Here is a 230,686-nt window from a genome sequence, read left to right as displayed (position 1 = left end):
GTCTCCTCGATGAGCTCCGCCAGCTTTTCCTCCAGCCCCGGATATTGGGCCGGAGATTTCAGCTCGATCAAGATTCCGATTCGCCCCGCGTAACGCGCCAACACTTCCCGCAGCAGCGGAATCGGCTCGCCCCGATACACCGGATCGAACTTGCCGCCGGCATCCAGTTGCCGGAGCTCTTCCCAAGTGTGATCTTTAACAAGCCCTTCCCCATCCGTCGTTCGTGCCAATGCTTCATCATGGATGACGACAAGCTCGCCGTCCTTGCTCATGTGCACGTCTAGCTCAATGTAATCGGCCTGCATCTCGGCGGCCAGCTCGAACGCGGCCATCGTATTCTCCGGCGCGTAAGCGGACGCCCCGCGATGGGCCACTATTGCGATTGAGTCGGCAATACGCGGCGGGAGCATGAACGAAGTCAGGATAAGGACGGCGGCAGCAGCCGCAAGCCATGCAGCCCCCGCACGCACCAGCGGCATCCGCTTGATCGGCAATATGCTACGGGCCACCGTTTATCGCGTGGCAGCCGGTTCAGCGCCGATCACCTGAAGCAGCCGGTCCGGATAATTCGTCGTAATCCTCAGGTCCGGATAACGGCTTACAATTCGCTGCAGCATTTCCGGCTCGTCGACGGTCCATACGCCGATATCGATGCCCGCTTCGTTCATCTGTTCCAACAGCTCAGGCGTCAGGAAGGCGTGATGAAGCGATACGCTTGTCGCGCCGGTGTGAGCAAGCTGTTCCACTAGCAGCGTCGGCTTGCCGAACACGATCAGCCCCGTCGTGATGGAAGGGTCGATCTCATGGGCCAGCTTCATTGAATCGTGATCGAACGAGGAGAGGACGATCTCATCTTGCATCCCGTATTGCTGGATCAGCGAAATGACCTTCTCCTCCACGCCCTTGCCGTACTCGCCCATTGTCTTGAGCTCAACCGCCAGGCGCTTCTTGCCTTTGCACAGCTGCAGCACTTCTTCAAGCGAAGGAACGCGCTCCCCGGCAAAATCAGGCGAGTACCAGCTGCCGGCATCCAGTTGCTGAAGCGCTTCGAACGTCATCGCGCCTACAGGACCCGTTCCAGTCGTGGTCCGGTTCAGCGTGTGGTCATGTATGACGACGGGAACGCCATCGGCCGTCAGATGCACATCCAGCTCAATATATGTAATCGCAGGCTCTTGCAAGGCCAGTTCGAAGGCCGCCATCGTATTCTCGGGAGCAGCTCCCGAACATCCTCGGTGTGCAACAATAATCGTCATCGTTCATCCAACCTTTCGAATGGTATTATTTGACGCCGCTATAGACGAAGGCGCGGATAATGTGGCGCTGCGAGAAGAAGAACACGACGAGAATCGGCGCCACGAGAATGAGATTGCCTGCCATCAGCGTGTTCCAAGTGGCCACGCCTTCCACCTCGCGGATCTTCGCGATCCCGAGCGGCAGCGTACGGGCGGTTTCGTTCGTCGTCATGACGAGCGGCCAAAAATAATCGTTCCAATGCGCGATGAAGCTGAACAGGGCAAACGTGATGAGCACCGGCTTCACCATCGGTACCATAAGTTTCGCGATGATTTTCCATTCCTTGGCCTGATCGAGACGGGCGGCTTCGATCAATTCCTCGGGGACTTGCATGAACCCCTGGCGCAGCAGGAAGATACCGAAGGCGCTCGAGGCAAAGGGAAGAATGAGTCCAAGATGCGTATTCAGCAGCTTCAAGGCGCTCAGCTCCAGGTAGACCGGCAGGAAGATGAGCTGGGCCGGAATCATGAGCGTCACCATGACGACGCTGAAGAGCAGCTTCGAGCCGATGAACTGATAACGGGCGAACGCATACGCGGCCGGGATGATCGTCAGCGCCTGACAGATCAGAATGCCGATCGCAATAATGACGCTGTTCATGAAATACCGTAGGAACGGTCCGGTATTCCACGCATCGGCATAGTTCTGCCAGACGGGCTGCTTCGGAATCCATTCGGGCGGGAAAATCATCGTCTCGGGCATCGTCTTCAGCGACGTCGAGATCATCCATCCGAACGGCAGCGCGAAGACGAGCACGAGCAGCAGCATGCAGAGCCAATTGAGCACGCGCAGCGCGGCGCGGCCGGCCCGAATGAGGGAGATCCGGTTGCCCCGGCTTCCTTCCATGCCGCGAGTCAGCGCCGCATCGCCGGTTTCCACGAGGAGGCCAGATTTGGTTGCTTTCAAAGGGTGCACCTCTTTCTAACGGTAATGGACGCGGCTCGACAACAGCCGGAAATAGATGATCGTCAGGGCGCCGACAATGGCGAGCAGAATGACGCCCGCAGCGGAAGCGTAGCCGATCTTGAAGAAGCGGAAGCCGTTCTCGTAGATGTAATAGACCAGCGTGTTCGTCGAATTGACCGGACCGCCCTGCGTCATGATCGCGATCGTCTCGAACACTTGGAACGAACCGATCATGTTGATGATGACGAGGAAGAAGATCGTCGGCGACAGCATCGGCAGAATGATGCGGCGGAACGTCGTCCACGGCTTGGATTGATCGAGTGCGGCCGCTTCGAAGATGTCGGATGGAATGCTTTGGAGCCCGGCGATAAAGACGAGCGTGTTGTAGCCGAGCCCCTTCCATACCGCGACAATGACGAGCGATACGAGCGCTGTTCCCGGATGGGACAGCCATTGCAGCTTATCGAAACCGAACAGGCCGATAACCCAGTTCAGCAGCCCGTATTCCGGGTCCATGAGCCAGCTCCACAAGAGCGAGATCGATACGAGCGATATAATATGCGGGCTGAAGATGGCCCCTTGCACGAAAGCGTGGAAGAAGCCTTTCCGATTCAGCCACAGCGCAAGCAGCAAGGACAGGACGGTCGTAAGCGTGACCGTCAATAGCGTGTAGACCGTCGTGTTGGACAGGACCTTGCGGAAATCCTCATCCAGCAGCAAATCCTTGAAATTCTGCAGGCCTACGAACGTCTTGGTCGGACTGATGAAATTCCAGTCGTAGAAACTTAAGTAGATCATGTAGAAAATCGGATAGATGAAGAACATCGAGAAAATAACGATGGACGGCGCAACCATGCCGTATGGACGCAGCTTCTCCCAGACCGTCATGTTACACGCCTCCAGCCATGGCGAGCTGCCGCTCCTGGACTTTCACGCCGGCGAGGCGTTTGCCGTCGGGACCGAAGCAGTACAGCTGCTCGTACGGAACAACGACGCTCAAGGCAGGCGCTTCATAGAGCGGCTCGAGGAACGTTTTCACGAAGAATACGCCGCTGGCGGCCTTGATCTGATAGATGTTCTCCGCGCCCAAGCTCTCGCGGGTCATCACTTCGCCCGAGATCCGGAAGCCGTCCAACTGCTGGCCCGCTTCAATCTGCGCCCGCTCCGGCCGGAAGCCGATATGGCTGACCGTGCTCTCGCTCTGAAGCATAAGTCCGCTCACATCGCGCGTGTCGAGCACATTCATGGCCGGCGTGCCGATGAATTGAGCGGTGAACAGATTGGCCGGGTCGTAGTACAGGTTCATCGGCGAGTCCGCCTGTTGAATGAGGCCTTTGTTCATGACGACGATCTCGTCGCCCATCGACATCGCTTCCACCTGATCATGCGTGACGTATACGAACGTCGTGCCGAGGCGCTTATGCAGCTGAATCAGCTCCGTCCGCATTTGGTTGCGCAGCTTCGCATCGAGATTGGAGAGCGGCTCGTCGAGGATGAACACCTTCGGCTTCTTCACCATCGCGCGGGCAAGCGCTACCCGTTGGCGCTGGCCGCCCGAGAGCTGCTGAGGCTTCCGGTCGAGCAGCGGCGCAAGGCCCACGATCTCGGCGATGTCGGCTACGAGCGTATCCCGTTCGCGTTTGGCTATTCCCCGGTTCTTCAGCCCGAACTCGATATTGCCGCGTACGGTCATCGTCGGATAGAGCGCGTAATTCTGGAACACCATCGCAACGTCCCGGTGTCCGGGGGCCGTCTCGTTGACACGCTTGCCGTCGATGCGGATCTCGCCGCCCGTGATTTGCTCCAAGCCCGCGATCATGCGCAGCGTCGTCGACTTGCCGCAGCCGCTCGGTCCCACGAGAACGGTGAAGGAGCCGTCTTTGATCGTCAGGTTCAGATCGGCAATGATCGTCTCGTCCTTATACTTCTTGCTGATATTGATAAGCTCGATTGTGGCCATCGTCAGACACCTTCCTTGTTATGGCTTGCTGGGTCAGACGAAGCAGATGCTCCAGCTCATCCAGCTCGGTTAAACGGATATCCCACTTCGAAGACTCGGCGCTGGCGTATGGAGAGATCAGGCACGTGCGGCCGCCAAGCTGACGAACCGGCTCCAGATCATTCCATGGATTATCCCCTACGGACAGAATCTGCTCAGGCTTATACCCTTGCGCCAGGAGCTCTGTCATATACTTGGCGATCCCGTCCGGCTTCTCGGCTCCGCAGTACACCTCATCGAACAGCGGATAGATCTGCATATAATGAAGAAACTCGAGGCCCGATTCCAGGTACGTATTCGTCATGACGATTTTCTTATCCACCGCCGTCAAAGCTGCGAGCGCTTCGAACAGGCTGCTGCTGTAGGCGAATCGGTACGGCTCTTGCACCATTTCACGGCGTACCCGTTCGAAAGCCTCCTGCCTCTTGCGTTCCGGGAGCTTGTAGCGGCGTCCGATGACCGCTGCGACCCCCCATGGATCTCCGAAAGGAACCAGCTGCTTCATCATGACGGATTCATCTGCCCCAGCATCGGCGAGCCCGGAAGCGATCGGCACGACATTCCCTTCCCAGTTCAGGGCTTGAATGAAGCGCCCCGTCTCGCGCACGAGAACAACGTCTTCATCCACGTGATAGAAATGGCCGCATTGCACAGGATGGCTGCCGGATAAGATGTCCGTTCCTAGCGCAACGGCGGATTCCATATGCGCTTCCGCTTCCGTATCGGCCAACAAATAACGAATGTAGCGCTCCATGAACGTATGATCCTGATATAGGGTGCCGTCCATATCGAATATAATCACCTTGAGATCGGACAGCCAGTTGTTCGGCTGCATTGAAGCACCCCCGTTCTTTTGTTATGTTGGGCGGGCCATCGTTGGTGCGTACCGTCGCCGGACTGCAACATGGAGGACCCGCCAATAGGTGAATCGTTGTCTTGCCCGCTAGCAGTCGATTACTTTCCGAGCAGCTTATTCGCTTTCTCGGCCGCTTCGTTAAGCGCGTCTTGCGGCGTTACTTTCGGATCGATAATGGCTTTCTCGATAGCCGTCTTCACAATGCTCGCCACTTCCGGGTACGCCGTCTCCATTGGGCGCGGTCTTGCATATTCCAGCTGGTCGACTGCGACTTTGTACTGCGGGTACTGCTTGAAGTGCTCTTGCAGTTCCGGCGATTCGAGCGCGGAGAGGCGAGTTGGCAAATAGCCGACATACTTATGCTGGTAGATCGTGCTTTCCGCCGTCGTCATGAATTTCAGGAATTCCCACGCCGCTTCTTTCTCCTCGTCGCTCAGCTTCGACGTAATAACGAGCTGGCAGCCGCCTGTCGGTACGCCGTAACTGACGTTCGCCGGCATGAAGGATGCGTCCATCTCGAAATTGTTGCCTTTCGCGATCTCGAGGCTGCCCGAGACACCTGCCGTCGAACCGAATTTGAACGCTGACAGCTGGTTCGCCCAATCTTTGTCCGCAGTGGCGCCGGCTTCGTCGCCGACCGGGATTTTGATCAGCCCTTCGGACGCCATCTTCTTCCAGAATTCCACCGGAGCTACGCCTTCCGGCGAGTTGAATGCCGCCGTCTTGCCGTCTTCGCTCAACATCGTGCCGCCGCTTTGCGCGACCAGTCCTTCGTAGAACCAAATATCTGCCGGCATCGTCATGCCGACTTTCCCTTTCTCCTTCAACGTCTTGCTGTATTGCTCCAGTTCATCCCATGTCTTAGGACCGGCCGGATCAAGGCCTGCATCCTTGAGCATCGTCACGTTCTTGTACAGAATCGGCGTACTGCGCATGAACGGAAGGCCGTACAGCTTCTCGTCCACGTATGCATTCCCCATCAGGCCCGGGTTGAAATCTTCGAGCTTCAACGTGTCGTTGTCGCGTGCGGCGAGCTCGGTCAGATCCTGCAGCATGCCGGAACGGGCGAATACGCCTGTCGACGCGATTTCCAAATCGCTGATTGCCGGCTCATTCCCGGCCGCGAACGCCGCCTGGACCTTCGCATGCAGATCGTCATAGCCGCCTTGGGTTTCGGCGATAACTTCGATACGATCTTGCGATTCGTTGAATTTCTTGACCAGCGCCTGTTTCGCTTCTTCGATTTTGCCGCCGAACGCGTACCAGTAATGGATCGTAATCTTCTCCGCTGGCGCTTCCGTCTTCGCTGTATTGCCTGCCGCGGCGCTTGCCGGCTCAGCATTGTTGCCGCTGTTCGTACCGGCGTTATTGGTCGCCGTGTTGCCGCCTCCACATGCCGCCAATGTCATGGACATAAGTACCGGCAGCGTTACTGCCATAAGCTTCTTGTTCATCTTAACGTCCTCCACCTTTTTCTCGAATTAAGGTTTGTCGCACAGCAAAAAGAAACCTGAATCAGAACTGCAGCGCAAGCGCTAACAGCCCGATCAGGTTTCTCCGTGAACTCCAACCTTGATTGGTTATTTACTTGTCACCACTGATAGTAAAGGACAACTATTAAAGGAGTGTTTCCGCAATGCTAAGATTATCTAAATTCGGACGTTAACGATTTGCCTTATGCCATCTGCTTGATCGGGATGCTTGACTGGATCTGCTGCACCGCCGTCCACAACTCCGGCTTGGAGGCCGATATCGCCGTTGCGCCATAGCTCAAGCATCGCTGCGCATGCGAGACTTCGTACAGCAGCCCGCCGGTAATGATCGGCAGATTCGTGAAGCTCTTCACCTTCTCGATCATCTCCGGAATACGGGCTGGCATCAGCTCGACGATATCCGGCTCGGATTGGCATAAGCTCTTGGCAATATTATCGAGACCCTCCGAGTCGACCAAGAAGAAGCGCTGAATCGTAATCAGCCCCATCTTCTTCGCGTTGCGGACGACGCTCGTCTTGGTCGTTATGATGCCTGTCGGCTTGATCGTTTTGGCGATGAAATCGAGTCCGTACTGGTCGGTGCTCAATCCCCCGATTTTCTCGAGGTGGAGGAAGACCGGCAGCTGATGCTCGTTGAACAGATCGACATACCCTTTCAGCACGCCGATATGGCCCGTCAGCAGGAAGACGCCGCTCAGCAGATGCTTGTGGCGCAGCGCTAGCTCGATATGCTTGGGCTCCTTGATCGAAGCGATGACCCGATTGGCGGCTAGCCGTTGCGTGAACATGCTCTGGCTAGGGTGTTGCTTCATCTGCTTGCTCATTGGGGATTGAGTGCCGTGAGACAAGGAATGACGCATTCCCGCTCATTCGCTTGCCCGCGCGCATTCGGCGTGTGCGAGAAATGCGGCATATGGCCGTGCAGTGTCGGGGCATGTACCGTAAGCTGCTCATCGTCGTAATCGACGGCCGTAACGCGAATCTCCTGCTCGCTCAATTCAACGACGCGGAAGCTGTGCTGGTCGAGGCAGCAAGGCAGCTGCACGAACGTCCAGTTCTCCTGCTGCACGATCGACTCCACATGCGTATGGCCGTTGAAATAGACGCCGACGCCTTCTTTTTGACGGAGAATACGCCACATGTCGATGCTAGGGTGGATCGACCCTTTGTCCCGTTCCGAACGAGTCGTGGTCTGGTGAACCGGATGGTGGCCGAAGACCAACATCGGCTTGGAGCCGGAAGCTTGAACGACCTCTTCGAGCCATTGGAGCTGTTCGTCATCGAGCCAGCCGCCCCAATCCGCGTGATCCATTTCTTTGGCCGTATCCAGGAAGACGAGTGTAACTTCATCCGTTTCGATGGCGTGGTAACGCTTGCCGCCCGTTATCTCCAATACTTCCCGGCGTGTCTGGGCATAAAGGTCATGATTGCCGAGCACATGGATGAAATTGCGTTCTTTGCGGCGCAGCAGCTCGAATACTTCCGTCAGCTCACCGGTCGTGCCATAGTTCGTCAAATCTCCGAGCGAAATATGGAAATCCGCATCCAGCACCAGAAACCGCTCCAGCAATGCCTCATAGAAAGCCGCCCGCGCTTCACGCCACCCTTGGATCGATTCCTCAACCTCGTGGTAATGCAAATCTCCCATAAGCACCAATTTCATCTGTTTCTCTCCTCCCGCATTCACGAATGGTCTGTCCACCGTCTATGTTACCGGGGAACTGTTGTCGTTTCGTTAGCGAAGTGAGTAGGTTTTGTAAATATTGGGGGTATGGGGATTCTGTGGAATTTACTCTGGAAGGAAATGAAGTCAGCCCTTCAATATTTAACGGGATAAAATATAGAACGGCATGTTTTTGCAAGATGTCATTCGGTTTTTATCCAAGATCAACTTTGCTGCCTTAGGGTCTCTAATTGTCCTATGAATTACAACGCAATTAGTGGGGTATTAGGGATAAATTGCCTATGCTATATTTTCAGTTGTTAACGCTTACACATTGCTGTGCAAGCGATTTTCAACAAGGGAGGAATTTGGTACCATGACTTTGATTCGCAAGCCACACAGCATGCTCATTCTCACGGTTTTACTCGTTCTCTCACTCCTCTCCCCCGCGGCGGCTTTCGCCTCCGGCAGCCAGGAGCAGAAAGGGAGCGCGAGCAGCATCGAATCGTACGTAGCTGCCATGCAGCCGGGCTGGAACCTTGGCAACACATTCGACGCCACGGGCGCCGACGAGACGTCCTGGGGCAACCCGCGCGTCACGAAACAGCAAATTAAAGCCATCGCCAAGCAAGGCTTTAACAGCATTCGTATCCCGGTCACCTGGCAGCAGCATATGGGAAGCGGTCCGGATTACGCGATCGATCCTGCTTTCATGGATCGGGTCGAAGAGGTCGTGGACTGGGCCTTGGATGAAGGTCTCTACGTCATGATCAACCTGCATCACGATTCTTGGCTCTGGGTGACGAATATGGGCTCCGAGCACGATGAGGTGCTCGCCCGTTATAACGCTGCGTGGACGCAAATCGCGGAACGGTTCAAAAACCACTCGATCAAGCTGTCGTTCGAGAGCATCAACGAGCCGCGGTTCAGCAGCGGCTGGGGCGAAGATTCGGCTGATTTCTTCAACCATCTTGCAGAGTTGAATACATCCTTCCATCACATCGTGCGGACATCCGGCGGGAAGAATGACGTTCGGCCGCTTGTGCTGCCGACGCTCGAGACGAACGCCAACCAAGACCGTCTCGACCAGCTCTACGGCACGATGGAAGCGTTGAACGACCCGAATCTGATTGCCACGGTTCACTATTATGGCTTCTGGCCATTCAGCGTCAACATCGCCGGTTTCACCCGCTTCGAGGAACAGACGCAGAAGGATCTTACGGATACGTTCGACCGCGTCTACGATACGTTCGTAGCCAAAGGCATTCCGGTCATTCTGGGCGAGTTCGGCCTGCTCGGGTTCGACAAGCACACCGGCACGATCGAGCAAGGCGAGAAGCTTAAGTATTTTGAATTCCTCCTCCACTATTTGAATGAGAAAAACATTACGCATATGCTGTGGGATAACGGCCAGCACTTCGACCGGTTGAACTTGACGTGGAAGGATCCGCAGCTGTACAACCTGATGAAAGCCAGCTGGAAGGAGCGTTCCGCTACAGCCGAGAGCGACCTGATCTATCTGAAGCAAGGCGCAGTCATCCAGGACGCAACCGTCAAGCTTCAATTAAACGGAGCGAAGCTAAAGAGCATTCGCGCAGGCAAAGACAAGCTGAAGCAAGGCAAGGACTACGTGATCGCCGGTGACACGCTCACATTCAAAGCCAGCCTGCTCAAGCAGCTGACCGCAAATGGCAAACTCGGTGAAAATGCCGTGCTGACGGCTCAATTCAGCCAAGGCGCGGATTGGACTTTCGACGTCATCACGTACACGACGCCGACGGTACAGGACGCGCAAGGCACGACAGCCAGCTTCGCGATTCCGACCAGCTTCAACGGTGACCGTCTTGCGACGATGGAAGCGGTCTACGCGGACGGCAGCAGCGCCGGCCCGCAGAACTGGACGTCTTATAAGGAATTCGGTTACGCCTTTAATCCTGACTACGAGGGCGGTCTCATCGCACTGCCGCAGAACTTCTTCAATGAAGTAAACGATGGCGTCGTCCATCTGAAGCTGCACTTCTGGAGCGGCGAGGTTATCACCTACACGATTACGAAGAGCGGCACGAGTGTAACGGGTTCTGCTTCCTAGATCCTGTGGGTTCGAGGTCAACCATGCTAGGAAAGCAAAGGCTGAACGGGGTTTCCTGTTCAGCCTTTATTCGTTGGGGCGGTCACAAAAGCAAGCCGCGACGAGATACAAAAAGCGAAGCTGAGGCTGTTGCCCGCTTCGCTCCGCGACTTCTATTTATTCAATACCACCTTAAATGTCTTGCCCTTCGCGCCGTTCACATTGACGGCAAGCTTAATGCTCGGGCTCAGCTGCGAGACGGTAATGCCGGAGCTTGCCGATGCAAGACTGGCGGCGATCTTCTTCAGCTCCAGATTGATACTGCCTGCGTTCGTCTGCGTCGGATCGCTCACGACGATCTTGATCTGCGAGCTCGTCTCCGTGACGAGCACGGACGCTTGTTTGTCGCTGATGAGATAAGCCGCGCCTCCGACGGAGATCGTCTTCGAGGCATTCAGCCAGAAGTTCACGCCGACTGTCCCAGTGGCCGCGTCGCTAACCGCCTGGGCAGTATCCGAATTCTCCAGGACGGCGATATCCGAGTTTGCGGCATAAGCGGCCGTCTGGCTGGCCGTCCGGTTCGGAAGCAGCACATAGGCATACGTCGCATTCGTCGGACTCGTGCCATGCGGAATCGCCAGGCTGAGATAGGAACGCGTGATGCTGCTCGTCGAGCCGCTGGTGTTGACCTGGCTCCAGGAACCGCCGCGGGACTCACGCAAGCCCGCTACCGTGGAGGTTCCCGGGAAATAGTAGCCGATATCCGAGCCGCTTACGCTGCCTTGGAGATGCGCCCAGCTTACGCCGATCATCGTCTCGGACCATCCGATCGACGAGGACTTCGCGGTCCCGCCCACGGTGAGCGTGTTGCTGCCGCTTGCATTCAGCTTCCGGTTCTCGACGATCGTCTCGATCGCGCGGCCGGAGGTGCTGGCGATGCTGCTGCCGAGCGCCACGATTTTGTCCCCGAGCATAAACCACGATTTGCGTCCGTTCAGATCGACGCCAAGGCCGGTGAACCTCATGCCGGCAACGCCGTTCGTCTCGTTCGACACTCCGCCGACGAAGTTGTATGTCGAAACGCTTGCGCTGCCTTGCGCATCCGTCAAGGCAAGCGGATCCACGGTGATCCCCGCCAGCCGATAAGGGTTGACGGTCGCCCAATAGCCGTCGCTGTACTGGGTCAGGTCGTTATTGTAGAGATAGGTCATCCCCTCGCCCGTATGCCAGCCGCGCTGATTCTCGCCGTTGCCCGCTTCATACCGTCCAATGCGACTTGAGAACAGGCTCAGACCGAAGCCGAAGCCCGGCTGGAGATGCACGGCCCGCGCCATGGAATTGTAGACCAGATTCCGGGTCGGCGCACTAGCCGGCGCAATTGCGCTATTCGCCATGATTGCCTTCATGTTCACGATATCCGCAATCGGCAGTCCGCTGTAGTAGCTCGCGAAGCTCGTATCCTGCTGAACCCACGCTTTTACCATACTCTGTATGGAGCTTTGATCCGTGGCAGGGGCTGCGAGCGCAAGACGAGCCAGAGACGCGATCACGTCGCGGCCCATGGCGTGATCTTGCTGCGCTTCGCGGGCGATCGCCCTGCCCCGCACCATATCCATCATGGCTCCTTTGTAGATCAACGGCCGGAATGAATCGTTCACCCAGTTGTACACGTTAGCCGCATTGGCATCCGTCACTTCCCAGCTGGAAGCATCCAGCAGATACAGCTGCTTGGATAATCCGGCAATCAGTACCCTGCCATAGCTCCCGTTGTAAGCGATATTGGTGTGCTGGATGAACGATCCGCCCGCGTAGAATCCGTCACCGCTCGTTACGTACAGGAACACTTGGCTAAGCGCATCCCGGCCTTGCGCGATCTTCGTCCCGCTCTTCTCCAGCATGCCGCGTACAATGACGACCTGAGCCTTATCCGTCCGGTTAGCGCCCGTCTCCGTCACCGTGGAATTGTAACGTTTCGTCGGGTCGGCGACGAACTTGTCGATAACGTTCACGTAGCTCGTCAATTGTGACGCGTTGAGCGAATCATAGAGCAGCACGAGCAGATTGCTCAGCGCCTGCGGCGTCCCGATCTGCCAATCCCACCAATTGTCCGATTGGGTCTTGCTTGCATTGTATTTGTTCGCGGCCATCCAGTCGATCGCGCCAAGAAGATCCGCCAGCAGCGAAGCATTGCCGTAGAGCGAGGAGCCGGTTGTCGCATACGCGACGGACATGCTGTACAGGCGCGAGTAAGTGCTCGTCATCGTAGCGGAGGCGCTCCATGCGTTCAGATCGCTCCATAGATAGGTGCGCCCCGCGCTCGAATCCATGCTCGACCAGTACGAATTCGCCGTACTCGTGATCGCCGAGATCTGGGCTGCAATGTCCGGGTCTGACGCGCTATAGGCGCCGCCGATCAGCAGCTCCTTCCATTTGGTCCGCAAAGCATCGTATTCATCCGCCGCTTGCGCGGACGGTACTTGAAGCGACAATGCCGATGTGACCATCATGATGACTAGGAGGCAACCCGTAAGCGTACGTCTAACGCGAAGGTTCATCATATCCCTCTCCCTCATGATTATGGACCTGTTATTGCTGCACGTTAAAAGTTACATTCCCTCCAGCAGTTCCACGGCTTGCCGAAAATGCCCGTTCGTTCGCCCGAGCACTGCCTCGACATCCGCACGGGACTGCCCGAACTTGAGCATCAGGATCGCGATACGCGCGTCCCCTCCTGCTTGCTCGCTATAACGGAGCGCCGCTCCTTCGTCCGCGCCGGTGGCTTGCATGACGATGCGCACGACGCGTTGGCGCAGCTTCTCGTTGCTCGCTTGCACGTTGACCATCAGATTGCCATATACTTTGCCCATGCGGATCATGACGGCGGAGGAAATCATATTGAGCACCATCTTCTGGCTCGTTCCCGCCTTCAGTCGGGTAGATCCGGAGATGACTTCGGGTCCGACGGGGATCTCGATCGGATAATCTACCGCCGCGGAGAGAGGCGTCCCCTGGTTGCAGGAGATTGCTGCCGTAACCGCGCCGATGCGCTTGGCTTCTGCGACGGCGCCCAATACGTAAGGCGTCGTGCCGCTCGTAGCCAGGCCGACGACCGCATCCTTATCCGTTACGCGCGCCGCGATATCCCGTCTGCCCGCGTCGGCATCGTCTTCGGCATTCTCGATCGCTTGCACGAGGGCATCAGGCCCGCCGGCAATGATCGCGTTCACCAGGCTGCGGTCAACGCCGAAGGTTGGCGGACATTCGGACGCATCGAGCGTTCCGAGCCTGCCGCTCGTGCCTGCGCCAATATAGAACAATCGGCCACCTGCCGCCATTCTTTCCGCGATCGCTTCGATCGTCCGTTCGATGGAAGGCAGCTGGTGCTGTACGCTGTGCGCGACCGTCAGATCCTCTTGATTCATCAATTGAATAATCTCGCCGACGGATAACTGATCCAGCATGGCGCTGCTCGCATTCGTCTGTTCGGTAACGAGACTCGTCATGGCTTCTTTCATGATTCGATCTTCCTTTCTGTGTCTCCCCAAGTCCGCAATATGGAGTGAATGGTGGACTCCGCCAGTTGGACGTCCGATTGGATCAGGCCGAGGACATAAGCGCCGATGACGGGAGGATGCCGCAGCGTATGAACCGCGCTGCCGCTCATCCGTGAACGGATCGTTCCCATGAATTGCTCGGTGAAGAATTCGCTGCCGAACAAACCTCCTGCCAGCACGAGCGGTATCTCCTTCAGATCTCCCCCTGCCGCCTCTTCCATCTTCCGCCGCGCCGTCACGGCGAGACGGCTTAAGTCTTGAGCCGCTTGCTGCACGATTCGCGCTGCCGTTTCATCGCCTTGCGCAGCCATGTCGATGACGAGCCTGGCGAGCTGGGCTATGCTTTTGCGCGCGTTGCCGGACTCATAGAATCGGTCGACCAGCTGCTGCGGATCGCGGATGGACAGATGCCGGAGCACCGCCTCGCTGAACATCGCGGCTTCATCTATCCCGTCCGCATGGCGAGTTACCGCCATGAGAGCCTGCCTGCCGATATCGTACCCGCTGCCTTCATCGCCGAGCAGATAGCCCCATCCGCCAACCCGGACCCCGCAATCCCGTTCAGGCAGATAGCCGTGCGCGATTGAGCCCGTGCCGGCGATCAGCACGATGCCAGCCTGCCCCCAGGTTCCCGCGGCCAGAGCCGTCTCCGCATCGTTGTGCACTTGAATAGAAGCTGAAGGAGGCAGATAGGGCTTCAGAAAATCGGTCATCCGCTGCTTGTCGGCTGGCCGATGCCCTCCGGCAAGACCAAGCGTTACGCTTCCTATATCTTCTATCGCGCCTCCGGCGCGTGCGACCGTGCCGCGAATAAGCGATAACAGCGTCTCCTCGACCTGTTCGCGCGGTCTGGATTTGACGTTCGAGGACTCGCCTTCCTCGCAAGCAAGGACGTTCCCCTCCTCATCGCCGACGAGGCAGGCGGTCTTGCTTCCGCCTCCGTCGATTCCTACATGCAGCCTTGTCGTGAATGCCTTATTTGACCGCACCGGCCGTCAGTCCTTCCATGAATTGTCTGGAGGCGAAGAGGAACAGGATCATCATCGGCAATGAAGCGACCGTTAACCCTGCGAAGAGCACGCTCCAGTCGGTGGAATATTCGCCGAACAGCGACATCATGCCGATCTGCAGCGTCTTCACCGATTCCTTCTGCGCGAATAGGAGCGGGAAGAAGAAGTCGTTCCAGATGTTGATGAACTGGATGATCATGACGGTACCCAGCGCCGGCTTCATGAGCGGGATCAGCACCCGGAACAGAATGCCCAGCTCCGAGGAGCCGTCGATCCGGGCCGCCTCCTCGATCTCGGTCGGCATCGTCTTGAAGAAGCCGGTTAGAATAAGGATGGCCAGCGGAATGCCGATGCCGGAATAAATGAGGACGAGCGACCAAGGTGTGTTGATCAGATGCAATTGGCGCATCAGCATGAACAACGGTACGACGCCCAGCTTCACCGGTATCATCATGCCGGCCAGGAAGTACATGTACAGCCACGGATTCCAGCGGAACGAATACCGGGATATATAATAGGAAGCGAGAGAGCCGAACACCAGAATCGCGAGCACGGATACGCCCGTCACGAGCACGCTGTTGAAGAAGTACCGGCCGTACGGTAGCTGCCGGAACAGCTCCTCATAGGAAGCAAGCCTGAAGCTGGTCGGCAGAGACAACGGGTTCTTGATGATCTCGATATTGGATTTGAGCGATTAGAGCAGCATAAGCGCTATCGGCGCGATGCCGGTAAGCGAGAATAGCGCAATGATCGCGTATTGCAAAGTTCGGATGGAAGTTGTCGGTCGCAAGGCACAGGTCACCTCCCCTGATCATAGTTCGACTTCATATTTGCGGGTAACGTTCATAAAGACGGTCGAGACGACGCTGATGATCGCGAACATGATGACAGCGAGGGCCGACCCGAGCCCGATGGAGACGGAATCTCCGCCGGAGGTGCCGCCGAAGGCATTGCGATAGAAGTACGTAGCAAGGGTGTCGGTAGACATGTAAGGTTCGCCTTGCGACCCTTGCATCGCATAGACAAGTTCGAAGGCCTCGAACGCGTGAATGAAGCTGAATACGGTAATGATGACGAATGACGGCACGATGAGCGGCGCGACGATCATCCGGATGAATTTGAGGCCCTTCACGCCTTCAAGGCGAGCGGCCTCCACGATTTCGGCCGGAATCGCTTGGAGGCCTGCCAGCCAGATCAATAGCGAGAAGCCGACGCCGAACCAGTTGTTGACCATGATGATGGACGTCAGCGCGGTATCGGGATCTCCCAGCCAGGACATCGCCCAGCTGTCCAGCCCGATCGTCTTGAGGAAGGTGTTCAGCACGCCCGTGTTCGGATTGAGAATGAGCTTCCACAAGAAACCGATGACGATGACCGACAACAGCCGCGGCAGGAAGATGGCGGATTTGAACCATTCGGCACCCTTCACCTTCGTATAGAGAACGTAGGCGAGCATGAATGCGATGCCGTTCTGGACGACCATCTCCAGGGCGAAATAATAGGCGTTATGGCCGAGCGCGTTCCAGAACGTCTCGTTATAGGGCTCTTGGGTGAACAGCGTGACGAAGTTGTCCAAGCCGACGAACGCGTCCCGGGTCAAGCCTTTCCAGGAGAAGAAGCTGTAGCCGAACGCCGCGACCATCGAGTAGACGATAACAACCGAATAGATAACGAGCGCCGGCAGGGGGAAAAGGTGTATGACGACTTGCTGCCACCTGCTGCCGGAACCTTTGACGCTCTCGTTCACTGCGTTATGGCTCATAGGATAGGAAGCCTCCGTAAGGAAGAATTACCGCCGAACCGCGTTCTGGGTCCGTTCGATGGATGCCGTGCTCGATTCGTAATTCTGGACGACCATGCCGACATAGAGCATGTCGATCACGTTGAGCTGCGCGATGCGCGACGCCATGGCGCCTTTGCGGAAATTCTGCTCGAGCGAGCTCGTGTACAGCTGAATATCCGACAGCTCGGAGATCGGGTTAATGCCGAAGTGGGTCAGTGAGATAATCTTCGCCCCATTCGCCTTAGCCAGCTTAAGCGCGTGAAGCACATCCTGGTTATTCCCGGAATAGGAGATGCCGATCACGACGTCCTGCTGGCTTAAATTGGCGGCGACGACCGCCTGCATATCTCCGCTGCTGGCGGATTCGCACCACTTGTTGATCCGGTTCACCTTGAGCCTGAAATCCTCCGCGATTATGGAAGAAGCCCCGACGCCGAATACCGCGATCTTCCGCGCTGCGTTCAAACTCTCGACCGCTTGGGCGACCGCTTCGACGTCGATGACGTCCATCGTGTCATGGATCGATTTGATATTGTTGTTGGTGACGCTCTCCATCAGCTCCTGGATGGAGTGGCCGACCTTGAACGGCTGATAATCGGTAATGCCTTCCCCCGCTGCGGAGAGATCGGCGGAGATCCTCAGCTTCAGGTCCGTATAGCCCTTGAACTTGAGCGACTTCGCCAGCCGCACGATTGTCGCTTCGCTCACCTCGGCGCGAAGCGCCAATTGCTGTACCGACAGGTTCACGACCTCCGAAGGGTGTTCGATTATATATTTGGCTGCCTGCCTCTCCATGCTGCTGAGCGTATCTAACGCGGCTTCCATGCTGACTAACGCGCCTTTCATTGGGCTGATTCCTCCTTGAGTGATTACGATCAATCCTTGTTATTGGCTAAGCGGTTTGAACCAGGTATCCACGCTTTTCTGAACTTCTGCGCCTACGTCCTCGACTTTCAGCTTGCCGAGCAAATAGCCTTGAACGCTCGTTTCGAACGCCGTCTTCGAAGACGGGTTGCCTGCTGCGAAGTATACATTGAACATGTACGGCGTCGCAATGGCCGCATCGTTCGAGAAGCTTGCGATCTTCTTGATCAATTCGTCGCCGGATTGCACCGACGGTATCGTGCTCTGGCGAACCAATTCATTGCTCAGCGTCGTGCCGAACGACTCGGTCAGCGCGAATGCGATGAACTTCTTGGCTGCCTCCTGATGCTTGGAGTTGACGTTGATCGCGAACGAGCCGTCGACCCAAGTCGAGACGCTCGCTTGGCCGTCTTTCGTCGGAACCGGGAAGGCGTCGATCTGAAGATCCGGGTTCATTTTGCGCATAACGGCGATCTCCCAATCCCCCATGATCATCATGCCGGCCTGCTCGGTAACGAATAGATTGCGCATATCGTCCATGCCAATGCCCTCATAGTTATCCGGATAGTAGGGTTCCAGATCCTTCAGCAGCTGAACGGAATCCGTGAAGGCCTGCGACGTGAAATTGGTCTGGCCAGTCGTGATCTGCTTGACGAAGTCGTTGCCGCCATAGGCGACCGGTCCGATCGCTCCGTGCGTTAGCGAGAGGATCCAACCTTCCTTGGAGCCGAAGGCGAACGGCACGATCTTATTGCTCTTAAGCGCTTCGGCCGTCTGTATCAATTCATCCCACGTCTTCGGCTCCGTAAGCCCCAGCTTGTCGAACAGCTGCTTGTTGTAAAGGATCAGCGAGGCATTCTTCAGGATCGGCGCTCCGTATACTTTGCCGTCTGAACCGGTTGCCGCGATCAACAGCTCGGACGGGATCTGCTCGAGCCCCGGCGTTCCGTCCAGCGGCACGAGGAAGTTCGAATCGGCAACCTGTTTGCCTGCCACATAGGGCCGCAGGTGGATAATATCCGGCCCTTCGCCCGTCATCAATTGCGTATTCAGCACCGTGTTGTACTCCGTGTTCTTGGTCGGCGCGAATTCGACGGTAATAGTCGGGTTCTGCTCATGGAACTGAGCGGCGATCTTGTCATAAGCGGCTTTGTCCTCGGTTCGCCAGCTGCCGATCGTAAGCCGGACCGCTTCTTCCGAAGTAGCTTCCGGAGCTGCCGTCGTCTCCGATTCAGTTGCGGTATTCGCAGCCTCGGCAGAAGACGCTGCGCCTTCGTTCGCTCCATTGCCGCCGTTATTGCCGCATGCTGCAAGGATAGTTAGCAGAATGACCATTAGCATTGTACTGACAGACTTTTTCATGATCCCCGTACCTCCCGAATGAATAAGTGCTTTCTCTTGGTAACTAAATTTCATTATCGTTCGCTGTTTAAGAAATATTATTTCATATCTAACCTCATTCTACGTAATAAGATGCCAATTGTAAATTCTTTTTTAACGCAGAAGTCAACTATTCTTCCATGATCGGAGCGGCATTCCATAAAAAAAATGGCCTCCAATCACGATTAAGACAAATTGCAGCCGCTTGCGCGCCCACCATAAGTCATTAGTCGGATCGAGAACCATTGGTTTGTCCAGTAGGATTCTTGTCGGTTGAATTATGAAACAATATTTCATCACTCGAGCTCGTTTAAATAATAAAACTACAATTCCGAGTTGTCAACTTGTAATTTGATTTCAAGAAAAGATTTCCCGCTAGTCTGTCTCGTTTCGGCATAATTTTACATTACGTCTTGGCTAGCCAACTCCGCGCAAGATTTATATACTTAATCATACTTATCTACCGTCTCTCATGGATCATCCAACTTTGCATTTGATAGCAACATAAGGAGATATAATGAATATGGAGTTTGTAGCCATTGACTTCGAGACCGCCAATTCGAACCGTTCCAGCGCCTGCTCGCTCGGGCTGGTGCAAGTAAGCGGAGGCAGAATCGTGAAAGAGCAAGTCTGGTTGATCAATCCGATGCAGCGCTTCGACGCCGTGAATATCGGGATACACGGCATCACGCCTGCCATGGTAGCCGGACAACCTACGTTTCGAGAGATTTGGCCCGAGATCTCCCCGCTCTTGCGCGATCGGCATGTAGTCGCACACAATGCCTCGTTCGATATGAGCGTATTGCGGTATTGCCTTGACGAAGCTTCCTTGCCCTACCCGACCTTTCAATACTTCTGCACGTATGCGGTCAGTAAACGGCTCTTGCCCGATTTGCCTTCATACAGACTTAACGCAATGGCCGAGCTTTACGGAATCCGGCTGAAACATCATGATGCGCTGGACGATGCCCGGGCCGCTGCCATTCTATTGCTCAGAATCATGGAACAAAAGGGTTCATCGGATCTGCTCCGATTATCCGCCGATGAAGGGTGGAAAGTCGGAAGAATGTATCCGGGCGGCTATGCCCCATTCTCTGCGCCAGCTGCCAAACTTAAACGCAAGCCGGCCCGTAAAGAACCGGCGGCCGTCCGTCAACCGAAACCTGCCGCGTCTATCCTCCCTGAACCTAGCCAAGCGCTTCAGCTAGCCACGGGTCAGAGAGTCGACGTAACCAAAGGGCTGGCAACCGGGAAGTTAGTGATTGAAGTGACATGGAGAACGATGAATCCCGCGATCGAGCTGGATGCCACCGCGTTCTTGCTTCATAGCGACGGCAAATGCAGGCAGGATGAGGATTGCATCTTCTACGGCCATCCCGAAGAGCGCAATGGTTCGCTCTCTTACTCGAAGCCAGAACCAAGCCAAGCGCGATTCGTGCTGGCCTATCCGAACCTTCCCGCGCAGATCCAGAAGATCGCATTCACGCTATCCATCTACGAAGGCGAAGTGCGGGAACATTTCTTCCGCGAGGTCGCTGAGATTACGATCCGGGTGAAGGACCCTTCAACAGGCCGAGAGCTGATGTACTACCGCTGCGGGGACTCATTAACGAACGAGACGGCCCTCGTTGTCGCGGAATTGTATAGCTACAGGGGCGATTGGAAGTTCAATCCGATCGGCAAAGGTTTCTTCGGCGGTCTGCATGCGCTGGCGAACGACTATGGTTTAGAGGTTGCGAACGAGCAGAATGAAGCTGCAGCTGCCCGAGAATCCAGATACCCGAACGATTAACATTTCTTGTATTTCAAATAAGCCGCCACTAGGCAAGCCTCGTGGCGGCTTTTTATTGCTTTATGCAGATGACGATTGGCTTGCGAGGAACAGCGCCTCGAATTGGTCGGCCGGCAAAGGACGGCTGAACAGATACCCTTGAATCTCATCGCACTCGAACTCGGCTAACTTCTCCAGCTGTTCCGGCAATTCTACGCCTTCAGCCAGTACCTTCATACGCAAATTCCGAGAGAGCGCAATAATCGTCTTCACGATCGCCGCATCCCGTTCATCCGTCGAGATGTTCGTAATGAACGACCGGTCGATCTTCAGCTTATCGATGGATAAGTCCTTCACGCAACTGAGCGAAGAGTAGCCGGTGCCGAAATCGTCCATCGCTATGGACACGCCAGACATCTGCAGCTGATGCAAGATATGCTTGGTATGCGCCAGATTAATAAGCGCCGTGCTCTCCGTGATCTCGAGATGAAGCGAATGCGGCGGCATCTTCGTCATCTGAAGCACGTTGCGTACGCTCTCGACGAAGTCGGACCGTCCGAACTGCTGGTAAGACACATTGACCGACATGATCAGGCTTTGTTTGGTATTCTGCCAAGAGACGAGTTGCTCGCTGGCGGTGCGCAAGACCCAATAACCCAATTGGTCGATTAACCCATATTCCTCCGCGATCGGAATAAACACGGAAGGCGGCACGCTGTCTTTGCCCTTGGGGAACCAGCGAACGAGCGCTTCGGCGCCTATGAGCTCCCTGCTCTTAAGATCGAACAAAGGCTGGTAATAGACGTTTAGCTCTTCTTCCTGAATCGCTTTTCTCAGCTCGGAGACGAGCGCTCTTTTCTCCCGCATAATTTCGCAGATTTCGCTATTGTAGAGCTGATAGCGGTTCTTGCCGGATTGCTTGGCTTTATACATCGCCAGATCGGCGTTCTTCAGCAGCGTCTCCGAGTCCGCGCCATCTTGCGGGTAGATGCTGATGCCGATGCTAGTCGTGATGAAGTGCTCGATGCCCTGGACGTTAATCGGCTGTTCAAAATAACGAACGATTCGCTCGGCCAGCCCCTCGGCTTCCTGGGGATTATCGATCTTCATGAGAATCGCAAACTCGTCGCCGCCAAAACGGGCGGCAATGCCGCTATGCTTCATGAATCGCACCAAATCGTTGGCTAACTGCCTCAATAGCTGGTCGCCGGCGAAATGTCCGAACGTATCGTTGATTTCCTTGAAATTATCCAGATCCAGGAACATGCAGGCAAACATACTCGGCTCGGTCTGCTGCTCCGCTAGCAACTTGTCCATCTCGTTATGCAGCATCGTCCGATTGGGCAGATCGGTCAGCATATCGTGGTACGCCATATAAGTAATTTGCTTCTCTGCTTCTTTCCACGCAGAGATGTCTTTGGCGATGCCATAGACGCCGACAATCGTTTGGTTCACGACAATGGGTATTTTCGTTATCATGAGCGGAATCGGCGTGCCGTTATGCGTGGACAGCGAAATTTCGAACGTCTGAGGCTTGCCCGAGTATGCCTGTTCGATCGCATGTTTCATGAACGCGAAATCCGGTTCGGCGACAAGCTCATAGACGGAGTTCACCTCGTGCTCCTGATAGCCAAGAATGTCCAGGAATTTCCCGTTGCGCGTCAGGATATCGCCATGGGCATTAATGGAATACACGATGTCCGGGTTATACTGAACGAGAGACCGATAACGCTGTTCAGACTCTTCCAGATGCGCGTTCAGCTCGAACAATTCGTCGGTCGAGACTTGGGCGACATGGGACATCGCCTTCAGTACGTCCAGCTCTCCCCATTGCGCGGGACGATCGGCGACAGGTTCGGCGGCACGCTTGGGCATGTCATGACATTCGGATAGCACGAGCAGCGTCATCGAATGGTTCAGAATGACATTGGAGCGCTGGTTATGGTAGAACTCTCCGTTCGTAAAGAAGCCGACCGTCGGAGCAAGCTGCTGCAGCGGCGAGATTTCATAGCCGATCGAATTAAAGATGAACATCTTGCGCGCTTCGCATGAATAGATGAAGATAGCTTCCGATGGGACGCTCATCAACTCCTCCACTAGACGTTTGGATCGATCGACGATTAATTCGGGGTCGCCGAATCCGAATCGTACCGCATCGCCTTCTTCGATGCGACCCGATAGCGTCACCGATCCGTCCTCGTGCACCTCGATAACATCCCGGCAAATCTCGATTCCCTCTTTTTGCAGAATCAACGGGAAGTTTTTGCTTTTCTTCACCAGCTGTTCCGCTATATTGTCGCCGAGATAGTTGCGGTAAAGGTCAATGATATTTTTATGATCGATCGTATAAAGGCGCTTCTCTTCCGCATGCGTAACCGTGAATCGTTTGCCGACCTGATTCCAATTGAGGCTGTAGGCGTTGTTCGCGATGAGGTTAGGGCCGGACAACGAGATGCCCACGGCGCCCCCCGAGAGCAGCTTATTCCCGGTGATCAGCGTCCTGCGCCCAACGCTTGCGGCCGCTATGCCGCCTGCGAGAATGACATTCGGATGGACGTCCTCGATCCCCTTCAAGAATTGATCCGGGCGCTCCAGCTGATCGGTGAACACAATCATCGCTTTCATGTCCGGCTGGGCTAGGCGATGCGCTAATCGCGTACCCGCTTCATGTTCATCTACGCCCGCAGGAAGTTCTATAGAAGCAGCAACCAGGTTGACTTGATCGAATTCGATGATCGAAATGACCGTTGCTTGTTCATGAACGCACCCGTCGACGATCTCTCCGGCAGACGTGCATCCAATGATAGCCGCTTGCGGCAAATCGGCAGCAAGCAGATCCACGATAGGTTGGATCGAGCTGTTCTGCAGGGAAGACGAAAAAATCTGAATGAGCAACCGATTGGCATCGGGTATGGATTGAATCTGCATCCACTCTCTTAAATGGCTCATATCCTGATAGTGAAGTTGATGGACGCGCAAGATTGTTCTCCTCTTTTCTATATGTAGCCTGGTCGTATGTAAGCTATCTGCCAAGCATCGCCGTTATTCGTCACTATGTCTATTTTAATTGTTCGTAATATACGGGTCTAGCGTAAACTATTCCCATGAGTGGCAGCGAATATCTCCCGTTTCACGGTCATAAGGTTATCGAGACGTGAAGAGACTTGATGATTCCAGCATCGAGAGGTTAAGGGAGGTAAGCAACATGTCCGAGGAAGCATGGTTCGAGCATCAATTCTGGCTCCAGATTCTGGGGGATCATGCACGATTCATACTTAACGCCCTATCGTCCAGAGAAAAGCAGGATATTGAACGAGCCGAGGCCTTTAAGAAGGCATTCGACGATCTCCTAGAGCAAGCGCGGTTAAATGGAAAGGGACTTTCTCTATCGGCACTCAATAAGCAAGCCGATGAAGCGGTGCAAGCCCTTCGAAGCTTCAAATTGAATTTGCTCGACCGCAGGCTGCTCAATCAAGTTCAAATCGCGCTGACCCCGACTTTTCTCAATCACATGGTGAACGAGTTGGAGGAATATCTCAAGATCTTGCAAGCGCTGATCGCGGGGAAAGACGTCCCCATCTACCATCCCCTGCATCACGATCTGATCTGGCTGCCGGATGCGGCAGGCCACGCTGCGGCCATAGCCAGCGATCTCGACGGCGTCGAGAAAAGGCTGATGAAGAAAAGCAAGGAATTCGAGAAGCACTTCGAGCAGTTTTATCTGAAGGCAGTCGAATTGACCGGCTACTTGCGAACCATGAGGCAAAGCTATCCGTCGATTTCCAAGTTTCATAAAGATATCGATATGGAGATGAACGTCTTTCAAGGTTTTCTTCAGGAGATCGAGCATCTGGACCTTAGCGCGGAGCTTCTAAGCCGCATCAACCCGCTCATGCCCGACCACATGTTTCGGGAAGAATGCTATTATCTCATGAAACTTGCCCAATCCGGGCAAGTTCCTCCGCCAAGCTGCAATCCGGCGAAGCCCAGGATCGAAGCGTAGTACGTAGTGAAGCAATAACTTTCGGGCAAAAAGCTGCGCGCTTGCGCGGCTTTTTTGCTTTCGTGCCCGCATAACGGCCCTGCAGCCGGAAGAACGCTAAACTTTTTAAAGCAAATGCTTTAATTTCTACAATGCCCCGGAAGCGTTCGTTCCCTATACTCGAGGAAAATACCTTTTCCATGGAGGATGAACGATGGCTGTAGAACTGAAAGGCGCATTCCATACAGGACTTTACCGCAATCTGTTCCTTGAGTACGGTTATGCGGAAGCGGATATCGACAGCAAGCTCGAACAAGCGTGGCAAGAGCTGTTCTACGGGGATGAGGATGTCCGCATCTATTATCAGGTGGGAGAGGACATGGCGTACATGCTCGATACGGGTAATCTGGATGTGCGTTCCGAAGGGATGTCCTATGGGATGATGATGGCGGTTCAGATGGATCGGCAAGAAGAATTCGACCGGCTGTGGACGTTCGCCAAGACCTTCATGCAGCATACGGAAGGCCGATACAAAGATTACTTTGCCTGGCATTGCCGGCCGGACGGCACGCGCCTCTCGCAAGGACCTGCTCCGGACGGCGAAGAATTTTTCGCGATGGCGCTGTTCTTTGCTTCGCATCGTTGGGGCGAGCGGGCTGAACCTTACAACTATGCGGATCAGGCGCGAAAGATCCTCCGGGCGTGCGTCCATCAGGGCGAGAACGGCGAAGGCGACCCGATGTGGGATCCCGCGACGAAGTTGATCAAGTTCGTTCCGGAATCGCCGTTCAGCGACCCTTCCTACCATCTGCCTCATTTCTATGATCTGTTCGCGCTGTGGGCCGACGAAGCCGATCGCGCCTTCTGGCGGGAAGCGGCGCAAGCGAGTCGCGCTTATCTGCATACCGCCTGCCATCCGGAGACCGGGCTCTCGCCGGAGTATGCGAACTACGACGGGACGCCGGCCCCGGTGCAGCGCCACGGGGATTACCGGCATTTCTACAGCGATGCGTACCGGGTTGCGGCCAACATCGGGCTCGATTGGGCTTGGTTCCGCGAAGATCCTTGGCAGGTGGAGCAATCGAATCGAATTCAGCGCTTCTTCCGGGACATCGACGTAGCGGATTATCGCCGTTATACTATCGACGGTCAGCCTTTCGATGAGCCTGCGCTTCATCCAATCGGCCTGCTCGCCACCAATGCGATGGCTTCGCTAGCCGCGGACGGTCCCGATGCAAGACGCGTCGTCGAGCTATTCTGGCAGACGCCGCTGCGCACCGGTGTTCGCCGTTATTACGACAACTGCCTGTATTTCTTCAGCTTGTTGGCATTAAGCGGGAATTATCGGATCTATCGTTAAGAGGCTTCCTTCAACGAAAAAACGTCAGCATACGCCCCCGGTTCAAGCCGGGATGTATGCTGACGTTTCTTTTTCCATATCCGTGCGAACAACTAAACCTCTTGCGCCTGCTTCCGGACTAACGCGCTCCGGTACTTCATGATGGTCGCGATCACCGCCGTAACGGCGATGAGCACAACTAACCAATGCGCATAGCCGGCAGCCGAATTAACGAGCTTCGACAGCGGATTCTCTTGCCCGGTGACCCGCTCGCTAAGCCATGCGAGGGAAGCCGTCGCGGCCAGCAACGCGCCCAAGATCCGGACGGCCGGGAAAACGCGCGTCACGCTCAACATCATGAGCCATGGAATCGTAACGGCTATTACGATCAGCTGCATGATCTCGATGCCGATGTTGAAGCCAAGAATGCTCGCCGCCATCCGCCAGGGGTCGATGCCGATCTCCTCGATTAAGGTGGCGAACGCCATCCCGTGCACGAGTCCGAAGACGAGCGCCACCAGGCTTTCGCGGCCCGGGAATAGCGGACGGAACGCATGGACGGCCGACACGAGAATCGAGAAGGCGATGAGCGATTCGACGATCTGGCTGCTCACATGCACCCAACCAAGAGCGCCTGCGATCAACGTAACCGAGTGGCCGATCGTGAAGGCCGTCACGATCTTGAGCAGCTGGAGGAGACTATGGCTGATGCCGCCGAACTCGGCCCAGCGTCTCCCCTTCGCTAGCATCGGAGCAGGCAATAGCAGCACCAGCAGGAACAACAGGTGATCCGTTCCTTCCGCGATATGCGCCATGCCCAAGCTCATGACATCCTGGAATCCGGTCCACCAGCTGCCGCCGCTTTGATCCACGGCAAGCGAGGTTTCCGTGCCGCGGATCGTACCGATTAGCTGGGCTTCGCTCGCAAACACGCCGTGATTCCAGTCGCTTCGAATGGAGACGAGCGCCGAATGCGTAACGAGTTGATGCACGATAACATCGTAATTCAAGGTGAACTGCTGCACCGTGGCTCCGGCTGGCGGCGTCATCGACAGATTCACGATAAGATCATACGGCTCTTCACTTAACTGGAGCGACATATCGCTGACCGCTACCGTCCATTCCTGCCCTTCGGACGTGACTGGGTGCACATGTTCCACGACATAAGCTTCTAGCTCGGTTTGATACATCGATAAGACTTCGGCCGGCGTTTCCGTCAGGCTGCTGCCAAAGGCGATCTCCAGGCGGTCGAGCGGAAGAATGAGCTCCGCCGCAACCCGGTCCTTATAGAAATCCAAGTTGACCGACGAGCTGGGCATGGCATGCGCCGAGACGGACGCGGTCAGGAAGGATACTGCAAGCAGCAGCGTACCGATCAGAGCGATTACATTCTTCCGCATCATGGCCTGCTCCTTATCCGTTGAAGCTGCCGCCGTAATCGGCCAGCTTGTCGCGCCATACGGTATGGAAGTGAATTTGATCCTTGTACGCTACGCCGGTCTGGCATACGAATTCGATCCATACGCGAGGGCCGTCGATGCGAATGTAAGATCCATGCACGCTGGAATCGGTCGATCCCGACCAGGCAATCTTCGTTGCTGCCAGTGCTTCATCCGACAGGTACGCTTCCAGCAGCTCGGACGAGATATCCGGGCTGGTATCTTGCACCCAAGCTGTAATGGCTGCTTTGACCAGCTCCTGTTGGTCATCGCTAAGCGAGGATACCGCGATCCCTTCGCTTGCCGGGAAGTTGCCGTCTTGCCCTGGACCGACGAGAACGTCATCGAACGATTTGGCAAGCTTCGCTGTCGCAAGTTCAGTCGTGCTCAGCGATTGGATCATCGCATACATGGCATCGTGGCGAGTCGCGAGCGGCTCGTAGGCTACGTTGTTATACGTGAACGTCTGCGGCTCCACGCCGACGAAGACCGGCGTCGCGCTTGTCTGTTGGCCGTTATACGTAATGTTGGACGCATAATGGTGGCCGCTGATCTGCAGCGTCCAAGCCGAGGTCGTCGATGGCGTTCCGAGGAAGGCGACGTAATACAGGTCTGCGTCCCACATCTGGGTATTGTTATCCGTAGCCAGATATTCGTCGGCGAGAATAATCTGCTTGAACGTATCGTAGCCGCTATCCCCCAGCGCCTGCGCGGCCAGCGCTTTAAGTGCCGTTAAGCTTTCTTCGCTGAGGCTGGCGAACATAAGGCCGTTGCGGCTCACGTTCCCTGCCGGCAGGTTGGACCAAACCGCAGCATTCTCGGCGGTCAAGTCATACTGCAGCGACTCTTTCTGCTCATCGGTCAACGTCGCCATGAACGCATTGGCAAGCTCCACGATCTTCGCCGTCTGGGCATCCGTGGTCGACTGCGCCGTGCTCGCCGTCGTGTCATTGGCAATCGAAGCCGCGACATCCGTTACCCGGGTGGACGTATCGGTCGAACCAGTCGGCGGTGCGCCTGGAGGCGTGCCCTCGGCGCCGCCTGTCGGAGGAGCTCCCGGAGGCGTGCCTTCCGCGCCGCCTGCCGCGGTGGTCGATGTGCTGCCCGTAAGCTTAACCGTTTTCGTCGTATTGTCGAAGGAGACGCCGTATCCGAGCACGTCGGAGACCGCGCGAAGCGGGACATACACCGATCCGTTGTACGTGAGCGGCTCGACCGCATTGCCGCTGCCGTCCTTGAGCGAAACGGCTGTTCCGTCCAACGTTACTTTAATATTCGCGAATGTCGCCGCTACGGATTTGGTCGCCGTAGCCGCCAGGGACGTGAACGGAACGGTAACGACCGCCGTCAGCGCCACCCCTGCGATAAAACCTTTATAGCCCTTGAGAGTAGGGAGTTTACGCATTGTTGTTGACCTCCAATAGGAATCTGTATGAGTACGAGTCTCATTATACCGATTCTAGGAGGTCGTGAACTGAGCGTTCCATAAGTGCCAGCTGAATGTTTCCTTAATGACGAAACTCCCGTCCTATGACACGGCCTTCCTCACACCGCGCCGCTCATAAGCAACGACAACCATTGATGCGCCTAAGACCGCGCACGCGGCATACATGAAGGTATAAGAGGTCAGATCCGTCAACGGCCCCATCAAGATACCGCCCAGCGATACGCCAAGATCCGCCATCGCGATGAACAGCCCCATCAGCACGTTGCGCTCCGTTTGCGGCAGCACGAAGGTTAGATAAGTCGTAAGCGTCGGATAGACCAGTGCCTGGGCGATTCCAATAAGGATCGCGCCGAGGTAGAAAATAACCGCGCCGCCCGTGCTCGAATAGCTGACGCAATACGCCCCTGCCGCGAGCATCAGCATCATGCCCATCACGAACGAAGCATGCCAACGGCCGTCCGATGGGATATGTTTGCGCAGCAAGAAGCGGGCCGATACGACGACGGCCGCCTGCGTCATCAAGTACACGCCCGCGCTGCCATGCTCGACTTGTGCAGCGTACAGGGGGATGAATGTAGTAATCGCGCCGAATACAACGGAAGCGGACAGCAGTAGAATGCTGCATTTGCGCAAAGAAGGATGGGTGGCGAGTTGCCCCAAAGAACGTAGCATGCCGCCCGCGCCTTGCCCCGTCTTCGCGGGATTCGGCGTGCTCTTGTCCGGCTTCACGCTGAAGCCGATTACGCCGGTCCCAAGAGCGATGAGCAGCATGACTACGGCGAAATAATTTAACTCCCCCGACTGCCAGATCGTGAGCGCCAGTATGGGTCCGATAATGCCCGGTATGTAGGAGCATAGCGAGTACATCGATATACCCTGCGAACGGTCCTTCTCCGGCAGCGCGTCGATGATGCCAAGCTGCAGCGCCATGGAGAAAAAGGCCGTCGACACGCCCTGCAGCATACGTGCGAAGAAGTATCCGCCTAGCCCCGTCATGGCATACAGCATTAAGGCTAGCCCGTTAACGATCAAGATGACGCGCAGCACGCGGACCGAGCCATGCTTCTGTATCATCGCTCCCGCCCAAGGCCGGAAGAACATGGTCGTGAATAGGTAAGCGCCCATGATGATCCCGATCGTCGTATGGCTCGCGCCTAGCGCCTCTCCCTGCAGCGGGATAATGACGTTCAATATAGCATTCGCGCTAAAATAGAATAACGTTAGTAGATATAAGCGCATAAATGGCCAAGACAGCGCACCGCTCACCTTCATTTCTCCTTTCCGTAACCATTGCGTTACGAGGTGATGACCATGCGCAATAAATGGCGTGCGTATTCGGATTGGGCGTTCCTTAGTTGCTCCGTGGCAATGATTTCCTCCACGCGCCCCTCTTTAAAGAAAAGAATGCGGTCGCACAAGTACGCGGCGGCTTGCAGATCATGCGTGATGAACATATAGCTCATCGCGTACTTCCGCCTAAGCGCCTTCAACAGATCCAGCACCAGCAATTGAACCGAGCCATCAAGCGAACTGACGGCTTCGTCCATGACGATATAGTGCGGCTCCGTCGCAATCGCCCTGGCGATACATACCCGCTGGGCTTCGCCGCCCGACAGCTCGTGCGGATACCGCTCCCGATAGGATGCGTTCAGGCCGACCTGCTCCAGGAGAAGGTCGACGCTGCTTCTGTCTTTGCGCTTATGCATGCCCGATGTTCGCAACGGCTCCATAATCGCCTCTTCCACCGTGAAGAACGGATTGATCGATGAGGTGTAGTCCTGGAATACGGCACTAATCCGGCAACCGCGCTGCCGACGATCCCAGACCGGCCGTCCTTCCCAATGGACGATGCCGCGATCCGGCTTCTCCAGACCTGCGATCATTCGCCCCAGCGTCGACTTCCCGCTCCCGCTCTCGCCCACGATACCCAGACACTCCCCCGGCTCGCAAGCGAAACTGACATCGCGGACCACTTCTTGGGCGCGGCGGGCGAACATGCCGCCGGCGGAATAGGATTTGAAGACATGGCTAATGTTCAACAAGGCCAAGCCCACCTCCCTTCAATCGTTCAAAATGACCATTGAGTGCCCGGTTCGCCTCGACGAGACGCTGCGTGTACGCATGCTGGGCCGCCGAGAAAATGACGTTGGCCGAGCCTCTCTCCACGATCTCGCCGTCCTTCATCACGATAATATCGTCCGCCAATCGCCTAACGATCCCCAAGTCATGGGACACCAGAATCATGGCCCCGTTCATTCGTTCGCGCAGCGCGATCAATTGCTCCACCACTTCGAACTGGGCGATCGTATCGAGCGCGGTCGTCGGCTCGTCGGCGATAATCAAGTCCGGCTCCAACACGAAAGCGAGCGCGATCATGACGCGCTGCAGCATGCCCCCGGACAGCTGATGCGGGTACTTGTTCATCAGCTCGACCGGGTTGTTCAGCCTGACGCTCATCATGGCAAGGGACATATTCGCTTCGATTTCGGCGCGGCTCCATCCGTAATGTTCTTTCAGCGTTTCTCCGATCTGGACGCCGATCACGCAGGTCGGATCGAAGGCGCGCATCCCGTGCTGCAAGATCATCGCCAGCTGCTTGCCGCGCTTCTTCCTCATTTGCCGCTCCGGTAGCGCGCTCAGTTCCTCGCCCTTGAACCAAATCTCCCCGGTTTGACGGATCCAGGCCTTATGCAGCCGCATAATGGACTTGCACGTGACCGATTTGCCGCTGCCGCTCTCGCCTACGATGGCCAGGCAGCTGCCCTGCTTGACGTGGAAGGAGCTGTCTCGCAGCAGCACGCTACCTGTATGCCGGTCCGTCACGTGCAGATGTTGAACCTCCAATAGATGCATGGTGCTTATGCCACCTCTTTCCCGCGCAGTTTGACCGGCAAGGATGCCTGTTCACGGAACTTCCGATTCGTCTTGCTCAAGGTCGGATCCAGGGCCGTCTGCAGCGCATCGGACATGAAATTGACCGCCGAGACGGTCAGTACGATCGCCAAGCCGGGCGCCAGCATCAGTTCGGGCCTGGAGAACATGACATCCCGAGCTTCATTGAGCATCATCCCCCACTCGGCATTCGGCGCTTGAACTCCAAGCCCCAGGAAGGAGAAGCCGGACAGCTGCAGAATCATCGAACCGAACGAGCTGCTGGCAACGACGGCGATATCCGCGGACACAACAGGAACGACATGCCGGAGCAGAATGGTTATCGACGGGACGCCCGTGATCCGGGCAAACTTGATGTAGTCCGCTTCCGCGGCTTGCAGGACAGAGGCTCGGATGATGCGGGCGAACCAAGCCCATTTCAGCAGCATGAACGCCAGCAGGATGTTGCCAAGACCGACGCCCAATATGCCGACGATCGCCAAGGTCATCACATAGCCGGGAAAAGACAGCATGATATCGCAGACGCGCATAATGACGGCGTCCGTCTTGCCTTTGAAGTAACCTGCGACGAGGCCGAGGAAGGCGCCGAGCGCCACGGAGACGAACAGTGCGGCAAGCACACCAAGCACGCTCGGACGGATGCCGTAGATCAAGCGGGACAGGATGCATCTTCCCAGATGGTCGTTGCCGAGCAGATAGTGCCAAGAGGCGCCTGCATAACGCAGATCCATATTTACGGCATTCGGGTCATGCGGCGCGAACACGGGGGCCATAGCCCCTGCGGCCAGAATCAATCCGATGACCGCCAGCGACAGGACCGCCAGTTTATCTTGGAGCAGATTCGTTAACAGTCTCATCTTCATCCCGTCAGAGGTCCTTTCTTAACTTCGGATTCATGGCCGCTTGCAGAACATCCGCCAAGGCGTTGAATACCACGAAGGCCGCCGCTAATACAAGCACATAGGCTTGAATCATCGGGAAATCCCGGCTTAGGATCGCGTTCACCGTTAAGCTGCCCAGCCCCGGCCATGCGAAGATGTTCTCGACAACGACCGTACTGCCCAGCAAGACGGGGATCGCCATGCAGAAGACGGAGATGGCGACCTGCAGCGAATTGCGCAGCAGATGGACCGTCACTTTCTTCTCCGGCAAGCCGCATGCCCTCGCGTACAGAACGTAATCCGCGTTCAAATTGCTGATCATCGCGCTCCTCACGAAGCGGAAGTAGATGCTCGCATAACTGATAGTCAGCACCATGACCGGCAGAATATAGCTGCGGTAGGATTCCATCCCGCTGGTCGGCAGCCAATCAAGCTTTACGGCCACGAGCCAGACTAGCATCGCACCTAGCCAGTACGAAGGGATCGCCGTCAGGAAGAAGGAGATGCCCCGGACCGAACGATCCAACAATTTGCCTTCCCGCCATGCGCAGATGACGCCGAGAACGATCGAGAAGAATATCATGCATGCGGCCGATACGATCGTGAGCTTGAACGTATGGAGGAAAGCCGGTCCCAGTTGGGACCAGACCGGTTGCCCCGTAACATAGGAATGGCCAAAGTCCAGTTGGAGACAAGAGAGCGCCCAATGCCAATAGCGGATGAGAAAAGGGCGGTCCAGTCCCAGCTCTTGCTTCGTCTGCGTGAGCAGCTCATCGGTGATCATCGGTACGCCCTGCGCTTGCAGGACGACCTCGGCCGGATCGAGCGGCGACAGGTTAACGAGCAGGAAGGTGAGGAACGAAATCACCGCGAGAAGCGGAATCGACAGGGCGATCCGCCTGCTTATGTAGCTTCCCAATAGCGCCTCCCCCTATCATTCGGACGCATCGAAGTGCATCTGTTCGAAAGGAAGCTCGAACTGCGTCTGCTTGAACGAGACGTCTTGCAGATTCGCCGGCGCGATCACGGTGACGCTGCCGTTCGTCAGCGGAATGAAGACGGCTTCGTCGTGAACGATCGTCAGAATATCCTTATATAGCGCCGCCCGCTGCGTCTCGTCGCTGGCGACCATGACTTCGTCGATCTTGCCGTACAGTTCTTCGGCGCGCGCGATCCCGCTTGTCGTATGACGATAAGAGGTTTCCGAGGTGAACGCGGCGATCGTGCTCTGCGGATCGTAGGCCAGACCCCATGTCTGGTTCATCAGCAGATCATAGTCGCCGGTCGACCTCCGGTTCGCGATCGAAGTGGATTCTTCGCCGATCACTTCCAGCTGCATGCCGATTTGTCCTACAGCATGCTGGATGAACTCCGCTTCCGTCTTCTGCGAGCCGGAATTGACGTCGTAGTACAGCTTCATCGCCAGCTTCTGACCATCCTTGGCGCGAACCGCCTCCCCCTCGGCCAAGATCCAGCCTGCTTCGTCCAGCAGCCGCTTCGCCGCTTCGGGGTCATAGGCCCGTTCCTTCATCGGGACGTTCGCATAATTGACGTTCGAGGAGAATAGCGTGTTCGCGGGCGCTTCGGTCCCTGCGAAAATTTGCTTGCTGATCGTCTCCCGGTCGATCGCGTGCCAGATCGCTTCCCGCACCTTCGTATCTTGAGCAGGAGATCCTTGTTTGCTGCTGTTGGCCACGATCATCTTCGTATTCATCGGTTCGCTTCGGACCAGCTGATAATCGCCGGAGTCGACGAGCTGGTTCATTGCCTCGACATCGAGGCTATCCGTCCCGCGGTCATCGGTGAAGACGAAATTGACTTCTCCTTTTTGCAGCGCGAGGAAGGTCGTCTCCCCTTCGGGCAGCACTTTGGCCGTAATCCGCTTCACCTTCGGCGCTCCGCCCCAATATTGCTCATTCGCTTCGAACACGGCGTATTGCTCCACTTTGTGCTCCTTGAGCTTGTAGGGGCCGGTACCATTGTAGCCGCTCACCCCGTCTTTGCTATCGCCATTGATCAAATCGTTCGGCGAAATGAACACATACGGACGGGTCATCGACAACTCCGTCAGCGCAGGGTAGTAAGCTTCGGAGAGCACGAATTGCACGGTATATTCGTCGATCACATTGCTGCTGACGATTTTGGTGGACAGCTTGATCCAGGAATGTTTGGCCGCGTTATGCTGCACCGCTTCGATATTCTGCTTGACCGCTTCCGCGTTGAAGGGCTCGCCGTCATGGAACTTCACATCTTGCCTGAGGTGGAAGGTATACACTTTGCCATCCTCGGAGATCTCCCAAGACTCGGCGAGCAGCGGCTTGATCCCGTCCTTGGTGTTCTCGACGAGTGACTCGTACACCATCCCTTGCGCAGGCATCGAGCCGGCGTACAGATGGGGATTCATATCGAGAATGTCTTTCGTGGAGGCGTAGACCAGCTCTTCGGAAGCTTCCGCCCGGCTGCTCTCCGTTCCGTTCTCGGCTCCATTCTCCGCGCCGTTCCCGTCTCCGCATCCGGCGAGAAGCAGGGTTAACCCTAACATAATGGCTAAACTGAATTTGAATCGCATGCGTTTCACATCGTTCACTCCTGTAATTATTACGATTTTATGGTGATCTTCAACGATAGTTGAGCGATTCCATTTCCTATTCGCTTGATGTCTTCGTCGAAGCTTTGGACGGCGAACGCGCTGGATAGCCGTTCGTTCTTGCGTCTAGCCGCCGTCTCGCTCAATTTGTTCTCGTAGATGCTGATGAAGCTGTCGATCATTGGGCTTGCGACGCCGACATACCTTGCTATGCCCTGAATGATCTTCGTCCGATAGTAGTCCTCCTTGGGCATCCGTGGAAGATCCCATTCCCCGTCTTGATTGACGTACATGATGCGGATCGGAACCGCCGAAAAGTCGAAATAACGGCCTTGTTCATCCGGCGTCGAATAAGGATCGATGAGCAGGGACGTATAGCGGACGTACAGGAGATACTCCTGATGAACCGCCTCTAGATAAGGGAATTGATCGATATCTTGACGCGACAGGCTCTCCGGCCGGACAGGGTAATTATCGTCCGTCATGAATTGGAGCAGATTCAAGCTCCTGACATGCAACCGTTCCATAATGGCGCCAATCTCCTCCCACTGCAAGCGCATGTTCCGGATCAACTGTTGCGTGATCGGGCCTTCCGGGAACATTTTGTACACATACTTGGGTTCCTTCGTTTCGCCGAATACGGCACGCAGCGAGAAGTCGTTCATGAATAAAGGTGGGTGGACGTAGAGCGAACTGTTGCGGGTCTCCGCTTCAAGCGGGCTCGCCATGATCTCCGTCGCGATGCCGGACTGTTCGTACAGTCTGTTAAGTCGGTTGACCGTCGCAGACGATCGGTTCGTCGATCCCAGGTACAATTTCCTCTTCACGGCCGCCGTGACGACATGGCCTGCAGGCTGACCGTCCGCCCATCGGGTATCGCCCAAGTAGGTCGAGCAGCTGATGACTTCCGCGCCGGAACCGGCTTGATGCAAGAAGTCCGAGACGACAAAGCCCGAGCCGAACGTCGGCGATACGAGCATTGCGCAGCTGGCCTGACGCAATACGGCACGGTCTATTTGTCCCAGAACTTCGATATACGCATCCGTCGAGACCGCGAATACGAGCATATCCCATTCCCCATGAATCGTTCGATAGTCTTGGAATACCTCATCCACGATGCATTCGCCTTCCATGCTGCGGTGCTGCCCATTCTGAACATCGATGCGGACCCGCTGCCCCGCTTCAGCTAGCGAAGCGAAGAATCGGTCCGAACGCTGCGATCGTCTCCCTGCTATTCCGATGCCGCAGCCCCAGCTTTTCTTGAACAGAACAGCCAACTGAACCGCGACCGGACCCGTTCCGAGGATGAGGACCCGCTGAATGTCTCGCATACTAATCCCCTCTCATGGCTTCGCCTGATGCTTTGGCGTACAGCGCGATATCGAATACTTGATCGGGCTGAACGACCGTCTCGGCGAGCTTCCACTTCCGCTCGTCCACGCTCTCCATCGGGTAGTTGAAGATCGACTTCAACCGATCGCCGAATCGCATCGCGACGACGACCTGATCGCTCGTGAGCGGATGCAGCCGATCAAGCAGATCGTACTTGACCGAGACGGTGGAGCTGAAGATGATATGCGTCGCTTGCTTCGTAAAATCCAGGCGTTCCACAGGTACATGCTCTAATCGGATCTTGAGATTGCCGCCCAATTGGCCCACGATGCGCCGGCCGAGATCCACCGCTTCTTCGTCGATATCGATCCCCACCACTTCCGCGCCGGTCCGCCTTGCGATCAGCAACGGCGTCATCGGGAACGCGCCCGAACCAACGAGCAGCACCTTGGATGACGAAGTGACCTTGAAGCTGCCGAACTCTTGCTCGATGCAGTTCTCGATATTGTTGAAGTAGTTGCCGATCCGGGCGTCGCCTTGGATCACTTTCCATGCCCGGTATTTCTCCATGAGCGCCACGCAAGCAGCGGATAGGCGCCTAAGTTCCGCCGCCAGTTGAAGATGTGCCCCGGGCTGCTGCTGTTCCATCCCGAGCCATGCCTTGGCGTTGCACGGATCCGTCACGAATCGCGCATACTCGTCGATGACTTGCCCCATCTCCTCGGCATGGTGCGGCGTGTGGTCATACTGCGAGGCCAGCTCTTGGAACTTTGCCCGATAATCCTGCAAACTGATGGTGATGTTCTCCGTTGCATTCACGCTAGCCACTCCTGTTCCGTATGGGATTTGATGAAAGCTCTGCCCTCGGCGACGATGTCGACCTTCCCTTCGATCGTAAGGCCGGTTACGGCTGCGTCATCGAATTGGGCCGTTACAAGAATGGCGCCTCCCGGCTGCTTGACCGGGAGCGAAACCGACTGTTTGGCCGTCCAAGCGAAGTAGGCTCCGATCGAAGCCGTACCCGAGCCGCAGCCTCTTTCCCAGATCAGGCTATCCAACGCCGGGACATAGATCAGCGGGGCCAGTTCCGCCGTATCCGGTCGGAATAACAGAATCGCGATCAGATTCGCGCCCAGCGTGATGCCGAGCAGCTTGGCCAAGGATTGCGCCTTCTCCTTCACCGTCTGGCTGAACGCGTCTACCTCAAGCACGATATGTATGCATTGCTCATAACGGATAATGCCAAGTTCCAACTCTTCTCCCTCGTAATGGATGCGCCTTCGCTCGATGCTGCCGGGCAGGGGCATCGCGACCTGGCAGGAATAGTCGTTCCCTTCCCGCTTCACTTGGCAGACGATGAGGCGCTCCGTTCCGGACGCTTCGAGTTTGACCTCCGTCCAATCTTGAGGCGAGTGCCTTCTCCCCGATGCCAGATACACGGCGAGCGCCATGCATGCATTCCCGCAGAATTCGCCGCCGGCCATGCGCAAGCAAGCTTCCGCTTGCCGGAGTGACGGCTTCTGAATGAATCCGACTTGCTCGGCGTGCACGTTGGCGTAAGACATCACTTGGGAAGCGATGAGCTTCTGCTCGTGCGCAGGGTGATCCGACTTCACCAGGATCGTCATGTTCTGCGTCGGACTTAGCTTCACGAACTCGATCTCCCGTTTCGTTGCGATTGCGATATGCTTCACCCCTCTTTACTCTTAATAGTTATTTTTACGATTTTTAAACTACAGGAAATGCTGGATGGCGTCAACCACATTTTTGTATATTTTTCCACGTGGCATTCTGCGGAGGTTCCACTGGCCTGCGAGTTGGATGCGCTAGGTCTTATGCCTACGACGATGTCAGACGAACGCCAAATAGGCCCCTCCTAACGGAGCGGCCCACATGTTATCCCAGCTTATTTGCATCTGGATTATTGCTTCATTACTCACTGCGTCTGCAGCTTATGGTTCTTGAAGTGACCTACCGACGGCCGCCCAAGTCCCAGATGTTCCCGCAAAGTCGAACCTTCGTATTCTTCGCGGAACAAGCCGCGTTTCTGCAAAATCGGCACGACCTGATCCACGAATTCGTCCAGATTGCCCGGCAAGACCGGCGGCATAATGTTGAAGCCGTCGCAGCCGTAGGAATCGAACCACTTCTCGATCAGATCCGCCAGCTGCTCCGGCGTGCCGACGAACTGGAGATGCCCGCGGGCACCCAGCAGCCGCCGTCCGAGCTCGAGCACGGACAGCCTCTCGTTGCGCGCCAGATCCATGATCAGCTGCACGCGGCTCTTCATGCCGTTGGACGCGCCGACAGGGTCCGGAATATCCGGCAGCTGTTCGTCGACCGGATAGCCCGACAGGTCATACTGCAGCATGCTCGAGAGGAATCCGACGGCTTCCTCGGGACGAATAAGGTCGAGCAGCTCCCGCTCGCGGCGGCGCGCTTCTTCCTCGGTCGAACCGATGATCGGCGAGAGGCCCGGCATGATTTTGAGGCTGTTCTCATCTCGGCCGTATTCGGCGAGTTTCGCCTTCACGCTCTTATAGAACGCCTGCGCGCTCGCAAGCGACGGCTGGGCGGTGAAGATAACCTCGCCGATCCGCGCGGCGAAGTCTTGGCCCGGGCCCGAAGATCCCGCTTGGATCAGAACCGGGTACCCTTGCGGCGGACGAGGAACGTTGAGCGGGCCTTTGGAGGCATACCATTGTCCCTTGAAGTCCGATTGCCGCAGCTTGGCCGGATCGGCGAATTGGCCGCTCGCCCGATCCATCACGAGCGCGTCATCGTCCCAGCTGTCCCACAGCTCGGTCACGACGTCGACGAATTCCTGCGCCATCTCGTACCGCAGGCCATGCTCGGGATGTTTGTCCCGGCCGTAGTTGTTCGCTTCGGCGTCGGTCTGCGACGTGACGATATTCCAGCCCGCGCGTCCTCCGCTGATGTGATCGAGCGTCGCGAATTTGCGAGCGGTATTGTAAGGCTCGTTGTACGTCGTCGACATCGTGGCGGTCAAGCCGATCTTCTCCGTGACCATCGACAAGGCGGACAACAGCGCGATCGGATCCATCATCCCGGCGGCCGCATGGCTCGGATAGATGAGATGAAGCAGATCGGCGAAGAAGATCATATCGAACTTGCCCTTCTCGGCCGTCTGCGCCATCCGCGTATAATTGCGAATATCGAACATCTGCTCAACGCCGGAGCTCGGGTGCCGCCAGCCGGCATGATGATGCCCCGTGAAATAGAGGAACGCTCCCAGATGAAGCTGCCCTTGCCGTTGTTTTCCCATACTTGGGTCACATCCTTTATCCATTTTAATCGCGTGTTCCGGTTAGCCTTTGTACGTGTTCTGCCAGTGCAGCCATCTGCGTTCCAGAATCCACACGGCGGAGTCGGTCAGCTTGCCGACGAGCGCGAACAAGATGATGCCGACGAAGACGATATCCGTCTGCATGTAGACCCTGGCGTCCTGGATCATATAGCCGACGCCGGAGCTTGCGCCCATCATCTCCGCCACTGCGAGCAGCAGCCAGGATGTGCCCACCGACAGCCGCAGGCCGAGCAGAATATTCGGCAGCGCCGCCGGCAAAATGACCTGCGTCATCAGTTGAAGCTTGGAATACTCCAGCACCTTCGATACTTCGTATAGCTTGAAGTCGATGCTGCGAACACCGAGGAAGGTGTGAAAATAGAGCGGGAAAAACGCGCCGATCGAGATCAGCAGCCACTTGGACAGCTCGCCGACGCCGAACCATAGAATGAACAGCGGAATAACGGCCAACAGCGGTACCGTCCGCAGCATCTGCAGCGAAGGGTCGAGCGTGCGCTCCGCCCATTTGCCAAGGCCCGTGAAGACGCCCAGCAATAATCCGATCGTACCGCCCAGCAAGAACCCGCCGCCTGCCCGGATGAAGCTTGATCGCAGATGCTCTGCCAACTCCCCGCTGGCAGCCAATCTGCCGAATGCAGCCGCTATAAGGCTTGGCGCAGGCAGCATCGTCTCGGATACCAAGTTAAGACGCGCGGCAATCTCCCAGATCGTCAGCAGCAGCAGCGGGAGCAGCCAGCCATACAACCACTTGGGAAGGCGCGATCCTGTCCGCTTCTGCGCGGCAGCGCCGGTTCCGGCCTTCACGTCCAGCACGGTTGCTTCGTTCATCAGGATCCCGCTCCTTTCAAGTTGTTCTGCCACCTAAGCAGCCTGCGCTCCAGCAGTTTGACGATCGAGTCGGTTATTTTGCCGACCAGGGCGAAGACGATGATGCCGACGAAGATGACGGACGTAAGCGAGAACGAACGCGCATCGTTAATGATGTACCCGATGCCGGAGCTCGAGCCCATCAGCTCGGCGACGACTAGACCCAGCCAGCTAATGCCGATCGAGAGGCGGATGCCCAAGAAGATCGAGGGAAGCGACGCCGGAATAATCAGCTTCGTAATCGTCTGCCAACGCGTGAATTCCAGTACTTTGGCGACGTCGAACAGATTGCGGTCGACCGAGCGAACGCCTAAGAACGTATTGACGTAGAGCGGGAAGAACGCGCCTTTGGCAATCAGCAGCACCTTCGACATCTCGCCGAACCCGAACCACAGGATGAAGAGCGGCGCCACCGCCAGATGCGGCAGCGTGCGCAGCAATTGCAGGGACGGGTCGAGCAGCCGCTCCGTCCGGATCGAGAAGCCGACCCACAGTCCCGCCGCAAGGCCCAGCCCGCCGCCGAGCAAGAATCCGAGCATGGCGCGCCATGCGGATATGCCCAGATTGCGCTGCAGCTCGCCCGATGAGATCATCGCGCCGAATTCCGCGGCGATCGACTTCGGCGACGGGATAAGAATCGCATTGACCATGCCGGCCGCGGTGACGTATTGCCACACGGCCAGGATGGATAAGGGGAGCAGCGCGCCCACGAACAGATGCAGCGCCCGCAGGGACCACCGGTTGTTTGCTCCTTGCATGTTACGACACCTCGCTATTTTCTAAAAATACTTGAGAGTAAACCGCGGGCCCCATGCAGGCTGTCTGCAGCGCTGCCCTTATTCGGACGCCTTCAGCGCCTCTTCGATATAGGTATTGTCGAACACTTTCGTCACGTCGATCTGCGTGCGGATCGTACCGAGCGCCAGCTGGAAGTCTGCCGTCTTCTGCTGTTCGGCGATGACTTCGTCAGTTACCGGGATATTGATGAACGTGCTGCGTTCTTGAATGCCTTTGATGACATCGACCGGGATTTGGCGCTCATCCGCATAACGCTGGTACGCCTCGTCCTTATTGTCCGTTTCCCACTGAATAGCCTTCTGCAGCGTCTTCAGGTACAGCGTGACGAGCTCCGGATAGTCCTTCGCGAATCCGCTTCTGACCAGCTGGAACGATGGCGACAGCACGCCCGAGCTTGCGCCGTCCGTCAATACGCGCGCCTTGCCTGTCAGCGTATTCAGCGTAATGTAAGGATCCCATACTGCCCATGCGTCGACTTTGCCGCTCTCGAAGGAAGGTTGCGTCTCATCCGGCTGCAGCTGGATAACCTCCAGATCGGAATCCTTGAGCCCTTCTTTGTCCAGCACGCGGTAAAGGAAGTTATAGGCGTTGCTGCCTTTGGTTACGGCTACCTTCTTGCCTTTGAGATCGGCGACGGACTGAATCGCGCTGTCCTGCGGCACGATGATCGCCACGTTGTTCTTGCCCTCAAGCACTTGCGAGATGATGGTGAAGTCGACGCCGGCTGCCTGCGCGGCGATCGGCGGCATATTGCCCATGCCGGCAAAATCCAGATGATTGGCCGTCATCGCCTCGATCATCGGCGGGCCGCTCTGGAATTCAACCCATTCCACGTTAACGCCAAGCTCCCCGTACGCATCCTCGAACCATTTGGCTTCCTGCGCTTTGCCGAACAGGCCGCCTTTGCCTTGATAGCCCAGCTTAACCGTTAAGCCGTCGTAATTCTTGGCGCCGCTATTGTCCGCCGACGCCGCGGTCGTGTCGTTCGCGGGCGCTTCATTCGTATTGTTACCGCCGTTATTGCCGCTTGCGCCGCAACCTGCGAGCACCAGCATCAAAGCTACAATCGGCGTTACCCATTTCATTCGTTTCATCGTGATCTCTCCTTTGTAGTAGGTACGTTCATGGTCGTGCTAGAATTAGATGCCGGCTCCGATCTCGATGGCCGGCGTTTCGACTTTCTCGAACTCGCTTAGCACGCGGCTGCGCAGTTCCTGGAACGAGGAACCCGACCGCTTCCGGGGATAAGGAAGATCGATGCCGATCACATTGCGGATGTGTCCGGGCCTCGGATTCATAATGACGACGCGCTGCCCGAGGAACACGGCTTCGTCCAGATCGTGCGTGACGAACAGCATGGTCGTCTTGTTGTTCTCCCAGATGTCCAGCAGTACTTCTTGCATATGGGTGCGGGTGAACGCATCCAATGCGCCGAACGGTTCATCGAGCAGCAGCACTTCCGGCCTTCTGAGCAAGGCCCTTGCGATCGCGACCCGCTGCGCCATGCCGCCGGATAATTCGCGCGGATAAGCTTTCTCGAATCCTTTGAGCCGGACGAGCTCGATCAGTTCATCCACTTGCTTGCACACTTCTTTGTCCCGGAGCGAGCGGTTGGCCGCGATGTTGCGCTCGACGTTCAGCCAAGGGAACAAGCGTGGTTCTTGGAAAATAAATCCCTTCTCGACGCCAGGTCCCGCAATCGCTTTGCCGTTCAGCTTGACGCTTCCCTGGTAGGCTGTATCCAGCCCGGCAACGATCTTGAGCAGCGTGCTCTTGCCGCAACCGCTCGGACCGATGAACGTGACGAACTGTCCCTTCTCTACCTGAAGCCGGATCTGATGCAAGGCGACGACATCGCCGGATGGCGAGGCGAATGTTTTGTTAAGCCCTTCGATCTCTAACATCTCTTAGCCCCCCTTAAGTGACTATTCATAGCGAATTACTTGGTATTGAGGTAATAAAAAAGAGACTTTCCGGCAGCTCAAGCACGCAAACAGATTACCTCGGCAGGCATTCCGATCATGCTTGTAGCGGTCGTAAAAATCTCCAGTGGTCTGGTCGATAATCTTGAACCGTTATCACAAACCGAATGGTGATTCGGTTTGTTGTCGCAATCATAGCAACTGGCAGGCAAAGCTGTCAAGACGTTTTTTTTCGCCGGGTCTATGCAGCTGTCAGGAACAACCTGACGATGTCCGCGGGCTCAATCCCGACCGGTACCTCCACGCCCGGCGCCCGCTGCAGCGTCAGTCCTTGAATCAAGCTGACAAAGTAGAAGGCCAGCTCCATCGGATCGCCTGTCTTCACTTCGCCTTCGCGTTGTCCCTGCTCCATGATCGCCGCCACTGGAGACAAATTGTTCGTGAAGCGCTCCGTCACTTGACGGCGCAGCTCCTCGCTCGACGTTTCCGACATGCGCGCGGTATGAATGAGAATCGTATACGCCCAATGATTGGTCATCTGCAGCCATGTCGAGCAGATCATATACAGCTTTTCCCGTGCCCGGTCCGGCTTCTGCGCGATGATGGCGACGAACTCGCCGTAATCCGTCTGCCCTCTTCGCAGCAGCTCGGCGAAGATCTCGTCCTTGGACTTGAAATAATGATACATGTTGCCGATGCTCACGCCGGCTGCGCTCGCGATATCGTTCATGCTGACCGAACCGATTCCCTTCACTGCCATCACCTCGATGGCCGAGCTAAGGATGTGAACGATCCTGATTTCCCTCTTCTGCAAATCCTTCTCCACATTCCGTGGCGACACGCGTTTGCCACCTCCCTTAATCGGTAATCAGGCTAAGCAAGCAACTGATTGTACCCTATTTGACACTTCGGAAGAGGTTTGTGTCAAGCGGTAATTCGCGGTTCGCATGCTAATCTGGTACCGAATGAGCGCCGAAAAGCGCCGAATTCGCGACCCATGCTCCGACAAAAATAAGGCTTTCCTATCCCATCAGGATAAGAAAGCCCCTTGCTCTTGCACGCTATAATTGCTGTTCTTGCTGGTAGAGCACCGTCGATAGATACCGTTCCCCGTTGCTCGGAACGATGGCCACGATCCGTTTGCCCGCGCCGAGCCGCCCGGCAAGCTGGATGGCGGCATGGATGGCCGCGCCGGAGGAGATGCCCCCGAGAATGCCTTCTTCCTTCGCTACCCGCCGCGCCAATTCGAATGCCTGCTCGTTGCTCACTTGAATGATTTCGTCATAGATGGCGGTGTTCAGGATAGACGGCACGAATCCCGCGCCGATGCCCTGAATTTTGTGCAAGCCTGCCCGACCGCCCGACAGCACCGGCGAAGCAAGCGGCTCCACGGCCGCAATATGGATATTGGGGTAATGCTGGCGCAGCACTTCCCCTGCGCCCGTGATGGTACCGCCCGTGCCCACGCCTGCGACGAAACCGTCCAGGCCGCCTCCGATCGACTCGATCGCCCGCACGATCTCGGGACCGGTCGTCTCCCGGTGAATCTTGGCGTTCGCCGGATTGTCGAACTGCTGGGCCGGGAAGTAGTTCGGATGCTTATCCGCCAGCTCTTGGGCCACGCGGATCGCGCCTTTCATCCCTTCCAATCCCGGCGTCAGCACGAGCTCCGCCCCGTAAGCGCGCAGCAGATTGCGGCGCTCGAGGCTCATCGTCTCCGGCATGACCAGAATGGCTTTATACCCTCTGGCCGCGGCGACCAGCGCGATGCCGATGCCCGTATTGCCGCTCGTTGCTTCGACGATCGTATCGCCTTTCTTGAGACGTCCGTCGCGCTCCGCCTCCTCGATGATGCTGATGGCGATCCGGTCCTTCACGCTGCTCCCGGGGTTGAAGAATTCGAGCTTCAGGAAGATCTCCGCGCTGCCCTCCGGCACGACATGATTCAGCCGAACCAGCGGCGTGTTGCCGATCAGATCCGTAATATTGTTCACGACCAAGCTCATACTCGCCAACCTCCTATTAATCTGATGCCTAAGCGGCATGTGCCGTTCCAATTAAGCGGCGCTCTAGTGTCCGCTAACTCGCGCTAAGCCCTTGCGAATGCTCGTATAGTTCGCAGTATTGCCCGCCGAGCTCGATCAATTCTTGATGATTGCCTTGCTCGACGATCTCGCCCTGGCTCATGACGATGATCCGGTCCGCCTGCATAATCGTGGACAACCGGTGCGCGATCACGATCGTCGTCCGCTCTTGGGAAACGACGTGCAGCGCCTGCTGGATCAGCTGTTCCGTATGGGAGTCCAGGTTGGCGCTCGCTTCATCCAGGATCAGCACCTTCGGCTTGAACACGATGATTCGGGCAAAAGAGATCAGCTGCCGCTCCCCGGCCGACAGTCCGCTTCCCCGTTCGGACAGCTTCGTATCGTAGCCGCCCGGCAGCTTCGCGATGATGGCATCCGCGCCGACGAATTCGCACGCGGCGATGACTTCCTCGCGCGTAATCGATTCGTCGAACATCCGGATGTTGTCGACGATGCTGCCCGAGTAGAGATACGGCTCCTGCTGGACAAGGCCGATCAGCCGGTGCAGGGTCGATTGCGGGATATCGCGCACATCGGTTCCATCGATTCGGATGCTGCCTTCCTTCACGTCATAGAAGCGGCACAGCAGGCTGATGAGCGAGCTTTTGCCCGCGCCGGTCGTCCCGACGACGCCGATCATCTCGCCGGCATGGATGTGCAGATCCAGGCCGCGAATGATGGGGACGCCTTCTTCGTAGTTGAACGAGATGTGCTCGAATTCGATATCGCCCTTTACGCCGTCCAGGCTCTGCAAGCTTGCCGAAGCGTCTTCGCCGCGCTCGGTCGTGAGGGTCATCTGGCGCAGCTCATCGTCCTTTTTCGCACGCGGCTCGGAAGCCTCCTCCTCTTCACGATCGGTAACTTCCGGCTTGCTCTCGAATACGCTCCAGATCCGCGTCACCGCAACCGTCGCCGATTGCAGCGTATTCCACTGTTGGGTGATCGTATTGATCGGTTGGAAGAATTGGCGAATGTACGTGATGAACGCATAGAGGACGCCGAACTCGAGGTCCTGGCCAAGCACGGCTCTGCCGCCGATCCACGTGACGAAAGCGATGGACAGATTGCTCAGAATATCGAAGGTGCGGCCGAACACCACGTTCGTGCGGATTTCGCGCAGATTCGCTTTGAAATACAGCCCGTTGCGTTCGTTGAATTGCCTCTCCTGCTCCTTCTGCTGATGGAACGCTTGGATCAGGTGCATCCCGGACAAATTCTCCGCGACGAAAGCGACCATCCGCGACAGCCTCGTCCTCGCCAGCTGATACGTCGATCGCATGAACGAACGGAAGGCGATGGCAATAATCGAGATGATCGGGAGCAGAATGAGACAGTATAGCGCGAGCGTCGTATCGAGCTGGAACATCATCACCAGAATGAAGATCAGCGTCAGGCCGTCGCGGAACAGGCTGAGCAGCACCTGGTTGAAGAATTGGTTCAGCGCTTCGGTGTCGCTCGACACATGGGTGATCAGGCTGCCGCTCGACGTCCGGTCGAAGTAGCCCATCGACTGCTTCATGATATGGTCGAACAATTGCTTGCGGATGCGCGCGACGATGCTTTGGCCCACATTTTGCAGCAGATTGTTCTGGATATAGGAGAAAACGAGGGTCGATAGGGACAATCCCAAGTAAATAACGGCGATTACGATCAGTCCGCGGTAATCGTTCTTGCCGGCCAGCAGGTTGTCGTCGATCGCGATCTTCATCAAGTAAGGCTGCAGCAATTCCGTCAGAATCGCGATCAGCGTACAGCAGAATACGGCGATGAACGACCACCGATGCGGCTTAATGTAGACCGACAACGCGCGGAAAGCCGAGACGTACTGCGGCTTCTGCTCCGGCATGTTAAGGTCGGCCTTCTGATCCATCTGCCAGTTATGAATGGCTTGTGCCGGTCGCATGCATGCTTCCCTCCTCTTGTATCGCATGAAGGGCAGCATACAGGCCTTGCTCCTGCAGCAGCCGGTCATGTGTCCCCCGCTGCACGATTCTGCCTTCATCGAGCACGATGATCTCATCGGCATACTTGATCGCGCTGATCCGGTGAGCGATGATGATCGTTGTTTTATGCTTGCGTTCCTCCTGGATCGAGGCAATGATGTCCTTCTCCGTCACGGCATCGACGGCGCTCACGCTGTCGTCGAGAATCATGACCGGCGCGTTCTTGATCAGTCCGCGCGCAAGGCTCGTTCGCTGGCGCTGGCCCCCCGATAAGGTAAGTCCCCGCTCGCCGAGCCTCGTCTCGAATTGATTGGGCAACTGGACGATATTGTCGTAGATCTGGGCCTGTCTGGCAGCCTGCTCGACCGCTTCGAACGGACTTTCCCGGTTGTAGAACGCAATATTTTCCTGAATCGTCGTACTGAACAGAAAACCGTCCTGCGGCACATAGGCCACCTGGTTGCGGAGGCTGGCCAGCGTCAATTCTCTCACATCCGTCTCGCCATACCGTATCGCTCCCGGAGGCGGGTCGAACGTGCGCAGCAGCAGCTTCATCAGCGTCGTCTTCCCGCTTCCCGTCCGTCCGATGATGCCGAGCGTCTTGCCGGATGGAATGCGCACGTTGATGTCCTGCAGGACGGGCGCCGTGGATTCGGGATAAGAGAATGTCAGACGCTCGATGCGAATATCCGCCGATGCGAGGTTCGCTTCCAAGGCCGTGGGCGATTCGACGATCTCGGAAGGCTGGGACAGCAAGCCGTTCAGCCGCTCGAGCGAGGCCCGCGAACGCTGGATCGAGTTGATTACGTTGCCGATCTGCTGCAGCGGATTCATCAGCATGCGGATATACAGCGTGAGCGCGACGAAATTGCCGAGCGAGATATGATTCGTAATTGTCAAATAGCCGCCGAAGGCAAGCGCCACGATCAGCGCGATCGCCCCGAGGAACGGAATGAGCGACTGGAAGAACGACGATACCCGAACGAGTCGAAGCTGGTGATGGCGGATCTGATCGACGGTCTTGCCGAACCGCCTGCTCATAATCGGTTCCACCGCGAACTTCTTCGTCACCCGGATGCCCCCGAACTGTTCCTCCGCCGTCTCCGTCATCGTACCGAGCGCCTCTTGAACCTCAAGCGAACGCTTGCGGATGATCGGCCCGAGGTAGACGACGATGAACGGAATGAGCAGCAGCGGGAATACGGATGCAAGAATAAGATAGAGCGGAATTCCGCTCAGCAGCATCATCGTGATGGCGGCGATCAGCAGCATGGAGGAGTTGGCCATCTGGTTCACGCCCATGGAGATCGATTCCCGGACGGCCGTGACGTCATTCATGAAGTAGCTGAGCAGCTTGCCCACGCCGTTCTTCGAATAGAACCGTTCGCCCATCTGCGTGAAATGGCGGAATAATCCGCCGCGGACGAGGAACTCGAACTTCCTGCCCGCATACATGACCAAGTACATCGCGAAGCCGTTGAACAACACGCTGCCAAGCCCGATCAAGAGGAGCAGCAAGCTGTAGTGGACGATAAGGCCGCCCGTTAGTTCGCCGAGCTGCAGCTTATCGGTGAACGTGCCGAGCACTTTCGGATAGAACACGTTGATCAGATTGGAGATGAGATGAAGCGTGATCGATAGTACGTAAAAATGCCACGATACCCGAAAGAAATCGGCTAATATCCGTTTCGGTTTCACAAGGCTTTCACTTCCCTTTTGCGCGGACTCGCTGTCAACCTTGTTTGCTCCGATTGCGGAAACTGAAGATCGTACAGCTGTCTGTAACGTCCTGCCAGATGGATAAGTTCTTCATGCGTGCCATGTTCGACGATATTTCCTTGCTCCAGCACATAAATACGATCCGCCTGTTGAATAGTGGATAGGCGATGCGCGATGACCAGACAAGTGCGGCCTTGAAGCAGCTGCGACAGCGCGTCTTGGATATGCTGCTCGGATTCCGTGTCGAGTGACGCGGTCGCTTCATCGAGAATGATGATCCGCGGATCCTTCAAGATGGCCCGGGCAATGGAGAGGCGCTGCTTCTGTCCGCCGGATAACTTGACGCCGCGTTCGCCGATCTGGGTATGGAAGCCCTCCGGGAATGCTTCAATGAATCGGCTTGCATTCGCGGCTTCGGCTGCGGCAAGCACCTGCTCATCGCTCGCGTCCATGCGGCCGTAGCGAATATTGTCCATGATCGATCCGTTGAAAAGGACGATATCCTGCGAGACGATGCCGATCTGTTCACGCAACGATTGGAGCGTTACCGATCTGAGGTCATAGCCGTCAATCGTGATCCCGCCTCCTTGAGGGTCATAGAATCTCGCGATGAGATGGGCGATCGTCGACTTGCCGGAGCCGGAGGAACCGACGAGCGCTGTGATCTTCCCGCCTTCAAGCTCCAGATCGAATGACTCGAACAAGCGAGCTCCCTCTCCGTAAGCAAAATCCACCTCTCGGAAGACGATGCTCCCCTTGCCTTGCGGAAGGAGGATCGCGTCTTCGCGTTCGACGACTTCCGCTGTCGTGTTCATGATCTCCATAATGCGCTCATAGCCGGCCGCCGCTTGCTGAATCGTATTGATGATTCGGCTGAAATGCCGGATCGGATTCTGCAGCAGCCGCAAGTAGGCGATGAACGCGACGATCGTCCCTACCGTCATCTGGTCGGTCATCGCAAGCCAAGCGCCGAACACCAGCACGATGGCGAGACCGGCGAAATTAAGGAAATCGATAATAGGCTCATAAGCGGCCCGCAAGCGGACAACTTGGATATTCGCGTCCATATTGGCTGTCGTTCGATCTTCGAAACGCTTGGCTTCGTAAGCTTCGGCGGTGAACGACTTGATTAGACGAATGCCCGTAAGCGCGTTCTGCAGATGATCGCTGACATCAGCGACGGAGGCCTGCACGGCGCGGAACGAGGATCGCATCCGCTTGCCGAACAGCCTCGTCGTCAGCAGCATGAACGGGAACGTCGCGAGCAGCAGCAAGGTTAACCGCCAGTCGATCCAGAGCATATAGAGCGCGATGGCGGTAAAGGTGAACAGATCGGTGATGAGTTGCATCATGCTGGAGGAAATCATTTGTTGGAGAATATTGACGTCACTGGTTACGCGGGACATGAGATCCCCGGTACGATTGCGGTCGAAGAAGGAAACATCCAGACTTTGAATATGGCGGTACAGATCGTTGCGCAGCTTGTAGAGCACCTTCTGCCCGGCACTCGCGATCAGCGACGTGCTGGCATAACCGAAGATGCCGAGCAAGGCGGCCGAGCCGAGAATACCGGCGCAGACGAAGAACAGCCGATCGAATGCGCGGTCCGGGATAATGCTGTCGATCGTGATGCGCGTCAATTGCGGAATGGCGAATTGCAGCAGCGAGATGGCGCATAAGCAAAGGACGGCGGCAAGCAGCGATTTCCATTCCAGCTTGGCATCGGCATAGATACTCGCCAGCATACGGTAAATGCTGGCAGGCTTCAGCTTCTCGCCGCTGCCGAATCGTTTCATTCCGCCCATCGACCCGTCCGGTCGCAGCGGATAAGGCGCAGCGCCCCGCTCGCTCATGGCTGCTCACCCTTGGCTTGGCCGGTATCTTGGGCAATCCGCTTGAGCGATTGGGACAGCTCGCTGATCAGCAGGCGCAGCGATTCGGCTTTGACCGGATCCGCCACCGCTGCGCGCTCGGCTGCCTTAAGCAGATGGAGCAGTTCCTTGCCTTTAGGCGTCAGCCGTCGGTTGCGCTTGACGGGTTCGCCGCCCTCCTCCTCGCTAAGGCCCGTTTCGGGCCGTTCTTCGCCTGACTCCGCCTGACCGTTCTCTTCCTTCTCCCTCTCCTCGAGCAAATAAGCCCTGCCTTCATCCGTAATCTCGAAGACCTTCTTCCCTTCCACCTTGGCCGCGGTCACGAATCCTTGGTCCCGGAGCATCTGCAATGTCGGATAGATGGATCCGGCACTCGGCTTGTATGTCCCTCCCGACTGATCCTCCAGCGCCTTCATCATCTGATAGCCGTGCATATTCTCCTGCTGCAGCAGCTCCAGCAGGGCGTACTTGACGCCGCCGCGCATGAAGTAGCGCTTGCCGGATCCTTGCGTGTCTCTTTCATTACCCAAATTCAAAAATAATCGTTCATCCTGCGACCATGCCGTTGCCATGCTTCTTAACCTCCGTTAACGATATATCGTATTGATTTTATTCTATGCGATATATCGTTATGTGGCAATCCTTTCCTTACTAGGGTACGTATGGGTATATCTGCCCATGACAAACTCCAGTAAATTGGTTATTTACTGGAGTTCGATCCTATTCAATTGGCCGGGTGGTTACACTCTCGAAGGTACCGGATTGTTCTCGATGATATCCGCGATCCGCTTCAGCACGCTTTCTTCCAGAACGATGCCCGATGCCTGCACGTTCTCTTCTACCTGCTCCGGACGGCTCGCGCCGACAAGCGCGCTCGAGACGTTCGGCTGTCTGAGAATCCAGGCGAGCGACAGCTGGCCGACCGTGATGTCCAGCTCGCGCGCGATCGCCTGCAGCTGCTGAACCTTCTCGATTTTCTCCTCCGTGATTTTCCCTTTGAAGTTCTCGTGCTTCGCCGCGCGCGATTCCGCAGGCACTTGATTGATCGACGTGTACTTGCCGGTCAAGAGCCCTTGCGCGAGCGGCGAGAAGACGACCTGGCCGAAGCCCTTCTTCTCCCCGAGCGGAATGATTTCTTTCTCAATATAGCGCTCGAACAGGTTATAGATCGGCTGATTGACGACGATCCGGTCGAGCAGGTATTTGTCCGCGATGGCGAACGCTTCGGTAATCTGAGCCGCGGTCCATTCGCTGACGCCGATGTACAGCGCCTTGCCTTGGCGTACCAGATCTTCGAAGGCGCGCAGCGTCTCTTCGAGCGGCGTCTCGGCGTCGAAGCGGTGGCTGTAGAACACGTCGACGTATTCGAGACCGAGGCGCTGCAAGCTGGCGTTGGCCGATTCGATCACATGCTTGCGGGAGAGGCCGCGGTCATTCGGGCCGTCGCCGATCTTGCCGTATACTTTGGTTGCCAGCACGTAGGATTCGCGCGGATATTGACGCAGCGTCTCGCCTACGACGCGCTCCGCTTCGCCTTTGGCATAGACGTTGGCCGTATCGAAGAAATTGACGCCCAGCTCATACGCCTTCTGAATGGATTGGATGGCATTCTCGCGTTCGACGTAACCGCCGTAGGTCAGCCAGCTGCCTAGGCTGATTTCGCTTACTTTCAAACCGCTTGCGCCTAATTTGCGATATTGTACGGACATGGATATATTCCTCCTCGAATGGTTGAATGGTTGTTGGGTTTAGCGCTTAAAATCTAGATTTGCTGGGCTTTCAGCTGCTCGGCATCCCTGCGCAGCGCCCAGATCGCTTTGTTCTTGTTCTCCGGTCGCGCGAGTCCCAGGTTCTCGCGCAGCGTCGTTCCTTCATAAGCCGTGCGGAAGAGGCCGCGGTTCTGCAGCTCGGGCACGACTTTGTCCACGAACGTCTCGAATCCGGCGTAATAGATATGCGGCAGAATATTAAAGCCGTCGGCGCCATGGTTGCGGATCCACTTCTCGATAAAATCGGCGGTCTGGATGACCGAGCCGGTGAACGAGACATGGCCGTGCGCCGCCGCGCTTCGGGCCAAGAACTGACGAATCGTCATCTTATCCCGAACGGCCGCGTCCACGACGACCTGCTGACGGCTTGTGATACCGGTTGTAATCGACCCGTACGGCTTTGCCTTGTCGACGGGAACCGGTCCATCCAACGGATATTCCGACAGGTCCACTGTAAAATAATTCGACAGCCGGCGGAGCGCATGCTTCGGGTTGAGCAGCGCATTGAATTCGTTCTCGATATCGATCGCTTCGGCTTCCGTATCGGCGACGATCGGGCTCAGGCCCGGCATGATCAGCAGCTGATCGGCCGTCCGCCCATACTTCTTCAGCCGGCTTTTCACGTCGAAGTAGAATTCCTCCGCGGCGCCCAGCGTCTGCTGCGCGGTGAAGATGACCTCTGCCGTCTTCGCGGCCAACTCCTTGCCGTTCTCCGAAGAGCCGGCCTGGACGAGCACCGGATACCCCTGCGGCGGTCTCGGGATGTTCAGCGGCCCCTTTACGTTATGGTATTTGCCCTTGAACTGAATCTCGTGAACCTTGCTCGCATCGAGCGAGATCTCGTTCTCCTTATCGTAGACAAGAGCCTCCTCCTCCCAGCTATCCCACAGCTGTTTGGTCAACTCGACGAACTCGTCTCCGATCTCGTACCGCTGCGCCACATCCGGATGCTCCGGCCTGTTGAAGTTCTCGGCATCCTCCTTGGAGTGCCCCGTGACGATGTTCCACGCGGCCCGGCCCTTGCTGATATGGTCGAGCGAAGCGAATTTCCTCGCCACATGGTACGGATCATTGTAGGTCGTGCTGACGGTTGCGATCAGGCCGACATGCTTGGTCAGCGCCGCCAAAGCGGATAACAGGGTGAACGGCTCGAGTCTGCGGCCCAGACCGGAATAGTTGTCCGCGGTGAACAGGGAATCGAATAACCCGCGCTCCGCGATTCTCGCGATGTTCGCATAGTAATCGAGGTCTAAGTCTTCCTTCGGCACGGAATCGGGATGCTTCCACGCGGCGGAGTGATGGCCGGAACCCCGCAAGAACACATTGAAATGCGCCTGTTTGCCTTGCTGCAACTCGCTCAATTGCTACACCTCTCTCTAAGGATGTTGACGATTACTTCAGCTTGAAGCCTTGGCCGGACAGATAGTCCCGCAGATGGCCGCGGTTCCGGCCCGAATTGAACCGGCGCAGCATCTCCCGCGACCAGACCGTCTCTTGGTCGCCGCCTCTGCCCCCGCCTTTGCGCGTCGCATAATAATGTTTGGTAATTGCATCGTAGGCCGCGATCTCATCCGCGAGGCCGGCTTCGCTGTAGACCTCTTCGTGATAGACCGCCGCAAGCGGCAACCGCGGCCGGAGGTCCGGCTCTTGATCCGGTATGCCGACGCATAGGCCGAATACCGGATAGACGAGCGGCGGCAGTTCGAGCAGCTCGGTCACCTCTTGCGGGTTGTTGCGGATCCCGCCGATGTACACGATGCCGTAACCGAGCGATTCCGCGGCGATCGCTGCGTTCTGGGCGGCAAGCGTGGCATCGATCGTGCCGAGCAGGAACAGCTCGACGTTCTGCTCCAGCTCGACATCCTCGTGCTGGCGAATCGCGTTCTGGATCTTGCGCACATCCGCCAACCAGACGAGCAACACGGGACTCTCCACGATTTGCTGCTGATTGCCGGACAGTTCGGCAAGCTTGCGTTTCTTCTCCGGGTCCTTGATCGCGATGACGCTGTAAGCTTGGATATTTGATGAAGTCGAGGCCGCCTGCCCGGACAGCAGAATTTCCTTCAGATGCTCATCCGGAATCGGCGTATCCTTATACTTGCGGATCGAGCGGTGTCCTTTAATAAGGGTAATCGTTTCGTTCATTGGTTCTCCTCCCCTAATGACCGCCGTTATTGCTGACCAAGCGTTGTGCGAAGCGTCTCGACATCCTTGTTAATGGCATCCGTCGCTTTGCGGATCGCGGAGTTGACGTCCAGTCCTTTGACGGCCAGATCCTCGGCGGCTTCTGTTAACCGGCTGCCGATCTCCAGCTCGTAAGGGTGGATGTAGTGCTCCTGCAGCGGCGTGCCGATGAAGACGTTCTGCACCGATTTGCCTTGCAATACCGGAATATCGAGGCCGTATTCCTTTTCCAGTTCCGGATTGATGACCGCCGGCACGCGGCCGTTCCGCGCCAGGATGCGCTGGCCGTCATCGGAGAGAATCTCCGCAATGACCTGGAATGCTTCGTCCTTGTGCTTGCTCTGGCTGTTGACGGATAGGGAGTGAATCTGCGCCTCTCTCGTCTTGCCCAGCTGATCTTCAAAGTTCGGCGCCGGCGCGATGTCCCAGTTGAACTCAACGCCCTGCTGCCTTAATTCCTCGAGCGGGCCTACCATGTTGGCCAGCCACGTGACGCGCATCGCCACGACCTGGTCCTTCATGAACTGATCTCGCCCCCAGTTCCATGTGCCATCCGGCGTAACGTAGCCCGGGATCTCGAAGATCCGCTTGTTCAGCTCGAAGATCCGCAGCCATTCCGGCGTATCCAAGGCCGCATTCCCCGTCTCGCGGTCGACATAAGGCAGCCCGAGCCCTTTGGCCAGCCCCGTCAAATTGTCCACGGATAACCCGATGTAATGCACCCCGTTCTCGGTGCGCGTCAATTTCTGGGCGATCTCGAGCACTTGATCCCAGGTCAATTGCTGATCCGTCGGGTAGTCCACGCCGAACTTATCGAATATATCCTTGTTGTAATAGAGCACGTGCTGATTGGCATTGAACGGGATCGCATAGATCTGATCGCCCTTGCCCTTAGTGATCTCCGTGATGTAGTCGAATAGGATCGGCTTGATCCGGCTCGTGTCAAAATGATGCCGCTCGATCAGCTCCCTCAGATCCTCGTAAGCGCCCGTACGGATAATCTTCTGATGCGACGAGGACGAGGAATAGATGATATCCGGCGTATGGGTAGACAATACCTCTTCGGCTGTCGTTTCCGCCGCCGTCGTAATCCGCTCGATCGTGACGTTCGGATATTTCTTCTTGATCGGGTCCGCGATCAGCGTCTTGAATTCCGTATCCGGGAATGTGCCGCTCGTGTTATAGAAAGTCAGCGTCAGCGGTTCGTCGCCAAGTTTCTTGAACGTTGCCGGCTCGGCTTGCTCAGTCTTCGCGGGCGCTGCCGAATTCGCCGAGTTCCCGCTGCCTTCCGCGTTGCCCGCATTCCCGCCGGCGTCATTTCCGCACGCTGCCATGAGCATGGCGATGATCGCCAATGCCGCTCCGCTTGCTAATTTCTTCACGGTATCTTCTCTCCTCGGCGTCAGTTGACCGCTTTTGGCCAGTGACTGGTGTTCGCCGGCCTTGCGAGCCCCAGATTCTCCCGCAGCGTGCGCCCTTCGTATTCGGTGCGGAACAACCCCCGGTTCTGCAACTCGGGAATGACTTTGTCGACGAAACGCTCCAACCCGCTCGGGTAAATCTGCGGCATGACGTTGAAGCCATCGGCGGCGCCATTCAAGAACCAGGATTCGATCAGATCGGCCAGCTGCAGCGGCGTGCCCGTGAACGTGAAGTGCCCTCTAGCCCCGCCCAGCCGGTTGATGACCTGGCGCAGCGTCAAATTCTCGTCTTGGATCAAGTCCACGATTAATTGATGGCGGCTTTTGTTGCCGTTCACCTCGTCTGTGCTGCGGGCGCCGTCGAGCGTTATCGGTTCATCGAGAGGATGATCGGACAGGTCGATGCCGAGCCGTTCGGAGAGCCGTTTGACCGCGCCGTCTTTGTTGATGTACTCGAACAGCTGGTTCTCTATTTCCTTCGCTTCGGCTACCGTATCCGCGATGATCGGGCTGACGCCCGGCAGAATTTTCAGCTGATCCGGCGTCCGGCCGTATTTGGCCAATCTCGATTTCACGTCCTGATAGAAAGCTTGCGCGCTGCCGATGCTCTGGTGCGCCGTGAAGATCGCCTCGGCGACTTTGGCCGCGAATTCCTTCCCCGTCTCGGAGGAACCCGCTTGGACCAGCACGGGATAGCCTTGCGGCGGCCGCGCGATGCTCAGCGGGCCCTTGACGTTGTAATGCTTGCCTTCGTAATCGATCGTATGGACCTTGCTGCCGACGATGCGGGTTCCGGCGCTCTTGTCGTTGATCACGGCGTCGTCTTCCCAGCTGTCCCACAGCTGCTTGGTTACTTCCACGAACTCATCGGCTTCCTCGTAACGGAGGGCATGCTCGGGGTGTTCGTCCCTGCCGAAATTGTGCGCCGCCGATCCGGATCCCGTCACGATATTCCAGCCTGCGCGCCCCTTGCTAATATGATCGAGCGAGGCGAATTTGCGCGCGACATGGAACGGTTCGTTATACGTCGTGCCCACCGTGGCGATCAGCCCGATATGTTTGGTTCGGCTCGCCAACGCCGCGAGCTGCGTGAACGGCTCCAGTTTGTTGGAGCGGCCCACATATCCGTCGGCAAGAAAGACGGAGTCCATCAAGCCACGTTCAGCCGTCTGCACGATGTTCAGCACGTGCTCGAAATCGAGATTGCGTTCCGGCGAAGTTTCGGGAAGCCGCCATGATGCCTCATGGTGGCCGGTCCCGTATAAGAATGCGTTGAGATGAAGCTTTCTTTGGCTATGGCTCATCGTTCTTACCCTCCTGCTATAGCTATCGTGTTACTGGCCGATCGTCGTCTTCAGCGTCTCCACGTCTTTATTGATCGCATCGGTCGCCTTGCGGATCGCCGAGTTGACGTCAAGTCCTCCCACCGCCAGATCTTCGGCCGCCGTTTTCAAATGCTTCGAGATTTCTGACTCGTACGGGTGGATATAGTGCTCTTGCAGCGGCTCTCCGATGAACACGTTCTGCACCGTTTTTCCTTGCAGCACCGGGATGTCCGCGCCGTAGTCCTTCTCCAGTTCCGGATTAATAATGGCCGGTACGCGGCCGTTCTTCGCGATGATTCGCTGACCGTCATCCGACAATATCTCCGCGATGACCTGGAATGCTTCGTCCTGATGCGGGCTTTGGCTGTTGATGGCGATCGAATGGATCTGCGCTTCGCGCGTCTTGCCGAGCTGATCCTCGAAATTCGGCGCCGGCGCGATATCCCAGTTGAACTCCACGCCTTGTTGGCGCAATTCCTCGAGCGGACCGACCATGTTCGCGAGCCAAGCGACGCGCATCGCGATATTCTGGTCTTTCATGAAGTGGTCCCGCGTCCAATCCCATGTCCCGTCAGGCGTCACGTATCCCGGTATCTCGTACAGCTTCTTCGCCGTCTCGAATACGCGCAGCCACTCCGGCGTATCGAGCGCGGCTTGCCCCGTCTCGCGGTCCAAGTACGGGAGGCCCAGCGACTTGGAAAGTCCGGTCAAGTTATCCACGACCAGGCCGACGTAGTTTACGCCGTTCTCCGTGCGAGTCAGCTGCGTGCCGAGCTCGATCGCTTCGTCCCACGTCAACTGCTTCTCCGTCGGGTAAGGAACGCCGAACTTATCGAAGATGTCCTTGTTGTAATACATGATGTGCTGGTTGATGTTGAACGGGAGCGCGAGAATCGCGTCGCCTTCCCCTTTCGTGATTTCCGTTATGTAATTGATCCCGACCGGCTTCAGCCGGCTCAGGTCGAAATTATGCTTCTTGATGAGATCGCGCAGATCTTGATACACGCCGGTCCGAATGACGCGCTGCTGCACGCTGCCGAAGATGATATCCGGCACATGCGTCGAGAGCACTTCTTCGGGCGTCGTCGTGGCCGCCGGCGTAATCCGTTCGATCGTGACGTTCGGATATTTCGCATGGATCGGCCCCGCGATCATCGCTTCGAATTCGACGTCCGTAAACGTGGCTCCCGTGCTGTATAACGTCAGTTTCAAAGGTTCGTCGCCGAGCTTCTTGAAGTCGCCGCCCGCTGAACCCGCTTGGTTCGTTGCGGCTGCTTCCGTGCCCGAACCCGATGCGGTCTCGCCCGAGCCGGATGAAGCCGCCGGCTCATTGCCTCCGCTCGAGCATGCAGTCAGCGCCGTGCTTAGCGCCAGGACGGCCAATGTGGATTTTAATTTGATTGTCATCTGGAATGACCCCTCTCTAACATGTTGTAATTAGCTGCTCTTGCCCTGCAGGAAACGAACGTTAGCCGGACGCTTCAGTCCCAGACTTTCTCGCAGCGTCGTGCCCTCATATTCCGTGCGGAACAAGCCGCGGTTCTGCAATTCCGGTATGACTTTGTCCACGAACGTCTCAAGTCCGGTCGGGAAGAGCTGCGGCAGGACGTTGAAGCCGTCCGCGGCATGGTTCGTGAACCACTTCTCGATCAGATCGGCCGTCTGCAGGACGGAGCCGGTGAACGTAATATGGCCATGGCCGCCGTTGCTGCGGTAGAGCAGCTGGCGAATCGTGAAGTTCTCGCGGCGCGCGGCGTCGATAATGACCTCTTGGCGGCTGCGGATGCCGTTGAACTCTTCGGCCGGTTTGGCCTTGTCGAGCGGGACCGGATCGTCCAGATCGTAATCGTTCAAGTTGACCGTGAAGCGCTCCGACAGGTTCTCGAGCGCCTTGCGCGTGTCGACGTAGCTATGCAGCTCCTCTTCGATATCGCGGGCTTCGGCTTCGGTGTCCGCGACGATCGGCGCAAGCCCTGGCAGAATGACTAGCTCGTCGGCCGTTCTGCCGTATTTGGCCAGCCTGCCTTTCACGTCGGCGTAGAATTCGCGTCCGGCGTCGAACGTCTGCTGCGCCGTGAAAATGACCTCCGCCGTCTTCGCCGCAAGCTCTTTGCCCTGCTCCGAGGAGCCTGCTTGGACGAGGACCGGATAGCCTTGCGGAGGGCGCGGAATGTTCAGCGGCCCTTGAACGGAATAGGTATGGCCTTTGAAATTGATCTCGTGCACTTTGTTCGCATCGACCAGCTTGCCGCCTTGCTTGTCGAATACGAGCGCATCGTCCTCCCAGCTGTCCCACAGCTGTTTCACCACTTCGACGAACTCCTCGCCCGTCTCGTATCGCACCGCATGCTCCGGATGCTCGTCGCGGCTGAAGTTGTGCGCCGCCGAACCGGCGCCGGTCACGATGTTCCAACCTGCGCGTCCGCTGCTGATATAATCCAGCGAAGCGAATTGCCGCGCCACGTGGAACGGCTCGTTATACACGGTGCCGACGGTCGCGATCAAGCCGATATGCTTCGTTACGGTAGCTAATGCCGATAGCAGCGTGAACGGCTCCAGCTTGCTGCCGCCCCCTGCGTATCCGTCCGCCAAGAAGACGGAATCCAGCTTCCCGCGCTCGGCGATCTGGGCCAGCTTCCCGAGGTATTCGATGTCGAGCTCCAGCTCCGGATGCGAGTCCGGGTGGCGCCACGCGCCTGCATGATGGCCCGTTGCGCGGAGAAACACGTTCAAGTGAACCTTGCGATCGGATTTGCTCATTTAGATAACCACCTCTTCATTAAATTGGCTGCTATGCCGGATACTCGACGGCCGTGCCAGACCGAGCTTGCCGCGCAGCGTCGTATCCTCGTATTCGGTGCGGAACAAGCCGCGATTTTGCAGTTCAGGAATGACTTTATCCACGAACGTTTCCAGACCGCTCGGATAGATCTGCGGCATAATGTTGAATCCGTCGGCCGCTCCCGTCTGGAACCATTGCTCGATCGTATCGGCCAGCTGCAGCGGCGTGCCGGTGAAGGTGAAATGTCCGCGCGCCCCGGCCAAAGTATTGATGACCTGCCTAAGCGTCGGCTGCTCCCGCTCGATCAGATCGACGATGAGCTTATGCCGGCTTTTCATCCCGCTGACCTCGTCGGCCGATTGGATGCCTTCAAGCGTGAGCGGTTCATCCAGCGGATGGTTGCTCAAGTCGACGCCAAGCCGGGACGACAAGCGCTGGATGGCTCCTTTCTTGTCGATGAGCTCGAACAGCTCTTGCTCGAGTTCGCGGGCTTCGGCTTCCGTATCCGCCAGGATCGGGCTTAAGCCCGGCAGAATTTGCAATTGCGCCAGCGTGCGGCCGTACTTCGGCAGCCTGGACTTCACGTCGCGGTAGAAGTCGCGCGCCTCTTCGATCGTCAGCTGCGCGGTGAAGATCACCTCGGCGAACTTGGCGGCGAATTCCTTCCCCGTCTCCGAGGAACCGGCTTGCACCAGCACGGGATAACCTTGCACCGGCCTTGCGATATTCAGCGGACCCTTCACCGCATAATTCGCGCTGCTCCAATCGATCTTATGAATTTTCGATTCGTCGTACAGGACGCCGCTGTGCTTATCGTTGCGGACGGCGTCATCGTCCCAGCTGTCCCACAGCCGCTTCACGATCTCGACGAACTCTTCGGCCGATTCATAACGCTTGTGATGTTCCGGATGCTGCTCGCGGCTGAATTGCGCAGCGGCGGGTCCCGCACCCGTTACGATGTTCCAGCCGGCCCGGCCTTTGCTGATATGGTCGAGCGAAGCGAATTTCCTTGCGACATGGAACGGCTGGTTATACGTCGTCTCGACCGTCGCGATCAGCCCGATATGCTTCGTTGCCGCGGCCAGCGCCGACAGCAGCGTGAATGGCTCGAGCGTCCCCGCGTGGGCCCAGTAGCCGTCAGCGAGGAAGACCGAATCCAGCAGGCCACGCTCCGCGATCCGGGCAAGACGCAAATAGTGATTGATGTCTACCGCCCTCTCCGGATGCGTGTCAGCATGCCGCCAAGAAGCTTCATGATGTCCCGTAGCGGCGAGAAATGCATTCAGGTGAAGCTTACGTTCCTGTTGACTCATTCACGTTCCCCTCCTGTTTTCAGACAACAAAAAATAGCCGGAGCTGCCCCTAAAGGCAATCTCCGGCTATCCGGTTGATTATAACCTATAATTCCTATGAACTTAATGCGATATATCGTATTGATTAAGAAGTTACCACCGATACACTAAAAGTGTCAATACCTTACTGCCTATTTTTTCGTTAGCCATGCATGTCCGCCTACTCGACGAGACCCGATCGTTCGACGCCTTCGATGAACCATCGCTGCGCGAAGAGATAGACGACCAGGAGCGGCATGATGATCAGGAACGAGGCGGCCATCTTGATCGCCTCCGCATAGACCGTGATTTCGCCCGCTCCTTCGGCAAGCTTCATCTCGCCGGCCATCCGAGCGAGCGTAATCGAGAGCGGCACGTTCTCCGCCGTGAACATGTAGAGCGACGGGAAGTAGAAGTCGTTCCAGTTCCATACGAAGGAGAACAGCACGACGACGACCGTCGCCGAACGGGCGATCGGGAACATGACGCGGAAAAACATGCGGAACGGCCCCGCTCCGTCCATCCTGGCCGCTTCGTCGAGCTCCTTCGGCAGCGTCGAATAGAAGGACCGGTAAATGATAACGAACAAGGCGCCCTTCAGCCCATGGCCGAAGAGAGCGGGAACGACCATCGGCAGGAACGTGTTCAGCCAGCCGAAGCTCTTGAAGAGCATGATCGACGGCAGGATCGTAATCTGCGGCGGCATGATGAACGTGAAGAGCAAGAGCGCTCCCCACAGTTTCTTGAACGGAAAGTCCAGCCTTGCGAACGCATAGCCCGCGATCGCGCATGAGACGACCTGCAGGACGGCGACGGACGAGGCGAGAGACACGCTGATCAGGAAGCTCCGGCCATAATTTAGCATCTCGCTTGCTTCTTGCAGATGACCCCAATAGAGCGAGCGCGGCACCCAGATGACGGATGGATCGAGGATATTCTTCGCGTCCTTCACCATCGTCGTCACCATATACAGGATCGGTTTAATATAAATAAAGGCGACATTGATGAGAATGAAATAGACGACGGCTTTGAACAGCAGACCTTTATCGATCTCCGCGCCAAGGACGCGATAACGCAGCAGTTCCAGATTGCCGCGCAGCTTGCGGTCCCCGTACAGCCTTGTCGCCAGCTCATTCCCACGCTCCACGATTTTCATAAAGTCGCTCCTCCTTTCGTTACGAACGGCTGCCCGAGAGCGACTTGTCGACTCTGCTGTAGAGCCCTAGCGTAAGGAGCACGAACGTTAAGATGATCGAGAAATAAATCCAGGCCAAGGCGCTGGAACTGCCGTAGTTCGTCGTATTGACCATGCTGACGATCGGGTTGGACGGGAAGGTGAACAGGTCGACGACCGTGTACATCAAATTGAGGAAAATATACGGCACCAGACCCGGCAGCGTAATCTTCCAAAAGGTATTCCACGGCCCGGAGCCATCGATTCGCGAAGCCTCATAGACCGCTGCGGGCAGCGTCTGCCGTCCCGCGAGGAAGATCAAGATCTGAACGCCCGAATACCACAGGACGAGCACGAACGACTCCATGACCTTCTGAATCGGCGCCGCCCAAGCGCCCGGCACATACTCCCGCAAATAATAATCGATGCGCAGCGTCTCCATGATGCTGAGCGAGCCTTCGCCCTGCGCGATGAACTCCTGCACGATCTGGCCGGACGAGAAGATGACGGGCAGGAAGAAAATGACCCGGAACAGCGTGCGGCCCGGGAACCGCAGATTGAGCAGAATCGCCACCAGCAAGGAGAAGACGAGAATGATCGGAATCATCATCGCCGATTCCCGCAGGAACGGGAACAGCTGCTCATAGAGCAGACTGCCGTTCGCGATCAAGATTTCCCGGTAATGCTGGAACCCGATGAACGTATAATTGACGCTGCTCACGGTAATTTTGACCTGATGAAAGCTCATATAAAGCGAGAAGCCGAGCGGGAACGCGACAAAGGTGAGGAAGCCGATCACCCAAGGCGCGATGAACAAGGAGCCTTCCAACTTGCGCAAGGTTTGGGCTTCCAGCCTGCGGGTAAATTTCATCCCTTAAGCGCCTCCTTTGACGACGATGAAGTTGTTGGCCGGCACCGTAAGTCCGTCCTGCACATAGGCCGTCTCGTTGTAGTTGACGATAATCCGGTAGTCCCCGCCGTACACGGTCTCCTTCACGCCTTCCGCCAGCGTCCGGTGATCGGTGATGAAGCGGTCTTGCACGGGAGCGAGCGCCTCGTTGGCTTGCGCGTACTCCTCCTCGATCCGGTCGAGCCAATCCTTGACGTTCATGCTGTAATACCAGACCGAGTACGACCTGCGTAGATTCTCCGCCTGCTCCCCGGTCAACACATAAGCCGGATAGGCGCCGAACTCGATCATCCGCAGGAATTCGTCGTCCCATTCGTCGCGCACGTTCGACCATTCGAGCGTATACGTCTTCAGGCCGTGCAGCACGATCTGGGCAAAAGGAATCGGCTCCGTCACGAACACGTCGTACGAGTAATCGCCGGTCAGCCGGTGGACATGATCGAGCTTATCCAGTGCATAGAAGTTGGCGTTGCTCGCAACGACAGAGCCAAGCGTCTCATGGGACTGCTGCAGAATATCGCGTTGAATCTGCACGACGTCTGCTCGGCTCGCCGAATAGCGGGAATTGAAGTCGGTAATCACCTCTTGGGCGATCCCGCCCTCGTAATCGATGCCGTCGGCGCCCAGCGCCTTGTACGCATCGAGATCGGAGGCGATCACCTTCCGGTAAAATTTCGGACTGACGTACGTACTCGCATCCTGGTCCGGATTCAGCTGCTCCTCGAGCACCGTACCCGCCAGATTGCGCAATCCGTCCCTTCGCCACCAGAAACCGTCGTCGCCATTCGTATTCAGCGTATAATCCGCCGTCAGATAGACCGGAATATCGAGCGAGTGCGCATAGGCGATGAAATCCTTCATCCCTTGGTTGCCGCCCAGCCGCTTATCGACAGGCAAATAGCCGCCGTGCGTGCTGTAACCGTCCTGCTGCCAGCCCGCGTAATGGATCTGCATATGCCCGATGCCGCGTTCATGGATCTGGCGCACGACGGATTCGGCCTCGTCCGTCGTCGTCGCTTTCAAGTACGAATCGAAGAACAACCCTTTCTCGATATCGGCCCCGACCAGATCGACATAGAGCGGAATCTCGGGCTTGACCGACTTGATCGGCGTGACGCCCTTCTCCCCGATGAGATAATTGCGGTAAACCTCGGCCATCCCGGCGTAATTGCTCTTCTCCGGACCCAGCAAATAGTAGCGCGTTGCCCGGCTGTCCGAGACGAACCGGTCGCCGCTGTAAGTATAGAAGCCTTCGCCCGAGCTCTTGCTGACGCTCTGGAAGAACCGTTTGCGGTACTGCCACTCGCTGGTCACCCAGTTGGAGATGCCGACAGAGCCGGCCGGAGCCGCGTAGACGTTCGCGTAAGACTCGCCCTCGGCGATGATCGCCAGGAAAGCCTGCTCGCCCGACTTCATGCCGTATACCGGCATCGCGATCCGTTGCCTATCGGTATATTCGTTATAGTAGGACAAGTCCGGACCATAGACGCTCTCATTGTAAGTCAGTTGCGGCATCGTGCGGTCGCTCTGGAACTGAATGAGCGAACCGGACCCGTCGGGAAGCAGAATATACCCCTCTTGGCCGGTAGAAGGCTCCGAGCCGAACAACGGATACAGTTTCACGTTCAGCAAGCTAAGCTCCCCTTCGACGATGCCGGAGTCGATCAGCCGGGTCTCCACGTAATCCTCGCGCAGCGTGACCTCAACCGGGATCTTGAATTGAATTTTCGGGAATGCGAAGGTAACGGTGAAGCCATTGTCCTTCTGCTTGAAATCTTCCAGATAGCCTTGATTCTCGACGAGGCCGTTCGTCACGGAGGACGACTTGTAGTTCTTGGCGTTGACATACTCGACCACGATCGGCGAGGCGAGATTGTTCTTCCAGGCGCCCGAGATCTTCTCGTCCTTCCAGTTCGCGGGGTTCGGATAGGAGCGCCATACGTTGCCCGTTGCCTTCTGGACCACTTGAAAATGGGCGGTCGTCTCATCGACGAGCAGCTGGAGACTATTCGTCTCCGCGAATACCTTGAACCCCTGTTCACTGGGCAGCCCCGCCTTGTAAGGCGATTGGCCTGCCGTATCGAACAAGGAAGCGGCGGAGGCCGTGCCCTCCTGCCCGCTGCCCGAAGGATCCCAGACCAGATAGGCAATCCATCCCGTGATCACGAGCACGACGGCGGAGAATGCCAATCGGACTAGCAGCCAGCCGTTCCACTTGCGCTTCGTCATCGGATAATCACCTCCTGGTACAAGGAATTGATGAAGTTGACCAGCTCGTTGCTCAGGGCGATCAGGATGAAGATCAGAATGACGATGATCGTGAGCGCGAGCAGCGACAACGCAATGATGAAGACCGCTTCGATGAAGGTATAGTTATGAATGCCCTGCACCATCCATACGAACAGCAGCGCGATCCATATGGCAATGGCTAGCTTAAGGAAATTGTAGATGGACAACTCGTTAAGCGTCATCGCCTTGGACAGCAAAGTTACCGGTATTCCAATGAGTATAATCGGAAATAGGGCGTAGGAACTGCTGTAGAACACGTCCCTGAAGCGGCCCTCCCCGCGCAGCAGCGAACTGATCAAATAATTGGAGATAACCCATCCCAGCCAGATGCCTAGGAATTGAACCGTAATCGGAATCAGGTCGACGCCGATCTGCACTTTCGGATTGAAGACGAAACTGGTGCTTGCTTCCATGTAACCGAAGGAAGCCACGGCGCCGGTCAGAATGACCAGACTGCTGGCCAGACTAGCCTTGCCCTCGTAGCGGATCGCATAGAAGCCGTCGATCGGGTGCTTCACCAGGACGAGTAGATGGGATAGCCTGCCCGTGAACGATTGCGGCCCGATGGCCGGCAGCCGCAGGCGCGCGCCCGCTTGAAGGCGGGGCTTCAATTTCCTGCCGATAATAAACGCGAGACTTGCCGCGATTACGATATTCATGAGCAAGCCGAAGTTGCGTTGGAACCATTCGAGCCGGTTCTGCCAGAATGATTCGGAATAGCCGCCCGTGACGCCCGCTTCGTAGAACAATTGCTGCGCGCGTTCGAAATCCTCTTGTTTGTAGGCGGCTTTGGCCAGCCCGATAATCGCCGGTGTGTACTGCGCATTCTGTCGTCTGACTTCGTTCCATAACGGCTCGCTCTCTTCGTACCGTCCTTCCTGCGTCAAGGCGTTCGCGTCGTGCACGAGCTTGCCGAAGGCGGACAGGCGGAGCACCTGGATCAAGTTATTGGTACCGTCCAGGACGAGCAGTTCGCCTTTGGAGTTGCCGGCTATCGCCGCCGGCGTCTTCACGACGCCCGTCTTCGAAGTGGCCGTGATGACATCGCTGCTCCAGAAGAACAGCAGATTGCCGTTCAGGTCGTATTGGCTGACCGTATTCCAGATCGAATCCACCACCGTAATATTGCCGGAAGCGTCGACGGTGACGTCATTCAGCTGCGGACTCATGTCGCGCTGCCAATGAAGCACTTCTCCGTAGGAACGGTTGGCCTGCAGCGCAGCAAAATCGCTCTTGCCGGCCAATTGATCCAATCCCGCAATATTCAGCTTCTTGATCTGGTCGGTCTCGATCTCCTTGGTTACCGTATAGACGAATCCGTCCCGATCGATCGTCGCATTGGCGATCGCGCCCGGCAGCTTCTTCAGCTCCCGCTGATACATCTCCCGCGTATACACGAAGCGCTTGAACGCGTCGAAGACGGAGAACGCTACCTTGTTCGGACCGAAGAACCCGATGAATTTCCCCTCCGGATCCAGCTGTACGAGGCCCTGATACGCCCCGAGCGTCGTCACGTAGAGGAAGCCCCTCTTGTCGACGACGAGGTTGATCGGATCGTATTTGAACGAGGCTGGCAGGTAACTTGATTCGGGCCGGCCGAATACTTTCAGCAGCTTGCCGTCCGCATCCAATCGAACGACGCGGTTATTGCCGGTATCCGCGATATAGATATCCCCTTGCTTATCGACGAATACGCCGCTTGGCTTCTTAAGCGGACTTTCCGCAACCGTCAGCACCTGGACGAGGCTGCCGTTGGCGTCGAGATGGACGATGCGGTTGTTCCCCGTATCGGCGATGTAGATATGGTCGCGCTCGTCGACGAACAGGTCCTTCGGTTGATTCAGCGCCCGGGCCTTCGCTTCTCCGCCCTGCAAGGCTGCCGCATCGGGCGACAGCAGCGCATCTTGTCCGATCACGCTTGCCGGCACGTATGCCGCCTGCGTCCTCACCAGCTGTCCGAATCCGTCCTTATAATAGGTATCGTAAGGCAGCTGCGAGGCGGCAATCCGAGCGCTCGGCAAGACGAGGTTCGTCGCGGCAAGCAAGAGGAATAAGGCGGGAAGCATCCACAGTCTTCTGTTGTTCACGCGTCTCCCCCCATTTATTTGATTCCGGAATGCGCCATCGTAGAGATGACCTTGCTTTGAAGAATGATGAAGATAATTAAATTCGGCACGAGCATGATGAGCGCCGCGACGGCGGCGGCTCCCTGGCGGGCGACGTTGTTGGCCAGGTTGTTCGTCAAGGTCGACAGGAAGAACGGGAAATTCTTCATCTCGTCGTCTTGCATGAACAACGCCGACGTCTCCACGTTGCCCCAGGAGTTCTGGAAGGCCAGGATGGCCACGGTCGCGATCGCCGGCATGCACATCGGGATAATGACGCGGAGGAACGTAATGACTTCATTCGCGCCATCGATTTTCGACGCTTCGATCAAGGCATCCGGAATCTGGTCGATGAACTGCTTCAGCAGGAACACGCCGACCGGAGCAGCCAGTACCGGAAGCAGATGCCCCCAATAGGTATTCATGATCCCCAGGTTGCTAACGACCAGGTAACGGGGAATCTGGATAATCTCCGGCGTGAACATGAGCATCAAAATAATGGTGGCGAACAGCAGATTTCGGCCCGGGAACGGATGCTTCGACAGCGGGTAAGCGCATAATGCGCTGACCAGCGTAACGCCGATGACGCTTAGAACCGAAATCAATACGCTGTTGAACAAGTACCGGGAGGCGGGAACGATCGAATTGGCCGTCACCCAGAATAGCTCCACGAAATTCTGCACGTTCGGCTCTTGCACGAAGAACCGGGGCGGATAGATGAACAGCTCGTGGTAAGGCTTGAAGGCATGGTTGAAAATATAAATAATCGGCAGAATCATCAGCAGCGACAATACGATCATGATCGCGTTAAAGCCGAATTTCACTGCAAGACCGGACGGTTTCAGCGGATTGCACCTCCTTTGCATCAAGATGACGCAAACGTTATTCGTCGTTCGAATTGAACAAGCTGAAGCTTAGCTTGTTGGCCCCGTACATGACGAGGAGCAGGAACACCGAGATTGCGGCGGCATATCCCATCTCGAACCGGATGAATCCGTAATCGTTGATATGATTGACGATCAGATGGCCGGCATACTCGGGGGTCGGGTTCTGTCCCGACAATTCCACCCCGATCGCTCCTGTCTTGAACGTGGTCACGATGGCCATGACCGCCCCGAACAGCATCTGCGGTTTCATGGACGGAATCGTGATATACCACAGCTCTTGAAAGCTGTTCTTGATCCCGTCGATCTTGCCGGCTTCATACAGCGTCGTGTCCACATTCAGAATGCCGGCCAGCATGGCGAGGAACCCGACCCCCATGCTGGACCATAACGTCACCGCGATCATCGAATTCATGAGCAGATCGGGGTCCGTCACCCATAGCTTCGGCACGTCGATGAAGCTGATCTTCAGCAGCAGGCTGTTCAAGTAACCGATTCGGTCGCCCGAGAGCAGCGGCAGCCAGATGATCGTCATCGCGATGCCGATCGTCAGCGACGGCGTATACATCGCCAGCGCCACCCATTTGCGGACGCCCCCGCGCAGCCTGGATATAAGCCACGCGAGGAGGAACGAAGCGGCATAGCCGCCGGGACCGACGATCACGGCGAATTTGAACGTATTGGACAGCGCGTATTTCAGGAAGAGCAGATCCTGGGAGATCAGGTATTGAAAGTTGCTCCATCCGATGAAGCGCGGCTTCTCGATCCCGTTGTAATACGTGAAGCTTAAGCCGACGGCGGCGATGATCGGGATGACGATGAACAGCGCAAAGCAGATGACGAAAGGCGCAATGAACAGATACGAGCTCCGATACGCCCACAGCTTACTCAACAATTTCATCCATCCCTTCCCAAGGCCGGTTCACGACAGGCACATCCAATGCCTTCACCTGCTTGCCCGTAGTGTCGATAAATCCGAATTCCTGCTGTTTGCGCAGCAGCTCGCGGTTAATGTCCCGCACCGCCTGCTCGAGCGATGACATATAGTTCGCCGCGCCCACGACGGAGCGGACCCAGGCATTGTTCAGTTCGCGGTCGAGGAAATAGCCGCCCGGCACGTTCGGAATATCCTTGTACCATTTCCACTGCTCCAGAATGACTTCCGCATCCTCCCGTTTCCACGGCAGGCGCTGGAACGCCTCCACGTTCGACGTGTTCCAGCGGAACGCGACGCCGTTCATGGCCTCCAGATCCGAGCCGTATTGCTCCTGCGTCTCGGTAGACAGCCACCACTTCAGGAACTGCCACGCCTCCTCTTGCTTCTTCGACTTCTCGAAGATGACGCCGGTACGCTGGCCGCCGCCTGCCCAGCGGCTGATCGTGCCGTCCGATTGCTGGACGCCCGGGAGCAGCGCAATGCCCCATCTTCCGTTCAGTTCCGGCGCGGCCGCCGCCAGCTGCACGTACATGTTGTAGTCGGAGATGCCGATCGGCATCGTTCCGTTCCGGAAATGCTGGTAGAAGCTCGGCACTTCGCGATCGATCGCATACGTATTGAACAAATCGGTCCACTGTTTGAACGCCTCGTAGGCTTCAGGCGTATCGAGTCCCGATTTCACGCCGCCGGGCTCGAAGAATTCGACCCCGTGCTGGTAGAAGTAGGCCGTGAATTCCTTCGGATTGACGTAGAAATTCATCAGGTTCTGCTGCAGCAGCGGCAGCAGGTCATATACGTCCTCCCACGTATCGGGAATGTCGGCTCCCAGCCTCGTCAGAATATCTTTCCGGTAATAGAGCACCTGGAACGACTGCGTCTCCGGCACGCCGTAATAACCGTCGTTATAATAGAGAGGAAGCCACGAACCGGGACTGAATCTCGGATAGAGCTCGTCGAAATCTTCGAATTTCATCAGGTCGACGAGGGAACCGCGCATCGCATAATTGACCGGCAAATCCTGGGTCAAGCCAAGGGCGATGTCAGGCTGAACGCCGGCGGCGTTCGACATGAGCAAGAGCTCCGGATTCGGCAGCAAATTGACTTTGACCTCGATGCCCGTCTCCGGCGTGAACGATTCGTCGGCCAGCTGCTGCAGCTGATCGACGTAGTCGCGGCCGCGCTGCACCCAGATATTCAGCTTCGTATCGTCCAGCTTGCGTAAGCTGTCCCGCGTGTCGAAGGAGTAGGCAAAGTTCTGGACGCTGCCCCACAGACCGGCGACATACCCGGCTTCCATCTCAGGCGTCTCCCCCTGCGCCGGAATAATGTACACCTCGTCAAGCTGGAGCGATTGTTTCATCAGCGTATCGATGAACGTGCCGAACTTCTCCCGCATCGAGGAGATTTCATCCACGTTGTACGGGATTTCCTCCGGCTTGCTCAGCAGGGATCTCAGATCCTTCGCCGAGGTTCCTAAGCCTTGGCTGATTGAGTCCTTGTTGCCGTTCGCGGCAGCTACCCGCTCGGCGAGCGCCTCCATCGCATCGGCCGCAAGCGCCATCCGATCCGTCAGCCCCGGGAAGTCGACCTCCATATCCCATGTGCGATTCCGGTCGATCGTCTTCTTGCTGTTAGCTCCGGTCACCGTCCGAAGTTCCCAATCGATCGCATCGAGATGGGCATTGGTTTTCTCCAGGTCGATCAGGATCGACTTGACCGGCGCAAGCGTGACGGCAAGCGACAGCGTGTGCTTCCCTTCCGTCAAATTGACGAGATAAGGCTGATCGTCGGCATTCTCCAGGATTACGCCCTGCCAGCTCGCGTCATAGGGGAATCCGTAAGCTTGCAGTTCTTCGTATGGCACCTGGCCATCGATCTTGACCGTCCGGAAGGACGTTTTCTGCGCGATCGTGTTCTGCAAAGCCCGGAAACCTAGCTTATACAAGCCGCTCTTCGGTACGTCAAACGACCAGGTAATCTCCTGATTCTGCTCGAGCCAGCGCAAGCCTCCGACGGTGTTGTATTTGATTCTTCCCGCGTAGCGGGGCTGCGTGCGGTCATTCTTGTCGGAGAACAGCTTGATTGCCGGATCGTTCTTATAGGCGAACGCCTCCGCTTGCAGCGTGATGACGTCTCCATCGACTTCCGGAATGGTTGCCTGCTTCACGGATACGTCTTCGTAACTTGCGACAGTCGTGCTCGGCGCAAGCAGAATCCGCTCGATAGCGAGCGATTCATGGCCTTGCAGCCGAATCGTATGTACGCCTTGAGGCAGGTACCATTGCAACGGTTCCGAATAGGCCCCGCCGGAATCGACGAGCGGTTTCACGCTCCACGACGATACATCGATGGACCGCGGCCGTATCTCGTCGCCATCGCTATTGGTCACGATAGGCTTAACGTCTTCCCATAGCCGATACAAGGCGACCGCCGACGCTTCCCGGAACGGCCGTTTGCCATCGATTGCGACATCCCATTGAATGGGGGCTTTCCGGCCTTCATCCTTAATCGGGTTATAAGCAACATGAATTTCGTACAAGGCGCTCTCCGGGACTTGCACCTCGTATTCGACCCAGCCTTCCGAAGCCGTCTTCCAGATCAGGACCCCGGACTTTCCTTCATAGCTGCCGGTCCGAATCGAAGCCGGATCGGATACTTTCGAAGCTGAGGCAGCATCGATGCTCACGGTCTTGGCAGCGCCGGGAATCCCTTGTTCCCGCCACCCTGCGAGCACTTCGCTATAATAAGGGTCTTCTTCGTATTCGAAGGCAGAGTCAAGATCGTCGAATCGTACCGATTTCGCCGCTGCCTCCAGATTCGTATCGCCGGAGCGCCAAGATACGAGCAGCGCTACCGCGATGAGGACGATGCCGGTGCTCAATAGCCATTTCTTTTTCGTTGTCATGACAAGCGAACTCTCCTCCCTCCTTCGCTTCCGATGCGGGCCTACTCCCTTAGTCGCTCCCCGGTTTCCTTGTGGAAGAAGTGCGCCTTGGACAGGTCCAGCTCGACCTTGACCTTGTCATCCTCGTTGAACCGGTTATCCGGATCGACGCGGGCGATCAGCGGCTTCTCTTGACCGATGTCCAAATAGAGGAACCGGTCGGCGCCCATCAGCTCATTATTTTTGTAGATGCCGGTGATGATCGTCTCGGAATATAAACCTTCGAGTTTCACGTTCTCCGGTCTAATACCAAGTATTATGGACTTATTTACTTGGTTATTGTGGCGCAAAATATCCTCTGCCGTCTCGTTCAGCCTGATCTGGAACCGGTTGGTCTGGAACTCCAACCGGCCTTGCGGCGTCTGGGCGATGCGGCCGTGGATGAAATTGATCGGCGGCGATCCGATGAACCCCGCGACGAATAGATTCGCAGGCTTGGAATAGACGAGTTCAGGCGTATCGCACTGCTGGATGATGCCGCCTTTCATGACGACGATCCGGTCCGCCATGGTCATCGCTTCCACCTGGTCATGCGTCACGTAGATGAACGTCGTGCCGAGTTTCTTGTGCAGCTTCGTAATTTCCATTCGCATCGTCACCCGCAGCTTCGCGTCCAGGTTCGATAACGGCTCATCCATCAAGAACAGCTTCGGATTGCGGACGATCGCCCGTCCCAAGGCAACCCGCTGGCGTTGTCCGCCGGAGAGCTCCTTCGGCTTACGCTGCAGATAAGGCTCGATCTCCAGTATACGGCTCGCGTGCTTGACGGCCAGGTCGATCTCATGCTTGGGCAGCTTGCGCATACGCAGGCCGAACGCAATATTCTCGTACACGCTCAAGTTCGGGTAGAGCGCATAATTCTGGAAGACCATCGAGATGTCCCGGTCCTTCGGCGGCAGCTTGTTGACCAGCTGATCGTCGATATAAATCTCGCCTTCGGAGATGTCCTCGAGCCCCGCGATCATCCGCAGCGTGGTCGACTTGCCGCAGCCGGACGGGCCGACGAACACGATGAATTCCTTGTCTTGAATATCCAGTTGAAAATCCGACACGACGGCTTGTTGACCCTTGCCGTAACGCTTATACAAATGCTGAATGCGAACGCCTGCCACCTTACCTCCTCCAATCTTGTGCGTTCCGAATAAAAAACAGGGATATCCAGCCGCGTATGCTTGCCAAGATATCCCCCTTCGAAAGGTAGATTCCTATGTAGTTGTCCAGTAATTGTCCGTTAGTGAAGCACGGAGATCTTCCCTTGCGCAAGCTTCGAGAGCGCCTCGTCAACTTGCGTAAGCTCCGATTCCGTCAAACGCACATCCCAGCTTGCCGCCGCTTCCGCAATATGGTGCGGTTTGGAGGCGCCGAGAATCGCCGATGTAATGCCAGGGCGGCTGAGCACCCAAGACAGCGCGAACTGGGCTGGCGTTAAGCCCCGCTCCTCCGCCAGCGGCTTGATCGCTTCGGCTACGGCCAGCGCGTTCTTCTCCAGCAGCTGTTCGAGCCGCTGCTCGCCGGCGGCAAGGCGGGAATCCTTCGGCGCCGCCTCTCCGGCACGATACTTGCCGGACAGAATGCCTCTGCCGAGAGGGCTGTAGACGATGACGGCCACTTGTTCCGATTGCACGAACGGAATGATCTCCTGCTCGATCTCGCGGGAGATCAGGCTGTATTCCGGCTGCAGGCTCTCGAACCGCTCCAAGCCGTGCAGGGCGCTGACGCCATGCGCCTTGGCCAGCTGCCAGGCCGCGAAATTGGAAGCGCCGATATAGCGGACCTTCCCTTGGCGAACCAGATCGTCGAGCGCGCGCAGCGTTTCTTCCAGCGGCGTGTGAGGGTCGAATCGGTGCACTTGATACAGATCCAGGTAGTCGGTATTCAACCGTTTCAAGCTGTCCTCGACGGCCTTAAAAATATGATAGCGGCTCTGTCCCCCATCGTTCACGCCTTCGCCGACCCGGCCATGCACCTTCGTGGCCAGTACGATATCGTGGCGTCTTTCCTTGAGCAACCGGCCGAGGATCCGTTCGGATTCTCCCGCGCCGTATACATTTGCCGTATCGACCAGATTGATGCCCTGGTCCAGCGCTTGATCCAGAATGACCGCCGATGCTTCCTCGTCGATCCATCTGCCGAATGCCATCGTGCCTAAACTTATCGCCGATACCTTCAGTCCCGTTCTGCCGAATTTACGATATTCCATTGTTCATGCTCCTCTTCAATGAATGATAGAATGCGATGCGTTCGACGCCGTTAGTTGGCTGTCGGCAGATCGGCCTGAGCCGTATTTGCCTGTGCAGTGAACAGGCTCAATTCCACGATCAGTTTTCCTTTTCCGAACGACAGCGTCTTGTCATCTTCCCGGACTAGCCGATTCGCGTAATGCTCCAGAAACCTTAGAATCATTGACCGCCTGCCTCTGATCGTCTGATATCCATGGTCGAACAACCACTGATCGATCGTATTATAGACGCCTCGATTCAGCCGATACACCTTCAGGCAGTAATGGTGAAAGGCCAAATCGGGCCATTCCAACAGGCTTGAATCGCTCTCTCTTGCCATGCGCGTCCCCTCTCGCGATCTTAGAATCTTGTCTTGCCTTCGAACGCCACACGAAAAAGAGGCGCATGACACCAGGCACAACCCGCCGATGTCATACGCCTCCAGTTAACTAGTGAGCGTCTGAACTTTAATTCCTACTATTTCAATAGAGTATGTAAAATTTAACATGAACCCTACTGTTCGTCAACACCATTATTTTTGTATCTTGTTCCAACATATTCCTTATGATTGCTTCCGGCTAGCCCTTCTTCGGCGGGTTTACATCCGCTGGTATCGGGCACACATACGATTCCCCGGCAAGTCTTTCCTTAAGCTCCGCTTTAGCCGACGCGATCAAATCGGCATCTGTTAATGCAGCGATTGCGGTACAAGCAATGGTCTTGCCTGCCAGCAGCATCCCTTGATGCGCGTAGGAGCTCTTCCCTTGCGCGACCGTCTGCCACGCATGCAGCGGAGTCGCATAGGCCCAGGTGACCGTTCCGCATTGGGCGGTTGGTACGTTCCAGCTCACATCTCCGACATCAGACGAGGCGGGCATGACCATGAGCCGTTCTTGATAAGGGGCGACGAAGCTTGCCAGCGGCCGGCGCTCCAGCATAGCGGCTGCTTCCTTGCCGACCTGCATGGCCGCGCTCTGCTTGTCTGCCGCCGGAATCGTCTCGAAGATTGCCGCTGCATATGCCACGTCCTCTTCGGAGTAGCGCGGAAGCTCGAGTTCCTTCATGAATCCGTGCATGACCCGCTCCAAGGAAGCGTTCGGGATCAGGTTCGAAGCGCCGCCTTCGATCCGGTACGTCATCGTCGTGCCGGTCATGAGCGCCGCTCCCCGTGCGACATCTTTGACCCGTTCGAACAGCTCCAGCACCTGCGAAGCCTTCGGCGCGCGAATCAAGTAGTCCACTTCCGCCTCCGCCTGCACGACATTGGGGGCAAGACCCCCGGAATTCGTAATCGCGTAATGGATGCGGGCCTGGTCGATGATATGCTCGCGCAAATAGTTGGACCCTACGTTCATCAGCTCGACCGCATCCAGCGCGCTTCTGCCCAGATGGGGCGCTGCCGCGGCATGAGCGCTAATCCCCTTATACGTGAATTGCACATGAAGATTGGCAAGCGTCGACAAGTGGGCTACGGCATTGACGGTGGCCGGATGCCAGCAGAACGCCGCGTCGACGTCATCGAACAGTCCGGCCCGCGCCATGAAAGCTTTGCCCGAACCGCTCTCTTCCGCCGGACATCCGTAGTAACGGACCGTACCGGAGAGCCCATGCCGCTGCATGTAATCCTTCACCGCGACTGCAGCTGCAAGGGAACCCGCGCCCAGCAAATTATGGCCGCAGCCATGTCCGTTCGCTCCCGGTACGACAGGATTCTCGGCTGCTTCTCCAGCCTGCTGGCTTAAGCTTGTCAGCGCATCGAATTCGCCGAGAATCGCGATTACGGGCGCGCCGCTGCCGTAACTTCCGATGAACCCCGTCGCCAGGCCGCCCGCCTCGCGTTCGACCTGGAACCCTTCCTCCTCCAGCGTCCGGCACAGCAGCTCCGCCGATAGGAATTCCTCGAACCGGATCTCCGCATATTCCCAGACCTGGTCGCTTACGCCGATAAACGTGTTCTTCTTATTCTCGATTAGCTCGCTAATTTCAACTGCGATTGCAGGATTCATGTCATCACCTCATGTTCGATTTCGGAAGGTCCGCGCGAAGCATCGGAATTCTTGAAGCTCATTGTGCCGAATGCGACCGCGCCAAGCACCGCACAGCCTGCCATTAGCGCAAAAGTGGTCATATAAGAGCCGTTGGATTGGTCGATGACGATGCCGATTGCCGTCGGCGCGACGAAGCCCGCAAGCTGGCCGCCGGTATTGACGAACCCGGCTACGAAGCCGGCATCCTCGGGAGCCGCTTTTTTCAAGACGATCGACGGCATCAGGACGAAGACGAAAGTAAGCAATAAGGCGATCAACGTCTGATAAGTGAAGAACAACGCCACGGACGGTGCGCCGTACATCAGGAATAACAATACGGCCGAGACGAGTATGAATCCGATCGCCGTCCACTTGCTCTGTTCAACCTTGAGCCTGTCCTGCAAGAACCCGCTAATATAGATGCCAATAATCGTCGCAATGCCCGGAATGATATGAAGAACGCCGATTGTCGCCATATCCAGCTCCCGAACGGTCTTCAGATAGGTCGGCATCCACGACGACAAGCCCCAGTTCACGAAGTACAGCATGAAGTAAGCGGAGAACAGCTTCCATAGCAGCGGGTTCTTCAGCAGCCGCTTCATCGGTACCTTCTGCTTCGGGCTAGCGGTCTTAGCCGCACTTGCGGAAGGGGTGACCGGAGCGATTTTTAATAGCTTGAGATAAATGAAGGCCAGTAACAGACCCACTACCCCTGCGCAAACGAACAGGATGCGCCATCCGAACGATTCCAGCAGAACGCCCGCCGCGAGCGCCGTTATGATGCTCATGATGCCGGCCGAGGATAGCACGACCGAAAGCGCCTTGCTTCGTTCCTGCTCAGGGAACGAGACCGTGATGAACTTCGAAGCGGTCGGGAAGAAGCTGCCTTCGCCAAGCCCGAAAAGAAAACGAATGATGATTAAGGAAGTTACCGACCAGGCAACCGCCGTCATGGTCGTGAAGAGGGATAACGTGAAGATCGTGGCAATCATGACGAATCGCGGATTGAATCGGTCGGCGAGCATGCCCCCGGGAATCTGCATGATCGCATAACCGAGGAAGAAGCTGCTCAGTACGAGGCCGGTCGCCGTGGCGCTTAACCCTAGGTCTTCCCCCATGAATACGATGGCGTAATTGATGACGTATCGGTCAAAATTGCCGATGGACCAGCCGAGGAACAAAAGCGCCAATAATAGGTTCCGCTGCTTTTTGGTGCTCACTTCTGTCATGTATTCTGCCTCCATGATGTAATTTATGTCACATTAAAATTAGAATAAAGAATTCGGCTTGCTTATACAATGTGGATTTCACTATAATTCGAAGTAGTTTGTTATGTATATCCACAGATCGAGAAGGTGAAAGCGATCGACAAGACAGCAGCGGTATCCGAATATATGACACGGCATTTCTCAGCCGAACATTATCAAATCTGGTTTTTCCCCAGCGGTCATGATACCCGGCTCATCCTTGCAAGCGGTCCGGACGAGCCCCTTCCGCCGAGCCTTGCCATGATTCAACGAGACCAAGCCCTGAAGCGGAAGCAGGAGCTGGCCGATCATGTCTTCACGTATGCGCACGATTGCGTTATGGTCGTCCGCATGTTCGGCAATGGCTCGCAATGGTCGGAAGCCCACCATCGGGAACTGGAATGGCGACTCTATCCGATCTACGCCGATTGGATGATCGAGCGGCAGCACTATATTCTTCGCCAGGTCATCGACAGCATCCGCAGCTTGACCTCCAAGCTGGATGTGGATGATCTCTTAAGCAGCATCCTCCAGCAAGCGATGATGGTCCTCCCGTCGCAGGTGCTCGGTACGTTATGGATGTACGATGAAGGCGTCCATGCGCTGAAGGCGAGAGCCTCTGTGGGGAAGCACCGCAATGCGGTGAACAACATGACTTTGCAGATCGGGGAAGGCATTGTCGGCAAGACGTTCCAAGACGGGAAGCCTAAGTGGTTTAAGACGGCGAAGGACGTGTATGAGGAAGTCATAGCGAGCACTTCGGAACAGAATCTGCACCATATGTATTACTCCGGCGGCTTTCACGATACGCATTCGGTCATCGCGGTACCGATCTTCGTGGACAACAAAGTCGCCTGCGTGCTCATTTTCAATCAATTCGGCACGCATGAGCAGTTTACGTCGATGGACTTCCAGCTGCTGCAGAGCTTTGCCGACCAAGTGTCCATCGTTCTCGTCAACGCGAGGCTGTTCAACGACCTGAACAATCAGAATGCGCTGCTCAGACGGCGCGACGAGATCCATTCCTCGTTCATGAGGCTCTCGCTGCAGAACAAAGGCTCCGAGCGGATCGTCAAGGAAATGGGCAAGCTAACCAAACTTCCCCTCCTTTTCTTGGATTCCTTGGAGAACACAAGCTATGCCGTACGGCACTCCGCCCGCTGGCAGAAGCTTGATCTCGAGACGATCCACCGCAAATTCGAGAAACAGCGCAAACCCGCTCCCCTGCTGGAGACGAACGGGGAGGAAGGCAGCGCGCTCTATATCCATCCGATCATCTCCGCCGAAGCCGTGCTCGGCTATATCATTGCGGATATGAACCGTCCGATTACGCCGCTCGATCAGATCGTCCTTGAACAGGGAAGTTCGATTCTCGGGCTCGAGATGGTGCTCAAGCAATCCTTCACCGATTCCCAGTACAAGCGGACGAGCGACCTGTTCAACGATCTTCTCCTCCTAAGCGACGTGACCTTGATCAAGCAGCGCGGCAAGGAGCTTGGACTCGAGGAGCATATGCCGCTCATGGCGGCCATTATCGTCCTGAAGCAGGAATCCAATCTGCAGCTTAACGTGAAGGCGAACCGTCTGGTTGAAAGGCTGCGCCACTCTTTCGGCGAACAACTGCCCGTCGTATTCGTGACGAATAACAAAATCACGGCGCTGCTTGCGGTAGCCGAGTCGGACCAAGTAAGGGCAAAAGAAAGGCTTGCTGCGGCGCTTCACGAGTCGCTCGGGCCTGGAGCCGAGGAAGCGACCTTGGCTGGATTGGGCTCGGTGTATCGGGGACTGTTCTCGATTCCCAAAAGCTATACGGAGGCAGGCAAAGCGCTCAGCTACCTGGAATCGCGCAAGGATAAAGGGATCATCCGGTACGCGGAGATCGGCGTCAACCGGTTATTCCTGCAACAGCCGCCCGAACAGTTGGAGGAGTTCGTCAGCGAAGTATTCGAGCCGCTCCGCAGCGCGAAGGGAGACAGCAAACACCTGGAAGAGACGCTGCTTATGTATATGGCTTGCAGCCGCTCGATGAACCAGACGGCCGCCCGGCTGCACATCCACGTCAACACGCTCTATCTGCGGCTGAAACGGATCGAGGAATTGCTATCGCTCAGCTTCCAGAATCCGGAACTCATGCTGCGGCTCGAGCTTGCCTGGTATTTGCGCGGCTCGCCCTATGCGTCGGAATAAGCCACTATACCGGCTAAGTCTTATGCCTGCCTTATAAGCACGACAAACAGGCGTCCCTTGGCCAATGTCATTAAGATGACATTGGCCCCCGGGACGCCTGTTCGCTTTTCTTCCTAGCACTTCGCTGTTTCGCTTCCACTTATCCGCTGCTTATCGATTAAGGCTTCAACACCACTTTGATGCATTCATCCTCATGGTCATTGAAGATCTGGTACATCGCGCTCGCATCCTCGATCGGCGCGATGTGGGTGATGATCTGGCGCGGATCGAATTCGCCCTTCGTGATCTTGTCGAACAAAAGCGGCATGTAATGGATAACCGGCGCTTGTCCCATCTTAAGGGAGATGTTGCGCTCGAACATCGTTCCAAGCGGGAACAGGTTATAGTTCAGGCCATATACGCCGGTCAGCTGGATCGTGCCGAATTTGCGTACCGCGTCGATGGCGATCTTGATGGCGCTGAGCGTGCCGCCTTGCAGCTTCAGCTTCTGCTCGATCGCTTCCAGTACCGACTTCTTGCCGTCCATGCCGACCGCGTCGATGACGACGTCCGCACCGCCTCTCGTAATTTCCCTCAGATGGACGCCCGTATCGTCGAAATCCTCGATGTTGAACGTCTCGACGGCGTTCATTTCCTTCGCCTTGTTCAGCCGATACGGGAGCGCATCGACGGCAATAACCCGGGCAGCGCCTTTCATCCACGCGAATTTCTGCGCCATGAGGCCGACAGGTCCGCAGCCAAGCACGATCACCGTATCGCCTTTTTTGACCCCGGCATTCTCGACTGTCCAATAGGCGGTCGGCAGCACGTCGGACATGAAGAGCAGCGACTCGTCCGGCAGCTCGCACGACTCCGGGATGACGAACGGCATGAAGTTGCCGTAAGGGACATGCAGGTACTGGGCTTGTCCGCCCGGATAGTTGCCATAGCGATCCGTGAAGCCGAGATAGCCTCCCGTATCGAGCTCGGGATGGCTGAGGTTCGCATTATCGCATTGGCTTTCCATATCATGCTGGCAATAATGGCAGGTGCCGCACGCCACGTTGAACGGAATGACGACGCGGTCGCCCTTCTTCACCTTCGTAACGTCCGGCCCGACCTCTTCGACGATGCCCATCGGCTCATGGCCGATGACGTAATCCTTCTGCGCCGACGTCTTTCACTTCCATCTGTTTCACACCTTGGAACGTGACAGCTTTCACTTCATCATCTCCCTCACAGCTGGTTAGCTTGCGTTCAGGCTTCCTTCTGCGCAGCATTCAACTTATAGTAACCAAATATGAAAGGATTGAATAAAGATTCAGTCAATCACGAGCGTCCAGGGGGCTTCATTCGAAGAAACGGTATGTTTTTCTTCCTGCCGCTTTCGCGCGGTAGAGCGCGTTGTCGGCGTTCTTCAACAAGAGCTTCAAGTCGCCGCTATCCTCCGCCGTGTACTTCACGATCCCCACGCTGACCGATAGTTGGAATGCCTCTAGATGGATATTCCATGTCGATAACCGGTCAATGATGTCACTCGCATAGCCCTCGAGTTGCTGCGCTTCGAAGGCATCACTGAATACGAGCACGAACTCGTCTCCGCCCAGGCGTGCCGCAAATCCAGGGAGTTCCTTCATGAAGGTATCGATTCGATAAGCGACCTCCTTGAGCACGAGATCTCCCGCCTCATGGCCGTGCAGGTCATTGACTTTCTTGAACCCGTCCAGATCCAAGAAGAAAATCGCGCCGGAACCCGGAAGTTCACTGAAGTAATTGAACAAATATTGGCGATTGTAGAGGCCGGTCAGCGTGTCGCGGAACGCCATCCGTTCGAGCTCCAGGTAATAGGCGAACATCTTCGAGATGCGCTGGAACATCTGGACGCTCTTCGCATCAATCGTTGCGGCGGCCGGATGGACTGCGCAGATCGTGCCGAAGACCTGTCCGTCTTGCAGCACGATGGGAACGCCCACATAGGAATTCACATTGGCTGCCTGCAGCGTCTCGCGAACGTCTTCCAGACAGGGCTCCTTACTCATGTCCTCGTATATTAATGGCTTGCGGTTCTCGAAATCGACTCTTCGGCACACGGTTCCGGTCAGTTCGACCGTCATACCTTCCGAGATTAAGCTGCCGGTATTATTATCGAGCACCTTCAAGATCAATTGGTGCGTATCCGTTATTGCGCTTACGAAGAGCAGCTTGTCCGGCATAATCTCATTCGCCATTTGCAGGATATCGTCTGCAAGCTCCTCGAATTTGCGATACATCAGCAATTCATCCGATGATATGGCCATAGCAGTACCTCCTATTTATCATGCGGCCGGCATGCGTGCAAGCGGCTGCGTTCAGGTAATCATTTGCTCTTGTGGTGTAATTTTGGCGATATAATTCACAGAATTGATTGATTATAGCAGATGGCAGCAAATAACTTAAGTAAACGGCTTCATTTCTCCCTCTCCCTAACCGATAAACTAGCTTATAGCTTATGGTCTTTATACCATATAAATGAGAGGATAATGGGGGGAAATCTAAATGATACGATGGTTCAAGAATCGAAGTGTTAACGTCAAATTCATAACGCTCTCTTCTTTGATCTTATTTGTTGCTTTTTCGGCTTTGATTTTCTGGAATCTCGACAAGCTGAATAAATTGAGCCACGTCAATGGCGTGCTCGAAGCGCGTCAGGCTGGGCAAGCTTATTCGGACAGGAATAAACAGGAGATCCAGAAACTTGTCGCCGACCTGAACGGGATGCTTGGCAATGTTCAGGACCAATTGACTCACGGCGATCAAGACCGCGAACGGTTCAAGCGCCAAATGGGCGATATACTGTCCCGCAACAACTCGATTTCGGCCATGTTTACGGTATGGGAGCCGAATGGCTACGACGACGATGCGTCGTACAGCGAGAACCCGGCTTATGCAGCGACCAAAGGCAGATTGGCCGCGTTGGTCGTAAGAGGCGAGGACGGCAAAACGATGGAAATTCCTTTTGCCCAATTCGAACAGGATGCCGCTTATCTCGAAACGAAAAAGACGCTGAAGCCAACCGTCATGGAGCCGCATAATATCTCGGACGATCCTGCCAAGCCGTCCATGATTACCACGATCTCGATACCGGTCTTGGATGCGCAAAATAAACTGCTTGGCGTAATCGGCGGCGCGATCATGCTCGACAAACTCCAAAAAGAAGCCGAGCAAGAGCGTCCGCTTGGCGGCTATGTGAAGCTGCTGACCGGGAACGGCACATTCATCGCCAATCCGCAGTTCCCCGATCTTATCGGCAAGGCGTTCGGCAATTCGGAGGAGACGAAAGCGGTTTTCGCAGCCGTGCAACAAGGCGATTATGAGCATGAAAGCGTGGATGCCGGCGGTACGCCTACCTTGAGCGTGTTCGTCCCGGTCCCGGTCATTGATGAATATGTATGGTATGTGCAGACGGAAATTCCGATGTCGACGATTTTGGCTGACTACAACAGCAGCCGTCTGACTTCGCTTATCATCAGCTTCAGCGCGCTGATCCTGCTCGGACTCGGAATCTGGTTCCTCTCGAGATTGATCATCGTCAACAACATGAAACGGATGGGCGCAGCGCTCAAAGCGCTGTCCGAAGGCGATTTTACGCGCGAGATCGAGGTCCGCTCCTCGGATGAATTCGGCAAGATGGCCAACTATTTGAACGACGCGACGGCGACGCTGCGCGAAATGCTGAAGCAAACGTCGGATATCGGCGGGACGGTCCGCACGATGTCGGGTGAACTGCTCTCCAGCGCGGAACAAACGTCGACGGCGGCGGAATCGATCTCTCACTTGATGGATGGCATGACGGGCGGGATGACAAGCCAGAGCGGCGAGGCCGAGAAAGCTTCGCAGATGATGGGCGAGATGGCTGCTGGCGTGCGCCGGATCGCTGAATCCACAAGTGCGATGACCCACTCGGCTGAGGACGTCATCAACCAGACCGGTCACGGCGATAAACTCGTCCAGAGCGCGATTGCCCAGATGAATATGGTCTATACGTCCATGGGCGCATCGGGCGAAACGATGAAGCGTCTAGGCGAGCGCTCCCAAGAAATCGAAGGCTTCATCGGTTTGATTGCCCAAATCTCCGCGCAGACGAACATTCTGGCGCTCAACGCTTCGATCGAAGCGGCGCGCGCAGGCGAGCAAGGAAAAGGCTTCTCTGTCGTCGCGACCGAGATCCGCCGCTTGGCCGAGCAGACGAAGGATGCGGCTGCCCAAGTACAGGCCGGCATCGGCGAGATTGCCTCCGAGTCCAAGCAGGCGCTTCAGGTGCTCAGCAGCACGGTCGGCGAAGTCGAGAAAGGCGTCAACGACGTGACGGAGAGCGGACAGCTGTTCGCGGCCATCATGACGGAGATGCGCCAAGTATTAACCCAGTCGCAGGAAGTCTCTGCAGCAGTGGAACAAATGTCCGCAGGCACCGACCAAGTTGCCGGAGCGGTTATGGCCGTATCCGATATCGCCAAACATTCGACCGGCGATGCGATGAATGTCGCTGCGGCATCGGAAGAGCAATTAGCGACGATGCAGCAAATTACGGCATCCGCTACCCATCTGCAGGCATTGATCGAAGATTTGATGGGCCGGATGGAACGGTTCAAGCTGTAAGCTGACGCAAGGCCAAAAAGCTGTAGCTCCTGACTAACAGGCGCTGCAGCTTTTTGGTTTTTCGATGCATATTTCCTACTGTCTGCCACAATGATAATAAGACTAAGAAAAGGCTAGCCTTCGAGAATACGCTTGGCAACGGCCGCAAGATCCACGATATCGACCTTCCCGTCCGCATTGATATCAGCGTCGGCATATTTAGCCCAGTCGGCATCTGCCGATGTTTTGCCATAAGCAGCCGCCACAATGCCAAGGTCGCCGATCGAGAATGCGCCATCTCCTGTCGTATCGCCAGGCTGTTTCGTCACGACGGACGAAGTGAATGCGGCGATGGCGGCTGTCAGCTCGGATACAGCCTGACCGACTTGGGATTGCGTCGCTGCCGTATTGCCCGCAACTGCGGATGCTTGCGCGATTGCCTCCTGCAGCGCAGCCTTCGCCGTGGCCGGATATTGACCCGGTTTCGTGCCGGCGACAGCTTCGTCATGCAGTTCTTGCGCTTCGTCGACGAGCGATTGAAGCGCCGCCTTGTCGACCGCTAATTGGACGACTACATTGGTCGATGCGCCAGGGACTGCAAGCTCCTCGCCTTGGGCGCCAGCCACCGTGTTGCTGGTTACGGAAACAGTAGCTACAGCCTCTTCAGACAGCGCCTTAGCCGTGAAGTGCAGACGGATCAGATCGCTGCCGCTTGCTACCGCATGGCCGGCTGCTGCCGCAATAATGCGGATCTGCCCCGGTTCCACCTCCGACACAGCTACGACATCGTAGCCTTCCTTCAACGACTCCGCCTTGACCCAGTTCAGTTTCTCCGAAGCGTACGTCACCGTTATATCCTGAGCGTAGACCGGTTCTTGAACGTTCGCCAGACCGACCGTCAGCTCGAACGGCTGACCGACCAGCACCGTCCCCGTTCCGTGGAGCGTCGTGCTGATTGCATCGTCCTCAATCGGTTGGCCGACAACATAAATATTCGGTCTCGCCGGCTGTACCATACCGGTCCCGAGGAAGAAGCCCGTATGCGGCGGCTGGTTGTAGCCGGTATTCTGCCATGCGATTCCCAGACGATAGGTCGGGTCGTGCATCAGCGTGACGATACGGTGATCGGTTAGCGCCGTCGTCGAATAAATGCGCAAAGCCGTGCTGTCCTCGGTCCGAACGACGACCTCCTCCCGCCAGTCGCCCAGCAGATCGGCTTGCAAGGACGGATTCCCTTTCGTATCGTTGTTGGATAATGTACCGTCCAAGGTAACTAGATTAACCAATCGGTTGTTCGCGTAGTCCCACTTATCGATCTTCGGCACGCCTTGGCGAACCGGCGTCTCGGTGAACGTATGATCGAGCAGTTCCCTGCTCAAGTCGCCATCCCACCAGATCGCGAAATTCGAGGATGGGATTTGATTGCCGATCTTCTCGCCTTGCGATGTGAACAAACCGCCGGTCGTGCTGTTCCACGCGCCGTCGATCGACCACGACTCCGCTCCCGGATGCGTAGGGTCGATGTCCGCGCTAAGTCCGCGCCCCACGTCCAGGCCGATCTGCATTTGTCCCCACAGTACGCGGCCGGTCTTCGCATCTTTCATCTCTGCGGAATATTTGGCACCCGTATTCTCCTGGACCGCCCACTGCTCCAGACCTAACCGATTCGGGTCCAAGTCGCCGACGTGCATGGCATCGCCGTGACCAAGGCCGGAATTCCATAGAGCCGTGCCATTATCGTCAATAGCGGCTGGACCGGTAATGATCTCGTCCTTGCCGTCTCCGTCCACATCGGCAACGGACAGTTGGTGATTGCCCTGTCCGGCATAGCTTTCGTTGCCCGCCGTATTCGTATCGAACGTCCATAGCTTGATCAGCTTGCCATCCCGCCAATTGTACGCGACGAGCACCATGCGCGTATAATAGCCCCGCTGCATAATGATACTCGGTCTTTCCCCGTCCAGATATGCGATCACCGCCCCGAACCGGTCGACCCGGTTGCCGTACGTATCGCCCCAATCGCCGACATTGCCGCGGCCGGGCTCATAATCCTCAGTCGCCAGCGCTTTGCCGGTGGCGCCTTCGAAGATCGTGTGATACTCCGGACCGGTCAGAATATAGCCGCCATCGTTCCGGTAATCCGCGTTCGCGTCGCCGATGACGTTGCCCAGACCGTCGATCGTGCCGTCAGCCGTCCGGAACGTCACTTCCGCCTTGCCGTCCCCATCGAGATCGTACGCCATGACATCCAGATAGTGCGCGCCCGAGCGAATGTTACGGCCCAGATCGATGCGCCACAAGAACGTGCCGTCTTGCTCATAGGCATCCACATACGTGTTGCCCGTATATCCGGCTTGCGAGTTGTCCTTTGCATTGGAAGGCTGCCACTTCACGATGAATTCATAGGCGCCATCGCCGTCCAGATCGGCGACTGTCGTATCATTCGCGTGGTACGTATACGCCTCTCCTGTCGGCGTAACGCCATCAGCCGGTTTGCGCAGCGGAATGTCCAGGTAGCTTGTGTCCCATGCTTCGACCGTCTCAGATTGTATCTGTTCCACGCCGTCGACTAACGCGCGGACATAGTAAGCGGAGCCGTCCGTGCCGGCTTCATCGATGTAGTTCGTGCTGCCCGTAATCGGAGCCGCATTCAGTTTCTCGCCGTCCCGGTACAGGTTGAAGGCCACATGATCCGAGTCCGTGCCGAGCAGGCGCCAGCTGACGAAGACTCCTTCTTGCGTCTTCATGGCGACGAGGCCGCGATCCAGCCGCTCCATCTGGCGAGGGGCGAGCTTCACGGGCGTCGCGCTCACGGTTACGCCAGCGGATTCCGTGCCGTCCGAGTAGGCGCCTTTGACGACGAAAGTATACGATTGGCCGTTCGTCAAGCCGTCTACCTTCCCGATATAATTGCCTTTGGCTACGGTTGCAGCCAAGGCAAGGCTCTCGTCTTCATTCACGCGATAAATGCGGGCTTCCTTGTAGGTTGGATCGCTCGTCTCTTCCCAGCCGAGCAACACCGTGCCATCGTGCGACTCGGAGGTTACGTAACGGAGATCCGGCGATTGCGCCATTCTACTGACGACCAGTGTGTAGCTGCGAGCAATATCGGCGAATGCATTCGAAGCGACTTGAACGGTAATCGTCGTGGAGTCGCTCGTGAACGGCACATCTACGGCCATCCCGCTCGTTACCGCAGTCTCGTCTACCTTAACGCTAACTTTGTCCGGGTTGCTTGCCGTTGGGGATACGGAGATGCTATTCGTGGAGTAAGGGACTTCAACCTCATACGCATTGACGTTCGGGTCGAAGGCAGGATTGAGTTCAGGCGTGAAGCCCTCCGTATGAAGAGCCAGCTGGCTAAGATTCAGGTCCAGGGAAGTGACCTTGAAGTTCGTCATGTTGATCGACCCGCCGTTCGGGCGAACATAGAAGCCGAAGCTGCTCACTTTCGTCCGCGCGCTGTAGAAGGTCTCTCCCCAGCTGGAAGTTTGATTCGTATTGAGGTCGGTAATCGTCGTCGAATACGTCTGCTTGGCCATGTTGAAGACGAATTTGAACCGGTACCAGTGAGAGACATCGTAGTTGATCACGTTAGTCGTGGAGCCTGAGCGCTTGATAACTCCGGCATCCAGATCGTAGCGAAGCGCCGCCGCGTTCGTCGCGTTGACCTTGCCTTCCATGACCCAGAAGGAGCCGCCGCTGCTGGTTGGAATATTCGCGTCGAACTCCATGATCATGCCGCCGGATTGCGCGGCGAAGCGCTGGCCGAAATACATCGATCCGGTCGCGGTGTTCGTCACCGACGCGTACGTTCTTCCATTCGCTTCATCATTCACCACCGTTACATTGGGAGTTGCTCCCTCTTTGGTCCAGCTATTGCCGCTGCCCACCGTGAAGGGCCCCGGCGTATAGGCGCCGAAATCATCCTCGACCAATACGGCGTCCGCCGCGGCTGCCGAGTGCGGATAAGTCGGGATGACCAGCGTTACGATCATCATGGCGATCAGCAGTCTCGACCACCTTTTCATTCGTGCAGGAGTAATCATGTGCCCATTAAGCCTCCTCATTGTTCACAATGTGCGCTGCAACTTGCAGTTAGAAAGCGATTACATTTCACTTCGCGCCTTACTCACCACTCACCTCTCCTTCCCGATGAATCCATCTTAGGTCTCCTGGGAGATCGGAAACCATCCAATAATCCGATCTATTTGGTTAAAAACCCTACATTCTGCTCCATTGTGTAAAGAAGAGGTTGATAAAAACGCTCGACCTGCGAGCCCGCTTGTGCACAAACAGCCGCCTGCCGTCATGGACGGTAAGCGGCTGCGGCGCGAGCGGCGTTCTATTCGATTGGGATCGCGTCTTCTCGTCCAGCTGCCTCGCAACGCGCTTAAGTGCCGTCAAATATGCGCTCGCTTATCGCGCGCAGAAACGAGGTCCACTTCGCCTGGAATTCCGGATCTTCTGCCGCATGTCCCGTAATCATCCGCGTCACATTGCTGTAGAGCAGCGGATAAATCGTCAGACTCGAGATCATGAGCGTAATGAGGGCTGGATCCAGTTCCTTCGGCACCAGCCCCATCTCTTGCTTGGCCTTCATATCCGCGACATAGGATTGAAGGATCTGCTTCCGCCGCTCCTCGCCGTTGCTGTTCTCCGGAATACTATCGATTGCTTCCCAGGCCGTGAATTTCAAGAAGTCCATCAGATGCTCCAGATTGACTTTGTAGCGAAAATCCGCGATATGCGCCGGATTCTCCGGCAAGACGAAATTGCCCGAAGGCAATGCGGTGAGGAAGGTGTCGATTACCTCGTTGATAAGCGCGTCCTTGCTCTTGAAGTAATGATAGATCAGCTGCTTATTAATGCCTGCCCGTTTGGCGATCGATTCGATCCTCGCGCCCGAATAGCCCTTCTCAAAAAATTCTTCCTTGGCCGCCAGGAGTATCGCCCCCCGCGTCCTCTCTGCATTCCGTATTTCACCCATGCCCGATCCTCCATGACTTAGATAGATGTATCGTAGTAAGAAATAACAAGGAAGTCAATTTTATTGGACGGAACCGTTGATATAACTTGACGAATGGTAAGTTGTGGTTATATAGTAATAACAACAACTTTACATGTGTAAAGTTAATACCCAGAAGAGGTGACGATGAATGGCGCTCCAACTCAGCAAGGCTTTTATCAACCTGCCCGTGAAGAACTTGCAGCAATCGATGGATTTCTTCTCCCGGATCGGCTTTGAATTCAATATGCAATTCACGGACGATAACGCAACGAGCATGATTATTAATGAGCACACCTATGTCATGCTGCTCGTAGAGCCGTTCTTCCAGACCTTCACGTCCAAGGAAGTCGCCGATGCTAAGCGAAGCACCGAAGTGATCGTTGCGCTTGCGGCCGACAGCCGCGCGCAGGTAGACGAGATTGCCGACAAAGCCATGGCGGCAGGTGCGCAGCATTCGAAGGATCCGCAGGATCATGGATTCATGTACGGCCGCAGCTTCCAGGACATTAACGGCCACCTCTGGGAAGTGTTCTATATGGAAGACCCGGCTTCTCATCAAGCGTAACAGGCGTCCGGTGACCTTAAGAGAGGAGTTCATCCCATGAACGAGGAAGTTTCCGCTTATATCGAAGCGTTGCAACAACCATGGCAGAAGGAACTTGCCGAAGCGCTCCGCGGTCTGGTCCATCAAGCGATACCCGATGCACGGGAACGCATGCAGTATAAGAAACCCCATTTTTTGAAGAATGGTAAATATGCGGCTGTCATCTCGGTATCCAAAGACGCAGTCAGCTTCACGCTGTTCAACACCGCCGCCCTCGCCTTGCCGGATCAGTTCGATGGTCCGCCGGAGCGCAAGACGCTCAAGCTGCGTAATGGCGATGCTTTCGATTCGGACAATCTGCAGTCTTGGCTTGAACAAGCGTCCAGCTCGCTGACCGCTTAAACCGCGAGGCTGAACTGATCTGATCGAAGGCAGCTTGAACATATCGGGTGTCAGGCTATAGCGCATAGGTAAAGGCTGCCCCTTACGTAACGGGAGCAGCCTAGACTCTATCCTATTCCATTCTTCCGCGCCCATAAAGTTCGCGCTAACGCTGCAGCTGCTCGCCCGTGCTGTGAAGCGCAGTATTGCTGGCGATCCGCTGGAGCATCCCACGGAGCAATAACCGATATTGCTCGCTGTCTTCCACGCCTTCCCGTATCCGCGAGGCGCTTTGAATATGAGGTGCTTCCTTAATTTCATCCGCCCAATGGAAGAGCATCTGATCGATACAATCGCCCGTCGTCTCCAAATGGAACTGCAGCCCCAACACGTGCTCCCCGTATGCGAATGCTTGATTAACGCAAGCCGCCGAGTAAGCAAGATGCCTCGCGCCTTGCGGCAATTCGAACGTATCGCCATGCCAGGAGAATGAAGTGAAGGTCTCGGGGAGATTCGCGAGCCAAGGATGGCGTTCGCCCGTCCGTTGCATCCGATGCCATCCGATCTCTTTCTCGGGATTGCGAGTGACATTAGCTCCTAGTACTTCCGCGATCATCTGAGCCCCTAGACAAATGCCGAGCACCTTCTTGCCCGCATCGATGGCGCGCTTAACGAACGCCTTCTCCTCCGGAAGCCACGGATGCCGCTCCTCATGGTACACGCTCATCGGGCCGCCCATGATGATGAGCAGATCTAGCGTCTCGAGCCATTCCGCATGGATGCCTTGCGCCGGTTCATAGATGCGCAACGCATGTCCGTCTCGCTCGGACCATGCCGTGAATACGGAAGGATCGTCGAAATCAAAATGCTTAAACAAGACAACGTTCATTTCCCCGCCTCCAGTACCCTTGTTGTGATGCTTCTTATTTTATCTCAATAATTGATAAAATGAATATCCTTATCCCGAATAGTGGGATATGTTTCGAAAAAATAAACCTGATACCGGTTAATCCCGGATCAGGCTCTTCTTATTGATATCGACTGCGTCCTCGGAAACCGAGCTCACCCGAGATAAGTCCTGCGTATTTCTTGGCAAGTCCGGCGTATTTCTCGACCTGCTCCTCTCCGAAACGAATGGATGGCCCGGCGACGTTAATCGAGCCGATCACGGTATTCTCGTAGGAGAAGATCGGGGCTCCGATTCCTGTCGTACCTTCCGTCGCTTCGCCTGCCGTGACCGCATAACCGTTGTCGCGTATGGTCTTCAGTTCTTGTTCAATGTAGCTGCGCGTCAGCGGCTTCAAGGACGGAACGTCGTCCCAGACGAACGAGTCCATCAGCGTTTGCCGTAGCGCCGGCTGCAGGAATGCCAGGATGACGCGGTTCGAAGCGCCGTTGAACAAGGGCAGTCTCAGCCCGATCGGCTCCGAAATCTTCAGAATCTGCGGGGAATCGACGGAATCGATATAGACCCCTTCCGCATTCTCGCGAACCGACAAATAAACCGTTTCCTTCGTCCGCTGCGACAGCTCTTCCATGAAGGGTCTAGCGACCGAACGAAGCATGAGGCTGTCCCACATGAGGAAGCCATACTTCATGATGGATAAGCCCAGCTTATACTTCTTGTTGGATGTGTTCTGTGCCACGAAACCGTGCTCGGCCAGCGAGGATAGCAGGCGATGGACGCTCTGAACCGGCATATTCAATTCTTTGCCGATCTCCGTTACGCTCATTTCCTTCTCCGTCCCTTGCGGCACGAGCAAATCGAGAATTTGGATCGCTTTGGTGATGACGCCAGACAACGATAATCGCCTCGCCCTCGTAAGAATGATTGCTCCGATTATACCAGACGAGAACGCGGTTTGCCTCTATATGGCGATCTACTACCCTCTTAAGCCCATACACGCAAGCAGCCGCACCGATTATTCGGTGCGGCTCTGTTGTATCATTAGGACAGATTAATCTCGCGAATCACTTCAAGCGGCACTTTCGGTTTGCGGTCCTCGGTCAAGAGGCCGTTCACCTCTTGCTGCACGTCGGTAATCTGCGTATAGCAGTAGCCGACGATATAATCGGTCTCCTTGATCGCCTGGTGGATGCTGCGGAATCGGGCGATGAACGCTTCATCGGATGACTCTTGGCTGCCGTAGCCCCATCCCGACTCCGACTTGAAGGCAATCCCGCCGAATTCGCTGACGATGATCGGCTGGCCCCCGTACGCATAGCCGTCGGCATACGCGTACTTCCAATGGTTGAAGCTGCGTTCGTTGCCTACGATCTCGTCTTTATTCGCATACCTCTTCAGGAATTCTTCGCCCGTCTCTACGTAGTCATGCAGCGTTAGGATGTCGGAGACCGTATGCTCCCAGCCGTCGTTCGTAATGACCGGACGGTGAGGATCGAAGGCCTTGGTCATATGATAGACCGCCACCGTGAACTGCTGCTGCTTCACGTCCTTCTTGATATTCATGACGCCCCAGGACTCGTTGAACGGCACCCACGTAATGATGGACGGATGGTTGTACTGCTGGCGGACGACCTCCATCCATTCATTGGCGAATGTCTGCACCGCATTATCGTTGAATTCGAACGTAGCCGCCATCTCGGACCAGACCAACAGCCCTTTCACGTCGCACCAATAGAGGAAACGCGCATCTTCCACCTTCATATGCTTGCGGACGCCGTTGTAGCCCATCGCCATAATCTTATCGATATCCTCCAGAATGGCTTCTTCGGAAGGCGGCGTCAGGTGGCTGTCCGGCCAATAGCCTTGGTCGAGGATGAGACGCTGGTATACCGGCGCGTTATTGAGCAGCACTTTGCCCTTCTCGATCGAGATCTTCCGCATGCCGAAGTAGGAATAGACATGGTCGATCTTCTCGTCCCCGCGGTAGAGGATGAACTCGACGTCGTACAGATTCGGATGCGCAGGCGACCAGTGGCAATGCTTCCATGGTCCGTTCGCTTCATGCACGAGATCGGCATCCAGCTGCAGCCACGGACGATCGATAGTCAGGCTGAGTTTCTTCACCGTCCTGCCTTTGAGGCTGATGACGGTTTCCAGGCGTACTTCAGCGGATGCGATATCGCCTTTCACCTGATATTCGAAACGCACGGTGCGGGCGTCGAGATCCGGCGTGATCTTCACCGTATTCACATGGACCGGATCGACCAGTTCCATCCAGACCGATTGCCAGATACCCGTCGTCTGGACATAGAAGCATTCGAAGTTGTTCTCCACCCAGCGCTGCTTGCCCCGAGGCTGCGTCGCATCCATGCTATCCTCGACCTTCAGCGTGACCGTGTTGGCGGCGCCATATTTAATATACGGCGTGATGTCGAAGGAAAAGGCGGTATAGCCGCCTTGATGAGATCCGACTAAGGTTCCGTTGATCCACAGCTTCGCGATATAATCGACCGCTTGAAAATGGAGAATGACGCGTTTGCCCTCCGCTTCCGCGGGAATGTCCAGGGAGCGATTGTACCAGACGAACGGATGGTGCGCTTCCTCGCCGATTCCGCTCGCTTTCGTCTCATAGGTGAACGGGACGGTTATGGTGCGGTCCCCACCGAATGAAGCCGGCCAGCCTTGCTCCTCCCCGATATTGGCGTCGTCGAAGCCGAAGCCCCATTCGCCGTTCAGATTCGTCCAGTTCTCCCGAACGAACTGCGGACGGGGGTAATCTTTGATATACATTTTGGTTGTCATGGTCGGTTCTCCTGCCCCTTATTGCGCGCTCGAATGGCACGCTTTATTTAATAAAAGCAAGTATTAGCAAGATCCTATACTTAAGCTTCGATCTATCGGACTGGACTGACGTTCACGTTCGAGAACGACCAGCCCGTCTGGCTCGCGCGTATGCCAACCCGCCCGTGCAGGAAGGCGTTGCGGTCAATATGCGATAAGAGCGGTTCTTCGTTGCCATCGGCGAATACTTGAATCGCAGCGCCCTTAAGGCGAACGCTGATCTTGGCGGCTTGGCCGTTCGTCAGTTCGAGCAGCGCCGAATCCAACTCCTCATTCACCTCGTAGCTGATGCGGCGCAGCATGACCCGGCCGTTGCGGAATGCGAGCTCATAGCCCATGAAGGAGTCAACGACTTGATCGGGGAAATCCGACTCGTTCGTCGTTCGCACGAGCAGCGAAGCTTCGCCGAGCGATTCCGCCGTCTGCGTGAGTTCGAAGCTGACTTCAATATCCGACCAACGTTGATCGCCGCCGAATTGTTTGCTGTCTTTGCCGTCCGCCAAGACGGCGTAGCGTCCGTCTTCCTCGATCCAGTCGCCGAACGTGGAGTTGTCGTCGAACACGACCGCTGTCTTCTCCTCGACCTTGGTTACTTCAGCTGTTTCTACATATAAAAGAGTCGGTTCTCCCTTCGCCTGACGAATCGTCAGCCACTGCGTCCCTTGCTGGAGATTCAGCTCACCGAGCGGTATCTTCGACCAGTCGGCGTCCGGGGCAAAGTCCGATTCCTCGAGCGTCGAGGTAACTGATCGGTCGCCGGCCGATAGTTGAAGCCTGGCGCCTGCCGAAGATCGGGCAGCCATGACGGATACCAGATAGGTGCCGTCTTGCTTCACGTTCATGGGGAACGCGAGCTCGGCTCCCTTCGCGAGCCTTACGGCCGAGCTTCCGTCCGGCGTGCCATCCGCGCTAATCGTAATGTCCGCAGCTTCCTCTTGGATGCCATGGACCGCCTCCATCGTGCCCGGCAGCGGCTTCACTGCCTTGCGGTCGCTGCTCCCGCCTGCCTCATTGGAGAATGCCGTATAGTGCAGTTGAGGCGACGATTCGTCCGGGTACCGATAGCCGATCCGTCCGGCCTGCGCCGCCCACGCTTCATAATCCGCGCGCAGCAGCCCGTCCCAATAGACGCGCGTGCCGGTCGCATCGGATTCCACGCGAAGCGCATGCAAGACGTCGAGGTCCGCGCCTTCCGGAAGCGGGGCCGAATGGACGATCTTCGTCTCTCCGCCTTTCGTTTCCGCAAGGGACAATGCCATCGCCTTCGTATCGATTCCGACACTGCGATAGTTGTTCGGGTCGGCATAGGAGATGATCGCCTCTAGCGACTCTCCTTCGCTCGCCGAAGCCTTCAGACCGGGCACCGCGTTGAATTCGGCCGTGAACCGCTCGCCGGCGGCAGCTTTGCTGATCCAAGCGGTATACCCTTCGCCCAAGTCCGTCTGCTCCCAATGTTCCGTGCCCGGCGTGGTGCCGAGCGGGTCCCGGAATGCGGGAAGCTGCGGCGCTTCGGAAGGCGCTCCGAACGTCGGGCCGAGCACCGACATTTTATCCCCGTTGAACGTCAGCCGATCCATATTGAACATGCGCACCGGCGGGCCTTCTGCCGAATGGCCGATCAAGTTGTGATAGACGATGTAATAAGCGTCCATATCGGGACCGAGTACGGTAGCGCTGTGACCCAGCCCGTTGAAGTCGTCCGCCGTCGAGATGATGATCGGATTGTTCTCCGGAATCGTGTAGAGTCCCACCGGCGAATCATGCGCTACCGCATAGTTCACCCGGTAACCCTTGCTGAACACATGGTTGCCGGTATACGTGAGGAAGTATCGACCGTCCCGCTTGATGATCATGGACCCTTCGGTCCAATGCCCAAGCGAAGTATTCAGCTTTTGCCCCGTTTCGATCGTGAACGGGTCCGTCATGCTGCTGGCCATAATGCCGCCGGACTCGGCATGCGTGAACGTCCATGAGGCGTCGTCGTCTATGAATACCGAGCCGTCGATCGTCAGCCCCAGATTGTCGGTCTTAATCGTGAACGGACCGGTCGGACTGTCGCTCTCCAGCACATAATGGCCTTTGCCCGCCGGAGAAGTATACATATAGAAGGAACCGTTCCAATAAACGACCTCCGGCGCGTATGCCCCTTCCGTCAACGGCTCCTCGGTGACCAAGCCCTCGTAGGTCCAGTCGACCAAATCGTCCGAACTCCAGGCTTTCACCCCGACCCGCCAATCCTTCGTGCTGCAATAAAGATAATACTTGCCGTTATAGCGAAGAATGTAGGGATCGCCGATCCCGTAGTCTTCCCACTCCTCTGCCAGCGTCATCGGATTCTGATAAGTACGTTCCATCGTCACCGCCACCTTATTCGTCACTTGATTCGGCGGTCGCAGCGCCCATGCCGATCCGCCGATCACGGCAGCCAGCGCGAGCGCGCCGCAGCCGAGCAGCATCCATCTTGTCGTCTGCCGCTTCATGCGTTAGCCTTTGATCCCGCTGATCGCCATCGATTCGATGAAGTAGCGCTGCGCCATGAAGAACACGATAATGACCGGCAATAGCGCAACGATCGAAGCGGCCATAAGCGACGGATAGTTCGAGGTTGAGATGTAATTCGACTGCATGCTGGCAATGAGAACCTGAATCGTCTGTCTCTCCGGCGTATGCAGGTAAATGAGCGGTCCCATGAAATCATTCCAGATGCCCATGAACCCGAGAGCGGCCTGCGCCGCAATGGCGGGTTTCGCGATCGGCAGCGCGACGGTCGTGAACGTACGGAAGTATCCGCAGCCGTCGATCTTCGCCGCGTCGATCAAGTCATTCGGGATGGAGCCTTGCATGAACTGCCGGAAAAAGAAGATCGTGACAATGTTGCCGAATAGCCCCGGCACGATGAGCGGGAGCAGCGTATCGACCCAGCCAAGCTCGGAGAAGCCGATATACTGCGGAATCATCACGACGGAATACGGAATCATCATCGTGCCGAGCAGCGCCATGAAGATCGCTTCTTTGAACGGAAAATCGAATTTGGAGAAAGCGTACGCCGCCATCGCGGCTATGAACAGCCCGACGGACAACACCGTGACGACGACGATCGCGCTGTTCATGAATCCGTGCAAGAGCGGCGCCTTGGACCAGACATCCTTGTAGTTCGCCCATGTTACCGGGTCGGGAATCCATTGCGGCGGCACGTCGAACACGTGCAGCTGGCTCTTCAGGGACGTCGAGATCGTCCAGACGAGCGGTCCGAGCATAATGACGGAGCCTGCGAGCAGCAGGACATAGATAATCAGATTAATAAGCCGGCGTTCTTTGGCCATGGCTTTCGTCTCCTCCTTGCGTTCGTCCTTTGGTAGCCTAGTCTTGATAGACCCAACGCTTGGAGAAGCGGAATTGGATCAGCGTAATAATGAAGATAATGATGCCGAGCACCCAAGCTACCGCGCTCGCATAGCCCATGTTGAAGTACTTGAACGCTTCTTGGAAAATGTAATATACGATCGTTGCCCCGCTGTATTCCGGACCGCCGTCTGAAGCCAGGATGTACATCTGGCTGAACGACTGGAACGTTCCGATGACGCCCATGACGACGACGAAGAAGTGGATGGGAGACAAGAGAGGCAGCGTAATATGCTTGAACTGATGCCACCGCGAAGCGCCGTCGACCTCTGCCGCTTCGTAATAGGTGGAAGAGATGCCTTGCAAGCCGGCCAAATACAGCACCATCGTGCCGCCGACTCCGCCCCACAGGCCCATGAGCAGGAAGGAAGGCTTCACCCAGTTCGGATCGCCGAGCCAGTTGGGGCCTTGGACGCCGAACACGCGCCATATGAACTCGTTAATGAGGCCGTAATCAAAGTTGAGCATCCACTGCCAGAGCAGCGAAACCGCGATAATCGGCGAAATAACCGGGATATAATAGATCGTTCGGAAGATCGATACGCCTTTCAGCGGACGGTTCATCATAATCGCCAGTATGAGCGCGACTATCATGCCGAGCGGAATGCCCAGCAGCAGGTAGAACGTGTTGAACAACGATTTGTAGAACTTCTCGTCCTCGAACATCTTGGCGAAATTGTCCCCGCCGACGAACTTCGCCGGCGTCATCATATCCCAGGACATGAAGCTGAGTCCGAACGAGGTGAGCAGCGGCGTCAAACCGAATATCAGGAAACCGAGCACCGGCGGCGTCACGAACAGCAGCGACCACAGCATCTCTTTGCGCCGAAAGCCTGTTGTTTTCTTCTTCATTAATATCCTCCCCGGCAGCAGAAGTAACGAGAGGCGAAGACCGGATGACCGCTTCGGCTTCGCCCCTCATTCTTAAGCTTTAAGCGTCTGATTACTTATTGCCTTCGTCATACAGCTTCTGCAGCTTCGGCTGCTCTTCCTTGACGAACTCGGCTGCGGTTTTCTTGCCCGTCCATACTTGGCTCGCATCCTGCCAGAACGTATCCAGCCATTTCAAGTTCTTTGAACCGACCTCGATGACCGGCTTGCCGTAATCTTCAATAATATCGATGAATACCTGACGGGTCTGCGGCGCTTTATCCATCGCCAGGAACTCGCCTTTCGCCATGTCGATCAGGTTCGGAACCGCCTGGCCGAGCTCATAGTTCTGCTTCTGGGATTCGCTGTCAAGGCTCAAGTAAGCCGCGAGCTTGAACGAATCTTCAGGATACTCGGAGTTCTTCGCGACGACGAAGCCGAGCGAGCCGAGCCATGTTGCCGTCTTGCCCGTGTTCGGGCTGGCCGGCCATGCCGCGATATCCCAGTTGAACGGCAGCTGCCAGAAGCCCGGCTGATCCCACGGTCCCATCGGGAACATCGCGATTTTGCCGGCGACGAAGCGTGCATAGCCGTTCTGCGCTTTCTCGTCATCCGGGGACGGCGAGACCTTGTGTACGAGGCTTAGGTCGGCAACGAACTGCATCGCTTCCGCGAACTGCGGCGTATCGATCGTAACCGTGCCCGTATTGTAGTCGATCCAGTCGCCGCCGTTCGCCCAGACAGCCGATTCCAGCGTGTAGCCCGCAACGCCGAACGTATCGATTTTGCCGCGGTCGTTCGTAACCGTAATCTTCTTCGCATCGGCCAGCATGTCATCCCAGGTATACTCGCCCGCCTTGGCGCTTGGATAAGGCAGCCCGGCCTTGTCGAACAGATCCTTGTTGTACGCGAAAGCCCACGGGCCGACGTCCTTCGGCAGGCCGTACAGGCTGCCCGAACCGACAATGCTGCCATCGTAGCGGTAGCGGTCAAGCGCCGCCTTCCATACGTTGTTCGGATCGACCGCGCCGGTCGACTCGATGAGCGGATCCAGATTCAAAAGTTGGTCGCTGCTGACGAGCTTGTTGAAGTGTGCGCCGCCTGCGTAGAAGACATCCGGCGTTTTCTTCGCTGCGATGAGCGTATCGAGCTTCTGATAATACTCGCCCGGCGGCACCACCGTATATTTGACCTTCTTGTTCGGATACTTCTTCATGTACTCGTCGATCAGCTTCTGGAACACGGCTTTCTCCGAATCGCCGCCCCATCCCATGAATTCGATCTCGGACTTGGCGTCTGCCGTGTTATTGCCTGCCGTTCCTTCGCTGTTCGCGCCTTCCTCGGCCGTCTGTCCGGAATTGTTCGCTGCAGGCGCATTTCCGTTGTTATTGCCGTTTCCGTTGTTCGATGCACAGCCCGATACGACCATGCCGCAGACCAGCGTAAGCGCGAGTGAAGCTTGAGCCCATTTGTTCTTCCGCATCATTTGCCGTTCCCCCCAGTGAATAATGAATTGGATACCTCCACAAACAAGTTTGACAAAACGGTGCTTATGCAGCAGCACTTTCGTTCGAAGTTTGAATCGAACCACTTTCTCTGTTTTGTTACAACTTATTTGTTTGTAAACAAAATATACATGCATTATTTTCCTATGTCAACGCTTTCTTTCAGTTTTTCTGAAATACAAGCTATTATGAAACGCGCTTGCGCCATGAGAGGCCGCTTAACCGTTTCGCCTTGAATCAATAAAAAAGTTCCAGATGCCTAGGAAAGTCTAGAACATCTGGAACTATGGGACGAGCTTGGTTGGCGCAGCGTTAATCGTGCTGAATCCGCATGATAATGCCCTGCGGGTAGTCGCCGAAGTTCTTGCCGAATACGTTCATGCCGCCTTGATGCTTGGCGTCGGGCTTGAGGCCGATCCGGAACGTAATGTACGGCTTGTCGGACAGGTTAAGATCCTGCAGCGTCGTCTTCGAGCAACGCTCGCTGTCGACCGTGCTGCGGTTTAGATCTATTGCCCACGTCTTGAGCAATCCGTGCTGGGTGCTGTTGTCGTTCCACCAAGCCGGATTCAGCTTCCCTCTGTGATCGCCCAGATCGCCGGGCGATATCCATGATCCGACCTCAACGTCATTGACCCAGACCGTAATCTCGGAGGGCCAGTCGTTGTTGTAGTTCGGCGCTTCGGAACAGAGTTCCAAGGTGAATTCGAGTGCCGTAATGCGCGCGCCTGCCGGGATTTTCTTCGGGAAGCGGTATTCGAGCCAGCCTTTGCGCAGCCAGATGATCTCGGCCGTGCGGCTGTCCGGATGATAGAAGTTGTCCGGCTCGTCTTCGGCGAACAGCATGCCGGCCGTATTCGCCATGCCGCATGTCGGCTGAATATCGAAGTCGATGAAGTGGCCGATCGGCATCTCCACCTCCACGCTCTTGCTCGTGTTATGGTAGAAGGCGATCGGATTGAGCACCATGCGGACGTCATCGAAGTTGCGGCTGCATACTTTCATGGCTCCGCGCGATGCCGGCTGGAGCTCGGTCAAGATCAGCTCGGCTTCCTCCAGCACCTTCACGTTAGTCGCCGCGGTCGATACGGGTATATTCAACGCTTCGGCAATTTCGATAATATTTACGTTCGGCTTCGTAAGGAGCAGCTTAATGATGCCGATGCGCGTATGCGTGCTCAAGGCGTGCGCCACCTTGACTAGACGGTCCGGATCGTCGATGGACAGTTCTAGCATGAATGCGCCTCCTTTCGTCGTGGTTTCTTACAATAATATAATCCTCTCATTTTGGTTTTGTCCAGTTATTTTGTAATAAAACGCATAGTTATTAACTGATTAATATAAATAGTTGAGATATTAAGTTCCTTATCCCATCCGAATACCCGTCTCGCTACCGTTCGTTTTGCTCGCAGAAGGCAAGATGGAGCCGGTTCTACCTGCCCCGGATTGCCTCACCATTCTGCGGTTCCTGTTTTATTCTTGAAAATTTATACCTAATTGGTTATAAACGCGCCTTGGATTCGTTTGCTATACTGCGTTCTGTAAACGCTTCCCTATGCAGGCGGCAGACAAGGAGGTGCTTTTGCTTCCGGTTTAACGGTTCATTCGTTCCCATGTGGCGTTCAAATTTGACTAGGAGATGATGAATGATGAAGAAATGGAAAGCAGCCATGCTTGGCGTAGCTGCGCTCATGCTCATGCCGATCCACGCTTACGCTTACAGCAACCCGTTCCAATTGACCGATTCTTGGCGCTGGGCGAACAACGATTTCTACGGCGAAGGCGACCCGTACATTCTTAAGTTCAACGGCACCTATTATCTCTACGTCAGCACGGTCGATGATCAGACAGGCGTGAAAGTATGGTCGTCGACGAACCTGGTGGATTGGACGTATCGCGGATTGTGTTCTACCGATGCGATTACGAAAGCCGCCTATGCGCCGGAGGTCGTCTACTGGAACGGCATGTTCTATATGTATACTTCTCCCGGAGGCGGCGGCCACTACGTGCTGACGAGCTCAAGTCCGACCGGACCGTTCATACGGGCGACGAGCAACGTTGGCATGGGCATCGACGGCAACGTCTTTATCGATGATGACGGTAAGTGGTACTTCTACGGGACGGGTTCCGACCAGATCGTAGCCCGTCCGATGCCGACCCCTACTACCTTCGGCTCGCCAATTTTGACCGGATTAACGATGGCCGGCTGGACGGAAGGATCCACGACCTTCAAGCGCAACGGCAAATACTACATGACGTATACCGGCAATCACGTATGGAGCACGGCCTATCGGATCGATTATGCGACGAGCAGCAGCCCGACGCTTGGCTTCACGCCTGCCGCCGGTCAGAATCCGGTGCTGATCGATACCGAGGGATCCAATGTCGGACTCGGCCATAACGGCATCGTGAAAGGTCCCGATCTCGATTCCGACTATATCGTCTATCATAGCCATGCCCATCAAGGCAACGCGGTCTACCCGGGACGCAAGATGAACATGGATCGCATCGTCTGGAACGGCGACAAGCTGCTCGTTCTCGGCCCGACCGCAACCGCGCAGCAGAATCCGGAACTGCCGGACTTCCAAGACCGGTTCAACCGGACGAGCATCGGCACGGGTTGGACCAATATCGGCGGCGGCACTTGGGGCATCTACAACCAGGAGCTGATGTGGCAGGATACGATCGGCAATACTTCCACCTATCGCCAGGTGACAACCTCGGGCACGGCAAGCGATTATACGGCAGAGTTCAATATGAAGCAGATCAAGCAAGGCACCAGCGCGAATCCGGTATTCGGCGGGGTCTTCTCGTACACGGACGAGTCCAACTACGGGGTCGCCGTGCTGAACCGGAACTTGAACCGGTTGGAGACGAATTACGTGGTCGGCGGCGTCAGCCAAGGTTGGCAATATGCGACTCTTCCATCCGGCTATGACTATACGAAATGGCATCAGATTCGCGTGGAGAAAGCAGGCGCCGCCTTCACCGTATACGTCGACGGCATGAAGAAACAGACGCGCAGCGTCAACGGCCTGGGCGGCGGCAAGGTCGGCTATACGACGACCGATGCGCATGCGGATTTCGGCTATGTCGCAACCAGCAACAAGGTGAACGGCAGCAGCGCCTGGAATGCCTACAAGCCGCTACCTGGCAAGATCGAGGCGGTCCATTATATGAACGGCGCGCAAGGTGCAGCCTATAACGACTTAAGCGCCGGGAATCTCGGCGGTGCGTATCGCAGCGGTGAGGTCGATATCCGCTCCTCGGCAGCAGAAGGGGCGAACGTCGTGGGCTGGAACCAGACCGGGGAATGGCTGAAATATCGCGTGAACGTGGCGGAAACCGGCTATTACGATCTGGATGTAAGGCTCGCGACAACCTTCACCGATGCGAGTTACCGCATATGGGACGGAACGACCGATCTAACGGGCGTCGTTGGCGTGCCAAGCTCGGGCGCCTGGGAGCAATGGGTGAACAGCAGCAAGAAGGGGCTGTATTTGACCGCCGGTTATCATGAGCTCCGCTTCGAGATTGTGAAGGGAGAGTTCGACCTAAGCAGCCTGACGTTCTCGCGGGGCGACAGCGTCACCGCGTTGCAAGACGACTTCAATGACGGCAACGACAACGGCTGGAAGCGGTTCGAGGGCAATTGGTCCGTCACTGACGGTGAGCTCGCCTCGGCCGGAGGCGGCGCATTCGCGAAGACGACGATCGGCAATGAGCGATGGGCCGACTATACGGTCGAGACGGATATTCGCTTAGTTGACACGACCGGGGATGCAGGCGTGCTCGTGCGGGTCAACAACCCGTCGAACGGCACCGTGCTGGCGAATAATCCGGATTATGTGCAGGGGTATTACGCTTTTCTCAAGCCGGACGGCGTCTATCTCGGCAAAATGAATTACGGCTACCAAGCGCTGGCCTCCGCACCGACCGCCATCGCGGCAGGCATCTGGCAGCATATGAAGGTCGTAACGAGCGGCACCACGATTCGCGTCTACGTCGGCGACATGAACACGCCGAAGATCACTTACACCGACAATAGCTCGAACCCGTTTACGCACGGCAAAGTCGGACTGCGGACGATGAATAACGCTACGCGGTTCGATAATTTCAAAGTAACGCCGTAAGGTAATGCGCAAGCGCAACAGCGGGATGATGGCAACAGTATGCCGATTCTTATAGCCGGCCATACATCCCCGAGACGTATGGCTGGCATAAGTATAATAAACCTCCGGTTCACCTTAAGGTGAGCGCGGAGGTTTATTTATTGCTGCTTCGAGCCTTCGAGCCTTCGAGCCTTCGAGCCTTCGAGCCTTCGAGCCTTCGAGCCGTGTCATCTCTACTCATTGTTTTGGAACGACGAGTCTTACAGGTACCACATAGCGAGCTGCCGTCTGGCGGCCTAGCGTGATCTGATCCATGAGCACGGCGACTGCGCGCCTCCCAATGGCGGACTCGTCCTGCTGAATGAAGGCGATGCCCGGAATCTCCGGATCGTCGAACGTCACGATCGTCTTCGCTCCTGCTCCAATTCGTTGAAGCGTATAATAAGCGAGACGGGCTAGTTCCACATCCAGCGCTATGACCGCATCGATGCGCTTATGATGCGGCATCATCCATCTCTCCATCTCACGCAGCGCCTGTTCGCGCGATACGTTGAAGATTTCGTAGGGCATGACCAATTCCGCTGCCCGCTCCATTCCGATTCGGGTCTCCGCGAGCCCCCGCTTATAACCGTCCAGACGCTCGCTGATCACGCTGTGCTCCTCGGGCGGCGTCAGCAGCGCGATGCTGCGCATGCCGGCATCCGCGACATACTTTACGGCCATACGCGCCCCGTTCCGGTTATCCGAGCTGACGCTCACGACATTCGCCTCGGGGTAATAACGGTCGATTAACGCGAGCGGACAGCCCAGCTCGCATGCATAACGCGCGGTTCGAAGATCGTTCTCCGCGCCGATCGGGAATAGGACCAATCCGCTGATCCCAAGCTCGAACAACTGCCGGACGGCCTCCCTCTCGTTCGAGATGCTGCCTCTGGAGACGCGGATGGCAAGGGTGTAGCCTTGTTCATTAACGGCGTTCTCGATGGCATCGAGCAGACGTTGTTCCACCTTCGTGCGCATGGAGGGAATGATCATGCCGATGATCCCCGCAGATTTGTCCTTTCTGGCTAGGTGCATCGAACTCGGCGGTGTAACTTCCTTGCCGGCTGCGACGGACGGCGGCATATGGAGCATGAACGCAGACTGTCCCGATACGAATGTGCCCTTACCTTTGGCGCGGACGACGACGCCTTCTTCGGCCAAGCCGGCCAGCGCGTTCTTCGTGGTGATAAGGCTTACGTGGAACTGCTCCGCCAGCTCCTTCTCGGACGGGATGCGATCCCCCGGACGCAGGTTGCCAAGTCTGATTTGATCCTTGATGGCTTGCTGGATTTGCTTATACAGCGGCTTTTCATTCATGGCGATCACCACTTTGCTATACGGCGTTTCACTTATGAGCGACAACGTCGATCGCACGTGCCCTCTATCCCTGATTGTACACATTCTGCCGCAGATGCAAATGTTAAAATGTTCGAATCCCTCGCAAAATTTCGCGCTTCGCCTAACTGGACGGACGCCTATGCAAAAAACAGCCAGTAGAGCCGCCGGTTTCAATTCCGGCAGTTCTGCTGGCTGAACTGTGTAACGGTGCTGCGCTCTTAGCCGGCTTATGCGCCTGCAACTTCACGGTTCAGCGAGACCTCCTTTGTTTGCTTCGGTCTCTTGAACATGGAAGCCAGCAGAAGAATCAACGATCCGGCAGCAATGGAGCAAACGATGACGAGCGGCGTCTGGATATTCAGGCCTTGGCCGAAATAGAACAGGTCGCGCAGCCCTTCAACGGAGAATCGAAGCGGTACCCAGCTGAAGAGAAGATTCTTCGTCGCTTGCGGCAGCATCTCCGGCGCCAGCGTCAAGAGCGGCCCCGTAAAGAAGAAGAGCAGCATGAAGATCGGTACGCCTGCGAATCCGAGCCATGCCATAATGGCCGACATCATCAGGAAGAAGCAGAATGCCGCTAACGATAAGAACAGCGCCGTATCGAGGAACGAGCTGACTTGAAGGCCAATCATGCCATCCGCAATGGCCAAGATACCGAATCCGGCAACGAGCGATAATACCGCCCCTGCCAATACTTGCGACAAGATCGCGGCAGCTTGGTCCTTCCGGCTGTTCATCGTAAGGTTCTTCTTCGCGAAGAATACGAGAATGGTGGCGACGAGCGCCGCCATCCAGGCAATCTGGGTGAGCGATCCCGGAGCGTTGCCGTTAACGCTATGCGTTCCGACGGGATTTACGATTTGGACTTTCGCTTGCAGCGGATTCGCCAAGACGGCAATTTGACCGGGATCGACTTTAACCCCTTGCGCGGCGAGTACACCGGTAAGCTGTTTGCTGAATTGCGCATTGACGGCTTGGAAGATCTGCGTCAGCCCTTGGGAAGTCATGCTTGCGGCACTCATGTTCTTGCCTTGATTCACATAGATCGGGATGTTCGCCGCTTCTGTTGAGCCAGTCATCAGGGCGCCGATGCTTCCGCTCAGCGTCTGTGGAATAACGACGAGCGCGTAGGCTTCCTGCCGATCGAGCATATCCAGCCCTGCAGCCTCATCGGGAACAATCTCCCAGTCGAACGGGGACGCGGTTGCCTGTTCTTGGGAAGCGGCGCCGGTCAAGTTATCCGCAATGGTCTGACCATAATTGATGTCGCCTTGGCCGGGGACGGTCGTCCCTTGATCGGATTGCACCAGAAGGACGGGCAGGTGCTGAGGAACCGGATTGACAGTCGAGCCCAAGGTTGCCACGCCGAATATCAGCGCTACGACGAGCACCAGGATCGGCGCCAATAAAATGTTTTTTTGCTTCAGTAATTGCATGTTTCTCGTCTCCTTCTCGACGGATGGCCGCCGATTGCATTTAGCTGATTGAACGTACGGTGAATATAAAGGCAAAAAATGACCCTGAACGAATTCAGGGAGTGCGCCAAAGATCTACGGTATGGGCTATGGCTCGCTTGCGATATTCGGTTAGATCCTCGGTTCCGGTGAAATTGATGCCGACGATCGTGCTGACGACGAATAGCAGATTCATCGAGATAAACTGCTTCGCGGCAAAGAGGAAGTCCATCTTCCGGATCTCCCCGCGCTCGTACCGGCTCTCGAGCATCGAGGCAAACCAGGTATGCCGCTCAACGATCAGCTTTGACAATAACTCGGCGCCTTCTATATCGAGCACATCATGCTCACGGAACAGAATGCGCATGAAATCCTTGTCTGCCAAGAAAAGGTCGGTCAGCCTGCTGGAGATTAGATCGAGCGCTTCCTGCAAAGGCAAATGCGCCATCTCTTCGTTGTACGATTCAAGGATCTTTCCCTTCTCGATGAAAATTTCTTGCAGCAGCACGCCTAGCATCTCCCGCTTACCGCCTGGGAAATAATGATACAGGATGCCGTCTGCCATGCCGATTTCCCGATTAATGGAGCGAACCGGCGTGCCATGATAGCCATTCTGGGCGAACAGCGTCTTAGCGGTTGTCAGTAACTTCTCACGCGTCTCGGCTGCTTGCTCCTGCCGAAGATTACGATCGCCTCGACGTCCTCCACTCATTCCAATCACCGCTTTCGCATTTCATTGAACGCTTGGTGAATCTAATATTATCTGGACCGACTCGCGCTGTCAAGAGGTCGAGCGGCGCTCGCAAACAAGGATTACCCATGAAGTAGCATGCACAGCTCCCAATGCAAGGAAGCCGCTGATCGACCCGATCAACGGCTTCCTTAGTTGTCTTTCGATTATGGCCTAAAGCTCTTCTTCGCTTAACCTCTCGACCGGGCTAACAGATACAAGAAATAAGGTGCCCCGATGACAGCGACGACAATGCCTGCCGGGATCTCCGACGGCTGTAAGATCCATCGTCCGATCGTATCCGCCGTCAGCACGAGCAGTGCGCCGATGAGAGCCGCCGTAGGGGCAAGCGTCTGGAATCTCGGTCCTGTCAGCCTGCGGGCGAGATGCGGCGCAATGAGGCCGACGAAACCGATCCCGCCGCTGACAGCCACGCAAGAACCCGCTATGCCGACCGCGGCGGCCAATAGAATGATCTGCTCCCGCGGAACGCGCATACCAAGTCCGTTCGCCGTACTCTCGCCCAGATTCAGCACATTCAAGCTCTGCGCTTTATAGAAGACGATCGGCAGCAGCACGATGATTTCCAGTTCGTCCCCCAGATGCTGCCCGCCATCCATGTGGCGGCGAACTGGTATTTGTCCGGGCTGATCCGCAGCATCAGCACGATCGTAGCGGCACTGATGCCCGCGGCTACCGCGATCCCGGTCAGCAGCAGACGGATAGGCATCAACCCCCGATGAGGTTTGTAAGACAAGGAGAAGATGAGTGCTGCGGTTAAGCCTGCGCCAATCCACGCCAGCACCGGCAGCATGAATACCGGAGCGGCTGTCGTCGTCGGATAGAAGGCGACGAACAGCAATACGGCGAGTCCTGCGCCGGCGTTGATGCCAAGAATGCCGGGGTCGGCCAGGGCATTGCGCGATATTCCCTGCAGGACGGCGCCCGCGACCGCAAGCCCCGCTCCGATCAATACCGCAATGACGATCCGCGGCAATCGGAAGTCGAATAAGATCAACTGCTCTTGCTGCGTACCGCCTCCTGTCAGCGTACGCAGCAGATCCATAGGCGACAACCGGATATAACCCGTATTCATGCTCACCAAGAACATCATAACGATGAGCAGGCCGAGCACGGTCATGACAAGGATTGCCCGCTTGCGTCTGCGGTCCATTTTAGCCGAAGACGGCATAACTTCCGTTCTCATAATTCATTCGTCTCCTTCCTCGACAAGTATAGGAAGAAGGGAACGCCCAGCAGTGCAAGGACGGCTGCAGTTGGCGTCTCCTGAGGCGGGTTGACCATTCGTGCGGCCAAATCCGCGAACACGACAAGCAAGGCGCCGAGCACGGCCGAGCTTGGAATAATCCAACGATAATCGACGCCGACCAGCCTCCGCGCCGCATGCGGCACGAGCAAGCCGACGAATCCGACCGCGCCGGCTGCGGATACGGAAGCCCCTGCCAGCACGAGCACGAGCACTGTGCCAGCCAGCTTGACTGCGCCGCTGCGTAGTCCGAGCCCGCGTGCGACGTCCTCGCCGAGACTAAGCATCGTAATCGAACGTGACAGGATGATTGCCCCAATCGTCGCGGCGGCGATCCATGGGAACAAGATCTTCAACTGTGCCCACTTGATGCCGGCGACTCCGCCCGCATACCAGAACGCGAGGTCTTGCCCGATATGAAAATAAAGCGCAATCCCTTCGCTAAGCGCGGTAAATAAGGCGGTGAGCGCCGCTCCGGCCAGAACTAGCCGGAGTGGCGTTAGGCCGCCTCTAGGCAGCGCGCTGATCCCGTACACGAGCCCCGCCCCGCCGCCCGCACCGGCGAATGCGGCTAGCATCATATACGTATAAGGCATCGCGGGGAAGAAGGCCATGCATATCGCCAGCATAAGCCCCGCCCCGGCATTCAAGCCCAAAAGCCCGGAATCGGCCAATGGGTTGCGGGCCATCCCTTGCATGATCGCCCCGGCAACCGCCAGGCTTGCGCCAACGAGCGCCCTGCCGAGCACGCGCGGAAGGCGAAGCTCCCGAATAATCTGATGCTCCGTCGTATCGGGGTTGTATCGGAAGATCGCTTCCCATACCATCGACAATTTTATATCAGCTGCGCCGAACGACACGGAGATCGCTATGCTCAGCACCAGCGCCGCAATGCCTCCGATAAGGATCATCATTGCAGTCCATGGGCGTGAGTACAGCGGCAGCTCGCGCATGCCGGCGTCTCTATGTTCCAATTTCATCTCGACTAAACCACCTTTTGATCCTTTCGTCATCCATCCTCTTGTTAGGTTAGGTGAATAACGGCATCGGAGAGCTTACTGCGAAGCGCCTGCTGTCAACGTTGCGGCCATCTCGTCGATCAGCCAATCCAGCGTCAGCGGATCATTGAACGCCCAGCGGCTGCTTACGACATATGCCTTGTTGTTCTTCACGGCCGGAAGCGACTTCCAAACGGAACCGCCTACCATCTCTTCGATCAGTTTCTTGGACTCTTCCGTATCGTCAGGCGCCACGAGGAAAATACGATCGCCCGCATAATCGGCTAACGACTCCATCGAGATCGCTTCCCATAACGAATCTTGCTTGTCGGCGAAGAACTCGCTTACTTTCGCCGGTTTTTCGAATCCGAACACGTCGTACATGGTCGGTCCAAGCCGCTGCGGGCCATAGATATACAGCGTCTTGTCTTGGTAGAGAATGAATGCGGATGCCGTCTCGCCGGCTTCGATCGTAGGGGCAACTTTTTTGCGTTTCTCTTCCGCCTTGGCGTTGTAGCTGGCGATCCAGTCGTCGGCTTCCTTCGAGAGTCCCGTAATCTCCCCGATCGTTTTCAGCCTGTCGAACACCTTAGCGCTGTAGTCGAGCACGACCGTCGGCGCGATTTTGGACAACGCGTCGATGTCGGCAGCCTCCAGGAAATTAGGCACCAGAATGAGATCGGGCGCAAGGGAGATCGTCTTCTCCAGATTCGGCGCCGTCCCTTCCCCGCCGATGTCCTCTAGCTTGCTAAGCTGCTCTTCTGTCAGCACCTGCTTGGCATTGATATAATTGGTCGCAATGACCGGCGCTTGGAGCGCGACGAGTTCGGAGGCGAAATAATGAGCGACGATGCGGCTCGGATGGGCGGGCAGTTCGACGGTTCGGCCAGCTGCATCCGTATAGGAGCGTGTTTCCTGCGTGTTTTGCGATTCTGAAGCTTCTTGCGAAGCTTGAGTCTCCTGCTCGGCTTGTCCGCCGGCATTATTCGAAGCAGGCTCGTTCGAATTGCTGCATGCCGCTACCAAGGCTGCGAGAAAGAGCAGTACAATCAATAGCATCGGCTTACGAATCCATGGTGCGTTCACTTTCATTCCCCTTTGTATAAGATTGATCGCCTACGCGTCAGTAAGAAGTCAACCCTGATTGTAGCAGATTTGATTGATATTGAGAATCATTATTAATGATAAGTGGCCGAAAATGAAAAATGACCTCTTGATTGTCAGAGGTCATCTTGTAGGCGTTCGGAGAGTTCGCCCCATTAGCTTATTCAGGATTTGGATTCGGCCAGCAACATCTTCGGCCTATACTCTGCGAACGAATTCATGATATGCGGATAGGTCAAATCGCTGTCATCAATAATCGCTTTCCGTTTGGCCTTTAATACGATTTGCTCCATATCGGCGAAACTGAGTCCTTGGAGAAGCTCCGCAGTCTTCTGCGCAATCTGCTCCTCCTGTCCAAAATCCCCGATTAACAGCCGGATATATTCATCCCTGACGTTATCGTCCGGCATATCGTACGTCATCTTCGTATCGAATCTGCGCCATATCGCGTCGTCTAGCTGGTCCTCCAGATTCGTCGCTGCCACGAAGATGCTTTCGCCTTCGAATTCATCGAGGCATTGCAAGAGGGTATTAACGACTCTCGCCATCTCCTTCACTTCGTCATTGTTATCGCGGGTTCTCGCAATGGCATCGAATTCATCTAGGAACAAGACGCATGGCGTGGATTTGGCATAATCGAAAATCTTTCGTACATTGCTTCCGGTCTCTCCCAAATGACTATGGATGATCGCATCTAACCGCACAAGAATTAACGGCAGGTTAAGCCTCTGCGCCATATAAAACGCGGTCAATGTTTTGCCCGTTCCCGGCGGTCCGAACATGACGACTTTGTTCGGGATCGGCACATCGTGCGCTGCAAACTTCTCCTTCATGCCGAGAATAGTGAGGAACTCTTCAATAATCTGCCGGTTATGCGGGTGCAGAACGATACGTTTTACCTTCCGGGCACATTCTTTTGGGGAGTATACCATAGCCATGTCGATACCCTTGGCACGCGGGAGACGATTGACATTGTTCATTTTACTCATAGGTTTCGCTTAACTCCTTTAACCGATTGCAAGCTATGTCCTATCAAACTTCCTGATCAAACGCGGGATATACAGGACAAGAAAAACGGATCTGCCTAAGGCGAACACGATAAAGGATAACCACAGCCCATTGTTCGCGTAGGCGGGAACCAGTGCCCATACGGCAACGAGATAGAGCGCGAGCGAGATCAGCATCGAATTCCGGACCGGAGCGGTCATCGTCATCCCGGTGAAAACGCCGTAGAACACGAGGCCGCAACTGGCGGCTAGCGGGAACCATATGAGCCAATGGCTATAAGCAGCCGCGAGGTCTTGCACCCCGGCATGCTCCGTGAATAACCCCACTAGCGGAATCCTCATCCACCAATAGAGGAGGCTGATCGCAAGCGCGATGATCGCGGTCCATATCCAGGACAGCCGAAGCGATCTTCGTAAGAGCTGGGCGTTCCCTGCCCCTCGGGCTTGCCCCGCGTAGATGCTGCTTGCATTGCCGAAGCCGTCAAAGAAATACGCCATCATGTAATGCAGCTGCAGCAGAATCGCGTTGGCAGCCAGCACGTCGGTACCAAGGCCGGCGCTCTGCGAGGTGAATAAATTGAACATGACGAGCAGACAAACGGTACGAATCATCAGGTCGCTGTTGGCCGACATGATACGGGTCCACTGCGAACGCCGGAACCATTGCTTCCACTTCGCATGGCTGCCCGCTCGCCACTGCCTCCACATCGTTGACCGGACGATCAGCAGCATGCCGAGCGCGCAGCCGAAGGCTTCGGCGATCAGCGTCGCTGCCGCTACGCCGGCCACGTCCCAATGGAACACCTTCACGAATACGAAGTCCAGCGCAATATTCAGGACATTCATCATAATCTGCACCGTCAGCGTCGCCTTAAGACGGGTCTGGCCCATGAGCCATCCGACCAGCACGTAATTCAAGAGCGTCAGCGGCGCGCCCCAGATCCGAATATCGAAGTATTGCGCGGCTTGAGCGGCCACATCCGGTTCGGGCCCCACCAAATACAACGCAGCATGCAGAATCGGCTGCTGCAAGGCAATGAAGACCATGCCGATCAATAAGGCGATGATCATTGGGCGGACAAGGGCGGCAATTCCTTCATCCCGGTCTCCCGCTCCGGCAGCCTGCGCCGTGAAGGCGGACGTGCTTACGCGCAGAAACCCGAACAGCCAATACAAGGTGTTGAATATAAGCGTACCGACGGCAACGCCTCCCAGATAAGCCGGGTTGTTCAGATGGCCGATAATCGCCGTGTCCGCTGCGCCTAGAAGCGGTGTCGTAATGGTCGATATGGTCAACGGCAAGGCCAAGGCGAGGTAAGCCCGGTGGGAAGGTAAAGAATGGGATAACGTGGCGTGCTTCATTCGAACATGGCGATGAGCTCTTGCGTATACGGATGACGGTCGCTTGCCAAGAGTTCTTCCTTCTCGAAATGATCCACGATCTTGCCGCCCTGCATGACCATGATGCGCTGGCTCATCGCATACACCCCTGAGAGGTCATGCGATATGAACAAATACGAAGTGCCTAACTGCTCGCGAAGCCCGTTCAGCAAGCGGAGCACGGACGCTTGCGACAGCACGTCCAGGCTCGAGGTCGGCTCATCCAGAATGAGGATCGCCGGTTCAATGCTGATCGCGCGGGCGATCGTAACGCGCTGCTTCTGCCCGCCGCTCAGTTCATGCGGATAGCGCTCAGCCAGGCTTGCCGGCAGCTCTACCGCTTCTAGCAGCTGCGAGGCAAAATTTCTAGCGCTCGTATAATGAAAATGGTTCAGCTTCGCTTGTCCGCCGAATTGCCGATACGGATCGAGCAAAGAATCGATGATCTTCAGCTTCGGATTCAGCGCGGCGGACGGATTCTGCAGTACGGCCTGGATATGTCGGCGGTAAGGTCTTAAGCTTCGCTGGCTCTTGTTATGCAACGGCGTGTTCTCGAATAGGATGCTACCCTGATCGATCGGCTCGATGTGCAGCAGGCAACGGGCCAGCGTGCTTTTCCCGCATCCGCTCTCGCCGACCAGGCCGAGGCATTGCTTCTTCTCCATCGTGAAGCTGACGTCTTGCAGCACGTCCGCTCCATGACCGTATTTTTTGTAGATATGGCTGACTTCCAACACACTCATGATTACTCTCCTGCCGATGGTAGTGGATTCAAGTTGCCGAACGAGAAGGACGAATGGATCAGCAAGCGGGTAAAGGATTGTTGCGGCTGATGCAGCACTTGCTGCGCGGCGTCTGTCTCGATGATGTGTCCGTCCTTCATGACGGCGATGCGGTCCGCGTATTTCCTCACATGGCGCAGATCGTGGGTGATGAACAGAATCGCGCAGCCGGTATCTTGCTGCAGCTTCGCCAGAAGTTCCAACACGCGGAAGGAAGACATGCTGTCGAGCGCCGTAGTCGGCTCATCGGCGATGAGCAGATCAGGCCTGAGCAAAAGCGCGATCGCAATAGACGCGCGCTGCAATTGTCCGCCGCTTAATTGAGCGGGATACCGGTCATACATCTCTTCTTGCAGCCCCACGGAGATGAGCGCCGAGTTGGCCTGCTGCCTCCTCTCGGCCTTGGACAACGTAAGATGCGTACGCTGCACCTCCTCGAAGTGTTGCCCAATCGTATGGAAAGGCGTGAACGAACCTTGATAATCTTGAAAAATATACGAAACCCGTTTGCCGCGAATCTCGCGCATCTCGCCGGGCGGCAGCGACAACAGATTCCGGCCGCCGCACCAGATCTCCCCGGTTGCCTTCATATTGGGAGGAAGCAGCTGCCCGATCGCCGAGGCCGTCATGCTCTTGCCGCTGCCGCTCTGGCCCACGAGCGCAAACCATTCTCCCTGCTGAATGTCGAACGAAATCTGATGGACGACCCCATTCTGCGGGCCGGCAATGGACAGCTGTTTCACCGATAGCACAGTCATGATTGAACCTCTTTGGTCACATCGAATTTGTCGCGGCAGTAATCGCCGAGCAGGTTGGACACGAGTACGACGAGCACGATCATCAGTCCCGGATAGATCATCAACGTCGGATTGGACTGAAAATAAGGACGGGCATCATTGAGCATCGCCCCCCACTCCGGAGCCGGCGGCTGCGCCCCGAGCCCGATATACGACAGCGATGAAATGAGCAGTATGATTTTACCCAAGTCCAGGCTGGCCAGCACGACCACATGGCCGATGACATGCGGCAGCAGATGCTTGCGCATGATCCGCCCCGTACGCAGGCCGTTAATTCTGGCCATCAGGATATAATCTTTCTCGCGTTCGCTGATCACGGTACTGCGCGCAAGCCGGGCATAGCTGACCCATTTTACCACGACGATCGCCAGCAGCAGATTCTCGATCCCCGCTCCGAGCAAGCCGCTCAAGACGATGGCGACGATCGTATCCGGGAACGACAGGAAGGAATCCGCGATTCGCATCATGATCCGGTCGATGAGCCCGCCTTTGATTCCGGCCCAGATTCCGATCGGCACACCGACGACGACGGCAATGAGCAGCGCCAAGAGTCCATAGCCGACGGTCTGTTGCGCTCCGAGCAGAAGCCGCGTCAAGACGTCACGCCCAAGATGGTCGGTGCCCAGCGGATGTCCGAGGCTCATCGGCAATAAGCGTTCCGTTAGACTGACCAGATTGGGATCGTGGTTCAAGACCAATAAAGTGTATAGGACGGCGACTAGCGCCAAGGACAGCATGAAGAGCAGCGCTGCAGCTTTCAAGCGGGTTCGGTGTAAGGCGGCGTTCACTGCATGCATGATCTCCATTAGCTGTACTTCCTTCCTTTAAGTCCGAGTTGCGGGTTGAGATAGCGATAAGACAAGTCTACCGCGCTGTTCACGAGAAACACGATTATCGCCATCACGAGAATATAGCCTTGTATGACCGGATAGTCGCGCGATCGGATCGAGTCGACGACCATCTTGCCGATGCCGGGATAGGCGAAGATGACTTCAATGACGACAACGCCGCCGATCAGGCTGCCCAGACTGACGCCGAACACGGTAATTACCGGCGGCAGGCTGTAGCGGAAGGCATGGGCGAAGAAGATGCGGGCTTCCGTCAATCCGCGCGCCCGCGCTGCCCGGATGAATTCGGCGCTCAGCGATTCGAGCAAGCTCGATCGCAATAACCGGACATAGACGCTTGTGATCGCAAGCCCTAATGTGATAGACGGCAGCACGACGGAAATCAATCCATCCCTGCCCATAGGGGGAAGTATCCCCCAGCGGACGGCGAACAGATCGATGAAAATAAGCGCCAGCCAAAAGCTCGGGATGGCCGCCCCCAGCAGCGACACGATCCGGCTCGCCTGATCGATCCAGCTGCGCGGGTACAGAGCGCCGAGCGAGCCAAGCGGAATCGCCACGACAAGCATGACCAGCAAGGAGCCGATAGCAAGTTCGATGGTTGCCGGCAGCGCGCCGAGAATCATGTCCATCACAGGCTGATTCGTCAGATAGGAATGTCCGAAATCCATTCGTGCAAAGTCCGCTAACCAGCGGCCATACTGGAGCAGCATAGGGTCATTGAACCCCAGTTCCTCGCGGAGCGCTTCGACTTGTTCGGTCGTGACGGAGACGTCTTCCACGCGAAGGATCGACAGCACGGGATCACCGGGGGCTAGCCGCACGAACAGGAAGCTGATGAACGATATGAACAGCAGAAACAAAGCGACCTCGATGAAACGCCTGCCTAGAATCCGAAACAATTACTTCACATCCAATTCATTGGTCAACATGTAATACTCGCTCCGCGACGTCACCCAGTTCGCGATCTTTTCAGATTGATAGGCGACCAGCGTGTTCGGATGCAGGACAAACGAGTTGTACGCTTGCTCGTCGACATAGCGTGCGACTTGTTCTGCAATATCCGACCGCTCTTGCTGCCCGATCGCGACATTCAGTTTATCGATGAGCATGGTGAGCGCGGCATCTTGGACGCCGCTGAAATTAAGCGCCCCCTGAGGGTGGAACGTCGCGTTCAAATAGTAACCGGCGTCTCCGCGCGGCGCCGTTAAATTGCTGTAGGTGGCCAGATCCCAGTCGCGGTTGGAAGCCATATACTCTTCCGGCCGCTCAATCTGCTCGATCGTGACGCCGATGCCCAGCTTGCCCGCATCGGACTGCAGCACTTGCGCGATCAATGGCAAGTCGGCGCGCGAACTGTAAGTAAGCAGGGTCAAAGCGAGCGGCTCGCCATTCTTCTGCATGACGCCATTTACTTCCGAATAGCCGGCTTGCTGCAGATAAGCTTTGGCCGCTTCCAAGCCGCTTGGTTTGGCCGGATAGTCCGGCGCAAAGGAGAAGCTGGATGGGAATGGTCCGGCAGCCGCTTCGGCATGGCCGTTCAGAATCGTATCCACAATCGCTTGGCGGTCGATTAAGGCATCGATGGCTTTGCGCACATGAATGTCTTGCAGCGGCTTCCGCTCCAGATTCATCGTAATTTGATGAACGCGGAAGGTTGAAGTGGAGTCGACCGTCACGCCGCTTACGGCTTTTAGGCTATCCAGCGATTCGACGGCCGGGCGGAAGACGATATCGGCAGCGCCGGACTGCAGCGCAAGCGTCCGCGCATTGGCATCCTCGTTAAAGGAGAAACGCGCCGTCTCCAGCTTGGAAGGTCCGTTCCAGTAGCCGTCATAACGCACAAGATCTACCGCGGTTCCTGGCGTGAATGCCGATACGGTGAATGGCCCGGTGCCAATCGGTCGATTGATATAATCCGTTTCCGTTACATCGATGATCGATGTGTTCGGATGAACCAATTCCGATGGAAACTCGGGGAAAGGAGCTTTGGTCTTGATCGTCAGCGTGTTCCCGTCAGCTTCGATGGACTCGATGCGCAGAGCGTTCGCGATAGCGACGCTTTCCTGCATAGCCCGTTGGAGGGAAGCCTTCACCGCGGCCCCGTCCATCGGATTGCCGTTATGGAAGGTAACCCCTTCTCGCAGCTGGATCGTCCATACTTGTCCGTCCGTACTATTCCAGCTCTCGGCCAGCCATGGCTCAATCGTCAGACTCTCATCATTAAGGTGGATCAACGTCTCTGTTATTCCCGCGCGAAGCGAAACGTAACTGGAATCCACATTGGGATCGAGCGAGCTGGTCGCGAAGTTAAAGAGCAGATTGACGCTCTTCTTCGTTTCCGGTTGGCGCTCGGCAACGTTCGATGAGCATGCGGCCAACCAAAGAACGGAACATAGCATAACCAAAGATAGAATAGATCGAGTGAACATTCGAGAATCCCCCACTGCTGTTAATAGTTTAGTTATGTAATCTTTACGATTAATGCAGAAGCATAAACCAGACATGAAGTCCGGCATATCATTCTTCATCAGTTGGTTTCAAAAACGTAAACTTTACGATTTCAAGGTGTTAATTCGTAATGTTTACGCCTTAAGTAGTATAGCAACGCTCCTATTAGGCGTCAATCCTAAATGTCGAACTTCTTTTTGCCGCAATACGAATAGACGCCTCTTGGAAGCGCCTACCCTATATTGCCTATTCGATTATTTCAATAGCTCCTTGACCCTAGACAACTCTAGTTCGGCGCGCGGCTGGAATTGTTCCGACCTTGCGTAGTCGAACAAGCTGTGAAGGAATTGGCGGCCTTCCAGCGTGCTTCCCGCCTGCTCGCTGTCTACCGTGCAGACGAGCAGGCGCCCCTTGCCGACGCGGCATTCGAACACCAGGCCGAGCTTGTGGTTGCGCTCGAAGTTATCGATCGTCTGGACGATCGGCTGTAGTTCTTGATCCGTACCGTCCAAGATGACCGATCGCGAATGATCCACGATATGCCTCCATGGCTCCGTCGAATGGACCTCGCTCGGGAAATGCTTCAGCAGCGGATGCTCGCGATCGATCAAGAGCCCCATCGTACCGACCGGTACAGGCTTGTTCATGCTCTCCGAGATCGAACGGAACATCGGATAGCACCAGAAGTCGACGCAATACGTCCCCTCGATCGCATTCTGGATACCGCCTGGGTTAGGCATGATAACGACACGTTCACCTCGTTCCAGCAGCTCCTCCGCTTCCTCCGTCAACGCCTCGAACAACCGGATGCCGCTTGCGTCAACACGCACGCCGCTTGGGTAAATCCATATATCGTAGGACTTCCGAATATCCGTCCCGGCGATTGTGAACTGAAGCGACGACTTCGTCATTGCCTGCACATTCGGCATCGCAATCGCAATGCGGCCAATATCCACGTAATCGCCCGACTCGTACGCTGACGCACTCAGCTCGCCGCCGGCCAGATGCTCATCGCCTGCGGTCAACTGCCATTGCAGCGTGAAACCATGCAGCGGTTGAGGGCGCAAGTAACGGAGCTCAACGTCTGCCGTGAAGCTCTCCCCCGTCTCGTAATGATACTTCGGGAACCGAGCGAGCAGTACCGCATCCGAACAGAAGGTGCGCCATTCTTCCGGAGTGATCAACCCCTTGGAATCCATGAAGGCGTCGAGCACGCCGACGAGCGCGGTACCTTGACCGCTGAAATCCTGCAAGTCGAGCAGTTGGAAGCCCGCCAAGCGCTTCGAACGAAACGCTGCTTCGAGCTCTTCCTTATAACACTCGACCGCCAGGCGCCCGGAGCTCGCGTGATATTGCGCCGCCAGATGATCCAGGCCTTTCTCCTCGAGCCGTTGCCGGAACTGTTCGAAGTTGCGCGCTTTGAGTGGGCCTGTGTATTTGTTGATTTCGCCAAAGTCGGGATACGTCTGATATTGCCCGATCTCGTGCGAGACGACCGGAACATGTGGCACAAGTACGCCATCGGCTGCATCGGCATTCACCGTCTTCGCCTCGGTGCCGTACTGGATCTGGATCGTCCCGCTGTCCGTTCCCGCATGGTTCGCTTCATCGCTCTCCCTTGGTATGATGGCATCGTCATAATCCTTCATCGTGCCCTGCGGTCCGGTCTGCACATGGCCCAGCGGCGCATCGCACATCGCGTAGGAACCCCGGAACAGCCGGTCGCGCGAGAACCGGACGCCGGAGAAGAAATCTTCGTGTTCCAGGATGACGGGTACGAACTGGAAGTTGTTCGATCCTTGCGTGTACAGCGGACGGTTATCGAAAGCCTTGTAATCTTTCAGAATACGGTCGATTCGCTCCTTGCTCCCCCACAACTCATTGCCGAGCGACATCATCACGAACGAAGGGTGATTGCCGAAAGTCCGCAGGATCCTGTAGCCTTCCTCAATGAGATACTGCTGCTCGGCCGCGTTATGATTCTCGTACGTCTCATCCGTTACCGTCCCCCAGAACGGCAGCTCCGGCTCCATGTAGATGCCCAGACGGTCCGCGGCTTCGAACGCGGCTTCAGGCGGACAGCACGTATGGAAACGGTAGTGGTTGATGCCGTATGACTTCGCCGTCTCCAGGACATGAAGCCACTCTTCCACCGTCGTTGGCGCGAATCCCGTCAGCGGGAAAATAAGCCCGTCATGCTTGCCGCGGAGGAATGTCTTCACGCCATTGATCGTGAACAGGCTGTCTTCCGCCTTGAACTCGCGAAGGCCGAACGTAATCCGTTGCTCGTCCGTGACGGTATCCTGCTGCTTCAGCTTAAACTGCAGGTCGTACAGATTCGGCTCCCATTCACTCCAGAGTAGCGCATCTGCGCCTAGCGGATAGACCAGCTCAATGTCTTGCCCGGTGATTGGATAGATCCGAGACTCGACTGTATGTTCCTGCGTGCCGTGCGTGCTTGCCGCGGTAACGATAAGTTCGCCTATCGGTTGGCCAACCAGCTTGGCCTTAACGGTAACGGACCGGTCAGTCACATTCGGATAGGTACGGATATCCTCCAAGTACGCTGCCCCGACGAATTGCAACTCGATTCGGCCTGTGATGCCGTTCCAATTCGTCTGCGTGTCGCGGGATGTCATATGGCCGCCTTTAGTCGGATATTCTGTATTATCGACACGGATCGTGATCGTATGGATCCCGGGCGTCAGCCGGCTTGGCAGATGATACAGATGCGGCGCGCACAGGCTGTTCTGCGTGTCCAGTTCTTCGCCGTCGATCCACACGGTCGTTACGCGCGTGCGCTCCAGATAGAGTTGCGCGTCCAGTTCGCTCCATGCTGGCGGAATTTCGACTTGGCGCGAATACCAAGCCCAGCCTTCGAAGGCATATTCATCGGTAAGGCAATCAACATGGGCAGCCTCGCTCGGCTTGCCTTTTCTGGCATAAGAAGTCGTTCCCGGCAAGGCAATCGTATCGTTCAGCTGCGGCGGAAGGCCCTGTTTCTCTTCGTCCAGGTGAAACGCCCAGATTCCTTCCAGATTCAATGTTGCGATCATCTTTTATCACGTCCTCTATTCATTTCAACTCGAATGCGACAACTATAGCATAGCCGTCCGATTGAAAATACCGCTCTAATTAGTCCGATTTTCAGAGTAAATTCGCGGACTGGCCTGACAAATTCGGACCAGCTAAGACCAAAACGGCACATTTTGCAATAGGCACATGCCCCATAATTCGGCATATAGTTTAAAAGCAAGTCATGCGCTTACTTATCGAAACTTGTATTCCGACAAAGCGCAATATTAGGTGAAAATGAGGTGGGAACATGCCAAACGGCGGTGTAGCGTATTTCTCCGCAGAGTTCGGGCTCGATGCATCCTTACCGATTTACTCGGGCGGCCTTGGCATATTAGCGGGCGACCATATCAAGGCAGCCGCAGACATGAATGTTCCGCTTACGGGCGTAGGCATATTTTATGGCAAAGGTTATTTTCAGCAGCACATCAACGAGGCGGGCGTACAGCAGCAATGGTATCCGGAGGTCGATCTGAAGGCGAGCATCTATCCGGTTCAGCTCGTGGTAGATGCGGATGATCGGCCGGTCGTTATCCGTGTTACGGTCGCCGGCAGGGATGTATATGCTGGGGCGTATTCCGTCCAACTGGGGCCCGTCACGCTTTATCTCTTGAATACCGATGTGGAAGGCAATAGCGATCACGACCGCCGCTTGACCGATACGCTCTACCCGAGCGATCACGATGCCCGCATCAGCCAAGAGATCCTGCTGGGCGTCGGAGGCGCGAGACTGCTGGCAGCGCTAGGCATCCAACCGGACGTCTATCATATGAATGAAGGGCATTCCGCCTTCCTGACGCTCGAACGCATCCGCATGTTGTCGGCCGAGGGGGTACCGTTCGAGACGGCGCTCGAAGCGGTCAAGGCGAGCACGGTGTTCACGACGCACACGCCGGTTCCGGCAGGGCACGACGTCTTCTCCATCGATATGATGGACCGTTATTTCGGGGAGTTCTACTGGCAGCTGGGGACGGACAGAGAGCGTGTGCTCTCGCTCGGCTTATTGGATGGCGCCTTTAACATGACAAGGCTTGCGGTCAGCACATCGTCGAAGGTGAACGGGGTAAGCAAGCTGCACGGCGAGGTAACGAAGGATCTGTTCCACCGATGGATGCCGCATATTCCAAGGCAGGATATTCCCGTGGATTCCGTGACGAATGGCATTCACATCGGGACGTGGCTGGCTGACGGGATAAAAGGGCTGTTCGACCGGCACCTCCCGTACGGCTGGGATGTCCGCACGTCCGAACAAGACGTGTGGACCGCCGTGCGGGATATCCCGTCCGCGGAGTTGTGGGCGGAGCACCAACGGGCCAAAGCCGAGATGGTGGAAGAGCTCGGCCTGCCGCTTGCCCTATCCGGTGGAGCGCCGCTGATCATCGGGTTCGCGAGGCGGTTCGCGACCTACAAGCGGGCGTTGCTCATCTTCCGCGATCTGGAACGGCTCGCGCATATTGTCGGGAATCCCGAGCGTCCGGTATGTCTCGTTTTCGCCGGGAAGGCGCACCCCGCGGACGGACCGGGCAAGGAACTGATCCGGCGAATCGTGGAGCTGACCCGGGAGGAGCGATTCAAGAACCGCGTCTTTATCGTGGAGAACTATGCGATGGATAAGGCCAAGAAGCTGGTTCAAGGCGTCGACGTATGGCTGAATACGCCGGTGAAGCCGATGGAAGCGAGCGGGACCAGCGGTCAGAAGGCGGCGATGAACGGCGTACTCAACTGCAGCGTTCTGGACGGCTGGTGGGTCGAAGGCTACAATGGGCGCAACGGCTGGGCGATCGACGGCGCGACCGACGGCGACCCCGAGTACCAGGCACAGCAAGATAGCGAGGCGCTGTACCAGCTGCTGGAGAGCGAGATCGTTCCCCTCTTCTATAAGCGGGGAGAACGCGCCATTCCGACGGAATGGATCAACATGATGAAGGAATCGATCTGTACGCTCGCGCCCGTCTATAACACGCATAGAATGGTAAGCGATTACTGGCACAAGATCTACGTTCCTGCAGCAGCACGGGGCAAAAGGTTCGCGGCGGATCACTTCGAAGTCGCGTCAAGAGTAGCCGCCTATAAGGCATTCATCCGGAATAACTGGCCTTGCGTGCGGGTTAAGAAAGTGGAGATTCTGGCCGACCACAGCAGCCGGATCGGGCTGAACAAGACGGGTCTCCGCGCCGAGATCCAGCTCGGGGGCATCTGGCACAAGGACGTCCGCGTAGAGGCAGTCGGTTCCGACGGGAACCGCGGGATCTGGAAGGCGAAGCTGGAGCAGGTACAGCAGCAGTCCAAAGGATGTTTTGTCTACGAAGGCGTGTCTCCTGACGTGGCGATTAACATCTGGAAGGCGAACGTGAACGTGCGCGTGACGCCGATCAGTCCGGATTTCGAGAACGATTTCGAGATGGAGCTTGCTGCCTGGGGTGACGGCGGCCGCCATTGAAGACGGTGATGTGGGGCAGTTAGTTCCTAGCGGAATACGTGCGATCATTACAAAAAGGAGCAGATTGCGCATCTGCTCCTTTTTCATAAACGTTTCAGCTTGTTGGGTTAAATTTTGCTGACAAGCTCCTTATTCTGAAGCAATGCCACCAGGTAGGCCAAGGTCAACCCTTGTCCCCAACCCTGTACGCGTTTCTTGGAGATCACTTTGTAATCGTCCACGCTGTACATAACCGCCGTTCCAGCCGACACATTGCGGACCGAACCGTCTTCGTCGATGTTGGCGAGGATGCCCTCATACGCCTTCGTCATCGCGTTCTGGTGCAGCGGATGGCCGTTGATGACGATGGCCGCCGCGATCCCCGCCGAAGCGGAAGTCTCTTCGTAAGAGGTTTCGTCGTTCAAGACGGTGCGCCACAGCCCTTGCGGAGTCTGCAGCCTTACGAGCGCGCTCAATTGATCGCCGAGCGCTCCGCCGATCTGCATCCATGCCGGCATGAACGGATTCAGCATTTTGTAAGCCTGCGACATGGTGTAAGCCGCCCATGCGTTAGCCCGGCCCCAATAGATGCCGGACAGATGATCTTGTCTTACGTTGTCCCAGGCATGGAAGAACAGATTGGTCTTGTTGTCTTGCAAATATTCTTCATGCCAATAGAATTGTTTCAAGGCATCGTCGATGTATTCTTTGTTGTCCAGCTTGAACCCGAGACGAAGCAAGAAGTAGGCGGCCATGAACAGCGTGTCTGCCCAAGCTTGTTCAGGGAAATCGTTCTTGGACGAGACGGTATGCTGGAATACGCCATCTCCGAAACGAATCGCGTCTTTACGCAAATACTCTGCCTTAAGCAGCGCGAGATCCAAGTACTTGGAATCGCCTGTCGCTTCGTGCAATGTCAACATCGTATGGCCCATCGCGCAGGAATTCACCATGAGCGGCGGAATTCCGAGCTCCAAATATTCGTCAACCCACTTCACTAGGAAGTCGATGTATTCTTGATTCCCCGTTACTTCCCACGCTTTGGAGATGCCGTAATATGCGACCCCGCAGGACCAGTTCCAAGTAAAATCGATATTCATCGTTCTTCGAACGACGCGGTCAATTAGTTCTCTGACTTCTGTCTCGTTGCACTCAAACTTTCGCATACCCTGCACTCCCTATTTCCTATAATGATTGCTACGTCCATTATACAAGCAACTTTGGCGGGAGCACAGTCAATCAGACGTCATAAATCATTAAAAAACAGACAATTCGGGAATGTTCAATAGCAATCAAAGATAATCATGACTCCGAGAGAGCGCCATGAAACGCTTGAACAACCAGCTGCTCGACATACGGATCATCGACCCGATCGCCAGAGACTAACAGGCGGTAGAAGATCGAACCGTAGATAATATCGGTAATTAGTGCGAAGTCCGCCTTCGGATTCAAATCCCCGCGCTGCAGCCCCCTATCCAGAATACCGCGAACCTCCAGCCGGCGAGGCTGTACATAGCGAGTCCGGAACGCGTCCGCCAATGCGGGGTCCGCTTGTCCTTCGCCTATGATTTGCAGCAGGACAGCCCCTTCCCTGCTAACGAGAAACCTGGCCAAGCCAGTCGCATGCTCAAGAATATCCTTATAGGCTGAACCGGTATCCGGTACTGGCAGTCTTGCGGCTGCAGCGGATAAGAATCCGTCCATTACGACAGCTGCTTTATTCGGCCACCATTTGTAGATGGTGGCTTTGCTCACTTTGGCCTGTTCAGCGATCTTCTCGACCGTCACCGATCCGAAACCGCTTTCGAGCAATAATTGATAGGAAGCGTCCAGAATCGCATTCTGCGTCTCCAGATTTCGCGGACGCCCTCTTTTTGCTTGCACGTCTCATCATCCTTTCTGACTGATCAAAGGCCGCCATATCTAAATCAACATTACGTTTAGTATACAAAATCCGCACCGTAATGATAATCACAAAAAGCCTATTTACAATACGATACGTTCAGTATATGATTAAGTCATGATTTAGTGAACCGTACGTTCAGTATATGTGAGGAGGAGTTACTATGCCAAGTAAATCGGGTCAACGAACAAGCGGGATTTCGCGGTGGATGATGTTCGTGCTGGCCTCCGCATGCGGTTTGATCGCCGCTAATCTGTACTACTCGCAAACCTTGGTGGGACCGATCCGCGATGCCCTGAATCTGTCATCTTCGGCTGCGGGGCTCATCGTGACCGTGACCCAGATCGGGTATGTGCTCGGCTTGCTGTTCATCGTCCCGCTTAGCGATCTGATCGAGAACCGGCGGCTATCGGTCGGTATGCTCCTACTAGCGGTTGCCGCACTGCTAACTTCCGCTTTCGTCTCCAACGCGCCATTGTTCCTGCTCGCCTCCCTGTTCATCGGGATTGGCTCCGTCGTCGCTCAAATCTTGGTCCCCTTCGCGGCATACTTATCCACCGAGGAGCAGCGCGGCGCCGTGGTCGGCAATGTGATGAGCGGTCTCCTCTTAGGCATCATGCTCGCCAGGCCGGTTGCCAGCTTCATTACCAGCGTATGGGGCTGGAGAGCCATCTTCATTCTGTCCGCCGTTGTTATCGCCCTCTTAACGATTGTGCTCGCTTATGTACTGCCAGAGCGCAAGCCCGCGTCTAATGTACGTTACGGCAAATTAATTCTATCCTTGGGCACACTGTTAAGACAGACGCCGATCTTAAGGCGCCGCGCGCTCTATCAAGCGTGCCTGTTCGGCGCTTTCAGCTTATTCTGGACCGTCGTTCCGATGCACTTATCCGATGAATTCGGCATGTCCCAGCAAGGAATTGCTTGGTTTGCGCTGGTCGGCGTAGGCGGCGCGATTGCGGCGCCGATCGCCGGAAGACTGGCGGACCGCGGCTTGGGCAAAGTCATTACCGGCGTGGCTATCTTGGTGGCGGCCCTGTCCTTCATGCTGATCCATTTCTATGATAGCCATTCCACGGCGGCCTTGATCCTTCTCTATATCGCGGCCTTTACGCTCGACATGGCCGTATCGGGAAACTTGGTCATTGGTCAGCGAGCTATCTACTCTTTAGGGAACGAGGCGCGGGGACGGCTGAACGGACTGTTCATGTCCATTTTCTTCGCAGGCGGAGCGATCGGCTCCTCGCTCGGAGGCTGGGCCTACACTGAAGGCGGTTGGGGACTGGCATCGCTGATCGGCACCGTCTTGCCGGTATTCGCCTTGGTTTATTATTTCACGGAACTGCATATCTTAAAGGGTAATAAGGCAAAAAGCGGAATCTCCTGAGGTTTGGATAGAGCGAGGCTGCAGCCTGTTTGTGGATAAAACAAAAGAACGCCGCCTCGGTTGAGGTGGCGTTCTATGTTGTTATGGGGCAACACAAACCTATTTTTCCTTAATAACCAGCATCACGCCAATCAGGATCAAGACGGAACCCGCCCAGAACGTTATGCCGATGGACTCATCTAAGATAAGCTAACCCAGCAATGTACCGAAGACCGGTTGGAAGAAGAAGAACACACCTCCGCTTGAAGCGTTCAGCATCTGTAATCCGCGATTTCAGAGTATGAATCCACCTGCCGTAGACACGATACCCAAGTATAAGATTCCTCCCCAGACTCGTCGGGTTCGACAACTGGGAGAATGGAATCTCATCTAATCGCGGAAGAACAAAGGGGGTCAAAATGAGTGACTCCATTGTATCCAGAAAGTGGTCAGCTTATTTGTTAGCCAAAAAGAGCCACACCGGAGAGTAACCCGTTGTGACTCTAATTAACTGTTGCCAACCCAGCGTCAGCCTACATCCTTCTCAGCCTGCGGATCGGCTAGTCTAATCCGCTCACCGTCCCTCCGATCCCAGATCAGGCTTACGACTGTACCTTGACCGAGCTCAGAATGCGCCTCGATTCTGCCGCCCATCGCTTGTACCAGCTCCTTGGCGACCGCCATGCCGAGCCCGCTGCCTTCGGCGCCGCTCTCCGTGTTCAGCCCGCGATAATACCGGTCGAATAGGCGTTCAAGCGTCTCTTCATCCATCCCCTTGCCGTTATCCGCGAAATCGATGCGCCAGCTTTGCCCGTCCGCTCCGTGTGTTAGAGCAATACTCAGGACGGTCTCCGGGGGATTGTGCAGGAACGCGTTCGCGACCAGGTTGTCGACGATGCGTTCGAACCAAGGCGGATGCAGCTCCGAGAGCACGGTAGTAGACGGCACGGAACACTGCACCTTCCCGGCTTCGTACTCGGGCCGCCCGGAAGCGCGAATGACCGCCTCCTGCAGCAGGTCCCTTACATCCAACATCTCGAATTCGACGGGCAAGTCACCGCTTCGCAGCCTATACGTCAGCGACAAATCGTTGATCAATTTATCCATGTACTCCGACTTCTCCAGAATGACGGACGCGAACTTGCGGACCTCTTCCTCCGTCCAACTGTACTTGCCTGCCGCCATCATGTGGGCATAGCCTTGGATGGAAGCGAGCGGCGTCTTCATATCGTGCGTCACGCCCGCGATCCATTCCTCCCGCGTCCGCTGCGTACGCTCCGCGGCCTCTCTGCCCGTGCGCAGCGCCGCCGTCAAGGTCTCGAGCGATTCGAATACCTCGCCGAATATCCGGTTGCGGCGCTTGCGGCTATCCTTCCTCCGGAACGAGAACTTTCTTCGTTTCGGCTGCTGCGGGGGCAACTCGGGGTAAACGCCTGCGCCAAGCCGGCGGATCGCGCCAAGAATATGTATAAGAGGTGTGCCGAACCGGTTGGCGTACCAGATGGAGAGGACAATGAAGAGCAGCAGCGCGCCGAGCAAAAATGCGACCAATCCCCCGATCATCACCTGCACCTCGGGCATCATGCCGGGAATCGGCATCGCATGCCGCTGGGCCTCGCTCATCGGATATTGATACACCCACGTGTAGCCGGTCTTCTGGTCGTATCGAGTATCCATCAGCGTGCCGACGCCGTCGTTGTTCGCGATTTGCAGCGCGAGATCCTGCAGCGCATAGGTTGTCGGCGACTCTTCCGGACGTTCCCATGAAGCAATCTCGTGACCGTTGCGATCGAGCACCTGCACCCAACCATCCCGCTGACCAAGCATCTCGAGCGTAGCAGCCGAGAAGGCCAGCCGTCCGTCCTCAAGTTTCCCGTCATCGATCAGCCGACTTAGCAAATCCTCGGTCGGAGACCGCGAACCGTAGAGCAGCGTGTACGTGACGCCCTCTTTCTCCTGAATCCACAACCCGAGCCGATAGGGATAGGGTTCACCGCCGATCCAGTAATCCATCAATTGGCCGGGAACGTACCGCTCGGGCAGATCGCCGGGGGCATTGAACGATTGGATGACATTGCCGTCGTCGTCCAGACTCTGCAGCCAGCCGCCGTCCTGCCGCAGCCGTTCGAGCAGCACGGGATCGGCGATTAACCCGTTATCGTCCGTCTGCGATTTCGAGATGAGCCGGGAGATGCCGGTCGGCGCGAAGTTGCGCCGAATTTCGATTTCTTCGAACTTGGCGAGAATCCAGACCAGGATGACGGCCGCAAGCACGACGAGCAGCAAGCCAGCTCCGGCCAGCTGCAGTCCGAACCGAACGGCTAGTCTTCTGCGGACCATATCAGCGCTCTCCTTCTGGCAGCATCAGCTTATAGCCCAAGCCGCGTACGTTCACCAAATACTCCGGCTTCGACGGGTTGCGTTCGATGCGCTCGCGAATCCGGTGGACGTGAACCATGACCGTGTTATCGTCGGCGAACGCCTCCTCGCCCCATACGCGTTCGTATAGCTCGCTCTTGCTGAAAACGCGATTCGGATGCTTGCACAGGAACAAGAGCAGCTGGAATACGAGCGCCGGGCAGTGCGACGGTTGCCCCTCTACCGTGAGCGTAGCCTGCGCCTCGTCCACTTGAAACCGGCCGAAGTCATACCGCCCCGACATCCCCTGCGCCGTTTCTTCAGCTAATGCAAGCTGTTGTTTCGGCTGGAGATATCTGCGCAACTGCGCTTGTATGCGAGCGACGACCTCAAGCGGATTAAAGGGCTTCGTAATATAATCGTCGCCGCCGACGGCAAATCCGGATAATTTATCGAAGTCCGAGGAGCGCGCGGTCAAGAAGAAGATCGGCGCATCCGTCGTGCCGCGGATGAACGGGCAAATTTCGAGCCCGCTCCGTCCGGGCATCATGACGTCAAGCAGCACCAGATCATAGCGCGTACGAGCACATGCGGCCAATGCCTCTTCCCCGTCATGCGCCAGATCGATCCGCGAGAAGCCCTCCTTCCGCAGCACGGTGGCCATCATGTCCGCGATCGCTCTCTCGTCGTCCACAATGAGAATCTTCGCTTCTTTCATTTCATCACCCGATATAGTAAGAGATAGTAGTATTGTATCGCACATCCGGCCGATGGCAATCTTACCGTTACCTTAATTTTCCTTCAACGGCGGTCGTAAAAGTTAAGGCTCCCTTCATTCTCCGTTGCGGGTGGCGTAAGTTTGGGTCGATATACTAGAGTCAGACTTGCGAAAGAGGGAGAAATGACCATGAAGGTAAAGACAAGAAATTTGCTTCAACGCGCTGGCCGATCAGCCGTACCGCTTCTGGCGGCCGGTCTGGTATTGGCAGGGTGCGGGGTCGATAGCGGTCAATCCAAGGAGGATAAAGCGGTGAGCGGACATGAGCAAACGGCAGAACAAGCGGTCAATGAAACTAAAGCGGGAGAGAACGAAGCACACGACAAAGAGAACCTTGAACGCGTCGGCGGGCAAGAAGTCGCGGATAGCTTGCTGGGCGGCGAATACGAACGGCTCTATAACCAATTCAGCGATGACCTCAAACAAGCCGTGACGCTAGATCAGTTCCGTTCCATGGGCAAGCAGTTCACTGCGAACATCTCGTCCTTCGAACAGACAAGCGAGATGCGGCTGAACGGGTACCGGCATTACGTCTGGGCCAACGCCCAAGGTACGAAAGGGTTGAGCGCGACGCTCGACGAGTCCTCGACGATCGCGGGCATTCAGATTCTGGAGCATGCCGCATTCCCGGCTACCGACGTCGCCTATTCGAAGACCAAGTTCCAACCGCCGTTCGAGGGCGATTGGCTTGTGTTCTGGGGCGGGCACAACTCGTTCCTGAATTATCATTACGAATACGAGCCCGTACGGTACGCCTACGATCTGGTCGTCGAACGGGACGGATTCAGTTATCAAGGCGATCCCGCCAAGAACGAGAGCTACTTTGCCTTCGGGCAGAATGTCCTGGCGCCGGCCGATGGCGTCGTGGTTGCCGTCGTCGACGGTATTCCCGATAACGTTCCGGTTGGCCAAATGAATGAAGCGCAGCCGGCAGGCAACGTGGTCACGATCCGCCATGAGAACGGCGAGTACAGCATGATCGCCCATTTCAAGAACGGCTCCATCCTCGTACAAGAGGGCGACGCGGTAAGTGCGGGTCAAGTCATCGGTCAATGCGGCAATTCGGGCAATTCCTCAGAGCCGCATATCCATTTTCAAGTATCGCCGCCTTCGGAACTGGACACGATCGCGACGACCATCCCTGTCTCCTTCGAAAGCGGCGCCAAGCCCGTACGCGGCGATATCCTTACCGGATCGAAGCCTAGGTCTTAATAACTCAACTTTCGCAGAGTCAAAATATGCTCAACAGTACGTTTAGCCTGGGTTTGACGCCATTTAAGTTATTGGCTTGACAAAATAGAAAAACACCTCTTCGTTTGGTAAAGTGAAAGTACGACCAATCACTACCATATAGAAGACGCTGGTTTCAAAAAGAAATTCGGCTTTACTTGTGCCTATCTATTTCGTCTTGGTGCTCCTGAATCGCCAGAATGGCGTCGATAAATTTCTCCACCGCTTCCGCGCCATGATCCATCTCATACTGGTGAATGCGGTCGGCAGTGGGCGAGCACATGCGCTACGATCAGTTTATTTTGAATGAGGGAGTTGCCCGTCAGCAGAAAAGCGTAACAGGGATCGGAGTTGATGACCAACTCGTAAATTTTGCTCAGACCAAAATCGTATTGCATCTTCATTTTGTGGAACGTTTTATCAAATAATAACACTAACGTTGCATAAACCTTGAGATCACTTTATGTCAGAAAATTCAGACCTTTTAAAGGTAGTCCGTCTCATTTTTCATGCACAGATTTAAAAAAACAGAAAGTTATGAAGAGCTGAAACCCATAAAAAGGATTGGGGTTATATAATGGAAAGAATGTAATAACTTATACTCTGAATTTTTTTGTAAGAGGATCATCATGGAATGTAATAATATTGTAAACTAATAGATTTGGAAGATTTCTGTGGTATTATTTGTATGCGGCCGCAAAAATATCCAATTAGGGGTGCTGTTTTTCTATGAAACGTATGTTCAAAAAAACATTATTATCGCTAGGTTTAACCGCTTGCGCTGTATGTGCGATTTCTTCCGTATCTTTTGCCTCAATCGCCTGGAACTCTACTGCTACAGCATATGGAAGCGGTGGGAGAGCAAACATCAATGCAAATACCTCACAGACAAATGAATCTTATAATTACCAAATCAGTGTAAAGGCAACTACTAATGATGGCTCAACCAGAAGCGCAGTAAAGAATCCTGCAAAGGCGACGGATCTTGTTAATGTTAATTTTACGACCACTGGAGCTGTGAGCAGCGGCACTTCATATCATGAGTGGGTCATGAGCGGCGAGAGCGCCAGCGTGAATAAAAGTATCGACTTCCAGTATTAATCGGTAAAAAACATATGTATTTCAAGACGTGAGTAAGGCAATTTCGCCTTATTCACGTTTTACTTACTCTGGAGGAGAAAATGCGACAGATTATAAACGATATTTGGATTAGCAAAAAAATATTTATTATGCTCTTTTTTGGCTTCCTATTAACGATATTGCCGATTTTAATCGCACTTTCTACTCAATCCTACTATAACGAACATTTTTACCAGTCCAAAAATGGTTATTTTAACTATTATTACGCTTTAAAGATGGACCGTATCCAAGAGGAAGATTTGCTTCACATTCAAGAACTGGCAAGTTCTACATTTGAACATTCAAGTGTTCTTACAGCAACGATAGCGGTTACAGATCCGAAATTAGGTTCAGTTCAAGTTATAGGATTATTGAATAATAAAATCTGGTCACCGCCGTTGCTTGAGGGAAGGGAAATAACATCCGATCAAGACAAAGAAATCGTTACAGGGAAACTGATTGCCGATCATACCGGAACGATTCAAGTGTTGAATCAAGAGTATCATGTTGAAGGAATTGCCGGAATAAACAAAGGAAGAGACATGATCAATGTCTATAATTCCAATTTGTATGTTTTTTTGAATGAACTACCGGAACAAATAAAACGGGAAATCGCACAAAAAGGCGTCCTTCCAACCGTTGTGAGGTCAAATCGTAATCCCGAAAACGAAATGAATCGGTTTATATCCGAATTGCAACAATATCGCCCTGAAATAAAGGTGACCATTGAAAATCTCATACCAACCTATGAGAAACAAAAACAATCAAGACAAGGCGTCAAGGAGATCATGAGTTATCCGTATAAGCTCGTAATGATCGCGTTATTAAACTGCGTCAACGTAAGCTATCTTTGGATTTATTTAAAGAGAAAAGAATTTTCCTTGAGAAAAGCTCTAGGCGCGAGCAATCTTAATCTCTTCGTTCATATCTTTAGCCAATTGTTTCTATGCGCTGTGTTGGCAGCGGGGTGCTCCTTTTTCATCCAGTGGATTCTCAGCAAACTTAGTATAAAAGTTGTTGAAACTACGACATATTTCATTAGCATAGACTTTAGTCAAACCATCATCGGTATTCTGGCTACTTTCGCCGTTGCACTCCTGACTTCGGTCATTCCATTGCTTCATATTTTCAGAATCGAACCCGCCAAGGCTCTAAAGGAGTAGACGACATGTTTAGGATAAAAAATGCTTTTCTGGCCTTGCGCATTCGCTGGGTCATTTCCATACTTCTACTCATTCAGTTTACATATGGATTATCAACGATAACAGGTACGAGCAATATCTTTTATAACCTGCACTATATGAATAGCCAGTCGCTATTAGATTTGGACAGCACTTACTTAGTCGTTCCCGATAAAATTACAGATGAACTTCAAAAGCAATATACGAAAAATGATGTAGAGGAAATATACGATAACTTAAAACGTCATCCCGATGTAGTTGCTTACGGCACTTATTATGAGGATAATGTCATTTTAGATACAAAAGCGCATCCTCTTGATCCTCAATTGATAGCCGACTTAACCAATCACTTTCTAGGATTAGATGAACCAATCATCCGTACCATTGTAATTGATGAGCCGTATAACCAGATTTTAAACTTGAAGTTTACAGATCAGGACTTCAGAAAGAACAGCAATGATGAAACCAATGTGCTAGTAGGCTCTTATTTCAAACGCTACTATAAGATCGGTGATATCATTAACGCTCAATATAAAATTATCGGGTTTTTACCTGACAAGTACATTGTGAATAATAATACATCCAACGTCTATTTAAAGCTCGACAAAGCGATGTTGATACCGATGCCGGAGGATATCTATACCCTCTATGATTCTATGATTTCAAGACTGCAATTCAATACGGTGCTAAAGCTGCGCCCAGGGGCGGACTTGGATCAGTTAACTCAAATGATACAACTCAAAGGGGATTCGGTTCCTTTAGGCATTCATAACCTGGGGGAAAATATTCGGCAAGACATCAAAGTTAATGCTTATTTGGAAATTCCTCAAATGGTGCTTGGTCTATCCTTTATTCTGTTTTCCGTAATCGGAATGGTCGTTACCACGATCGTGTCCATTATGATCAGGAAAAGGGAGTTCGGAATCAAACTGGCATTAGGGGAAAGTGAACACGGTATTTTATATCAAATTATAATAGAGAATCTGATTATTGCAGTCGCAGGCCTAGGCCTATCCTTGTTGCATTTTATGTGGAAGTATAAAGGGCTGCTTCAGTTTTCGAGCGATATGAATCTGGCAAGTCCACTTGACTATAAAGCCAATGGATCGGTTATTGGCATTGTCTTTATTATTTTATTGGCAGTTATTCTCATTTCTAACTTCTTCATCTACCTTTTTATTAGGAAACAAGAGCTAAAGACATTGATTGGGGGCATGGAATGATGGAACTGATTAAGCTGCACAATTTAAAAAAAATATATAAACGTAAATATAGTAACACTCATGCTTTGGATGGAATTAGCTTAACGATCAATCAAGGCGAATTAGTTTCCATTATGGGACCGTCAGGCTCTGGAAAAAGCACGTTATTGCATATATTAGGCTTGATGGACTCTCCTACCGAAGGGGAGTATGTATTAAAAGGCAGAACTCTTCAAGCCATCAGAAGCCAGCTGCATAAGACAAGGAATTTAATGATTGGTTTTGTTTTTCAACACTTCGCATTGTTGAAAGATTACACTGTGCTCGATAATGTTGCATTGCCGCTAACCTTTAGAAGATCCCGCCATAGAGAAAGAATAGCAAAAGCTCAATTTTATTTGGAGAAGGTCGGATTAAAGGAGCATATGGACAAAAAACCTGACGAATTATCGGGCGGCCAGCAGCAAAGGGTGGCCATTGCCAGAGCTTTGGTCGGAGAGCCCGAGTTGATTTTAGCCGATGAGCCTACTGGAAATTTAGATCGAAAAACAGGCGATGAAATAATGGAGATCTTGCAGCAATTAAATAAAGAAGGAAAGACGATCATCATCGTGACGCATGATTTGGAGATTGCTCGAAAAACGAACCGGATCATTGAGATCATGGATGGAAAAATTTATACTGATCGGATTTTGCAATGTCTCTAACATCGTTACGATTGAAATTAGACACAAAGACTAGACTTAGGATCTCAACTATCGTAGAGCCAAAATCGGTTTTAACTCTTGCAGTTACTGGCGTTGTCAGCTACCAGATATAGGGCTTGAAAAATAGAAAAACACCGCTTCGTTTGGTAAAGTGAGAGTATAGAGCAATCACTACCATCCAGAAGAGGTGTCTTCCATTATGATAGATCATCAACCTGACCTAAATCAACTCCCAAAAGAGTTAAAGTCTGCTTTTCAAGAACTGAACATCATGAAATATCTTCGACAAGCCGGATTTCGCAAGCGTTTTGGCTTCACTTATACTCGACTATTTCAGCTCGTCTTCGTTCTGTTGTTCCATCAGAAAAACTGGTTTCGTTTGCTTGAAAGCAATAAAGGGGAGTCGTTCCCCGGCAAAGACGCCGTCTATCGCTTTCTCAATCATACCGGCTATGCCTGGCGTCGTTTTCTAACGTTTCTCAGTACGGCAACGGTGCAGAAAGTAAACTCACTTACGTCCGTGGATTGAGATTCGGTCTTCATCGTCGATGACTCCATGTTCGAACGCAAGCGGAGCAAGGCCGTTGAACTGCTCGCGCGGTTCAAAGATCACGCGACCGGTGCTTATTACAAAGGATTTCGCATGCTCACCATGGGTTGGTCGGACGGTCACACGTTTTTGCCGCTCGACTTTGCACTGCTCAGTTCCAGCAAGGCGGGCATCAACGGGATAAACGCGAGCGTCGACAAAAGAACGCACGGTTACAAGCGTCGGCTGGAAGCGCTACAGTCAGCTCCGCAAGTGATCGTGTCCATGCTGGATCGCGCCATCTCAGCTGGATCTACCGCCTCCTACGTCTTGATGGACAGTTGGTTTACACATGCACCACTCATTGGCGAAATTGTAGCTCGCGGTCTAGACGTGATTGGCATGGTCAAGAATGACAACAAGCGCTTCCTGCTTCAAGGCCAGAAATTGTCGCTGAAAGAGCTCTATGCCGCTGCGTCTCCGATCGCAAGCAAGAAGCGCGGCGTCCTCCGCGCCATACGAACCGAGTTAGCCTCTGGCATTCCTGTTCACGTCGTATTCGTTCGTCATCGCACAAAGAAGGAATGGTTGGCTATTTTGACGACGGATCTTTCCCTCTCCGTAGAAGACATTATCCGCATTTATGCGATCCGCTGGGATATTGAGGTCTTCTTTAAGTGCACCAAATCGCTGCTTCGCCTACAAAAGGAGTTTCAAGGCCGTTCCTACGATATGCTCATCAGCCACACGACCATCGTGTTTTCACGCTACATCCTGCTAGCTTGGCAGCATCGGCAAAGCACCGATTCTCGCACATTTGGCGGCTTGTTTTATTTGCTGTGCGACGAAGTCGGTACGTTGGATTGGGCCGTCGCCTTACAACAACTACTCCATCTGATTAATGAAATTGCTGCAAAGGCAGGCAAAAGACTCTCGGCTCTCATCCAATATCAACTTCAGCAATGGATTGCCGTTTTGCCCAATTACATCAAGGCTTGTTTGCCTATTTGTTACTGCGAAAGTTGAGTTAATAAGATGTTGGATGTGTTTGTTCGAAAGAGGCCTTACCCCCGCCAATGGCGGAATAAGGCCTCTTTGGTCATAGCTTAACAACTAACTGGACGACACCGCTTAGCGTTCCCAATGATCCGATCGTCAAAATAATCCAGGCCAATACGCGTCGGGCTTTTCGCTGTCTGGAGGAGATCAACAATCTCCAAGCCGCGAACAGGAAAATACCGCCAACCACGATGTTCGAGATTACAAGCGCAATGGGACTCCCGCCAAATGCGGCCTCTAACAAACCGTCTACGCCTTGTTCTACATCCGCTTTCATTGCTTCACATCCATTTCGTATACTGCGAGACTTGGAACAAAATAAGTATTATTAACCATATATAACCAGTAGGTTCAACGAAGATTATAACCTACAAATTAGTGCAAGACTACCTCTTTACGAACGGTATCTTCAATGGTACAGGGAGCAGCACCTTGAAGGCCTGCTCCCTGTTCTAGCACGATCGCTATTATGATCAACGATAGCCGATTCATCCAACTGCTAACCCGCCATCCAGGTACTTACTATCCCTTAAGCCCTGTCGTGCTGATGCCCTCGACAATGTACTTCTGAAAACCTGCGAAGATGGCCAACACGGGAATCAGCGATAGGACGGACATGGCGAATACCGCTCCCCAATCGGTATCCATCGCCGGGTTCGACATCGATTTGATGGCGAGCGCGACAGTTCCGAGCTTCTGCGAGTTCAAGTACAGGAACGGGCCGAAGTAGTCGTCCCACGTCCAGTAAAACTTGAAAATCGTGGCCGAGACCAGCGCCGGAACGATTAGCGGCAGCATGATCCGGAGGAAGAACCCGAATCGGCCGCAGCCGTCGATCCGCGCCGATTCATCCAATTCCAGCGGGATGCCGCGCATGAACTGGATCATAAGGAAGATGAAGAAGGCGCCCCCGGCGAATGCCGGCACGATCAGGGGCAGAGGCGTATCGATCCATTCCAGTTCTTTGAAGATCAGGTATTGGGGGATGATGAGCACTTCGCCGGGCAGCACATCGTCAGCATCATGCATACGAACCAGAACGATACGCCCGGGAACCTGATTCTCGCGAACGCATATGCGGCAAGCGCCGCAACAAGCGGATCCATAAGATAAAAAAACCTGCTCTCTTCTTGACGACCATAGGATGGCTACCCTTACGATTGAACTTTCATTTTCAAATTGCGAGCGGGTTTCAGTAGAACATGAAGCCGTCTACGACTCGCCGATCGCCTGATTCGCCAGATTCAGCAGAACGACGTCATCCATCGGCGGATTGTGCAAGCCTGCCCTTACATCGCGGTACATTCGCTCGAGCGGCAAGCTGCGGGACAAACTTAGCGCGCCGACGATTCGCATCGCCTGATCGACGATTCGAATGGCCGCATTCGTTGCCGTATATTTGGCAAGTCCAAGCTCGTGCTTCATATGGGCCCGGTTGTCCGGATCTTGATCCCATCGATCTGCCGTATGGAACAGATAGCTTCTTGCCGTTAGCAGTTCCGCCTCCATCAGCCCGATCTGCCGTTTAATATGAGGGAGCTCGGCGATGGGCGTCTGAAGCGAATTCGGCTTGTGCTTGCGGGCAAAATCGAGCGCGAAGTCGCGTGCGGCGCGCGCGATCCCCAGATAGCAGGCCGGAATGTGCAGCAGCGTGCCTTCTGCTGAAACAGGTGCAGAGGAGACCCCCACTATAGTAGGTTCAAGCCCCCGGATCGTATCTTCGTCCGGCACGAACACATCCTCCAGCACGACGTCATGGCTGCCGGTCGCCCGCATCCCGAGCGAGTTCCATGTCTCCTCGATCCGGACGCCGTTACCTTGGCGGACAAAGAACAGCCCTACATTATCGCTGTCTTCGATCGCTGCCGATACGGTGAAGAATGCAAGGATCGGGCTCAGCGTGCTATATGATTTCCGCCCGTTTATTCTCCATCCGCCTGCTACGCGCTTGGCTGTCGTCTCCGGCCTGCCTCCGCGGCTCGGGCTTCCCGTTGCGATCTCGCTGATCAGCTCGTTCGCGACGGCGCCGCTCGCCACCGTCTCCTGGCACATGTCCGCGAACAGCTTCTCCGGCCACGCTCTCGTCAGCCTCAGTTGGAGCAGCAGGCCGATATGCCAGCCGACCGCCAGCGCCGTCGAGCCGTCTCCTCTGGCCAGCCGTTCTTGGGACAGTACCATTTCGTAGACCGATCCTTCTTCACCGCCGTATACCTTCGGGATCGTCAGCTTCAAATAACCGGATTGCTTCAGGTCCTCGAAGTTCTCGAACGGGAACGATCCCTCCAGATCGTGCTTGGCAGCTCGCTTGGCGAACCGCTCCCCAAGCCAGTCAGCCCTGGAGGCTATCTCTTCTTCGCGCTTGTTGCGTAGGAACGGGTCTCGTTGATCTGCTTGGGCCATTGTTCTACCGCCACCTTTCTACCTATTCGTATGTGCTTGCTTGGTTTAATGATAGAAGCTTTTGCTGCTCCGTTATAGGCAATTTCCCGATCATTTTCTTGTGAAAAACCGATTTCTTTAATCATGATATGCGCTAGACTCCGACTTCAAGCAGCGCTAAGTGGAGAAGTGTTCAATCCCGGCCGAGCTTCTCCTCGATCCGCTCCGAATAGAGATAGAGTTTGTCGCCGGCCTCTTGATAGACAAGTTGCTCATACAGCTTCTGCATCCGCTGAACGTACAGCAGCCCGAGCAGACTGCTGACTACGGCCCCGATAATGACGAAAGGGATGAGCTTATGCCATAGCTTGAATCTTCTCACGTGTTCACCTGCTATATCATACTATTCCGATTTGTATTAAAAGAATAACACAAAATGGGCATACTGTCCGTCGGTGTGCATGAAAAAAAGCAGCCAGATGGCTGCCGTGTTGAGGTCATGCGTATAAAAGTCGCTTGCTTGCGGGGAGCAGGAGAAAAAAGTGAATCGAAAGGTCGGATATCGGGCTAGCTGCGAATAATCCGTTTGGCCTTGGCCGCCTGCAACCATGACGGAAACTCGTTCAGCAGTTGGTCGTAGAGCGCCTCATCGGACACGGCCGCGATATCATCCAGATGTACGAAGTTCGCATTATCGACCACGCGGCCTTCCATCGTGTTGAGCTTCTTCAGCACCTCGAAATCCGACTGGCCGATGCCTACGAACTGCCAGAAAATCGGTTGAACCGATGAAGCCGTGAGGACCTTCTTGATCGGTTTCACGACACCGCCGTCGTTAATGAAAATGATCAATACCGGCGTCGACGAAGGGTCCTCCTCCGTGTATTTCCGAATGACATCCTCCATGACCGGAGGCTCGTTGTTGCGTCCGAACTTGTGGATCTGCGGATCGTTCAGAATTTGGCGGTGCACGTAATCGCTGAAGTCTCTCTCCGTCACGGACGGCAACCGGCTAAAATGATTGTCGTACACCCACACGTCCAGCGTAGCGTTATCGTCGAATTTACAAGCCACCGCCAAGATGCGCTCGACGACTTCCTGCACGGTCCCGTTCCGGTACAAGGTCTGCATCGACCCTGTAATATCAAGCACGATACCTACCCTGGCGACCACGCCGGTCAGCTTTTTCTTCTCGAGCGTCAGTTGCACGAGTTTTTTGCGCAGATCGATCGTAGACAACGGAGCGGGCGTTGCTACGGCTGCTGCTACCTCGGGCGCCGCGCTTCCCGACGCTTCCAGCTCTAATCCGAAACTGGTGCACAATGCCTCTAGCCCGCCATGATAACCGCTGCCGATCGCATTGAATTTCCATTCCCCGTTGTATCGATAGAGCTCGCCGACGACAACCGCCGTCTCCTGGGCAAGATCCGACCCGTACTCGTACCGGAACAGCTCTTCTCCCGTATCCGCATTCACGAGACGAACGTATAGGCCGGATACGTCTTTCATGGCGTGGCCCAATTTCTCCCCCTCGTGTATCGTGACCGAAAAAGCCAATTTGGCGGCGGCAGGCTGGAGCTTGTCCAACGTAATCGTTACGGATTCCCGGTCATGCGATTGCAATGATGCATGCGCAAGCGCTCCGCTGCGGTCAACCGGATTGCCATAGAAAATGAAATCTTCATCCCGTTCGCAACGGCCTCTGTCCGATAGGACAAAACAAGAGGCGTCGATGCTCATGGCGGCGTTGGTTGTCTTCCATCCGAAATGGAGGCTCAGCTTGCGTACATTACGGCCTTTCGTCACATCTGCCTTTTGTCCCTTTAACAGGTTCATGTTCATTGCTCCTTTATCCATGGGCTTCCCAATGACCAACTGGAAGCGTCAGGTTAATCTGTATCATGCAGGTATCCATTGCGATAATTATACGGAATCTGGATTCGATAAGGAATCCGGTCACAGATCGTTCATACGCGATTCAGGGGCAATCTGGTTCAAACAGAACAAGCCCTTCCGGGTGGAAAGGGCTTGTCGCTCATGCCGTAACTGCCTTCCGCTCATCCTCGTGAGCGTCTACTTGCTCGAATGTTCCATCTGCGCGTATCTGTAAGAAAGGAGCACCGATACGATCGTTGCGCCGAATGCCAGCAGCAGCAATGCGATCACGTGCCACGGATAACCAAGAAACGGCGTGAGGAGCATCAGCAGACCGGCGCCGACGAACCAACGCGCGCTTGTTTGATGCGTAAGCTTCCACACCTTGTCGTTCGTGAGCGTCCACCGGTTCCGGATGCCGATCGTATAATTGGGACGAATCGTCGGCATATAATTGCCGATGACCATGAAGAGGACTCCGACGCATACCGGGGCGGCGACCATGACGTCGATCGCATAACCAAGCCCGTGGGCGATGCTGATCATATGAATGCCGAGCAGTACGGCGAGCAGCACGATCCGGATGATGCCAATCCCGCTCCGGAACGATTGAATATTGGCTTGGTTCGGGTCCATTCTCGAAGAGAGGATCATGGCGGCGAGCAGAGCGCCCATGATGACGGGCGGCAAGAAGAGGGCGATACCTTTCGAAGCATAGCGATCCGGTTCGCCATGGGCATTCCAGTGAATGGCCATTTGATCCGGCATGCTGGAATAGAAGGCCAAGCTTAAGATTATGGCGGCCGCGATCAGCAGCAGCGGGAACTTCATCGTTTTCATTGCGGTTCACTCCCTTTACTCGATTGGAATTGCAGAATCCACTTCAGCAGCTCGTTGAACACCGTCAGATTGAGCGAATAGACGATATGCTGCCCGTCACGCTTGCTGGAGACGAGATCCGCCTGCTTCAGCAGCGTCAGATGCTGGGAGATGCTCGGCTTGGATATATCGAAGTGATCGGCGATGTCGCCGGCGGTCATATCCTGCTCCCTCAGCAAATCGAGAATCGTCCGTCGCGTCGGATCCGACAGCGCTTTGAATACGGTATTGACCATGGTTATCTCCCTTTAGATAATTAGTTAATTAACTAAATCTATAATTAAGCATAGCCGCATGTTTCTCGACTGTCAAGGGATGGATATCCTCTCCCTCTATCGATTGTTGTCATTTTCAAGTAGAATAGCAATTATTGTGGAAATGGATCAACCGATAGATATCGAGGTTGCATTTCATAAGGAAGGGGCGTTATCGGAAGAATGCCGGATCAATATGGCGTGACGTGGAATTGCCACGATGAGAGAAAAGTGACATTGGAGGAAATCCAAGATATTGCGATCACGTTAGGGGTCGTTTTCCCTCCATCTTATGTAGAGACGATATTGCGTTATAACGGAGGAAGCCCTGAGCAAAACGTAGTTCAACTAAAGAATGGAGGAGATCTGATGTTCTCCAGTCTTTTTAGTTTCAGCGAAGACAGCCCTTTCTACATACTCGATTGGTATCAGCGCCGATTAGACGACGGGATTCCTGAGCATCTCATTGGTTTCGGAGATTGCCCTTTCGGCTCCACGTATTACTTTGATTACAGCGTCCTCACGAATAATGAGCCCAGGATTATCAATATCGGTGAATTGTGGGAGGAGATCGCGGAGGAAGGCCAAACGGCCGCGATCGGATATGAGCCTATCGAAGTCGTCGATAATTTCGAGTCGTTCTTAAAGTCGCTGACGTCCCTCGGCGATGACTAACGTAGACGATTTGATCTGATCGCTAATAGCCATCATCGGTTATGGCTAACCTTTCGTGATGCAAAAACTCCCTATGCCGTTCCAGGCAAGGGAGTTTGTTTTCTAAGCGGATATTCGATAGATTGCCCCTACTTGCCGAACATCGCTTCCGCCTCGTCCAGCGCCATTTTGGCGCCGAGGGAGGAATAGTCCAGCCACGGCTGATCGGCGACGACATAGACATGCTTGTTCTTCACGGCCTTCAGGCCTTGCCAGATCGGATTCTCTTCCAACTGATCAAATAGCTGCTGCGCTTTTTCTTCGCTGTTCACGACGACGAAGATGGCATCGGCGTCATAGTCCGGCAGCACCTCCTGCGAGATAGCCTCGTACGCTTTGTTGATTTGGTCTACGCCAGCAGCAGGCGTCAGCTGCAGGTCTTCGAACAAGAGCGGCCCCATCGGCCGTTTCATGCCGAACACGCGAAGTTCCTTCTCCGTGACGCGGATCGCCATCACCTTGCTGTTCTCGCCGATCTCCGCGTCAATCAGCGCCTTCACGCGTTCCTCTTGCGCTTTATAATCGCTGATGTATTGCTCCGCCTCTTGTTCTTTGTTCACCAGCTTGGCGATTGCCCGCAGCGTATCGCGCCAAGTGCCTTCATCGAGGTCGAACGCCTCCACCGGCGCGATTTTCATAAGATCGTCGATGTAGTCCTGCGAATTGCCTTTATCTACGTAGATGACGTCTGGCTTAAGCGCCAATATAGCTTCCATATCCGGTTCGGCGAGCGTGCCGAGCTTCTTCGTACTCTGCAGCTGCTCCTTTGTCTGGGGCAAGAAATCCTGCAGACCGCCGCCTACGACGGAACCTACCGGCGTTATGCCGAGCGCCAGCAGATGACTCGTCACATGAATCGAGATCGAAGCGATGCGCGGCGCGGCAGCTTCGCCGCTGGCATCCGCGGCCGTGTCGGCAGCCGACTGGTCGGCTTGGGCATCGGTTTCGCTAGATGCAGCTGTGGTGTTGGAACCGTTATTCGTCTTCTCGCCCGTCTGCCCGCAGGCAGCTAGAACCAGCAGCAAGATAAGGCTCATGATGACTAAAGTTGTTTTCTTCATGGTGTTCTCCTTTGGTTTATATCGATTTCGTTTTTTTGAGCACATAGAGAAAATAAGGCGCGCTTATCGAGGCGACCACGACGCCGGCCGGGATCGCGATCGGTTGGAACAAGGACCGCCCGATCGTATCGGCTGCCGCCAACACGGCCATGCCGACGAGTCCCGAGACGGGCAGCAAATGCCGATGCATCGGTCCGACAAGCCGGCGTGCGAGCTGCGGCGCGATAAGGCCGATAAATCCGATTCCGCCGGCCATGGAGACGCTGGCGCAGGATAACGCGACGGCCACGCCGAGCAGAACCAGCCGATTACGGTGCAGCGATGTGCCGATGCCGATCGCGATCTCGTCGCCGAACGCGAACGCGTCAAGCGATTTCGATCGGGTGATCGTAAACGGAACAAGCACGGCAATCCAGGGCACGAGCGCTGCCACATGAATCCAGTCCCGTCCCCAGATAGTACCAGCCAGCCATCTCGCGGCGAAGGCGTACGTATCCTCGTCCAGACGCAGCGAGAAGAACAACGTCAATGCGCTGAAACCGGCTGACACGGCGATGCCGATCAGCAGCAGCTGCATAGGCAGCACGCCTTTGTTGCGTTCGTATGCGAGCAAGACGACGATTCCCGCCGCAAGCAGCCCGCCCCCGAACGTAAAGAGCGGAATGAAGAGGGACGGCAATCCCTCCAAGGACGGAAAGAAGCTCATAAAGGCGATCAGGCCGAAAGCCGCTCCCGCATTCAGCCCGATCACGCCCGGATCGGCCAGCGAGTTGCGTGACAACCCTTGCAAGATTGCGCCCGCTACCCCAAGGCCAAGTCCGGCAAGCATCGCAACGAGCATGCGCGGCATTCGGTACTCGAACAGCACGAGCCGTTCATCCGCGTTGCCAAGTCCCACAAGCGTTCGAGCAACCGCATAGGGAGAGAGGCGGAACGAACCCGTATTCAAGCTGATCATCATAATCCCCACGATAAGAAGGGCAATAACCGCGGCGACGACTGCTGCCCGCTTGCTCCGAGACATTGCATGAAGCTGCATGTTACGTCCCCCTCCTTTGACTGCGCGCCAAATAGAGGAAGAACGGCACACCGACAAGGGCGACCATAACTCCGATCGCCAGCTCCTTCGGCGGATCAATGGTTCTTGCGGCCAGATCGGCAATCACAAGCAGCACGGCTCCGAGCAGAGCGCTAATCGGGATAATGAACCGGTAGTCTGTTCCGACGAGCTTACGAGCGATGTGCGGGATGACGAGGCCGATGAACCCGATCGGTCCAACAGCGGATACCGCGGTTCCGGCCAGCAGCAAGGCAGCAGCCATAGCTAACAGCCGGATCCGCTTCGTCTTCACGCCGAGGTTCGCCGCTACTTCGTCGCCCAAGGCCATAAGCGAAACCGGCCGGCCAAGCGCGAGTGCCCAGATAATGGTCACAAGAATCACCGGGGCCAGCAGCTTGATCTGGAACCATTTGACGCCGGCAACGCCGCCTGCATACCAATACGCCAAATCTTGACTCAGGTCAAAGTAAATCGCGATGCCCGTCGTCAGCGAATGAAGCAGTGCCGCGACGACGGCCCCTGCCACCGTCAGCCGCATTGGCGTAAGCATCCCGGGGCCGTTCGAGGCTAGCAGGAAAATGACAATCGTGCTGAGTACAGCCCCCGAGAAGGCGAGCACGATTAATGCCGAATAAGGCAAGTTCGGATAGAAGGCAAAGCTGACCGCGACGATCAACATAGCTCCGGCATTAACGCCCAGTATCCCCGGATCGGCAAGCGGGTTGCGAGTGACGCCTTGCATGAGCGCGCCGGCAACGGCGAAAGCCGCGCCGACCAATGCGGCGGCGAGGACGCGGGGCAGCCTCAGTCCGTGAATGATCTGATGCGTGGTCAAGGAAGCGTCATATCGGAAGACTGCTGTCCATACGGTCCCAAGCGTTAGCTCCTTCGCGCCGAACGAGACGGCCAGGAACATGGCCAGTATCAGAACGAAGGCCGATACGGCGGCGAGGATTCCGAATAATAGCACGCTCTTACCGGTGTGGACGAGCTTGGATTCGCCGGCTGGTTGTCGTTCCGGGTTCGTTTTCATGGATAAGTCCTTCTCATCCTTTCCAATCGATAAGGAGTAATCCATTGATAATCATTATCAATAGAAGCAATTATAAAGGCCCGTTTCACGGGCCGTCCATGACATATTTTAAGGTCGTAAGCCATGCATTTTCTTTAGATTAGCGGATCGTAACGCTTCCCGGCAAGCATCTGCACAGCCTCTCCAAGCTGATGAAGAATCGCATTCGGCGCATAAATCATCCAATTCGCCCAATCGATCTGCCGAACCCGGTTCGCGCGCACGGCCGGATGCTTGAGCCAAGCTTCATGGCCGACTGCCGCAACCATGAACGTCTTCGCATCCTCTTCCGAAGCGGCGGCGAGGAGCAGATAATCCGACTCATAATTGCCAAGTTCATCGAGCGAAGCCGGAAGCCACGTCAGACCCGTCCCTGGTTCGTGCCGGTCCAGCTCCGACTGCAGGGCCGCCGGTGCGGGAAGCTGTAACGCCCGGTAGAAGACATGTCCGATATTGCGGGCCGCATAGATGCGTTGCGCTCCAGGCATGATCCGCAAAACGGTAACCGACGCGCTGCCGATCGCCGCTTGTACGATGCCGCGAGCCTGATCCGCCTTGGCCTCATACTGACTTATCCAGTCCCGGGCTGCCTTTTCTCGGCCGAGCAATTCGGCAATGGCCTTCATATGCCCGAACAAGTCCAGCTCTTTCCAAGGAACCGCGATGATCGGGGCGACGTCGCCGATATGCTCCTGCGCCTTGTGCAATACGTTGGCTTTGCACAGAACAAGATCCGGCTTAACCGAAAGAAAGGCTTGCCTTCCGATCTCCCAAGTTTCATAGGCGTGGAACGGCAGTTTCAGCGATTTGGCCACCGGAGGCAGCAGCGGATGAATCTGTGCAGCGCACGGGGTCACCCCAAGCGCGAATAGATGATCCGTATAAGGGAATGACAGCGAAATGACGTTCGGCACCTTCCGCTTCAAATAATGCGTAGGGGCGACGCCGCTGTTCTCCTTGAATCTGCGGCTAAAATAAAACTCGTCCTGGTAGCCTACTTGGCTGGCAACCTCGCGTACCGAAGGGCCTGACACGAGCAACAGCTCTTTTGCTTTATTCATGCGCAGCTGCGTGAGAAACTCGATCGGGCTTTTGTTCATCCGCTGCTTGAACAGCTGCGAGTAGTAGGACGGGTGCATACCGGCCAGCTCGGCGAGCTTCTCCAGTTTAATATCCGTCTGATACGATTCCTGCATGAATCGGATCGTCAGCTCGATCGGCTGTCCGATCGCCGCAGGCAGCTCCGGCGATCGTTCGCTATTCAACACCTCAGCGAGCAGCTCCATAAGCACATGCTGCTGCAAGAAATGGCCGCCCGCCGTATATGCGCTTTCGAAACGGAGAATTAGCCGCTGCAGCACGCTCAGATCCGCCCCCAGCAAGCCGTGTACGGGAAATGACCGTTCGAGCTCGAAGATTTTGCGTTCCGCCGAATGACTGCTCTCGCGATAGAGATCAAAGGATAGTCGATAGAGTTTAATCGTTCTCCCCGGACTCGCGGCGACCTCCACCCTCATGCCCGGCAACAGCAGCCATGCCGACTTGCCCGACAGCAAGAATGGCTTGTCCTCGATAATGAGCTCGCCTTTCGCCTTCGTGATGAGAAGCAGCGTATGCGACGACATCGTATCCCCTTCCAGTATCCGTTCTGACTCCGCGGCAATCGTCTTGAACGACTGGATCTGCGGTAAGATTCCCTCCAAGAAAGGAGCCGCTCCGCCATCTATGTGTTTCATTGTTTTTGCCTCCACCCGATGAGAACTATTCTCAATATATTATAGCAGCTGCCAGTGTAAAAGAAAGCTATCCATCCTTTCCTCTATTACTAGACACTTTGCCAAGCGGCAAGCTACGTTCATGCTCATCATACGATGCTCTTCCGGGATCGGTACGACTACAGTGAAGCTGCTAGCAACCGGCGTTCCTTGAGAGGGACAGGTTTATTCATAAGCCCGTCGGTTTATCCTTATGGCATATGCATTTGCACCCGTTACGATCTACGGATAGGAGATACGCTCATGGAACTGACCAAGGACCCCATCATCGAGAAGGCGCTCGCGAGTCCCAGCTTAAGACAGACGCTTCTCAATAAAGGAACGATGTTCCTGTACTGCGATTATGCCGGATTCGCTTCCCGCAACGTTTATGGGGCGGCTTGTTGCGTTGTCTATAATCGAACGGTTAGCGTAACGGCCACGCCGCTGCCGCTCAAGCAGGATCAAGGCTCGATCTACGGCGAAATGTCGGCCGTCGATCTTAGTCTACGAACACTTGCGGCCGCTCTATCGAAGCATCAACCGAAAATCGCCGTTATCTACACCGATTGCAGCCGTATCGCGCGACTATTAACGCAAGACCGTTTTGCGCATCCGCATGACGAACAAGCAAGAGACCAGCTATTGGCCTCTTTAGCCGAGCTACATCGCCTGTTCCCTCATCTGGACGTTCAGATCAAATATATGAGCAAGCATAAGAGAAATAATAGCTTCCATAGACTCGCCCACAATGCAGCCAGAGAAGCTGCCTTGATATCCCTAGCATAGAACAATGCGGGACATGGTTTTTCCTTTGCCTTCATCCATGCCCGCTTCTCTATGCCTACTTGTCCATGCCCTCTTGCCCTTACTTCTCCATCCCTGCTCCTCATTCCTAAATGCTTACTATACTTCTCCCTCTTCCCGATCCCTCCGTAATTGTCCTGATGTGTCTTTTTAATTGTGTTAGAAAACATAACGTTTATCTCGCAAAATGAGGCTGTATTTGGATTTTCCATCCAAAAACGGCCTTTATCTTTAGATCATAAATCCAATGACATTCCACAACAAATGGTTTATCTTTTAAATACTATCACGAAATGTTATTAAAACTAACAAGATGGTGGTTGCTATTAAGCAGAGAGGGGTTGGAAGAATGGGGGATAGAGCCATACAAACGGCCGACATGCCCAAGGAATGGAGGACCCGCAAGGTTCGCACCCGTGCCTTGAACAAACGGCTATCCTATGTGAGGCGGCATTGGATGCTGCTGGCCATGGTCGTGCCGGGCATGCTATATTTGTTCATCAACAATTATTTGCCCATGTTCGGGATCGTCATCGCGTTCAAGGATATTAATTTCGCCAAAGGCATCTGGCAGAGCGACTGGATTGGCTTCGATAATTTCGCCTACTTGTTCCAGACGCAGGATGCCTGGGTCATTACGAGAAACACGATTCTCTACAACGGCGCATTCATTATCCTCGGCACGGTCATAGCCATCTTCGTCGCTATCTTGTTGAACGAAGTAAAGAACCGGTTTTTCTCCCGGCTGTATCAGAGCATTATTCTGCTGCCTTATCTCATCTCGATGGTCATCGTCGCTTACCTGGTGCTGGCCCTGCTCAATGAAGAGAACGGCTATATGAACCGTTACGTGCTCCCTCTCCTCGGCCTCGATCCGGTGTCGTGGTACTCGGATGCAGGCAAATGGCCTTACATTCTGACGCTCGTGCATCTATGGAAGACGGTCGGCTACTCCTGCATCGTCTATCTGGCTGCCATTGTCGGGATCAATCAGGAATATTATGAATCGGCCATGCTGGACGGAGCGTCCAAATGGCGGCAAATTCGCAGCATTACCATCCCTCTCATCACGCCCACCATCACGATTATGACTCTCCTTGCCATTGGCCGTATTTTCAGCTCCGACTTCGGTTTGTTCTATCAGGTCCCGCTTAATTCCGGCGCGCTGCAGCCGACCACGGATGTCATCGACACCTATGTCTATCGCGGCCTCATGACATTCGGCGATTTCGGCATGTCCTCCGCCGCCGGGTTGTATCAGTCGGTCGTCGGTTTTGCGCTAGTCTTGTTCACCAATGCGTTGGTACGACGCAAAAATCGCGATCTGGCTTTGTTCTGAGGAAAGGAGCCCGCCATCATGAAATCAAACCCGGTGTACGTCTTTGCCGTTCATGCAGCATTCGTAGCGATGAGCATCGCGGCACTGTTCCCTTTCCTGCTGCTCGTGGCCGCGTCATTCACGGACGAGCAAGCGATCATCGAGCACGGATATGCCCTCATTCCGGAGCGTTTCAGTCTCGACGCCTATGCCTACCTGTTCAGTAATTCGGTCATGATTATGCGATCCTACGGCATTACGGCGTTCATCACAGTGGTCGGAACCACGCTGGGCCTTCTCATTACAACCTTAATCGCCTACCCGTTGTCCAGAAACATCCTGCCCTTCCGATCGTTCATCTCGTTCTTCGTCTTCTTCACGCTGCTGTTCCAGGGCGGTCTCGTTCCCTTCTATCTCGTCTACACCGACCTGCTGCATATGAAAGACACGATTTGGGCGCTGCTGCTGCCTAATCTGCTGACGAACGGCTTCTTCATTCTGCTCATGCGCAGCTTCTTCTCGCTCTCGATTCCGGGCGAAGTCGTGGAGTCGGCCTATGTGGACGGCGCCAACGAACTGACGATCTACTACAGAATCGTCATGCCGCTTGCGCTCCCCGGCCTGGCTACGATCGGACTGATGCTGCTGATCTCGTACTGGAACGACTGGTATAACGGCCTCATCTTCATCAATGACGGCACGCTGTTCAGCATTCAGAATCTGTTGAACCGGATGCTGGCCGACGTTCAGTATTTGCAACAGAACAATCTGTCCGGCCAGGCAGCCGCCGCAACGTCGGTGCCGATCAGCACGGTGCGCATGGCGATTGCCGTCATCGGCGTACTGCCTCTGATCGCCGCGTATCCGTTCTTCCAGAAATACTTCGTCAAAGGACTAACGATCGGCGCGGTCAAAGGCTAGGCAGCCTTAAGTTCAACCTTCGGTTTTAAGCATTTTTGCAAATATAGATAGGGAGGCATATGAAATGGGAATGAAATGGACAACACCAGCCAAGAGTGCCACGATCCTGTTAGCCGCAGCCATTGGGCTGGCTGCTTGCGGGAACGCCGAGGGAGAGCCGAAGTCAAACGGTGGGGGCAACCAATCCGCGCCAAATAAGACGTACGAGGTGGTGATGACGTATCCGGCTTTCGGAGACGTGACCGACGTGCAAGCCGTGCAAGACGCCATCAGCGCCATAACGGCAGAGAAAGTCGGAGCTACGGTGAAGCTGGTCCCGGTTAACGGCTCCAATTACGCCAACCAGCTGAACCTCATGCTATCCGGAAGCGAAAAATTGGATCTGGCCTACACTAGCGTCTGGTTCGGATTCGAATCGCAGGTCAGCCGCGGACAGCTGCTCCCCATGGATGAACCGCTTGCGGCATCCGGCAAGGGAATCTTGGAGACCGTTCCTGAGGCTACTGCGGAAGCCGGCAAGATCAAAGGCGAGACGTATGGCATCCCGAGCATGAAAGCATGGGCGCTGTCCCCTAGCCTAGTCATGCGCAAAGATCTGCTCGACAAACACGGGATCGATACGACCGGGCTGAAGACATGGTCCGATGCCGACTCCGTCCTGCAGGTAATCAAGGACAAGGAACCCGGCGTAGCCCCGATGGTCAGCTATACGGCGCAGGAAACTCCGGGCACCGCGATGCTGTATTTCGACCCGCTCGGTACGGCTCCCGGCGTCCTCGAATTCGAGGGTACGGATTATGCGGTAGAAGAAATCACGGCAACGGACGCATTCGCCAATATGGCCGCGCTGATGAAGCAGTGGTTTGACAAAGGCTATTTCAACAAAGACATCGCCACGACCCAGGAGACCGGCTCCAGCCTGATCAAGGCCGGCAAGGCGTTCTCGTTCATCCGCAACATTAACGACTGCTACACGGAATCGGTCGCAGCCGGCGCCGAGCTGGTATGCGTTCCGCTCGAATCGTCCTATATGACGCGCAACAGCGTCGCCTCCAATATGATGTCGCTTGCCCGCAATAGCGAGAATCCGGAGAAGGCCATTCAAGTGCTCGATCTTCTCTACACGGACGAAGCGGTCATCAATCTCTTCACGAACGGCATCGAAGGCAAGCATTACGTTAAGTCGACTGACGGTTTGATCGCCAAGCCGGAGGGCGTGGAACGTACGGGTTACGATTCGAACCAGTACGCCGTCGGCAACAATTTCTTGTCGTATGTGTGGACGGGGAACGCCCCGGATATCTGGAAGCAGCTGCAAGCGCTGAACGAAAGCGCGGTGAAATCAAGGGCAATGGGCTTCAGCTTCGACATCAACCCGGTGAAAGCGCAGATCGCGTCCGTTACGAACGTGCAGAACCAATATGATGCCGGGTTCCAGACCGGAATCTCCGATCCTGCTGAACTGGCAGTTTATAGGGAGAAGCTGAAGCAGGCCGGAATCGAGAAGATCGTTGCCGAGAAGCAAAAACAGCTGGACGAATGGCTGGATACCAAATAGAAAAAGGTGGTTAGACCAATGCGTTATCCCATTATTGACGTGCATCATCATATTATTTCGACGGCCATGCAGGCCAAACAGCGCGAGCTTGGCATCGAGATCCCAAGCTTCTTCCCGAAGTGGTCACCAGAGCGCGGCATGGAGAAGATGGACATCGCCGACATCTCGTTCTCCTTCCTCTCCGCGCCTTCCGATCTCACATTCATTGACCAACCGTCAGCGAATGCCTTAGCGCGCCAAATGAATGAAGAACTTGCCTCGTATGTCCAGCTGTACCCTCAGCGTTACGGCGCCTTTGCGACCTTGCCGATGCCGGATGCCGCCGCATCACTGGAGGAAACGATCTATGCGCTGGATACGTTGAAGCTCGACGGGGTCGCGCTGCTGACGAGTTATCAGGGCAAGTATCTGACCGATCCGGATTATGCGGAGCTGCTGGCGGAGCTCGACAAACGTAGCGCAGTCGTCTTCCTGCATCCGATTCTGATCAAAGAGAAGATCGCTGGGCTAAATCCGGCGCTGCTGGAAGGCACCTTCGATACGACGCGGGCCGTCACGACGATGGCCGTCCATCGCATCTTCGACCGGTACCCTTCGATCCGGTTCATCCTTCCGCATACCGGCGGGATGATACCGTATATCAAGTGGCGGATCGCGCTTGCGGTGATCGGGCAGGACTCCATCCAAGCGGAGGCGACAACCGAGCTGTTCGAGGAAGAAATGGCGAAGCTGGACAATCTCTATTACGACTCCACCCTTAATCTGGGCACGATTCAGAAATTAGTTGAGCCGAGCCGGATCTTGTTCGGCGCGGACATACCGTGGCCTGCCGACAGCATTCTGAGGATGCAGCGGGAATCCGTATTCGCCGAAGCGGTTCGTCTCGACGAAGCCAATGTCCGAGCGATCGCGTACGAGAATGCCTTCCGTCTGTTCCCCCGTCTGGCGACGTTGTTCCAGTCTCAGCTCATCTAATCTAGGCAACTACATTCGTCAAGGAGTGATTGACCGATGCCGATGTTTCCCGTCATTGACACCCATACCCACATCCTCTCGCCGCCCGTGAAGGACCGAATGAAGCAATTGAACGTTGCGCCGCCGCCCGTGTTCGCCAATTGGACGCCGGAGCAGCATGTCGAACATATGGAATTATCCGGCATCGCGATTGGCGTGTTGTCCTCTCCGGGCACACCCGAATTCGTCCCGCCAGTCGAAGCGATCTCGCTTGTGCGGGCGATGAACGAGTACTTTGCCGAGCTGATCCAATCGTATCCAACCAAGTTCGGCGCATTCGCCACCTTGCCGATGCTTAGCGAAGATGCGGCAGTGAACGAAGCCGTCTATGCGCTGGATACGCTAGGTCTGGATGGCGTTGCCTTCCAATCCAGCAACCAAGGCAAATACTTAAGCGATCCGATCTATCACGAATTACTGTCCGAGCTGGATCGGCGCAGCGCAACGGTCCTCATCCATCCGATCCTCATTCCGGAACGTCCTGCTGGTCTGTCGCCCGCACTGCTGGAAGGTACCTTCGATACGACGAGGAACGTAACGTCGATGGCCGTTCACCGCATCTTCGACCGGTTCCCGAATATCAACTTCATTATCCCGCACACCGGGGGCATGGTGCCGTATATTAAGTGGCGTATCGCCATTACGGTCTTGGCCGAGGACGTCAATCAGTTCCTGCGGGTCGAGTCTTCCAAAGAGGAGATAGCAGCCCAGATGGCCAAGCTCGACCGATTATACTTCGACACGGCGGTCAACCTCGGCCCGCTGCCCAAGCTCATATCGCCTACCCAGACGTTATTCGGGACCGACCTTCCCTTCCCGTCGCAGAACATTATCAACCAACAGGTTGACGCCTTATTCAACGATTATGCGGAGCTTGGGGAAGAGAGCGTCAAGGCGGTTGCCTACGGCAACGCGTTAAAGCTGTTCCCGCGGCTGCAGCAGGTGCTGGTCGCCCGATAGCATATGCAGTAAGAGCATGACGAGCAAGGTCTCCCGTTTGGGGTGCCTTGCTCGTTGTCTTTTTCACAATGCTCCCGCTTCGCTATGTCAGGTAAAATGCCACAAAAATTCCATAAGCCCCCTTTATAATCATCCAAGAGCAGTTCACATAACCGCTAAGGAGTGATTGGGGTTGCCAACGCGACAAGAAGAGACCATGAGAAAAGGAAACGGCGTCCGCTATCCGAGATGGATCGCCGCTGGTATGGTACTGGCACTTGCCGGAGGTTCGATTGGATACGCGGCGAATACGTCGCCCGGCGCGAATAAACCGAGCGTCGCTCCGGCGCTCGTAACCTTCCAACTGCAAGAAGCTACGATCGCGCAGATGCAAGAGGCGATGAAGTCCGGCGCACTGTCGAGCGTCGAGCTGACCGCGATGTACTTGAACCGGGTGTACGCGTATGACGCCAACGGCATCAAGCTCAACTCGATTCCGGTGCTGAACCCTGACGCCCTGGCAGAAGCCGCCAAGGCTGACGAACTAAGGGCCAAAGGCATTCTGAGCGGCCCGCTGCAAGGCATTCCGTATACGGTCAAAGACAGCTACAAGGTCAAAGGACTGACGGTCGCTTCCGGATCGCCGGCGTTCAAGAATTTGACGGCCAAGGACGACGCCTACACGGTCGAGAAGATTCGCGAATCCGGCGGCGTGCTGATCGGCAAGACCAATATGCCTCCGATGGCAGCGGGCGGCATGCAGCGAGGCGTGTACGGTCGCGCGGAGAGTCCGTACAACAAGGATTATTTGGCAGCGGCTTGGTTCTCCGGTTCCTCGAACGGTTCTGGCGTCTCGACGGCAGCCAACTTCGCGGCTTTCGGCATGGGAGAAGAAACGGTATCCTCCGGCCGTTCGCCTGCGTCCAACAACGGCCTGATTGCCTATACGCCTTCCCGCGGGCTGATCTCGATTCGCGGCAATTGGCCGCTCTTCCCGGTCCGCGATGTCGTGGTGCCGCATACGAGAACCGTCGAGGACATGCTTCGCCTGCTGGATGTCATCGTGGTCGAGGACAAGATTACGGAAGGCGATTTCTGGCGGGATCAGACAGCCGTCAAGCTGCCGTCCGTCGACAGCGTCCGTCCGGCCTCCTATTCGGAGCTCAAGGATACGCAGTCGTTGAAAGGCAAACGGATCGGCGTTCCGAAACTTTACATCGGCAAAGACTACGGCGGCACGGAACCGATCAAGATCCGGACGTCTATCCTGGCGCTGTGGGAAGAAGCCGCGAAGGATCTGATCGCGCTCGGCGCCGAAGTCGTAGAAGTGGACTTCCCGCTTCAGGCCAATACCGATCAAGATCGCGTCACCTCCCAGACGCCGGAAGAACGCGGACTCATGCCCGAGAACTGGATTGAGAAGGAATTCGGCATGCTGAATCCTTTCGCTGCCGAACAATTCCTCAAGAGCGTCGGCGATTCGAACTTCCCGTCCTGGGCGAACGTCGATCCGGCAGCCGTCTTCCCGAATCCGCTGGGATCGGTCGACGAGAAGCGCGGACGCGATCTTGGCCGTTACGACGCCTTGATCGATACCGTCAAGAAAGGCGTAACCCCATATGACCAAATTCCGCAGTTCGACGAAGCGCTGCAAGGCCTTGAGAAGGTCCGCAAGGTCGATTTTGAAGACTGGATGAAACAAGAAGGCCTTGATTTCATTGCCTTCCCGGCCAACTCCAATATCGGCAAGGCCGATGCCGACGTGAACGAAGCTTCCTACGATGAAGCGTGGGAGAATGGCAACTACTTCTCGAATACGAACTACCTGCTGCGGCAATATGGCATTCCGAGCGTATCGGTGAGCATGGGCGCGATGAAGGATACCGGCATGCCCGTTAACTTGACTATGGCCGGTGCTGCCTACTCGGACAACGATCTGCTGAGGTATGCCTACGCCTACGAACAAGCGACCAAGAATCGTCCGATCGCGACGCGTACGCCGCCGCTTGCCGATGAAGTAATCACCTATAACCTGCAGACGACGATCGCGCCTTCCAAGCGCAAGGAGAAGGATGTCCCGAAACTGACGATCAGCGCCGCGATGAAGGACGATAAGCTCGAGTTAAACGGGTCGGTTAGCGATCAGAGCGGCGTTGCCCAACTGCGCGTGTACGTGAACGGCATTCGCGTGCATGCGCAGAGCACCTCGGCGAATTGGACCTCCAGCCTATCGACCGCGAAGTACCGATCGAACGGCGCTTTCCGAGCGGATAACCTCCAAGTGCTCGTGCTGGCCAAAGACATCCATGGCAATACGTCGGCAGAGATGACTACGGTCGATTTGACGCCCTAACTGAAGTCGGCCAGTCGCCAATGGCAGACGCAATATAGGGACCTGGCAAACCGCCAGGTCCCTTCTCTACCGCTATAGCTGTAGCTGTTCCCCGTATCGCTCCAACGTGAACCAGAACACGACGCCATTCTCCGTATTATAGACGCCGCAGGTCTGCCCGTGATCCCGGACAATCTGCATCACGATGGCGAGCCCCAGCCCCGAACCGGTGACGTTCCGACTTCTGCTTGCCGCCGCTTGATAGAATCGGTCCCACACCCGTTGGATATGCTCGTCCGGTATTCGAGCACCCTGATTCGCCACGTTAACGCGTACCCCTTGAGGCGTATGCTCATCGACTTGGATGGCAATCTCGCTTCCCGGATCGGCATGGCGAATCGCATTGCTCAACAAGTTCAGCATGACGCGTTCCATGAGCGCCGGATCGGCGACGACCGAGATGTCAGGCTTGGCATGGATTGTGCACCGGTGCTGTTTCCCCGTTAGCTGTGCATTCATCAGCCTGCAAGTTCGCTCCAGCAGATCTGTTAGCGCGATCGGCTCGGGCTGGAACAGGGTCATCTGCGAATCGTGGCGCATGAGCAGCAGCATGTTCAGGATCAGGGTCTCCATCCGCTCGCATTCATCGATAATCGTATCCGTGTAAACATCCCGCCGTTCCTCGGCTACCCCGTCCCGCAACCCTTCCGCGTAGCTGCGAATAATCGATAACGGCGTCTTTAGCTCATGGGAGATATCGGAAATGAAAGCCCGTTGGATCCGCTCGAGCTCTTCCTTGCGTTCGATATCCGATACCAGTCGGCTGTTCATCTCTCGCAGCCGGGTAAGGGCGGCATCGAGTTTGACGGCTAGACTGGATAGATTCCGGGACAGAAGGCCGAACTCATCCTGCCGTTTCAGCGGTTGGACCGCGGTGAAGTCCATTCCCTCCAGCCGGATGGCCATATCGTTGATGGTCAGGAGCGGCTTTGCCACGACGCGCGAGTAGAACACCGACAGCAGGAGAATGAGGAGAATCCCTCCGATACCGAAGTAAAGGTAATAGATTTTCAAGGAAGCATAAGTTGTCTGAAGTTCCGCCACGGAGGACACGACCATGACGATGCTCGACAAGGTGCGGCCTTCCATAATCGGATGCAGCAGAATCAGATTCTCGGCATTGCTCCATGGCTCCACCCATTCCTTCGTGACCCTATTCCCGGCTTCCAGCGTTTGCAGCTCGGCGTCGGCGAGCGGGAAATTGCCGGTGACCGCGAAGTTCAAGATGCCTTCCCGAATATTCCACTGGTCGGCCCGAGGCAGGACGAAGTGAACGATCCGGCCGGTGAGCACCTGCATGCTCGTCAGCGAGTGCTCCGTCTTTCTCGAGATGACCGCTCCATCGTTCTTCTTGATTTGCGTGGAGTAGAAAATCTCCTTGTTCCCTTCATACTGGAACAATCCGGTGACGGAGATCGTATCTCCGGTCTTCAGTCCGGCGGTCATGAGCTGATCGTGGTGGCGATAGACGTACAACGGAATCGTAATCCGGGTCCCGTCGGCCAAAGCGATGACGATCTTGAAGGGATTGTCGAAGAGATAGTTTCCGTCGCGGTCGACAACCACGAGCTGCGCCTTGTTCTCGTTCAGGAATGCCGAGATTGCATCGACCATCTCGGTATCCCCTTTTTTCATCTGATACTGCGCTGCGAATTCGCGCGTATTCTCCTTGAGCGCCTTGAATTGCTGATGTTTATAGAAATCTTCGAAGAACAGCAGCTGTCCGACCGACATGAGCAAGAACAAGACGATGAACACGGAGGAAGTGAGCAGGAATAGTTTGACGACGACGCTCTTGACCTTCATGCCCTGGCCTCGAATTTGTAGCCGTATCGCGGTATGGTCTGAATCAGCTCCGCCTCACCGCCGATCTTGGCCCGCAGCCGTTTGATCTGGGTATCGACCACCCGAATATCGCCGTCGAATTGATAGCCCCAGATTTGATTCAAGATCTGCTCGCGGCTCAGCACGATCCCCCGGTTCTTCACGAGGTACAACAAAATATCGAATTCCTTCGGGCCGAGCGTAACCATCCTCCCGTTCACTTTCACTTCGTGCGCCAGGCGGTTGATCGACAGCTGCGTGCCATGGATGACGGACTCTCCCGCAGCGATCACGCCTTCCATCCGGTCCATCAGATTATTGGCCTTGGCCACCAGCACCTTGGGGCTGAACGGCTTGCCGATGTAATCGTCCGATCCGATCTCATAGCCCCGCAGCTTGTCTTCGTCCTCCGCCTTGCAGGTCAGTACGATAATCGGCACGGCCGACTCCCGGCGAATGGTCCTGCACAGCTCCCATCCGTCCATGACCGGCATCAGAATATCGGTCACGACCAGGTCGATCGCATGCTCCTCCAGCCGTTCTATCGCTTCCCGCCCGTTATCCGCTTCGACAACCTGCCACATGGCCTGCTTGAAATAATCCGCGATAACTTGCCGTAATCTAGCTTCGTCTTCAACGACCAATAAAGTTCGATGCCTCATCCCCGTTGCCCCCGTTAGCTAACCGTTTGCTCCATGCTGCATTCCCGGTCTAGCGACCGTGAACGCAAACAAAAGAGCTCGTGATCGCTCCATGCTGCATTCCCGGTCTCACGACCGTGAACGCAAACCAAAGAGCCAATTTATGTAACATTCTATTACATCGATCGCGAAATAGACAAGATGTAATTCATTTTCGATGGTTTTTATCGAAAATGCGTCAAATTACATGACACAAAAATTCCACAACGCTTTTTTATACTAAGACCTATCACGACAAGTGGTACATCATAATCTGGAGGGTCTACGATGAAAAAGATAACTAAAACCATGCTGGCAGCGACGCTGCTCACCACCTTATGCATCCCGAACGGGCTTCAAGCGCAAGGCACGTTGGCCGATTACAAGCCGATGGCCATATCGGAGCGCTCCGATTACGGGTACACCTACCCCGCCGAATGGGAAAAACAAAAATCGGTGTGGCTCGCCTGGTCCGGCATGAAGGAGCCGAATAAGGTATCGATCCAGATTATCGCGGCGCTGCATAAGAATGTTCGCGTCGATCTTGTCGTCAAGGACGAGGCAGCCAAACAAGAAGCGCTGTCCTGGATGAAAGCATACAGCGTCGATGCATCCAAGGTGCAATTCCATATCTATGAAGGGGCGAATATTTTCATCCGCGATCCGGGGCCGCTCTTCTTGAAGACGACCGACGGTAAACCGCTGATCGCGGATTTCAACTGGAACAACTACGGGGTCGATACGACGAGAGCCGCCTACTCGCTGTCCCGCGGCGGCGTCGACAAGGTGATGGCGAAGAAACTGGGCATGAAGACGATCTCTTCCGGTTATGTGGCCGAAGGCGGGGGCTTGGAGGTCAACGGGGAAGGCGTACTGCTCACATTCAAGGATACCGCCTTGCAGCGTAATCCGGGCAAGACGCTGGCGCAGATCGAAGCGGAATATTTGCGGATGTACGGACAGAAGAAGATTGTTTGGCTGGAACGCAGCCCCCTCCAAGACCGTCGTTCGCCGGACAACAAGCCGCTGATCGACAACTACTTCGGCGGCGGGGCCAATGGCCATATCGATGAAGTCGCCCGCTTCATTAACCCGAACACGGTCCTGGTCGCCTCCTATCCGAAGTCGTCGCTGAACGGGCATCCGCTCGGCAAGGCCGATTACAGCGTCTATGAGGAAGCGGCCGAGACGCTGCGCAACGCGACGGACGCGAACGGCAAACCGTTCACCGTCATCCAGGTCGAGAACCCCGATCTGGCGTTGTTCTGGGAGAAAAGCACGGTTCCGGGCAACGATGACTACTATGAGCAATTCGGGATTAAAGCCGGCGAGACCGTCTACCAGGTTCCGGCCGTGAGCTACATGAACTTCCTGATCTCCAATCAGGTCGTGCTGATTCCGAAGTATTGGCGCGAAGGGCTGCCTCAGCACGTGAAGAACCTCGACGATCAATTCAAGAAACTGATGCAGAACAATTTCCCGGGTTACAAAATCGTGCAAATCGACCCGCTTGCCGTCAACTTCTGGGGCGGCGGCATCCATTGCATTACGCAGCAAATGCCGGCGTACTAATAGGCAACGCATACTTGGATTCAGCCGTATGACCAAGGCCAAGCTCCTCCGATGCGCCAAGCCGATAACACGAACAAACCGATCTCCGGTCTATGTACCGGGATCGGTTTGTTCTCATGTCTATATCGCGATTACGCATGCCAGATGCGAGGCATCGGCATCGATTCCTTGCCAAGCTCGGCCCATGCATATTTCAGCAGCAGCTCGGACTTCAAACTTGCGGATTCGGGATCGTCCCACAGATTGCGCAGCTCGCCGGGATCCTCTTGTAGGTCGAATAGCTCGCCGTACGTTTGGCGGTAGTAGACCGTCAGTTTATAGCGGGCGTCAACATACGTCTTCTGGTGGATCGTCGTCGGTTCATGGCGGAATTCGCACAGCGCATGGTCGCGCGCCGACGAACGCTGACCCCGCCACACCTCGCTCTGATCGACGCCGGTCATGGCCGCCGGAGCTTGAATTCCGCAGAGCGACAAGAAGGTCGGAGCCAGATCGACGAGCGACTGAATCGCCGGACTAGTCACGCCTGCCGGCACCTTCCCGGGATAACGCACGAGGAAAGGCAGACGGATCAGATCCTCGTAATGAAAGCCGCCTTTGTACTGGAGCCCGTGCTGTCCGAAGAAATGCCCGTGGTCGGTCGTAAAGACGACGATCGTGTTATCCGCGAGTCCCAGCTCATCCAGCTTGTCGAGGATCTTCCCGATATATTTGTCCATCAGGCTGATCATACCGTAGTAGGTAGCGACAAGCTGCTTGCCTTCTTCCTCGGGCACGAGATGGGATTGATACCCGTGAATGCCGTGTCCGGTCTCCCGGAGGTAGTCAAAGTTCGGATTCTGCTCCTGCGTCAAGCCGAAATGCGGCGGATTGCGGTCATGCTCTCCCTCCGTAAGCGTCGGGATCGTGAGCGAGTTCGGATCATACATTTTATCCCACGGCTCGGGAACCAGGTAATCCGGATGCGGGTCGAAGAAGCTCGACCACAAGAAGAACGGCTGCTGCTGCTCCTTGTACTGCTCGAGCAATGCATTGGTGCGTTCCGCGATCCAGTTGTCGTAATGATACATTTCGGGAATCGCCCAAGTATGCGCAATGGAAGGATCCATCGTGCCCGTCGGAGCCAGGAAGTAATCGCGCCAATTCGCGCAGCCCTTCTCTTCCATCCAGAGGGCGTAATGCTGTCCGACGTGCGCTTCGTTCGTATGGTTGCGCGCGAGCTCCACATGATTGAACCCGTAGAAGGGCCCGTTATTGGTGCGCCAGTAGTCCAGATCCTGCAGAATCGGGTACGATTCCAGCGAAGGATATTCGTCCGTTCCTTTTAGCGGCTGAAAATGGGCTTTGCCGATCAGCGCCGTCTGATAGCCGCTCGCCTGGAGGTCCTCTCCAATCGTATGCCGGTCTTCCAGCAGCTTCGTGCCTAGCGTCCATGCGCCGTGCTGGCTCGGATACATGCCCGTGATGATCGATGATCGGCTAGGCGTGCAGACGGGGCTCGGGCAATAAGCCCGGCTGAATGTCGTCCCTTCCCCGACCAGACGGTCCAGATTAGGCGTCCGGATCTCCGGGTTGAAGGCGCCGATCGTATTCCAATGCTGCTGATCGCTTGTAATCAATAATATATTGGGTCTATCCATAGCTGAACCTCCCTGAAGTCTCCATACGCGAATGGTCGTACTTATCCCAAATGATTGGGTCTAATTTTGGTTAAAGGGATTCTCAGCTATTGGATCCGTGCTTCGCCTTCCATTCGAGCGCATACACCGACGCTGGCCTAAGTGGGTAACCTTGCTCCCACGCCTCTGCCCGAACCACTCGCTCTTTGCTGACGATCCGTTCCGGCTCGAAGACGGAATTGATGTCATCGATCGAATTCCCCGTAATCTCGTGCAGAATCGTCTCGTCAGGCAGATCGAAGCCCGATAAGCTCAGCTTGGCGGTTACCTCCTGCAAGCTGCGGTTCACGATGAATACCGTAACTATACTCCCGTCCTCATTCGTGCAAGCCGTGATATCCAGATCCGGAAGGGCTTCCAACTCGAATGGCGCAGGCTTCACGGAAGCGACCGAGAAGGTGCCGCACACGGCGTCGACGGGGAGAATCCGCCGGATGTCCCGGCTCGCGTATAACTTCAAGACTTCATACGTAGGCGTACCGTAGACCGTAAGCGGATAACCGCTCCATCCGGGAGCTCGGCCGCAATATTGATCGGCATAATGGTCGCCTACCCGAATACACCCGCCGAGCCAGCCGTTCACGAGATCGGAGAAGCTGCCGATCTGCACGATATCGCTGTTGCGCAGCATCTCGTTCAAGTTAGCGGCGTTGGCGACCGCGGCGCCTAGCGTGTGCTCTTCCGGCAGCCCTTTGCGGATCGTGTTCGGATAATACATCGTATTGTATTCCGTAATCGCCAATTTCACATGGCGGTGCTTGTCGTTCGAACGGATCTGTTCCACCGTCCGCTGAATATCATGGCGCGTCCATTCGGAGTACGCGGCGATAGCCTTATAGCGCTCCTCCGCGTCCGTATCCCGGTTCATGCCGAACCTTCCGTAGCCGTGGTACAGATGCAAGGTCAAATAATCGATCTGCTCGCCGGCAATGTCCAGCACCGCCTTGTTCCACTCTTGGTCGGTATGCCCGCAAGCCAACAGAAGGATAGAAGGATCAGCCGCCCTCATCGCCTCGGCAAAAGAGACATAACGGTGCGCGAACTGATCGGCCGGACAGGTACCTACCTGCCATGGGCCCCACACTTCGTTGCCGATCTCCCAATACCGGACGTTATACGGTTCCGGATGGCCGTTCGCCGCCCGCCATGCTCCCATCGGCGTATCGGTGCTGCCGTTGCAATACTCGACCCATTGCGCCGCTTCCTCCGGCGTTCCGGATCCGTCATTCACGCAGATGAGCGGTTCCACATCGAGCTCCCGGCAGAATCGGATATATTCGTCCGTGCCGAAATATTTGCACGCCCATCCTCCCCACGCCTCGTTGAACATGATTGGACGCTCCATGACCGGACCGACGCCATGCTCCCAGTGATAGGCGCTGATGTAGTTGCCGCCGAGCCTCATCATGCCTGCGTTCAGCGCTCGGGTCATCTCGACGACCTCGCACTTTACCAGGCCGATCGCATCTTGCGGCAGTAAGGAGACGTGGTCGAGCCAGAGCATGCCGGTCGAAACGTGATCGATCCATCTCGGGTGATCGGCCGGCACATAGAGCCGAATCTCGGCGTCGGAGCATGCGCGGTCGACCGACAGCGTTGCTTCATATTCCTTCCAGTTATGGCCGGATAGCTCGACGCGGACCAGCCCGAGCCGTTCTTCCGTGCGCCGGTCGACCGCTTCGACCAGCAGGTACTTAAGTTCGATGGAAGCCCGAGCCACCAGCCTGACCGCATACGTCATCGGTCCTTTCAGCGCGGCCCGCTGCGCAAGTCCCGCATAGGCTTCGTCGTCGCTGCGCAGCCGAATGCGCTGGGCCCGGCCCGAATGGCGCGTCGCCGGCGACTCGAGCGCATAGTCGGTGTTGCGCCCGTTCGTGTAGGCGCTCCAGCTGCCCGATACTGCCGTTCCCGCTGCGGACTCGCTCTCGAAATCCATATCTTTCAAGGGATAGGCGAGCATCGCTTCCATATGATCCCGAATATCCTCCACGAAATGCCCGAACAAATAAGGGTTGATTACATGCTCGCTTCTGTCGCGGCAGTTGATGGTAATGCTAGCGTTCGATGTCAATGAAACCCTTCCTTCCGTTTTAGCCTTTGATTGATCCGATCATCACGCCTTTGACGAAATGCCGCTGCACGAACGGATACATGATCCATACCGGCAGGCTGGAGACGATGATAACCGCGTATTTGATGCTCTCGGCCAGAAGGATTTTATCCTCTAGCCCGACATTGCCGTCCACCGCATCCGATTGGCTGATCATTAAGATTTCGCGCAGCACGAGTTGCAGCGGATAACGCGCTTCGTCCCGGATGTAGATGAGGGCGCTGAAGAATGAATTCCAATGGCCCACCGCGTAGAATAGGACCATTACCGCCAGAATTGGCTTCGATAGCGGCAGGATAATGTTAAGCAGCAGCCGCAGGTTCGAGCATCCGTCTATGCGGGCGGCCTCTTGCAGCTCCCAGGGGATGCTGGATTGGAAGTACGTCCGCATAACGATCAGATTGTAGGTCGAGATCGCGCCAGGTACGATGAGCGCCCACATCGTATCCACCATCCCTAAGTCCTTCACGAGCAAATAAGTCGGAATCAATCCCCCGCTGAAGAACAGCGTGAGCGTAATGAAGATCATGATGACGTTGCGTCCGGGGAGATCCGGTCTTGACAGCGGATAGGCCGCCAAGATCGTCATGACCATGTTAATGGCCGTGCCCACGACCGCGTAGATAATCGTATTGCGGTAACCGATCCATATTTTGTCGTTATGGAGAATGCTCGTATAGGCTTCCAAGGTAACGCCTTTAGGCAGCAGCCACACTTCCCCGCTCAGCACCTTCGCCGGATCGCTTATCGAAGCGCTGACCACGAACAGCAGCGGATACAGCACGATCGCGATAATTAACGCCGCAACCGCGTACACGGCCGCATTGAACAGCCGTTCGTCCTTTCCGCCGTCTATTCCTGCTCGTCTGAACATGTGCGCACCTCCTTTACCATAAGCTCGTCTCCGACGTCTTGCGCGCAATGCGGTTCACTAGCAGCAAGAGCGCGAGATTAATGATTGAGTTGAACAAGCCGATCGCGGCCGTATAGCTGTACTCCCCTTTGAGAATGCCTGTCGTATATACGAAGGTGGAGATCACGTCGCTCGACTCGAGATTTAGATTATTTTGCATGAGCAGCACCTTCTCGAACCCGATATTCATGAAGTGGCCGATATCGAGGATGAGCAGGATGACGATGACCGGGACGATACCGGGCAGCGAGACGTGCCAGATCCGCCGGAGCCGGGAAGCCCCGTCCATCTTCGCCGCTTCGTACAGCTGCGGGTTGACGCCGCTCAGCGCAGCGATATAGATGATTGACTGCCAGCCCATGTTCTGCCAGATGTTGGACCCGATAAAGATCGTCTTGAACCATCCGGCCTCTTCCAGAAACCGGATGGGTTCGCCGCCGAAAGCCTCGATCAAGCCGTTGATGGGACCGCCTTTGGGCGAAAGGAACAACTTCAGCATGCCGACGATGACGACGATCGATATAAAGTGCGGCAGATACGTAATGTTCTGCAGCCATTTGCCGAAGGCTTTGCTCGGAATTTCGTTAATGATCAGGGCCAGAAGAATCGGGATCGGGAATGCGATCAGCAGCGAGAACAGATTGATGGACATCGTGTTCCATAGGAGCCTGCCGAAGTAATACGAATTGAAGAATCGCTCGAAATGCTCGAATCCCGCCCAACTGCTGCCTACGATCCCCTTCGCCGGATTGAAATTTTTGAATGCGATCTGCAGTCCGTACAACGGGCCGTAGTGAAAAATCAAATACCAGACGACCGGCAGAAGGAGCATGAGATATAAATCGTAACGTTTGGCCATTTGCTTCAGCAGCCGGATGCCGGGTCTTGAGCTATTGCGCTCCGCGATTCGTGTAGGATTGGCCTGCGCCGTCTTCATGAGCTTGCTCCTTCCCTCGTCCATCGGAATATTAGTATGACGCCATCAATTCTTATTTCTCCATCGCGTCGTAAGCGGTTTGATAGATCTGCTGCAAATCTTCCAATCCCATCTTCTTCAGCGTTGCCTGGAATTCATCCCACTTCTCGAAGCCGATGGCTCCGGCAATGAATTTGGTGCTTTGCTCTTCGTAATACTTATCGATATCGTTGCGCAGCACGTCGACCTTCCGCGCGGTCTCTTCGTCGAACATCGGAGCGGCGTAACGAATCTCCGGCATATACGGATCCAGCTTCTTCTGCGCTTCCTGAACCTGCGGCGGGTTAATGAAGGATGCGACCTTATCGCTGATCAGGTGAGGCGCTCCGCCTCCGGCATACGGCGTAATCTTGGCTTGATTGCCCGATTGCAGGAATTGTTCCGTATAGTAAGGAATGCCGTCCTTCAGCTCGTAATGCTCGCCTTCTCTTCCGAAGCGGAGCAAGGTCGAGCCTTCCTCGCCGTAGAAATAGTCCACCCAACGCAGCGCGGCCTCCGGATGTTCATTGACCGAGGCGATGGCGAAGGATCCGAAATCCCGCGGCACCGGCGCGCCTTGGCTTTGCAGACGATCGCCGTGCGGGCCTTCAAGCGGCGCGATCCCCGTATATTGGTCGGCGATCGGGAGGAACGGATTGTTCGTCTGATCGAAGAAGAAACCCGTATTGCCGGACCCTTGCTTGGCGAGGTACTCGGCTTCTTTTTGCGAGAAAACCTCAGGATCGAGCAGCTTCTCGCTATAGAGCTTGTTCAGATACTGCAGCAGCTCCTTGTTGCGGTCGTTGCCCATCCAGATCTCGACCTTGCCGTCCGCCAGATTGATATTGTAGCCGAGCTGATTATCCAAGCCGAACGATCCGCTCATCATGTTGACCACCGGCAGACCCAGACCCGGGCCGCTGCTCGCGCGGGCGGTCATCGGAATTTCATCCGGCTTGCCGTTGCCGTTCGGATCCTTATCCCGGAAGGCGACCAGCACGTTATACAGATCCTCGGTCGTCTGCGGCTCCTGCAGATTCAGCTTCTTCAGCCACGCTTGATTGATCCACTTCTTATCGGTCCGCGCAGCGCCTAGGGTAACGATCGTAGGAAGCGCATAGATATGGCCTTCCGGCGTCGTGATGGCCGAGCGGATCTCCGGATATGCATCCATCAGCTGCTTGAAATTCGGCGCATATTCGCCGATCAGGTTCTCCAGCGGCAGCAACTGGCCGGCCGTGCCGTAACGAATCGTCTCCAGTGGCGTCAGGCCGGCGCGGAAGAGAACATCCGGCAGTTCATTGGAGGCGAACAGCAGATTCTTCTTCTCCTGGAAGCCGTCCGTCGGCACCTCGGTGAATTCGGCCTTGATGTTGCTCAATTTCTCATAATCTTGGAAGACCGGCATATCCTTGAATGGGCCATTCACCGGCGCGATCCGGGCGAACATCGTGAAGGAGATCGGCTCTTGCACGATCGGGAAACCGCTTGTGCTGACCGTTGCCTTGGCATTCTCTCCTTCTGACGCAGCCTCATTATTCGCGGCGGCGTTAGTCCCTTCGTCCGCATTGCTGCATCCTGCAATCGCCAGACTGATGGCCATCATCGTGCTAATTGTCAATTTCCCCCGTTTATGACGCATGATTCTTGCAGCCTCCTCGAATTCATAGTTTTCTAATTAATATAGTAGGTTTTACAGCTATATTTAGCATAATGTAACAAGACCCAATTAGAAATAACATTTCGTTGTCATTCGTTTAGCATTTTGTTAGCGGAGAGCAAGCGGTTCCGATAGCTGGAAGGCGACATGCCATGATAGGTGCCGAACGCCCTCGAGAAGGTATACAGGTCCGTGTATCCGAGCGACAGCGAGATTTCCGTGACGGATAACGTCCGGTTCTGCAGCATTTCTCCTGCTCGATCCATCCTTAGCTTGATTAAGTATTCTCTCGGGCTCATCCCCATGCGATGCTTGAATTTGCTAGAGAAGTGAGAGCGGTGCATGCCGGTGAACCGCGCAATATCCTCGACGGTAATCCCTTCCGCGTAATGCGTGGCCATATGCTGCAGGCAGGCATCGAGCCAGTCCTTCTCTTCCGACACGGCTTCCATCGGGCGCGCCAACAATTCGAACACTCGGTACAGCATCATTTGCAACTGCAGATCCCCATCCTTCTGCCAATTCCCCATCACGTTCATGCAGCTCTTGAGCAGCTGGGACAGCTCGGCGGTCAGCTTGTTGCGCAAATACGGTTGCTGCTCCGTAAGGCCAAGCCTTCTGACGAGCAGTTCCGCCTGCGGCCCCGTGAAAGCGAGCCAGTGCAAGCGTAATGGCGATTCCGAATCATAGTCGTTCACCCAGTAGCTATGCTTCACGTCGGGATAAAGACAGAACATGCTATCCTTCGTCAGCGTAACGGTCTCGCCCGCTGTAGCCAACGTGACGGCGCCGCTAAGCACAAAATGAAAGGAGAAACATTCGATCACTCTCGGCCCTACGCTGTAATTGGGCTTGCCCACGTTATGTCCCGTTCGCAGCGGCCAGAGCCCGCCCAGTTTCTCCAGCTCATTCGGCGTATAGAAGATGATGTCCGCATATTCATGGCCGTAATCCTTCATATCGTTCACCCCATGACAAAGAGACATAGCAGAATAGAACTGCTATGTCTCTAGTTTTCTAGTCGACACTCAGAAGTAGGAAGAGTTAGCTTTGTTGTACTTATTCTAGTACACAGATCGCCGGTGTTCCATAGTTTTCTTCGCCGGCGCTTGGTCGCCGTTTTCGTCCGCACCGATAACAAAAACAAGGCACCCATAACCAACGGTTATGGGTGAGAGAAAGATTTATCCAATTCTTGCTGGTTATTAAGCGATCCCGTGCTCTTCCTCGCGTTCTTCGATTCCGGCACGCTCATATTCCGCCAGCACCGCCGCTTCGATCTTCAAGCGGGTGGATTGCGATATGGGATGCGCAATATCCCGGAATTGGCCATCCGTCATTTTCTTGCTCGGCATCGCGATGAAGAATCCTTGGTCGCCTTCGATGACGCGGAGCTCGTGCACCACGAATTCACCATCGATCGTGATTGAAGCGATCGCTCTCATTCGTCCTTCGCCGTTGACCCGGCGCAGCCTGACATCCGTGATTTGCATAACATTATACCAACCTTTCCTATTGGATTTAATTTATATATCTTACCATGAATCTATCGAAATTCCTCTACTTAATGAAAAAAATTCTAAGCCGCATTCAAACAGCCCGAAGCGTCAGTCATCGTCGCACTGAGTAGAACGCAAGAAAGACATCCGAGTCCGTCATTCTTGACGGAAGCAGATGTCTTTCTTGGCTCGTTGTCCTGATCGCCCTGCACGAACAGCACCGGAATGGAGAGCTTGCCGAATTGATGGCTGATACGATATTAGTCGGCGTGATTGTTCAGTTCGTCCAGAATCGCCTGCTCCTTCAGCGATAGCTGACGGTCCGGGTGCTGGAGCGGCCGGTTGGGCTCTCCGCCGCCGTTCCATACCGCTACCCCTCACCTCGGGACTCCAATGTGTAGAGGATCGCCGCCCCGCCCACGCGGCTGTGGCCGAGAATCGGAAGCCGAAGCCTTAATCCGTCCTTCTCATGAAGAGAGCAGCAGGCCGATGGCCTGCTGCTCTTGCTGTCCAACAACCCGCTCACGTTCCTCGCCGATGACTACAGCCTATATACGGATGCGCATTCTTCTGCTGTCGGTTCATAGAAACAGTGCAGCTTGAAGCGCCCTACGTGCGGCTGGTTATACCATTCCTGAGGACATGGCAGCGGGTTCTCGGCCGTTCCCGGACGGAAATACCACAGGGAGTATTTGCCCGGCCAATACCGTTCCCCATTTACGACCCGCTGTGCAAGCCGGCGTTCTCTATCTCTAGCCCCTTGGTAATACATCCCATGCTGCAGCGCTTCGAACGCATGCGGCTGGTTGATCATTTCCGGAATGGAGCGAAGTCCCTTGAAATCGGAACAGTTGGCTCGTATGCGGTTAATCCCGACATTCCCGACAAGAAGCATGCCCTTCTCGCCTTCGCCTACAGCTTCGGCTCGCAGCAACCTTGCCAGCATATCGATATCCCCGCTCCTAGCTTTTACGACTGCCATAGGTTCACCTCTACATATTCGTCTAGCATCATCATATTGTAGGCCGGGCGCATGTGTTACGAAAATAAAGCTGCCCCTTCATTGAAGGGACAGCTCCTTAGCTCATTGGTATGCGTTCACAATCGCGAGATTAGGACTGCGGCATTGAGGATCGCTTCGCTCAAATACACGCTTGGCTTACTGCAGAATCAATCTCGCCACGGCCACGATATCGACGATGTCGATCTTGCCATCGCCGTTCTGATCCGCCTTGCCGTACAGCGCATTCCACTGCGGATCGGCCGAGGTCTTGCCATAATAAGACGCGACCATGGCCAAGTCGCCGACGGAGTATCTCGTATCGCCGTTCAGATCGCCGGTCGGCTGCTCATTCGCTGTAATCTGCACGCTGTAGCTGTTGCCTTGCACGACCGTTTCTGCGCCTTGGTTATCCGCAAGAACGACATTGGCGAGCACCAACGTGCTGATAGTAGCCTCCGTCGCTTTCACCTTCCAGGTCAGCTTGAACAGATTGCCCGCGGTTGTCGTACTGCCGCCAACATTGGCCGCGATCAGCCTTACCTTCCCTGGCGTATCAGCCGACTGAGCGGCAATCTCCCAATCATCGTTCACCGATTCCGCGGAGACGAACTCCAGTTGCTCCGGATCATAGGAAACGGTGACGTCCTGGGCATAGACGTCCGAAGTCGTCTGGAGCGCATAAGAGACGCCGAACGTCTCGCCTGGCGCTGCCTTCGCAGGCCCTTGCAGGCTTGCCGGCTTAACTTGGCCTGGAATCGTAACGGGTTCGATTCCCTCCAGCGTCGGCACGACCGGTTTGATGGTGCCGTCGGCGTTAAACTCCATTCGGTCGATCGTCACTTCGCGATGCGTGCCGTCGCCATCCGGAATTGCGAACCGGTGATAGACGATGTAATACTCGTCTGTACCCGGTACCTTCACGACGGAATGGTGCCCCGTCCCTCTGATGCCGAGCGACAGATCTTTCTGCAGCACGACCGTCTGCTTCGTGAACGGACCCATCGGGGTGTCACCGATGGCATACGCAACCCGGTAATTCTCGTCGCGGGTGTCGTTCTCCGACCACATGAAGTAATATTTGCCGTCGCGCTTGAAGACGAAGGAACCTTCGTTATAACCAGGCGGGGTAATGTCTTTGACCTCGCTCAGGGAGATCATGTCTTCGTTCAGCTTGCCGACATAGGCTCTGCCTTGGCCGAAATACAGGTACGATTGGCCGTCCTCGTCGGTGAATACGGCCGGATCGATGATCTGTCCGCTGCCGTATTGGCCAGTGGTCACGAGCGGTTTGCCAAGCGCGTCGACGAACGGGCCCGTCGGCGAGTCGGATACCGCAACCCCGATCTGACTGTCAGCGCTGAAGTAGAAGTAATACTTGCCGTTCTTCTGCTCGATTGCCGGCGCCCACGCTTTGCCCTCGGCCCATGTCGTGTCGTTCGGCACGTCGAAGATCAAGCCGTGATCCTTCCAATGGACCAGATCGTCCGAGGAAAATACTTTGAATTGCGTGCCGGACCAGCCCGGGAAGCCGTCGGTCGTCTGGTACAGGTAGAACTTGTTCCCGAATACGGCCACGTTCGGATCTGCATACAAGCCCGGCAGGATCGGCGTGTTCAAGAGCCGCGCCGCCACGGTCCACGACTGAACCTTGTCGTCTGCGCCCGTCACCGTATACGTGACCGGATTCGTGAAGTCTTGCACGCTGCCCGAAGCCGGACTGATCGAAGCGCCTTCCGGCAACGTGAACGTCGGCGCGAGCTTCGTCACATCGCTGCCCGGCTGCAGCAGGAAGGTCACGCGATGGTTGGACCCGTCGATAAGCGGCGTGGTCTTCTGTTCGCCCACCTCAGCGTTTACGATCGCTGCCGTGTTGCCTGACAGCGCGAGAATCTCAGCTGGGCTTAACGCCTCGTCGTAGATGCGGAAGTCGTCTACCTCGCCTGCAAAATACGGATCCGGCGAATAGAAGGATTTGCCGATGTAGCCGGAATAGTTTTTCGTCGCATCGTACAGGTCGGCTGGCTTGATCGTCACGTTCTCGTTCCGCCCTGCTTCGATGCCATCCACGTACAGAATGGCTGTCTTGGCATCCGAGTCGATAACGGCTGCAACGTGCTTCCACACGCCTGTCTCCAGCGGAGTGGATCTGCCGAAACCTTGCTCGGCCGTATAGCCTTGGCCGGTGGATGCGCTAGTGACGTTCGTAATCGCGGCATTCAGCTGCGATCCGCCTGTCGAAGGCGTCAGGAACGCATATTTGTTGCTGTCGATGCCCAGCGCATAGAGCCATTGGAACGCCGTGCCGCCGTCCCACTTGACGAAGGTTGCGACCGTGATGCTGGACTTATCCTTCAGAATGCCATTCGGAATCGTGACATATGGCGCATTGGAACTCGAAGATCCGCCCGACATCTTGAAGGAACCGCCGTTCACGCCCGTACTGAAGGCTGGCGTGTTCTCATACGTCCCGTCGAAATGATAACCGGAAGAGTCCGCTGCCGTCGTTCCGCTCGTCTCATCGAATTTGTACCAGAGCAACAGGTTCGACGCCGCTTCTCCGCTTACCGCAAGCGTGCTCGTCGCGGTCAAGCTGCCGTCCGCGGTCTTGGCCGTGATGACGGCCTCCCCGCCAGATACGCCGGTTGCCGTAACCGTTGTCGTGCCTGTCGACGCATCGAACACTGGGCTCGACAGATTTACCGCAGCGCTGCTGGATACGAAGGAGACGGTTTTGTTCGTTGCGTTGCTCGGCGTAACCGTCGCCGTCAGCGTCTGAGACTCGCCAATCGCAAGCGCCTCCGTGGCTGGACTGAGCGTGATGCCTTGAACCGGCACGGCGTTCAATTCAGACGCAATCTCGGTTGCGGATAGCGCGCGGTTATACACTTTCACGTTGTCGAAGTACCCCTTGAAGAACAGATCGCCGGAGTAGAACGATTGGCCGAGGTAAGCGATCAACTCGCTGCCCAGGTCCGTCATCGTGACCGAGGTATTCTCGTTCTTCGCGAACTGTACGCCGTCCTTGTACAGCGTCATGCTGGTCGGCGTTAAGACGATCGAGACGTTCATCCACTTGCTCTTGATCGATGGCGTCGTCGCCTTGGCTTCCTGCTCGTTGGAATAGGAGTTCTGCGTAATGGCGTTGCGAATCTCGGTATCCCGCGTCCGCAGGAACATGTACTTCTGATTGTCCTTGCCGATCGCGAAGGTGAAGAAGTTGCCCGATACCGTCTCCGGCTTGATGTCCATCGAGATCGTCACCGTATTGCGGCGATCGAAGAAGCCGGTCGGAAAGCTGGCGAACGTGTTCGACGTACCGTCGAGATAGAGGACGTTCGAATTCTTCTCCGCATCGTGCACGTATTTGGCGTTGCCGCTAAGCGCGCCGCTGCGGTTATTGCCGGAGCTGTCTTGAATGGCGCCGTCCGTGCTTGTTTCGTCAAACTTGTATTGCAGCACAGGCTGCTGTTGCGGTTCCTCCTCTAGTTCCGGCACCGACCATTTGGCCATGATGGCGTCATACTCGCGCTGCGTGATCGGAAGCACGGAGCCATGCCGTTTGCGATTCGCATCCAAGTTGTAATCTGCCGTCGTCAGCTTCGTGAAGCTGCCGCTCGCCAGGTCGCTTGCGATCAGAGGCAGGTAGCCGCGTCCGGTCGCATATTGATCGACCATCAGACTCCACTCGTTGCGGTCGTTGAACTTATAGATGAGCGGACCTTCGACATCGGAGCCGGTCAGGCCGATCGGCTGCAGATTCCCGACTGTCGTCCAGTCGCCAAGAATCTGATCGCTCGTCTCGATCGTAATCTGGCCATCGCCGGAGTAGCGATAGAATTGGCCGCCAGACTCGATCATCGTCGTATCGATAATGCCCTGCGTGCCGGGGCGATCAATGTAGACCTTCGGCTCCGTGAACGTGTAGAAATCCCTCGTCTTCGAGTAATAGATATTCGGCGGTTGGAACGTCCCGCTCTCTTGTACGCTGGATGCCCAGAACACGACGTACTCGCCGGTTTTCTCATCGTAGATCGCTTCTGGCGCCCATGCGTAGCCGGCCGTCGGAACGGCAACTTCCGCCATTCTCGGTGCCGACCAATTGATCAGATCGTCCGACTCCCAGATGATGAGCGACTTGCTGCCCGCCGTCTGCGCCGCTCCCCAGCCTTTGCCGCTGGCGATGCGCAGGTCCGTTGCGATCAGATAGAACTTATCGCCTTCAGGCGAGCGAATGAGATACGGATCGCGCACCCCTTGTTCGCCCAAGGTGGACGTCAGCACGGGATCGCCTTGATTCAGATCCTGCCAGCGCAAGCCGTCCTGGCTCGTCGCGAGATAGATCTGTTCGCCTGTTGCGCTCTCGCCCGTAAAGTGGGTGAACAGATAGTTTTGGTAGGCTTCCTGAGCCGCTTTAGCTTTTACGGTGAGCGGAATGACTTTCGTGCCGGTTGCCGTACCGTAGGTCACGGTAGCGGTTAAGTTCAGCTGCACATCCGCATTCTGCCTCGTCACGATCCCGCCTGGCATGTCGTCGTAATCGGCGACCACGACCGGATTGACTTGAATCACATCCGGGCGATTCGTGGACCATGTGATGCTCGCCCCTTCGGCTGCGGCCGGCAAGGTCACATTGCCGCGCACGTCGCCGGCGTTCGGGATCGTCAAGCCGCCGATTACGCTGTCGACCACTTCCCGGTCGCCCGGCTGCTCATAGCTCGACTGATTGTATACCTGGCCCACCTGCGCATCGGTCAGCGCGCGGTTGTAGACCCGCACGTTGTCGAATGACCCTTTGAAGTAGGGATCGGCAGCATAGAACGATTTGCCCAAGTAAGCATTCAGATTCTCGCCGAGCGTAGACAGATTCGCTACCAGATTGGTCAGCTGGCTGAGCAGCACGCCATCCTTATACACCTTCATCGTGCTATGGATGCCGTCCGCGTTACGCTCCAGAACGACCGCGATATTCGTCCATGTGTTCTTCAAGGAAGCGCTGAGCGCTGACGTTATCGACTGTTCCTTGGAATACGTCTGGATCGTCAAGGCGGAGTAGATCTGGGAAGCGCGCGTGCGCAGGAAATAATACTTCACCTGATCCTGGCCGATCCCCAGCGTGAAAAAGAACTGATTATCCATCTCCGATTTCATGTCCATGAAGATCGTGACGTTATCTTTGCCGTCAAAATAGCCTTTCGGGAAGGCCAAATACGGGCTGTTCGTATTGCCGTTGCCGCCCGCCAGATACAAGACATTGCCCTTCTGGGCATCGGTGCGGTAGGCCGCGCCGTTCACCAGCGTGCCGTTGCTCGCGGCACCCGACTTGCCCGAGTTCAGTACGGTCGTTCCCTGCACGGTCTCGTCAAATTTGTACTGCACATCCGGTACCAACGTTTCGCTCGTATCCGGCGTTACAGGCTTGACAAGGTGTTGGCCCCACTTGGCCTGGATCGCATCGTACTCAGTCTTCGTGACCGGAATGATGCCGCCGTGCTTGGCGCCGGTAGGCATCCGGAACTCTCCTGCCGCGAGACGGCGGAAGTTGCCGGCGGCCAGATCCGATTCACTGTCTGCGATCAGCGGGAAGAAGCCGACGCCCGAGTTCGTGCTCGCATAACCGTCGAGCAGCAACACCCATTTGTCCTGGCCATTCAGCTTGAACGAGGCTGGGCCTTCGACGCCGCCTTCATTCGCGATCTTATTGCGAACGAGCGAGAACTCGCCGAGCGCCGCATTGCTTTTCTCCAGCAGCACGGTTAGATCGTTCTCATTCTTCGTAAACCGGTAGTAGCTGCCGCTATGCTCGATCATATTCGTATCGATATAGGTCGCCGATGACGTCTTATCCTTGTAGATCGCCGGCTCCGTGAACGTCCAGAAGTCGCGAGTCTTCACGTAATAGATGCGGTGGCCGTCGCCGACATTGGACGCGAAGTAGACGATGTACTCGCCGGTCGCCTTGTCATAGATCGTCTCGGGCGCCCACATATTGCCCGCATTGTTAGGGGCGATCTCGATCATTCGCTGGTCCGACCAATTCAGCAGATCGTCCGATTCCCACACCATGATCGACTTGCTTCCCTTGGTCGCGTAATCGCCCCACTGGCCGCCATTGGCATCCAGGTCGGTGGCGATTAGATAGAACCGGTCGCCCTCCGGAGCGCGGACGATGAACGAATCGCGAACGCCCTTCGTGCCGAGCGTCGATGTCAGGATCGGCTCATTCTTGTTCATCTCATCCCAGAAGAGTCCGTCTTGGCTCGTGGCCAGATGAATCTGCTGGCTCTCTCCGCTGCCGTACAAGTTCGCGCGGAAATACGTGTACATGTATCCGGCGTATGCCTCCTGCTTCGCGGCTTTGGTTACGGTCAGCGGGATTATTTTGGACACGGTCTCTCCGCCCAAGGCCAATGTTGCCGTTAGATCGATGAACTGGTCTGCCGATTGGCGCGTGACGACGCCGGCTGGAATCTGGCCGCTTGCCCCCGTCGGCGTATCGGTAATGACCGTCTCATTCGAGGAATCCCATGTTATCGTAACCTGCTGCCCATCGACGTCGAGCTGACCGGGGAGCGTAATGTTCCCCCGCACATCCTCGGCGTTCGGAATCGTCAGCTTGGCAGCCGCAGCCAGCAGCGCGGGATTGACGCTGTCCGCACTGGCAACCGAAGGGGGGCCGACCGCACCCGACAGACTGCTCGCCAGCAGCGACGTTGCGAGTATACTCATTAAGGATCGTTTCATTCGTCGTATTAACCTGCCTTTCGCACCGATCATTTGGAAAGATTGAATGGCTTTGCCGAACAGGCAGCGAATCGCGCCCGTAGCGAAGCCGCCTGATATACTGCCCTTGCCTTGGCTTGTTAGTAATCCCCTCCCCCGGGTTAGATCGACGTACGCAACGAAACAAGATGTATCATTTATGTTAAAGCGCTTACAGGAAGATTTGAATAAACTCTCGTATTCATTTGTTGTAATTTTTTAAGGAAGCGCGAACTGAACGCCCTCACCTTGTTTGGAATTTAAGGTTTAACTAGCAACAATTTCCTTTTTCTGCCCGTATAATTATACGTAGTCCAATTTATGTAAAAGGAGCAGATGAATCAGTGAAGTACAAACAGCTAATCGTTGGCGCATTATTCGGGTCCCTGCTTACAGGCGCAGGAGCGGTAGCCGCTTCGGAAAGCACCGCCGTTACGGCTTTTCTCATGAATGCCGTGAAATTCAAATTCGATGGCGAGGAAAAGAAACTCGACAGCGGCTATTCGGTCTTATCTTATAAAAACGCTACATATGTGCCCGCGAGATTCGTAGCCGAGCAGCTTGGCGCGAAGGTCGTGTGGGACAGCAAGACACAGTCGATCCTCATCGATTCCGGTCAGGCGTCAACAGAGCCCGCGCCAGTGACGAAGCCTGTGCAGCCGCAGCCGGAGGTAACCAAACCGGTCACGCAAACTTCGGAATGGGACAAATACGATGGTGAATGGAGCAATGCCGATCTCACCGTTAAGCTTGATTTTGTCTCCGCGGTCAAAGCGAATGTAGAGTTGAAATCCACCACCAAAACCGAATTTAATGGACTGAGCTACGCAGCGGATTTCAGCGGACCAGGAGGACAAGGCGATGCTACCTTTAAGGGAGAGAGCTATTCCATTACGTTGTCCCCTACCAGCGGCGATCTCTTGATCACGATTGTGAACAAAACAACAAGGCACGTCTATACAGGCATCTTAACCGGCAACAGCGATTTGCCCGTTACGGAGTCCGGCAATGAAACCGGCATTCCGAATCCCGGAGCCTTTACCGGCAATTTCAGCGACTATCAAGGCAAGTGGAAACGCGACAAGCAAACTTTGACGCTTTCCTTCGATGGAAGCACGGCCAAGCTTGTCTATGACAATGAGGACGCTAACGGGGTGTCTGATTTTACGGCGGAGGTCAAGATTGCGAGCACAGGCTCCGGGGCAACGGAAGTCACGATAGACGGATCGAAGCGACTCGTCCAGTTGACGCTGAACAAGAATCAGGTTACCCTTGCCGTCATCGAAATGACTACCGGACTATATACCAATGAGGTGTATACCTCTAAAGAATAGTTCGCGCGGTTCGGCATTCGTCTGACAAGCGAATAAGCCCCTTTCGTTCCATGACGAAGGGGCTTCATGCTGTATATCGCTTATACGACGGTATTGCTGATGATCTGAAGGTGGCCATTCCTAGAGGCCGTGGCTATCAAGGTTTGAATAGCCTGATTGGCAGTTTCGCTGAACAAGTACCATTCATCTGCCGAAGCATCGTGCAACAAGAAAATGGGGTACCCTGTTGTGGCTTCATTAGGATACAGCAAAGTATAGATATCGAATTGCTGTAAGCTATTCCCTTTGCTATCGACAAGATCATACTGCGCATTCTTGTAGTAATGTCCCGGCGTATCGATATTCGGAGACCATGAATAGCTGGCGGGAGGTTCGACCTTTTGTCCTCTAAGGTTCGTAAAAGCCTCATAGATAGCATGGTTGAATGCATGCCCATGAACTTGTTGCACGACGCCGCCCATAGTCATATGATACTGTTCCTGAACGGCCTGGACCTCTACGCCATTAATGAGCAATGGCTCCGTATCAACCGTCACGACGGATTGGCGATAATTGACGTTACTCCCGAACGCCTCCGCAATAAATCGGAGCGGCACGAAGACGCGATTATTTTTGATATACGGTTTACTATCCAGACTTATCGCTTTTCCGTTCAACGTAGCAGCTGTTTGATTGACATGCAAGATTAACTTCATATCGCCTTTCGTGATGGTAACGGCGGAGTTGGACCACTCGACATTGGCGCCTAGATGTTCGCTTATGACCCGGAGAGGCACCATGGTATGATTGTTCTTTAACTCTGGCTTTACGTCAGAAGCAATTGCGACCCCATCAACCTTGATTTGAATATCAGCCGCATAAGCAGTTGGCGCTACCAGCATTAGCGCACTTCCCAACAGGATTCCAAGGAAACATTTTTTCATGTGATCCCTCCACAATCAGTTTTATGTTAGACCGAAAGCCTCTGTAACCATTCCGAGTCAGGATTCATTAGGCGTAATCCTTCCGTCAGCCATTGCTTCTCCTGATGATTCATGTCAGGAAAATAATTGGTGAAATCATCATTATCTTTGTCTCTTGGGCTCAAGCTCTTGAACAGTAACTGCCATACCGGATTGACAAATGGCCTGCCTTCACGGTCATAGCGCTCAAAATCGGTCACGCTCATCGTTATTTCTTTGTTTTTTCGAAAAAGAACGTTCTCTCCTTTTCGTTCGGTCAGCATAATTTCAATGAAATTGTTTTCTCTGAACAGATGCAGACAATATCGAGGCAGCAATAAGTCGTTCACTTGCTCACAGTCAACCAGCCGATGCTCACCTGGTATGGCGACTTTAATAGCCCATCCGTCAAAATATCGAAGAACTTCTCCGGCATCTTCCCGATAGACGCAAATATCGATATCTTCATGCGCTCGTGTTACTCTGCCTAAGGCTAGATCGACTGCCCAACCGCCGGCGATGAACCAAGGTTTCGGAAAATCCCTCATTTCGTCCCTAATAAAATCCAAATCAGAATGAATCATGATCCCTCCCAACTTCAATTTATAGCCGTTCGTCTCATCTGCCCCACACCTTAAACGGACCCAAATACTGGAAGGTTGCACTTGATTTCGGATAATGAACAAAGACAGCCGATCTTTTTGACCGACTGTCCATTGTCATTTATCTTAGTTAAGGTTCCTGAGGGAGCATAAGGAGCAGTTCCCGCCTCATGACCGAATGCCGTGGAGGGCCTCCATATCGCAAAGCATCGAACTCGAGATGAGAAGAAAATCTTCTTCGCTGATCTCGAAATGACCGTAACGGAAACGCTGCCCCCAATAGCGGCTTCCCTGCGTAAACGAAAGGCGTTCCAACAGATCGGCAATCTTGACTTCACGGCAGGGGTAATAGTTAATATCGCGACGGAATGGCACAAAAGAATCGGACATTCGGAATTCGTAGACTCGTTCATCCGCAACCTGTCCTATAGCGGTAAAGGACTGGAGCGGCTTGCCGTTCGTCATGTCCGTCCGCGGAGAATAGTAGACGAGCCAATCGCCGGGTCTCATTTGGCGCAAGGGCGCTGCCTTACCATGACAGAGCTGCGCGAATCCCCCCTGTACACCTCGTTGTACATGTGAAGCCGATACAACCCCAATCCAGTAACGACTTTGTTTTTGGTTGGCTATATTCGACATCGTGTCGTCCGTCCTTCCTTAGTGGAAATCGAATTTCTGATTGACTAAGAAATGTTGCAAGCGTTCCAGCTGCAAAAGATGATGCCTGTAATGCATTTCCACCAGCAAAAACCATTCTGTCGCGTCTAATGCGCCAAAATTCGGATGAATGGCTTTATTCCCTTGGTGCGGCTGACTCAAGGCGATCTCCGTACGTCTCATCCGTTCGACCACGCCGCGCAGCCCTTCCGTGAGCTGTTCCTTATTCTCCGGTTGCTGTGGTGTATACTGCGGCGAAGCCGGGACTCGTATCCGAATGGGCGGAAAACTTCCCCGCTCGAAAGCGGCCCTGCCGTTCTCCGTTTTGTCCAACTCCTGTCCGGAGAGAACGTCGTTCCCAGCCAAACACAGGTCAACATTGCGCAAATGCATGAATTGAGCGGATTGAATCAGATGCATATACATCTGACCGATTGACCATTCCTCTTCGTTCGGCTTTGCAAGCAATTGCGTCATATCCAGGTTTTCCAATTCAACAAAATACCGTCCAACCGTAGCTTCAAACGCCTGTAATGCTTCCATTGTAGTTCTCATCTCAACATCGCTCCTCATTCATATCGGGTATAGCTCTAATATAAAAAAACGCTCCTGACAACAGCGTGTCAGTAGCGTTTAAAGATTTTTTCGGCTTCTTCCCGTATCCGAAGACGCAACGATTCCGGTTCCAGCACCTCGACGTCGCCTCCCCAGCTGAGGATAAGGTACAGCATTTCCTCCGGCGTTCGGACGCGAAAGTGGATCAGGACCTCGTCGGTCCGCTCTTCGATCGATTCTAGATAGAAATGGCTGGTCTCCGCGATTTTATCAACGATGTCTGGTTGAGCTCGAACCAATATGGATTCGTTACGGTCATCCGGCGGACGGTAATGACTCAGATTGAACCCGTGCGGCATCTCAAAGCGCTCATCCAACACAATGAGTTCTGACATTCGCGATAAACGGAAATGACGGATATCCTGCCGCAGGTCACAGTGCGCGATTAATATCCAATTCCCCTGCATAAGCACCAGTCCATATGGAGCGACCTCACGCAGACTCTTCCTGTTTTGGTCCAGATCCGGCATTTTTTTGTGGTAGGCAATTCTTATTTTCCGCCGCTCTAAAATGGCATTCCTCACTTGTCCGAGGTAATCCTGTTCCCCCGCTCCGGTCACGGGCTCGCCCGTGTTAAGCAGCCGCATGGTTTCCCGAACGCGTGCCGCCTCCACGCGCACTTGCTCCGGCAGGATCGCTTCAATCTTGCGTCTAACGGCTTGAGCCACGATTCCGTATTTACCATCCAACCTCTGTTCGATAAAATCGGTTCCCATTAGCAAGGCCACCGTCTCTTCAGCCGAGAAGCTGATAGGCGGTAAGAAATATCCTTCCATGAGGGAGTAACCATGACCGGGAGCCCCGAAGATCGGGACGCCCATTTCACTAAGGGCTTGAATGTCTCGGTATATGGTGCGCACGCTCGTCTCGAATAAAGAAGCCATGTCTTCTGCTCTCAGTACCTTGGTCCGTTGCAATTCGAGCATGATGGCAAGTTGTCGGTCGGTTTTATTCATTCGACTGGAGGATTGATGTGGAGGTCTTGATCAGGCGCAGTAATTTCCCATCGGGTAAAGATAACTTCCAAGCCTTCCCGGGTTGGCGAGCATGTAAACGGACCTGCCTGATTACTCGTTGGGTATGGAAACCTTGCTACACGAATCGTCCGCCAGGCGTGTTGTTTGCTTCGGGCCCGGATAATGACGGCATCCTTCATGATTGAGGCGCGCAACGTAACTTCTTCGCCTGCCCACTCCGGCACAGCCGTAAGCGACCAGTCCGAATAGCCGTCCGTAACCACCGTTGCAAGTTGAGGAATGCCATCATTCATTTCAATGCCTGTTTTAATCCATTGGCCGGGACCATGATACAATAGCAAACCGGCTTGATCATACAGCTCCGTAAAGGAACTGAGTTGAAAAGATACCTCAACCGCAGTATTAGGATCCCAATTAGCAAGCAATGCTGGCCCATCTTCGAACTCAAATCCATATAATGTTTTTTTCCAGAAGTCCCTCCCTTTCTCAGGAACGACCTTCAACAATCCGTCTTCTTCTCGGAAACTTTGAGGAGGATTAAGCCATACTCCTGACTTCCATTCCACAAGTCTCCTGCTCTGTTGTGTCATTGATATGTCCCCTTTAGCGTAATAACTCTAATTCTTGAAGAACTTCCTTTACATCACAGCCGGGATTTAAGATATGGATCATCTCTGCCGTAATGGGGATATCATCGTAAATTTTTGCAACAACATCTAATGGTAGCGATAATTCAAAATAATCATTTGCAAATTCCACAAAATCCTCTGGCGTATGGAATATACAGCCCACTAAAAAATCAGAGCCATCGCTTGTACCTTTTGGAATATCGACGTTCCCCTTATGCCAGTTGGTGTCACTTTTTTCGCGCCAAATACAAAAGGTCGCATCATCTTTTTGAATTGCATCGTTTTCGAGTAAAGCTAACAATTCCTTTGGAACGTCATCATAAATCCCTTGCAATACTTGATAATCATCTTGAGCATGTGGGCTTAATTCAGATTCATGATCAAAGCCTTTTATTATGGAGCCTTCGGAAGAAAACAAAATAATGAGATGATCGCCTGCCCCATTATCTATTTTCGCCATACTAACACCCGCAGCCCACTCTTGAATAAAACTATGGTAACGAAGCCATTCATCTTGACAAAGAATAATATTTAGAGATGCTTGGATTTTCATTAGCTTTTTTAAGATTATTGGATCTGGTAAACGTTCTAACACATTTACTTCCATGAATCCTCACCCTTTCATTCCGTATAAGCCTCCAACATCCATTCTCGAATTCCATTCCTAATATAACACATATTGGAAGTGATCGGCCCTTTGAGAAAACAGCAAGTTCCTCATGACTGAGCATCAATAGCTAAATAACACAAAGAACAGTTGCCTGCGGCAAACTGCTCTCGGATGATTCGATGCGATCATACTCTAGTAACACGTCACTTACTTTTTGCCGAGTTGTTCCGCCAAACCGATTAGAATTCCTTCCGTTCCACGAATGTAGCAGAGCCGATAGGAGTTCTCGTACTGAACCACTTCGCCAACGACCTGAGCACCGAACTTCGTGAGTCTGGATACCATTTCGTCAATGTCTTCAACGGCGAACATGACGCGTAGATAACCGAGGGCATTGACAGGAGCATTTCGGTGATCTGAAATGGTAGATGGGTTGAGAAATCGCGAAAGTTCAATTCGGCTGTGGCCATCTGGGGTAGCCATCATAGCAATCTCTACATGCTGTGAACCTAGCCCGGTTACGCGGCCAGCCCATTCGCCTTCAATTGTAGCTCGCCCTTCGAGCTTCAAGCCAATTTCCTCGAAGAAAGCGATTGCGTCATCAAGGGATTCTACGACGATGCCAACATTATCCATCCTTAGCAATTTGTTTTTTGCCATAGTTTAATCTCCTCCTATGCACAAATTTATTGCCTGATCATTTTCTATTTCTTCTAGCAAGAATGGCTATTTCCTACTATTTTCATTCTTTAACAATTCGGAATTGCGATTGTATCTCCTGCATTTACACTCCCCTTTTCCCTCCAAGGAGGGTTAACAACATGTCTAGATCGCGCTTTGTTACGGGTTTTGCTTCCTCCGTAAGCTCATAACCAAGTTCTCCGTTCGTCTCGATGAAGCCCTGTTTAATATCTGCTATATTTGAAATGCCCAACTGTCGCAGCCGCATCTCTAGCTGACTAACCGTAATGCGAAGTTTCCGTAACATCTGCATATCCAACTTGCCATCCCGAATGACAACAACCGCTTCTCCTGTAATCATTTTCTTCAGTCTGCTAGAGCGAATTTCTAAAATCTCAAGTATAACCAACACGATCAAAAATAATGCGACTGCGGCAATCGCTCTCCAAATGCTCTTCTCGATAATTCCTTGGGCGATCAACTCTCCTATGGAGATCATGATTACCGTCGTCGCAACGTTCATTTGCGCAATTGATTTTCGGCCTGATAAGCGCAGCAGTGCTATACCTACTAAGACAAGCAACGTGCATTTCCAGACCAAATGCCAGGATACATCCATCCATGTCCTCCTCCACTTCTCGTTTGGGATCTCATGAACATATATTTCCCATCTCAGTTACAATCCACTAACGCAGGCATAAAAAAGGCCTTTACGTAATAAAGCTGCCGATTGCACCGGCAGCTTTAGTTGGTTATTTGAGTGAATAGTCCCTTGAGAACGTTACGCTCCAATCCGACCTCACTATGAAGTTGGCCTATTTCGCAAAGCCCGATTTCGTAAGAGTTCATCTCTAACCCGTTCAAGGCTGCTTTGCACGTTTCGTCGCTCAACTTGGCACTTCTCGATGTGTTGGTAGGTTGCCAATCGTATTTCCTTCATCCTTAAAACTACTTCGTCTGCTCTTTTGCAAAGCGATGATGGTAACGCTTCCAAAAAAAATCATCTCCTTTAGCAAACCATTCGTCATGGGATATCTCATCAGCACGACTGTAGATACCTTTCAAACCAACTAATTACGTAGTTTAGGATACTATACCCTAAAAGTAGATACAACGGGTTTTTTGGAGCTTACTCTTTTTTTCTCCAAACTCCCCCACAACAAGAAACAAAACCTGCCGCTTCATAAAACGGTTCATGTTTAGAATCGAAGGTCAATGTTACAATCTCTAGCCCAAATCGCTCAGCCTCTTGGAGCAATTTTATTACCAGTGCTTGCCCGATTCCTTTGCTTTGATGATGGGGATGAACAATAATGTCTTCCATATATCCATGCTGCAGTCCCATTCCTGCGATGTAACCGAATGCGATAAGCTCGTTCTTTTCATCCCGGAGTCCTGCCCAAAAATTGCATCGCTCAAATAAACGGGGGTAATCCGAATGTCTCCCATCCCAACCCACAAGTTCTCTTAGAATCGGGACTTCATCCGGGTTGATCGGTAAATTTATGGCAATTTCCTGTTCCATCATGCACCCCCTAAGAACGATTATCTACGCGGTTAATGTTTTTCGTTTGAATGGTGTTTCTCGGGTTGCTTATATTTGAGCATTAGCTGCTCCATAATCGATTTCGCTTCATCCTCCAGTCTGTTCGCAAAGACATAGTTGATGTAGATCGCCGGCGTTTTTTTCTGCTTTCGCATAAAGGTTTCCAGGCGGTCGATTCGCGTTTCTAGCAGCAATGAATGCAAGTAGGCTAGCTGATATACCGTTACCACGTTACAGGATGCCTGTTCAAATCCCAAAACACTAACCCTTATATTACCATAATTCATCGCCACGATCTTCCTTAAGTCGTCGTCCTTACCAGATTATCTGCAAACAATAACAAACGGCCTCGGTCCCGTAACATACAGGACCAAGGCCGCTTATCTATTCCCGCCGCTAGTTAAGCGGCGATATCGTAAATTCGAACGTCATGTCTTCTTCTGCCCGAATCCGGTATTCCGGATGGACAGGCGCGCCCCAGCTGTCGTCGCCGCCGACGCCCATTTGGCGTCCTGCGATGGTGACGACGGTGTAATGCACGCTCGGCAGCTCCCATACATGGGCGGCATTCTCCAGCTCCATCGCGGTGTATGGCGATACGTTGCCTTCCACCGGCGATTGCAGCGCTTGAATGTGAATGCCATGTCCTTTGGCGTCAGTCAGCTTCAAGCTGCGTACGCCTGTGCGATTGCCCGACTCTTGCGGCACCAGATAGCGGGAAGGCAGCTCCTCTACCTTACGCTTGAAGGTAGTTAACCTTGCGCCATGCACGCGATCCGCATAGTTTTCTTCCGGCCCCATCGCGAACCATTCGGTCTGGTTGTAGTCGGCCGTCGTTTTGAACGATACCGCGAAGATCGGCAACTCTGGCAATCCTTCGGCACCTTTGTATGCGGACTGAACGCGAACATGTCCTTCGCCATCGACCGTGTAGGCGATCGTCACTTCAACTCCCGGAAGGGTGCTGAACTGATAGGTGAACGTAACGGTTGCGGTATCTTCGCCCTTGCTCAGCGTTACTCCCGTACATTTGCGAGCCAGGCTCGCCGCATACCAGACACCGCCGGTATAGCCTTGCGCGTAACCTTTGTCATTATCCGTCGTTGCCCGCCAGAACAGCGGCATTGGAGGAACGGTGATCATCTCGCGTCCGCTGTAGCGCAGCGAGGCCAGCGAACCGACTTGCTTCGAGAAGATAGCCGTCCAGCCGTTACCCATGACGCCGATGTTGACGTCACCTTCCACAACGCGAATGCTGCCTGTCGCGACAGGTGCCGGGCGTTGACCTGCTTGAACGATCTGTTGGCCGAAGGCTACTTCATGGCCGGCTTTGGCCCAAATCGTATCTTCCTTCAGCACGACTGCTGCATCCAGCACATATTCTCCGCTTGCAATATCGGGCACCGGGAATTGGATCGGTACGAATGTCTCCGACTCTGCCGGCACATCCACATCCTGTTGTCCCGAGAAGAGCACCTGACCTTCATAAGACAGCTGGTATTCCAGCTTCAGATGACCGGTTCCCGTGAACAAGTTTTCATTGATCACGCGCACGCCGCTTGCGCTCGGAACGAGCTTCACGTTCTGATACAGGAACTTCACTTCTTGCATCTTCGGCGTAATTGTACGGTCCGCGAACACGATTCCGTTGCCGCAGAAGCTGTAATCGGTCGGACGGTCGTCGAAATCGCCGCCGTACGCGAGGTACTCTTGGCCATAACGGTTCTTCTTGATCAGCGACTGATCGATGAAGTCCCAGATGAAGCCGCCTTGGTACATCGGATACTTGGATTCCAGTTCGGTATACTTGTGCATGCCGCCAACGGAGTTACCCATCGCGTGCATGTATTCGCAGCTGATATATGGCTTGCTCGGATTATCGTTCAGATAAGCCTCAATATCCGCAGGCTTGGCATACATCCGGCTCTCCATATCGCTCGTCGCGCTATAATTGCGGTCATAGAATACGCCCTCGTAATGGACCAGACGTCCCGGATCCGCCTCGCGGAAATAATTCGCGCAGTTCAGGATAACCTCGCCTACGTACGACTCGTTGCCGCACGACCAGATCAGGATCGAAGGGTGATTCTTGTCGCGCTCGAGCATGGAGATCGCACGGTCCATGACGATGTCGTTCCACTCCGGCAGACTGCCCGGAATATTCCACGAAGGCTCGACGGCGCCCATCTTCTGCCAAGAGCCATGCGTCTCGAGATTCATCTCGTCGATGACATAGAGGCCGTATTCATCGCACAGCTCATACCACAACGACTGGTTTGGATAGTGGGAGGTACGCACCGCGTTAATGTTGTTTTGCTTCATGATGACGATGTCCTGCAGCATATCTTCCTTGCTGATCGCGCGGCCATGGCGGACGTTGAACTCGTGGCGGTTAACGCCTTTGAAGAGAATTCGCTTGCCGTTCAGATGCATGATCTTGTCGATCATCTCGAAGCGTCGGAAGCCGACCTTCTGTACGATGGCTTCGGTTAACTCGCCTTGTTCATCCAATACGGAGATGACGAGTTGATACAGATACGGCTGTTCTGCGCTCCATGTCCGTACCTCGCCAGCATTCAGTTCAAGCCGAAGACGTCCCTCATGGAACGCTTGCACGCCTTCTGCGACCGTGTTGCCTTCCGCATCGAGCAGCTCAAGCTTGGCGCTTGCTGGGGCGCCCTGTACTTGGCTGTCTAGTTGAAGGTCAGCGACTAACGTACCTTGCTTATAAGTTCTATCCAGCTCGCCGCGGACCGCGAGATCACGCACATGCAGCTTCGGCACCGTATACAGATACACCTCGCGGAAAATACCCGAGAACCGCCAGAAATCCTGGTCCTCCAGCCAGCCGCCCGTGCTGCGTTGGTACACTTCGACCGCAAGTTTGTTCTCCCCTTCCGCCAAATACGGCGTCAGGTCGAATTCGGATGGCGTGAAGCTATCTTCCGCGTAGCCGACGAATTTGCCGTTCAGCCATACGTAGAAGGCTGACTCTACGCCTTGGAACGAGATATATACCGGGTCGTTCTCGAAGCCCTTCGGCAATTGGAACGTCTTCACGTAGCTGCCGACCGGATTATGGTCCTGTGAGATATGGGGAGGACGAAGATCCTCCAACCCGTCCCAAGGATACATCGTATTGACGTATTGCGGATTGCCCCAGCCCTGCAGCTGAATATGTCCAGGTACCTGGATCTCGCTCCAGGCTGTGGTGCTGTATTCGGTCGAGAAGAATAACGCCGGACGGGAGCTCGGGTTCTCCGAGTAATGGAACTTCCAACTTCCGTTCAAGCTATGGCGCATCTTCATCGGACCGTTCACCAGCGCTTCTTGCCGTGTTGCATAGTAACGATGGTCGGAATGCGCATCCAGCCGGTTTACTTTGAATGTCCCTGGGTTGCTTAGCCAATCCAGGCTTGGTTGATTAACTGTCATTGCGTAGCACTCCTAACCGTCTTCACAAACGTTTATTTCACTGAACCTACCATACCTGCGACAAAGTGTTTTTGCATCAGGAAGAATACGAGCGCCGTCGGCAATGTCGAAATGACAATCGCTGTCATAATCATACCGTAATCCGGCGTGTAGCTCGATCCCAAATTCGAAATCAAGAGAGGAATCGTCCGCTTCTCAGGGGATTGCAGCACGACCAGCGGCCATAGATAGTTGTTCCAGCTGGACATGAACGTAATGATGGCGCCTGCCGCATAGCTAGTACGCATCGTCGGCACGTAGATCCGGAAGAACAGACCCAGTTCGGTCAGACCGTCGATACGGCCGGCTTCGAGCATTTCTTTCGGGAACATCTTCGAGCTTTGGCGGAAATAGAAGATCAAGAACGCCGTCGTGAATGTAGGCAAGATTACCGAAGCAACGGTATCGATGCCGATTACCGGCAATACGCCGGAGAACTTCGCGAACATCTGGAACAGCGGTACCATAATCGCCGCGAAAGGAATCATCATGGACAAGAGCATAATGCTGAATACAATGTCCTTCGCCTTGCTTCTGTAGATCTCAAAACCATAACCTGCAAGGGATGCGATCAAGAGCGCAAGCACGGTGGTGGTCACCGAGATTTTCGCCGAATTCCATAGCGCTTGGCCAAGTTCGACTTGCTCCGTCAGATTACGGAAGTTGTTCAGAAGCTCGGCGCCTGGAAGCAATCGGCCATTCGATACGTCAACCGAAGCATTGGTCGCGCTGGCTACGATCCATAGGAAAGGGAAGATGGAAATGGCCGCAGCGATGATCAAAAAGATATAGATCGGACTTCTTTTGAGTGCTTTCATTTCTTATCACCTGCCGCTTTGAACTGAATGATGGAGAGCAGTACGATCAGTACTACGATCGAATACGATACGGTCGCCGCGTAGCCGAAGTCCGGCGTATACTTGAACGACAAATTGTAGATGTATTGGGAGATCGAGAGCGTTGCGTTGCCCGGACCGCCCTTCGTAATGTTCACGACCTCATCGAATAATTGGAGCGTACCGATCGTCGATGTGATGGAAGTAAACAGAATAATCGGTTTTAGGAGCGGAATCGTAATCGTGAAGAATTGGCGGATTGGCGATGCGCCGTCAATTCGTGCCGCTTCGTAGATCGAAGAATCAATGTTCTGCAGTGCAGACAGATAGAAGATCATATTGTAACCCGTCCAACGCCAAGTGATCGCGATAATAATCGTGATCTTCGCCCAGAATGGATCGGTAATCCATTGAATCGGTTCCGAGATCAAATGCAAATTCATGAACAGCTTATTAACCAGACCGTCGCCGCCGAACAGATATTTGAATACGACCGAGTAAGCAACCAGCGATGTTACGCAAGGCAAGAAGATCGCCGTACGGAAAAATCCTTTGAAACGAAGCTTACTGTCATTGAGCAAAACGGAAATAAACAAGGCCAGAACGATCATGATCGGAACCTGTACGATCAGATACAGGAACGTATTTTTCAAAGCGGTTAAGAATACGGTGTCCGTGAACAACCGTTTGTAGTTATCCAATCCCGTGTAGTGAATGTTGGCGCCTGTTCCTGTCTTGAAGGACAGCAAGAGCGCTTGGATCATCGGGTAGAAATAAAATGCACAAATCATAATTACCGCAATCGAGATGAATAGCCATCCCGTCCAAGTCGGTTGCAGCCGGTTACGTCTTGGTTGCAGGTTGTTGTTTGTTGCAGCAGCCTGTTTCAACGCTCATCCAACTCCTTTCTCTATCCCAAACCTCTATCTAATATTTCTATCTAAAAAGCTTATTGAACAAGGTGAAACGGCTGTCGCCCTCAGTAATGGCGCAATGCGTTTCATTCCGAAGAAATATAAGAATTTATAAGGTGTGCACCTTATAAATTCTTATATTACAAGCAAACCGCCCTTTATCAGGACGGTATGCTTGGTTGTTGCGGTACGACCCTAAGACTATTGCAGTTGGGATTCCGCTTGGGCTTGCGCGTTCTCCAGCACTTTATTCAGATCCGTGCCGCCCATATAGTTCTGCATCTCGGCTACGAGGATATCTTCGATCGCGTACGTATGCATGCCGTAGTTAACCTGCGGAATTTGCTGCGTCCATGCCGCGAAATCGGAGACTGTTTTTTGGCCGCCGAAGAACTCGTCAGTCGCATTGTAAGCTTCGCCTGTTGCCGCGGCCTTAAGCGTGCCGATTACGCCAATGTCGGTAACGAGCTTCTGGTACAGTTCAACATCAGAACCGAGTGTCTTCGCGAGGAACTCAGCTGCTGTTTCTTTGCCGTCGACATTGAGAACATACCAGGAGCTGCCGCCAAGGTTCGAAGCGTTCACGGAGCTAGCCGTGTTCTTCAGCTTCGGCATAGGTACGACCGCCCATTTGCCGGATTGGGAAGCTTCTGCTTTGACCGAAGGCGTAATCCAGTTGCCTGTCGGAACTGTAGCTACGTCGCCGCTATTGAATGCAGCAAGGAATTGACTCCAGTCTGCAGTGATTTTCACCGTATCGGATTCCATCAGCGTTTTGTACGTTGCAAAAGCATCCTTCAGTGCCGCGTTATCCTTCAGGTCAGGCGTCGTGCCGTCTGCCTTCAAGTACCAAGCGCCAGCGGATTGAATCATCATCCGGATCAGGCCAAGGTCGTTCGGGTCTTGCGTCAGCATGTACTTGCCGGTTTTCGCTTTGACAGCTTTACCGATCTCGATGAACTTATCCCAGTCGACATTCGTGATGTCCGCTACGCTGTAACCTGCTTCTTGGAGATAGTCGGTACGAACGTAGAGGCCCGTAACGCCGGAGTCGAACGGAACGCCATATTGTACGCCGTCAAGGCTAGTGGAGGCAATTTTGTAATCCGCAAAATCGCTGGATTTGATCAAGTCGTCCATTTTGTAGAACGCGTCCGGGTAAGCTTTCAGGAAGCTCTGCGCGCGGTAGTCCTCGATCAGTACCACGTTCGGCAGACCGCTCGTCGTACCGGAGTTGAGGCCGGTGTTCAGCTTCTGGATAATGTCCGCTTGCGCGTATTCAACGATATTCACGTTCACATCCGGATTGATGGCTTTGTACGATTCTTGAGCCAGCTTCATCGCCGCGATGTTGAAGTTAGGGTCCCATGCCCATACGGTAACATCCTTCGTTGCTGCCGCAGCATTGCCTGTATTGCCTGCATTGTTCGCCGCGTTTTGTTCATTCGCGTTATTGCCGCCGCATGCAGTTAACGTCATTACGGCCGCAGCCAGGGTCAATAGCATCTTTTTCACTTCAGTAATCCCCCTTGTCTCGTTTAAGAAAGCGGTTGCTTTCTATACACAAAGCTTAACATTTCCGTAATTCGGCCCGTTAGGAATATATCTAGGCAGTTTGGTTCTTTTATTAGTTTTTGCAAACGCCTTCATTCCGGGAGGGTTGTAATTTTTATCGATTCGGTACATTTTTTAGTTTTTCAAGTCTCGTCCGCCTGAAAAGGTAGCCGAATCATGATTTTTGTCCCTTCGCCCGGACGACTCTGAATGGACACACCATAGTCTTTACCGTAAATCAACAAAATACGCGCATGTACGTTACGAATACCAATTCCCGTGAACAAATGGCTGTTACTGGTGGAGTCCGGTAAGGCGTCGCGCTCCGTATTCAGGTCCATGCCGACCCCGTTATCGACGATCTCGCATCGAAGCGTGTCGACTTCCCGGGAAATCATGACGTAGATATAGCCGTTGTTTCGTCCTTTGAACCCATGGAAGAACGCATTCTCCATGAAGGGCTGCAGAATCAGCTTAGGGACTTTGGCATCAAGGCAATCCGGCGAAATAAAGTAATCGACCGTGATTCCAGGCCCATAGCGTACTTGGTTAATGAAGACGTAATGCTTAAGATTGACGACCTCTTGTTCCACGGTTAACGTCTCTTCCACGTTGCTGATCGAATTCTGCAACAGGGAGATCAGGGCATGAATCGTCTCCGTCGCCTTCTGATTGTCTTTGCGCTGCACGAGGAAATTCACGGACGCCAGCGTGTTATACAGAAAATGCGGATTGATCTGCCGCTGTAAGGCCGCTAGCTCGGCATTGCGCTGCTCGCGCTGCGTATCGACCAGCTGGCGTATGTAACTATTCAGTTCATCGAGCATATAGTTGAACGCTGTTCCGAGCTGCCGTGTCTCGTAGCTGCCGTTGATCTCGATATAGTTGTGCAGATTGCGCTTCGTGACGCTGGACATCTGTCTGACGAGCATCCGGAGCGATCGTGTCAGCCTGCGCGTGATGAGGAACAAGATCAAGAGCGCGGCCGATATAATCGCGGTAGCCACCAGAATGATTCGGGTCACGGGAAGCATGTTATCGACCAGCTTCTTATCGACCATGTTGACGATGTAAAAATCATAGGTCGGCAAATAATCCGATACGATGATGACGTTCTCGGATTCATTCTGTATCGTGCTGTACTTGAGCCGTTTGTCTTGTATTTCTTGTGCTTGGCTTAATAGCTCGTTCGAATATTGACCGATCTTCTCCTCGCGGTTGCTCGATACAATGAGGCCCGATCTGTCCATGATGAGGACGTCATTACCGGTGCTCGTAAAATTGGAATAAAACTGTTTGAAGTCTCGCTCTCGAATCATCATGAACAGTGAACCGTAAATCTCCTTCGTCGATCGGTTCATTAAGGCACGGGAAGCAACGATCAACGGTTCTCCATTGGTCCCGACCTCATCTTCCAGAAAGTGATAATTCAAGGACGAGGGCTCGTTCAGCGTTAGTGCGGTAATGTTATGGTCCTTCAGCTTGTCTACCGAACTGAGCCAGTATCCCCGTTCGCTGAAATAGTTCCGCTCATCGCGCCCAAGCACAATGGTCCCGACTTCATTCACGTCGAGACCGCTCAGAATGCGCCTCATCTGCTCCGTCATTTTGTAGAAAGCGGTAGCATTCGTCACCGAACTGCTGCCTGTCTGACTCAGAAAATTCCGGATCGACGCGCTCTGCATGACCTCGTTTGATACCGTTACAACCGAATAGTTGAACGTTTCGAAGTTACGCTTAATTTGCTGCACGATCTTGGAATTGGTCAAGCTGAACGTGTTCAAGAACAGCTGCTGCGATACTTGCACGGTGATCCATGACGTCATTCCCGCGACGCTGATGACGCTGATGACCATGACGATGAATATTTTCTCAAACAAGCTGAGCGGCGTAAGTTTATCCCATAGCTTCTTCATTCGGGGTCCTGTCCTTCTTGTACGTATTTGCGGTACTGGCTTGGCGAGATGTTCTTCAGCTTACGGAACACCTTCGTGAAGTAACTCGGATCCGAATATCCGACCTGGCCGCTGACCTCGGAGATCGACATATCACTGTTCTTCAACAATTCGCATGCTTTATCGATGCGCACGCGATTCAGATACTCGCTGAACCCTTCTTTATTGTGCGTAGCAAAATAATTCGACAAATACGAAGGGTTAAAATGGAAATGATGTGCGACTTCGGTAAGATTGAGCGGCTCGGCATAATGCTCCTGAATATAGTTCAGCAGCTTGTGGATGGCCTGATTGCCTGTCGGCCGGTTGCGTTTGGCCACGCAGCTCTCGGCTTCCGCGAGGAATCGCATCACGATGTCCTTTGCCTGGTGCACGTGTCTGGACTCATGGATGTCCCGGAAATACTCGTATTTGCGCTCATCCAATTTGCTTGCGGGATACTCCAAACGTACGAGTGCAAGAATAACGGCAAACACTTGGTGGCCCAGGAAGGATTTGAAATCATGGATCCCAACTCCGGGTGTAACCTGAAGATCGTCGAAGAACGTCCGAAGCCTGCCGAAAGCCGCTTCGAAGTCGTGATGGTTCAACTCTTGGTTGAACGCGTTCGCGTCGAACATCTCCGCCGGCACACGTTCTCTCACCCCTATACCCGCCAGGAACAACCGGCGCTCCGGCTGGAAAAAATAGCTGTCCAGCAGCCGCGGCACTTCCTGATGATAAACCTCGTTCAAGTCCGCGATCGCGCGAAAGACCGAGCTGCATGCCGCCGTCACTGGCGTAGGGAACGCCATCAAGGCTTCCTCTAACCGGATGATATGCGCTCGTAATTGCAGCTCATAAGGCGGAGCAAAATTGAATAGGACCCGCGTAATCCCGCCCTGCTGCGGAAAGTCCCATGTTGCGGTGCATTCCGGCCCAGATAGATTGGCTAACAGATGCGTCTCCAGCCACGGGTAGATCTGCGCGCTGTCCATCCCGGACTCCCCCGGATGGGCAATCCCTAGCAGAACGAACGAGGTATGGGGCAGCATCTCCCGAATCTCGGACTCGGGATCCGTGATCGCGAACCCGTCGATTAACTTCTCTAACAGCGGCCATATCGTCGGCGCTTTGGCCGTGCTGAACGCCTCGCTGTGGATCGCCGGAATGCGGCCAGCGATCTTTTTCAACGTCTGCAGCAGTTGTGCCGCATCCAGCTTCGGCTTCAGAATGTAATCCGCGGCCCCGCTCTGAAACGTCGAACGCACATATTCGAACTCGCTGAAACTGCTGAGAACCACCATTTCGATCTCGGGATAATTCGCTTTGACCTGACGCGCCAACTCTTCGCCGTCCATGATCGGCATCACGATATCGGTAATGATGATATGCGGCTTATTGGCCGCGATCAGCTCCAGTGCCTCTTTGCCATTCGAAGCTTCTCCGATCAGCGTGAACCCTTCGCTTTCCCAATCGAACAAATGTTTAATGCCCTGACGGGCCAGAATTTCGTCATCTACGATGAGCACTTTACAGTATGCATCCACTGCTTGCCTTCTCCCTTCCGATCCCACGACTACTCAGTATTATAACTCGTAGATTACACCATTCGCGGGACGGAGAACATTCAAATTGTTCCAGATGAGTAAAAGTGACTTGCGCGAGCGCATCTTTATAACGAAAATAAACCGATCCTGTCTAACACAGGTCTCGGTTTATTCGTGCAGTTTGAAGGCCAGATCATATTTGATGTACCTGCAAGCTCGATGTACGGCGCCCTCAATGTTTTATAAACAAAGTCCGGGATGTTGGCCTCCTCTTCTTAATCTTTATTCTCTTCCTTACCTACCAAAAACTTCTCTCTCAATGTTTCGCCGCTATCTTCTATGATATGGCGGCTCACTAACTCGCACGTACTTCTACCATTAGAATCCGTATAATAATATTCATCCTCTTCATAATGAGGCTCTTTATTCGAGATTCTTAAGATCCCCGAGTCGGGAATTTCAAATACATATTCATTATTGTTGATCTCAATGAGGGGATACGAAGCCTGTCTATAATGAATTTCAATCCATCCTGTATAACCCTTTGGGATCAGATATACATTGCGCGGCTCCTCATCCGCACTTGCAATGTCATCATATGCATAGTAATCCTGTTCCCTATACACCTGAATAATTTCGCTCTGCGCCTCTTTGAGGAAGAATCTATTACATGTATTACAACTCCATAGATCCCGAGGCGGATTAGGCATCTGTCCAGCCGTATCTGCAGTCGACGTATATCGATCCATTTCAATATCCGTGTATGCAATATAAGTGTTGAAATCTTGTTGACCGCATAGACATTGGGTCAAGATGTTCATCTCTACCTCTTCAATAGCAAACATCTTATCTATATTATTTTTCTTAAACGAATACACCCTATTGCATCGTGGACATTTCCAAATATCATAATCCATAAATACAAAGACTATATCTTTATTCGTACATACGGCCTTCTGCCAAGTCTCATCCTTGACTACACGAATCTGGATATCATTCGGACATAAGCCATTCGATAGCCTTAGACCGCATTTACACTTAAAATGAGCCATGCGTGCACTTCCTTTACCAAATAGGAATGAAGTCATCTCATTATTTCTAGAGATATCCAGATTATCCTGCCTACCGATGCAGATGTCTTCGCTTGTCATCCCTTGGAGGTCCGTAAACTATAGTCTGTACAGACAAAAGCACCTACCAGCCCGTAGGTGCCTCCCTATATCACATAACAAGTCTCTTTTAAGTCGTATCTGACTTAGTCGTCATAGCGATCGTCATCGTAACGGTCGTCATCGTCGTCATAGCGGTCATCATCGTCATCATCATCGTAACGGTCGTGATCGATTGAACGGACGCTGCCGTCTTTGGCGTTGATATCCACCTCGGCATAACCGGTAGCCGTTTGAATTTTAACTTCATATTCGAGTATGCCGTCGTCCAGCTCGCTTTCTACCTTCACAACCTTACCGGCGACTTGCGCCAGCGCAATGCTCCGCGCTTTCTCTTCGGATATCGCAGCCGAAGCCGTTGTGCCGGATGCTGCAGCGGAAGTTGCCGTCCCGGACGCTGCGGTAGTTGTTGTCGTCGTGGCAGTCGTTGGCGCGCTGGATGCTGCCGCCGCGTTATAATCATCGTCATCATCCCAGCCGTTATCATGGTCAACTCGCAGTACCGCCCCGGATACCGCGTCAATGTCAAGATCCGCTTCCCCGGCGCCATTCGCCTTGCGGATTTCTACCTCGTAGAACGATTTGCCGCGTTCGCGTTCGAAATCCACGTCTTCCACCGTTCCCGGAACCTGCTTCAACGCGATTGCCTTTGCCTTCTCCTTACCGATATATCCGGCCGACTCGGCCGCGATCGCGCCGCCTGCACCGCCCACCAGAGCAACCGCTACGATACCGCCGATCCATGCTTTTTTGTTCATCGTCATATCCTCCTTTTGTCTCTCGTCTTGCTCTCATGTATAACTTTATCCTTCTTATCTGAGAGCAAAATTACAGAAACATTAGAATTTGATGAGGATAGCAAGGTGCGATCTAATCGCATGGACAATCATTCGGCTAGTCGGTATCGTCATCTTGGCTCTTATCCTCTTCGTCATCATCCCATGTGACCGACATCGCTTCGCCGGAAACCGCATGCAGTTGGACAACGGCTTCCCGTCCGTCCGGCGTATCGATCTCGACGAGATAATACGGATTGCCGCCTGTTTCCTCCAGGTCGACGTCCTCCACCTTTCCTGATACCTGCTTGAGCGCCAATTCGGCCGCTTTGTCCTTCGTCAGCAGTACCGACGGCGTAGTCGTTGGTTCTGTCGACGGCTGTTGCGATGGAGTCTGCGAAGGTACGGATGATGGCGGATCTTCAGACGGTTTCGGAACGGCCGTCTCGTTGCCAGGGGCTTCGGACGACGGTGCCGATGGATCGGTGCCGTCATTGCCGGATGCAGGTTCGCCGTTGGTTGTGCTTTCAAGTTTCCGAATGCTTGCTATGCCCGTTTCATCCGCCATGACGTCCAGTTCGTACAGCCCGTTCTCGTTCTTAAGCTGCACGCGATATACGTCCCCCGTTAAAGACACTTGCGTAATTTCTCCGTTATAGCGGCTTAGGACCTGATTTCTGGCCTCTTCCTCGCTGATTGCGGGTGCCGCCGTCGCTTGAACGTATAACAGCATCCCACCTGAGGCCGTTGCGGCTAAGAGAAGCAGCAATACCACGGCAGCTGATTTTTTCGAAAGCCGTTGGAAAAGCACAACGTTCCCTCCTCTCCTCTTCAGCGTTATTTTAGCAGGGACGGATTAGAATTTACTGAGAAGGTTAGCCGGGCGGCAGTACAATCGTCGCCTTCGTACCGGTTCCTACCGTGCTTTCAAGCTCAATCTCGGCTCCAAGCGCCTCCGCAATTTCTCGGGCGAGCGACAGGCCCAGACCCGTCCCGCCGATCTCCTCCTGCTCTTTGCTTCTCGCCTGGTCTATGCGGTAGAACCGGTCGAATACGCGCGGAAGATGTTCCGGCGAGATACCGATGCCTCGGTCTTCGACGCGGATAAAGCTCGTTCCCCGGCCGTTATCGCCGACGAGGACGAAGATAGCGTCGTCACTATATTTGCGGGCATTATCGAGTAATATAAAAAACAGCTGTTTCAACAGTCCGGCATCGCACCGGATGACCGGATTCACCGCAAGCTGAACGTTGATCTCCCGTTCGTAAGCGGTTCGAAAGGCGCTCACCGATTGCTCGATAAACGGAGCGACATCCAACTCCTGCCATTCCACTTTCCATTCTCGCTTCGGCTTGGCCAGCAGCAGCAATTGCTCGGTCATCGTCCTCATCCGGACCGCCTCCGAATGGATGGCGTCCACCGATTCATCGAACAGGTCGGGGCGCTCTTTTCCTTTCCGCTTCAGCAGGCTTGCGTAACTTTCGACGATCGTAAGGGGCGTCTTCAACTCATGCGAAGCGTTCGAAACAAACTGCTCCTGTTTCTCAAAACTGTTCTCCAGCAAGCCAATCATCTCGTTAAACGTCTCCCCCATCTCGCTCAGCTCGTCTTTCGAACGGCTGTCCTGCTTCAATCGGACGAAGCGCCCGCTTCTCTCCACTTCCCGCATCGTTCTCGTCATCGCGCTAATCGGGCGCATAATAATGGTGCCGAGTAACCCGCCGGATATGAGCACGACCACAATGACGATCGCTGTCGCCGCGATCATGACGTACCGGAGCATCCTCAGCAGCATCATCAGCTTCTCAACGCTATCCATTGCCTGCACATTGATAACGTCCCCGTCTGCCCCGATGACGGGTTGGGATACAAAAGCGTAGCTTTTCCCTTCATGCACCATGACATGAAGCTTCTTGCGTTCGTCGTAGCGGGACTCAAGCCCGCTTAGTGCCGTCGCCGTCGAAGAGGTGACCAGCAACCTGTTGTCGCCGTCGTTTTCCTTGACGACGCGGATCATGCCGTCCAGCGGGACATAAGCCCGCAATAGTTCGGCTGCCGCGACCGGATCGGACGCTTGCGCGATGGCGGCGGAAGCTTGCTCCGTCTCTGCCGCGAATTGCCCCAGTTCCCTGTCGATCGACATCTGGCTGAACAGAACATAGATCGTTACATTCGCTGCCACGATTAATCCGATAAATAAGACCGAGGAGTAGAGATGGATTTTATGCCGCAGCTTCATGATTCGTCCTTCAGGACATACCCGACGCCCCTGACCGTTTGGATCAGCTCTTTGCCGAAACCTTCGTCCACCTTTTTGCGAACATAGCGGATATAGACATCCACGACATTCGTATCTCCGGCGTAATCATACCCCCAGACCGCCGACAATATCTGATTCCGATTCAGCACCAGCCGTTTATTCCTCATCATATACGCGAGCAAATCAAACTCCCGCTGCGTCAGCTGGATCGGCTTCTCGTCCCGTTCAACCTCCCGCGTATCCGGATTGAGTCTCAAGCTTCCAGCCGTCAGCCATTCGCCATACGTTTCTTTGTCCGAGCCTCGCCCGGCGAGCCGGAACGCCGTCCGGATGCGCGCTAACAGCTCTTCGATCTGAAACGGCTTCGTTATATAATCATTGGCGCCCAGATCCAGGCCGGAGACCTTGTCCTCAACCGAGCTTTTGGCGGTTAGCATCAGCACTGGCGTCCCTGCGTCCGTGGAACGGATTCGACGTAACAGCTCAATGCCGCTTAAGCCGGGCAGCATGACGTCCAGCAAAATAAGATCGATGCCGCCCTCGCGGTAAGCGAGCCAGCCATCGTTGCCGCTCCCCGCGAGCAGCACGCGATACCCTTCGCTTTCGAGCTCAATCTCGAGCAGCCTTGCGATTTTCCTCTCGTCCTCGACGACCAGTATCGTTTCGTACACGTAGACCCCTCCTTACTTGCTTTCTATTATAAAACGAAATAATCCGCTTCGCGCATAATCCTGTACTTCGCAATTAGAGTATAGCGGCGATTGCCACCGAACTAGCTGGTCTTTTTTGTGTTATCAGAAGTTTTTGCAATGTTATACTAGAGTTGAGAAATTATAGAAGGCGGGAGTTCACTTGAATATTATTATTGACGGCTCTTATATTACCTCTTCACTGCTACCGTTCAAGGATGGCAGACGGTTGTACCTCCCATTAGATACGATCTTTCCTGCAATTGGATGGACGTATAGTCGAGAAGCCAATAGTTCGCTTGCCCTTTCCTATGAACAACTGAATGAAAGCCGAACTACCTACCTCCATGATGAGTGGAATGATACGCTCCATGAAATCGACGGACATATTTACATCCATTCCAAACGCTTGAGCGGCATCATCGATAAGGAAATCGCGTTCGATTCACAGACCAAGACGGTGACCATTACTTCGCCAACGGCCGCCGAGCTTGAAGCGGAACAAGCTTATCGACGAGAAATGTTCAGGAAAGCTCAAGAAGCAGTGGAAGAAGTCGTCGTAGAAGTAACCGATTCGATGAGCGGCGAAGAAAGCCAGAAGATTAACTTTGGCAAATATTCTCCTCCGGCAATCTTTGACGCACTCTATACCTTGGACGATCAACTCCAAGAAGAGGGGCTTTCCTTATGGGATGAGCTTGGCTTTTACGGGGGCTATTACTGTAGCGAGTACGGGAATACCCCCTGGGACGTTATCGTATTCGGATGGACTGGCGGAGATGGCGTTCACTACGGATTCTTAACCGAGTTCGGATCGGTTACCGATCTAAATGAAGCCCCTATCGTGATGGTCTCGCCAATGGGCGGGGATGAGGCAGGCGAGGTCGTCGCTAACAATATCAGGGAGTTCCTCAGCATTCTTGCGATCGATGAATCGCTATTATACGCCTCGTTCGATAATGAGGAAGATTACCTGGCCGATCTGCGACAAGACGAGCAAAGCGAGTGGGCACCAACCGAAGAACAAAAGGCGCAGCGCCGTCTTGTCATGAGCAGGATGGCAGCAGCCCTCGATCTCCCGGTAATCGAGCAGCCTTATCGTTATTTGAATCAGGTGAGAACGGAGCGTGCAAACAAAATCCTCGTATCCACACACGATGGATTAGGCGTTACTAACGTTCATCCGGATGACGTTGGCCGCCAACATGAATCGCTGCTCGTTGATGGCGATCTGGAATCCGAGGAGCTTCAAGAGTACCTGGCCCGGGCAACCTATGCTGGTAAGCTGGCGCTGCTCCGTGACTTTAATGCCAAGGACTTTGATAGCGAGGATCTTGAGAACATCATGGTCGAGGAAATGATTAACCTCGGACTCACGGATGAACTCGCGAGAAAGAACGCATCCGCTTGGTAATCCGCCAATACGAATCAAGCCCACCTGCACAAGTACAGGTGGGCTTGATGTCATTTGGACCGATTGTACGGTATGATCGCCTTAAGTTGAAAAACTAGTTAATCCGCCTGCGAGACTACCTTATACTTGCCTCCCGCAACCGTCTCGAACGAAACCCCGGAAGCTCCAGCCAGCTCCATCGCAACGGCTTCCCCGCTCTCATCTACCACCGTGACCGCCACTTTCGAAGTAACCGTGCAGCGTTCGCCGTGCAGCGAAAGAATCTCCGCTTCGCTCAGCAAGCCGTTCGCCCACGTTAAGCTAACTTCGAAGCCGCCGCGCGCACGCAATCCGCTGATAGAGCCGGCGGACCAGGCTTGCGGAAGGGCCGGCAGCAGGTGGAGCGCGCCCTGATGCGATTGGAGCAGCAGCTCGGCGATGCCGGCGGTCGCGGCAAAGTTGCCGTCGATCTGGAATGGCGGATGCGCGTCGAACAGATTGGCATAGACGCCTCCGCCCTCCCCCGTTGCATCCGACTTGACCAACTGCAGCAGGTTCGAGATGAGCCGCAGTGCGCGGTCGCCGTCTTGGAATCGAGCCCATAGGCTGATTTTCCACCCGAGGCTCCAGCCTGTGCCCTCATCTCCCCGTCGTTCGAGCGACGTACGAGCGGCAGAGAACAGCTCCGGGGTCAGCACTTCATCCAATTGACGTCCCGGATAGACGCCGAATAAGTGGGACACATGGCGATGATGGACATCTTCGTCCTCAAAATCCTTGTACCATTCCTGCAATTGGCCATATTGTCCGATCTGCAGCGGGAGCAATTGCTCTCTCGCGGTGGCCAGCTGTTCGCGGAACGATTCATCCGTCCCTAGCGCTTCAGACGCTTCGATGCAGTTCGTGAACAAGTCCCAGATGAGCGCCAAATCCATCGTCGACGCTGCGCTCACGGCCGCGAAGCTTCCGTCTGCCGTTCTGAATTTATGCTCCGGCGACGTAGACGGATTCGTGATCAGACGGCCATCTTGATCCGGGATCAGCCAGTCCAGACAGAATAAGGCCGCCTCTTTCATGATCGGATAGGCCTGCTCGCGAAGATAGGCTTCATCTCGGCCGAACGCATAATGCTCCCACAGATGCTGGCTCAGCCACGCCCCGGCCATCGGCCAGAACGCCCAGGAAGGATCGCCGTGCCCGTACTCGCCGACAGGCGCGCTTTGGGCCCAAATATCGGCATTATGATGAGCCGTCCATCCGCGAGCGCCGTAATTAACCTCCGCAGTCTTCTTGCCTGTAACGGCCAAGTTGCCGATTAATTCGAGCAGCGGCTGATGGCATTCCGCCAAGTTGCACGTCTCCGCGGGCCAGTAGTTCATCTCCGCATTGATGTTCAACGTGTAATTGCTGCTCCACGGCGGCCGTATTTCTTTGTTCCAGATGCCCTGCAGATTGGCAGGCTGCGTGCCGGGACGAGACGAGGTAATCATTAAGTAGCGGCCGTATTGGAACAGCAGCTCCACCAAGTTCGGATCACCCGCCCCGAATTCGGTAATACGCTCATCCGTAGGCAGATCTTCGGGGCTGACGCGATCCCCCAGATGAATCTCGACACGATCGAACAAGTTGCGATAATCGCGAATATGCGCATCGCGCAGCTCCTCGTACGAATAACCCAATGCCGCGGTCAGACTCGCGTCCACGATTGCCGCGGGGTCACGACCCTCTTTGCCAGGCGAACGATCGAATCCGTTAAAGCTCGTCGCGGCGGCAAAATACAATGTCACGCCCGTTGCCCCGCTGACATGAAGGCCATCCCCATCGATGGTTAGGCTTCCATCGTCCGCCACGGCAGCAAGCCGTCCTTCGAATGTCATCGCCTCATCGCTGCCCGCCTCCTCGTAGACGATCGGCCGCTCGGCGGGGTGATAGTTAGGCGCGACATACACAGGCGCCTTGCCGCGCACGATCCATTGCCCGTTCTCCTGGGACGTATGAGATTGCAGTTCGCCATCCAGCCGCGCGGTGAAGTCGAGCTTGCCTGCTTGGCTGGACTGCAGCCGGATCGCTATGACCTGTCCGGGATGGGAAGCGAGCAGCTCCCGCGTATAGCGGACGTCCCCGACCTCATATTGGACGCGGGATATCCCTTGCTGGAGATCTAGCTCCCTGCGGTACGAGTGAGTCTCTCCCTCATAGCCGAACTCAATCTTGAGATCACCGAAGGGCAAGTACGACTGCGAGTAAGGTCCCTGCAATTCCTTGCATAACTGATCGGCCTCCGCGTATTGGCCTGCCGCCACAAGCCGGCGCACCTCCGGAAGCACTTCCCGCGCACGCGGGTTATTCCAATCTCTCGGACCGCCCGACCAGAGCGTATCTTCGTTCAGCTGGATGAGCTCCCGCTCGACTCCGCCGAAGATCATCGCGCCGAGCCGGCCGTTGCCGATCGGCAGCGCCTCTGTCCACTCGACCGCCGGACGTTTATAAGTAAGTTTCATGCTCGATTCTCCTCTCTACAATTCCACGACCGCCTTAATGACTTTGGACGCCGGGTTCAGCCAAGTACCGAACGAGTCGATCATCTCGTTGAACGCTGCTCGGTGCGTAATATACTGGTTCATATCGAAGATATCTTCACGCAGCACGTTCACGACATGCTGGAAGTCGGCGCCCGTCGCGTTCCGGCTGCCCATGAGCGTTAGCTCACGCTTATGGAATTCGGGATCCGAGAACGCGATGTCCCCTTTCACCAGGCCGACGAAGACCAGTTTGCCGCCATGCGCGGCAAGTTCGAACGATTGCGACATTGAAGCTGCATTGCCAGTAGCGTCGAACACCGCGATCGGGAACTCGCCATTGGTAAGCTCGGCAAGACGTTGCTTCACATCGCCTTCCAGCACGGCGACCGTCTCATCCACGTTCGCCCATGTTCGGCAGAACGCCAGCCGCTCTTCGTTCATATCCATCGCGATGACGCGTGCCCCGGCATATTTGGCAAAAGCCATGACGCCGAGTCCAATCGGTCCGGAGCCGATGACAAGGACCGTGTCCCCTGCCTCAACGTCCGCCCTTCGTACGGCATGCGCGCCGATCGCGAGCGGTTCGATCATGGCCGCCTCATCGAGCGACAGTCCCTCGGTACGGAGCAGATGCGTAACCGGGACCGAGATTCGCTCCCGCATTCCTCCGTCCCTATGTACGCCGAGCACCTGCATATTGGCGCAGCAGTTGGTTTTACCTCTCCGGCAAGACAGGCAGCTGCCGCAGTGTATGTACGGAATGATCGCGACCTGATCGCCAGGCGCAAGCCCCTCGTCATTAGCGCTTATCTGATCGATAACGCCGGCTAGTTCGTGGCCTAATATCCTCGGATAGTGGAAGAAAGGCTGATTTCCTTTGAACGCATGATAATCCGTTCCGCAGATGCCGATTCTACGAATCGATACGATCGCATGTCCCTCCGTCAATTCCGGCTCAGGTAAATCCTCCGTGTAACGGAATGCTTCAACCTCGTCGCACACGATACCTTTCATTGGCAGCCCTCTTCTCGATTCGCTTGTATAGCAACATTATATTGCGGCAACCCGCTGACCCAAGTTTGGTTATGAACAGGTTTCAAGACTTCCAGCACTTCTTCCAATAGCTCCGTATCGACAGATTCATCCGTCCATGCGATGTTTCTGGCGATATTATCCGGATTGGCCGTGCTCACGAGCGTTGTCGGGATCGCCGGATTGCCGGTGGAGAATTGGATCGCAAGCTTCGCGATATCCGAGCCCCGTTCTTCCGCAAGTTTGGCGGCACGCAGGCAGGTTTCCTTCAGCTCGGGGCTGGCGGGATGCCAATCCGGCGTACCGCGCGTACCCAGCAGTCCCATCGATAGCGGCGAAGCGTTGATCAGACCGACGCCGAGCGAATCGAGCAGCGGCAAGAGCCTGGTAAGGGACGTGTCATTCAACGCATAATGGCAGTACGAAATAATAGTGTCCACCTGAACGCGCGGCAGCATCTGTTCGAACAGGGCCAGCGGCAGGCCGCAGATGCCGGAGAAGCGTATTTTACCCTGCTGCTTCAAGCTGTCCAGCGCAGGGATCGCTTCTTCGATAATGATCTCGGGCGGAACGAATTCGATGTCGTGTAAGAAGAGCAGATCGACATAGTCCGTCTGCAGCCTCTGCAAGCTCTCTTCGAGACTCGATACGATCCTCGACTTCGAGAAATCGAAGGTGTCCATCCCATATCTCCCGGCTTTGGTCGATAGATAGAACCGGTCCCGCGAGATCTCGTTAATCGCCTGGCCCAGCACTGTCTCGGCTTTCGTGGCGCCGTAATACGGCGAGACGTCAATCAGATTAATCCCCGAGTCGACCGCCGCGTGTACGGTGCGGATGCCTTCCGCGTCATCCGTCTGCCGGAATACGGAACCGAGGGAGGAAGCGCCGAAGCTTAGCGCCGACACTTCCAATCCCGTCTTGCCTAACATGCGATACTTCATGCCAACACTCCATTCCCAACATCCCCAGCTTCATCGCTATGGATTAAAGTTTATAGAATCTCCTTGCATTCTCGCCGAACAACTGCACGCGCTCCAGCTCTCCCCACGATCCCGGAATCGCCCCCTCCAGGACGCCCACGACATCATCGTAGCTCGCGGCTAACAGACAGACCGGCCAATCGGTGCCGAACATCACGCGTTCCGCACCGAACACGCGCAGCGCATGCTCGATATAGGGTCTCAAATGTTCCGCTTCCCAGGCTTGATGATCGGCCTCGGTCACCATGCCGGAAATTTTGCAATACACATTCGGATGTTTCGATAACCGTTCCATCTGCGTCGCCCACGGTTCGAATATGTGCTGGGCGATGCCCGGCTTGCCGATGTGATCGATGACGCCTCGCAGGCCCGGAACCGCGTCCAGCAGCTGCACGAGCACATCAAGCTGATCCGACTTCACGAGCAGATCGATGGGAACATCCTGTTTCGCATAGTCGTTAAGCGCTTCCACGAATGCGGGTTCGAGTACGCGGCTTGCGTCTGCCATCTCCTGGATCATGATGCGGAAGCCGACGAACTTCGGATGCTCCCGGTAACGTTCGTAATGCTCCCGGTGCGCGGGATCGAATAGATCCAGCCAACCGACAACGCCGAGAATCGAGTCCGACTGATCGGCTAATGTGAATAAGTAATGAGTTTCCTCAACGGTCGGCGCGGCTTGGACGACAATGGTACCGTCTATGCCGTGTTGTACCAGATGGGCTTCGAGATCCTGAGGCAGATAGTCTCTATACAATACGGGCAGATCTTCGGTAATCCAACCATAATCGTTACGAGTCATCGACCAATAATGCTGATGGGCATCAATACGCATAAGAAGATCTCTCCTCTCTTGATGATTATGATTTTACACTTATAATAGGGAATAGAAATGGCTGATCGAAGCAATTTTATGTCCGATTTTGATATATTAACTGCACGCATGAGATGGGAGACAGCCTGTATGCAGCCTATACGCAAACCTTTTCAACTCGATCCGATCTTTCCGCTCGAATTGGTCTATCGCGGCGTTCGGCATACGGAGAATGAGTGGCCGGATCATCTGCATGACTTGTACGAAGTCGTGTATATCCACGAGGGCAAAGGGACTTTCTTCATCGACCAAGCGCTCTATGACAAGGAGCCCGGCGATCTGTTCTTGATCCCTGGCAATACCGTGCACCGCTCTTTCCCTTCGGAAGACGAGCCCATTGTCTCTACGGCGTTATTCTTCGCGCCTTCGCTTGTGCAGACAGCCCCGCTGAGCGACGGGTATGAACCTCTTCGGTGTTTCGAGATCGCGCATAAGATGAAACAATATAAAATCGTTCTGCCTGAATCGGCCAAGGTGAGGATTGAAGCTGCGATAAGCAGCATGAGGAGTGAGTTAGACGAGCAAGCGTCCGGTTACCGTCAGGCGGTATGGCTTCACTTACAGCACCTATTGCTGGAGTTGTGCCGGCACCCGTTCGTGGAGGAGGCCTCTTCGCCGGTAACCAGCTTCGCCCCGCCGTGGATCCAGCACGCCTTACGGGATATTAATCGCGACCCGGTCCGATGCGGCGGTCTGGCCGAATTAGCGGATCAAGCCTGCGTCAGCGCAAGCCATTTCTCGCGCGTCTTCAAGCAGTTGACCGGCATGAACGTCACGGATTATGTCAATGCCAAGCGGCTTGCCCTAGCGAAGGAACTGCTGCTCGCTACGGATGATACGATCGAGGCGATCGCGCTGATGTGCGGGTTCCAGGGCATGCGGCATTTCTATCAAATGTTCAAAAAAGTGACGGGATCAACGCCGAAGGCTTACCGCGGGCAAATGAAAACGCAAGGGCGGTGACCCTTGCGTTCTATGGGCGGGTCGGGACGTACCGATCCGAATTAGACTTCTTCCGCGACAAAACGGTTCGTCAGCGCGCCAAGCTTCTCGATCTCGATCGTCACGACGTCGCCCGGCTGCAGGTACACCTGCTTCTCCTTCGGATAGCCGAGCACGACCCCTTCCGGCGTGCCGGTCAGAATGATGTCGCCCGGAACGAGCGTCATATGCTGCGAGATGTAGCTGACGATCTCATCGCAATGGAAGATCATATCCGACGTGTTCGAATTCTGCCGCACTTCTCCGTTCACGGTCGCTTTGATCGCGAGCTCGTTCGGGTTGCCGACTTCATCTGCCGTCACCAGGTAGGGGCCGAGCGGGCTGAAGTCGTCGCAGGTCTTGCCGAGCAGCCACTGCGCGGTGCGCATTTGCAAATCTCGCGCGGACAAGTCGTTGACGGCGCAATAGCCGAAGACGTAATCGAGCGCCTCTTCTTTCGAGACTGCCTTGGCTTGCTTGCCGATGACGATGACGAGCTCCGCTTCGTAATCAAGCTCCTTGGTCACCTTCGGGATCGCAATCTCCTTACCGTGGCCGGTCAGCGTATTGTTGAACTTGTTGAACAAGATCGGATAGGCCGGGATCGGCGCGTTCGTCTCTTCCGCATGCTTGCGGTAGTTCAAGCCGACGCAGATGATTTTGTTCGGACGCGTAACGCATGGTCCCCATTGCACCTGCTCTTCGTCCACCAGATAAGCTTCCGCGGGAAGCGTGGCGATGTAGGCTTCCAGAGCCGCGACCGCGGCGCTCCCGCCTTCGATCACATCCATCACGTCGCGGTAAGCCGGACCGCCCGGATACTCTTGCAGCGCGGCGGCCAGATCGATGATCCCGCCGTCCGTCTTCACGCCAAGTTTATGGCTTCCATCCTGTTGCAGCGTAACGAGTTTCATAGCTATAGCTCTCCTTTATTTAAGCGTTTTTGCCAAACACGACGCCGCCATCGATATAGAGCGGCGATCCCATCATGAACGAAGACTCGTCGGAAGCGAGGAACAATGCGGCCTTGGCCACATCCTCCGGCCGCCCCAGATCGCCGCTGAGCTGCCGCTTCTTGATTCCCTCGATCCCCGCTTCAGGGTCCTCATAGGAAGTGCGGAGGTAATTCTCCACGAACGGCGTTAGAATCGTACCCGGCAGCAGCGCGTTCACCCGGATATTATACGGAGCATAGTCCACTTGCATCGACTTGGTCAAGGCCAGTACCGCGCCTTTGGTCGCGGCATAGGATGCCCGTCTGGCCAGACCGATCTCGGCGATACAGGACGACATATTAATGATGCTGCCGGAGCGGCGCTCCATCATATGGGGAAGCACGTATTTGCTAGGCAAATAGACGCCGCGGATATTGACGTTCATCACCTTGTCCCAGACATCCGGCTCCACTTCATGCAAGGCGCCGACGCCGCTGATGCCCGCGTTATTGAACAGCACGTCGATGGCGCCCAGCTCCCCGATGACCTTGCTGACCATAGCGGCTACCGAGTCGGGATCGGTCACGTCCGCGCCTGCGAAGAACGCTTCCCCGCCGGCTTCCTTAATCTCCGCGACGGTCTGCTGACCGTGTTCCTCCGATATATCGTTCACCGCGATAACGGCGCCTTCCTTCGCGAACAACAATGCGGAACTCTTGCCGATGCCGGAGCCGGCCCCGGTAATCAATGTCTTTTTGCCTTGTAATCGCACAGTTCTGTTCCTCCTTACTGGATATGTTCCGTATCTCCCAAGCCGAGCGCCACCTTACCGCGAATCTTATAGACTTGGTCCGATCCGATTAATGCTGAATTCTTGATGGCCGAGAATCTCCGCCTTGGTGAGTTGACCGTCCGCCACGGACAGAATCTCTTGCCAGATCCGCTCGCCCGCTTCGATAATGCCCGCGTTGCCTTCCAGAATGTCGCTGACGCTGACGTCCATATTGTCCTTCATCCGCTCATACATCAGCTTATTCCCGGTAATCTTAATGACCGGTACGACGGCTGCGCCCGTCGGCGTCCCCCGCCCTGTCGTAAAGCACACGAGATGCACGCCGCTGGCAGCCATGCCGGATACGCACTCGATATCGTTGCCCGGCGAATCCATGAAGTACAGCCCGGTGCCCGGGATCGGCTCCGCATATTCGAACGTGCCGACGATCGGCGAGGTGCCGCACTTACTGATGCAGCCGAGCGATTTCTCTTCGATGGTCGTCAGGCCGCCGGCAATATTGCCCGGACTTGGATTGCCTCCGCGCATGTCGGCTCCCATCCGGTCGACTTCCTTCTCGAAGCGCTCCACGAAGGCATACAGCTGATCCGCTACCTCCGGCGTCGCGCATCTTGCCGCCAGTACATGCTCGGCTCCGATAATCTCCGTCGTTTCACTTATTACGACCGTGCCGCCTTGCTCGATGAGCAGATCCGAAGCCGCGCCGAGCGCCGGATTGGAGGCCATGCCCGAAGTCGCGTCAGACCCGCCGCACTTCACTCCGATCCGCAGTTCGCTGAGCGGAATCGGCACTTGGACCAGCGTATCGAGCTCCAGTCGCATCTCCTTGGCCAGCGCCGTGCCGACCTGGATGGCCTTCACCGATCCGCCGACTTCTTGAATATCGATGACTTCGACGCGTTTGCCCGTAGCGCGGATGTTATCCGCCAGCTCGTAAGGATCCACCACTTCGCAACCCAGACTGACGATGATTACGGCGCCGACGTTCGGATTGCGCCCCGTCCCTGCGAGCGTATCGAATGTTCTCGTCTTATCGGCCCCGATCTGGCTGCATCCATGCTGATGCGGGATCGCCACGGTGTCGGGCACAAGCTGCGTGATCCGGTTACATACCTGATTCGCGCAGATGACCGTCGGAATAATGAGCAGATGATTCCGGATGCCGTATTCCCCATTCGATCGTGCGTATCCATTAAAATGGCTCATGCCTTTTGTCCTCCCTGCGCGGCTTGGTCGCCTCGTCCTCGAATGCTCTCCACATTGTGCACATGCACATGCGCGCCAGCGGCAATCGCCATCGTCGCGAGGCCAATCGTTTCCCCGTATTTGCGAATATGCGTATCCTTCTCGATGTCCATGATCGCGATCTTATGGCCGAACGGAATATCTTCGAGCACCTCGATGCGCTTCACCTCATCCGAGAGCCGATAACTTGCGCTCTCCCCGCGTTTGAGCTCGCGCAGCGAAGTCGCCACATGATCCTTCGCATCGACGACCAAGGCATCCGCGCCTGTTGGAATTGGACCTGCCATTTGTCTCCTCCTCAATATGACGCTATCGGTAAGCGTTTTCAGTTGCAGCTATTTTCTTCATTGTAAACAAGCGAATCGGATAGTTAAATGAACAATCATTGCGTTTTCATCATCAATTTTGCTATATTGCGGATAGGAGGCGTTAACGATGAACCCGATCTATCGAACCTTTCCCATCGACGAGAAATTTCCGTTTCATCTGGTCTACCACGCGACCAAACAGCTCAAGGACGAGATGCCCGACCATATGCACGATTGGTACGAAATCGTCTATATCTATAACGGCAAAGGCACCTTCTTCATCGACCAAACCTTCTACGAGATGCGCCCTGGCGATCTGTTCTTCCTTCCGCCGAACGTCATTCACCGCGCCTTCCCGGATGAATCGAACCCGACGACCACGACGGCGGTCTTCTTCAGCCCCAAATTCATTCGTACGGAAGGCGAGGACGAAACGTTGTCCCCGCTGCATGTCTTCCAGCAGGCCAGAGAGAAGAACCGGTTCCGGATGCCGCTGAATAAAACGATAAGGGATCTGGCTACTTCGGCGCTGGATACCTTCCATGCCGAGCTTCGCGACAACCGGGACGGCCATGTCCAGATCGTTCGTTACGCGCTGCTGCTCTTGCTGCTGCAACTGTCCAGGGAAACCGAACACGCCGTCACCAAGCCGGACCCGAATCCTGCGCTTGCGCCGCAATGGCTGAGAGACACCTTGGCGTACATCGATCAACATCCGAGGAACGACCTGCAGCTGTCAGCCCTCTGCAAATTGGTCGCCGTGTCGCCATCGCACTTCTCCCGCACCTTCCGCCAATCGGTCGGCATGACCATCACCGATTATGTCGTCGCCAAGCGGCTCATGCTGGCCAAAGATCGGCTGCTCGCTACCGACGATCACATTCAGCAGATCGCGCAAGAATGCGGCTTCGAGAGCCTGACTTATTTTCATAAAAAGTTTAAGGAGCATACGGGGCATTCGCCGCTTGTCTATCGGAGGCTGCATGCAGAATAAGGGGCTTTGCCCCTTTTGAACCCCATTGTGCAACCTCCCCTAAATCCCCTCCTGAGGAGGGGACCCCGAGGGCAACCGCCCTCTGGACACCCGTAAGTGGCTATACTCGTAACGCGGCCGTCTTCGATGAGTCCTTTTGGCGTTGGCCCGCTTTTGTCTAAACGGATTAGTTGCTGCATGTTAGCTTCATACATGCACGATCCGCTTGGACAAAGCTCTCGGGTCGAGCTTCGTTCGCTACTTTGCGCCTTGGGGAGCTGACCTGTGACGGCATGCTTGTTGCATGCTTTCAGGTATTCCTCGCTTTGTCCGCTTTGCGGACAAGGCTTTACCATCAAACATCAAAAATGGCCGTTTCCCTTTCGGGGAACGGCCATTTTTTACAATATACTACACTTAAGCCTCCAGAATCTTCTGTGCCATCATCACGAGGTCGAGCAGATCGATGACGCCGTCGTTGTTGAGATCCATATGCGCTACGGCGCTCCAGCCTGCGTCTTGCGACGTCATGCCGTAGTTGGCCGCCAGCTGCGCCAGATCGCCTACGCTGACTCTTGTGTCGCCGTTCACGTCGCCTGGCAGTTTTGTAATGACGAGCGACTTGAAGGTTTGCAACGCTTGGTTCAGCGCGAATACCGCTTCCTGGACTTGTTGCTGCGTCGGTTTGCCGCCGGCAACAACTGCCGCCGCATCGATCGCCGCTTGCAGCGCCGCTTTGGAACCCGCTTGGTATTGGCCGATCTTCGTGCCTTCGACCGCCGCATCGTGGAACGCTTGCGCTTCCGCAATCAGGTTGGTCAATGCTTGCTTGTCGATGAAGACGAGCTGCACTTGGTGCGGATCGCCGGCATCTGCCGTCATTTCCTTGCTAATATCGGCTAAGGTTGCGCGTTCCACACGGAAGGTGGCGACGGCTGCCGCATTCGAAGGTTTGGCCAGCCAATTCAGCTTCACCACGTTACCGTCAGCCGTGATGGCATGGTCCGTGCCTTCGCTTGCCAGCAAGATACGCACTTTCCCTTGCGCATCCGTGCTCGTGCCCACCACGCTAATGCCTTCTACGAGCGACTCCGCTCCTACGAATTCCACCGCATTCGGGTCATAAGAGATTTCGATATCTTGGGCAAGTACGGATGTCTTGACCTTGTTTAATCCATAGGTCAGGCTAAACGCGCCGCCTGTCTGCGCTTCCGTCTCACCCGCCAGCGTCGCTTGCGTGTTGCCGGATTCCACACGGACGATCAGCGAATTCGTTACCGAAGACGTCTCGCCGTTCTTATCCGTCACGGTGATCGTCACCGCGTAAGGGCTGTTCGTCTCGGCGCCCGCTGCAGGGGTGCCCGTGATGCGGCTCGTTGCCGGATCGAAGCTCAAGCCCTCCGGCAGACCGGTAACGTTCCATGCGTATGGCTCTGTACCGCCGCTTGCGCTAAGTACGAGCTGTTGATCATATGCGCTGCCGACGATGCCGGATGGCAATAACGCGTCAGCTGTCGGCGCTGTAATGGCTACCGCGCTCTCGGCCTTCAGGCTGTCGATGCGAAGGTCCGGCGCGTCGAATACGACGAATACTTTGTGCTGACCGGAAGGAACATTGCTAAGCGCAGCTTCTACTTCAACATAGCCGAGCTCGTTAACCGTCTGGTTCGCGGCTGTCGGCATCGTATAGGTTGTTTTGGCCGTTACCGGCACTTCGATCGTGGCGAATGGCGCATTGCTCAGGGAATCGGCACGAAGCGTGATCGTCCCGCCGTTACCGTTGCTGGCTACACGGGCTACGATGCTCTTCGCTCCCGTGAAGTCAGCTTTCGGAAGCGCAACCCATGAGCCTTGCTGCTTCGACATGACCGTGTAGTATTCGCCGGCTACTTTGTCCGCGCGAAGGCTCTCTACCGTGCGCGCCTTGGAAGCTTCCCGGTACACGACGCCCTCGGAAGCAAAAGCATGATCGAATACGTTAAAGCCGCTGCTTGCATGCAGCGCGGAGATGTCGCCGCCTGCAATCGTGATGTCTTTCGACTGACGGATATCTTCGGACGAATGGCCGACCGACAGCGTGTACGAACCGTTCTCCACGACATAGTCGCCTTTGTTGACATCCCACAGCGCAAAGTCTTGCGGGTCGACGGTGAGCGTAACGATTTTATGCTCGCCTGCCGTCAGGTCGACTTTCTCGTAGCCGACCAATTTCTTGTCGGCGATCTCGTTGCCGTAAGCCGAACCGTTCTTCTTCGCGTACAGCTGGACGATCTCCGAAGTCGCGACCGAACCTTCGTTCGTAATTTCGACGGAGACGTCGAACGTGGATTCGCTGCTCGCGCTGCTTGGCGCGCTAAAATCTTTGTACGTAAATTCGGCATAGGAGAGGCCGTAGCCGAACGGATACGTAACCGGCGAATCGGTATACATATAAGTCAATTTGGCTTGAGCCGGGTCCGCGTTGTTCATGTCAACCGTATAACGCGGGTCGAGTTGGCTGAGCGTCGTCGAATTTCCTTCCGGAATCGAATAGCGGTCGATTGCAGGCAGACCGGACATATCCGCGTACCATGTCGCCGTCAATCTGCCTGTCGGCGCGTAATCGCCATAGAGCACATCCGCAAGACCTTGCGCGTCGTACTCGCCGGAATATGGCTGCGTCACGATTGCCGACACGTTCGGGTCATTCTGAATTTCTCCCATGATGACCGGCGAGCTGGCTGCGAGGACCACGATCGTCTTTTTGTTCTTCGCTGCAAAAGCGGCCGCAACCTGTTTGACCAGCTTGTAGTCGTTCTCGCCCAGGTACAGGTCGGCGCGGTCATTGCCTTCGCCTGCGCTATTGCTTGGATGGCCGCCGACAAATACAAGCGCATAGTCCTGCGTCTCTGCCAGTGCCGCTGCATCAGCGCCTGCTTGCTTCACGACGGTCTTCTCGAACTTCACTTCGTCCGTGCGCGTGTTGAAATTGCCGATATTGCCGATCGTCGAAGCTGCTGTCGCCACCTTGCCGTCGGCTGCCGTCGTCAAGAAACGGCCATTGTAGATGCCCGTCTGGAAGCCCAGGCCATTGGCAACGATCGAATACGAAGCATCGCTATTGCTCTCGACGCGCAGCTTAGGAGGAACGGTACTGTTATTGCTAACCGACGTCAGCGTCGACCAATCCGAGCCTGTCAGCAGCAGGGCTGCCGTTGCCGTATTGCCCACGGCCGCACCGTTCGTCGTCGGCGCCGTCAGCCATCTGTTGTTCAGCTTGGAAGCCAAGCTATGCGCTTGCTGCCCCCAGTCATAGACTTCGAAGAGCTGGGCATTCGTGAACTCGTTATTAACCGGCGTGTAATCCGCCGTCAATTGCGTGCCTGCATCCGCACCGGCCGTCACGTATTTGCCGTTTGCCTTCGACTTCAGGGCGACGACTTCATTGCCGGTGGCGAACTGGACATTGGAGGCGCCGATCGTATTCAGAATCTCATACAACGGCGTCTTGCCTACATCCGGAAGATTCGGCGTGCTCGCCGCGTATTGCGCCCGCATTCTCATGTCGGCGTAAGTACCGATCACGGCCGCCTTCTTATCCTTGGCGAGCGGAAGCGCGCCGTCGGTATTCTTGAGCAGCACGACCGTTTCCCTCGCGGCTTGCTTGGCGACTTCTTGGTGCGCCGGCGTGCTGAAGCTGGTCAGATTCGTGGAGACATCCTTCGCTTGATTCGCGAACGGGTAGTTGATCGGAATGCCGTTAGCGTCGACCTCGTTGAAAATCCCCATGCGCACCAGCTGGTTCACCAGCGGCCGTCCCGCTTCCTGGACATCCTTAAGCGTAATGCCGTAGACGCCTTCCTTGACGGCGCCCGCGAGCGTGACGACATCCGTTTTGTCCGTGCCGGAAGCGCGGACGGATTCCGAATGCGCGAGCACCATCAGCGCAAGGGCATGCTTGCGGTCTACCGTATATTGCGTATCGTAACCATTGCCGAAGTTGGTGTTGAACAGGTGGTTCTCGCCGTTGAAGTCCGGGGAGGAATACATGCCGAACCGCGACAGGCTGTTGCCCAAGATCAGATAAGGCGAGATGATGTTCGGTACCCCGTTCGTCCGGCCGAAAGAAGTCATGATGCCCGATACCGAGCCGGACTCCAGCCCCTTATAGGCTGGCGGAGTCTGGTATTCGTAGATTGCCCTGGCGCCAGCGGAAGTGCTGGAAGATTGGCGGTACCATTCGGCATTGTACATTGAGAAATGCTTCGTCCCGACGACGGCCCGGATCCAGAAGCCGTCTTCGCTTGCGGTTTGGTTTGTGCCGGATAAGCCTGCCGCCATCTCATCGACCATCGTCGCCGTTAAGTACGGGTCTTCGCTATACCCTTCCGGGAAGCGGCCGTTAAGCGGATTGATGCGAACGTCGGAGAGCGCCGTGAAGGCGATGCTCCGGGACGTATTCGAGCCGTTGTGGATATTAGCCGTTCCCTGCTTGACGTTCAGCTGGCTGATCTTCTCGCTGCCCATCACTTGGCCGACTTCGGTGACCAGCTCTTTGTTCCACGACTGTCCAAGACCGACCAGCGCGGGAAAGTCGGTGGATACGCCGTATACATTGTCCGCTGCGGACAGGCCGCCCGGTACGGTCTTTCCTTTAATCGGGTTGTCGTCCATCACGAAGGTGTAGTTATCCCGGATGCCGGTCGCATAGAGCGCTGCCCCTTCAAGCCCGATGTATTCGTAATAGGCATCGACGAAAGCATCCAGATGCGCCGGGATGCCATCGAACAACGGCATGCCGTCGAATATGCCGCCTACTTGCTTCTTGAATGTCACGCTCTCGTCGGCCGCCGACGCAGCTGCCGTTCCCGGCAAGGCCGGGATGACGCCTCCCGCGAATAACGCGGTCGCCAGCACCATGGCGGAGGCCCGCTTGCTCCAATTCGTTCTAAGACTGTTCATTCGTGCACCGTCCCCATTCCATCGAAAGTTACGATGATGACTGACCTGTTGGCACTTTAAGCTCATTGGTTTGCGCTCAAGATCGCAAGATCGAGAACGCAGCGCCTGAGCGGTTGAAACGCAAGCTGTCTGATCCCCCCAATTACTGAATTGCTTCAGATGCTAAAGGCTTAAGCAACTTCGCTTTGCAACCTTAGTGTAAGCGTTTGCGGAACGTAACATAAGTGTGTCAAACTTCGGATACATTCCGTATTTTTCAGGATGGATTATAGATACAAAAAGGATCGGGATCTCCAATAGACGCAAAAAGAACCGGAATAGTCTCCGGTTCTTCAGGTCAATCTTTATCGGAATTTGCTTGTCTTTCCTATACAACTATGCTAACTAACCTTTCACCGAACCCATCGTCAGTCCGCCGACAAAATACTTCTGCAGCGCCAGGAAGGCGAGCAATAGCGGCAATGCGCATAGGATACAGGCCGCGAACAGAACGTTCCACTGCGCCGGATTCTGCTGGTCGCCGAGGAACCCGAGCATGGCCACCGGCAATGGAGCATCGCTTGCTTTGGTGATGAAGACCATGTTGAAGAAGTAATCGTTCCAGATCCATACCCCTTGCGTAATGACGACGGATACCGTCACCGGCAGGATGAGCGGGAAGACGATCTGCCAGAAGCGGCGGAACATGCTGCAACCGTCGATATGGGCCGCCTCCTCGATCTCCTCCGGCACGCTGCTGCGAATGAAGCCCGTGTAGAGGAAGGTCGAGAACGGCAGACTGCACGTAATGAACATCAGGATCGGCGTATATTGGTTCATCGGGATACCGAGCCCCTTGATCATCTGAATGATCGGGATGAGCACCATCTGGCCGGGCACGACGAGCCCTGACAGGAAGAAGATGTACAGGAACCGGCTGAACTTGCTGCGGATTCTCGCCATCGGATACGCGGCCATCGCAGCCAGCACCACGACGAAGAATACGGACACCGACGTGAGGACAATGCTGTTCCACAACGCGGACATAAAGTGCATCCGAGTGAATGCCGACTGGAAGCTCTCCAGCGTAAATTCGTTAAACCAATTGAGCGGATTGGTCATGTTCTTCGGCGACCGGAGCGAGCTGGAGAGCACGATCAGGAGCGGGACGAGATTGATGAAGACGAGCGCGATAATGACGAGATGGGTCAGCAGTTTCTTGGCGGCAATCCCCTTCATTATGCCGACACCTCTTTTCGGTTCAACGTGAAGACGCAGATCGCCGTAATGGCGATAATCAGGGCGAACGAGATAATGCCGAGCGCCGAGGCTTTGCCGAACAACTGGTCGGTGAAGGCCATTTTGTACATCGCATAAATGAGCGTGTTCGTCGACGTGCCCGGTCCGCCGTTGGTCATGACGAACGGATAGTCGAACGCCTTCAAGCCGTTAATAATGCTGAGCGTGATGTTGATCGTCACGGAAGTCGCCAGCATCGGCAGCGTCACGAACCGGAACAGCTTCCAACGTCCTGCCCCGTCGATCCGGCCCGCTTCCTGCAGCTCGTACGGAACCGATTGCAGACCGGCAAGGAAGATGATCGTGCTCGTGCCGATATTTTTCCAGATATCGACCGCAATGATCGCATACAGCGCCTTGCCGTAGCTGCCGAGGAAATTCGTATCGACATCGCCGAGGCCAATCTTGGTCAGAAAGGAAGCAATCAGTCCATCGCCAGGCATATACACGTAACTCCATATGAATCCTACCACGATCGCGCTGAACAGCGTAGGAATGTAAAAGGCCGAGCGGTAGAAACCTTTGGCCCTAATATTCGCATTGAGGAGAAGCGCAAGCATAAGCGCAATGATGTTGCCGAATATGACCGTAATGAAGGTGTAGATCAACGTGTTCTTGACCGACACGCCGAGGATTTCCTCTTGGAATAAGGTCTTGAAGTTGCTTAAGCCCACATAATTGAACGATTGCACATAGCCGTTGTAATCCGTCACGCTGTATTGGAACAGCTTCAGAATCGGGAATATCCAGAACACGCAATAGAATAGCATAGCGGGAAGAACGAAGAAGTACATCGTTTTTTTCATGACGGCACTGTTCATGCTGCTTCTTTCCTTTCCTTAGGCCAAATGTTGCCGCTAAGGGAGCGCATCAAGCGCTCCCGGCGGCATACTCGCCTCGATTAACCTTTATACAGCTCTTTGTACTTATCTTGCATCGCCTTCGTAACGTCCTCGGCCGTTGTCTTCTTGCCGCCGATAATCTCGGAGAACTTCGTCTGCATGACGTCGCTCACGCCCGCCGGCCACATTTGGTTGGAGAAGTAGAACGCATGACCCGTGCTCTGAATATTGTCCAGTACGTCCTTGAAAATCTCGTTCTTCAGCTCGACGCCGTTAAATACGCTGATCGACGGGTTCGACTCTACCCAAGCTTGGAACAATGGCGACTGACCGTCATAGAGGTACTCGAAGATTTGCTTGCCGATCTCGAGGTTCTTGGAATTGGCATTCAGCGCATAGCCTGCCGCAGTCGCAGCCGAAGCGTAGACCGGCTGGCCGGCATCGTTGCCCGGCAGCGAGAAGAATCCGCGCTCGAACTCGGAAGCGCCCGTAGCCGTTACGCCCGGAAGATCCCACGTACCGGTGAAGATCATCGCCGCCTTGCCGTCGACGAACTGCTGAACGGCTTGCGCGCTTGCCATGCCGAGCGAGCCTTTGGCCACATACTCTTTGTCATACAATTCCTTGTATTGATTGACCGTCTTCACCCATTTCTCGTCGGTCAGCGCCGTCTCGCCGGTCTGAAGCTTCGTATCGAAAGTCGGATCGGACGGGTAGACGGAGTTCGCGGACAGCTGGTACATGCCGAACTGGATGACCCATGGATCTTTGTCCCCCATGACGATCGGGGTGATGCCCGCGGACTTCAGCTTATCCGATGCCGCCAGGAAGCTCGCCCAATCCTTCGGAATCTCCGTAATGCCTGCTTGGGCAAACAGATCTTTGTTGTAATACGTGCCGAGGATATCCATCCCCTTGGCTACAGCGTAAGGCTTCCCTTCATAGCTCATATCGTTCTTCGCGGCCTGGCTGACATTGTCCCAGAAGCTCAGTCCCGACAGATCTGCGGCATAGCCGGCTTTGGCTACTTCGATCGCGCCCATGTTCGCCATGTTCGGGAAGACGAGGAAGATGTCCGGGCCTTCGCCTGCGGCAAGTTTCGCTTTCACCGACGTGTAATATTGCTCATCCGGCAGCTTCTGCACTTCGAGCGTCACGTTCGGGAATTTCTCCTTCACGAGCTTAGGCAGCGTCTCCAGCTCAAAGTCCGCGTCTTCTGCCGCCTTCGCGCCCGATACAAGCATCGTCAGCGTTACCGGGTCTGCTGCGGCGTTCGTTGTCGTGCCATTGTTCGTGGTGTTCTCTGTAGCGGCATTCGTTGTCGTGTTGCCTGCTGTATTGTTACCGCCAGCATTGCCGTTCCCGTTATTATTGCCTCCACAAGCGCTGAGCAGCACCATTGTGGATGCGAGCACAAGACCGGCGGATTTCATTTTGCTTACTTTCATATTCGATTCCCCCTGTTTCGGTAGTCGATCTATCGTTCTTACACTTCTTATTCTAAAGCGCTTTCCATCCGGCCATAAGCGAGTCATTCTTTGTAAAAGTTCCGCATTTTTCAGGTGGGGGATGGGAGGGGCTACGCCCCTTTGGACCCCATCTAGTAACTTCCCTACCCTCCAAGGAGGACTTTTTCCCCTTGCCCTCTTTTCGCCCTAACCACTTCATACTTTTCCCTCGCCCCTTCCCCCTCCGCCGGGGGAACCAAGGGCCCCGGCCCTCTGGACACCCAGAATAGGCGAACCTTCCACGCGGCCGTCTTCGATCTGTCCTTTCGAGAGGAGCCCGCTATTGTCCCGGCGGAATGCTGCAAGTCATTGCGACTTGCAGCATTCCACTAAGTTGGACAAAGCTCTTGGTTCGAGCTTCGTTCGTTACGGTTTGCCTCGGGAGCAGACCTGGTTATTCCGTGCCTTAATGTGTGCATACAGCTATTCCTCGCTTAACGTCCGCTCCGCGGACACGCTTTACCTTTTAGTTCATATACGAATCACGGTCCTCTTTGAATAGCAAAAGGCGTCATTGGGATGTATCCCAATAGCCTTTTTTGCTTTGATGGTATACGTCCGTGTTGATTTCTCTTGAAGCAAATGGACAGTGTGATCCCAATATATGGTACATTTATAGTAGGAATAAGTTCATGTAAGGAGAGGAGTGCGATTATGGTTAGCCAAGAATCAAGGGACATCATTGAAAAATATATTGAAGCCTACAATTCATTTAACATTGAAAGCATGGTTGTACTCTTGCACCAAGACATCCTTTTCAGGAATATTTCCAATGGAGAAACGACCACGGAGATCAGAGGAATACAAGCATTCAGAGCATTGGCAGAACAATCGTCAACCCTTTTCTCCAGCCGCAGTCAGATAATAACCGATTACAGTGCTATTAATGACATCGTAGAGGTTAGTATCGATTATGAAGGCGTTCTTGCCGTGGACTTCCCTAACGGATTAAAAAGCGGGGATACGCTGCGATTAAAAGGAATGTCGAAATTCCAAATTATTGAAGGAATGATCGCACTAATTGAAGATCACAGTTGACTGCAGCCCTATCCATGAGAAGCACATCGGTTTAATGGCTTGGCTACTCTTTACAAGGAGGTTACGGCGTGATTGAGCGTTTATTAGGCGAGATTAAAGCCCTGCTGCAGGATGACCTGCCAGAGCTAGCGGCCGCTTTAAGGCCGGCCGCCTCGATAGAGGACATTCGCGGGGCAGAAAGAACGATGGGTGTCGAATTTCCGGCACCCCTGCGGGAGCTTTATTTGCTGCACGATGGAGAAGAAGCTGACGGTACGGGCCTTTTTTGGGGACTGCGTTTTCTGCCGTTGGACGAAGTCGTTTCGAGCTGGCATACGTGGTCAGACCTAGAGGAAGCGTATGGGGCGATGGGCGACCATTATTCGGTCCCTTCGGGTTGGATTAAGGAAAGTTACATCAATGTGCAGTGGATCCCGTTTGCTGAAGACGGGGGCGGCAACCATCTTGGTGTGGATCTGGATCCCGACGAACAGGGCTTAAACGGTCAAATCATCAACTTCGGCCGCGACGAACAAATGAAGTATGTCATTGCCCGCAACCTGACTGATTTTCTGCAATTTTTGCGCGACGAGCTGAAGAACGGCCGTTACACAGTAGAGCGTGACGACATTGATGTCATGTGGAACTACGGCGAAGAGGGGCATTTTCTCGATGCGATCCGGAACCTCTCCTTACCGGTTATCGATCCGATTCCTCCGACCGAAACGATGGCCGACAATTGGCAGCGTGATTGGACGGACAACTGGCTGCATCTGATTCAGGAGACGTACGGCAATACGCGGAAGTTTACCGACAGCCGCAAAATCTATCTGATCGGCAAGGCCTTGACCGACATCGGACCGCTTGCCCAGTGTACGAAAGTACAGGAGTTGGTTTTGACCGGCAACGAAATTTCCGATTTGGGACCGCTGCGTCATTGCCGGGAGCTCAAAGTGCTTTATCTCGCCCACAATCCGGTCGTCGATCTGGAGCCGCTAGCCGAATTACCGCTATTGTCCAAACTCATCATTCCTAATACGAAGGTTCTCAGTCTAGCGCCGCTGGCAGATCTGCCCAAGCTGCGCAGTCTCAATTGTGAAAACGCGCCGGTAGAGGATCTCTCCCCGCTATTGCGCTTAAAAAATTTACGAGAGCTCGTCCTGAATGATGTAACTCGGGAGCAGCTTGCTACTATTGCTCGGATGGTGAAGCTAACCCAGCTGACCTTATCGTTGGCCGACGGGGTAACTTCTAACGACCTGACGCCGCTCGGCAATTTGAAGCAGCTCGCCTCCATCACCATAAGCAATGCGACCTTACCTTGTCTTGATTTTTTACTTCCTTGCACGAAGTTGTCCGAACTGGAGCTGCAGAATACCGCCATCGCCGACATATCATCCGTAGCGAAGCTTCCTTCACTTCGTTCTGTTAAATTGTCGAGGTGCCCCAACATTGGCAACTTAGAGGCGCTTGCCACTTCGCTGTCGATTGACGAGTTCACCGGCAGCTTTGCGCAGTTCAGTTTGCTCAAAGATCTGTTCCCGCGAAAAGTCGACTTCTCCACCATTACAGGCGGCATGACGAAAGAAGAAGAGGAGCTTTGGCTGGCGCACGTGCACTGAACCGATCCAAGTCGTCAGGTATGATATGCACAGAGACGAAAGTAAGAGACATTATCCTTTCAAAAAAGAAGGTGAATGGATTCCTATTATACAAAGACACTCCTGACAACATATTATGTCAGGAGTGTCTTTGCATCTTTTCTCATTGTTTAAACGTGGCAGCCCCTAATTACCTTCTACCCGCTTACCTTCACCGCTCCTGATCGATCTCCTGCTGCAGCGCCGTGAGATAATCGAGCGGCGTATAGTCTTGCCTCGTCACCAACAGCTGGGCATTATCCCAGGCCATCAGCTGGGCCCCCGTGTCGAATTTGGCTTCGAACCAGAGGGCGCCTCTCTTCACGCCGTTGATTTTCTCCTGGACCATCTTCGTGAGCGGAGACACGTCTTCGGGCATGGCCGCAACGTTAAAGCCGGTCACCATGCCGAGATCATCCATCGCGCGGTCGCCGTAATGCTCGAATACATAGGCCATCCACCCGCTGACTTCCGGGGTATAGGCGGCCTTGGAGAAGGACGTCGTCAAGCCCGCGTTGACCGGATACTCGTCGAGCGAACCGCTGCCCCCTTTCACGAGCGGAATGCTGAAGAACCCGATGTTGTCCGCCCCGATCTTGTTCTGGTTATCGTCATTGAACGCGCGCAACTGCCAGCTGCCCATGTAGAACATCGCCGCCTTGCCTTGAAGGAACAGATTGACCGAGGCTGCCATATCGACTTCGTTCACGCGCGTGCCGTAATAACCGCGAAGCCCCATATCTTGCACCGTGGCCGCCGCCTCCACGAAGCCAGGGCTCGTCAACGTGATGTCGCCCCGGTCGACGCGGTCCATCACGTCCGCGCCGTACATCCGTATTGCGTAGGCATTGATGAGCCGGGTAATCGGCCATTTCTCTTTGCCCGCGACCGAGTAGGGCTGCACCCCATTCCGATGCAGGAAGGCCGCGATCTTCAGCATCTCCTCCCAGGTCTGCGGCTCTTGCAAGCCATATTTCCGGAAGATCGACTTGTTGTACCAGAAGCCTTCAATATTCATCTCGAGCGGAAGCGCATACAATCCTTCGCCTTCTCCGCCCGCGTACGACTTCAACAGGTCGACCGCTGCAGGGTTCAATTCGTCCATCAGCCCAAGGGCCGTGAACGCCTTCTCCACATCGAGCACCGCATCGCTCTGGATCAGGTCCTGCAGCGGCTTGCCGGACTGGTAGCTGAAGGCGACGGGCAAGTCGTTGCTGGCCGCCAGCAGCTGGACGCGCTGATTGAGATCCCGCTCGGGCAAATTCTCGAATTTGAATTTAACGTTCGGATGTAACGCCTCATATTCGCGGGATAGCTCGCTGATGATCTTCGCACTGCCTTCATTCTCCTTGTTCGAGCTTAAGTATAGAATCGTCGTCTGGTTTTCCTGCGTGCCATTGTCCGGCATGGCAGCCCGATTGCACGAGCTCAGCAACACGGACAACGAAATCGCGAGCAGCAGCACACCGGCCGACTTGAATCGACCGCGCCTCATGAGCCTTTCCCTTTCAGGCGGAATTGGCCCGGCGTCATGCCGGTGTATTTCTTGAAGACGACGGCAAAATGCCGGGCGTGATAGTACCCAACCCGCTCGCTGATCTCTTGCACCGGCACGCCTTCGCCGAGCAACTCCTTGGCCTTCTCCATCCGAATGTTGGTGAGATACTTGATGTAGGACAAGCCCATCTGCTCCTTGAATAAAAGACTAAAGTAGGTCACGTTCATTGCGACATGGTCGGCGACCTCCTGCTGCGTCAGATCTCTTCCGAAGTGGCTGTCGATATACTCAATCGCCTTCTCGACCGCGGCATGCTTCGCTTTGTTGCGAATGCGCAGCATCCAATCGATGATGCCTTCCATCTCCTTGCGTAGCCACGCCGCCATCTCTTCCATCGTCTGCATCCGGCGCAGCTCCATCTGCGGCAGGTAGCCGGGAGGCTTGATCTCCGCATGATTCCCGCCGGTCTCCTTCGCGGCTTCAAGTCCGAGCAGCACCAATCTTAGCAGCTCCATCTCCGCCTGCTCCGGTTCGAGCCGCTCTTTCTTGAACTCAACCAGGAAATTGTCGAGCGTGTTCATCAGGCTCGGCTTATCGCCGATGCGCAGCTGGAACAACACTTCTTCTTCGCGGTCGGACAGATGCGGATCGATGGCGGACGGATCGCCCAGCTCCTCGAATCGGGTCCATCCCTGATCCTCCAGGTACTTCCCGTACCGCAGCGCTCGCAGTGCCTCTTTATAACTAAGCGCCGCTTCCGCCGGGCTGCGATAGGTGCATCCGGATCCGATGGTCGCTTGCTCCTTGGCCAGCAGCTCATCCTTCCACGCTTCATCATTCAAGTCGTAATGGAAGATAACCGCCACATGTTCCTTGTCGACGCGGACGGGGATCAGCTTGTAGGAAGAGTCGCCGGTCATCGTGAACACGTCTTCCGAGCTGGCTGCAACCGTGACGCCGACGACCTGAGCTGCCTCCATGCCGGATTGCCCACGCCAATGGCTGACAGCATCTTCGCCGCCTTGCAGAACGAGGTCCTTCACCTTCTTCGCCAGTAGTTCCTGCTCCCATTCGTGCTTAAGCCGGGATACTTGGGATTGCGTCTCAATCCGCTCGACCGCTTTTTGGATGCCTTCTTTGATCTTGGCAAGCGTAATCGGCTTCTCTAAGTAGTCGATCACCCCGAGCGTCAGCGCCCGCTTCACATAGTCGAACTCGTTATACCCGCTGAACACGATGCATTTTGTATCCGGGAGTTCCTCGCGAATCGTCTCGATCAGCTCGAGGCCGTTCATGCCCGGCATGCGGATATCGGTCAGCACGATGTCCGGTTTATGTTCACGGACCGCTTCCAATGCGGACAGTCCGTCCTTGGCCGTGGCGACGAGTTCGACGCCGCACGATTGCCAGTCGATTAATTTGATGAGACCCTTCAGCACAATAAATTCGTCATCGAACAGCGCCGCCTTCAACATCGTATGCATGCTCCACCTTTCTCTCGTTATGCGGAAAACGCAATTCTACCGTCGTTCCTTCATCCACTTTGCTCTTGATGGTGAACGAACTGGTCGGACCATAGAACAACGTCAATCGGTCGCGGACATTGCGCATGCCGTAGCCTTGCTCGGTCTTGTGAATGTCATCCATCCCCACCCCGTTATCCGAGATCGTGAAGACGAGGAATTCGCCGTCGATCCGCCCGGTCAGCTTGATCCAGCCATCGCCGACCTTCGGCTCCAGCCCATGGTAAATCGCATTCTCGACCAACGGTTGCAGGAGCAGCTTCATCATCTCGAAGCTCTTAATTCCTTCTTCTACCTCTTCCACGTACTGGAACCGGTTGTCATACCGCATGTTCTGGATAATCATGTAATGCTCGATATGCTTGAGCTCCTTGAAGACGGGGATGAGCTCCTTCCCCTTGTTTAGGCTGAGCTTGAAACTCTCGGACAGCGAGAGCGCCATCTGGGCGATATCTTCCTTCTCTTCAAGCAGCGCCATGAAGTAGATCGAATCGAGCGTATTGTATAAAAAATGCGGTTTGATCTGCGCCTGCAGCGAGCGCAGCTCCGCTTCCCGCTCCTTCAATTGCGCGCTGAGCAGCCGGTCGCTCAGCTGCTGGTTGGCGGCAGCCATCCGCCGGAAGGTCTGACCGATCGCCCCGACCTCGTCGGCCACGAACGCCTCTTGATTGTCCGGTGGCGTGCTGCCCATCGCCCAATCGACGATCATTTTTTTCAACTGCAGCAAGGGCCTCGTGATGGTACCGGATACAAAATAAGAAACCATCAGCGCAATGCCCGCCATCAACCCGGCCATCATCATCGTGAAGGTGCCGATCCGGTCCGACTGCCGGAGCAGCGTGTCCGTCTCGACGAATTGGAGGAACATCCAACCGCTGGTCGAGTTCTTGTATTGGCTGTAGATGAACCCGGAAGATTCAAGACTGGCGAGCGTTGCGTCCAGGCTGTCTCCGAGACCGATCTCGGCCGTCAATTCGGGCCGGTAATCGTAGACGACGACCGGCTTCCGCTCGAACGTGTCGATAACGAGAAACCCGCTCTGTCCATCCTCGTTCACGGCTTGATCGAAGATCGACTTCTTGATGTTGATGACGAGCAGGCCGATCATGGAGCCGGACAGCCGATTCGGGTCCCGCAGCAGCTTGACGCTCGAGAAGGAACTGCTGGACGAGGAACCTTCGAGCACGTTGTAGCCGAAGAATACCTCTTTGCCCTTTGCCTTCACCGCGCGCTCGAACCAGTCGGTCTGCGCGATCTGGCCACGCGTCTCGTCGCTGCCATATTGGCCGGCCTGCTCCGAACGGCCGTAACAGACCGAACGGAAATTGCGGTCGAACAGGCAGATGGAGTCGATATTCTGCGTATCGAACAGGTTGGAGACGACGATATTCTGCAGCTTATTGGCCGTCCTCACGTCCAGCACCGCTTGTTCGTTCCCGCTGGTCCCGCTGGCGTACAGCTCCTTGCGCAGCTCGTCGTTCGAGAGGATGATCCGGTTCATGTTAATAATATTGCGCAGCAGCAGGTCCGCCACTTCGCTCGACGTTTTCAGATGTCCTTGGTTGGTCTGCATATGGTTCTGCACTAGCGTTTCCTTGGCAATGTTGAACGACACATAGCCGAGCACGAACAACGGAGGAAGCGACACGAGAATCATCGCCGTGAAGAACCGGCTTCGGATTCGAGGCTGGCGAAGCCATTGCATCAGGTGGCGAAACCATATTGTCATAGGGAACGTCCTTTTCTCGGCAATAGGAAAATATCGGATATAAGATGAAACGGCCTTCGCCGTCATTCATGGCGTTTTTGAACACTCCCACCACCTAAAGAGGTGGGGGATTCTTGGATTGTCAAACCTATTGGTTTGAAGTTGTCCTGCTGGTGCAGAACCCCAAGAGAAG

The 230,686-nt window shown here is 55.0% G+C and carries 177 protein-coding genes and 6 pseudogenes (1 of these 183 cut by a window edge); 32 read left to right on the top strand and 151 right to left on the bottom strand.

Going from position 1 to position 230,686, the window contains the following annotated elements; genetic code table 11:
• From FHS18_RS17325 to FHS18_RS17285, 9 genes are all read right to left on the bottom strand, one after another.
• On the bottom strand, positions 1 to 509 hold the 5' portion of the coding sequence (locus FHS18_RS17325; protein WP_183601337.1) for a glycerophosphodiester phosphodiesterase family protein. It extends 355 nt beyond the left edge of the window; 509 of the gene's 864 nt are visible here — the first part of the coding sequence; the start codon lies at positions 507 to 509; its stop codon lies beyond the left edge, outside the window.
• Between the two features lie 3 nt (positions 510 to 512).
• Positions 513 to 1,256, bottom strand: a complete 744-nt coding sequence (locus FHS18_RS17320; RefSeq protein ID WP_183601336.1) for a glycerophosphodiester phosphodiesterase — start codon at positions 1,254 to 1,256, stop codon at positions 513 to 515.
• A 25-nt stretch (positions 1,257 to 1,281) separates the two neighbouring features.
• Entirely contained in the window at positions 1,282 to 2,064 is a 783-nt protein-coding gene (locus tag FHS18_RS17315) for a carbohydrate ABC transporter permease (RefSeq protein WP_246427735.1), read from the bottom strand.
• A gap of 153 nt (positions 2,065 to 2,217) precedes the next feature.
• Positions 2,218 to 3,090 (bottom strand): carbohydrate ABC transporter permease, encoded by an 873-nt coding sequence (locus FHS18_RS17310; protein WP_183601335.1) that lies wholly within the window; start codon positions 3,088 to 3,090, stop codon positions 2,218 to 2,220.
• A gap of 1 nt (position 3,091) precedes the next feature.
• The gene (locus tag FHS18_RS17305; protein WP_183601334.1) at positions 3,092 to 4,162 is read right to left on the bottom strand and encodes an ABC transporter ATP-binding protein; all 1,071 of its coding nucleotides are present in this window, start codon (positions 4,160 to 4,162) and stop codon (positions 3,092 to 3,094) included.
• Positions 4,122 to 5,036: an HAD family hydrolase gene (locus FHS18_RS17300; RefSeq protein WP_183601333.1), complete on the bottom strand. Its 915-nt coding sequence runs from the start codon at positions 5,034 to 5,036 to the stop codon at positions 4,122 to 4,124. Before FHS18_RS17300 ends, FHS18_RS17305 begins: the two co-directional genes overlap by 41 nt.
• A 119-nt stretch (positions 5,037 to 5,155) precedes the next feature.
• Entirely contained in the window at positions 5,156 to 6,511 is a 1,356-nt protein-coding gene (locus tag FHS18_RS17295) for an ABC transporter substrate-binding protein (protein ID WP_183601332.1), read from the bottom strand.
• A gap of 221 nt (positions 6,512 to 6,732) precedes the next feature.
• Positions 6,733 to 7,362, bottom strand: a complete 630-nt coding sequence (locus tag FHS18_RS17290) for a glycerol-3-phosphate responsive antiterminator (protein ID WP_183601331.1) — start codon at positions 7,360 to 7,362, stop codon at positions 6,733 to 6,735.
• Positions 7,363 to 7,370: 8 nt separating this feature from the next.
• The gene (locus FHS18_RS17285) at positions 7,371 to 8,213 is read right to left on the bottom strand and encodes a metallophosphoesterase family protein (RefSeq protein ID WP_183601330.1); all 843 of its coding nucleotides are present in this window, start codon (positions 8,211 to 8,213) and stop codon (positions 7,371 to 7,373) included.
• Between the two features lie 376 nt (positions 8,214 to 8,589).
• Between FHS18_RS17285 and FHS18_RS17280 the strand changes: the two genes are divergently transcribed.
• Positions 8,590 to 10,302, top strand: coding sequence for a cellulase family glycosylhydrolase (locus FHS18_RS17280; protein ID WP_183601329.1), 1,713 nt, complete (start codon positions 8,590 to 8,592; stop codon positions 10,300 to 10,302).
• 152 nt (positions 10,303 to 10,454) lie between these two features.
• On the opposite strand, the gene FHS18_RS17275 is transcribed toward FHS18_RS17280, so the two are convergent.
• The 7 genes from FHS18_RS17275 to FHS18_RS17245 form a co-directional block, all read right to left on the bottom strand.
• Complete coding sequence (locus tag FHS18_RS17275; RefSeq protein ID WP_246427715.1) at positions 10,455 to 12,839, bottom strand: polysaccharide lyase 8 family protein; 2,385 nt, start codon at positions 12,837 to 12,839, stop codon at positions 10,455 to 10,457.
• Positions 12,840 to 12,887: 48 nt separating this feature from the next.
• Positions 12,888 to 13,796 carry an N-acetylmuramic acid 6-phosphate etherase gene (gene murQ, locus FHS18_RS17270; protein ID WP_183601328.1) on the bottom strand — a complete coding sequence of 303 codons (909 nt, stop codon included), beginning with the start codon at positions 13,794 to 13,796 and terminating at the stop codon, positions 12,888 to 12,890.
• Complete coding sequence (locus FHS18_RS17265; protein ID WP_183601327.1) at positions 13,793 to 14,824, bottom strand: ROK family protein; 1,032 nt, start codon at positions 14,822 to 14,824, stop codon at positions 13,793 to 13,795. The genes murQ and FHS18_RS17265 overlap by 4 nt, the downstream gene beginning before the upstream one ends.
• A complete protein-coding gene (locus FHS18_RS17260) occupies positions 14,811 to 15,503 on the bottom strand; it encodes a carbohydrate ABC transporter permease (RefSeq protein ID WP_343060559.1) in 693 nt (230 codons plus the stop codon). Before FHS18_RS17260 ends, FHS18_RS17265 begins: the two co-directional genes overlap by 14 nt.
• A gap of 153 nt (positions 15,504 to 15,656) precedes the next feature.
• A complete protein-coding gene (locus tag FHS18_RS17255; protein ID WP_183601326.1) occupies positions 15,657 to 16,607 on the bottom strand; it encodes a carbohydrate ABC transporter permease in 951 nt (316 codons plus the stop codon).
• Between the two features lie 27 nt (positions 16,608 to 16,634).
• Positions 16,635 to 17,474: a MurR/RpiR family transcriptional regulator gene (locus FHS18_RS17250; RefSeq protein WP_246427714.1), complete on the bottom strand. Its 840-nt coding sequence runs from the start codon at positions 17,472 to 17,474 to the stop codon at positions 16,635 to 16,637.
• 39 nt (positions 17,475 to 17,513) lie between these two features.
• Entirely contained in the window at positions 17,514 to 18,854 is a 1,341-nt protein-coding gene (locus tag FHS18_RS17245; RefSeq protein ID WP_246427713.1) for an ABC transporter substrate-binding protein, read from the bottom strand.
• Between the two features lie 535 nt (positions 18,855 to 19,389).
• On the opposite strand from FHS18_RS17245, the gene FHS18_RS17240 reads away from it, so the two are divergent.
• Positions 19,390 to 20,664, top strand: coding sequence for a TerD family protein (locus tag FHS18_RS17240; RefSeq protein WP_221401359.1), 1,275 nt, complete (start codon positions 19,390 to 19,392; stop codon positions 20,662 to 20,664).
• 60 nt (positions 20,665 to 20,724) lie between these two features.
• Here the strand turns inward: FHS18_RS17240 and FHS18_RS17235 are convergent, their stop codons facing one another.
• Positions 20,725 to 23,622 (bottom strand): bifunctional diguanylate cyclase/phosphodiesterase, encoded by a 2,898-nt coding sequence (locus FHS18_RS17235; RefSeq protein WP_183601324.1) that lies wholly within the window; start codon positions 23,620 to 23,622, stop codon positions 20,725 to 20,727.
• Between the two features lie 226 nt (positions 23,623 to 23,848).
• On the opposite strand from FHS18_RS17235, the gene FHS18_RS17230 reads away from it, so the two are divergent.
• Positions 23,849 to 24,646, top strand: a complete 798-nt coding sequence (locus FHS18_RS17230; protein ID WP_183601323.1) for a DUF2935 domain-containing protein — start codon at positions 23,849 to 23,851, stop codon at positions 24,644 to 24,646.
• 193 nt (positions 24,647 to 24,839) lie between these two features.
• Positions 24,840 to 25,985 (top strand): family 8 glycosyl hydrolase, encoded by a 1,146-nt coding sequence (locus FHS18_RS17225; RefSeq protein WP_183601322.1) that lies wholly within the window; start codon positions 24,840 to 24,842, stop codon positions 25,983 to 25,985.
• Between the two features lie 92 nt (positions 25,986 to 26,077).
• Here the strand turns inward: FHS18_RS17225 and FHS18_RS17220 are convergent, their stop codons facing one another.
• From FHS18_RS17220 to FHS18_RS17015, 42 genes are all read right to left on the bottom strand, one after another.
• The gene (locus FHS18_RS17220) at positions 26,078 to 27,367 is read right to left on the bottom strand and encodes a HupE/UreJ family protein (protein ID WP_183601321.1); all 1,290 of its coding nucleotides are present in this window, start codon (positions 27,365 to 27,367) and stop codon (positions 26,078 to 26,080) included.
• A gap of 10 nt (positions 27,368 to 27,377) precedes the next feature.
• Positions 27,378 to 28,808 carry a DUF3500 domain-containing protein gene (locus FHS18_RS17215; RefSeq protein ID WP_221401358.1) on the bottom strand — a complete coding sequence of 477 codons (1,431 nt, stop codon included), beginning with the start codon at positions 28,806 to 28,808 and terminating at the stop codon, positions 27,378 to 27,380.
• A 123-nt stretch (positions 28,809 to 28,931) separates the two neighbouring features.
• Positions 28,932 to 30,116 (bottom strand): staphylopine family metallophore export MFS transporter CntE, encoded by a 1,185-nt coding sequence (cntE, locus tag FHS18_RS17210; RefSeq protein WP_183601320.1) that lies wholly within the window; start codon positions 30,114 to 30,116, stop codon positions 28,932 to 28,934.
• Positions 30,117 to 30,145: 29 nt separating this feature from the next.
• The gene (locus tag FHS18_RS17205) at positions 30,146 to 30,892 is read right to left on the bottom strand and encodes an ABC transporter ATP-binding protein (RefSeq protein WP_183601319.1); all 747 of its coding nucleotides are present in this window, start codon (positions 30,890 to 30,892) and stop codon (positions 30,146 to 30,148) included.
• Positions 30,879 to 31,703 carry a staphylopine uptake ABC transporter ATP-binding protein CntF gene (cntF, locus tag FHS18_RS17200; protein WP_183601318.1) on the bottom strand — a complete coding sequence of 275 codons (825 nt, stop codon included), beginning with the start codon at positions 31,701 to 31,703 and terminating at the stop codon, positions 30,879 to 30,881. Before cntF ends, FHS18_RS17205 begins: the two co-directional genes overlap by 14 nt.
• A gap of 5 nt (positions 31,704 to 31,708) precedes the next feature.
• A complete protein-coding gene (gene cntC, locus FHS18_RS17195) occupies positions 31,709 to 32,599 on the bottom strand; it encodes a staphylopine uptake ABC transporter permease subunit CntC (protein WP_183601436.1) in 891 nt (296 codons plus the stop codon).
• Positions 32,600 to 32,609: 10 nt separating this feature from the next.
• On the bottom strand, positions 32,610 to 33,542 hold the full coding sequence (gene opp1B / locus FHS18_RS17190; RefSeq protein ID WP_183601317.1) for a nickel/cobalt ABC transporter permease: 933 nt from the start codon (positions 33,540 to 33,542) through the stop codon (positions 32,610 to 32,612).
• 15 nt (positions 33,543 to 33,557) lie between these two features.
• Positions 33,558 to 35,192 (bottom strand): staphylopine-dependent metal ABC transporter substrate-binding lipoprotein, encoded by a 1,635-nt coding sequence (gene cntA / locus FHS18_RS17185; RefSeq protein WP_183601435.1) that lies wholly within the window; start codon positions 35,190 to 35,192, stop codon positions 33,558 to 33,560.
• A 29-nt stretch (positions 35,193 to 35,221) separates the two neighbouring features.
• Positions 35,222 to 36,541 carry an opine metallophore biosynthesis dehydrogenase gene (locus FHS18_RS17180; RefSeq protein ID WP_183601316.1) on the bottom strand — a complete coding sequence of 440 codons (1,320 nt, stop codon included), beginning with the start codon at positions 36,539 to 36,541 and terminating at the stop codon, positions 35,222 to 35,224.
• A 1-nt stretch (position 36,542) separates the two neighbouring features.
• A complete protein-coding gene (locus FHS18_RS17175) occupies positions 36,543 to 37,361 on the bottom strand; it encodes a class I SAM-dependent methyltransferase (RefSeq protein WP_183601315.1) in 819 nt (272 codons plus the stop codon).
• Positions 37,358 to 38,236 (bottom strand): histidine racemase CntK family protein, encoded by an 879-nt coding sequence (locus tag FHS18_RS17170; RefSeq protein ID WP_484549399.1) that lies wholly within the window; start codon positions 38,234 to 38,236, stop codon positions 37,358 to 37,360. Before FHS18_RS17170 ends, FHS18_RS17175 begins: the two co-directional genes overlap by 4 nt.
• Positions 38,237 to 38,478: 242 nt before the next feature.
• Complete coding sequence (locus FHS18_RS17165) at positions 38,479 to 39,828, bottom strand: LLM class flavin-dependent oxidoreductase (RefSeq protein WP_183601314.1); 1,350 nt, start codon at positions 39,826 to 39,828, stop codon at positions 38,479 to 38,481.
• 42 nt (positions 39,829 to 39,870) lie between these two features.
• Positions 39,871 to 40,698, bottom strand: coding sequence for an ABC transporter permease (locus tag FHS18_RS17160; protein ID WP_183601313.1), 828 nt, complete (start codon positions 40,696 to 40,698; stop codon positions 39,871 to 39,873).
• The gene (locus FHS18_RS17155) at positions 40,698 to 41,495 is read right to left on the bottom strand and encodes an ABC transporter permease (protein WP_183601312.1); all 798 of its coding nucleotides are present in this window, start codon (positions 41,493 to 41,495) and stop codon (positions 40,698 to 40,700) included. The genes FHS18_RS17160 and FHS18_RS17155 overlap by 1 nt, the downstream gene beginning before the upstream one ends.
• A 78-nt stretch (positions 41,496 to 41,573) precedes the next feature.
• Entirely contained in the window at positions 41,574 to 42,629 is a 1,056-nt protein-coding gene (locus FHS18_RS17150; protein WP_183601311.1) for an aliphatic sulfonate ABC transporter substrate-binding protein, read from the bottom strand.
• Positions 42,630 to 42,674: 45 nt separating this feature from the next.
• Positions 42,675 to 43,439: an ABC transporter ATP-binding protein gene (locus FHS18_RS17145; protein ID WP_183601310.1), complete on the bottom strand. Its 765-nt coding sequence runs from the start codon at positions 43,437 to 43,439 to the stop codon at positions 42,675 to 42,677.
• A gap of 259 nt (positions 43,440 to 43,698) precedes the next feature.
• Positions 43,699 to 44,298: a TetR family transcriptional regulator gene (locus tag FHS18_RS17140; RefSeq protein WP_183601309.1), complete on the bottom strand. Its 600-nt coding sequence runs from the start codon at positions 44,296 to 44,298 to the stop codon at positions 43,699 to 43,701.
• 220 nt (positions 44,299 to 44,518) lie between these two features.
• Positions 44,519 to 45,463 (bottom strand): cysteine synthase A, encoded by a 945-nt coding sequence (gene cysK, locus FHS18_RS17135; RefSeq protein ID WP_183601308.1) that lies wholly within the window; start codon positions 45,461 to 45,463, stop codon positions 44,519 to 44,521.
• A 73-nt stretch (positions 45,464 to 45,536) separates the two neighbouring features.
• Positions 45,537 to 47,411 (bottom strand): ABC transporter ATP-binding protein, encoded by a 1,875-nt coding sequence (locus tag FHS18_RS17130; RefSeq protein WP_246427732.1) that lies wholly within the window; start codon positions 47,409 to 47,411, stop codon positions 45,537 to 45,539.
• Positions 47,412 to 47,418: 7 nt separating this feature from the next.
• The gene (locus FHS18_RS17125) at positions 47,419 to 49,182 is read right to left on the bottom strand and encodes an ABC transporter transmembrane domain-containing protein (protein ID WP_183601306.1); all 1,764 of its coding nucleotides are present in this window, start codon (positions 49,180 to 49,182) and stop codon (positions 47,419 to 47,421) included.
• Entirely contained in the window at positions 49,179 to 51,056 is a 1,878-nt protein-coding gene (locus FHS18_RS17120) for an ABC transporter ATP-binding protein (RefSeq protein WP_246427712.1), read from the bottom strand. The genes FHS18_RS17125 and FHS18_RS17120 overlap by 4 nt, the downstream gene beginning before the upstream one ends.
• Positions 51,053 to 51,646: a PadR family transcriptional regulator gene (locus FHS18_RS17115; protein ID WP_183601305.1), complete on the bottom strand. Its 594-nt coding sequence runs from the start codon at positions 51,644 to 51,646 to the stop codon at positions 51,053 to 51,055. The genes FHS18_RS17120 and FHS18_RS17115 overlap by 4 nt, the downstream gene beginning before the upstream one ends.
• Before the next feature lie 168 nt (positions 51,647 to 51,814).
• Positions 51,815 to 52,783 (bottom strand): aldo/keto reductase family protein, encoded by a 969-nt coding sequence (locus FHS18_RS17110; protein ID WP_183601304.1) that lies wholly within the window; start codon positions 52,781 to 52,783, stop codon positions 51,815 to 51,817.
• 53 nt (positions 52,784 to 52,836) lie between these two features.
• Entirely contained in the window at positions 52,837 to 54,204 is a 1,368-nt protein-coding gene (locus FHS18_RS17105) for an LLM class flavin-dependent oxidoreductase (RefSeq protein ID WP_183601303.1), read from the bottom strand.
• 31 nt (positions 54,205 to 54,235) lie between these two features.
• A complete protein-coding gene (gene nfsA / locus FHS18_RS17100) occupies positions 54,236 to 54,988 on the bottom strand; it encodes an oxygen-insensitive NADPH nitroreductase (RefSeq protein WP_183601302.1) in 753 nt (250 codons plus the stop codon).
• A gap of 26 nt (positions 54,989 to 55,014) precedes the next feature.
• A complete protein-coding gene (locus tag FHS18_RS17095) occupies positions 55,015 to 56,409 on the bottom strand; it encodes an extracellular solute-binding protein (protein WP_183601301.1) in 1,395 nt (464 codons plus the stop codon).
• Positions 56,410 to 56,429: 20 nt separating this feature from the next.
• Positions 56,430 to 57,752: an LLM class flavin-dependent oxidoreductase gene (locus FHS18_RS17090; RefSeq protein WP_183601300.1), complete on the bottom strand. Its 1,323-nt coding sequence runs from the start codon at positions 57,750 to 57,752 to the stop codon at positions 56,430 to 56,432.
• A gap of 30 nt (positions 57,753 to 57,782) precedes the next feature.
• A complete protein-coding gene (locus tag FHS18_RS17085) occupies positions 57,783 to 59,180 on the bottom strand; it encodes an ABC transporter substrate-binding protein (protein WP_183601299.1) in 1,398 nt (465 codons plus the stop codon).
• Positions 59,181 to 59,210: 30 nt separating this feature from the next.
• Positions 59,211 to 60,533 carry an LLM class flavin-dependent oxidoreductase gene (locus FHS18_RS17080; RefSeq protein ID WP_183601298.1) on the bottom strand — a complete coding sequence of 441 codons (1,323 nt, stop codon included), beginning with the start codon at positions 60,531 to 60,533 and terminating at the stop codon, positions 59,211 to 59,213.
• Complete coding sequence (locus FHS18_RS17075) at positions 60,534 to 61,868, bottom strand: LLM class flavin-dependent oxidoreductase (RefSeq protein ID WP_183601297.1); 1,335 nt, start codon at positions 61,866 to 61,868, stop codon at positions 60,534 to 60,536.
• 199 nt (positions 61,869 to 62,067) lie between these two features.
• Complete coding sequence (locus FHS18_RS17070) at positions 62,068 to 63,042, bottom strand: carbohydrate ABC transporter permease (protein WP_183601296.1); 975 nt, start codon at positions 63,040 to 63,042, stop codon at positions 62,068 to 62,070.
• 19 nt (positions 63,043 to 63,061) lie between these two features.
• The gene (locus FHS18_RS17065; RefSeq protein WP_183601295.1) at positions 63,062 to 63,931 is read right to left on the bottom strand and encodes a carbohydrate ABC transporter permease; all 870 of its coding nucleotides are present in this window, start codon (positions 63,929 to 63,931) and stop codon (positions 63,062 to 63,064) included.
• 3 nt (positions 63,932 to 63,934) lie between these two features.
• A complete protein-coding gene (locus FHS18_RS17060) occupies positions 63,935 to 66,199 on the bottom strand; it encodes a DUF5696 domain-containing protein (RefSeq protein WP_183601294.1) in 2,265 nt (754 codons plus the stop codon).
• On the bottom strand, positions 66,196 to 68,346 hold the full coding sequence (locus tag FHS18_RS17055; RefSeq protein ID WP_343060558.1) for a YIP1 family protein: 2,151 nt from the start codon (positions 68,344 to 68,346) through the stop codon (positions 66,196 to 66,198). Before FHS18_RS17055 ends, FHS18_RS17060 begins: the two co-directional genes overlap by 4 nt.
• A gap of 14 nt (positions 68,347 to 68,360) precedes the next feature.
• Complete coding sequence (locus FHS18_RS17050) at positions 68,361 to 69,230, bottom strand: carbohydrate ABC transporter permease (RefSeq protein ID WP_183601431.1); 870 nt, start codon at positions 69,228 to 69,230, stop codon at positions 68,361 to 68,363.
• A 16-nt stretch (positions 69,231 to 69,246) separates the two neighbouring features.
• Complete coding sequence (locus tag FHS18_RS17045; RefSeq protein WP_183601293.1) at positions 69,247 to 70,149, bottom strand: carbohydrate ABC transporter permease; 903 nt, start codon at positions 70,147 to 70,149, stop codon at positions 69,247 to 69,249.
• Entirely contained in the window at positions 70,133 to 73,090 is a 2,958-nt protein-coding gene (locus tag FHS18_RS17040) for an extracellular solute-binding protein (RefSeq protein ID WP_183601292.1), read from the bottom strand. The genes FHS18_RS17045 and FHS18_RS17040 overlap by 17 nt, the downstream gene beginning before the upstream one ends.
• 41 nt (positions 73,091 to 73,131) lie before the next feature.
• A complete protein-coding gene (locus FHS18_RS17035; protein WP_183601291.1) occupies positions 73,132 to 74,241 on the bottom strand; it encodes a sn-glycerol-3-phosphate ABC transporter ATP-binding protein UgpC in 1,110 nt (369 codons plus the stop codon).
• A 119-nt stretch (positions 74,242 to 74,360) separates the two neighbouring features.
• On the bottom strand, positions 74,361 to 75,329 hold the full coding sequence (locus FHS18_RS17030) for an aldo/keto reductase (RefSeq protein WP_183601290.1): 969 nt from the start codon (positions 75,327 to 75,329) through the stop codon (positions 74,361 to 74,363).
• Positions 75,330 to 75,379: 50 nt separating this feature from the next.
• A complete protein-coding gene (locus tag FHS18_RS17025) occupies positions 75,380 to 75,688 on the bottom strand; it encodes a hypothetical protein (protein ID WP_183601289.1) in 309 nt (102 codons plus the stop codon).
• Positions 75,689 to 75,926: 238 nt separating this feature from the next.
• The gene (locus FHS18_RS17020; RefSeq protein WP_183601288.1) at positions 75,927 to 77,354 is read right to left on the bottom strand and encodes a M20 family metallopeptidase; all 1,428 of its coding nucleotides are present in this window, start codon (positions 77,352 to 77,354) and stop codon (positions 75,927 to 75,929) included.
• On the bottom strand, positions 77,351 to 78,604 hold the full coding sequence (locus FHS18_RS17015; protein WP_183601287.1) for an MFS transporter: 1,254 nt from the start codon (positions 78,602 to 78,604) through the stop codon (positions 77,351 to 77,353). The genes FHS18_RS17020 and FHS18_RS17015 overlap by 4 nt, the downstream gene beginning before the upstream one ends.
• A gap of 126 nt (positions 78,605 to 78,730) precedes the next feature.
• Between FHS18_RS17015 and FHS18_RS17010 the strand changes: the two genes are divergently transcribed.
• Positions 78,731 to 80,809 carry a helix-turn-helix domain-containing protein gene (locus FHS18_RS17010; RefSeq protein ID WP_183601286.1) on the top strand — a complete coding sequence of 693 codons (2,079 nt, stop codon included), beginning with the start codon at positions 78,731 to 78,733 and terminating at the stop codon, positions 80,807 to 80,809.
• A 157-nt stretch (positions 80,810 to 80,966) separates the two neighbouring features.
• Here FHS18_RS17010 and FHS18_RS17005 read toward each other — a convergent pair.
• Positions 80,967 to 81,959, bottom strand: a pseudogene (locus tag FHS18_RS17005) (alcohol dehydrogenase catalytic domain-containing protein); the annotation flags it as partial.
• A 178-nt stretch (positions 81,960 to 82,137) separates the two neighbouring features.
• On the bottom strand, positions 82,138 to 83,085 hold the full coding sequence (locus FHS18_RS17000) for a sensor domain-containing diguanylate cyclase (RefSeq protein WP_183601285.1): 948 nt from the start codon (positions 83,083 to 83,085) through the stop codon (positions 82,138 to 82,140).
• A gap of 238 nt (positions 83,086 to 83,323) precedes the next feature.
• Here FHS18_RS17000 and FHS18_RS16995 point away from each other — a divergent pair, with 238 nt between their 5' ends.
• The gene (locus FHS18_RS16995) at positions 83,324 to 85,423 is read left to right on the top strand and encodes a methyl-accepting chemotaxis protein (RefSeq protein WP_183601284.1); all 2,100 of its coding nucleotides are present in this window, start codon (positions 83,324 to 83,326) and stop codon (positions 85,421 to 85,423) included.
• Positions 85,424 to 85,536: 113 nt separating this feature from the next.
• Here the strand turns inward: FHS18_RS16995 and FHS18_RS34950 are convergent, their stop codons facing one another.
• Both FHS18_RS34950 and FHS18_RS16985 read right to left on the bottom strand, forming a co-directional pair.
• On the bottom strand, positions 85,537 to 89,451 hold the full coding sequence (locus tag FHS18_RS34950; RefSeq protein ID WP_183601283.1) for a rhamnogalacturonan lyase family protein: 3,915 nt from the start codon (positions 89,449 to 89,451) through the stop codon (positions 85,537 to 85,539).
• A 344-nt stretch (positions 89,452 to 89,795) separates the two neighbouring features.
• Positions 89,796 to 90,392: a TetR/AcrR family transcriptional regulator gene (locus tag FHS18_RS16985; protein WP_183601282.1), complete on the bottom strand. Its 597-nt coding sequence runs from the start codon at positions 90,390 to 90,392 to the stop codon at positions 89,796 to 89,798.
• A gap of 169 nt (positions 90,393 to 90,561) precedes the next feature.
• Between FHS18_RS16985 and FHS18_RS16980 the strand changes: the two genes are divergently transcribed.
• Together FHS18_RS16980 and FHS18_RS16975 are read left to right on the top strand one after the other, a co-directional pair.
• The gene (locus FHS18_RS16980) at positions 90,562 to 90,978 is read left to right on the top strand and encodes a VOC family protein (RefSeq protein WP_183601281.1); all 417 of its coding nucleotides are present in this window, start codon (positions 90,562 to 90,564) and stop codon (positions 90,976 to 90,978) included.
• Between the two features lie 36 nt (positions 90,979 to 91,014).
• Positions 91,015 to 91,359 carry a DUF1801 domain-containing protein gene (locus FHS18_RS16975; protein WP_183601280.1) on the top strand — a complete coding sequence of 115 codons (345 nt, stop codon included), beginning with the start codon at positions 91,015 to 91,017 and terminating at the stop codon, positions 91,357 to 91,359.
• Positions 91,360 to 91,504: 145 nt separating this feature from the next.
• Here FHS18_RS16975 and FHS18_RS16970 read toward each other — a convergent pair whose 3' ends face one another.
• The 8 genes from FHS18_RS16970 to FHS18_RS16935 form a co-directional block, all read right to left on the bottom strand.
• Positions 91,505 to 92,227 (bottom strand): type 1 glutamine amidotransferase, encoded by a 723-nt coding sequence (locus FHS18_RS16970; protein ID WP_183601279.1) that lies wholly within the window; start codon positions 92,225 to 92,227, stop codon positions 91,505 to 91,507.
• A gap of 139 nt (positions 92,228 to 92,366) precedes the next feature.
• A complete protein-coding gene (locus FHS18_RS16965; protein ID WP_183601278.1) occupies positions 92,367 to 93,140 on the bottom strand; it encodes an IclR family transcriptional regulator in 774 nt (257 codons plus the stop codon).
• A 146-nt stretch (positions 93,141 to 93,286) separates the two neighbouring features.
• On the bottom strand, positions 93,287 to 95,047 hold the full coding sequence (locus FHS18_RS16960) for a glycoside hydrolase family 2 protein (protein ID WP_183601277.1): 1,761 nt from the start codon (positions 95,045 to 95,047) through the stop codon (positions 93,287 to 93,289).
• Between the two features lie 92 nt (positions 95,048 to 95,139).
• Positions 95,140 to 97,566: a glycoside hydrolase family 43 protein gene (locus FHS18_RS16955; RefSeq protein ID WP_183601276.1), complete on the bottom strand. Its 2,427-nt coding sequence runs from the start codon at positions 97,564 to 97,566 to the stop codon at positions 95,140 to 95,142.
• A gap of 3 nt (positions 97,567 to 97,569) precedes the next feature.
• Entirely contained in the window at positions 97,570 to 98,409 is an 840-nt protein-coding gene (locus FHS18_RS16950; protein ID WP_183601275.1) for a carbohydrate ABC transporter permease, read from the bottom strand.
• Between the two features lie 37 nt (positions 98,410 to 98,446).
• Positions 98,447 to 99,340 (bottom strand): carbohydrate ABC transporter permease, encoded by an 894-nt coding sequence (locus FHS18_RS16945; RefSeq protein ID WP_183601274.1) that lies wholly within the window; start codon positions 99,338 to 99,340, stop codon positions 98,447 to 98,449.
• A 91-nt stretch (positions 99,341 to 99,431) separates the two neighbouring features.
• Positions 99,432 to 100,844 carry an ABC transporter substrate-binding protein gene (locus FHS18_RS16940; RefSeq protein ID WP_246427711.1) on the bottom strand — a complete coding sequence of 471 codons (1,413 nt, stop codon included), beginning with the start codon at positions 100,842 to 100,844 and terminating at the stop codon, positions 99,432 to 99,434.
• Between the two features lie 331 nt (positions 100,845 to 101,175).
• Positions 101,176 to 102,099 (bottom strand): ArsR/SmtB family transcription factor, encoded by a 924-nt coding sequence (locus FHS18_RS16935; protein ID WP_183601273.1) that lies wholly within the window; start codon positions 102,097 to 102,099, stop codon positions 101,176 to 101,178.
• Positions 102,100 to 102,509: 410 nt separating this feature from the next.
• Between FHS18_RS16935 and FHS18_RS16930 the strand changes: the two genes are divergently transcribed.
• The gene (locus FHS18_RS16930) at positions 102,510 to 104,996 is read left to right on the top strand and encodes a family 43 glycosylhydrolase (protein ID WP_246427710.1); all 2,487 of its coding nucleotides are present in this window, start codon (positions 102,510 to 102,512) and stop codon (positions 104,994 to 104,996) included.
• Positions 104,997 to 105,212: 216 nt separating this feature from the next.
• On the opposite strand, the gene FHS18_RS16925 is transcribed toward FHS18_RS16930, so the two are convergent.
• The 14 genes and pseudogenes from FHS18_RS16925 to FHS18_RS16860 all read right to left on the bottom strand — a co-directional run bounded on the left by FHS18_RS16925 (position 105,213) and on the right by FHS18_RS16860 (position 122,229).
• The gene (locus FHS18_RS16925; RefSeq protein ID WP_221401356.1) at positions 105,213 to 106,391 is read right to left on the bottom strand and encodes a GntR family transcriptional regulator; all 1,179 of its coding nucleotides are present in this window, start codon (positions 106,389 to 106,391) and stop codon (positions 105,213 to 105,215) included.
• Positions 106,392 to 106,582: 191 nt separating this feature from the next.
• Positions 106,583 to 107,791, bottom strand: coding sequence for a YhgE/Pip domain-containing protein (locus tag FHS18_RS16920; protein ID WP_183601271.1), 1,209 nt, complete (start codon positions 107,789 to 107,791; stop codon positions 106,583 to 106,585).
• A gap of 94 nt (positions 107,792 to 107,885) precedes the next feature.
• Positions 107,886 to 108,521, bottom strand: coding sequence for a TetR/AcrR family transcriptional regulator (locus tag FHS18_RS16915; RefSeq protein ID WP_183601270.1), 636 nt, complete (start codon positions 108,519 to 108,521; stop codon positions 107,886 to 107,888).
• A 209-nt stretch (positions 108,522 to 108,730) separates the two neighbouring features.
• Positions 108,731 to 109,731: pseudogene (locus FHS18_RS16910) on the bottom strand (FecCD family ABC transporter permease).
• 11 nt (positions 109,732 to 109,742) lie between these two features.
• Positions 109,743 to 110,786, bottom strand: a complete 1,044-nt coding sequence (locus tag FHS18_RS16905) for a FecCD family ABC transporter permease (protein WP_183601269.1) — start codon at positions 110,784 to 110,786, stop codon at positions 109,743 to 109,745.
• Between the two features lie 75 nt (positions 110,787 to 110,861).
• Positions 110,862 to 111,890, bottom strand: a complete 1,029-nt coding sequence (locus FHS18_RS16900; protein ID WP_183601268.1) for an ABC transporter substrate-binding protein — start codon at positions 111,888 to 111,890, stop codon at positions 110,862 to 110,864.
• Between the two features lie 182 nt (positions 111,891 to 112,072).
• Positions 112,073 to 112,897: an AAA family ATPase gene (locus tag FHS18_RS16895; RefSeq protein WP_183601267.1), complete on the bottom strand. Its 825-nt coding sequence runs from the start codon at positions 112,895 to 112,897 to the stop codon at positions 112,073 to 112,075.
• A gap of 33 nt (positions 112,898 to 112,930) precedes the next feature.
• The gene (locus FHS18_RS16890; protein WP_183601266.1) at positions 112,931 to 114,277 is read right to left on the bottom strand and encodes an MATE family efflux transporter; all 1,347 of its coding nucleotides are present in this window, start codon (positions 114,275 to 114,277) and stop codon (positions 112,931 to 112,933) included.
• Positions 114,274 to 115,038 carry an ABC transporter ATP-binding protein gene (locus FHS18_RS16885; RefSeq protein WP_183601265.1) on the bottom strand — a complete coding sequence of 255 codons (765 nt, stop codon included), beginning with the start codon at positions 115,036 to 115,038 and terminating at the stop codon, positions 114,274 to 114,276. The genes FHS18_RS16890 and FHS18_RS16885 overlap by 4 nt, the downstream gene beginning before the upstream one ends.
• Positions 115,039 to 115,040: 2 nt before the next feature.
• Positions 115,041 to 115,835: an ABC transporter ATP-binding protein gene (locus tag FHS18_RS16880; protein ID WP_183601264.1), complete on the bottom strand. Its 795-nt coding sequence runs from the start codon at positions 115,833 to 115,835 to the stop codon at positions 115,041 to 115,043.
• Positions 115,832 to 116,671, bottom strand: a complete 840-nt coding sequence (gene nikC, locus FHS18_RS16875; protein ID WP_246427727.1) for a nickel transporter permease — start codon at positions 116,669 to 116,671, stop codon at positions 115,832 to 115,834. The genes FHS18_RS16880 and nikC overlap by 4 nt, the downstream gene beginning before the upstream one ends.
• Before the next feature lie 8 nt (positions 116,672 to 116,679).
• A complete protein-coding gene (gene nikB, locus FHS18_RS16870) occupies positions 116,680 to 117,624 on the bottom strand; it encodes a nickel ABC transporter permease (protein ID WP_183601262.1) in 945 nt (314 codons plus the stop codon).
• Positions 117,625 to 119,154 (bottom strand): nickel ABC transporter substrate-binding protein, encoded by a 1,530-nt coding sequence (gene nikA, locus FHS18_RS16865; protein WP_183601261.1) that lies wholly within the window; start codon positions 119,152 to 119,154, stop codon positions 117,625 to 117,627.
• A gap of 273 nt (positions 119,155 to 119,427) precedes the next feature.
• Positions 119,428 to 122,229 carry a glycoside hydrolase family 2 TIM barrel-domain containing protein gene (locus tag FHS18_RS16860; protein WP_183601260.1) on the bottom strand — a complete coding sequence of 934 codons (2,802 nt, stop codon included), beginning with the start codon at positions 122,227 to 122,229 and terminating at the stop codon, positions 119,428 to 119,430.
• Between the two features lie 269 nt (positions 122,230 to 122,498).
• Here FHS18_RS16860 and glgP point away from each other — a divergent pair, with 269 nt between their 5' ends.
• Entirely contained in the window at positions 122,499 to 124,688 is a 2,190-nt protein-coding gene (gene glgP, locus FHS18_RS16855) for an alpha-glucan family phosphorylase (RefSeq protein ID WP_183601259.1), read from the top strand.
• A 107-nt stretch (positions 124,689 to 124,795) separates the two neighbouring features.
• On the opposite strand, the gene FHS18_RS16850 is transcribed toward glgP, so the two are convergent.
• Together FHS18_RS16850 and FHS18_RS16845 are read right to left on the bottom strand one after the other, a co-directional pair.
• A complete protein-coding gene (locus FHS18_RS16850; protein ID WP_183601258.1) occupies positions 124,796 to 125,833 on the bottom strand; it encodes a glycoside hydrolase family 88/105 protein in 1,038 nt (345 codons plus the stop codon).
• Positions 125,834 to 125,969: 136 nt separating this feature from the next.
• On the bottom strand, positions 125,970 to 126,551 hold the full coding sequence (locus FHS18_RS16845) for a TetR/AcrR family transcriptional regulator C-terminal ligand-binding domain-containing protein (RefSeq protein ID WP_183601257.1): 582 nt from the start codon (positions 126,549 to 126,551) through the stop codon (positions 125,970 to 125,972).
• A 182-nt stretch (positions 126,552 to 126,733) separates the two neighbouring features.
• Here FHS18_RS16845 and FHS18_RS16840 point away from each other — a divergent pair, with 182 nt between their 5' ends.
• Positions 126,734 to 127,957, top strand: coding sequence for an MFS transporter (locus tag FHS18_RS16840; RefSeq protein ID WP_183601256.1), 1,224 nt, complete (start codon positions 126,734 to 126,736; stop codon positions 127,955 to 127,957).
• A gap of 99 nt (positions 127,958 to 128,056) precedes the next feature.
• On the opposite strand, the pseudogene FHS18_RS34405 reads toward FHS18_RS16840, so the two are convergent.
• The 3 genes and pseudogenes from FHS18_RS34405 to FHS18_RS16830 all read right to left on the bottom strand — a co-directional run.
• A pseudogene (locus FHS18_RS34405) lies at positions 128,057 to 128,360 on the bottom strand (EamA family transporter); the annotation flags it as partial.
• A 104-nt stretch (positions 128,361 to 128,464) separates the two neighbouring features.
• The gene (locus tag FHS18_RS16835) at positions 128,465 to 130,276 is read right to left on the bottom strand and encodes a sensor histidine kinase (protein WP_183601255.1); all 1,812 of its coding nucleotides are present in this window, start codon (positions 130,274 to 130,276) and stop codon (positions 128,465 to 128,467) included.
• 1 nt (position 130,277) lies between these two features.
• Entirely contained in the window at positions 130,278 to 131,012 is a 735-nt protein-coding gene (locus tag FHS18_RS16830) for a response regulator transcription factor (protein WP_183601254.1), read from the bottom strand.
• 189 nt (positions 131,013 to 131,201) lie between these two features.
• Here FHS18_RS16830 and FHS18_RS16825 point away from each other — a divergent pair, with 189 nt between their 5' ends.
• Positions 131,202 to 132,284, top strand: a complete 1,083-nt coding sequence (locus tag FHS18_RS16825) for a peptidoglycan DD-metalloendopeptidase family protein (RefSeq protein ID WP_183601253.1) — start codon at positions 131,202 to 131,204, stop codon at positions 132,282 to 132,284.
• Positions 132,285 to 132,477: 193 nt separating this feature from the next.
• On the opposite strand, the pseudogene FHS18_RS16820 reads toward FHS18_RS16825, so the two are convergent.
• Positions 132,478 to 132,727, bottom strand: a pseudogene (locus tag FHS18_RS16820) (SpoVR family protein); the annotation flags it as partial.
• A 304-nt stretch (positions 132,728 to 133,031) separates the two neighbouring features.
• Here FHS18_RS16820 and FHS18_RS16815 point away from each other — a divergent pair.
• From FHS18_RS16815 to FHS18_RS16795, 5 genes and pseudogenes are all read left to right on the top strand, one after another.
• Positions 133,032 to 133,403 carry a hypothetical protein gene (locus FHS18_RS16815; RefSeq protein WP_183601252.1) on the top strand — a complete coding sequence of 124 codons (372 nt, stop codon included), beginning with the start codon at positions 133,032 to 133,034 and terminating at the stop codon, positions 133,401 to 133,403.
• An 80-nt stretch (positions 133,404 to 133,483) separates the two neighbouring features.
• Positions 133,484 to 134,584 carry an ABC transporter permease gene (locus FHS18_RS16810; protein ID WP_183601251.1) on the top strand — a complete coding sequence of 367 codons (1,101 nt, stop codon included), beginning with the start codon at positions 133,484 to 133,486 and terminating at the stop codon, positions 134,582 to 134,584.
• Between the two features lie 5 nt (positions 134,585 to 134,589).
• Entirely contained in the window at positions 134,590 to 135,825 is a 1,236-nt protein-coding gene (locus tag FHS18_RS16805; protein ID WP_183601250.1) for an ABC transporter permease, read from the top strand.
• A complete protein-coding gene (locus FHS18_RS16800) occupies positions 135,825 to 136,511 on the top strand; it encodes an ABC transporter ATP-binding protein (RefSeq protein WP_183601428.1) in 687 nt (228 codons plus the stop codon). The genes FHS18_RS16805 and FHS18_RS16800 overlap by 1 nt, the downstream gene beginning before the upstream one ends.
• Positions 136,512 to 136,710: 199 nt before the next feature.
• Positions 136,711 to 138,066: pseudogene (locus FHS18_RS16795) on the top strand (IS4 family transposase).
• A 73-nt stretch (positions 138,067 to 138,139) separates the two neighbouring features.
• On the opposite strand, the gene FHS18_RS16790 reads toward FHS18_RS16795, so the two are convergent.
• From FHS18_RS16790 to FHS18_RS16760, 8 genes and pseudogenes are all read right to left on the bottom strand, one after another.
• Positions 138,140 to 138,376 (bottom strand): hypothetical protein, encoded by a 237-nt coding sequence (locus tag FHS18_RS16790; protein WP_183601249.1) that lies wholly within the window; start codon positions 138,374 to 138,376, stop codon positions 138,140 to 138,142.
• Positions 138,377 to 138,621: 245 nt separating this feature from the next.
• Positions 138,622 to 139,128: a carbohydrate ABC transporter permease gene (locus tag FHS18_RS16785; RefSeq protein WP_221401355.1), complete on the bottom strand. Its 507-nt coding sequence runs from the start codon at positions 139,126 to 139,128 to the stop codon at positions 138,622 to 138,624.
• A 183-nt stretch (positions 139,129 to 139,311) separates the two neighbouring features.
• Entirely contained in the window at positions 139,312 to 140,499 is a 1,188-nt protein-coding gene (locus FHS18_RS16780) for an acyl-CoA dehydrogenase family protein (protein WP_183601248.1), read from the bottom strand.
• Positions 140,500 to 140,671: 172 nt separating this feature from the next.
• A complete protein-coding gene (locus tag FHS18_RS16775; RefSeq protein ID WP_183601247.1) occupies positions 140,672 to 140,860 on the bottom strand; it encodes a hypothetical protein in 189 nt (62 codons plus the stop codon).
• 185 nt (positions 140,861 to 141,045) lie between these two features.
• On the bottom strand, positions 141,046 to 141,717 hold the full coding sequence (locus FHS18_RS35405) for a vWA domain-containing protein (RefSeq protein WP_409348556.1): 672 nt from the start codon (positions 141,715 to 141,717) through the stop codon (positions 141,046 to 141,048).
• Positions 141,718 to 141,798: 81 nt separating this feature from the next.
• Positions 141,799 to 142,314: pseudogene (locus FHS18_RS35400) on the bottom strand (TerD family protein); the annotation flags it as partial.
• 237 nt (positions 142,315 to 142,551) lie between these two features.
• Positions 142,552 to 143,193 (bottom strand): SdpI family protein, encoded by a 642-nt coding sequence (locus FHS18_RS16765; RefSeq protein ID WP_183601245.1) that lies wholly within the window; start codon positions 143,191 to 143,193, stop codon positions 142,552 to 142,554.
• A complete protein-coding gene (locus FHS18_RS16760; RefSeq protein WP_183601244.1) occupies positions 143,190 to 143,468 on the bottom strand; it encodes an autorepressor SdpR family transcription factor in 279 nt (92 codons plus the stop codon). Before FHS18_RS16760 ends, FHS18_RS16765 begins: the two co-directional genes overlap by 4 nt.
• 201 nt (positions 143,469 to 143,669) lie before the next feature.
• Between FHS18_RS16760 and FHS18_RS16755 the strand changes: the two genes are divergently transcribed.
• The gene (locus tag FHS18_RS16755; RefSeq protein ID WP_183601243.1) at positions 143,670 to 144,161 is read left to right on the top strand and encodes an SMI1/KNR4 family protein; all 492 of its coding nucleotides are present in this window, start codon (positions 143,670 to 143,672) and stop codon (positions 144,159 to 144,161) included.
• Positions 144,162 to 144,289: 128 nt separating this feature from the next.
• Here the strand turns inward: FHS18_RS16755 and FHS18_RS16750 are convergent, their stop codons facing one another.
• The 4 genes from FHS18_RS16750 to FHS18_RS16735 all read right to left on the bottom strand — a co-directional run bounded on the left by FHS18_RS16750 (position 144,290) and on the right by FHS18_RS16735 (position 149,129).
• Positions 144,290 to 145,261, bottom strand: a complete 972-nt coding sequence (locus tag FHS18_RS16750; RefSeq protein WP_183601242.1) for an ABC transporter substrate-binding protein — start codon at positions 145,259 to 145,261, stop codon at positions 144,290 to 144,292.
• Between the two features lie 16 nt (positions 145,262 to 145,277).
• Complete coding sequence (locus tag FHS18_RS16745) at positions 145,278 to 146,285, bottom strand: FecCD family ABC transporter permease (protein ID WP_183601427.1); 1,008 nt, start codon at positions 146,283 to 146,285, stop codon at positions 145,278 to 145,280.
• A gap of 16 nt (positions 146,286 to 146,301) precedes the next feature.
• Positions 146,302 to 147,237, bottom strand: a complete 936-nt coding sequence (locus FHS18_RS16740) for a FecCD family ABC transporter permease (protein WP_246427726.1) — start codon at positions 147,235 to 147,237, stop codon at positions 146,302 to 146,304.
• A gap of 251 nt (positions 147,238 to 147,488) precedes the next feature.
• Positions 147,489 to 149,129 carry a helix-turn-helix domain-containing protein gene (locus FHS18_RS16735; RefSeq protein ID WP_183601240.1) on the bottom strand — a complete coding sequence of 547 codons (1,641 nt, stop codon included), beginning with the start codon at positions 149,127 to 149,129 and terminating at the stop codon, positions 147,489 to 147,491.
• A 282-nt stretch (positions 149,130 to 149,411) separates the two neighbouring features.
• Here FHS18_RS16735 and FHS18_RS16730 point away from each other — a divergent pair, with 282 nt between their 5' ends.
• The 7 genes from FHS18_RS16730 to FHS18_RS16700 all read left to right on the top strand — a co-directional run bounded on the left by FHS18_RS16730 (position 149,412) and on the right by FHS18_RS16700 (position 158,057).
• Positions 149,412 to 149,936, top strand: coding sequence for a hypothetical protein (locus FHS18_RS16730; RefSeq protein ID WP_183601239.1), 525 nt, complete (start codon positions 149,412 to 149,414; stop codon positions 149,934 to 149,936).
• 487 nt (positions 149,937 to 150,423) lie between these two features.
• Positions 150,424 to 151,293, top strand: a complete 870-nt coding sequence (locus FHS18_RS16725) for an ABC transporter permease (protein WP_183601426.1) — start codon at positions 150,424 to 150,426, stop codon at positions 151,291 to 151,293.
• An 18-nt stretch (positions 151,294 to 151,311) separates the two neighbouring features.
• Positions 151,312 to 152,193: a carbohydrate ABC transporter permease gene (locus tag FHS18_RS16720; RefSeq protein ID WP_183601238.1), complete on the top strand. Its 882-nt coding sequence runs from the start codon at positions 151,312 to 151,314 to the stop codon at positions 152,191 to 152,193.
• A gap of 64 nt (positions 152,194 to 152,257) precedes the next feature.
• Positions 152,258 to 153,751: an ABC transporter substrate-binding protein gene (locus tag FHS18_RS16715; protein WP_183601237.1), complete on the top strand. Its 1,494-nt coding sequence runs from the start codon at positions 152,258 to 152,260 to the stop codon at positions 153,749 to 153,751.
• Positions 153,752 to 153,769: 18 nt separating this feature from the next.
• The gene (locus FHS18_RS16710) at positions 153,770 to 154,726 is read left to right on the top strand and encodes an amidohydrolase family protein (protein WP_183601236.1); all 957 of its coding nucleotides are present in this window, start codon (positions 153,770 to 153,772) and stop codon (positions 154,724 to 154,726) included.
• A gap of 36 nt (positions 154,727 to 154,762) precedes the next feature.
• The gene (locus FHS18_RS16705) at positions 154,763 to 155,725 is read left to right on the top strand and encodes an amidohydrolase family protein (RefSeq protein WP_183601235.1); all 963 of its coding nucleotides are present in this window, start codon (positions 154,763 to 154,765) and stop codon (positions 155,723 to 155,725) included.
• Between the two features lie 172 nt (positions 155,726 to 155,897).
• Entirely contained in the window at positions 155,898 to 158,057 is a 2,160-nt protein-coding gene (locus FHS18_RS16700; protein WP_246427709.1) for an amidase, read from the top strand.
• A gap of 72 nt (positions 158,058 to 158,129) precedes the next feature.
• Here FHS18_RS16700 and FHS18_RS16695 read toward each other — a convergent pair whose 3' ends face one another.
• Positions 158,130 to 159,902 (bottom strand): sensor histidine kinase, encoded by a 1,773-nt coding sequence (locus tag FHS18_RS16695; RefSeq protein WP_183601234.1) that lies wholly within the window; start codon positions 159,900 to 159,902, stop codon positions 158,130 to 158,132.
• A complete protein-coding gene (locus FHS18_RS16690) occupies positions 159,899 to 160,582 on the bottom strand; it encodes a response regulator transcription factor (RefSeq protein WP_183601233.1) in 684 nt (227 codons plus the stop codon). Before FHS18_RS16690 ends, FHS18_RS16695 begins: the two co-directional genes overlap by 4 nt.
• Positions 160,583 to 160,888: 306 nt before the next feature.
• On the opposite strand from FHS18_RS16690, the gene FHS18_RS16685 reads away from it, so the two are divergent.
• On the top strand, positions 160,889 to 162,172 hold the full coding sequence (locus FHS18_RS16685) for an agmatine deiminase family protein (protein ID WP_183601232.1): 1,284 nt from the start codon (positions 160,889 to 160,891) through the stop codon (positions 162,170 to 162,172).
• 131 nt (positions 162,173 to 162,303) lie between these two features.
• Here FHS18_RS16685 and FHS18_RS16680 read toward each other — a convergent pair whose 3' ends face one another.
• The 9 genes from FHS18_RS16680 to FHS18_RS16640 all read right to left on the bottom strand — a co-directional run bounded on the left by FHS18_RS16680 (position 162,304) and on the right by FHS18_RS16640 (position 178,732).
• Positions 162,304 to 163,812, bottom strand: a complete 1,509-nt coding sequence (locus FHS18_RS16680) for a sulfatase family protein (RefSeq protein WP_183601231.1) — start codon at positions 163,810 to 163,812, stop codon at positions 162,304 to 162,306.
• 82 nt (positions 163,813 to 163,894) lie between these two features.
• On the bottom strand, positions 163,895 to 165,922 hold the full coding sequence (locus FHS18_RS16675; RefSeq protein WP_183601230.1) for an alpha-L-arabinofuranosidase C-terminal domain-containing protein: 2,028 nt from the start codon (positions 165,920 to 165,922) through the stop codon (positions 163,895 to 163,897).
• Between the two features lie 19 nt (positions 165,923 to 165,941).
• Complete coding sequence (locus FHS18_RS16670; RefSeq protein WP_183601229.1) at positions 165,942 to 166,835, bottom strand: carbohydrate ABC transporter permease; 894 nt, start codon at positions 166,833 to 166,835, stop codon at positions 165,942 to 165,944.
• A 13-nt stretch (positions 166,836 to 166,848) separates the two neighbouring features.
• Positions 166,849 to 167,811 carry an ABC transporter permease gene (locus FHS18_RS16665; RefSeq protein ID WP_183601228.1) on the bottom strand — a complete coding sequence of 321 codons (963 nt, stop codon included), beginning with the start codon at positions 167,809 to 167,811 and terminating at the stop codon, positions 166,849 to 166,851.
• 52 nt (positions 167,812 to 167,863) lie between these two features.
• Positions 167,864 to 169,471: an extracellular solute-binding protein gene (locus FHS18_RS16660; RefSeq protein WP_183601227.1), complete on the bottom strand. Its 1,608-nt coding sequence runs from the start codon at positions 169,469 to 169,471 to the stop codon at positions 167,864 to 167,866.
• 107 nt (positions 169,472 to 169,578) lie between these two features.
• The gene (locus FHS18_RS16655) at positions 169,579 to 170,448 is read right to left on the bottom strand and encodes an AraC family transcriptional regulator (protein WP_183601226.1); all 870 of its coding nucleotides are present in this window, start codon (positions 170,446 to 170,448) and stop codon (positions 169,579 to 169,581) included.
• A gap of 246 nt (positions 170,449 to 170,694) precedes the next feature.
• Complete coding sequence (gene spoVG, locus FHS18_RS16650; protein ID WP_183601225.1) at positions 170,695 to 170,982, bottom strand: septation regulator SpoVG; 288 nt, start codon at positions 170,980 to 170,982, stop codon at positions 170,695 to 170,697.
• Between the two features lie 547 nt (positions 170,983 to 171,529).
• A complete protein-coding gene (locus FHS18_RS16645; RefSeq protein ID WP_183601224.1) occupies positions 171,530 to 171,970 on the bottom strand; it encodes a cell wall hydrolase in 441 nt (146 codons plus the stop codon).
• A gap of 177 nt (positions 171,971 to 172,147) precedes the next feature.
• A complete protein-coding gene (locus tag FHS18_RS16640; protein WP_183601223.1) occupies positions 172,148 to 178,732 on the bottom strand; it encodes a family 43 glycosylhydrolase in 6,585 nt (2,194 codons plus the stop codon).
• Positions 178,733 to 179,094: 362 nt separating this feature from the next.
• Between FHS18_RS16640 and FHS18_RS16635 the strand changes: the two genes are divergently transcribed.
• Positions 179,095 to 180,084 (top strand): stalk domain-containing protein, encoded by a 990-nt coding sequence (locus FHS18_RS16635; RefSeq protein ID WP_183601222.1) that lies wholly within the window; start codon positions 179,095 to 179,097, stop codon positions 180,082 to 180,084.
• An 80-nt stretch (positions 180,085 to 180,164) separates the two neighbouring features.
• Here FHS18_RS16635 and FHS18_RS16630 read toward each other — a convergent pair whose 3' ends face one another.
• The 22 genes from FHS18_RS16630 to FHS18_RS16525 all read right to left on the bottom strand — a co-directional run bounded on the left by FHS18_RS16630 (position 180,165) and on the right by FHS18_RS16525 (position 202,481).
• On the bottom strand, positions 180,165 to 181,007 hold the full coding sequence (locus tag FHS18_RS16630) for a copper amine oxidase N-terminal domain-containing protein (protein ID WP_183601221.1): 843 nt from the start codon (positions 181,005 to 181,007) through the stop codon (positions 180,165 to 180,167).
• A gap of 26 nt (positions 181,008 to 181,033) precedes the next feature.
• Positions 181,034 to 181,609 (bottom strand): nucleotidyltransferase domain-containing protein, encoded by a 576-nt coding sequence (locus FHS18_RS16625; RefSeq protein WP_183601220.1) that lies wholly within the window; start codon positions 181,607 to 181,609, stop codon positions 181,034 to 181,036.
• 186 nt (positions 181,610 to 181,795) lie between these two features.
• Complete coding sequence (locus tag FHS18_RS16620) at positions 181,796 to 182,266, bottom strand: EVE domain-containing protein (RefSeq protein WP_183601219.1); 471 nt, start codon at positions 182,264 to 182,266, stop codon at positions 181,796 to 181,798.
• Positions 182,267 to 182,284: 18 nt separating this feature from the next.
• Positions 182,285 to 182,839: a DinB family protein gene (locus tag FHS18_RS16615; RefSeq protein ID WP_183601218.1), complete on the bottom strand. Its 555-nt coding sequence runs from the start codon at positions 182,837 to 182,839 to the stop codon at positions 182,285 to 182,287.
• 68 nt (positions 182,840 to 182,907) lie between these two features.
• Positions 182,908 to 183,855 carry a helix-turn-helix transcriptional regulator gene (locus FHS18_RS16610; RefSeq protein ID WP_183601217.1) on the bottom strand — a complete coding sequence of 316 codons (948 nt, stop codon included), beginning with the start codon at positions 183,853 to 183,855 and terminating at the stop codon, positions 182,908 to 182,910.
• Positions 183,852 to 184,466 (bottom strand): DUF1349 domain-containing protein, encoded by a 615-nt coding sequence (locus tag FHS18_RS16605; protein WP_183601216.1) that lies wholly within the window; start codon positions 184,464 to 184,466, stop codon positions 183,852 to 183,854. The genes FHS18_RS16610 and FHS18_RS16605 overlap by 4 nt, the downstream gene beginning before the upstream one ends.
• 13 nt (positions 184,467 to 184,479) lie before the next feature.
• Positions 184,480 to 185,112 (bottom strand): hypothetical protein, encoded by a 633-nt coding sequence (locus tag FHS18_RS16600; RefSeq protein ID WP_183601215.1) that lies wholly within the window; start codon positions 185,110 to 185,112, stop codon positions 184,480 to 184,482.
• Between the two features lie 210 nt (positions 185,113 to 185,322).
• A complete protein-coding gene (locus tag FHS18_RS16595) occupies positions 185,323 to 185,775 on the bottom strand; it encodes a VOC family protein (protein ID WP_183601214.1) in 453 nt (150 codons plus the stop codon).
• Positions 185,776 to 185,899: 124 nt separating this feature from the next.
• Positions 185,900 to 186,415 (bottom strand): DUF421 domain-containing protein, encoded by a 516-nt coding sequence (locus FHS18_RS16590; RefSeq protein ID WP_183601213.1) that lies wholly within the window; start codon positions 186,413 to 186,415, stop codon positions 185,900 to 185,902.
• A gap of 510 nt (positions 186,416 to 186,925) precedes the next feature.
• A complete protein-coding gene (locus FHS18_RS16585) occupies positions 186,926 to 187,321 on the bottom strand; it encodes a GNAT family N-acetyltransferase (protein WP_183601424.1) in 396 nt (131 codons plus the stop codon).
• A gap of 32 nt (positions 187,322 to 187,353) precedes the next feature.
• The gene (locus FHS18_RS16580; protein WP_183601212.1) at positions 187,354 to 187,629 is read right to left on the bottom strand and encodes a hypothetical protein; all 276 of its coding nucleotides are present in this window, start codon (positions 187,627 to 187,629) and stop codon (positions 187,354 to 187,356) included.
• Between the two features lie 109 nt (positions 187,630 to 187,738).
• A complete protein-coding gene (gene lacZ, locus FHS18_RS16575; protein WP_183601211.1) occupies positions 187,739 to 190,777 on the bottom strand; it encodes a beta-galactosidase, LacZ type in 3,039 nt (1,012 codons plus the stop codon).
• 32 nt (positions 190,778 to 190,809) lie between these two features.
• Positions 190,810 to 191,634: a carbohydrate ABC transporter permease gene (locus FHS18_RS16570; RefSeq protein ID WP_183601210.1), complete on the bottom strand. Its 825-nt coding sequence runs from the start codon at positions 191,632 to 191,634 to the stop codon at positions 190,810 to 190,812.
• On the bottom strand, positions 191,631 to 192,512 hold the full coding sequence (locus FHS18_RS16565; RefSeq protein WP_246427723.1) for a carbohydrate ABC transporter permease: 882 nt from the start codon (positions 192,510 to 192,512) through the stop codon (positions 191,631 to 191,633). Before FHS18_RS16565 ends, FHS18_RS16570 begins: the two co-directional genes overlap by 4 nt.
• Before the next feature lie 255 nt (positions 192,513 to 192,767).
• Positions 192,768 to 194,081: an extracellular solute-binding protein gene (locus FHS18_RS16560; protein ID WP_183601209.1), complete on the bottom strand. Its 1,314-nt coding sequence runs from the start codon at positions 194,079 to 194,081 to the stop codon at positions 192,768 to 192,770.
• Between the two features lie 182 nt (positions 194,082 to 194,263).
• Positions 194,264 to 196,036 (bottom strand): cache domain-containing sensor histidine kinase, encoded by a 1,773-nt coding sequence (locus FHS18_RS16555; RefSeq protein WP_183601208.1) that lies wholly within the window; start codon positions 196,034 to 196,036, stop codon positions 194,264 to 194,266.
• Entirely contained in the window at positions 196,033 to 197,604 is a 1,572-nt protein-coding gene (locus FHS18_RS35190) for a response regulator (protein WP_183601207.1), read from the bottom strand. Before FHS18_RS35190 ends, FHS18_RS16555 begins: the two co-directional genes overlap by 4 nt.
• A 275-nt stretch (positions 197,605 to 197,879) precedes the next feature.
• Complete coding sequence (locus FHS18_RS16545) at positions 197,880 to 198,656, bottom strand: DUF6843 domain-containing protein (RefSeq protein ID WP_183601206.1); 777 nt, start codon at positions 198,654 to 198,656, stop codon at positions 197,880 to 197,882.
• A 203-nt stretch (positions 198,657 to 198,859) separates the two neighbouring features.
• The gene (locus tag FHS18_RS16540) at positions 198,860 to 199,531 is read right to left on the bottom strand and encodes a PepSY domain-containing protein (RefSeq protein ID WP_183601205.1); all 672 of its coding nucleotides are present in this window, start codon (positions 199,529 to 199,531) and stop codon (positions 198,860 to 198,862) included.
• A 136-nt stretch (positions 199,532 to 199,667) separates the two neighbouring features.
• Positions 199,668 to 200,360: a PepSY domain-containing protein gene (locus tag FHS18_RS35185; protein ID WP_183601204.1), complete on the bottom strand. Its 693-nt coding sequence runs from the start codon at positions 200,358 to 200,360 to the stop codon at positions 199,668 to 199,670.
• A gap of 64 nt (positions 200,361 to 200,424) precedes the next feature.
• Positions 200,425 to 201,789, bottom strand: coding sequence for a sensor histidine kinase (locus tag FHS18_RS16530; RefSeq protein WP_183601203.1), 1,365 nt, complete (start codon positions 201,787 to 201,789; stop codon positions 200,425 to 200,427).
• A complete protein-coding gene (locus FHS18_RS16525) occupies positions 201,786 to 202,481 on the bottom strand; it encodes a response regulator (protein ID WP_183601202.1) in 696 nt (231 codons plus the stop codon). The genes FHS18_RS16530 and FHS18_RS16525 overlap by 4 nt, the downstream gene beginning before the upstream one ends.
• A 181-nt stretch (positions 202,482 to 202,662) precedes the next feature.
• Here FHS18_RS16525 and FHS18_RS16520 point away from each other — a divergent pair, with 181 nt between their 5' ends.
• A complete protein-coding gene (locus tag FHS18_RS16520; RefSeq protein WP_183601201.1) occupies positions 202,663 to 203,913 on the top strand; it encodes a hypothetical protein in 1,251 nt (416 codons plus the stop codon).
• Between the two features lie 98 nt (positions 203,914 to 204,011).
• On the opposite strand, the gene FHS18_RS16515 is transcribed toward FHS18_RS16520, so the two are convergent.
• Genes FHS18_RS16515 through FHS18_RS16500 form a run of 4 tightly spaced genes read right to left on the bottom strand, consistent with a single transcriptional unit; the run spans position 204,012 to position 209,264 of the window.
• On the bottom strand, positions 204,012 to 206,393 hold the full coding sequence (locus FHS18_RS16515) for a glycoside hydrolase family 95 protein (protein WP_183601200.1): 2,382 nt from the start codon (positions 206,391 to 206,393) through the stop codon (positions 204,012 to 204,014).
• A 15-nt stretch (positions 206,394 to 206,408) separates the two neighbouring features.
• Entirely contained in the window at positions 206,409 to 207,428 is a 1,020-nt protein-coding gene (locus FHS18_RS16510) for a zinc-binding alcohol dehydrogenase family protein (protein WP_183601199.1), read from the bottom strand.
• On the bottom strand, positions 207,425 to 208,390 hold the full coding sequence (locus FHS18_RS16505; protein ID WP_183601198.1) for an aldo/keto reductase: 966 nt from the start codon (positions 208,388 to 208,390) through the stop codon (positions 207,425 to 207,427). Before FHS18_RS16505 ends, FHS18_RS16510 begins: the two co-directional genes overlap by 4 nt.
• A gap of 43 nt (positions 208,391 to 208,433) precedes the next feature.
• Positions 208,434 to 209,264 (bottom strand): amidohydrolase family protein, encoded by an 831-nt coding sequence (locus FHS18_RS16500; protein WP_183601197.1) that lies wholly within the window; start codon positions 209,262 to 209,264, stop codon positions 208,434 to 208,436.
• Between the two features lie 129 nt (positions 209,265 to 209,393).
• Between FHS18_RS16500 and FHS18_RS16495 the strand changes: the two genes are divergently transcribed.
• Positions 209,394 to 210,266 carry an AraC family transcriptional regulator gene (locus FHS18_RS16495; protein ID WP_183601196.1) on the top strand — a complete coding sequence of 291 codons (873 nt, stop codon included), beginning with the start codon at positions 209,394 to 209,396 and terminating at the stop codon, positions 210,264 to 210,266.
• A gap of 41 nt (positions 210,267 to 210,307) precedes the next feature.
• Here the strand turns inward: FHS18_RS16495 and FHS18_RS16490 are convergent, their stop codons facing one another.
• From FHS18_RS16490 to FHS18_RS16475, 4 genes are all read right to left on the bottom strand, one after another.
• Entirely contained in the window at positions 210,308 to 211,198 is an 891-nt protein-coding gene (locus FHS18_RS16490) for a fumarylacetoacetate hydrolase family protein (protein ID WP_183601195.1), read from the bottom strand.
• 19 nt (positions 211,199 to 211,217) lie between these two features.
• Positions 211,218 to 211,991, bottom strand: coding sequence for a glucose 1-dehydrogenase (locus FHS18_RS16485; RefSeq protein WP_183601194.1), 774 nt, complete (start codon positions 211,989 to 211,991; stop codon positions 211,218 to 211,220).
• A gap of 66 nt (positions 211,992 to 212,057) precedes the next feature.
• A complete protein-coding gene (locus FHS18_RS16480; protein ID WP_183601193.1) occupies positions 212,058 to 213,218 on the bottom strand; it encodes a UxaA family hydrolase in 1,161 nt (386 codons plus the stop codon).
• Positions 213,215 to 213,544, bottom strand: a complete 330-nt coding sequence (locus tag FHS18_RS16475; protein ID WP_183601192.1) for a UxaA family hydrolase — start codon at positions 213,542 to 213,544, stop codon at positions 213,215 to 213,217. Before FHS18_RS16475 ends, FHS18_RS16480 begins: the two co-directional genes overlap by 4 nt.
• Positions 213,545 to 213,692: 148 nt before the next feature.
• On the opposite strand from FHS18_RS16475, the gene FHS18_RS16470 reads away from it, so the two are divergent.
• Positions 213,693 to 214,559 (top strand): AraC family transcriptional regulator, encoded by an 867-nt coding sequence (locus FHS18_RS16470; RefSeq protein ID WP_183601191.1) that lies wholly within the window; start codon positions 213,693 to 213,695, stop codon positions 214,557 to 214,559.
• A gap of 396 nt (positions 214,560 to 214,955) precedes the next feature.
• On the opposite strand, the gene FHS18_RS16465 is transcribed toward FHS18_RS16470, so the two are convergent.
• From FHS18_RS16465 to FHS18_RS16450, 4 genes are all read right to left on the bottom strand, one after another.
• A complete protein-coding gene (locus FHS18_RS16465; protein ID WP_183601190.1) occupies positions 214,956 to 219,479 on the bottom strand; it encodes a glycoside hydrolase family 3 C-terminal domain-containing protein in 4,524 nt (1,507 codons plus the stop codon).
• Between the two features lie 384 nt (positions 219,480 to 219,863).
• Positions 219,864 to 220,697 carry a carbohydrate ABC transporter permease gene (locus tag FHS18_RS16460; RefSeq protein ID WP_183601189.1) on the bottom strand — a complete coding sequence of 278 codons (834 nt, stop codon included), beginning with the start codon at positions 220,695 to 220,697 and terminating at the stop codon, positions 219,864 to 219,866.
• The gene (locus FHS18_RS16455) at positions 220,697 to 221,578 is read right to left on the bottom strand and encodes a carbohydrate ABC transporter permease (protein WP_183601188.1); all 882 of its coding nucleotides are present in this window, start codon (positions 221,576 to 221,578) and stop codon (positions 220,697 to 220,699) included. Before FHS18_RS16455 ends, FHS18_RS16460 begins: the two co-directional genes overlap by 1 nt.
• An 80-nt stretch (positions 221,579 to 221,658) precedes the next feature.
• A complete protein-coding gene (locus FHS18_RS16450; RefSeq protein ID WP_246427708.1) occupies positions 221,659 to 223,047 on the bottom strand; it encodes an ABC transporter substrate-binding protein in 1,389 nt (462 codons plus the stop codon).
• A 714-nt stretch (positions 223,048 to 223,761) separates the two neighbouring features.
• Between FHS18_RS16450 and FHS18_RS16445 the strand changes: the two genes are divergently transcribed.
• Both FHS18_RS16445 and FHS18_RS16440 read left to right on the top strand, forming a co-directional pair.
• On the top strand, positions 223,762 to 224,145 hold the full coding sequence (locus FHS18_RS16445; RefSeq protein ID WP_183601187.1) for a nuclear transport factor 2 family protein: 384 nt from the start codon (positions 223,762 to 223,764) through the stop codon (positions 224,143 to 224,145).
• Between the two features lie 68 nt (positions 224,146 to 224,213).
• The gene (locus FHS18_RS16440; RefSeq protein ID WP_183601186.1) at positions 224,214 to 225,746 is read left to right on the top strand and encodes a leucine-rich repeat domain-containing protein; all 1,533 of its coding nucleotides are present in this window, start codon (positions 224,214 to 224,216) and stop codon (positions 225,744 to 225,746) included.
• A 190-nt stretch (positions 225,747 to 225,936) separates the two neighbouring features.
• Here FHS18_RS16440 and FHS18_RS16435 read toward each other — a convergent pair whose 3' ends face one another.
• From FHS18_RS16435 to FHS18_RS16425, 3 genes are read right to left on the bottom strand one after another with little or no spacing between them, the layout of a single operon-like run.
• The gene (locus FHS18_RS16435) at positions 225,937 to 227,259 is read right to left on the bottom strand and encodes an ABC transporter substrate-binding protein (RefSeq protein WP_183601185.1); all 1,323 of its coding nucleotides are present in this window, start codon (positions 227,257 to 227,259) and stop codon (positions 225,937 to 225,939) included.
• A complete protein-coding gene (locus tag FHS18_RS16430) occupies positions 227,256 to 228,746 on the bottom strand; it encodes a response regulator transcription factor (RefSeq protein ID WP_246427707.1) in 1,491 nt (496 codons plus the stop codon). The genes FHS18_RS16435 and FHS18_RS16430 overlap by 4 nt, the downstream gene beginning before the upstream one ends.
• Positions 228,712 to 230,514, bottom strand: a complete 1,803-nt coding sequence (locus FHS18_RS16425; RefSeq protein ID WP_183601184.1) for a sensor histidine kinase — start codon at positions 230,512 to 230,514, stop codon at positions 228,712 to 228,714. Before FHS18_RS16425 ends, FHS18_RS16430 begins: the two co-directional genes overlap by 35 nt.
• Positions 230,515 to 230,686: the final 172 nt, after the last annotated feature.

It is taken from the genome of Paenibacillus phyllosphaerae (genome assembly GCF_014192105.1).
GTDB lineage: Bacteria > Bacillota > Bacilli > Paenibacillales > Paenibacillaceae > Paenibacillus_Z > Paenibacillus_Z phyllosphaerae.
Note: the sequence above shows the minus strand (reverse complement) of the source record. Positions and strands in the feature narration are given on the sequence as shown.

Excerpts from the sequence above, each read along its gene's own strand:
- FHS18_RS17150 (WP_183601311.1), bottom strand. The coding sequence starts at position 42,629 with ATGAAACGAATGAAATGGGTAACGCCGATTGTAGCTTTGATGCTGGTG.
- FHS18_RS16540 (WP_183601205.1), bottom strand. The coding sequence starts at position 199,531 with ATGAACAAAAAAGCATGGATCGGCGGTATCGTAGCGGTTGCTCTGGTG.
- FHS18_RS16620 (WP_183601219.1), bottom strand. The coding sequence starts at position 182,266 with ATGTCGAATATAGCCAACCAAAAACAAAGTCGTTACTGGATTGGGGTT.
- FHS18_RS17130 (WP_246427732.1), bottom strand. The coding sequence starts at position 47,411 with ATGGATCAGAAGGCCGACCTTAACATGCCGGAGCAGAAGCCGCAGTAC.
- FHS18_RS16455 (WP_183601188.1), bottom strand. The coding sequence starts at position 221,578 with ATGAACAGTGCCGTCATGAAAAAAACGATGTACTTCTTCGTTCTTCCC.
- FHS18_RS16835 (WP_183601255.1), bottom strand. The coding sequence starts at position 130,276 with ATGGTCCGCAGAAGACTAGCCGTTCGGTTCGGACTGCAGCTGGCCGGA.
- FHS18_RS16480 (WP_183601193.1), bottom strand. The coding sequence starts at position 213,218 with ATGAGCCATTTTAATGGATACGCACGATCGAATGGGGAATACGGCATC.
- FHS18_RS17295 (WP_183601332.1), bottom strand. The coding sequence starts at position 6,511 with ATGAACAAGAAGCTTATGGCAGTAACGCTGCCGGTACTTATGTCCATG.
- FHS18_RS16975 (WP_183601280.1), top strand. The coding sequence starts at position 91,015 with ATGAACGAGGAAGTTTCCGCTTATATCGAAGCGTTGCAACAACCATGG.
- FHS18_RS16530 (WP_183601203.1), bottom strand. The coding sequence starts at position 201,789 with ATGAAGCTGCGGCATAAAATCCATCTCTACTCCTCGGTCTTATTTATC.
- glgP (WP_183601259.1), top strand. The coding sequence starts at position 122,499 with ATGCCAAACGGCGGTGTAGCGTATTTCTCCGCAGAGTTCGGGCTCGAT.
- FHS18_RS16950 (WP_183601275.1), bottom strand. The coding sequence starts at position 98,409 with ATGGCCAAAGAACGCCGGCTTATTAATCTGATTATCTATGTCCTGCTG.
- murQ (WP_183601328.1), bottom strand. The coding sequence starts at position 13,796 with ATGAAAGAAGCCATGACGAGTCTCGTTACCGAACAGACGAATGCGAGC.
- FHS18_RS17030 (WP_183601290.1), bottom strand. The coding sequence starts at position 75,329 with ATGGAATATCGTAAATTCGGCAGAACGGGACTGAAGGTATCGGCGATA.
- FHS18_RS17180 (WP_183601316.1), bottom strand. The coding sequence starts at position 36,541 with ATGCGAGACATTCAGCGGGTCCTCATCCTCGGAACGGGTCCGGTCGCG.
- FHS18_RS16805 (WP_183601250.1), top strand. The coding sequence starts at position 134,590 with ATGTTTAGGATAAAAAATGCTTTTCTGGCCTTGCGCATTCGCTGGGTC.
- FHS18_RS16790 (WP_183601249.1), bottom strand. The coding sequence starts at position 138,376 with ATGAAAGCGGATGTAGAACAAGGCGTAGACGGTTTGTTAGAGGCCGCA.
- FHS18_RS17230 (WP_183601323.1), top strand. The coding sequence starts at position 23,849 with ATGTCCGAGGAAGCATGGTTCGAGCATCAATTCTGGCTCCAGATTCTG.
- FHS18_RS16505 (WP_183601198.1), bottom strand. The coding sequence starts at position 208,390 with ATGAAGTATCGCATGTTAGGCAAGACGGGATTGGAAGTGTCGGCGCTA.
- FHS18_RS16690 (WP_183601233.1), bottom strand. The coding sequence starts at position 160,582 with ATGAGGCATCGAACTTTATTGGTCGTTGAAGACGAAGCTAGATTACGG.
- nikC (WP_246427727.1), bottom strand. The coding sequence starts at position 116,671 with ATGCATGCAGTGAACGCCGCCTTACACCGAACCCGCTTGAAAGCTGCA.
- FHS18_RS16730 (WP_183601239.1), top strand. The coding sequence starts at position 149,412 with ATGGAACTGACCAAGGACCCCATCATCGAGAAGGCGCTCGCGAGTCCC.
- FHS18_RS16515 (WP_183601200.1), bottom strand. The coding sequence starts at position 206,393 with ATGAAACTTACTTATAAACGTCCGGCGGTCGAGTGGACAGAGGCGCTG.
- FHS18_RS17070 (WP_183601296.1), bottom strand. The coding sequence starts at position 63,042 with ATGAAAATCGTGGAGCGTGGGAATGAGCTGGCGACAAGGCTGTACGGG.
- FHS18_RS17075 (WP_183601297.1), bottom strand. The coding sequence starts at position 61,868 with ATGAGTCAACAGGAACGTAAGCTTCACCTGAATGCATTTCTCGCCGCT.
- FHS18_RS17275 (WP_246427715.1), bottom strand. The coding sequence starts at position 12,839 with ATGATGAACCTTCGCGTTAGACGTACGCTTACGGGTTGCCTCCTAGTC.
- FHS18_RS16745 (WP_183601427.1), bottom strand. The coding sequence starts at position 146,285 with ATGTCTCGGAGCAAGCGGGCAGCAGTCGTCGCCGCGGTTATTGCCCTT.
- FHS18_RS17285 (WP_183601330.1), bottom strand. The coding sequence starts at position 8,213 with ATGAAATTGGTGCTTATGGGAGATTTGCATTACCACGAGGTTGAGGAA.
- FHS18_RS17025 (WP_183601289.1), bottom strand. The coding sequence starts at position 75,688 with ATGGCAAGAGAGAGCGATTCAAGCCTGTTGGAATGGCCCGATTTGGCC.
- spoVG (WP_183601225.1), bottom strand. The coding sequence starts at position 170,982 with ATGCAAATCACGGATGTCAGGCTGCGCCGGGTCAACGGCGAAGGACGA.
- FHS18_RS16640 (WP_183601223.1), bottom strand. The coding sequence starts at position 178,732 with ATGAAACGATCCTTAATGAGTATACTCGCAACGTCGCTGCTGGCGAGC.
- FHS18_RS16850 (WP_183601258.1), bottom strand. The coding sequence starts at position 125,833 with ATGCGAAAGTTTGAGTGCAACGAGACAGAAGTCAGAGAACTAATTGAC.
- FHS18_RS17145 (WP_183601310.1), bottom strand. The coding sequence starts at position 43,439 with ATGTTAGAGATCGAAGGGCTTAACAAAACATTCGCCTCGCCATCCGGC.
- FHS18_RS16995 (WP_183601284.1), top strand. The coding sequence starts at position 83,324 with ATGATACGATGGTTCAAGAATCGAAGTGTTAACGTCAAATTCATAACG.
- FHS18_RS16830 (WP_183601254.1), bottom strand. The coding sequence starts at position 131,012 with ATGAAAGAAGCGAAGATTCTCATTGTGGACGACGAGAGAGCGATCGCG.
- FHS18_RS17245 (WP_246427713.1), bottom strand. The coding sequence starts at position 18,854 with ATGAAAAAGTCTGTCAGTACAATGCTAATGGTCATTCTGCTAACTATC.
- FHS18_RS16685 (WP_183601232.1), top strand. The coding sequence starts at position 160,889 with ATGAAAAAGATAACTAAAACCATGCTGGCAGCGACGCTGCTCACCACC.
- FHS18_RS17240 (WP_221401359.1), top strand. The coding sequence starts at position 19,390 with ATGAATATGGAGTTTGTAGCCATTGACTTCGAGACCGCCAATTCGAAC.
- FHS18_RS17015 (WP_183601287.1), bottom strand. The coding sequence starts at position 78,604 with ATGACAGAAGTGAGCACCAAAAAGCAGCGGAACCTATTATTGGCGCTT.
- FHS18_RS16955 (WP_183601276.1), bottom strand. The coding sequence starts at position 97,566 with ATGAAGCGGCAGACGACAAGATGGATGCTGCTCGGCTGCGGCGCGCTC.
- FHS18_RS16585 (WP_183601424.1), bottom strand. The coding sequence starts at position 187,321 with ATGGAACAGGAAATTGCCATAAATTTACCGATCAACCCGGATGAAGTC.
- FHS18_RS16780 (WP_183601248.1), bottom strand. The coding sequence starts at position 140,499 with ATGGCCCAAGCAGATCAACGAGACCCGTTCCTACGCAACAAGCGCGAA.
- FHS18_RS17225 (WP_183601322.1), top strand. The coding sequence starts at position 24,840 with ATGGCTGTAGAACTGAAAGGCGCATTCCATACAGGACTTTACCGCAAT.
- FHS18_RS16810 (WP_183601251.1), top strand. The coding sequence starts at position 133,484 with ATGCGACAGATTATAAACGATATTTGGATTAGCAAAAAAATATTTATT.
- FHS18_RS16570 (WP_183601210.1), bottom strand. The coding sequence starts at position 191,634 with ATGAAAGCACTCAAAAGAAGTCCGATCTATATCTTTTTGATCATCGCT.
- FHS18_RS16625 (WP_183601220.1), bottom strand. The coding sequence starts at position 181,609 with ATGATTCATTCTGATTTGGATTTTATTAGGGACGAAATGAGGGATTTT.
- FHS18_RS16960 (WP_183601277.1), bottom strand. The coding sequence starts at position 95,047 with ATGACAACCAAAATGTATATCAAAGATTACCCCCGTCCGCAGTTCGTT.
- FHS18_RS16895 (WP_183601267.1), bottom strand. The coding sequence starts at position 112,897 with ATGAGTAAAATGAACAATGTCAATCGTCTCCCGCGTGCCAAGGGTATC.
- nikA (WP_183601261.1), bottom strand. The coding sequence starts at position 119,154 with ATGTTCACTCGATCTATTCTATCTTTGGTTATGCTATGTTCCGTTCTT.
- FHS18_RS16940 (WP_246427711.1), bottom strand. The coding sequence starts at position 100,844 with ATGATGCGGAAGAACAAATGGGCTCAAGCTTCACTCGCGCTTACGCTG.
- FHS18_RS17255 (WP_183601326.1), bottom strand. The coding sequence starts at position 16,607 with ATGAGCCATAACGCAGTGAACGAGAGCGTCAAAGGTTCCGGCAGCAGG.
- FHS18_RS16915 (WP_183601270.1), bottom strand. The coding sequence starts at position 108,521 with ATGAGTGGAGGACGTCGAGGCGATCGTAATCTTCGGCAGGAGCAAGCA.
- FHS18_RS16475 (WP_183601192.1), bottom strand. The coding sequence starts at position 213,544 with ATGGCAGGTCCAATTCCAACAGGCGCGGATGCCTTGGTCGTCGATGCG.
- FHS18_RS16470 (WP_183601191.1), top strand. The coding sequence starts at position 213,693 with ATGAACCCGATCTATCGAACCTTTCCCATCGACGAGAAATTTCCGTTT.
- FHS18_RS16605 (WP_183601216.1), bottom strand. The coding sequence starts at position 184,466 with ATGACACAACAGAGCAGGAGACTTGTGGAATGGAAGTCAGGAGTATGG.
- FHS18_RS16735 (WP_183601240.1), bottom strand. The coding sequence starts at position 149,129 with ATGAAACACATAGATGGCGGAGCGGCTCCTTTCTTGGAGGGAATCTTA.
- FHS18_RS17065 (WP_183601295.1), bottom strand. The coding sequence starts at position 63,931 with ATGAAATTTACCCGCAGGCTGGAAGCCCAAACCTTGCGCAAGTTGGAA.
- FHS18_RS16945 (WP_183601274.1), bottom strand. The coding sequence starts at position 99,340 with ATGAAGAAGAAAACAACAGGCTTTCGGCGCAAAGAGATGCTGTGGTCG.
- FHS18_RS16590 (WP_183601213.1), bottom strand. The coding sequence starts at position 186,415 with ATGGATGTATCCTGGCATTTGGTCTGGAAATGCACGTTGCTTGTCTTA.
- FHS18_RS16765 (WP_183601245.1), bottom strand. The coding sequence starts at position 143,193 with ATGAAAACGATGAAGTTCCCGCTGCTGCTGATCGCGGCCGCCATAATC.
- FHS18_RS17120 (WP_246427712.1), bottom strand. The coding sequence starts at position 51,056 with ATGAGCGAGCGGGGCGCTGCGCCTTATCCGCTGCGACCGGACGGGTCG.
- FHS18_RS16500 (WP_183601197.1), bottom strand. The coding sequence starts at position 209,264 with ATGCGTATTGATGCCCATCAGCATTATTGGTCGATGACTCGTAACGAT.
- FHS18_RS17050 (WP_183601431.1), bottom strand. The coding sequence starts at position 69,230 with ATGCAAAGGAGGTGCAATCCGCTGAAACCGTCCGGTCTTGCAGTGAAA.
- FHS18_RS16840 (WP_183601256.1), top strand. The coding sequence starts at position 126,734 with ATGCCAAGTAAATCGGGTCAACGAACAAGCGGGATTTCGCGGTGGATG.
- FHS18_RS16760 (WP_183601244.1), bottom strand. The coding sequence starts at position 143,468 with ATGGTCAATACCGTATTCAAAGCGCTGTCGGATCCGACGCGACGGACG.
- FHS18_RS17110 (WP_183601304.1), bottom strand. The coding sequence starts at position 52,783 with ATGTCCGTACAATATCGCAAATTAGGCGCAAGCGGTTTGAAAGTAAGC.
- FHS18_RS16425 (WP_183601184.1), bottom strand. The coding sequence starts at position 230,514 with ATGACAATATGGTTTCGCCACCTGATGCAATGGCTTCGCCAGCCTCGA.
- FHS18_RS34950 (WP_183601283.1), bottom strand. The coding sequence starts at position 89,451 with ATGATTACTCCTGCACGAATGAAAAGGTGGTCGAGACTGCTGATCGCC.
- FHS18_RS16435 (WP_183601185.1), bottom strand. The coding sequence starts at position 227,259 with ATGAGGCGCGGTCGATTCAAGTCGGCCGGTGTGCTGCTGCTCGCGATT.
- cysK (WP_183601308.1), bottom strand. The coding sequence starts at position 45,463 with ATGAGCTTGGTCGTGAACAATATTACGGATCTGATCGGCAACACGCCG.
- cntC (WP_183601436.1), bottom strand. The coding sequence starts at position 32,599 with ATGAGACTGTTAACGAATCTGCTCCAAGATAAACTGGCGGTCCTGTCG.
- FHS18_RS16495 (WP_183601196.1), top strand. The coding sequence starts at position 209,394 with ATGCAGCCTATACGCAAACCTTTTCAACTCGATCCGATCTTTCCGCTC.
- FHS18_RS16445 (WP_183601187.1), top strand. The coding sequence starts at position 223,762 with ATGGTTAGCCAAGAATCAAGGGACATCATTGAAAAATATATTGAAGCC.
- FHS18_RS17315 (WP_246427735.1), bottom strand. The coding sequence starts at position 2,064 with ATGCTGCTGCTCGTGCTCGTCTTCGCGCTGCCGTTCGGATGGATGATC.
- FHS18_RS17220 (WP_183601321.1), bottom strand. The coding sequence starts at position 27,367 with ATGATGCGGAAGAATGTAATCGCTCTGATCGGTACGCTGCTGCTTGCA.
- FHS18_RS17300 (WP_183601333.1), bottom strand. The coding sequence starts at position 5,036 with ATGCAGCCGAACAACTGGCTGTCCGATCTCAAGGTGATTATATTCGAT.
- FHS18_RS16610 (WP_183601217.1), bottom strand. The coding sequence starts at position 183,855 with ATGAATAAAACCGACCGACAACTTGCCATCATGCTCGAATTGCAACGG.
- FHS18_RS17085 (WP_183601299.1), bottom strand. The coding sequence starts at position 59,180 with ATGACAATCAAATTAAAATCCACATTGGCCGTCCTGGCGCTAAGCACG.
- FHS18_RS16890 (WP_183601266.1), bottom strand. The coding sequence starts at position 114,277 with ATGAAGCACGCCACGTTATCCCATTCTTTACCTTCCCACCGGGCTTAC.
- FHS18_RS17080 (WP_183601298.1), bottom strand. The coding sequence starts at position 60,533 with ATGAGCAAATCCGATCGCAAGGTTCACTTGAACGTGTTTCTCCGCGCA.
- cntA (WP_183601435.1), bottom strand. The coding sequence starts at position 35,192 with ATGCGATTCAAATTCAGTTTAGCCATTATGTTAGGGTTAACCCTGCTT.
- FHS18_RS16905 (WP_183601269.1), bottom strand. The coding sequence starts at position 110,786 with ATGAAATTGGAACATAGAGACGCCGGCATGCGCGAGCTGCCGCTGTAC.
- FHS18_RS16740 (WP_246427726.1), bottom strand. The coding sequence starts at position 147,237 with ATGTTCCTGGCCGTCTCGTTCGGCGCGAAGGAGCTAACGCTTGGGACC.
- FHS18_RS16860 (WP_183601260.1), bottom strand. The coding sequence starts at position 122,229 with ATGATCGCAACATTGAATCTGGAAGGAATCTGGGCGTTTCACCTGGAC.
- FHS18_RS16935 (WP_183601273.1), bottom strand. The coding sequence starts at position 102,099 with ATGCTAGAACTGTCCATCGACGATCCGGACCGTCTAGTCAAGGTGGCG.
- FHS18_RS16880 (WP_183601264.1), bottom strand. The coding sequence starts at position 115,835 with ATGACTGTGCTATCGGTGAAACAGCTGTCCATTGCCGGCCCGCAGAAT.
- FHS18_RS16490 (WP_183601195.1), bottom strand. The coding sequence starts at position 211,198 with ATGAAACTCGTTACGCTGCAACAGGATGGAAGCCATAAACTTGGCGTG.
- FHS18_RS17250 (WP_246427714.1), bottom strand. The coding sequence starts at position 17,474 with ATGAAAGGCGCGTTAGTCAGCATGGAAGCCGCGTTAGATACGCTCAGC.
- FHS18_RS17165 (WP_183601314.1), bottom strand. The coding sequence starts at position 39,828 with ATGGGAAAACAACGGCAAGGGCAGCTTCATCTGGGAGCGTTCCTCTAT.
- FHS18_RS16580 (WP_183601212.1), bottom strand. The coding sequence starts at position 187,629 with ATGAATTATGGTAATATAAGGGTTAGTGTTTTGGGATTTGAACAGGCA.
- FHS18_RS17290 (WP_183601331.1), bottom strand. The coding sequence starts at position 7,362 with ATGAAGCAACACCCTAGCCAGAGCATGTTCACGCAACGGCTAGCCGCC.
- FHS18_RS16645 (WP_183601224.1), bottom strand. The coding sequence starts at position 171,970 with ATGGCAGTCGTAAAAGCTAGGAGCGGGGATATCGATATGCTGGCAAGG.
- FHS18_RS16670 (WP_183601229.1), bottom strand. The coding sequence starts at position 166,835 with ATGTTCAGACGAGCAGGAATAGACGGCGGAAAGGACGAACGGCTGTTC.
- FHS18_RS16815 (WP_183601252.1), top strand. The coding sequence starts at position 133,032 with ATGAAACGTATGTTCAAAAAAACATTATTATCGCTAGGTTTAACCGCT.
- FHS18_RS16510 (WP_183601199.1), bottom strand. The coding sequence starts at position 207,428 with ATGAAAGGTATCGTGTGCGACGAGGTTGAAGCATTCCGTTACACGGAG.
- FHS18_RS16555 (WP_183601208.1), bottom strand. The coding sequence starts at position 196,036 with ATGAAGAAGCTATGGGATAAACTTACGCCGCTCAGCTTGTTTGAGAAA.
- FHS18_RS16600 (WP_183601215.1), bottom strand. The coding sequence starts at position 185,112 with ATGGAAGTAAATGTGTTAGAACGTTTACCAGATCCAATAATCTTAAAA.
- FHS18_RS16630 (WP_183601221.1), bottom strand. The coding sequence starts at position 181,007 with ATGAAAAAATGTTTCCTTGGAATCCTGTTGGGAAGTGCGCTAATGCTG.
- FHS18_RS17060 (WP_183601294.1), bottom strand. The coding sequence starts at position 66,199 with ATGACGAAGCGCAAGTGGAACGGCTGGCTGCTAGTCCGATTGGCATTC.
- FHS18_RS16885 (WP_183601265.1), bottom strand. The coding sequence starts at position 115,038 with ATGAGTGTGTTGGAAGTCAGCCATATCTACAAAAAATACGGTCATGGA.
- FHS18_RS16545 (WP_183601206.1), bottom strand. The coding sequence starts at position 198,656 with ATGGCTCATTTTAAGTGTAAATGCGGTCTAAGGCTATCGAATGGCTTA.
- cntF (WP_183601318.1), bottom strand. The coding sequence starts at position 31,703 with ATGCATCTATTGGAGGTTCAACATCTGCACGTGACGGACCGGCATACA.
- FHS18_RS17155 (WP_183601312.1), bottom strand. The coding sequence starts at position 41,495 with ATGCAAGGAGCAAACAACCGGTGGTCCCTGCGGGCGCTGCATCTGTTC.
- FHS18_RS16655 (WP_183601226.1), bottom strand. The coding sequence starts at position 170,448 with ATGAAGGATTACGGCCATGAATATGCGGACATCATCTTCTATACGCCG.
- nfsA (WP_183601302.1), bottom strand. The coding sequence starts at position 54,988 with ATGAACGAAACGATTACCCTTATTAAAGGACACCGCTCGATCCGCAAG.
- FHS18_RS17045 (WP_183601293.1), bottom strand. The coding sequence starts at position 70,149 with ATGAAATTGTTGAGTAAGCTGTGGGCGTATCGGAGCTCGTATCTGTTC.
- FHS18_RS16615 (WP_183601218.1), bottom strand. The coding sequence starts at position 182,839 with ATGAGAACTACAATGGAAGCATTACAGGCGTTTGAAGCTACGGTTGGA.
- FHS18_RS17320 (WP_183601336.1), bottom strand. The coding sequence starts at position 1,256 with ATGACGATTATTGTTGCACACCGAGGATGTTCGGGAGCTGCTCCCGAG.
- FHS18_RS16985 (WP_183601282.1), bottom strand. The coding sequence starts at position 90,392 with ATGGGTGAAATACGGAATGCAGAGAGGACGCGGGGGGCGATACTCCTG.
- FHS18_RS16665 (WP_183601228.1), bottom strand. The coding sequence starts at position 167,811 with ATGAAGACGGCGCAGGCCAATCCTACACGAATCGCGGAGCGCAATAGC.
- FHS18_RS16755 (WP_183601243.1), top strand. The coding sequence starts at position 143,670 with ATGCCGGATCAATATGGCGTGACGTGGAATTGCCACGATGAGAGAAAA.
- FHS18_RS17040 (WP_183601292.1), bottom strand. The coding sequence starts at position 73,090 with ATGACAACGAAAAAGAAATGGCTATTGAGCACCGGCATCGTCCTCATC.
- FHS18_RS16705 (WP_183601235.1), top strand. The coding sequence starts at position 154,763 with ATGCCGATGTTTCCCGTCATTGACACCCATACCCACATCCTCTCGCCG.
- FHS18_RS16715 (WP_183601237.1), top strand. The coding sequence starts at position 152,258 with ATGGGAATGAAATGGACAACACCAGCCAAGAGTGCCACGATCCTGTTA.
- FHS18_RS17115 (WP_183601305.1), bottom strand. The coding sequence starts at position 51,646 with ATGGCAACGGCATGGTCGCAGGATGAACGATTATTTTTGAATTTGGGT.
- FHS18_RS16970 (WP_183601279.1), bottom strand. The coding sequence starts at position 92,227 with ATGAACGTTGTCTTGTTTAAGCATTTTGATTTCGACGATCCTTCCGTA.
- FHS18_RS17310 (WP_183601335.1), bottom strand. The coding sequence starts at position 3,090 with ATGACGGTCTGGGAGAAGCTGCGTCCATACGGCATGGTTGCGCCGTCC.
- FHS18_RS16695 (WP_183601234.1), bottom strand. The coding sequence starts at position 159,902 with ATGAAGGTCAAGAGCGTCGTCGTCAAACTATTCCTGCTCACTTCCTCC.
- FHS18_RS17000 (WP_183601285.1), bottom strand. The coding sequence starts at position 83,085 with ATGGCCATATCATCGGATGAATTGCTGATGTATCGCAAATTCGAGGAG.
- FHS18_RS17160 (WP_183601313.1), bottom strand. The coding sequence starts at position 40,698 with ATGAACGAAGCAACCGTGCTGGACGTGAAGGCCGGAACCGGCGCTGCC.
- FHS18_RS16660 (WP_183601227.1), bottom strand. The coding sequence starts at position 169,471 with ATGCGTCATAAACGGGGGAAATTGACAATTAGCACGATGATGGCCATC.
- FHS18_RS16430 (WP_246427707.1), bottom strand. The coding sequence starts at position 228,746 with ATGCATACGATGTTGAAGGCGGCGCTGTTCGATGACGAATTTATTGTG.
- FHS18_RS16465 (WP_183601190.1), bottom strand. The coding sequence starts at position 219,479 with ATGAACAGTCTTAGAACGAATTGGAGCAAGCGGGCCTCCGCCATGGTG.
- FHS18_RS16680 (WP_183601231.1), bottom strand. The coding sequence starts at position 163,812 with ATGGATAGACCCAATATATTATTGATTACAAGCGATCAGCAGCATTGG.
- FHS18_RS16720 (WP_183601238.1), top strand. The coding sequence starts at position 151,312 with ATGAAATCAAACCCGGTGTACGTCTTTGCCGTTCATGCAGCATTCGTA.
- lacZ (WP_183601211.1), bottom strand. The coding sequence starts at position 190,777 with ATGACAGTTAATCAACCAAGCCTGGATTGGCTAAGCAACCCAGGGACA.
- FHS18_RS16710 (WP_183601236.1), top strand. The coding sequence starts at position 153,770 with ATGCGTTATCCCATTATTGACGTGCATCATCATATTATTTCGACGGCC.
- FHS18_RS16785 (WP_221401355.1), bottom strand. The coding sequence starts at position 139,128 with ATGCATGATGCTGACGATGTGCTGCCCGGCGAAGTGCTCATCATCCCC.
- FHS18_RS16750 (WP_183601242.1), bottom strand. The coding sequence starts at position 145,261 with ATGAAGAAAACAACTTTAGTCATCATGAGCCTTATCTTGCTGCTGGTT.
- FHS18_RS16725 (WP_183601426.1), top strand. The coding sequence starts at position 150,424 with ATGGTCGTGCCGGGCATGCTATATTTGTTCATCAACAATTATTTGCCC.
- FHS18_RS16980 (WP_183601281.1), top strand. The coding sequence starts at position 90,562 with ATGGCGCTCCAACTCAGCAAGGCTTTTATCAACCTGCCCGTGAAGAAC.
- FHS18_RS17215 (WP_221401358.1), bottom strand. The coding sequence starts at position 28,808 with ATGCGTAAACTCCCTACTCTCAAGGGCTATAAAGGTTTTATCGCAGGG.
- FHS18_RS17020 (WP_183601288.1), bottom strand. The coding sequence starts at position 77,354 with ATGAATCCTGCAATCGCAGTTGAAATTAGCGAGCTAATCGAGAATAAG.
- FHS18_RS16930 (WP_246427710.1), top strand. The coding sequence starts at position 102,510 with ATGATGAAGAAATGGAAAGCAGCCATGCTTGGCGTAGCTGCGCTCATG.
- FHS18_RS16595 (WP_183601214.1), bottom strand. The coding sequence starts at position 185,775 with ATGGCAAAAAACAAATTGCTAAGGATGGATAATGTTGGCATCGTCGTA.
- FHS18_RS16800 (WP_183601428.1), top strand. The coding sequence starts at position 135,825 with ATGGAACTGATTAAGCTGCACAATTTAAAAAAAATATATAAACGTAAA.
- FHS18_RS16460 (WP_183601189.1), bottom strand. The coding sequence starts at position 220,697 with ATGAAGGGGATTGCCGCCAAGAAACTGCTGACCCATCTCGTCATTATC.
- FHS18_RS17305 (WP_183601334.1), bottom strand. The coding sequence starts at position 4,162 with ATGGCCACAATCGAGCTTATCAATATCAGCAAGAAGTATAAGGACGAG.
- FHS18_RS16450 (WP_246427708.1), bottom strand. The coding sequence starts at position 223,047 with ATGAAAGTAAGCAAAATGAAATCCGCCGGTCTTGTGCTCGCATCCACA.
- FHS18_RS17280 (WP_183601329.1), top strand. The coding sequence starts at position 8,590 with ATGACTTTGATTCGCAAGCCACACAGCATGCTCATTCTCACGGTTTTA.
- FHS18_RS16825 (WP_183601253.1), top strand. The coding sequence starts at position 131,202 with ATGAAGGTAAAGACAAGAAATTTGCTTCAACGCGCTGGCCGATCAGCC.
- FHS18_RS16920 (WP_183601271.1), bottom strand. The coding sequence starts at position 107,791 with ATGCAATTACTGAAGCAAAAAAACATTTTATTGGCGCCGATCCTGGTG.
- FHS18_RS17090 (WP_183601300.1), bottom strand. The coding sequence starts at position 57,752 with ATGAGCCATAGCCAAAGAAAGCTTCATCTCAACGCATTCTTATACGGG.